Below are 230,686 nucleotides of genomic sequence, written 5' to 3' on the forward strand. Positions count from 1 at the left end.
AGCATCGCCTTGCCAAGGCGAGGGTCGCGGGTTCGATTCCCGTCTTCCGCTCCATCTATTCAACTCAAGCATCTTGCGAAGCAAGGTGTTTTTTTTGTAATTACTTAGTATGCTCCTTGAACTTCACAACGTGCAATCTTCTAAACTCGGACTACTGAGACCACTCGGGTGTACTTTTTGCATTAAAAACCTCACATGGAAAACAGTCTGAGTTGTTCTCATGTACTTTTTGCAGCGGATCACCACTAATAGTGAGTCAAGGATTGAATATATTTGAATTCACTGCAAAAAGTGCAGCAGATAAGAGATGTCAGACTAAATGATTTCCAATGTATTTATTGCAGCAGAACAGGCATCAGTCCCGTTTGGCGAAATTGCATAAAAGCACATAACAGCATTGAATCATGGAAAAGAGGGATGAAGGCATGCCTAGATTAGTGTTTGTGTTGGGAGGAGCCGGAGCCGGGAAGACGACACTGGCGAAAGCTTTGGCGGGCAGAAGCGGAGCGGCCTACTTTGATATGGATACGCTGCTGCGCCCGGCTGCGGTAGCGCTCATGACGCAGGCCGGGCTCGACCCTGAGGACCGAGACTCGTCGGATTACAAGAGGCTTTGCCGCGAGCTCGGTTACCGGATTACGATGGATGCGGCTCTGGAAAATATCTCGGTCGGCAACGATGCAATCGTCATCGGACCGTTTACGAAAGAAACGGAGGCCCCGGCTTGGATCGAGCAAGAGCTCGCAAGCATCGGGGCCTCTCTGAAGGAAGTTGAGGTAAAAGTAATATTCGTCACGCTTGCGGATGAACAAGCTTATTACAACAGAATCGTGCAGAGAGGCTCCAGCCTGGATCAGTGGAAGCTTGAGCACTGGGACGAGTTCAGACGATCGCTTGCGAAGCGCGAGCTGAAATGGCGCATCTCGGCTTCGTCCGTGTTGTATTTCGACAACACGGAGCCGCTTAGCGACCAAGCTATTTCGTCTTTGGAGCAATTCGTTTATAGCCCGGCGAAGTAAGCTCAGGAAGATTTGTTATCCACGCGTTTACGGAGTTCTTCATAGACAGCTTTAGTTTCGGCCGGGTCTTCTTCGTTAAAGACGACATACACTCCGTCGAGCTTGAAGAAGATGTATGGAGGGGAGTTTTTGAACACGTACAGCTTGCTTGCCCCCAGCTCCTCTAACGTGAAGTTTCCGCGCGCATAGCGGGCCGTTGCGGCTCCGTTCGTTCTAAAGCCCGAAGGCAGCGTATCCTCGAGCGACAGCTTACGGATTTCGCCGATCGGGAAGCTGTAATCATACATAGGATAATCGATCGCTACGACGTCATCCTCCCGAAGCTGCAGGGTAGGTGAAGTTTGCTCTGACTGAACCGCAAAGGCTGTAAGCGGCAGAACAATCGCAATCGACAGGGCGATGCTTCCGTACTGGATCCATTTTCCTGCGCGGGTTGCCATGTTCACTGTTGTGCCGATGCCGGTACGCTTCGGAACCATGACGGACTTGTCTTCGGGATTATAATAGGTCATGCCGTTGATCCAATATTCGTCGTCGTCGACCGGCAAGCCTTCGCCGCCGGTTAAGGTCAGCTTTTCCTCCAAGGCGCGAACTCTGCTATGTACGAACAGAATGGCACCGAGCGGTACGAACGACACCATGACGACTCCGATCATCCAGAGCGTGAAGTCGGAGGAATGACCGCTGGTCAAAATCGAATAGGCGACGATTGCGTTCAAGCTTTCGAAAACCGCCATAAACAGCCAAAGGATGGACCAGTACCGCGCGGCTGCCTGATTGATGGCGTCATCGATATTTGGGTTGCCGCTGTAAGCCTTCGGCTTCAAGCGTCTGAACGCCGAATTGATGGCAAACAGCACAGCAGTCATCACAAGCGACGAGATGCCGGTTACCTTGAGCAGGGAGCTTTCATTGGAAATGGACGCGATGAGCAGAGCTAATGAGATCGCGGCAGGAATCACGAACCAGTACGGGGACAGAGTTTTCGATTTTTTGAGCAGATTGAGCTTAGTATCGATGCGGACGACTCTTTTTTGTCCGACGAACCAGTCTTTCTCCCGTTTGAGCGCGGCAGTCAGGCGGTGAAATTTGTGGAATGGTAGCTTTGACGTATAGATGAAGGCTGCAAACCAAATAAACAAATAAATCAGGCCCATGGACATATAGTTCACCAAAAAAAAGAGAGGTGAGATCGACGCGAGCGAAACGATGCCGTAAACGTAATAAGCTTTCTTATAAGCGGCTTGAAGTTGTGCAATCGCCTGATTCTTAAGAGCCTTCGAAGGAAGCGCCACGCCAAACAGAATGTGGTTGCCCGGCTTCGCCTGGTTCAAAAACATAACCATTATTGCGACATAGGCGAGCAAGGCAGGAATGACTAGAAAAAGCATATCCATGATGGTTCCTCCTATTCGGTAAGGGAATGAATGATTTCAGTCATGGCTTAACTAGTGATATTAATACAAAAACGGCGGATTGTCAAAAATTCGGACATCCTCCGGCTTGGACATCGTCCGCGCACGGGGCTATAATAGTTGAGAAAGGAGCTGCAATCATGATACGATTCGGAATTATCGGAACGAACTGGATTACGGAGGCTTTTCTCGATGCGGCGAGGGAAGCGGAGGACTTCTCGTTAACCGCGGTTTATTCGCGGTCGGAGGAAACGGCAAGAGCGTTTGCGGCCAAGCATGGCGCTATACATATTTTTACGGATGTAGAGGCGATGGCCGCCAGCGGGGAAGTGGATGCCGTGTATATTGCGAGCCCGAACTCCTTTCACGCGAGGCATGCTATTGCCTGTATGAATAAAGGGGTTCACGTGCTGTGCGAGAAGCCGATCGCATCCAATGCGCGCGAGCTGCGCCAAATGATCGAAGCGGCGAAGGAAAACGGAGTGCTGTTGATGGAGGCGCTCAAATCGACGCTGCTGCCTGGCTTTCGGGCGATCGGGGAAAGCTTGCCGAAGATCGGGACGGTACGGCGTTATTTTGCAAACTATTGCCAATATTCTTCGAGATACGATGCTTATAAAGCAGGCAACGTACTGAACGCGTTCAAGCCGGAGTTCTCGAACGGGGCGCTGATGGATTTGGGCGTATATGGCGTATATCCGCTCGTTGCGCTGTTTGGCAGGCCGGATGCGGTCAAGGCAACGGGGGTTATGCTGGAATCCGGCGTTGACGGAGAGGGAAGCATCGTGCTTCAGTATCCGTCGATGGATGCGGTGATCATGTATTCGAAAATTACCCATTCCTCGCTGCCGTCGGAAATTCAGGGTGAGAAGGGCAGCATCGTCATCGATAAAATAAGCGAGCCTTCCCTCGTGGAAATTCAATACCGCGGGGCCGAGTCGGAAACGATTTCGCAGCCGACCGACGACAAGACGATGTACTATGAAGTGCGCGAATTTATCAATTTAATCCGGCTGGGACGCACGGAGTCCGAGGTGAACAGCTTCGCGAATTCTTTGATTACGATGGAAATTATGGACGAGGCAAGAAAGCAGATTGGACTTGTGTATCCAGCGGACCGAGAGTAAACCAAAAACACTGCAGATCGCGATATTCGCGTTTTGCAGTGTTTTTTTTCATATTTAGAAAAGGGTCGCGATCGTATATAGCCAGGATGGGGGCATTGACAACGTTTCCAAACTAGTTCTATAATCTAAATGCCATTAATGAAACCCGTTTCATAAAATGGCTGCAGCCTATCAAGCGCGTAAAAACAGAAAGGGAAGGGATTCATGACCTATACGCTGATGAACGCTGGAGAACAAACGACGAACAATGTACAGCGGGAAGTTAAGCTGAGTTACGATGAGAAGAGCTTCATCATCGGGGAAGAAAGAGTGTTTCTGAACAGCGCGTCGATTCATTATTTCCGCATGCCTAGCCAGGAATGGCGGGAAGTGCTGGCCAAGGCGAAGCTTGCGGGCATGAATTGCGTCGATACTTATTTAGCATGGAATGTACATGAACCGGAAGAAGGGAAATGGGATTTCAGCGGCGACAACGATTTCGGGGCTTTCCTCGATTTATGCTCCGAGCTGGGGCTGTGGGCGATCGTGCGTCCGGGGCCGTTCATCTGCGCGGAATGGGATTTCGGCGGATTTCCATACTGGCTGAAAACAAAAGAAAACATTCGGTTCCGCACCGACAATAAAACGTATTTGCATTATGTCAATCTTTATTTTGACCAAGTTGTTCCTATCATCCGTTCCCGCCAAATAAGGCAAGGCGGTTCCGTTATTCTCGTACAGGTCGAGAATGAATACGGCTATCTGGCCGAAGACGCGGCGGGCTTGTCGTATATGAAGGCTCTTCGCGACGGCTTGCTGGAACGGGGAATCGATGTTCCGCTTATTACTTGCGAGGGCGGATTGGAAGGAACGATCGAGGGAGCGAATTTCTGGTCGGGCGCAGACGGTCATTTTGCGAAGCTGATGCGCAAGCAGCCGGACGTTCCGAAGCTGGTGACCGAATTTTGGACGGGATGGTTCGAGCATTGGGGAGCGCCGGCAGCTACACAGAAGACGCCGGATTTGTACGAGAAGAGGATGATGGAGGCGATTCGCGCCGGCTTTGACGGGATCAGCCATTATATGTTTTTCGGTGGCACTAACTTTGGAGGCTACGGCGGGCGGACGGTAGGAAGCAGCGATATTTATATGGTCACCTCCTACGATTACGACGCGCCTTTATCCGAATATGCCAGAATTACGGCCAAATACAGGACGGCCAAAAAGATATCCCTGTTTACACAGGCGCTTGCAGCCTTTTTGTTGGAATCGGAGCCGATCGGCGGCAGCGAGGCACGCAGCGTGGAAGGGATCCGGCTTCAGGGCAGGGAGTGGAACGGCCAAAAACTGTGGTTTGCCGAAAGCACGAGACAGGAGAAGGAAATGTTTCCGATTACGCTCGAAGGCGGCCGGACGCTTTCCGTGTCGATCAAGCCGGGGCAGATCATGCCGGTTCTCGACCGGATGGAAATTGTTCCGGGCATGAAGCTGACTTGCGGCGGTTTCCTGATCGGAAACGACCGGATCGGCGATGTGCAAACCGTCATTTTGGCGGGAGAAGACGGCCAGCGTACGCAGCTCGTGTTCGAAGCCGATCAGGCGATCGGGTTCGGCAACGATTTACATATCCGGCATGAGAGCAGTCCGGACGGCCGGATGCTGCATTTGGACATATTTCACTTCCAGACGCCGCAGCGTATCGGCCTGAAGGCTGGCGGACAGCGCGTCGAAGTGATTGTGTTAAACGGCTATATGTCGGACCGGGCATGGAAGCTCCACAGGGATGAAGTCCGCTGGGCTATCGGCTGGGAAGATATCGACTTTGACGCAGACGGCAGCATTAAAGGGGTAAGCGGCAGCGGCGGCGGCGAAGCGCTCCTTTTGGGAGATTGGGGGGTTAAAGGCGGCTTCACCCGTGACCACCAAAGCAATGCCGATAAGGCGACCAAGCCGCTGCACACGCCAAGCTTGCCCTGGTGGAAGCGGAAAAGTGCAAGCCTTCTTTCCCTCGGAAACGGTGAGCTTCTTGAGCGTCCGCACGGATTTGCGGAGCTTCAGCAGGAATCCGGATACCTCGTCTACAGCAGGGACGTCGAGAGCGACCGGGAGCAGGAAAGCACTCTTGTGTTCACAGCCATTCAAGATTCTGCGCGCTTGTTCGTGGACGGACGCGAGCAAGGAATGATCCGTCAGGTCGGTGCTGCGCATGCAGCCGTACAGCTGCCGAAGGGACGGAGCAAGCTCCAGCTTCTTGTGCAGCATATGGGCAGCCTTAACTTTTCGCCGTATTTGGGTGAAGAAAAGGGAATATTCGGCCCGGTGTACGGTGAGGGTTCGGCCATTGACCTTCGGAGAGACTGGGTAAGCGGAGAAGATAGCGTTCATCTGGACGAGGTTCATGCGGAAGCATTTCCTTCCGAGCTGTCGCGAACGTTCGAGCTGCAGGAGAATCACGGAGCCATCCTGGTCGGAGCGTTAAGCAGCGGCCTGCGGATTAACGGCAGGGAGATCCCTCTGGTGGGCTACCAGAACTGGTTTGCCTATCATTCGGTCGACATTTCCGGTTATGCGGTCAAAGGACGCAACACCATTGAAATGCCGGTTGCCAAGGCGCCGCTCGGCCGGCTGGAGCTGCTGACGTACGACAAGTCAACGGAGCTGCGGGGCTGGTTGGTCGTTCCTTTGGAAAATGAAGCAGGGTTTGAGGAGAACTCTCCTCCTGCAGAAGAAGGGCCGGCATGGTACCGCAGCCTGTTCGATCTGCCTGCCGTTCCGGAGGACACGCATCCGAAGCTGAAGCTGAGAATGACGGGAATGAGCAAGGGCTTTATTGCTCTGAACGGCCGCAACCTGGGGCGCTACTGGCAAATCGGGCCGCAGGAGGATTACAAAGTTCCGCTGGCTTGGCTAAAGGACACGGGCAATGAGCTGATTTTGTTCGATGAAGAGGGCAGACGGCCGGATTCGGTACGTCTATTCTATGACGAGCAGTCGGACCGGCGCTGGGAGACGCTGGAGGAAGCGTAAGCGGGACATGAAACAGGGCAGGAACGATCGTTGAAGCGACGAGCCTGCCTCTTTTTTTCCTGCGGTGGTTATCGTGCATGACGTAACATGTCCGATTTTGCTATAATGGGACGAGACTGGTTAGCAGGAAGGAAGGTTAGGCTTGAGACAGGTCACTATATATGACATTGCCAAAGAGGCAAAAGTATCGGTTGCGACCGTATCCCGCGTATTGAACGATACCGCTCCGGTAAAAGGAGCCACCCGTGCCAGGATTGAAGAACTTATTCAAAAATATAACTTTCAGCCGAATGCCATGGCAAGGAGCCTTCTCAAAAAAGAGACCGGCATTATCGGCGTTATTGTGCCCGACCTAACCAACCCCTTTTTCCCTGAAGTATTCGCCGGAGCGGAGCAAGAGGCGCAGCAGGAGGGGCATACCTTTCTGCTCAGCAATTCGATCGGCGATTATACGAAGGAATCGGAGTACCTCAGCATTTTGCGAGAGAAGCGGGTAGACGGAATTATTTTTATGGGCGGAAGAATCAATTTAAAGCAATGCGAAGACCATCTCGTGCAGGAGCTCGTGCAGCATGCCAGCGTCATTCCGACAGTGCTGGTCAATGGCGGCCTGCGCAACACGGACCTGATCAGGGTCGCCACGGACGAGGCGGCGGGAACCGCTCTCGCGGTCCGGCATCTGATCGGGCTCGGGCATAAGCAAATCGGCTTTATCGGCGGGGAAAGCCATATGACGACGACCTCCATCAAGCTGCGGGCATTCCGCAAGACGCTGAAGGACGAGGGGCTAGAAATCCGGGAGGAATGGCTGCTGCCGGACAGCTTCTCCATTGAATCGGGCAAGCGGCAAATGCTGAAGATGCTGGACATGAAGGAAAGACCGACCGCGGTGTTCTGCGTCAACGATTATACGGCGATCGGAGCGATCAAGGCGGTTGCCGAAGCCGGACTGGCGGTTCCTGACGATATGTCTATCGTCGGGTTTGACGATATCCCGCTGGCCCACCACTTTATACCCGAGCTGACGACCGTGTCCCAGCAGGCGCATGAGCTGGGCAGGATGGCCGTTAAGGTGCTGAAAACGATGATGAACAAAGAGAAAGTGAAGAAGCTTACGACGCTGGACCCCCAGCTTATCGTTCGGCAAAGCACGGGAGCCCCAAGACCGTAATGCCGGAACCTAGACGGGTGAAAGGCGGTAAGCGGAGCTGATTCCTATACGAAGAGCAGTGACCGGAAAGACGCTCCGGTTTGCTGCTCTTTTTGTTATTAGAAAAACTCAACTTTTTTGTTGACCAAGGAATGGAACCGAGCTATAATGAAATGGGTTTCATGAAAGCCTTTACATATAATTCGGAAGTTTATCTTTGGTGTTTTTTCCGAAATAAAGGTTTCACTAAAATTCTATATAATGGCAAACGCCACTATATAAAATCACATAATGAGGAGGCTGAATCCGGTTTATTGAATTTTAAATGGATTTCTTTAACCATTTACGCTTGATCGAACCATCTTGCTTTTATCGTTTGACCATTCATTAAGGGGAGTGTGCTGAACAGTGAAACAGATGAAAAACATGAAGCCGATATTCGTACTTTCTTTAGCCGCCGTAATGACGATGTTGTCTGCATGCAGCGGCAGTAACGGAGGAAATACAGCAGCTCCAACCGAAGCGCCGGCAGCAACGGAGACCGCTCCAGAACCAACCGAAAATGCCGAAGCTCCGGTAGCCGATTTAGGCGGCAGAGAAATCCGGATTTCGCACTGGTGGGATGCCACTCCGGTCGGAGATTCCGAAGCGGACGAATTGGCCCGCGAAAGAATCAAAAAGGTCGAAGAAAAATATAACGTCAAAATCAAATATCTGAATACCGAATACTGGTCGACTCCAGAGAAGATTTCCTCCTCCGTGATGGCGGGCGATCCTTTCGCAGAGATTGTCCGGCTGCCTGACGGATTTATCTGGGGGCTTATGCAGGGCGGATTCCTGACACCGCTTGATGATTATATGAACGGTTCGCGCGTTGCTCCGGACGTCATCGAAGCGATGCGTTTTGGCGGCGAGAACGTCATCGGCTTGGAAAGCTGGTACAACCCGAACGACAGCGGTATGTTTTACAACAAACGGATTTTCAAGGAAGCGGGCTTGAAGGATCCTCAGCAGCTGATGGACGAGGACAACTGGAATTGGACTTCGATGCTTGATGCCGCCAAGAAATTGACCGTGGACAATAACGGCGACGGAAAAACGGACCAATTCGGTTTGGCCGGCGCACACTATATTTTCTCCGAGCTGTTGATCGCCAGCAACGGCGGTACGATCTACGACGAAGCAACCAAGAAAGTGACCTTCGATTCTCCGGCTGCTATGGAAGCGCTTAATTTCGAGCACAGCCTGTACAACGAGCATAAGGTCGTGAAGGAGAACGAAGGCAACGACTGGGAGGATCCGGCGAAATACTTCGCGGAAGGCACCATTGCGATGTATCCGGGCGGCTTGTGGGAAATCGAGGGACGTATCCTCGACAAGCTGAAGGACGAGTGGGGCTACGTTTACTTCCCGAAAGGACCTCAAGCAACAACGTATCTCGATCCGCTTGGACAGACGGCGGCCTATGTCATTCCAAAAGGCGTCAAGGATGCGGATGCGATCGTGAAAATTTGGGAAGAGCTGCAGGACTTCGACAACTGGCAGGAAAACCGCAGACTGTCGCTTGAAAATGTGCTGCCGGATGAAACCTCTCTCGCCAATGCAGTGAATGAAGAGGGATTGGTACAGCGGGTGTTCGGCGGACGCTTCGGCGGTCTCGGCATTAAGGAGCAGCTTGACTCCGTTACCGGCAAATTCGTGAAAGGCGAAATTACGCCGTCCACGGGCGTTGCTCAAGTGATCGGGCCTGCACAAGCCGCTGCCGAAAAAGTGTTAAGCGGCGAGAAAGCGAAGGAAGATGCCGCGAAGAAGGCGGCTGAGGAAGCGGCAGCCGAGAAAGAGGAAGACGCGAAAGAGTAGAGTCGGCAACGTACTTATACATGAAGCAGCGGCTGCCCGGTCTTCCAGCGTTCGGAATACCGGGCAGCCGCCCGCTTAACAAGATTCCGCTAGTTTGCAGAAGGGGGGAATTAGGTGAAAATCGCATTTTCCAGAATGACGGTCGTGTGGACGACGGTCATCGCTATGCTGATCTCGATATTGGTTTTCCCTATATCACAGTCCGGCGGGGCGCATGCTCAAGCCGCGGCAAAAACCGAAGCCGAACCAAGCGACGGCCGGAGCTCCTTGACGAACGTTTCAGAAAACAGCTACGACAATTATTTGGAGCGATATAAAAACGAAGAACAGCCTGCGGAGGAAATCGTCATCCGTGGAGCGGACTACATAAAGGCTGACGGCATGAGCCCCGAGATCATAAGCGAGCTCGGCGGAGTATCGGGCGAGTTCGTCAAGACGGAAGAGAGCGGTTCGATTCAGTGGGAGCTGGAGGTTCCGAAATCCGGATTATATCATATCGCGATGCGGTATTTTCCGATCGAAGGCAAAAGCTCCGCCATTGAAAGAGAGCTGCTTATCGACGGAGAGCTGCCGTTCGCCAGCGCCAGAAACCTGACGTTTCACCGCGTATGGAAAAACGAGAGCGAGCAAATCTCGCAGGATAACAGGGGCAACGAGCTGCGGCCGCGTCAGGTCGAAGCGCCGATGTGGCAAGAGTCGCTTTTTAGAGATACCGAAGGCTATTACGATGAACCGTATGTTTTCTATTTCTCTGAGGGCAAGCATACGCTGACGCTTGTGTCTTCCAGAGAGCCGGTGGCGATCGACTACTTAAAAGTGTACCGGTACGATGCGCCTCCTGCTTACGAAGAGGTGGAGGCAGACTACAAATCCAAAGGTTATACAGAAACGAGCGGGCAACTGATCAAGGTTCAGGGCGAGCAGGCCTCTTACAAATCGTCCCCGACGTTATATCCGATTCCCGACCGTTCCAGTCCGTCTACAGAGCCTTATAACGTATCGAAGATCAGAATGAATACGATCGGCGGCAACAACTGGAGAGTACCGGGCCAGTGGATCGCATGGGAGATCGAAGCGCCGGAGGACGGATTATACCGGATTGCCGTTAAAAACAGACAAGAATTGCTGAGGGGCATTTATTCTACACGCTCACTTCGGATTGACGGGGAAATCCCGTTTCAGGAAATGACGCAAATTCCGTTTTATTACGACTCGGACTGGCAGATGAATGTGCTTGGCAACGGGGAAAAGCCCTACTTATTCTATTTGACCAAAGGAAAGCATGAGCTGAGGCTTGAGGTCAGCCTGGGCGCGATTGCGCCGTTGATTCGCCAGGTGGAAGCAAGCGTGCTCGAAATTAATGCGATGTATCGAAAAATCTTGATGATTACCGGTAATGTGCCGGATCCTTACCGGGATTATCAATTAGATAAACAAATTCCCGACATGGTTGACGTCTTTCAAAAGCAAAGCGAAGTTCTGAATGCCGTATCGGAAGAGCTGGTGCGCCTGACGGGCGAGAAAAGCGATAAAACCGCGGTATTGAACAAAACGGCGTATCAGCTGGAGGATATGGCGAAAAAGCCGGAAACCGTCCAAAAACGGCTGGCTCAATTCAAGATTAACGTCGGCAGCGTCGGCGCCTGGATCCTTCAGGTCAGAGAGCAGCCGCTTGAAATCGATTATCTGACGCTCGCTTCATCCGACGTCAAGCTGCCTAAAGCGAATGCTTCCGCCGCCAAAAAAGTCGTTCACGAGGTATCGTCCTTCTTCCATTCCTTCTTTGAAGATTACGATACGATCGGAAACACGGCGGAGAACAAACAATCCATAACGGTATGGGTCGGAACGGGCCGGGATCAGGCGCAGGTGCTGAAAGCGATGATTGACGACAGCTTTACGCCTCTAACCGGTATCGGAGTTAATCTGAAGCTCGTTAACCAGGACGTGCTGCTTCGCGCGTCGCTGGCGGGGGAAGGCCCCGATGTGGCGATGCAGGTCGGCAACGATGTGCCTGTCAACTTCGGGATGCGGAATGCGGCCGAGGATTTGTCGAAATTCCCGGATTACGAGATGGTCGTTCAGCAGTTCCGGGACAGTGCGATTGTTCCTTACCGGTTCGGCGAACAGGTATTTGCTCTTCCGGAGCAGCAAATTTTCAATATGCTGTTTTACCGGAAGGACATTTTGGAGGAGCTGAATCTGGAGCCGCCGCAAACCTGGGATGACGTATATGCAATGATCCCGGTGCTGCAAAAGCATCATATGGATTTGGCGCTGCCGATCGCCCAGGCGACGGGCGTCCCCGTGCTGGAGGTCAACCGGGCGTATGCCATGATGTTGTACCAGATGAAGGGATCCTTCTACCTGAACGACGGGGCCAAGAGCGGTCTGGACACCGAGGTCGGACTTGGCGCGTTCAAGAAATGGACCGACTTCTACACCAGCTACAAGCTGCCGCTTATCTTTGATTTCCCGATGCGTTTCCGGACGGGCGAAATGCCGGTGGGCATTCAGGATTACACCTTCTATAACTATTTGACGGTATCGGCTCCGGAAATTAAAGGGTTGTGGGAATTTGTTCCGGTTCCGGGAACGGTGCAGCAGGACGGCACGATTCGCCGGGACGTCGCCAGCGGAGGGACAGCCGCCATCATGCTCAAACAGGCCCAAAACAAAGACGCAGCCTGGGAGTTCATGAAATGGTGGGTCAGCAAGGATTCCCAAGTGCGGTTCGGCCGGGAGATGGAAGGGCTGATGGGCGCTGCGGCGCGTTACCCGACCGCCAATATCGAAGCGCTTAAGGAGCTGCCGTGGCCGGCGCGCGATTATCTCAATCTCGAGGAGCAATGGCAATGGGTTCAAGGCGTACCGGAAGTTCCGGGAGGATATTTCACAGGAAGGCATCTGGACAACGCATTGCGGGAAGTTATCAATAACGGAACAAACACCGCCGACGCCTTGTATGACTATGTGCAAGAAATCGACTATGAAATCGCGCAAAAAAGGGACGAGTTTAATTTGGACTGAAGGCGCTAGGGAGGGACTCTTTTGCAGAAAACGAAAATCGCGGCCGAGATCATGCTGCAGCCGAAGGGCCGCCCTGCCGGACTGCAGCGGAAGTGGGAGCTGTTCGTCAGGGATATGAAGCGGGATAAACATGTGTTTGTCCTGCTGGCTCCTTATATGGTGTTGTTTCTGTTATTCACCGTGCTCCCGGTCATCATTTCGATCTTCTTCAGCTTTACGAACTTCAATATGCTTGAATTTCCGCGCTGGGTCGGCTGGGAAAACTATTCCAAGCTGCTTTGGAACGACGACGTGTTTCTGATCGGACTTAAAAATACGCTTATTTTTGCGGTCATCACCGGCCCGGTCAGCTATATCGCCTGCTTTGTGTTTGCGTGGCTGATAAATGAGCTGAGCCCGAAGGTCAGAGCTTTTATGACGCTTGTGTTTTTTGCGCCTTCGATTTCGGGCAACGTGTTCTTTATTTGGCAAATTATTTTTTCAAGCGATTCGTATGGAATTATGAACGGCTTTCTGATGAAGATCGGATTCATCTACGAACCGATTCAATGGCTGCAGGATCCGAAGTATATGCTTACGATCATTATCATCGTTCAATTGTGGTTAAGCCTTGGCACCAGCTTCCTGGCATTCATCGCCGGACTGCAGACGGTCGACCGCACGCTGTATGAGGCGGGAGCGGTGGACGGAGTCAGAAACCGCTGGCAGGAGCTCTGGTATATTACCCTTCCGTCGATGAGACCGCAGCTGATGTTCGGCGCCGTCATCCAGATTACGGCTTCCCTTGCGGTAGCGGATGTCGCGATGGCTCTAGCGGGCTTTCCGAGCGTGCAGTACGGGGCGCATACGATCGTCACCCACTTGGTCGATTACGGCACGATCCGATTCGAAATGGGTTATGCGTCCGCAATCGCGACCGTTCTGTTTATTCTGATGCTGGGCACGAATCTGGCCGTTCAAAAGTTGCTCAAGAGGGTGGGGGAATAGGCGAGATGAAGCTGGCCATACATTTCAAAAAAAGAGTGAACCGGTCCTGGCAGGTCGATTTCATGCTGTTCCTTCTGCTTGCCGCTTTCGGTTCCTTTATGGCTGTCCCGTTGATTTATGTCATCAATAATGCGTTCAAGCCGCTTGACGAGTTGTTCATTTTCCCGCCTACGCTGTTCGTGAGGAATGCAACGCTCGAAAATTTCGCGGATTTGTTCCAAGTTATGAAAAACTCATGGGTTCCGTTTTCCCGTTATATTTTTAATACGTTTTTTATTACGGCAGCTGGCACCGCAGGCCATATTCTGCTTGCTTCGGCGGCGGCTTACCCGCTGGCCAAGCACAAGTTCCGCGGCCATAAAGTGCTGTTCTCGGTCATTGTTCTTGCGCTGATGTTTTCTCCGCATGTGACGGCCATTCCGAATTATATGATTATGTCGACGCTTGGATGGATCGACACGTATAAGGCGGTCATCGTACCGGCGTTCGCTTATCCGCTTGGCTTATATTTAATGAAGCAATTTATGGAGCAAATACCGGACGCGCTGCTCGAGGCAGCGAAGATCGACGGCGCCAGCGAATACCGGATCTTCTGGCAGGTCGTCATGCCGCTCGTTAAGCCGGCCTGGCTGACGCTTCTGATTCTGATGATGCAAATGCTGTGGGGAACGGATGGAGGCAGCTTTATTTACAGCGAGCAGCTCAAGACGATGCATTACGCGATGGGCCAAATCATTCAGGGCGGTATTGCCCGCGCGGGCGTAGGGGCGGCAGTAGCGGTTATTATGATGTCCGTGCCGATCGTGACGTTTGTGCTGTCGCAAAGCAATGTGATTCAGACGATGGCTTCGTCCGGCATGAAGGACTAAAGCGATGGAGGCGTATAGGTTTGATAATAAAGCGATCGATTCTGGTCCTGGCGGCTCTGTTGATAGCCGCCGGCTTAAGTCCGAAGCCGGCCCAAGCGTCGCCTTACGAAGGATATACCTATTCGTATTGGGGTGAGGCCGTTCAATCGCCGATTGCTTATCTTCCTTCCAAGACGGTAACGGGACAGGAACTGGGCATCGGCCAATGGACCGCGCCGAACGACATCTTCGCGGCGCCGGACGGCAATTTGTACGTACTGGATTCCGGAAACGGACGGATTGTGGTGCTTGACAGCCAGTGGAAGGCGGTCCGCCAAATTCAGAGCTTCCAAAATAACGGCAAGCAGGACGCCTTCAAAAATCCGGAAGGGATCTTCGTAACCGCCGATGGTCATATCTATGTGGCGGATACCGAGAACAGGCGTGTAGTCGAGCTCGACGGCAGCGGCGTTTTCGTCAGGGAAATCGGAGCTCCGAAATCGGAGGTCATCAGCGACAATTTCGAATATTTCCCGCGAAAGGTAATCGTGGATAAAGCCGGGCGCATTTACGTGGTTGCCAGAGGCGTCTTCGACGGTATCATCGAATTCGACAGCGACGGCGGCTTCACCGGATTTATGGGGACGAACCGGGTGCAATTCGATCCGGTCGATTTATTCTGGAAGACGGTCTCGACAAAAGAGCAGCGGGAGAAGCTGATCCGGTTTGTTCCGATCGAATTTAACAATTTGGATGTCGATACGGACGGCTTTATCTATACGACTACAGCCGACAAGCAAACGTCCGCTCCTGTCAAAAGGCTGAACCCTTCCGGCATCGATGTTCTGCGCGTCAACGGGAATATAGGTCCGGTCGGCGATTTGAGCATCAACCGGTCGGCTTTCATCGACATCGATGTAAGCGGAAACGGCGTGTACCGGACGCTCGATTCGACCCGGGGACGGATTTTCACTTATAACGAAGACGGCAATCTGCTGTATGTGATCGGCCAGCTCGGCAATCAAGCGGGCACGTTCAAAAATCCGGTGGCGATTGAAAGCTTCGAAAACCGGATCCTTGTTCTCGACCGCGATTTGGGGAGAATTACCGAGTTTACCGCGACCAAATTCGGAAGCCTGGTAGGCGAGGCAAACGGATTATACAGCATAGGGAAGCATGACGAGGCGGCGAAGCTGTGGGAAGAGGTGCTTAGGCTGGATGCGAATTACGAGATGGCCTACATCGGAATCGGCAAGTCGATGCTGCGTCAGGGCGAATACAAGCAGGCGATGAATTATTTGAAGCTGGGCAACGACAGAGAGTATTATTCCAAGGCGCTGACAAAATACCGCAGGGAATATATGCGTGAGTACTTCGGAACCTACATGACGGCCTGCATCGCGCTTATACTGGCTATTTTCGCCGTTCGCCGGGGCTTGAGACTGAGAAAGGGGGGCTTGAAGCAGGATGCGGTTTCTTAAAGAAGCTAGATACTCGCTGCACGTCGCCTTCCATCCGTTTGACGGGTTCTGGGATCTGAAATACGAGAACAAAGGAAAGCTCCGGATCGCGCTTGTCATCTTGTTCGCCGTGACGGTGACGATGATCCTGAAACGGCAGTATGCCGGCTACGTCGTTAATTTCAATCATCCGCTTGAATTAAACAGCATCGATGAATTGAAATACATCGTTCTTCCGTTTCTGCTCTGGTGCATCGCGAACTGGTCGCTCACCACGCTGATGGACGGGGAAGGGAAATTCAAAGAGATCGTCATTGCGACGGGTTATGCGATGCTTCCTTTGATTTTGGTCTACTTGCCAAATATGCTGCTCAGCAACGTGATTACGCTGCGAGAAGCTTCGTTCTATTATTTGCTGGAATCCGCAGCTGCGATTTGGTTTATGTGGCTGCTGTTCGTCGGCACGATGACCATTCATCAGTATACGGTGACAAAAACGATCTTTACGATGCTGCTGACCGTCGTGGTCATGGGCGTCATTATCTTCCTGGGGCTGCTGTTCTTCAGCCTGATCCAGCAAATCGTCAGTTTTGTGTATACGATCTATCAGGAGCTTTCATTGCGATCATAAAGAAAGGGGGCCAAGCGGTGAAACGGAGGCTTGCGATCAGCATGACTGCAGTCGTCCTAACCGGCTGCTTGCTTATATCCGAAGGCACCAATTACGCGGAAAATACGCCTGCTGCGGTGTCCGGAACGGAAGCAGGAACGGCGGCCGAGCCGGCTGCTGCTAAGGCGCCGGCTGTTTCCGCGGCTGCGGCGAATGTACCCGATGGCATGGAAACGGCGGCCGAAAATGAATTTTTGGTGCTGTACGTCAACCCTGAAACGACGGAAATCGCGGTTCGGGACAAGCGCAGCGGGGCGGTCTGGTATTCCAATCCGCAAAATCGCGAAGACGATGCGATAGCGACCGGCTATAACAAGTCGAAGCTGAACGTACAGTTTGAGCTCGCTTACTTCGACAAAGCAGGAAAATCGTTAAAGTACGACAACTACACGCATAGCGTTCAGAGCGGCCAATTCGAAATGGAAAAGGCAAATGACGGCGTGAAAATCGTCTATACGTTAGGCGAGGTCAAAAGCGATATCGACGCGATTCCTAAATATATCAGCGAAGAAAGATTTCAAACCGTCATCCTCGACAAGATTGCAGATGCGGGCGACAAAAGAGAAGTCGAAAAACGGTTCAAGCTCGATGAGGCAAATAAACGCTACGAGAGAAGGGACTCCTCGTTCAGAGGGGTCGGATTATCGAAGGTAACCGGAATATTCGATGCCATCGGCTATAACGAGGAGCAGAGAGCGATCGATAAAGCCGCGTATGGCGAATCGGCGGACGGAAACGTCAATGTCCGCATTCCGCTCGACTATCGTCTTGACGGAGAGCATCTGGTCGTGAACATTCCGGGAAGCGAGATCGAATATCCGGATACGATGAAAATCCAGTCGCTTTCTCTGCTGCCGTTTTTTGGCGCAAGCGGGCGCGAGGATGAAGGCTATACGTTTGTGCCGGACGGCTCGGGTTCCCTGATCCGCTTCAATAACGGAAAAACGTATACTGCGCCTTTCCGGACCGCTTTGTACGGCAGCGATTCCGCGATCAGCCAGCTCGTCAGCACTCAGAAAGAGGAAGCTGCGCGATTGCCGGTATTCGGCATGAAATATGAGGACCGGGCGTTCGTCGCCATTATCGAAAAAGGCGATGCGGTCGCGGCAGTGGAAGCCGACGTAAGCGGCAGGCTGAACAGCTACAACACCGTATCCCCGAGTTTTACGATCCATAACCTGGAGGAGGTTACCCTGACGAACGGCTGGCGCTCCAGCACGGTCAAGAAGTTCCAGGCGGAGCCTTTCCAGGGCGATATGACCGTCCGCTACGGATTTCTCGGTGCCGGGGAAGCGAGCTACACCGGAATGGCGATGCATTACCGCGATTACTTGATCGCGCAGGCGGGACTGGCCAAGCTGGAGGAGGAAGCGAGCATTCCTTTTTATGTCGAGCTTATCGGCGGCATTCCGAAAAAGAAATTTTTCCTGGGCATTCCTTATAACGCCTATGAGCCGCTTACGACCTTCGATCAGGCGGAAGCCGTATTGTCCCAAATGAAGGAGCTGGGAATCGACGGCATTAAGCTTCGGTATAAAGGCTGGTTCAACGACGGCATGAACCATGACCTTCCGAAATCGGTTTCCGTCGACAGGAAGCTCGGCGGAAACAAGGGCTTGAGCGGGCTGAAGACTTATGCCGATTCGAACGGCATCTCGCTGTTTCCCGACGCTGCCTTGCTTGAGACGGCGCCGCAAGCGGACGGCTTCAAAAAGTCGAGCCAGGCTTCCCGGTTCATTACGGGCAAGACGGCTGCCATCTATCCGTACAGCGCGTCCAATTTCCGGCAGGAGGATGAACAGGAGCCGGGATATGTGATCAGTCCGAAGCAGCTTCCGAAAATGGTTGACGGATTTATGGACGATTATGGAAAGCTCCAGCTTTCCGGCTTATCGCTGCGCGACCTTGGAAGCAAGCTGAATGGCGACTATAACCGGTCCAATGTAATCGACCGCGAAGAAGCGAAGGAGCTTGTCAACGAACAGCTGCAGAAGATAAACGGCTCCGGCCTGGAGCTGCTCATGGAAGGCGGCAACGCCTATGCGGCTCCTTTTACGCAGCATATTGTGAATGCGCCGATGACAAGCAGCGGCTTTAACATTACCGATGAAAGCGTGCCTTTCTTTCAGCTGGTCTACCACGGTTACATCCATTATGCCGGAACCGCCTGGAATATGGCCGATGACCAGGATGCCGCGTTCAGCTTCCTGAAGGCGCTCGAAACGGGCTCCGCTCCGCACTATACCTGGTTTTATGCCGATTCCTCCGCGATCAAGATGACGGAGTTCGATCACCTGTATTCCGCCGATTACCGGCGCTGGATCGACGAAGCGGCGCAAAAATACCGCGAGCTGAACGACGTTCTGGGCGATGTGCAGTCCCAAACGATCGCCGATCACCGGAAGCTGGCCGAAGGCGTGTATCAAACTACGTTCGAGCAGGGCAAAAGCATTGTCGTCAATTACAACGATAAAGCGGTGAACGTGAACGGCATTGCAGTGGGCGCAAAGGATTATTGGGTTGGAGGTGAATCGCGGCGATGAGGTTCAGGAAGCTTTCGCTTGAGCAAAAAAACAGATATTACGGCCTGTACTTCATTCTTCCCTGGTTTATAGGCTTCTTGTTCCTGTTTCTCGTTCCACTGCTGGCCTCGTTACGGTACAGCTTAAGCAATCTTCAGGTCACGGACGAAGGCTTCAGCCTGGAATTTATCGGCTTCGCCAATTACCGGGAGGCCCTGCTGTCGCATGAATCGTACGTCAGGATTTTGACGGAGTCCGTGGTTGATATTGCGGTCAACACACCGCTCATTATTATTTTCAGCTTGTTTTTTGCGGTGCTTCTCAATCAGAGGTTCAGGGGGCGTGTGCTCGCCCGGGCGATCTTCTTCCTGCCGGTTATTCTGGCATCGGGCATTATCGCCAGCATCGAGAACGGAGATTTGATGCAGTCGGTCGTCCGAAGCGCAAACGACACAACGGGCGGCGGCTTGTCGATCATGAAAAATCTGGAGCTTACCGTCATGCTCGTCGAATCGGGAATGAATATAACCTTCGTGGAGTATTTGACCGGAGCCGTCAGCCGAATCTATGAGATCGTCAGTCAATCCGGCGTTCAAATTCTCATTTTCTTGGCAGGGCTTCAATCGATTTCTCCCTCCCTGTACGAGGCTGCCAAAATCGAAGGTTCGACGGGCTACGAGGCTTTCTGGAAAATTACGTTTCCGATGATCAGCCCGCTTATTCTGACGAATCTGGTGTATACGATTATCGACAGCTTCATCAGTGACGAAACCAGCCGGCTGGTCGTGGATACGGCATTTAAAAGCTTCGATTTCGGCCTCAGCGCCGCGATGGCGTGGATGTATTTTGCCGTCATTGCGCTTGTGCTGTGGATTACGACGGCGATTGTGTCGCGTAAGGTCTTTTATCAAGATTAGACGGTTTAGGCGAATGCTTACGAAGTATGTTTGCTTTGCAAACGTTTAAGGCGAATGCTTACGAAGTATGTTTGCTCTGCAAACATTTGAGGAGGAGCTACATGAAGACGGAAACCGCAGTGCAGCGACGGTTGACGGGGGAGGAGCGGCAGCACCGACTGGCTTCCGCCGCTTATTGGGTCGAATTCGCGAAGAAATGGCTATGGGTTATGGTCAGGTTCGTGCTCATATTCGGCATATCCTTCGTCATCCTTTACCCGATTCTGCTCAAGCTGTCGATTGCGTTCAAAAGCATGGACGATTTGTACGATTCCACGGTCATCTGGGTGCCGCAGACGGTCACGCTCGCTAATTTCAAGCTTGTGTTCCAAGCGATGAACTACCCGAGCGTTCTGCTCAATACGCTGTTTCTCTCTTCCGCGGTCATGCTGCTGCAGACGATGACTTGCGTGCTGGCCGGCTACGGCTTTGCGAGGGTGAAGTTTAGAGGAAGCGGCATCTTGTTCGCAGGCGTTATTTTTACGATATTGGTGCCGTCCCATACGATTATGATTCCGCTTTACCTGCATTTCAAAAATTTCGATCTGCTCGGATTGATCGAGCTGGTCAAAGGCGAGCCTGCCAATCTGATCAACACCTATTGGCCGTTTATCATTTCCGCGGCCCTCGGCATGGGAGTGAAGACTGGCTTGTACGTCTACATTTTCCGCCAGTTTTTTAAGGGGATTCCGAGAGAAATTGAAGAAGCCGCCTACGTTGACGGAGCGGGCTACTTTACGACCTTTTGCAGAGTGATTCTGCCCAACGCCGTCCCTTCGATGGTGACGGTCATGCTATTCTCGTTCGTATGGCAATGGAATGATTCCTTCTTCACGAACATGTACTTGAATGAACCGAAGGTCATGTCGTCGATGATGGCGTCCTCCGGCTATGCCATCGCCACTTTCCTGAGCGGCGGGGTACAATCGGAGACGGCTTCCTACGTTCAGGATCCGTTTTTTATGTCCATGATGATGAACACAAGCGTTCTGATGGCGATTTTGCCGCTCATTATTTTATATTTGTTTGTGCAAAGACATTTTGTGGAGAGCGTTGAGCGTTCGGGATTGGTCGGTTAGGACAAGCGGATGAGCACGAGATTAACCGTTATCCTGATTGCCGCCTTCGCTTTCCTTACAGGTTTGTATTTCACATTCGCGTCGGGTAGCTCCGACAGCCGGAAAGAGGAGGAATCGCCCGTGCAGCAGCTGACGCCGCCGGACGCAATTACAGCGATCGACGGCTCTGTCCGTCATCAGAAGATCGATAATTTTGGTGCATCCGACGCTTGGTCCATGGATCCGATTGGCAGCCATTGGACGGAGGAAAATAAAAACCGCGTAGCCGATCTGTTATTTTCGAGAGAGAAAGGAATCGGGCTGTCGGCCTGGCGCTTCAATATCGGCGCAGGCTCGACGGAAACGGACCGTGCAATTATTCCCGATCCGTGGCGGCGGGCGGAAGCGTTCAAGACGTCGGAAGCCGGCGGTTACGATTGGAGCAGGCAGGCCGGCCAGCAGTGGTTTTTGCAGGCGGCCAAGGATCGCGGAGTGGACACCTTGATCGCATTCGTAAACAGCCCGCCGGTCTGGATGACGAAGAACGGGCACGCCCAGCCCGATCGGGCCGTAGGCTCCACCAATTTGAAAGAGGGCTACGAAGACGAGTTTGCGGCATTTTTGATCGAGGTATTGGAGCACTTTAAGCAGGAAGGTCTGGCTTTTCAATATATAAGTCCCATTAACGAGCCGACCTGGGATTGGAATTTGGCGAAGCAGGAAGGGAACCGCTACAATAACGACGATTTGAAGCGTGTCATTCTCGAATTGCACCGGCAGCTGCAGGACAGCGGCCTCGATGCGCAAATCAGCGCGCCGGACGGCGTGGAAATTACGTCGCTGCTGGATGACGAGTTCTACCAAAGGTTTGCCGGCGGCGGACAATATTCGGGCGGGGCGAACAGCCTTGGAACGGGTAAATACCGGGAATATATTAAGGATTTGCTCGGCGATCCCGAATTGAAGGAAGCGGTCGGCAATAAGATCGCCTCGCATTCCTATTGGTCCGATTACAGCAAGCCGGGGGACGACCGGCTGGGCGAGCTTAGAGAGCTGCTGGCCGCCAATTTGAAGCAGTACGATGCCGATGCGAAATATTGGGTAACGGAATACTGCATTCTCGGCGATTACGGCCCCGGCCGCGATCTGGGCATGGAACCCGCTTTGCACGTCGCCCGTACGATTCACTTCGACTTGACGGAGGCGAATGCGGCGGCCTGGCAATGGTGGACAGCCGTATCCAAGGTTGATTACAAGGACGGTCTGCTCTATACCGATTTCGAAGAAGCGGGAGACGAACAGAACATTTTGACGTCCAAAATCTTATGGGCTCTCGGCAACTACAGCAAGTTTATCCGTCCGGGCGCGGAACGCGTATCGCTTACGGGACTGGACGAGGAAGCGCGCAGCGGGCTGCTTGGATCGGCCTATGTGCATGAAGGGGAACAGACGGTGACGGCCGTGTTCGTCAACGACGGCGAGGCGGATAAGCGGGTTCGGATATCGCTTGAGGGCGTGAACAAGAACCATACGATTGAAGCCATGCAGTCGTATATCACGTCGGCCGGCCGCGACCTTGCCCGGGGAGAGGACGTGCCGGTGGGGGACGATCAAACGTTTGAAGCGATCATTCCGGCGAAGTCCGTCGTTACGTTGACCGGCGGCGGGGCTGAGGGTACGGTAGGTTGAGTTTAACTGATGGGAGAAGACAGGCCATGCTGCCTGTCTTTTTTTCGTTGCCAAACGTATGCGAACCTCCGAATGATGGCACAAAACCGAGCTGCGGAGAGTTGCAGCTATTGTGCGTAGCGCGGTGTTTGATCCTATTGGACAAAACAGACGCTTAGAGAGCATATTGTACGATGTTGCCATTCTATCGGTCATCACGGGGCTTTACAGCACGTTATTGAAGGAAACGGGCGCCCAAAGCTACCTAAGCTTATCTCCTGACCGTAAGCCGCCCACGCATGCCTGATTGTCGTTCTAAGCGGCGTTAACGTCCGTATCTGGACAAACTTGCCGTTTAGCTATTAGACAAGCCCGGTCTCATTTCACAGCCTATTTCCCAAAATGGGGTTGACATCGCCATTTAATAATGTCATTATGATAATATCAAATCGACTAAATAAAACGAGCCGGGAGAATAACGAAAATGGTTGAAAACGAATCGAACTACTCCGCCGCGCGATACCGGACGCCTGACGGTGCGCCGACGGACATCGTGATCTTCACGATCGTGTCACACGAGAAGCACGGCGGCAAGAAGGCGCTGCCCGACCGGGAGCTGCAGGTGCTGCTCATCAAACGGAGCGTTTGGCCCTTCGAAGAAAAGTGGGCGCTGCCGGGAGGCTTTACGCGGGAATCGGAGACGGTGTATGAATGCGCAAGGCGCGAGCTGCAGGAGGAAACGGCGGTTGAAGACGTTCATATCGAATATTTCAATGTCTACAGCGCGCCGGGCCGCGATCCCCGCGGCTGGATGATCTCCCACGCCTTCCTCGCGCTGGTGAACGAGAGGCTGCTCGAGAAGCGCAAAGCGGATGTCGACGCGGCCGATGTCGGACTGTTTTCGGTCGAGGAAGCGCTAGGGATGGATTTGGCGTTTGATCACCGGCAAATTTTGTCCGATGCGCTGGAGGGCATACGCCGGAAGATGCTGGCGACGACGATCGCCAAGGAGTTTTTGCCGGACGAATTCACGATCAGCGAGCTGTACCAGGTCATACGGACGGTGGTTCCGGATTTCGAGGAATCCAATTTCATCCGGAAGCTGACGTCTACGAAGAGCCGCAGCGCAATCATAACCGAAGCGCTGGACGAGACGGGAAAGCCAAAGCAGTCCAATCAATACTCGCAGCGGGCAGCGCAGCTTTACCGATTTACGGGCGTGGAGCCGAAGCTGTCTATTTATACCTGACCGAGGGGAGCGGGACCGCATGATCAAGCTGAATGGAGCCGAGCTGAGCTTCAAAACGTTTCCGAACGGGGAGACGCTGATGAACGGGGATGAATTATCGGCCAATGTGCACGCAAACAATTCCATCGTCTGGAGGTACGGGAATGACGGCGATCTGATCAAGCTGATGTTCGTGAAGCGCTACCTGGATGAGCGCAGGGCAAGCTGCTCGCTGACGATTTTGTATATGCCGTACAGCCGGATGGACCGGGTGGAGGGGGCGTCCGCTTTTACGCTGAAATACGTCGCTTCATTTATTAATTCGCTCCAATTCGAAGCCGTGAAGGTGATCGAGCCGCATTCGGATGTGACGCTTGCGCTGCTTGACCGAAGCACTGCTGTATATCCGACGCTTGAGCTGCTTGAGCGGGTGGAGGCTGAAACGGGGTTTGACCGCGGCCGGGACTATCTGTTTTTTCCGGATGCGGGCGCGCAGAAGCGGTACGGAAAAACGTCGGGCTACAAGCAGCTGGTCGGGTTCAAATCACGGGACTTCGCGACAGGAGAGATCAAGGGCCTGGAAATCGTCGGAGCTGCGGGCGATCCCCCGTTTCATGCGATTATTGTGGACGATCTTTGCTCGTATGGCGGCACCTTTCTGCGCAGCGCGGAGAAGCTGAAGGAAATCGGCGCGGAGCGGATCTATTTACTGGTCACTCATTGCGAGAAGTCGGTGTTCAAAGGAAGGCTGCTGGAATCCGGACTCGTCGATAAGGTGTTCACGACCGACACGATGCTGGATGAGGCCGGGCATGAGAGAATACGGTTATTTGAATCGGGAGGGCTTTTGATATGAAAAAGAAGACTGCGTATCCTGCAACGCTGCTGTGCGATTTTTATAAGGTAAGCCACAAAAACCAGTATCCGAAAGGAACGGAGCTCGTCTACTCGACCTGGACCGCACGGACCAGCCGCCTGGAGGGAGTGAATGAAGTCGTCGCCTTCGGCTTCCAGTCGTTTATCAAGCAGTATGTCATCGATTATTTCAACGAGCATTTTTTTGCCAGAAGCAGGGAGGAGGTAGCGGCCGAGTACAAACGGGTGCTGAAGTACGCGCTTGGGGAAGAGAACCCGGACGCCTCGCATATCGAAGAGTTGCATGATCTGGGTTACTTGCCGATCAAAATCAAGGCGGTCAAGGAAGGCACGTTAGTACCGGTCAGAGTGCCGATGCTGACGATCGAAAATACGAAGCCGGCCTTCTTCTGGCTGACGAATTACTTGGAGACGCTGATGTCGTGCCAGCTTTGGATGCCGGCAACGAGCGCGACGCTTGCTTTCGAGTACCGGAAGCTGCTTGAAGAATACGCGCTGAAAACAAACGGAGATGCGTCGATCGTGCCTTTCCAGGGCCATGATTTCTCGATGCGCGGCATGGGCGCGCTGGAGGCGGCGCTCGGCAGCAGCGCGGGACATCTGCTTTCGTTTACGGGAACCGATACGATACCGGCTATCCTTTACATGGAGAACTACTATAACGCCGATATGGAGAAGGAGCTTGTCGGCACGTCGATTCCGGCTACGGAGCACAGCGTCATGTGCGCGCACGGCCGCGACGAGATGGCTTCGTACCGTTACCTGATCAAGGAGGTGTACCCGGACGGCTTTGTATCGATCGTATCGGATACGTGGGATTTGTGGACCGTGCTCGATGTGGTGATTCGCGGATTGAAGGAGGATATCTTAAGCAGGAACGGCAAGGTCGTCATCCGCCCGGACAGCGGCGATCCGGTGCGCATCATTTGCGGCGACCCGGACGGGGAGAGCGAATTCGAGCGCAAAGGCGTCATCGAGCTGCTCTGGGAGATTTTCGGCGGGACAGTGACGGAGAAGGGCTGCAAGCAGCTGGACAGCCACATCGGCGCGATTTACGGGGATGCGATTACGATCGCGCGCTGCCGCGAAATCTGCGAGCGGCTCGAGGCGAAGGGCTTCGCGTCGACCAATATGGTATACGGCATCGGCTCGTTCACTTACCAGTACAATACGCGGGATACGTTCGGCTTCGCGCTGAAGTCGACTTATACGGTCGTGAACGGCGAGGAGAGGAAAATTTACAAGGACCCGAAAACGGACAACGGCGTCAAAAAATCGCAAACCGGTCTCGTGCTGGTGACGGAGCGGGACGGAAAGCTTGCTTTTACCGACGGTTTGAATGCGGCGGAATACGAGGAGCGCAAGGCGGAGGACCGGCTTGAGGTCGTTTACAAGGACGGGAAGTTGGCAAGGAATATGACGCTGGCTGAGGTCAGGGCGAACTTATTAGGTTATTTATAATAGAGCTGCTTGATTATAAAAAAGTGAAGCATCCAGCCAAAGGCGCATGCCTGCGGCGGGATGCTTTTTTGCAATTAGGCGTTTGATCGCATCGGTTACAGGGTAAAAGGAAATAGTAGTTAGGGAAAGGAGGAGGCGCTCTTGAAACTAACGCCCGAACAGCGGATTCAATTGCACGGCTTCAACAACTTGACGAAATCGCTCAGCTTCAATATGTACGACATTTGCTATACGAGAACGAGGGAAGAGCGGGAAGCGTATATCGCTTACATAGACGAGCAGTACAATTCGGATCGGCTGACGAAAATATTGAGCACGGTATCCGATATTATCGGAGCGCATGTGCTTAATGTCGCCAAGCAGGATTATGTCCCGCAAGGGGCCAGCGTAACCCTGCTCGTCTCGGAGGGGCCGGTGGACGACGAGCCTACGGAGTCCTTTGAAGAGTCGCCGGGACCTTTGCCCGAATCGGTCGTCATGCATCTGAACACAAGCCATATTACCGTCCACACGTATCCGGAATATCATCCGGATGAAGGGATCAGCACGTTCCGGGCTGACATCGATGTATCTACCTGCGGCGAGATTTCCCCGCTCAAGGCGCTCAACTACCTGATCCATTCGTTCGACACCGATATTATGACGCTGGATTACCGGGTGCGCGGCTTTACGCGGGATATTAAAGGCCATAAGCTGTTCATCGATCATGATATCAATTCGATTCAGAACTACATTCCGAAGGAAGAAGCTTCACTCTACGATATGATCGACGTCAACATCTATCAGGAAAATGTGTTCCACACCAAATGCAAGCTCAAGCAGTTCGATCTGAACAATTACTTGTTCGGCTACACGAAGGACAAGCTGTCCCCGCGCGAGCAGGAGAAGATCACAAGCCGGTTGAAAACCGAGATGGATGAGATCTTTTACGGAAAAAATATAAGGAGCTGATCACTATGTCCAATTCCGGAACCGAGAAGCAGGTAAACCCGCCGCAGCACCAGAACCGCCAGCCCGGCATCGAATCGGAAATGCATCCGCTGCCGGTCTATGAGTCGGATACGTACAAGGCGGCAGGCAAGCTGAAAGGAAAAACAGCCATCATTACGGGAGGCGACAGCGGCATCGGACGTGCGGTGGCGGTCGCTTACGCGAAGGAAGGCGCCGATGTGGCGGTCGTTTATTTGAACGAGCACGAGGACGCGAAGGCGACGAAGGCGGCCGTGGAAAAAGCGGGCGTCAGGTGCCTGCTCATCGCCGGCGACGTCGGGGACGAAGCGTTCTGCAAAAGCGTCGTCGACCAGACGGTCAAGGAATTCGGCAAGCTGGATATTCTGGTCAACAATGCCGCCGAGCAGCATGTTCAGAAAAAGCTGGAGGACATTACTTCCGAGCAGCTGATCAAAACCTTTACGACGAACGTGTTCAGTATGTTCTATCTGACGATTGTCGCGCTGCCGCATTTAAAGGCTTCCGGCGCGATCATCAACACGGCTTCGATCACGGCGTACCGCGGCAACCCGCAGCTGATCGATTATTCGGCGACAAAAGGGGCCATCGTATCGTTCACCCGCGCGCTTGCCGTCAATGTGGCCGGTCAGGGCATCCGGGTCAACGGCGTGGCGCCGGGACCGATCTGGACGCCGCTCATCCCGTCCACCTTCCCGGAGCAGGACGTGGCGGCCTTCGGCTCCGATACGCCGATGAAGCGACCGGGCCAGCCGCATGAGCTGGCGGCCGCCTACGTCTATCTGGCAAGCGAAGATTCAAGCTACATGACTGGCCAGTTCCTTCATATTAACGGCGGAGAAGTCGTAAACGGCTGATCCGCGTTATAGAAAGCCATGCTGCTTCGCATATTTTCCCCAGTGCGGCCGATTGCCGTCGACATCGGCGAAGCCGAATTCGTCGGACAGCTGCCAGCTGGAGAACACAAGTCCCGATCTGTCCATCAGGTCGGGACTTGCCGCGAGCGCGGCGATTCCGCGGCCGACGAAAAATGGCGTCTCCGACTCACCGAAATGCTCGGCATGCGGCCTGCCGCCGTTCACCGCATCCCGCCAATTGGCCTCGCTTACGCCGTAATACTCGAGCATCTCCTCCGAACGTAGAAAACCCGGCGTGACCGCAACCGCCGACACGCCGAACGGCTTAAGATCGGCGGACATGGCGGCGGCGAGATGGATCGGCGAAATTTTGGCCAGACTGTAAAATAAGCTGCCGCGGTACCGGTAATCGATTCCGTCCGTTACCTCGATAATCAGGCCGCTTCCCCGCTCGACCATCAGCGGCGCCCCGTAATGGCTCGTAATCAGATGCGCCTTCACCGCGCGTTCTTGCATAAGCAGCCCCTTGGAGAGCGAATGCTCCCAGAAGGGCTTATCCCACTCCGTCAGCTTCTCGCCGCCCCAAATATTGTTCACGAGAATGTCCAAGCGCCCGTTCTGCTCCTCCTTGATTCGTTCGAACAAAGCCTTAACGTCCGCTTCCGACGTATGGTCGGCTCTGACCGCAATGCCCCGGCCTCCCAAGGAATCGACCAGTTCCGCCGTCTCCTCGATCGTCTCGGCCCTGTTCAGGTCGGAGGCCTGACCCCGCACGCTCCTTCCCGTGCAATAGACCGTTGCGCCCGCTTCCCCCAGGCTTGCCGCAATTCCGCGCCCCGCGCCCCGCGTTGCACCGGCTACGACCGCGATTTTCCCTTTCAATGGCAGCATATGACCACTCCGTTTCCTCGTTATCGTTTACTCTTCGTCAGTGTAGCAAAGGATATACGTCATCCTCTGTCATATATAAATGGTACAATGAGAAAAAAAGCGAAGGAGTTGGCGAGATGCGCGCAAGCCGGCTGATGGCGATCGTACTGCTGCTGCAAAACCGCGGAAAGCTGTCCGCGAAGGAGCTGGCACAGCGGCTGGAGGTATCGGAGCGAACGGTCGTCCGGGATATGGAAGCGTTAAGCGGAGCGGGCATCCCGGTCTACGCGGAGCGGGGAGCCCAGGGAGGCTGGAGGCTGTCGGAGGGCTACCGGACCCAGCTGACCGGAATGAAGCCGGAGGAGCTGGCTGCGGTGATCGTGGCTGCACACGGCGAGTTGCTGAGCGATCTGGGCATTGCCGGACATTTCGAGGCTGGAGTGCAGAAGCTGATCGCAGCCTCGCCTGCGGAAGCAAGCCTCAGCGCGGCCGCCGCGCGGCAAAAAATCCATATCGACGGAGCGGGCTGGCATCAGGCCGCCGAGCAACAGCCGCTGCTGCCGGCGGTTCAGGAGGCGGTATGGGAAAGCCGCAAGCTCCTGCTTCGGTATGCGCGGGAGGAGGGGATCGCCGAGCGCATCGTTCATCCGCTCGGGCTGGTGGCCAAGCGCAGCGTGTGGTATCTGGTCGCCGAGACGGAGGACGGGTTGCGGACGTTCCGGATTTCCAGGCTGCTTGCCGCGGACCGGCTGGAGGAGACGTTCGAGCGTCCGGCACAGTTCGAGCTGGCAGCCTTCTGGGAGCAGTCGGTCGGGGATTTCAAGCGTCGTCTGCCGAGCTATCCGGCCAAGGTGCTGCTGTCGGCAGAGGCGGCGGGGCGGCTGGAAAGGGAGCGCTACGTCAAGACGATCTCGGCTGAGGAGACCGGCGACGGCCGGCTGAGAGCCGAGCTCGAATTTCAGACGCTGGCTTCCGCTTGTGAAATTGTCCTGAGCTTCGGCCCGCGCATGGAGGTGCTGGAGCCGTCGGAGCTGCGGGAGAGGGTGGCCGCGGAACTAAAGGCTGCTTTTGGATTATATCGGGAGGACTAAGTCTTCGGATCCTCAGAGCTAATTCTCTTTCTTTTGGCCTGATGCCAAAGTCATGTATATTTCGTGAAAATGGTTGAATTTAGAAATGGAAAATAGTAGAATTACTCTATCGCTTTCATGAGTTGAAAATCGTTTACAGAGAATGAAGCCATTGCATAACGAATTGAATATCGGCAACCCCATCGAAAGGTGGCTACGCAAAGCTATAGGGACTACTTCTTAAACAGAAATGTCAGCCAGTTGCATATGGATCAGCACACGGGATACCTATGGCTTTAGGCCGGTATGCCTTTTTTTATGCTCATTTTCCGGATTCTTTACTATGGGGCGGGACTAGAAATCATAGAGAAAGAGGGAGAAATGATGGAGAGCATGAGAGAGACCGGCCTAAAAGGCTTATTCCCCAGCGATGACGGAAATGCGGAGCAGCGCGAGCATTTGCTAGGACTAATCGGCCAAATCGTGAGCGGGGTCGACGAGTTAAAGGATCCCGAATCGGTCTTTCTTAAAGGGACGAAGGAGCGGGGAGCTTCCTTCTATCGCGACCTGGTTCAGAGCAGCCTCATTCCGGCGCAGGGCCGGCCGATGTCCGAGGTGAGCGGGGAACTGCTGAAGCTGCTTCACGCCCACCCGTATCACACGAAATATTTTCTGACCAATATTCTTCCGATGGCAAGCATTCCCGGCATTCTGGGCATGATCGCCGCTTTTATGGTCAACGGCAACAATTTGTGGGACGTATACGGCCCGGCCGGCGCCGAAGCCGAGGTGCGGGTCGTCTCGATGATGTCGAAGCTGGTCGGCTATGATGCGGATGCAAGCGGCGGGTATACGACCTGGGGAGGCCAGGGCGCCATCTTCACGGGCTTGCGCCTTGCGATCCAATCGTTCGTACCGGAGGCATCGAAGAACGGAGTTCCCGGCAATTTGTACGCCTTCTGCTCCGAGGCCGCGCATTACAGCCTCTACAAATCGATGGAAGCGACCGGTCTTGGCAGCGGCAATCTGGTCAAGGTTAAAACCCGTGCGGACAGCTCGATGGATACGGCGGATTTAAGAGAGAAGATGGAAATGGTGCTGCAAAACGGAGGCGTTCCGATCTACGTGGTCGCCACGACCGGCACGACCGATGCGATGGGCATCGACAGCTTGGACGAAGTGTACGGGACGGTCCTGTCGCTTGCCGAGAAATCCGGCCTGCCGCGTGCCCGTATTCATGCCGATTCTGCGCTGGGCGGATTTTTTGCCTTCTTTAACGATTACGACTTTGTCCGCAATCCGCTCTCCTTCAGCGCGGAGGTGTCAGCCTCCCTTCAAGCGATTCGGAGCCGCATGAAATATTTGCATTTGGCGGACTCGCTTTGCTTTGATTTTCAGAAGCTGGGCCAAACGCCGTATTCGACGAGCTTGTTCCTAGTGAAGCAGGCAGCGGACTTGAAGCTTCTTGATCTGGAGCCGGACGAGACGCCGTACGTCGGCCACCGGGGCTACGGGCAGTACCATACCAGCTATACCTTGGAATGCTCCCGAATGGGCAGCTCGATCAGCATTTACAGCGCTTTGCTGGCTTTCGGCACGGAAGGTTACCAGAGGCTGCTCGGCCAATTCGTGGAAGTGAACGAAGCGTTCAGACGTGTCTTGGCAAAAGAAATTCCGGAAGCCGTTATCGTGAATCCCGACAATCCCGGCATTATTACACTTTTTAGAATTTATGAAGGCGGCCGGAACGACTTTGCCAAGGAGCTCGGCGGACGGCTGTCCCGTGAAACGATCGACCGGACGAACCGGTTAAACGAAATGCTGTTCGAAATACTCGGCAGGGACCGGGCGGAGATGTTTTTCGGCGATACCAAGAAGCATCTGTACGTGCCGGCGTCGGACGGCGGAAGGCTGGCGCTGTATGCGTCCAAGCTGTTTGTAATTTCGCCGTTCACCCGGGCCGGGGACGTAGAGAGCATCGTCAGCTATTTAAAGGAAAGAGTACAGGAAACGTACGCGGCCTATCGCCGCATGACATCAGGAGGACTCGTCAATGAAGAAGTCTATCTTTAATTTCAAATGGCTCCGGGAGCATCTGTCCGTCAAAATTGCGTTCAGCATCTTCCTGCTGCAGCTCGTCACCTGTCTAGCGTTCGCGGCCTCGGGTTATCTGTCGCAGCAGAACCTGTCAGACAAGCTGCTCGAGCAGTTCGACAAACGGCTCCAGACCGAAATCCAGATCGCGGCGTCCAAGCTGGCGGACATTCCCGGTTCGGATAAAGAACTGACGAGCACAGAGGATCCGAATTATCGGATCATCAAGAAAGAGCTTGAATCGATAAAGGCGTCGCACAGCCTGGAGAACATCTACATTTTGTCGGGCAGCCAAAATAACGAGCGCATTCTGGTCCTCTCCGATGTGCCGGAAGATTTCGGAACCCCGTATCCGTTTACGGAGGAGATGAGGGAAGCCGTAAGCTCCGGCAAAACGATGCTCAGCCCGATCTATGAGGATGAATACGGAACGCATAAATCGGTGTTCGTGCCCCTCTCGAACGAAAAAGGCGAAAGATACGGCATTCTCGGCATCGATCTGGACGCATCCGTCGTGCCGGACACGGCGGCCGTCTCCCAATACACCACGATTATTATTTCGCTGATTGTGCTCGTCATCGGTACGGTCATGGGAATCTTCTTCGGCCGGTTCGTGACGAATCCGCTCCGGAAGCTGATGGATGCCGCGGACAAAATTGCCTTAGGGGACATGCAGGCCCAGATCGGCGTACGGAGCAAGGACGAAATCGGCAAGCTGGCCGTGTCGTTCGGCGTCATGATTCAGAACTTGAAGTCTCTGATCCAGCAGGTTACGAATTCCTCGGCGCTCATTGCGGAGACGAGCGTCCATCTGCGGCAATCCGTGAACGAGACCGCGAACAGCGCGCAGCAGGTTGCGGATTCGACGAACCGCATGAACGATGGCATTAACGATATCGTAGAGAGCGTATCGAGGAGCAACTATAACATTTCGGATATCGATACGGAAATCAAGGATGTGACGGACGGGATGACAAATATCCAGCATATCACGTCACAGGTCCACTCCGAATCGGATCAGGGCCAGCAGCTGGTCGAGAGCACGCTGCGGCAGATGGACGTCATCAAGCAGGCGATGCTCCATTCCCGGGAGGCTGCGGCCGCGCTCGGCGACCGGTCGCAGGAGATCAGCGAGATTATCAGCATTATTTCAGAAATATCGAATCAGACGAACCTGTTGGCGTTAAACGCTTCGATCGAGGCTGCCCGCGTCGGGGAGCTCGGCAGAGGGTTTGCCGTCGTAGCCGGGGAAGTGAAAAAGCTGGCCGCCCAGTCGGCGCAGGCCGCTTTGTCCGTCAGCGAGCTTATTTCCAGCACGCAAGCTAACAGCCAATTGGTTATCGAACGGATTGCGGAAGGCAATGATGCGGTCGAGCAGGGGCATTCGCTGATTACGGGCACGTATGAAAATTTCAAAGGCATTTACAGCGGAGTAACCGTATTCTCCGAGCATGCGGCGCAAATCCGTCAGGCTCTGGTTAAGGTGGACGATTCCTTCGGCGATATTACGGGGGCGATGCAGCAAATTTCCGGCATTACGCAGGAGCAGGCCGCCGGCACGGAGCAGGTTGCGGCCGCAGCTCAGCAGCAAAGCGCATCGATGCAGGAGATTTCGGCGGCGATCGAGCAGCTTTCCGCGTTATCGGTCGACCTACAGCAATCGGTCAAACATTTTAAAATCGCATAAAGCTTACGGCAGCGGCCGTCCAAGGTTCAATTGACAAGAACCCGGGCGGCCGTTTCACGTTTGGCCCTCTATTCGCCGTGAAGGAAACGATTTGACTAGGGGCTTATCCATTCGATACAATGCAAGCTATAACGGGCATTTAGACAGCCCTGTTGCCAATGAAGGGAGCGGCGGTTCATGAGTGATTTTGAACGTGATTTGAATAAGTATGCGGAACTAATCGTTAGAGTCGGCGTGAATGTGCAGAAGGGGCAAGAGGTGTTCGTGACGGGCTCCGTCGACAATGCGGGACTTGTCAGGCTGGTGGCCAGCAAAGCGTATGAAGCCGGAGCAAGCAACGTTCACGTGGATTGGACCGATGACGCGCTGTCCAGGCTGAAATACGAAAAAGCGGCGGACGAGGTATTCGCCCGGTTCCCTGCTTGGGAAACCGACAAGCGCAACTCGTTCGTTGAGCGCGGCGCGGCGTTTATCTCCATCGTGTCCTCGAGTCCCGATTTGCTGAAGGGCATCGATTCCGGCCGGATTTCGAGCTTTCAGAAAGCGTCGGGCCAAGGGCTCAAGGAATTCCGCCGGGCGATCCAGGCCGACAAGGTCAGCTGGACGGTCGTAGCGGCCGCGAGCAAGGCATGGGCGCAGAAGGTGTTCCCGGAGGCCGGCGAGGTTGAAGCGGTCGAGCGGCTGTGGAAAGCTATATTCGATTCGGTGCGGCTGCACACGGAGAATCCGGTCAAAGCCTGGGAAGAGCATAACGCAACTTTACATAGCAAGGGCGAAATTTTGAACCGGAACCGGTTCCAAAAGCTGCATTATACGGCGCCGGGCACCGATTTGACGATCGAGCTGCCGGAGAAGCATATTTGGGTCGCTGCGGGCAGCACGAGTGCGTCGGGCACCGCGTTCATGGCGAATATGCCGACGGAGGAAGTGTTCACCGTGCCGCTGAAAACCGGCGTGAACGGCTGCGTGTCGAGCACGAAGCCGCTCAGCTACGGCGGCAACATTATCGACCGCTTCAAGCTGACGTTCGAGAACGGCCGGATCGTGAAGGCCGAAGCCGAGGAAGGCGAGGACATTCTGCAAAAGCTGGTCGATATCGACGAGGGTGCGCATTATTTGGGCGAAGTGGCGCTTGTGCCGCATGAATCGCCGATTTCGCAGTCCGGCATTCTGTTCTTCAATACGCTGTTTGACGAAAACGCCTCGAACCATTTGGCGATCGGCAGCGGCTATGCGTTCAATATCGAAGGCGGCAAAACGATGTCGCCGGAGGAGCTGGAGGCGCACGGAGTCAATGCCAGCATTACGCATAACGACTTCATGATCGGCTCTGCGGAAATGGACATCGACGGCATCAAGAGCGACGGTACGGTCGTGCCGATCTTCCGCAAAGGAAACTGGGCGATTTAGACGGTTCTGATGTATTTCCTGCAGCAGAACGGTCCTAAAACGAAGCTGATGCGCGTTCAACTGCATTCTCTGCATTAGATCGGCGTCTTGATGGCCATTTTCGGCTGAAGGCGGCCGGATCTGCTGCAGAAGTGCATGCTAGAGCCGCTAAAACTAACCCATGTGAGCTTTCTGCTGTACTTTCTGCAGCTAAACCGATATGAAACAAAAATTCAAATACGGGGCTGTCTCCAAGGTCATGAAGCGACCGGGGAGACGGCCCTGTTTTTTTAGGACTACCTAATCAATGAATCATTTTTCCCAACGGCTACGGCAGCACGATATCGACTTTTTTGCTTGTGTTCGGTTTCCTGCTTGCTCTGGTTATTACCAAGCTGTTGGGCAAGGGAAATGCCAAATTTCAATAAGAAGGGAGAATGAATGTGATCAACTCACAAGCACAGCGGGGAGCCGGAGCGGCGGCAGGATGGAGTCTGGAAAAGCCGGCCGTCGGCAAGGCGGGAAGGCGGGCGGCCATCTATTTGGTACTGGTGCTGCATCTGGTTGTAACCGGCTACCCGTTCGTATGGATGGTGCTCTCCTCCTTTAAGAGCAATAAAGAATATTTCGCCAATCCTCGGGGATTACCAATACAGTGGGAGTTTGAAAATTATGGGGCTCGAAGCTGTTGCTCGGCATGTTTTTGCTCGGCATGATGATTCCGATCCACAGCACGCTGATCCCGCTGTTCACCCTCGCGAACGGGATCGGGCTATACGATACGTTCTGGGCGCTGTTCTTCCCTTATATCGGCTTTAATCTGCCGATTGCCGTTTTTCTGGCCTACGGTTTCATCAAGGAGGTGCCGAAGGAGCTGGAGGAAGCGGCGCCGGTAGACGGCTGCAGCATTTACCAGACGTTTTTCAAGATATACTTTCCTTTGGCCAAGCCGGTTGTGGCAACGGTTACGATTTTATCGTTTTTCAACATCATGAACGATTTTATTTTTCCGCTTATTATGGTATCCAAGGATTCGCTGAAAACGCTGCCGCTCGGACTGATGATGTTCAAAGGCAAGGCAACCTCACAGCGGATTATTCGCTGATCAGCGCGGCGTGGTTATTACGACCGCTCCGATCCTTCTGATGTACGTTTTTGCAAAAGTTTGTTCATAAGGGAGTCGTAGCCGGGTCGGTCAAAGGCTGATGCCGGAAGGCGGCAGCCGTTACGCTTGAATATTCATGATAAGGGGAGAATATAGAGATGAAAAAAATGACGATGGCTGTTTTGGCATTCGTGCTTATGATTGTCGCAGGCTGCGGCAATGTGGGGAGCAAGGGAGAGAGCGGCTCGGGAGCGGAAGGCGGCGTGACCCGGCTGACGATGTGTAGCATGGAAACAAGGAACAGGGAATCGTTGAAAAGTCGCTGGAGGAGTTCAACAGCTCGCATCCGCAAATTCAAGTGAAAGCGGAGTTTTTCGAGGATGAAGCGCTGAAGACGAAAATGAAGGTGGCCATTTCCGGCAACCAGCTTCCGGACATCATTACGTACTGGAGCGGAGAAACGTTCGATACGCTGGTAGCCAACGAGCTGCTTGGAGATATGACGCCATATTTGAATAAGGACGCCGAGTTTAAAGATAACGCACTGCCCGGCGGCCTGGAAACCTTCGCTTATGACGGAAAAACCTATGCGGTTCCTGTATTGTTCAGCGGAGTGTCGCTTTGGTACAATAAGAAGATTTTTGAACAAAACGGTCTAGCGCGCCGAGCAGTTCCTGAATTCGGTAGGCGCTATCCTGGGCGAAGAGGATGCCGATGTAAAAGCGATAATTTCGGAGCAGATCGGGTACCAGACAACGAGCTATTTCATTAAATTGTTCAAGAAACACGAGCAGATGACGCCTAAGCATTACCGCGACATGAAGAAAAAAACGCAGCAATAGCGATAGAATATAAGGCTATTGCGTCTACGTAAGGGTCTTTTTTTTGAAAAATAACCCGCACCCATGACATTTGTCATCCCTGCTTTCATGACGTTTATGACTACAAGGACAAGTCGATTTTCTTTACAATGGGGATATAATTGCGCGACGGACGTCCGGAGTTCGCTCCAGGCGTCATTTGAAGGAGGAATTAGGAGAATGACTGAGCCGAAGCAAGCTCATCTGAAGAAGGAAGTAGCACCATTTGAAAAAACGGATTTGAAATCGAGCGTGAGACAGCTCGTGAACACTTTAGTGCCGCTCGTATTGCTATGGTACGCCGCCTATTACAGCCTTTCCATCTCGTACTGGCTTACCGCTCCGCTCGTGCTGCTGACTTCAGGGTTTGTCATTCGGACGTTCATCATTTTTCACGATTGCTGTCACGGCTCCTTCTTCAAGAGCAAAAGAGCGAATGACATCGTCGGAACGATTACCGGCGTATTGACGCTCGTGCCTTACCAGCAGTGGAAAAATTCACATGCCATTCATCATGCGACGAGCAGCAACCTCGACAAGCGAGGGGTGGGCGACATCTGGATTATGACGGTTGAGGAGTACCTGTCGGCTTCGTTCATCCGCAGAATACTTTACAGAGCATACCGTAATCCGATTGTTATGTTCGGCCTCGGGCCGATTGCCGTTTTTCTCGTTCAATACCGGTTTAACCGGAAAGGCGCGAAACGCAAGGAAAAGCTGAATACTTATCTGATGAACGTGCTGATTGTGGGGCTGTATGCGCTGATGTGCTGGGCGATCGGCTGGCAGTCGTTCCTGCTCGTGCAGGGTCCCGTCTTCTTTCTTTCCGGCCTGCTCGGGATCTGGCTGTTCTACGTGCAGCATCAATTCGAGGATTCCTATTTCGAGAACGAAGACGAGTGGAGCTACGTGAAAGCTGCCGTCGACGGAAGCTCGTTCTATAAACTCCCTAAGGCTCTGCAATGGATCACGGGCAACATCGGCTATCACCATGTCCATCATTTGAGCCCGAAGGTGCCGAATTATTTGTTGGAGGAAGCGCATAACGCTACGCCTCCACTCCATAAGGCGACAACGATTAATATTAGAGAAAGCCTGGCTTCGCTGAAATTCCACCTGTGGGACGAAAACGGCAAAAAATTTGTCAGCTTCAAAGGGTTGAAGAAGCATTTGCGCCTTGCCGAAGCGGCCGCACAGAAGCTTAAGCCGGCCCGTCCCAGCTTGCAGGGAAAATGACCGCGGCCTAACCTTGTATGTTAAAATAGAAACAGGCAAAAAATAGATGAACCAAGCAGAATGCAGATAAGGATGGACGGCCATGAACAAGTGGTATCAGATTTTTCATAAAAACACGGGACTAAGCCCGTACGTCTGGGTCGTCTTCTGCATCCTGCCCTTCTATTTCATCTTCCGTTCTTCGTCACCGTACGAGGTCGTATCCGGCATCGTCATGATCATTTTGTTTTTTATTTGCTACCGGCTGTCCTTTGTGTCCAAGGGATGGCTCGTTTATTTTTGGACCAGCGTTCAGATCGTGATCTCAATCGCGATGACCTTGCTGTTCAGCTACGTGTATTTCTCGATCTTTCTGGCTTTTTTTATCGGGAATATCCAGAACCGTGCCGGTTTCTTCACGCTGTACGCCATTCATCTGATCAGTACGTTCGTAACGGTCAATTACGGCTTCGCCACGCGAAACGCGCTGCTGTTCACGCAGTTTCCGTTTATTCTGATCTGTCTGATCGTTGTTATCCTTCTTCCTTTCAATACCTTTAACAAAGCAAGGCAGGGACAGCTGGAGGGGCAGCTGGAGGATGCGAATAAGCGGATCTCGGAGCTGGTGAAGCTCGAGGAGCGGCAGCGGATCGCGCGGGATCTGCATGACACGCTCGGTCAGAAGCTGAGTCTTATCGGCCTTAAGAGCGACCTCGCCGGAAAGCTGCTTGTAACCGACCCTTCGCGGGCGCAAGCCGAAATGCACGATGTGCGGCAGACGGCCAGAGCGGCGCTGAAGGAAGTCCGCGAGCTGGTGACGCAAATGCGCGGCACCCGGCTGGAGGATGAGCTGTTCCGGGTGCGGCAAATTTTGAAGGCGGCGGAGATCGAATTCCATTTGGAGGGGGAGCTGGCGCCGGAGCATACAAATTTGCTGAACGAGAACGTTCTTAGCATGTGCCTGAAGGAAGCGGTGACGAACGTGGTCAAGCACAGCGGCGCCTCCGTCTGCTGCGTGGACATTGAGTCCTCGCGCACGGAGACGGTCATGCGGGTGAGAGACAACGGAACCGGGATCGCCGAGCAGGCGAAGCACTACAGGGGGCATGGCCTTCAGGGGATGAAGGAGAGGCTGGAGTTCGTGAACGGCAGCCTGGAGATCGCATCGAAGGACGGAGCGCAGCTGACGATCAGGGTGCCGAATGTTCTGAGACAGGTGTAAAGCAAAATTTAGAGAAGGGATTGAGGGAATATGATACGGATCGTCATTGCCGAGGACCAGCGCATGCTGCTGGGCGCCCTTGCTTCTCTGCTTGATCTGGAAGAGGACATGAAGGTCGTCGGAAGAGCGGGAAACGGTGAGGATGCGATTAAGCTGGTGCATGAGCTAAAGCCAGACGTATGTATTATGGATATCGAAATGCCGGCGAAGACCGGGCTGGACGCGGCGGAGGAGCTGAAGGGGCTGGGCTGCAAGGTCATCATTTTGACGACGTTCGCCCGCTCCGGCTACTTCGACCGGGCGCTGAAGGCCGGCGTCAGCGGTTACTTGCTGAAGGACAGCCCGATCGAGGAGCTCGCCCATTCCATCCGCAGCGTGATGGCGGGCAGGCGCATCTATGCGTCGGAGCTGGTGGACGAGGCGTACGGCGGCGAGGAGAATCCGCTCACCGAGCGCGAGAAGGAAGTGCTCGGGCTTGTGGCGGACGGCAAAAACACGAAGGAAATCGCAAGCGAGCTGTTCATCACGACGGGAACGGTGCGCAATTACATTTCGGTCATTTTGGATAAGCTGAACGTCAGCAACCGGATCGAGGCGATTACCCGCTTCAAGGAGAAGGGCTGGTTTAAGTGAAGCTGCCGGGTGCGGGTGTAGTTGCGACGGTTGTTAGGCGAGGCAGTTGTGACGGCAGTGTTATCCGTGGCGGTCTTGAGGGTGTTAGGCGATGCAGTCGCGACGCTGTTAGGCGAGGCAGTCGCCATGCAGTCGCCACGCTGTTAGACGAGGCAGTTGCGACGGCAGCTGCAGAAAGTGCAGCAGAAACCTTACATGAAGCAGGCAAATTGGCGCCAGCCTGCACTTCTGCAGCAGAATCACACGTATATACTCCGATACAGCCGTATTTGCACGAATCCGCTGTACAAACTGCAGCAGAACTCCGCGCGGCCGCCGCTTATACCTATTCTGCTGTATAGAATGCAGCAGAGTGACATACCGCTCCAATACTGCCCATTTGAGTGACCTGTAAATGTTCATCTAAAATCAACGGTTACGCGTTTGAATAACGTTTTAGAATAGCGGGAAGAGGAGCTGTCCACGGTCTGAGGATGATCGATGTGACGGCTTCTTTTTTGTGGTGTCGGGAAAGTAAGTTTATGGTAAACTGGAAAGAAAATTTTCGAGGTGGATAATGGAAAAAGCTGAACTGGCAAGGAAAATTTATGAGACGGCACATTTAACCGGTAGCTTCAAGCTGAGGTCCGGACAAGTTTCCGATCAGTACTTCGATAAATACCTGTTCGAGTCCAATCCGGTGTTGTTGAAGGAGATAGCGGAGCGCCTATCCGAATTCCTCCCGCAGGGCACCGAAATATTGGCGGGTCTGGAGATGGGCGGCGTGCCGATCGCAACGGCTCTTTCTTTGAAGACCGGAATACCGGTTGTTTTCGTTAGAAAAAAAAGCAAAGGAATACGGTACTTGCAAGCTTGCGGAAGGCGTGGACATTGCGGGGAAAAAGGTTTGCGTAATCGAGGATGTCGTGACGACCGGCGGACAGATTTTGCTCAGCGTCGAAGATTTAAAACGATATGGCGCGGATGTAAGGGATGTTCTTAGCGTAATCGAAAGGGATTCGAAAGGCAGGGATAATCTCGAAGCTGCGGGCTTGGAGTTCTGTTCGCTGTTCAAGATGGAAGAGCTTCTGGCTGCGAGCGTAAAGGAAGCCAATTCGTAACGGATGCTTGAAGCAGCCGATATCTGAATTGAATTTGACAGAGACTGCCGGGCGGCAGTCTTCATTCATTTTTAGAGAAAAAGGAGGATTAGCGTTGAATAAAATCGCTTGTTTGCACGCCCACTATTCCAATATTGAGTATATTCAGAAGGCTGTCGACGCAAGCAAAGTGGATTTGGTGCATTATGTGGATCCCGGGTTGATGGGCAGAATGATGTCCAGTACACAATTTGACCGTTCCCAAGCTTGTGAAAAGGTTATTGAACAAATTCGATGGATGACGCAACCGGATGTCGATGCTCTCCTCATTACATGTACGAATTACATCGCCCTTCTTGATGAAGATCGCTTGGCAGCAGCAATCCCGATTATAAAAATCGATGAGCCTTTCTTTCATCATGTCTGCAGGATTAACGAGCCGCAAGTTATTCTGTTTACGAATCCGGCAACGGTAGAGGGTACAATGAATAGGCTCTATACTTATGCGGCCGAACAAGGGTTAACGTTGAACGATATCCATCCACGTGTCATCGATCATACATTTGAGTTAATCATGCAAGGGAAAAAGGAGCAATACAAAAATGAAGTAGCGAGCGGTATAAAAACCTTGCTCTCAAATGATGAGCGTGTAAAGATCTCCGTCGCCCAACTGTCTATGGCGGATGCGGCGGAGATCGTCGAGCGAGAAATGGGAGTAGAAATCGGAAATCCCTTGAAAACATTGGCCGCTTCGTTTAGGTAACCTTTTGTTCATGAATTGGATTTTTTCGTTATGAACCGTTTATTACCTACGCGGCTTGCGGGCGGCGGTGCTACAATAGGGTATCACTTTTTTCAAAGGAGCTGCTGCATGCCAGGGAAAGATCATGTTATATCGCAGGTGGTGTCTGCTGCCGGGAAAACCGGGTTAACCGGAGTCCAGCCGAGTGTCCTTAGCGATGGGGGAAATCTGATTGTCCATATGGCTCCATACCCGATTGTTGCGAGAGCAGCCATCGTTCATTCCAAAAACAATTCGGATCATGCATACAAGGTGCTGGAACGAGAGCTCAGGGTTGCGCGTCATCTCCAGGCCAAGGGCGTGCCGGCGCTGCAGCCGGCCGAATTACCAGGTGCAGGACCGTATGGGGCAGACGGGATTTGGATGACGTTTTGGAACTATGTTTCCTCCTCGCCATTGAAGCCGCCTTCGCCTAAAGAAGCTGCTGAACTGGTGAATGGACTTTCAAACGCAATGCAGGACTTTGGCGGGGAGGCTCCGAGGCTTGGCGTGTGGGAGAGGGCATGCGAATCGGCTGAGAGACTTAGGGAATCCGATGATGCACGCATACGTGCATTGCTGGAGGAATTCCGGAGGGTAGATCATTATATACGGCATGAATCGGGACGGCTCATCCCCTGCCACGGCGACGCTCATTCAGGGAACCTGCTAGCTGGCCGCGATGGTTGGCTGTGGATGGACTTTGAGGATGTATCGCTTATGCCCGCTTACTGGGACCTTGCTTCCTACGTGAGCAACCTTGCCTTATTCGGCGGAGTGGAGGAGCCTGCTTTCAAGTATGTTCTGGAGGAATCCGGCATTGTTCATGACCGGGGTGCTTTTGGGGCAGCTGTCGCTGCGCGTATATTGATGTCTACAATCGGTAATTTGGATTTTGCGCTGCGAGGGCATGGGGATATGGCGTTTGCGTCAAGGCAGCTGGAGATTGCGGGACCGTTTTTGCGCCAGTTGGATCTGGTGGTGGGGAGAAGGATGGTTTGATGTTCAGGCGGACCGTTGTCCCGTGATGTCGAAGATGTCCCGCCGGACTGACGAACCGTTATTGTCGCAAAATAGCTCAAAAAAGACTATGTTGTTCACAGTGGATCCTTTATTCGCCGTAAATCGTGCTGTTGGAGGGCAAAAAGGCACCGATAAAGGAAACAGTGTCCGCGAAATTCGAAAATAGCCGTTTTGGAGCGAAAATAGCGGATTCGGTGTCGGCCTGCGACCGCGCCAGCCTCCCCAAGGCAGGCTATTAAAGCTCCAACGCGGCGCCTTGCTTGAAGCGTTTGATGACCATATGCGTCTTGACGCTGACGATTCCTTCGAGCGCATAGATTTTTTTGAACAAAAAAAGCTCCAGCGCCTTATCATCCTGCAGCAGGGCATGCATATGCAGCGTGCTCGGGCCGGTCATCTGGCAGATGCTGAACACCTCTGGCTCCTCGGAAAGCCGGTGCCCGACCTGCTCGACAAACCGGGGCTCCACCTCCACTTCGAAAAATACGGCCATGCCTTTTCCCGAATTAGGTGTATTCAGCCGGATAGTGAAGCTCTCGATAACCCCGTCACCGACGAGCGATTCGACGCGCTTTTGTATGGCGACCCTCGACAGGTTCAGTTGTTCCCCGATTTTGGCGTAAGGCATTCTTCCGTTCTCGTGCAGCAGCTTCACGATCTTTTGATCCGTCGGGTCCAAATGAGGCAATAACATGAACTCTCCCCCAAACAAGCTTTATGTCATATAAGTTAACATTAGTTATGGGAATTCACAATAGATTTAGCTGATTTTTCAAAAATGTGACATAAAAATGCGATGAGGCGGGAAGATCGTGCTGAGGAATACAAAAAAAGCCGGCCTGCAGGGCAGGTATTCTGCCTTTGGCCAGCTTTTGGAGTTAACGTTGGTTAAGAGCGCCTGCGCGTCCATCCGAAAACTTTGACGTGAACGAGCAGCTTCGTTACCCAGTGGGTGATGCCGTATAGAATGATAAAGACGAGGACGAACGGCCGAAAAACGAGCCACAGTACGATCCAACAAATGAGCACCTGCCAGGGTTTCATTTTTCTGAGCTGCTTGCCGGGCCAAAGCAATATGCGGTAGAGCTTGTAGCTCTTCTGCAACGCCTCCAAAAATTCCTCGCGGATTTGCTTGTTGTCCGGATCGAGCCGGATGGCGTCTTTGAGCAAGTTCATGCCTTCGTCATATTCGCCCCGCTGCTCCGCGGCCCAGGCCAGGTAGAGGTAGACATGATCCTCCTCGGTCCCGAGCCGAAGCGCCTCCGCGGACAGCAGCTTCGACTCCGCCTTGTTTCGCAGCAGCGCTTCGATATAGCTCAAATTGGCGAGATAAAGCGCATTCTCGGGAGCGATGTCCAGTCCCTTCAGCAAATATTCCTTCGCTTCCGCGAATTTGCCGTTCCGGTTGCTGATGTTGGACAGCAGAAAATAATAGTGCGGTTCGTACGGATCGAAGCGCTGAGCGTGCCCGATCGCCTCCTTGGCCGCGGGCCAGTTCTGCATGTCGTAGTAGGCGTTCGTCCGCACGAACCAGGCCAGGCTGTGCTCGGGATCGCGCCGGAGCGCTTCATCGGACCAGTGCAGCGCCTGCCCGCAGTTGCTCATTCGAAGCGAGATATGTCCCATCAGCGCAAAGGCGTCCGGTTCCTCCGGCTCTTCGCGGATGAGCTTCATCGCTTCCTCGGACGCTTCTTTATATTTTCTCCACTGCATCAGCTGATAGATTCGGCTGTACCGCTGGCTGTTCGCTTCGGTTTCTCGCATGGCGCCGTCTGCCTCTTTTCTCTCTTATTTGATCCCGTTCGTTTTCATATATTCGAGCACAATTTGAAAATCCTGATTCACGTCGCTAAAGGTAGCGTAATTTTTGGCGGTTGCGAACCAGTCGAGCGTCGTCGCCTTCCGCTGTTTAGCAGCTTTACGAAGGTCATCCTGGGAGATAGGCTGAATATCGCCGGTTTCATAAGCCTTCTCCAATGCGCTCTCGACGGCGTCCTTGACGATCTGCTCCAGATCCGCACCGGAGAAGTGTCTGGTTTCCTTGGCGATCTTGGCCAGATCCAGCCGGCCCAGCGGCTTGCCGTCCAGCTTGAGCTGCAGAATCGTCGACCGCTCGTTCTCTTCCGGAGGCGGGACAAAAATCATATGATTGAAGCGCCCCGGTCTGCGCAGCGCAGAATCCAGATACCACGGCGTGTTGGTTGCGCCAATGACGAATACCTGATCGTTGGAAGCGCGGAGCCCGTCGAGCTCCATCAGCAGCTGGTTGACGAGAACGCGGTCGTGATGCTGGCGCATCTGATTGCGGCTGCCGCCCATGGCGTCCAGCTCGTCTATGAAAATAACGCAAGGCTTATTCTCCCGGGCTTTCTCGAAAATATCATGCAGGTTGTTCTCGCTTTGACCTACGTACATGCCGAGGATGGCCTGCAGCTCGATATGCATGAAGTTCGCTTGGATTTCACCGGCGACCGCCCTTGCCAGAAACGTTTTGCCGCATCCCGGCGGGCCGTACAGCAGCAAGCTTCCTCCCGCTTCCTTGCCGTATGCGGCGAACAATTCGGGCTGCTTCAACGGCAAAATGAAGTTCATCCGAATTTTTTTCTTCACGTCTTCCAATCCGCCTACATCGGCGAAGGTTTCCGCAGGCTTCTCGGACTCTACCAAATGCTTGCCGTCCTTGTCGAAATGAAGCAGCTTAAGCTTGTTGCGCCGGCGTTCCGCCAAATCGTCCCGGTCCTGGTCGTTGCGATCGGTCATGGAGCTCCTCCTTTAAACGCGTTTTTCTATTAGTGTACCAAATCCGGAATGGAAATGATCTATAAAATCCTCTAATGATTAAACGGAAAACATGATAAGCTTTCGTCGTTGCAGCGGCCGGAGAAGGCACCATTTTATTGACTGGGCATATACTCAAAGGAGGTAGGCGAAACGGATTGTGCCCCGTTCCGTCTGCGTCAGCCCCGAGGATCACGAAAGGAATCGTTCATATGGATTTATCAAGCGAGTTTGGTGCTTTTAATAGTAAGACGGCCATATGGCTTGCGGCTATGAGTTATCAGACCTATCCGTTATATTCGGAGGGAAAGGTTGTTTTGCCGAAAGGCTTTGAGCTAGTATACACGATCCGTGCTTTCGCCGACGCGGAGAATCCGACAGAGTTAGTATTTGGATTTATAGCGGAGTCAAAAAATCGAATCGTTGTAGCCTTTAGAGGATACGCCGCGTATCCTGCTGACCTTTTAGCAGCCTATGACATCCTTCAGGTACCGTATTCTTTTGTAAAAGCCGGAGGAAAAACCTCGCGCGGATTTACTTGCCTTTATCAATCGACCCGCAACAACTTCTTCAAAGAACTAAACAAGCTGCCTGCGACAAAAAAGCTGTTTATTACCGGTCACAATTACGGCGGGGCGTTAGCTGAGTTGGCGGCGTTAGATATTGCTGTAAACACCGGGTTCAAACATCCCTTCGTCTATACGTATGGAAGTCCGCGTGTCGGAGACCACGACTTTGCTTCCCGGTTCGATCAAGTGGTCAAAAACAGCTTTCGGATCGTCAATATTCACGATTCCTATCCTACTTTCCCGGCCCGGGTGTATCCTCCTCCTTTCACTAAGGAAGGGTTGGTCTATCGGCATGTCAATACGAAGTATCCGGTCGCTTTTCAGCTGAATAATACGACCCGGAATAATGAAATTGGCTGCTATTTCAAAAGCCTCAGCAAACAAAACCTTCGTTTCTCCAAAGAGTTATGCAGCAAAAATCCGGGTTTTTGCCCCGATACCGCGAAGTGTTTTCCGTTTTAAGGAACGTGCCGAAGCCTGAAGCCCTGCATATAAAAAAGGAGCTGCTTCTATGAATATCTCAAGCATGAAGGATAGGTTTAACAATGAAGATGCAATCGTGCTCGCGGCCATGATTCATCAGTCGTATCAGCTTTTTGAGGAGGGGACGCTAAGCTTGCCGAAGGGCTTTAACCTTCAATACGCCATTCGGGCTTTGGCAGGCGTGGAGCGGCCGGAGGCTGAAGTATTCGGATTTATTGCGGAGTCGAAGGATACGATTGTTGTGGCTTTTAGGGGCACACGAACGTTTAACGACAATGAGTCGGACCAGGATTTATACCAAATCGCTTATCCCTATGTCAAAGAGGCAGGAAAAACCCATCGGGGATTTACCTGTATTTATCATTCGGCAAGAAACGAGTTCCTTACACAATTGTTCAAGCTATCTCCGGCAAAAAGACTAATGGTCGCGGGCCATAGCTTGGGAGGAGGTTTGGCGGCGTTAGCCGCTTATGATATTGCAGTCAATACCCCGTTTCGGAATCCCATTGTGTACACGTACGGCAGTCCGCGCGTCGGGGACCCTGATTTTGTTTCCCGCTTCAACCAACGGGTTCAGAATAGTATTCGAATCTTCAATGTTCATGACATTATTCCTACTTTGCCGGACCAGGCGTATCCGCCTCCGTTCACTAAGAATGGATTATTCTATCAGCATGTAGACAAGGAGTATCCGCTCAATTTTCAGCTAAACAGCCTGGCGGTCCGTAATCATGAAATTGTGTGTTATTTTAAAAATCTCAGCCAGCTAAACCCCGGTTTTACCCAAGCATTATGTCATCAAAATCCGGGATTTTGTCCTGATACAGGGATGTGTGTTCCGTTTAATGGAGAATGCAGACCTTAAGTGAATGTACTCGTTGCCCGGCTCCCCGGCTTATATTTTCATATTGACAGAAAAAGGGGGAGTCTTTATAATCTTAAATCGTAAACGTTACTATTAATAAGTCATCTGAAGTGAATGCACGCTGTGGAGCATAACTTCCTTTGTGCAGCTTTCGGTAATCGCAAAAGAAAGAAGGTGAACGCATGCCAGTGGGGGTGGCGAACTCCATTCATCCCGTCCGTTAATCGTAATAATTACACTTAATTCACATCATAAAAAGGAGACTGATCATGCTGTATTTCCATACAAGGAAATCAAAGAAAGTTATTGGGCTGCAAGCCGTCGTCCTTATTTTACTGGCGAGCCTTGCAGCCGGCTGCAGCAGCAATGCCGCGGTGGAGCCGTCCGGCGAAGAGGCCGAAGCCGTGAGCCCGGTCAAAAAAGTAACGGTCATCCGGAACCTGAAGGCGGATTCCCTCGATCCCCGAAAGAGCTGGGAGCCGCTGCGTGCCGGCATTACGGAAACGCTGACGCGGCTGAACGAGAAGATGGAGATTACACCCTGGCTGGCGGAAGGCTGGGAAGCGGTGGATGATACCACTTGGCGGTTCCGGATCCGCGAGGGCATCACGTTCCACGATGGCGCCAAGCTGGACGCGGCCGCGGTGAAGGCGTCGCTTGAGGACGCTATGAAGGCAAGCGAAGCGCTGGCCGTATCGTTGAAGATCTCCCGGATGGACGCTTCCGGACAAGAGCTGACGATCGTCACCTCTGAACCGTACCCTGCGCTTCCGTCGGAGCTTGTGAATCCCTATACGTCCATTATACACGCCGCTGCCAAAAGAAAGCCGGGAGAGCAGGCCATTCCTCTCTCGCCCGTCGGTACGGGACCTTATACGGCGGTTAAATTTACGCCAAACGTTGAAATCGTGCTGCAGCGATTCGAGGGGTACTGGGACGGAGCGGCCCCGCTGGATGAGGTGGTCTACAAATTCAATGAAGACGGCAATGTCCGCGCGCTCGCGCTGCAAGCGGGGGAGGCCGATATCGTGTACCAGCTGCCGGCCGAGACGATCACGGCCGTCGAGAGCGAACCGGAGCTCCGGGTGGAATCGCTTGCCGGGCTTCGCGTCTACCTGCTCATGTTCAATCAGCAGAAACCGGCCATGAAGGATATCCGGGTGAGAAAAGCGTTCGATCTGCTGCTGAACCGGGAAAGCATCGTGAATGACATTATGCTGGGCCACGGCACCGCGGCCAGCGGTCCTTTCCATGCAGGCCTGCCGTTCGGAAGCAGGGAGAGTGCCCAGCCTATTCAGATTGAAGAAGCCAAACGGCTGCTCGTCGAAGCGGGCTACAAGGAGGAAAAAGACGGCAAGCTTTACCGGGACGGCAAACCGCTGACGCTGGAGGTCGTTACCTACAAAGGCAGGCCGGAGCTACCGCTCATCGCCCAGCTTCTTCAGGCGGATGCGGCCAAGGCCGGAGTTACGCTTAAAATCAACGTGGCCGAAAACGCGGATGTGTATTTGAGGGAAAACAAACAGTGGGATATGGCCACTTACGCGATTTTGTCGTCTCCACGCGGCGACGGCGGTTACTTTCTGAATGCGGCGCTGACGCCCGGCGGCTCGATCAATCCCGCCAATATCCGGGTGAACGGTTTGGAGGATACGCTGGATGAATTAAACCGGACGAGCGACATGGCGAAAAGGATCGAATGGACCAGGCAGGCCGCCGATATCGTGAAGCGGGAGGTTCCTCACGCCTATGCGGTTTATCCGAACCTGATCGTAGGCGTCAACCGGCGGGTCACCGGCTGGACGCCGGGACCGGAGGAATATTACATCGTGACGAACAAGCTGGATGTGAAGTAGCATGCTCGTCCTTGTCCGAAGAAGACTGCTCCAGCTGGTCATCGTGCTGTTCGGTCTGTCCGTCATTACCTTTGTGCTGATGAAGCTTGCGCCCGGGGACCCCGTGCTGTCCATTCTGCGGATTGACGAGGTGGCCGTGACGCAGGCGGATGAAGAAGCCGTGAGGGAGAAGCTCGGCTTCAATAAACCCTTCCTGCTGCAGTATGGCGAATGGCTGCTTCGGGTGCTCAAGCTCGATCTGGGCAGCTCCTACGTGAACGGAACGCCGGTGCTGACGCTTCTTAGCAGCCGCCTGCCGCTGACTCTGCAGCTGACGGCAGGCGCGATCGTCGTCATGCTGGCGCTGGCTATTCCGCTTGGGCTGCTTGCGGCGCGGTATCCGGGGCGCTGGCCGGATCACCTCTGCCGGATTTTCGCTTTGCTAGGCGCTTCGATTCCGAATTTTTTGCTTGGCCTGCTGCTTATTTATTTTTTGTCGTACCGGCTCGGCTGGCTTCCGACGATGGGAACAGGCGGTATCCGGCATATGATTTTGCCCTCCGTCACTTTGGGATTCGCTCTTGCAGCCGTGTACTCCCGTCTGCTCCGCAGCGGGTTGCTGGACAGTCTGGCACAGCCCTATATCCGGGCAGCCAGAGCGAGAGGGATCGCCGGATGGCGCGTTGTACTCTTGCATGCGCTGCGCCCCGCGCTGCTGCCGATGCTGGCCGTGTTCGGAATGAGCTTAGGCAGCATGCTGGCAGGCAGCGTTGTCGTTGAAATGCTTTATGCCTGGCCGGGCATTGGAAGTTTGGCCGTAGACGCCGTATTTCAGCGGGACTATCCCGTTATCCAGGGCTATGTGCTGCTGACAGGCGCTTTTGTCATCATCGTTAATCTAGTGGTGGATGTCTGTTACGGGCTGCTTGACCCGCGAATCAGCTTTGGAAAGGGGGACCTGCAATGATCAGGATCTGCCATACCTTGTGGAAGAGTGCGATTGCCCCGGGACCGTTCGTAATGCTCGGTGCAACCGCGTTAGCTTTCCTTATCGCCCTTATGCTCGCCGCGCCGTGGCTTGCGCCTCACGACCCGCTGGTGGTGCAAATGGCGGACCGGCTTCAGCCGCCAAGCCTGACCTATCCGCTCGGGACGGACCATATGGGGCGCTGCGTCCTCTCGAGGCTGCTGCTCGGCATGCAATCGACGCTCGGCGTTGCGCTGCTTGTTATGGTTACGGTGGCGCTGATCGGAGTGCCGCTCGGCATGTTATCGGGCTATATCGGAGGCCGGCTGGACAGCTTTCTTATGCGGGTACTGGATGGGGCAGGCGCATTGCCGGAGTTTGTGGTCGCGATCGCGACGGCCGGCTTTCTCGGCCCGAGCCTCGGCAATCTGCTTGTTGCCATCGTCTGGGTGAAGTGGATCGGCTATGCGCGTACGGCGCGCGGCGTGGTGCTCTCCGAGCGGAAAAAAGAATATATCCAGGCAGCGCAGACAGCCGGGAGCGGCACCTGGACTGTGCTTCGCCGCCACTTGGTGCGCCAAGTGTTATCGCCGGTGCTCGTCATTGGCGCGCTAGATGTCGGCAAAATTATGCTGATCATTTCCATGATGTCGTATTTGGGGCTGGGCGCCCAGCCGCCTGCGCCGGAATGGGGCGCAATGCTTAATGAGGGAAGGCCGTATTTTCAGACGGAGCCCCAGCTGATGCTGTATCCCGGTCTCGCGATCTGCCTCGCGGCGGCATGCTTCAATCTGATCGGGGAAGGCCTGAGGGATCGGCTCGACAAACGGGGAGGACTGAGATGAAGCCATTGCTGACGGTGAAAGGTCTTGTGAGAAGCTACAGGGACGGAAAAACGGTTGTTCCGTCCGTGAAGGGGGTATCGTTCACGATAGGCGAAGGGGAGTGCGTCGGACTTGTCGGAGAAAGCGGAAGCGGAAAAAGCACGGTCGGCCGCTTGCTGCTCGCGCTCGAAAAGCCGGATCAGGGCGAGGTGCTGTGGCAGGGAGAGCCGTTAACGGCTCTCGGCAGCCGCGCTATGCGTCAAATAAGAAGGCAAGTACAGGTCGTCTTTCAGGACCCGGCCGCCGCGCTGAACGACCGGCTGCCTGTATGGCGTTCCGTCATGGAGCCTCTCGATAACTATCCGGACGTCTGCCCGTTCTTCCTTGCCGGCGTGCGTCAAAGCCGAAAAGCCTGCGCAGCTAAATTGTTCGAAATGGTCGGGCTTCAGCAGGAGCAGCTGGATCGGTATCCGCATGAGCTGAGCGGCGGGCAGCAGCAGCGGGTTTGCCTCGCGAGAGGCATCAGCCTCGGTCCGAAGCTGCTAATTTGCGACGAGCCGACGTCCGGCCTTGATGTGACGGTTCAAGCGGGAGTATTAAAGCTGCTCAAAAGGCTGCAGCGCGAGCTGGGCATGTCTTATTTGTTTATTTCGCATGACATCGCTGCGGTGATGCAGATGAGCGACCGGATTCTCGTGATGAGGGACGGGCGGATCGTCGACCGTTTTGCAAGCGGTTGTATGTTTAATTCATCGCGGCATGCTTATACGAAAATGCTCGTCATGGCCTCGCAATAGAGGGATGGAGGTCGTAACCGATGATAACGAACAAAGCTGTTTCTATGCCGTTTCTTCGTTTATATGCGCTTGCGTTTTTGTTTTTTAGCGCCAATTCGATTCTGAACGTCATCGTGCCGCTTCGGAGCGAAGCGCTCGGTGCGAGCAACGGCCAAATCGGATGGATTATGGGTGCCTATATGTTCACCTGCATGTTTTTCCGGCCGTGGGCCGGCCACCTCATTCGCAAGTATGGTCCGGTTACCGTACTCCGGTGCCTGCTCGTCGTGAACGGCTTGGCTCTGGTCATGTATGCCTTTTCCGGCTTGGAGGGGTATTTTGCCGCGCGCGTCGTTCAGGGGATCTGCACCGCATTCTTCTCTATGTCGCTTCAGCTGGGAATTATCGACTCGCTGCCGGAGGAGCAGCGCGCTCAAGGGCTATCGATGTATTCGCTGTTTACATACATGCCTACGATTGTAGGTCCGCTGCTTGCGATCGGGATTTGGGACTGGGGAGGCATAAGCGCTTTTACATTCGCAATGATTATGATTGCGCTCGTAACGGGGACGTTCGGGTACAGCGTTCCCATGCAATCCGGGAGGCAGGCGGAAAAGGTGCCCGCGGCGCAGGAGGGGATTGGAAGCGGATTTAGACAGCTCGCGGCCAATCGGCCGTTACTGGTCTGCAGCTCGCTGATGCTGCTTGCATCGGCCGTGTTTGGAGCCGTCACCGCGTTCATTCCGTTATATGCCCGGCAAATCGCTTATGGCTATGCAGGGTTTTACTTGATGCTTCAGGCGTTCACTGTGGTGGCCGCGCGTTTCACGCTCGGGAAGCGAATTCCTTCGGATGGAAGGTGGCACCCCCGTTTTGTCGGCAGCCTCTGTTTATTCGCCGCTGCGGGTGCAGGGCTGCTGTCGTTATCGCAGACTGCGGGTCCGGTACTCTTTTATGCTGCGGCGGTGCTGCTTGGTTTGGCCCAAGCGCTGCTGTACCCGACATTGACTTCCTATTTGACGTTTGCGCTTCCGGCTGCCTCGCGGAATGTGCTCATCGGATTGTTTATTGCGACAGCCGACCTCGGCATCGCAATGGGCGGCATGGCGATGGGCCCGGTTGCCGACAAATTCTCTTACAGTACGATGTACGCGGCATGCGCCGTATTGGCCGCTTTCGCCGTTTGTGCTGCATGGATAAGCCGAATGAAACGGACGGAGGGAAATTCATGAAAAGCAAATATTCGCTGCTGCTTGCTTTGCAATCGTTTGATTATGAAATTACCCGTTTGTGCAGCTACGCAAAAGAATGCGAGGACTGCTACGAACTGCTGCAAGTCAAATTGGATGATCTTTGCCGTTATATTATGTGCGAAGGAAACGATCTTGTCTGGAAGCGATGGGGGGAGCATCCGGAAATCAGGAGGCACGGCGAGCAGCTCCGTTCCACGAGCAATCAGGCGCTTTGCGAGCTGGAAAAGCATCAGTCGATGCGGCTGCTTGAGCGAAAGGAGAGCTTAACCGAATATTTGGCGATGCTCTCGGCATCGGTAAAACGGGAGCTTCGCGATTATGAGCTTCATTCCGGCTCCCGTGTGCTGTTTGTCGGTTCGGGCGCGCTCCCCCTGTCCGCTTTGACCATTGCCCGGGAAACGGGGGCCGAGGTGTTATGCCTTGATATTGACGAAGAAGCGGTGCGAATCGGCAGCATGGTGGCCGAAGCCGGGGGCTTGCGGGATCGGGTGCGATTTTCAGGGAGTTATGTGGAGGGGTTGGCCTTCGCCGAGCAAGCTACCCATGTAATCGTCGCTTCTTTAGTCGAAAGCAAGCATGAGGTTTTGAAGACGTTTAGACCCGCGATCCGATCGGACGCAGCGGTTATTTTGAGGTATGGCCACGGGTTGAAGTCGGTTTTTAATTATCCGCTGGACGGGGACTTTGGCACCGATTGGCATACCGCTTCCTTTGGCAGAAGCGATTGCGTGTACGATACGGTCATGCTTAAAGCCAAATCGGGCGGCAGGAGTGAGGTGCGCAGCGGATGAAGGGCTTTTACGAGGCTACTCCCTTCGGCAATACGCTGATTATAGGTGCGGGACCGGCAGGGATTCACGCCGCGGTTGACTGGAGCCGTGTGTCCGGCCGCCTCGGCTTGTTGAACCGGAAGGGACGGCATGCGGATCGGGTGAAGGAAGCTCTGCAAGAGAGGGAGTTCCATTTGGCCTGCGAGGTGAGCGTGGCAGGAAAAAGGCATTTATCCGGTACTGCCAAGGTGGACCGGTTCTACGAGGGATACCAGGAGCTGGACGATATTTGGCATACCGTCGTCATTTGCACCCCTAGCGACCGGTATGCGGAGGTCATCGTCAGCCTTAGGCTGGAGAAGCTGCGGGAGGTCAAAAGGGTAATTTTGCTCTCTCCGGGCATAGGCTCGGGCGCCTGGGTCCGCAGCCTGCTTGGGGGCGACAGCGGGCGGATCGAAGTAGTCAGCTTTTCTACTTATTATGCCGCATCGAAATTCTCGCCGGATCCGGGGTCGATGTTAAAGCCGGTTGTAAAAGGAATGAAGCGCAGAGTTTATATAGGCTCCGGAAGTCCCCACAGTCCCGCTTGCCAAACCATAAAAGCGCTGCTGGAAACGATAGGCGTCGATTGTATAATCGCCGGTTCGCCGCTGGAAGCGGAAAGCCGCAGCATTACGACTTACGTACACCCTCCCTTTTTCATGAGCGAGTTTTCGCTGGAGGAGATTTTTTCCCGCAGCAGCTCCAAAAAATCGATGTATAAGCTGTACCCGGAGGGCCCCATCACGCCTCTTGCGATCCGGACGATGGTGCTGCTGTGGAAGGAAATAACGCGGGTAATGAAACGGTTCAAGGTTCAGCCGCTGAATTTGTTGAAATTTCTTAATGACGACAATTACCCGGTGTGCGAACAGAGTATCGGCAGAGAAGAGATCGAACGTTTTCCGGATCTGGAGCAGCATAGACAGGAGTATTTGTTATACGTCCGGTATGCTTCGTTGCTGATTGATCCCTTCTCAGAGCCGGATGAGCAGGGCAGCTATTTTGACTTTTCCGCCGTTCCGTTCAAGCAGGTGTCAATGGACAAGGACGGCTGCTGGACGATCCCGCGGATTCCGTTTGAGGATTACCGGAAACTGAAATTGCTCTTCGAGCTGGGACAACGATTAGGTGTCCGCATGCCGCAATCGCAGGAGCTGCTTGAACGGTTTGAGCGGATACGGCATGCATTTGTCAAAGAGCAAGGCGCAAACCGGTTTCGTCCGGAATGGTTCGAGGATCACACGAAGGCTCAGGCGGACGCCATTTTTGATACCGTGAATCCAGAGGGGGGTAAGCATGTTTTTCGTAAAACGACATAGCCGGCCGCATCGGCAAGGGGGCGATTCCGAACGGTCCGGGGTTGTTTTGAGCGTCAAAAACTTGAAGATCGAGACGGCCGGCCGGAATCGGCCGCGCGCCGTATTGGTTCAGGATGTGTCGTTCGATATCCAACAAGGCGAAATGCTTGCCCTGGCCGGGGAAAGCGGGAGCGGTAAAAGCTTAACGGCAGCCGCGGTCAGCGGTATCTTGCCCAACGCTTTGCAGGCATCCGGGGAACTGTTTTTTCACAACCGGCAGGTACACGAATGGGATGACAAAAGAAGGAGACGGCTGCTTGGCAAAGAAATCGGATGGGTGTTTCAAGATTATCAGGGGAGCCTGACTCCGTTTATGAAAGTGGGCGCACAGCTGGCGGAAACGGCGCTCACCCACAAACGTTTATCGGGAAAGGAAGCGAAGCGGCTCGTGCTTGGCTGGTTGGACCGGGTAGGCTTGCACCCGGAGCGAACGTACGGCAGCTACCCGTTCCAGCTCAGCGGCGGTCAGCGTCAGCGGGCAGCTTTGGCTGCGGCGTTATTGCCGCGTCCGTCGCTGCTTATTGCGGATGAACCGACTACCGCGCTTGATGTGCTGACAGGCGAGAGGATGATGGATTTAATAACGGAGCTTCAGGCGGAAAGCGGATGCGCCGTGCTGTTTATTACACATGATTTGAGGCATGTATGGCGAAGAGCCGACCGGCTTGCGGTCATGAAGCAGGGGCGGATTGTAGAAGCGGGAACGGCCGCGGAAATTCGAGTGCGTCCGGTCCATCCCTATACCCGGGAGCTGCTGGAGGCTTGTCCCCGCGTGCCTATGCCTGAAGGCTGGGCGCGGCCAGAGAGCATGTAAACAAACAACACCCCGGTTAAGGATGGGCCTTTACCGGGGTGTTGTTTAATGGCCGGGAAATGATGATTTCCGGCCTGCTTCCTTTCTATTTCCCTGTGCCGGCTAGCTGTGCTGTCGGGGAACTTCAACGCCGTCAAGCTATTGCGCTTGATTCCGCTAACGATCTACCGGCATTGGCATCGGCATAACTTCGGGACCGCCCGGATAAGCGATATCCTTACCGCCGGGCTGTGCCGGGTATTGAAGCGTGCCCCGCTCCTTCAGGCTCGCCATGTCGCTTGCTTTCAGCATCGAGTCCGACAGCGTGTAAAGCGTGTTGCCCGCATACAAAATGCGGCGGACGGATTTGGTATAGTCGTAGCCGTACTGACCGCTTTTGGCGAGATCCTCTGCGCTTAGATGCGAAATGCGTCCGCGCAGCTGGAAGCCGTTCCGCAAATCCAGGCGATAGACGTAAGCGCCTTGGTGCGTGAACTCGCCGTAAGCAGGGAAGCCGCCGAATTCCGGCTTTTCCTTGCTCTTGATCTCGTGAAGCTCTACCGGGAACGCGAGCAGCCCTTTTTCTTTTGAGAATAGCAGCGCCTTATGGTCATACAGCAGCTCGGAATGCGTGCCGCGGTCGCCGATGATTTCTTTGAACTTTTCCTTCGGCTTGCTGACGTCCGACACGTCGAACAGTGCGATTTTCAAGCCTTGGTAAAAAGCCATCGTTTCGTCAGGTCCCGCTCCTTTGGAAGATACCTCCACAGTTTCCTTGCCGAACCCGATGATGTGCTTTTCGTCGTACGGATGCAGATAATCGCTGTAGCCCGGAATTTTCAGCTGCCCGAGTACGGAAGGTTTAGCCGGGTTGCTGACGTCAATCGCGAACAGAGGATCTACGGTGCGGAACGTGACCATGTAAGCGCGGCTGCCCATGAACCGGACCGAGTAAATGTGCTCGCCAGGCGCAAGCCCTTCAAGCTTGCCGATCGTATCGAGCTTTTCGTCCAGGATGTACAGATTGTTCAGAGAAGTCACTTCGCCGTTGGCACGCGAGCCGGTATTCGTGACCGCAATCCGGAAGTAGCCGAGATGCTCATCCATCGAAAACTGGTTAAGCGGCGTACCCGGTACCGAGCCCGAGCCGATATATACGGTGTTCCCCTGGTCGAGACGAAATTTATGGATATGTGTCTCTTGCATATAGCTGTTGCCGTCAGCTTTGAAGCTGGGAACGGCAACGTACAGATTTTTCTCTGAGGCGTAGACGGTCTGGCCGGACCCGAGATAGCCGGACACCTGCAGCGGCTGCTGTTCCGCGTCCAGATCAAGCGCCCCTACAAGCAGCATGCTGCTGTCCGAGGACTCCGGAAAATAACGGATGTCATCGAGCGGAAGCGTCTGAAGCTCGCCGGACACCGCGGAGTCGCGGTAGACCGGCTCGACGGAGCGGACTAACGCTTCGCTGTCGGCTTTGCCGCCGCCTTTCGTATCGTACAGTCCATATGAATAGTTATATTTATTCGTGATGACGTATAGGGCGCTGCCGATTTTACGCGAGGACATGTAGCTGCCTTCCTGTTCGGTTTCGCGTTTCAATGCCGGCTTGCCGGACTCGGACAGTTCGTAGACCAGCGTTTTCACGGTAGAGCGTGTCGGCACCGGCATCCAGATTCCCATTTTCGCATCGGCAGGGGGCACGGCCTCGACGGCAATAATTGAGCTCACAGCTGTATCCCCTGGGCTTTCAGCGCCTCCTGTCGAGCCGGATAAGCTTGCGCCTGAGGCAGCCTGGCTATTTGAGTCAGGAACGGTACCCGAAGGTCCGGAGCCGGCGGATCCATCGCTCGAAGCTGCCGAGCCGCTGTCTTCAGCCGTCGTACCTGCCGGCGGGTTTTGTGACAGCTGCTCATGCTGTTCTCCGATGACGATCAGCCGTTTGCCGTCCACATACAATTCCCGCGGGTAGAAACCGGCTTTCTGGTCATAGTCGAGCTTGGCTGCAAGGGCGGGTTTCGCCGGATCGGAAATATCGGTAATAAGCACGCGGGAACCGCTTAGTTGATAAATGAAGCGTCCGTCGGTTTTAGCCCAATCCGCCTCGTCTACGCCGTTCACTTGTACATTCGTTTGAGAGTAATCTCCGCCACTGCCCGCAGACGGGGCCGAAGGTGCCGCGGAGCCGCTGTCTGCCGCTTGCGTCGACTCGGCTGCGGCTTTTGATCCAAAATCGAAAAGGGCCGTGCGTGTCTGCCACAGCTCGAGCAGCTTCTCGGCCGAACCGACGGCCGGAAGCTCGGCGGGATCGCCGATCGACACGACACGCTTCACGCCGTCCCATGTCACGACCGAGCCCAGCGCCTCGGAAATGGCACGAAGCGGCACCATCGTAACGCCGCCGACCAGGCGCGCCGTCGCGGCCAAGTGCACGGTTTTTCCGTTCGCGGTCATCGTCGCCGATCCGATCGCCAGCGAGGCGCTTCGCTCTTCGCGCTTCAGCGTCACCGTTTTCCGGCCGTCGCCGTCTTTCCGATAGTCGACCGTTGCACCGAGCGCCTCTGCAATTTCCCTTAAAGGGACAATTGTGGTTCCCTTCTCGATAAAAGCCGGTGAAGGCAGGGACAGTGCTGCGCCCTTCACTTCAATCCGGATCCCCGCTTGGGCGGCCGCTTCGTTGCTGACCGCTCCTCCCGCAGCGGGGGCTGTGAGCAGCAGCATAGCTAATAGCAAAGCAACTGCCGATTTTTTGCCCATCTGAATCGCCTCCTCATCATTATTGGTTAGTCCCCTCACGTTTCTCCATCCCGTTACCCTTCTAAACGAGGTGTCTGCGCCAATAGTTGCGGACCGGCTGCGAGCATGTGAAAAATATTAGCAACTCAGCCGCGCCCCGCGACTGTGCCGCACCAACTGACGCCGAAGTGGAACAACGCTAAAAACTATCGTTGTTCCGCCAAAACTAGCTGCCCGGCCGAGAAGAGCGATAGAAATTATCGCTAATCGGCCCAACTCCCGCCGCCACCGTCTCACCAATTAGCCGTCGGGCTGGAACAACGCTAAAAACTATCGTTGTTCCGCCAAACCTAGCTGCCCGGCCGAGAAGAGCGATAGAAATTATCGCTAATCACCTCACCGCCCACCGCCACCGTCTCACCAATTAGCCGTCGGGCTGAAACAACGCTAAAAACTATCGTTGTTCCGCCAAAACTAGCTGCCCCGCTGAAAAGGGGATAGAAATTATCGCTAATCGCCTCACCCCCCACCGCAACCGCCGCCTCACAAATTACAAATGCAGTTGAGCAGCCTTTGAAGTAAGGCGATAACGGCTAATGCGCTGATTTCCGCCTGCTTGCTCCAGCAGTCCCGCATGCAGCAGGCGGCGCAAGGATTGACGGGCAGTATAGTGGCTTACCTCGAGCAGCGCCTCCGCCTCTTTGGGAGAAAAGCTTCGATTAATCCCCTGGCGCTTGGCCCATCTAACGATTTCGCGTTCTCTCATAGAAAGTCCAAGGTGATCCGAGCCGTAACGCTTATTCCCATAATATTTCCCAAGCAGCTGCTGGATCGTTTGCTGGCATTGACGAGGTCTATCTCTGATATCGTCGTAGGAAAACCGCAGGACAATCCAGTCGTCCAATACCAGCTGGTTCTGCCTGAATCGGTCGTCATTAAATTGCTTTCTTGACGTTTGATGCGGTTCAAAACCGTCAACTTCAATGCAGGTGCGATAAGGCGGGCGTATATACGCAAAATCTACAAATCTGCTGCCGTCCCGATAATCAAGCACTTCATATTCGGGATGCAAATTCTCAAAATGGCCAACCGCCTGAAACCAAACATCCACCGCAAACTTCCTTTCTCCAAAATCATCCCTTTCGAGCAGTCTCCGTCTGCGGGCACTCTCAGCCTTCCGCAGCTTTTCATGCTTCCTAATCCATGACGCATAAGCCTGCTCCGCATCGCTTAAGCGGTGGCCCGCATGATCTAAACCAGCCATTCTCCCACCATCCCCGACAAAAATAAAAACACCGCTACCCCCCCATGACAAGCGCGGGGAATAGCGGTGTGCTTCACCTAAAGCTATAGTACTCGATTTGGGGCTGAGTGTCACCATCCATTGTGTCCGTTACGTACGCACCGAAGAGGGAGCGGGCGACAAGGGTGAAGGCGGCACAGAGCTTCACGGAATCCGTAAAGCAAGGATAGCAACGATTCGCTTTCACTCCCTGATCACCCCGCCTAACCCTCGAGCCCCTCCAAATAATGAACCGCATCGCTGAGCGTGCTGACCGGTACGATCGCGATTTCATAGCCCCGTTTCCGGGCTTCGTCCATAATATCCTTTTCATTGCGGTCGGTTGCCAGCACATCGGCCGGGCAAAAAAAGATCTCCACACCCGCACGGGCCGCAGCTATAACTTTGTCGCGAATGCCTCCGATTTGGCCGACACGGCCTTCCGCGCTGATGGTTCCGGTCCCCGCAATCAGCTTGCCGCGGGTCAGGTCGCCCTCTTTCAGCTGATCCAGGATTTCCAGCGAAAACATAAGCCCCGCGGACGGGCCGCCAACATCCGAAGCGCTGTATTCGATGTTCACGGGCGGTTTTATCTCATATTGGTTTTCGGTTACCAGACCGACGCGCGGGGAAGAGCCTGATGCTTCACTGGCCGCCGCGCTTGTGCCTTCATAGAGCTGGGCGGTCACCGGCACCCTCTCGCCGCCGCGAATGACGACAAGCTCCAGCTCGTCTCCGGCCTTTTTGCCGCGAATCATATCGCTAATCTCGCTCAGCTGCGTGACAGGCCTCCCGTCCGTCTCCACGATAACATCCCCCGGAAAGACCACATCCGCAGCCTTGGAGTCCGGATAAAGCGACTGCACAAATACTCCAGTATAGGCAAGTGGAACAGGGGTGCCGTTTTCTTCGAGCGCCGCTGCGATCGCGTTGTTCTGCGAGGTTTGCATCATGTGCTCCAGCAATGAAGCGTACTGGCCGTCCGACAGCGTGCCGCGTACCTGCTCGGCCCTCCGCAGCTCACTGTCCTTGTCGCTAAGCCCATAGAGCAGCGTGAGTACATTGTTCACCTCAATCGAGTAAATGGTCGTCAGGTTAAAGCTGCCTTGCCCGGAGCGGTGCCCGTTTTCCACCTTCACATAGCTGTCCAGATTTTCGACCGTGCCCGGTTGATAGATGTAGTAGGGTAACGGAATTAAAGTGACGGCTCCTAAAAAAACAACAAAAACGAGCAGCGTCAGCAATCTTTTTTTGCTGCGGTTACTTGTCCATCTGATCATGTATAAAGTCCTCTTTCCGATTTCAGCCTCGTGCGTTCATATCCAGTTTAGCAGATGAAGGAGCGGCGGGAGGGGACGAATAAGAACAAATCCTAACAATTAGGACAGGAAATTGGGGACCGGATGCTCGGAGAAGCGAAAAAGATCGGCGTGCCCTCGTGGGACATTAGGAATCGAAGCAGAGGGCAGATTTTTTTTGCCGCGGCGGATACTTTTTGATTGAAAATTAGGTATACTTCAAGTATAGATGAAAAGCAGCACGAATGAAGGGTGAATGTGACGGTTCATGGCTGAATTTGTATATTTTTTCGGACTGCAGGAAAATGTTTGAAGGAGCTTCATCGAAGAATGTCGAAATATAGTCGTATTGTCGGATTTACATAATCGGAGTTTCGGGGTGCTGTATGAACGTTTTGCGTAAGCTGGTGCTGCTATTATTGCTTTCCATCGTTATCGCCGTGCCTTTCCTGTCCACAAGCGCACATGCCTTATCGGATGCTTCTCCGGTGGAGATTACCGAGTGGGAGATGATGTGGGAGGAGGAGCCGGGGCTGACGGCCAAGGAAGTGGAAAACGATAGCAAGGCGGATTGGATTGCCTTTGCAAAAGGGGACGATCTCCCTGTCAAACCCCCTGGCATTAGCTCCGCTTGGCTTAGAATTCGGCTGCCGGAATATGATCTGGCCAGGCCGGCGCTGTTAATCAGCAAGCTGACCGCCAAGGATGTCCGTATCTATATCGATAACGAGCTTGTATATGAATCCAAACGGAATTATCCCTACAACAAAAATGAGATTCTACTCTCTTTGGATGATAACGAATCTACGCATGCGGTCTATCTTCATCTGCAAACCGAATCCGACTGGTTAGGGATTAAAGGAGAGGTGAAGACGGGGGAGTATCAGACCCTTAATAAAGGGTATTTAAAGATCGAGATGCTGGATGTAGTCCTTGGCGCCGCCTTATTGTTTGTTTCGTTAGCCATGTTTTTATGCATCTTCTTCTTGGAAAAATCCTATTTACCCGCATGGGGGTCGCTGTCCGTCGTTATTTTTGCGATAGGGGTCATGATTTTGACACTCTCTCCCTATTTGCATATTACCTATAATGAATTTGGTTTCCTCATTTATTACATGTTCGATATCGCATCAAATCTAGTGATGCCGGCTATGTTTGTCTTTATTGAAAGTATATTCGGTAAAGGTCCGTATGGAATAATCAATCGTTTTCGAAAGCTTTTGGTCGGCCTTTCTGCATTAACCATTGTATGGTTGTTTATTTCCTTCACATCGGAACTCATTAGCCGATATTACACGATGGTAACAATTTATACTTTCGGCTTCTCCGTGATTGTAGGTAATGGCCTTTTATTTATTTTTCTCGTCAAATCCTGTATGCAAAAAAATAAAGAGGCCATTATTATTACTTCGGGATTCAGCTTTTTTGCATTCATCGGGGTTGGGGAAGTCGTTTGGTATTTCATCAAAGAGATGAATTATAATTTGTTTTTCTGGAAGTGGGGAATCCTTGGTTTTATATCTGCCCTAGTTATCATATTAGCAAGAAGAATACTGAAAAATTACGAGCAGGTGGTCACCTACTCAAAGCAGCTCGAAGTATTCAATAACGAGCTTCAACGCTCGGAGAAGATGGAGATTATTAGCCAGTTGGCTGCCTCGGTAGCGCATGAGGTACGTAATCCGCTGCAGGTAACGAGAGGATTCCTTCAATTGCTCCGCGATAAAACGAATAATGAAAAAGATAACGGATTTATGGAACTGGCCATAGAAGAATTGGATCGGGCTTCCGCCATCATTACAGACTTTTTGACATTCGCCAAGCCCCAGCAGGAAAATATGACATTGTTGAATATCGCTGAGGAGCTTCAGAAGATCGAGGGGATTCTCGTGCCGCTTGCGAATATGCAAGGCGGAATTATAAACGTTCAATTAGATTCCGATTTGTATGTTCGTGGAAATTCTTCGAAATTCAAGCAAGCTTTGATCAATATTATAAAAAATAGTATAGAAGCATTGACAGACGAAGGCATGATTACGATTCAAGCCTATCTGGATGATAATAAGGTTACGATCTGTATAAAAGACAACGGGGAAGGGATGCACGAAGCGGATCTTAAACGTTTGGGCGAGCCTTATTATTCCAAAAAATCAAAAGGAACGGGACTGGGCTTGATGGTTACTTTCCGGATTATTGAAGCTATGGAAGGTAAGGTTGAATTTTTTAGCGTAAAAGGAGTAGGCACGGAAGCTGTTATCAAACTGCCTTATGTAACAAAATAGCGCTGAATGCTCGATGATGAGCAACAGCGCTTTTTTTCTGTAAAATTACTGCCAAGCGGCAGCCTCATCATCAGCTTTGCGGGCCACTTCAGCAGGATTCTGAGGAATGACCAGGTAGTATTGATCCGCCGATTCTTCCAGGACGTCCACTTTAATCGAGTCCGGTACATCAACGCCGAAAGCGTCTTTTACGGCTGCTTTAGGATTTGCTAGAAGCTGCTTCTTGAATTCGGCATCTTCCCAAGCTTTTTGAATGATTTGATCTTTCAAGGATTGTTCTGTGGACACCATGATCACACCTTCCGAATATGTATAAGATTACCAACGCTAGTGTACCATGTCCTTTCGACAATTACTACATAAATTTTCTAGTATTCGACAGGAAAATGAGACTTAAGGAATAGAATGACGGAGATTTTTTAGTCTGTATAGGTCAGGTGTAAGTGGAGTTTAGGGTCTTTCGGAATGGGTATGAGGAAGTGCTGATTGCAATGTGGTTGCGAAGCAATTTCCAGTTGGAGTAGGGTGTCCGATTGATTGATTATGGTGCCGAGATGGGGCCTGGAGCGGTACTGCAAACGGTTGTTGAAGCCCGGACTACTCCAAACCCCGGTTAGGGCTTATCCCTTCCGCGCCAGCCGCTCAAACCCTTGCTTGCGCAAAAAGTAACTAAACCCTCCCTCGAGGAGCTGCTTGCGGTTCTCGTCAATCGAATCGGCGGTCTTCCGAAGATGCGATACGAGGAATTCGTGAAAATCGGCCAGCTCGCTTACGCCTGCGTTCAGGCGCAGCAAACGCTCGTGATTCGACTCGGCGATCTGAGCGTATTCGTTCATGCAGCCTTGAATATATATGGCGGTCTCGATATCCTGCTCCGTCAGCGGCTCGCTCGACGCTCGGCCGGCTGCAATCATGGCGATCAGGCCGTTGTAGCTGCCGTCCGCCAAATCCAGCTTCCAATCGGCCCAATCGTCGGACATTTGCAGCGCGGTCAGGGCGATGTCGACGGCGTGCTCCATTTGGGGGATGAGCTCCTCCCGGCCGGTCAGCAGCAGTGCTCCGGTGCTTGCGATTTTGACGGGACCGGCTTTGCCCGCCGTACGAAGCGGGTCGTTGACGAAATAATCCGCGCTCGCTTCGTTCGTAACGCTGTCCGCCCAGGTTGCCGCATACTTTTCATAATAGCTCCAGAACGGCGAGCCGGACGGAAATAAGCCGCGGAATACCGCGAACATGTCCAGCAGCAGAAGATTGCCGAGGGCAAGCGACTCCTTGACGCTGCATGCAGGATCGCCGTCCATCACGTCATCCTGAATAAAAAAATAAAGCATTCCATATACATTAGCTAACGCAAGCCTGCGGCTCTGCTCGTCGCTGATCCCGGCCGCGTCCTTCACCCAGAAAGGAAGCAGGCTGCATATGTAATCTTTGCCTCCTTCGGCTTTGACGGGGTCGAACTTGGCGGCGTAGGCAAGGCCGAACGCATCAAGCGGCGCGGGGTAACGGGAAATTCGCCGGGAAGCCTCTTCGAACACCTGCTCCAGCTGATCTACATACCGGTTGTACCATTCCATATTTAGCGGCCTCCGCAACATTTTAGTAGATGAAATCCGTCTAGTCTTAAGAGGCGTTTCGTGCATATAAATAGAAGACGAACGGCTCTCAATCTTTTCCTACTATATCACGATTTTCAATTGCAAATGTTAACAATTTTAAGAGCATGAGGCAAAAAAAATAGGCCAACTTCCGGTTGAGGAAAAGGGGGAAATCCATTAAAATGAAGGTGGGTTATGTAAGATTTAGTAAAGAAAATACTAGAGTCTCACCGCTGACAAACGATGCTTACAAACACACTGGACTAAGGTCGGGGCTGCATCTATTACCTGGGCAGGTTTAGAATTTTGTTCTCCTGCATTAAAGTTAATACCTAGATGAGAGTTCTTTAATGTGGAGGTCGTACGGCATGAACAGAGACGTTGATATTTATGTGCTTTTGACGAATACGGGGACTTTATTTTCGAAGACCATTCAGCTTTACACAAAGAACAGGCTGAATCACGCTTCCATAGCCTTCGATCGTGAATTGACGGAGGTCTACAGCTTCGGCCGGAAAAATCCGAGTAACCCATTCTTTGCCGGCTTTGTAAGAGAGAACGTACGCGGTCCGTTTTTCGAGGATTCCATTTGCTCCCTTTACAAATGCACGATCAGTCACAGCGCATATATTTGCATCCGCAACCAGATCCGTTACATGGAGCAGAATCAGGATCAGTACAAGTACAATTTGCTTGGCATGCTGGGCATTATGCTAAATATTGAAATGAAGAGAGATTACGCATTTTTTTGTTCGCAATTCGTAGCGTCGGTGTTCGAGCAGGGCGGCGTGCCTCTGGTCGACAAGTCGTCCTTGTTCGTAACGCCGGGCGATCTGGAGCAGACGACGATGCTGGAGCAGATCTACGAAGGCAGGCTCCAAGCCTATACGGGCTGCCAGGAAGTGCTGGATACGGCGGGCGCTTTCCAAACCGCATAATCGAAGATCTCTGTTACAGAGATCTTTTTTCTTTTATATTGAAGGGAGAGGTTTAAAGATGTCTATCATAAGTTTTGGTATGATCGGCGGTGGATGGCGTGCCGAATTTTACATAAGAATTGCAAAGGCGATGCCGGAGCGCTTCCGGATCCATACGATGCTGGTAAGGGACGAAGCGAAGGGAAAAGCGATCGAGGCAAAATGGGGCATCCCGACGGTCCGGACCTTTGAAGAGTTTGCGGCTCAAGCGTCGGACTACCGGTTTGCCGTCTTATCCGTTCCGCGGACCGCAGCGCCGGATATGATCCGCGCCCTGACGCTGCGCGATATTCCGGTGCTTGCGGAAACGCCGCCCGCCGCCGATCTCGAAGCGCTGACCGCCTTGTACGGTTCGCTGCCTGCGGGGGCTCGGGTGCAGGTGGCCGAGCAGTATTTGTACCAGCCGATGCACGCTGCCCGCATCCGGCTCGCCCGCTCCGGCAAGCTCGGCGAGGTATCGCATGTGCAGGTATCCGCGGCGCATGATTATCACGGCATAAGCCTGATCAGACAGCTGCTTGGAATTGGCTTCGAGACGGCCGTTATCCAGGGGCAGCAGTTTTCTTCCCGGATCATGAGGGGGCCGGACCGGCAGGGCGATCCTGAGAGCGGGGAGCTGCTCGAAACGAATCAGCAGCTTGCCACGCTGCGCTTTGGGGACAAGCTGGCGGTTTACGATTTTACGCGCGATCAATATTTTTCCTGGATCCGCCGCAGCCGGATACTCGTCCGGGGCAGCATGGGCGAGATTGCAGATACGCAGCTAAGCTACCTGGAGGATTACGCGACGCCTGTCCATACGGAGCTGCGGAGAATCGATACCGGTCAGGGAGGCAATCTCGAAGGCTACTATCACCGGGGCATTATGGCGGAGAGGGAGTGGCTGTACCGGAACGAGACGGCACCGGCCCGCCTGAGCGACGATGAGATCGCTATCGCCGAGTGCCTGCTTCGGATGGGAGCATACGCGGCAGGGGAGGGCGGTTCGTTCTACAGCCTGGCCGAGGCGTCGCAGGATCATTATTTGGCGCTGATGATGGGAAGGGCGATCGCGACAGGCGAAGCCGTTACGACAGAATCGCAGATTTGGTCCGTTCTATAAAAAGGCCGCCATAAAGCCGCCGATTGAAAAGCCGTTCTTGCCGGGACGGCTTTTTTGTTGTGCAGCTCGCGATCCAGGCATTCCTATCGGCAACAAAAGATGATAGTCTAATAGGACTATTATTCTATTTTTAACCGGTTCAAGGGACTCTATGTCCAACTAAACGAATATGATCAGAATTTGTTCAGTCGTTTCGTGTAAAATGGTGTCGAGGTGAGCGGAATGAAGGTTCTCATAACAGGCGGTTACGGCTTTATCGGTTCGCATGTCGCGGATCGGTTTCACGAGGAAGGCTGCGAGATTTCCGTTATAGACAATTTAATTACGGGGAGCAGAGACTATATCCCGTTTCCCCATAAAAGCTATCCGCTTTCGGTCGAAGATCCGGAATGCGAGGAAATATTTTTGTCCGAACGCTTTGATGCGGTCATTCATTTGGCGGCGCAAGTAAGCGTATCGGAATCGGTCCATAACCCGAGGCTGGATACGGAATCCAATGTGCTTGGGCTCGTACATATGCTTCACTTATCGCAAAAATACAAAGCCGGCAAGTTTATTTTCGCTTCTTCCGCTGCCGTATACGGAACCAATCCTGCTTTGCCGCTAACGGAATCGGAGTCATGCGATCCGATTTCCCCTTACGGGATCAGCAAGTGGACAGGGGAAATTTATTGCCGGAAGTGGACGGAGCTCTACGGTCTGGATACTGCATGCCTCCGATTCTCGAACGTGTACGGCCCGAAGCAGGGCAATGCGGGAGAAGGCGGCGTCGTTTCGGTGTTCATGAACCGGATGATGGAAGGGAAGCCTCTTCATATTCATGGAGACGGGGAACAGACAAGGGACTTTATTTATGCCGGAGACGTGGCCGACGCGGTCTTTCGAGCTGCAGGCAGCGGTTTGAGAGGAATTTATAATTTATCTGCGAATGCCGAATGCAGCGTGAACAGCCTGATCACCGTGCTGAAGGAGCTTCACGGAACGGTCGACGTCAGGCATGCCGAGGCCAGGCCGGGCGATATTCGCCATTCCTTATTAAGCAATGATAAAATCTCCCGAGAGTTAAATTGGAGTCCGCGGTATGGAATGGAAGAAGGCTTAAAACGGACATACGCCTGGTTCCGGAATCGCCGCCGCAGCAATTAACCGCGCTTTTTCACTCCCCCCTTTCCAGCAAAAAATTATAGCATTCTATAACCGTAATTTGGTACTTATGCTAGGTTTCGCTTTGTGCTACGATAGAAGTAAAATCGTGTCGAAAGAAAGATGAATATGTTGAAAAATGTCACTATGTCTCCTAACATAATGATTCATATTTTTCCAGAAAGCCGGGGATAACGGATGAGTGACAAAATGAAAGTTTTGCTGACGACGGAAGGGACGTACCCCTTTCATCAAGGAGGCGTCAGCACCTGGTGCGATATTTTGATCAACAAGCTGGAGCCTGTCGATTATGTCGTATATGCCATATTATCCAATCCGTTCGTTACTCAGAAGTTCAAGCTCCCGAAAGGGGCGTCGCTCTATACGGTTCCGCTGTGGGGAACGGAAGAGCCGAGCGAGCATTTGTCGACGCCGTTTCCTCATATTTACCTGATGAAAAAACAAACCGGTCCGAATGAGATCAAGGAGCATTTTATTCCCCTGTTCCGGGAGCTTGTGGACGAAATTATAGCAGAAGTGAAAAATCCCCGCAGATTTGCCGATATTTTATTAGGGCTGTACCGCTTTTTTCAAACCTACGAATATAAAGAAAGCTTTAAATCCGAGCTGGTATGGGATACATATAAGCAGATGATATTGACCGCTGCGGCGGATCAGAATACCGGACTCAGCCAGCCCGACATTTATGGCATGGTGCAGAGCCTCGGCTGGCTTTACCGTTTCTTCAATATAGTCAATACGCCGGTCCCTAAGGTCCATGTGGCCCATTCGTCGGCGGCCGCGTTTTGCGGCATACCTTGCGTACTGTCGAAGCTGCTGCATCAAACGCCTTATTTGCTGACCGAGCATGGCATTTATTTGCGCGAGCAATATTTGTCGTTGTCTAACCGGGGATATTCGTCGTTCCTGAGCAAGTTTTTGATCCGGATGGTGCATTCGATCACAAGCTTGAATTATACGTTCGCGGATCAGGTATCGCCTGTTTGCCGGTACAACATGCGGTGGGAGACGGAATTCGGCGTAGCCAAGAAGCGGATTGACGTCATCTACAACGGGGTGGACAAAAGCGTATTCGTCGAAGCGCCGCCGAGGCCTCCCGGGCCTCCCGTTATCGTTATGGTAGCCAGGATCGATCCGATCAAGGATATCCAGACCTTCATGAGAGCGGCCAGATTCGTGCTCGACAAGCAGCCGGATGCCAAATTTATCGTATACGGCTCGGTCAGCGTGCAGGCTTACTATGAGGAATGCCTGGCGCTTAAGGAGCAGCTGAAGATGGGAGACTCCTTCGTCTTCGCCGGCCATGCGACGCAGATGACGGCAGCTTACCATAGCGGGGATATTGTCGTCTTGTCGAGCATTTCCGAGGCGTTCCCTTATTCGGTTGTAGAGGCGATGATGACCGGAAAGCCCGTCGTAGCAACGGATGTCGGGGGCATCAAGGAAGCGCTTGGACATACCGGCGTGCTTGTCGAGCCGCGCAACCCCGAAGCGCTTGCGGAAGGAATCATGACGTATGCCTCCAATCCGGAGCTGAGGGCTGAAGTAGGCAGAGAAGGCCGGGAACGTGCATTAAGCTACTTTACTCTCGACAGAGTGCTGGAGCTGCATTTGAAAAGCTACATCAAGCTTGCGACCCGTGCGATCGAACGGAAGCCTGCTCCTGCGGTCAAAGTGTCTCCAAGCGAGAAGCAGCGGCATGCGATGGAGAAAGCCTTCACGCTCGCCGCGCTCGGTTATTACAGGGAAGCGATCTCCCAGTACAGAGAAGCGCTCAGGCTTCTGCCGGCTCATCCTAGCGTACCGTACATTTTGACGGAGATCGCCGGCTTGTACAACAAGCTCGGGGAGTATGACAGGTCGATGGCGGAGCTGGCCAAATGCGAAGCGTATATCGGGTTAATCGCCGACCGGGAAATTTCCTAGAATGAGAAGAGAGGAGGCGGCCGCAAATGAAAATAAGAAAAAAAGCTGTTCGCGGCTATGCCGAATCCGCCGTTCGCGAAGAGTTGAAGCTCAGGCAGGAAACCCATCGGCTGCGTATGAAAGGGCTGGAGGAGGAGCTGCAGGCGCTGCAGCACGATAACGGAAGGCTGCGTCGGGAGCTGGAGCACCTCGAATCACATCAGCCCGACGGGGGTACCGTCGCCGGAGACGATCCCGTTCATCTCATCGTGCAGGAAAAGCTGCTTCACATCCATCTCGAGCAAAGCGGCGACGTATGGGAAGCCATGAAGAGGCTGAAGGAGCTGGAAGAGGAGCTGCGGGTGGAGCTTGTGGAAAAGCAGCGCGAATGCGACGACTTGCTTGAACGCCGGGCTAAGGGGGAAGCCGGCGGTTTGACTGGAAACGGGGTGCAGAATAATGAAGCATCGGAATAAGCTCCCGACGGTATGGTTCGGACTCGATAAGAGGGAAACGGAGCGGTATTTGAGTAAGAGCAGTGCCCTGTATGAAAGAGAAGCGGAGCAGCTGGAAGAACGGATTTTGGCGGAAAAAGCGATAAATAAGAGATTGAGGCAGGAGCTCGAACAAAAACAAGCTCTGTTGAACAAGAATGGAAGCGGCAATTCAGCCGGATTGGCGGATTTTATTTTGCAGAGGCTGGAAGAAGCGGTTGAAGCCTTGCGCAGGCAAGGGGAAGACGAACGGAATAGGCTGCATGAGCTGATGCAGGTGAAGCGTGAAGAGCATGACAGCAGACGGGAGGACCTGGATCGCCGGCTGGCTGAGCGTCTGGCCGACTATGAGCGGGAGCAGAAGCGGGCACAGGAGGAACGTTTGAAGCAGGCCGAGGAAGCGAAGCTTGAGGAGGAGCGTCAGGCCCATGAAGAAGCGACACGGGAACAGCTCCGGCAGGGCGAACCGCTGCTTGCGAACAGGGCGAATGTCGTTCCGTTCAGGGCGAAGCCGATGACGGATATTCAGCAGGCCGCCGAACCGGAGCTGAAGATGGTCACAGCGGACGGTGCGTCGGCTCCGGCGGCCCAGAATCAGCCGGAAGCCGCGCAGCGGATGAGTTATGAGCCTTCCGGACCGGTGCTACCCGATAAAGGGGCGGCGTCCTCCGCATTTTGGGGAGATGTGAGCTTCTATATGGCGGATGATAACCGGCGTGCGGATGGGCCTGCCGCTGCACTGCCTGAGGATCCGGCGTTCTCACCCCCTGCGGCGCACGAGAAAATGCCGGCCGGCTACCCGAGGAAGCGGGCTGAGGCGGAGGTTGCCGCTTCGGCAGCCGAGCCTTCCCCGCGGACCGCGAAGCCGAAGCCTTCGAACGGGAGCCCCGCGCCGGCAGACGAGTCCGGACCCGGTGCAGGAAGTCCGGCGCTGGCGGAAGAAATCCGGTCGATCCAGTACCGGTATATTGCCGGAAAAGCGGCCGGCGAGAATTTATACGGCGAAGACGGAGCTCTCATTATTGCCAAAGGGGAAATCATAACCGCCGATACGATTAAACGGGCGGAACGTGCAGGCAAAATGCCGGATCTGATCGTTCAAATGGTCATTCCCGGCTTAACGGAGCTTTCGTGAGCATGGTTATCGGACCGGGGCAGGCCGGAGGGGGAATCGGCCGGCGCGAACGCTTTGACAGGCTGGTAGAGGAAGTTATGAGCAAGAACATGACTCCTGAGGATCGGAGCGAAGTGGCGGCGCTTCTCGAATCGATGGGATGGAACGACAGCCGGGCGACGGAATTATTCGGGGTCGAGAACATCTTTGAGCTGGCCTCGGAAATTTGGGAGCAGATCCGGCAGAAGGTCGTGACGACCCCTTTTACGCAAAATGCGAATACCGGCGCCGTGAAAATGACGTTTGAGCTCGTGAAGAGCTTTTTGAGAGGCCTTATTTTTGCACTGCCTATGGCAATTTCCGTTATCTCGATGCTCACGCTGAAGTTTTCGCTGTGGTCGTACCAGAATCTGTCCGTCGAGCTTGCGACCTGCATCGCAATCGGCACGATCCTCAGCTTTGTTGTCGTAGGCGGTTATACGCAGGCGATTGCAAGAAGAGGCTTCTTCTATATTTACCAGGGCTATTACACGATGGCCAGGAAGGCGACTTTCCTGTTTATCCGGTTCGGTTATTGGACCTGTCTGGCGGTAGGCGCCGCTATTTATTTGTTTAACCTTATCTTTAATATTTTTCCGATAAACATGTTTATGTATATCCTTCTATTCTTCTTTTTCTTGAATTCGATCTGGCTGTCCGTAACCGTCATGTATATTTTGAAACGCGAGCTGACCTTTACGGGCCTTATCGTGGCAGGCATCGGCGTCGTTTACGTTTTTTTTCGCGAATTCAAGATGGATATTATCGTGTCTCAGCTGATTGCGATATCTCTTGTGTCGATTGCGGGCATGGCACTCGTCATCTATTATTTCAGAGCCGCCGAGAAGAAGGAAGAGAAGGGCATCGCACCAAAGATGACCCGGCTGTCCATTACGATTTACTCGATCATGCCTTATTTTATATACGGCTTTCTCTATTTCTCGTTTTTGTTCGTCGACCGCGTCAATGCCTGGTCCGCCAACGAGAGCTTTATGCCCTACTTCATCTGGTTCCGCGGCGAATACGAGCTTGGACTTGACTTTGCGCTGCTCGCGCTGATGATTCCGCTCGGCGTCTGCGAGGTATTAGTTAATAAGATGATGATGAATATCGAAGCGAGCTACAAGCGTTACTGGGGCTTTGAAACGGACAAAATGAACGCTTTTTTCGAGAAAGCCTACTACCGGATGATCATCGTTATTACCGCCGCATCGTTATTCAGTGCCGTCCTTATTTATTTCGTCATCCTCTGGTCGGAGCAGCTCTACTTTCAAGCGTACGGCAGCCATCTGATCGTTAGCGTCAAGACGCAGTTCGTCTTCATTATTGCGCTGGCTTCCTACGTCATTCTTGCCATCGGCCTGCTGAATGCGGTCATTCTGTTTTCACTTTCCCAGCCGAGTCTTGTCAACAGGGCGATTTTGCCCGCGCTTGGCGTGAACTTCGCCGTCGGGTTTCTGCTCAGCCGCTGGGTCGACTATACGTTTGCCGTATTTGGCTTGATGGCGGGGGCGGTTGTGTTCGTGCTTTTATCGTTTAAAGCCATGCGGTCGGTTTTTCGTAAGCTCGATTATTATTTGTACGCGATATCGTAGGAGGGAGAAGCCAGTTGGACTATTCATCGTTCTCCCACCAGCTCTATGCGATGCTGCACTACGGCTTTGCGTTTGTTTTGCTGATGATCGTCTGGCCGCGCTTCTTCCTGAAGGCCGATTCCGGGGATGCTCTGGAGAACGGGGCGGCGCTGTTTGCGAAAGCGGTCTGTCTTTATATCGTGATCATTTACGTGCTCGTCGTCTTAAAGCTGTATGAAGTCATATCCGTATCCGCCGTCCTTCTCCTCATGTCGACCCGCCGTTTCTGGCGCAAAGGCTCGGCAGAGACAAGGGCGGAAGCTTCGAGCTCTTTTCATGTCTGGTTTTACCACCTGCTGGAGGTCGGCTTTCGGGTCAAAACGAAATGGCTGGAAGCGCGGGGCAAGCTGACGATGGCGCGCAAGCAGGTCAACCTGTACAAGTGGCGCGGCAGCGACCCTTTGCACAAGCTGCTTCTGGCCGGAGTTCTGGGCGCGGCCGCTTACGTCCGCTTTTACGATGCAGTGCATTATGCGGCTCCGGCCTTGTCCGACGGCTCGGTTACGCTGGCTTGGATGAAATATATCAACAACCGCATGTTGTTTCACGACGAGCTGTATCCTCAGGGCTTTCACATTACGCTTTCGCTGCTGAGCAAATTCGCGGCTATCGACCCTTTATATATATTGAAGTATACGGGACCGCTGAACGGCGTCCTGACCGCCGCCTCCTTTTATTTCGTTCTGTCGAGACTGACGGGCAGTAAAATGGCGGGTATCGCGGGGGCGGCTTTGTTTGGGCTTGGCGGAGCTTTTCTGCTCGGCAGCGACTGGGAGCGCCAGGCCGCAACCAATTCGCAGGAGTTCGCTTTTGTTTTTGCTTTTCCGGCTTTTTATTTCTTTCTAAGGTATTTGGAGAAGGGAGGCAGGCATTCGTTCTGGGCGGGCTTCGCTGCGGTAAGCGTTACGGGCTTCGTTCATTCGCTTGTGTTCGCTTACGTCGGTATGGGACTCGCCGTCGCTTTGATCGCATCCGTCATGACGCCGGCAGCGAGGTCCTGGAATAGGATTTTAATCGTATGCGCCGCCGGCGCCGCTGCCGTTGTATTCACCTATGCGCCGATTCAGATCGGCTCGTGGGCCGGCGTTTCGTTTAATGAGAGCGCGGCCGAATTTTTGACCAGTACGACGGAGGCTGCGTTCCCGCAGCTTATGCTGAGAGATTATTTGGGGCTCGGAGCGATCGCATGGATCGCGTTAAGCGCGCTCATCGGCTGGCGGGACAACCGGAACCGCATTTCGGAATGGTTCGCGGTCGGGATAGGGACGGCCTCCTTTCTTCTTTATTATGTGATGCCGGCCGCTACAAAGAGCATGATGCTCGCTTCGAGAACGTGGAGCCTTTGGGCGCTTGCCGTCTGCTTTTGCGTCGGCTTTGCATGGTGGTCCCTGTGGCGCTTCGCCGCCAGGCTGAAGGGGACGGCCCTGGCTGAAAGGCTGGCCGCAACGGCTGCCTTGACCGTATTCGTCTGGTTTGTCGGGCTCAGTCCGATCCAGACGTACAAGATGGACTGGGAAAGCATGTTCCGGCAATATTTGCGCATTTCCTCGTTGTACCTGGAAAATACATGGACCGTTTTCTCGCAGGAGGAGGGGTACGCTCTTATTTACGGACAAGGGTGGCATCAATATATTTCCACACTGGTGGACAGATACGATCCTGCCGGTACGCCTATTACGCGAATAGGTCAGGACGAATACGATCCTGATGTCACCAAGCATATGTTCATTTTTGAACAGAAGCAGGTTTTCAAGGTGCCGTCGAATCTCAGCATATACGAAAAGCTGGAGCAGGAGCGTTATAGCAAACAAGAAAAAGAGCAGGTGCTCTTGAAGGAATGGATGGATCGTTACATTGCCGCTCACGGAAAACCTCCGGTTTTTTACGAGGACGAATATATCCGCATCTGGTACTTGTACAGGCCGGACGCCGAGGACAAGGAACGGCGGAGAATTTGGGGAGGAGCATGAAAGGAGGGGAAGCATGCTTAACGCGCTTACGGTTGATGTAGAGGATTGGTATATGACGAACGGACTGGACATCGATCCGTCGGAATGGCATAAGTACGAGGATCGTGTCGTAAGGAACACGACCCGGCTGCTCGGCCTGTTCGACAGTTATTCGGTCAAAGGAACGTTTTTTATTCTGGGCTGCGTGGCCGAGAAGCATCCGGAGCTTGTGCGGGACATCGCGGAGCGGGGGCATGAAATCGGATCTCACGGCTATTGGCACCGGCTGGTTACTTCGCAGACCTTGGAGCAATTCCGGCAGGATGTAAGATCGTCCAAGGAAATACTCGAGCGTCTTGCTGGCAGAAGAGTCGAGCTTTACCGGGCGCCTTCCTGGTCTATATCGCGGGCAAGGTATGATGCGCTCAAAATATTGGCGGAGGAAGGCTTCGCCTGCGATTCGAGCATGCAGCCCTTTCAGACCCCGCTCTCCGGCATCTCGGGAGCTCCAAAAACGCCGTTTTCGCCCGTACTCGACGGTGAGCCGCTCGGCATTCGCGAGTTTCCGCCTACCGTAGCGGAGCTGGCCGGCATATCCATGCCCTTCTCGGGCGGCTTCTACCTGAGGGCAGTGCCGTATCCCATGGTGAAATGGGCGCTGAACCGGGTCAACCGGACAAGGCCGGGAATGATCTATATCCATCCTTGGGAGATCGACCCCGCCCAGCCCCGCGCCAAAACCTCGGCGTTTATACGCACGATCCAGTACTACGGGCTGAACGGGACAGAAGGCAAGCTGAAGCGGCTGTTCCGCGACTTCAGCTTCCGGCCGCTCGGGGAAATCATAAACGGGGAAAGCTTCCCGCCCCACCGGCTTTACTCGCCGGGAGCAGGATGAGCGCGCCGGCAATCGCCAAGCCGCGGGGCAAGCGTTTCACGGCATGGATTCTTATTGGAGGCGTGACCGCAGTTCATTGTCTAGTGGCGGCTGTTTCCTTTCTGAAGGATTTAACGTTTGCCGCTTATTTCGGGACGTCGCAGGCGGCGGATCTGGTAACGACGGCCTTTCTGCTCCCGGAGGCGATCAGCTATAACCTGATCGCAGCGGTCATCGGCATTGCCGCGGTACCCGAGCTGAGCCGAAGATGGCAGGAGAAGCAATACGGCATGTTTTTACGGAGTGCGGCACGGATGGCGCTGCATGCAGCCTTGCTGATGACCGGGGCGCTCCTCCTGCTTTTCCTTGCAAAGAATGGAATGATGGCCTTATTTGGCTACGGTCCGGGCAGCGCCGGGACGGGAGAGCTGGAACGCTTATACGTGCTGCTGCTCTTCTCGATGCCTCTGTTTCCGCTCTTTGCCATTGGCGGGGCGGCCCTTCAAGCATCGGGAGCCTTCTATGCCGCAGCCGCCGGACCGATTGTGCTGAATGCTGCAATGCTGGCAGCCCTCTCGCTTTCCTGGGCAGGAAATGTTCCTGAACAAAGCGGCTCATTCACGTATGCAGCCTCTATTCTGGCAGGGGCGGGCGGGATGACGCTGATGGTATGGGCGGCACTGCGCAGAAGGCTCAGGCTGGTGGCACAGCTGTCGTTCGCTTCGGCATGGCGGCAAAAGGATAACGAGGCAGCAGTAACTGCAGCGGTAACGGGCAAATCGCGGATGGCGGCCGGGGGACTGCTTCGCGTCTACCGGGACATTCTGCCGCTGCTGCTGTTGAACTTGTTTTCTCAGATGCTGTATGCGACAGAAAGGGCGATTGCCGCCAATATGGAGCCCGGTACGCTGGCCGGCCTGAATTACGCGTACCGTATCGCCCAATTTCCCAATTGGGTATTCGTGGCGGCGGTAACCGCTGTATTGCTCCCCGCGTTGTCGCGGTCGGCTTCGGCCGGCGGCGGGCAAGCCGCGAAGCCCGAGCTGTACCGCGCGCTGCGCGCCACGCTCGGCCTGATGCTGCCGGCGGCTGCGGTCTTATTCTGGCTCCGGGAGCCGGTCATTTCGCTGCTATTCGGCCGGGGGGCTTTCGGCCCGCAATCCGTTGCTCTTACTTCCGAGCTGCTTGCCGGATACTCCTTGAGCGTCGCCCTACAAGCGGTTTCCGTCATTTGCCTGCGTTATTTCCTGGCTTGCGGACGACTATACGGCCCTGCGGCGGTCTACCTGGCCTCGACGGTATGCACGATCGCATTTGATCTGCTTGCTGTGCGTTCCTTCGGTGCCGCAGCGCTTGGTTACGGCGCTCTTTGCGGCTGGGCTCTTAATGCTTTGCTTATGTTTATGTTAGTCGTACGAGATTCGAATAATCGGAGTGGTTAATATGTCGAGCCCGTCATTTTTAATTATTATACCGGCCTATAATGAAGAGGAGAATATTGGGAGCGTGCTGTCCGGACTGCTGGAAACGGGGCTGGCGGCCGAAATTCTGGTCATTAACGACGGCTCGCGCGACCGCACGGAAGAGGTTGCCAGACGATATCCGGTAACGGTCATTTCGCATCCGGTGAATCTCGGATACGGAGCCGCGCTTCAGACCGGCTACAAATATGCGACGGAGAAGGGGTATCCTTATCTCCTCCAATTCGACTCCGACGGCCAGCATAATCCTAACGATCTGTCCCGCATTATGAACGAGCTGGAGAAGGGGGATGCCGATATCGTGATGGGCTCGCGGTTTCTGGAGGAGAGCAGCGGGTTTGACACCGGTTTTGTGAAAGGTGCGGGTATCCGGTTTTTCCGCCTGTTAATCCGCAAGCTGACCGGCACAAAAATTACAGATCCGACCTCGGGCCTTCGCGGCGTCTCCAGCAGCGTATTTAACTTTTATTCGATCCGGGACCGGTTCCCGGCGGATTTCCCTGACGCGGATATTTTGATCCAGCAGCTGCTGATGAAGTTCAGGGTAAAGGAAGTTCCGGCCCATATGCGTCAAAGGGAAGCGGGCGTCTCCATGCACGCGGGTTTTAAGCCGGTTATTTACGTTCTGCAAATCATGCTCAGCATAAGTGTCGTTATTATTAGCCATAAGCTGGCGAAGAAGGTGTCTTGAGAAGATGGATTACAAGTTAAAATGGTTCATCTTGCTTTGCGGCATTACGTTTTCCGGCGTCATTATCCGCTTGCTGCTGAAGAAAAAAATCAGCGCCCGCAACTCGGTCATGTGGCTGCTTAGCGCTGCTGCCATCCTGATCCTGTCGGCTAATCCGGGATGGTTCGACCGGCTCGCGGGAGTTCTAGGCGTCAGCTACCCTCCGTCGCTGCTGTTCCTGTTCTCAACGCTGGTGCTTCTCGTCATTGTGCTTTATCAATCCATGCAAATCTCCGTACTGAATGAAAAGCTGCGCCAGCTCGCCCAGTATGTCGCGCTTCTGGAGCCGGACCGGGATATTCCGGGAAACGGAGCACCCGGGGAAAATAAAGCGGACAGCTGACCCGGCTTTGCATCGTCAAGGAAAGGGGGAACTTTGATGTTCACATGGACGGGCACTTCCGTTTCCGCAGCGGAAGCGGCGCCTTATTTGCTTGCTGCCGCTGCCGGCTTGCTTATCCTAGCCGTTTCGTATGTGATCGTCCTGCTTCGCCGGATTCGGAAAAAATCGGAGCGTCTCCGGCTTGCCGAACGAATGATCAAGCAAATGCAGCCGGAAGCGGGGCTGGAAAACAACCTCAATCTGTTTCTGGAATCCGTCAGCACGATCATTGAAGCATACGGTTACGCCTTTTATATACGAGAACCCAAAAGCGGAAATTTTATTCTGAAAGCCGTCCGGCACGAGCGGCGCGATCCCGGACAGGCGGAGCCGTCGTACAGCGGACTCGCCCCCTATCAAAAAGAAGTCTATTTGCCCCCGCTAAGCTTGAAGGCGGAGGCGCTCGACCAGAAGGCCGGCATTGTTCACGAAGGGGAGGTGCCGATGCTTCATTTGCCTATGGAAGGCGGAAATGGAGTGATCCGCATCGGGCCGGTTGCCCGGTTGCGGAAACAAAAGATGGAAATGCTGCGCTTCCTGGTTGAGCTGATGCCCCGGATGCTGGATGTGCTGATCGAATCGGAGCGGCTTTCGCTGAAAGCCGATGTCGTGGAAACCTCCAGTCAGGCGCTTCAGGCGGTCAGCTCGATGGCGATGGATTCCGAGGCCGTCATGCAGAAGACGTTCAGCATGTCCGCCAGTGCGCTCGGCATGTCCGGAGGCTGCCTTCTCGTATCAAGCGGGGGAATCGTGGAGATGCCGGTCTTCTTCGGATGGCCGCGGCAAACCGCACAGCGGATCGCCGATTCATCGAATCTATCGATGCTCCTTCAGCTGATCGGAAGCCGGGAGCTCGTCCTGTGGAACAATAAGGTCCCGCAATTCGAGCAGGCGCTCTCGATTTTGGGACATTCGGGCGATGCGCTTATCCTTGCCGGAAAGCTGCCCCTGCCGGGCAAGCAGGCATGGTTCATAAGCGGCTTTCCACGGCTGACATCCGCTGATTTGTCGGTAGAGCAGCTCAGTACGACGGTAAAGATGATGACACGCCAGCTTGCTCAGTTAATGGAGCTCCAGGAGCGGACGAAGTCCTTCGGGCATACGTATACGGAATTTCTTAAGCTGCTCGCCGGCACGATCGACGATTTAAGCCCGTATACGGTCGGCTATTCCGAAATGATGAGCCGGTATTCGATTGTGATCGCCAAGGAACTGGGGCTTCCGGCAGACCAGATCCGCAATATCGGCATTGCCGCATATTTAAGCAATATCGGCGTGCTTGGACTTTCGGAAGAGTTATATTTAAAGGATGGAAAGTTCACCGAGGCCGAGTTTGAGAAGATGAAGCTCCATGCCGAGGTAGGTGCGGCCATCGTCGAAATGACGATCGGGAGCAAAGAAATCGCCGAGTGCATCAGATACCACCACGAACGGATGGACGGAAACGGGTATCCGAGCGGCATAAGCGGCGAGGCGATTCCGATCGGCGCGCGTATTTTATCGGTCGTCCAAATGTTTTTAGCCAAAATCAACGGACGGAAATACCGCGACCCGCTCCCTTTCGATAAAGCCATCCAGCTGATGGAATCGCTGGCCGGCACGCAGCTTGACGCCAAAGTCGTGCAAACGTTCGTCAGCTGGTTTGCGGCAAAGCGGAAGGGGCCTGAGCTTGGCGGACGAGCTTTAGGCGCCTGCTTCGAGATGGGCTGTATCCCGTCCGATATTTGCCGGGCATGTCCTGCCTATCAGCGGCCGGATCAAAATTGCTGGGAGTTCGAAGACAACAACTGTCAGGCGCACGGCAAGTCCTGCGCATCGTGTTTTGTGTATACGGAAACCGTGTCCCGCAGCAAAGTTGGTTAACCCGGTCGATTGAGGCCTGCTTATAAGCTGTTGTAGCCGCCCGCCGGGCTTGTCCAGTGAAGGAAGCCGTTTTTCCGTGCTTCCTGGGCAATTCGCGGATCGTCGCGGTCGGAAACGGACAATACCGATAATCCGGCTTTCCGGTGGCGGGCAAGAGCGTTTATCCAGTGTCCGGACCAACCGATCGCCTGCGTACCGGCTTCGAAGCCTTCCCATAAAAAACCGTCAAGCAGGGCGGCGCATGAATCGAGCTGCCGAAACCCCCGGTTTTGCAGCCATTTCATCTGCTTATGCCGTCCGCTTGCAACCGCGAGGAAAGTGCGGTATGCCGCAGTCATTTCTTCTTGCAGGGGCAGCGGAACGTAATCCTCGATGTCACCGACCGTATCCAGAAAAATTCCGTCCAGGCGATAGGACGCGGCGATCTCATCCAATTCGGCCAGCAGCAATCTCCGGTAGCCTGGAGAGCGCAAATCCATTAAGACGGAATTCCACTGCTCGAAGCGGACCGGTTTTCCGTTTTCCATAAAGATATCGGCCGGCTCGATCGCGGCTGACCGTTTCCTGTTCCATTCCGGCGATTCCATAACGGACAAATAGCCGTAGACAGCCGTTCCGGAGGCACGCAGGTCTGCAACGTCATAAGGCTGCCATTGCTGCAGCTCGATGACCGCAAGCTCCGCCTCCATGAGCCTTCTTCTCGCATCTTCGTTCGCATGGCCGTAGTAGATGAGAAACGATTGAATAGGGCCCAGCCGGCCGGTCGTCTTCTTTTTTCTGCTTCCGAACATGATGCCGGCACCTCCCATTCTTCTTCGTTTAAGTATAGCAAATCACAGACTATCATGATGATAGCCGTTATCCCATTGATAGATTTATTAAAATATAAGACTTCCGTTGGGAGGGACTGCCTTGGCAGCGGTATTATGCACGAACGGACTGCTAAGCAAAACGCTGGCGGTCGTACGTTCGATGGGAAGGCAAGGAATCCGGACGGTAGTGGGAGAAAAAACACGCTTCCACGCCAGCGGCTTTTCCAAATATGCGGATAAAACAGTCGTCTATCCCGACCCGGTTCGGCATCCGGAGCCGTTCTATGAATGGCTGTGCGAAACGATCGTTCGGGAGAAAATCGATTTCCTGTTTCCGATGGACGATGATGTGATGGATATCGTCGTCTCCAGGCAGGACGGGCTGGGGAAGCTGTGCCGCATCCTGGTCCCATCGCCGGAGAGCTACCGGATCGCAGCGGATAAGTCGTTAACGATGAGGCTTGCCGAAGGGAGAAACGTTCCTTGTCCGCGAACGGCGGAAACCTCCTTCGGACCGCAGGTTGACCCGGATGAGCTGCTTGCCGTCACTTCGGCGTTGGATTATCCGCTTTGCATCAAGCCGCGGGTCGGGTCGGGCTCGCGCGGGGTAAGGTTCGTAAACGATGCTGCCGAGCTGATTGCCGTTTTTCAAGACATCCATCTCACCTATCCGAATCCTCTGATCCAGGAAGCCGTTTCGTATGGGGGCAAATATGGCGTATGCCTTTGCTATGATGACAACCATGCGGTTCGGGCCGCATTTGTCCAAAGGGAGGTTCGCAACTTTCCCGAGGAACGGGGGCCGAGTGTCGTTCAAGAAAGCATTTATGATGAGAAAATGCTGGACTATACAAAGCGGCTGATGGACGGAATTCCTTGGCGCGGCGTTGTCGAAGTGGACTATATGGTCGATTCCCGGACCGGCGAGCCGAAGCTGATGGAAATCAATCCGAGATACTGGGCTTCGCTTAACCTGGCCTTGGCATGCGGCATCGACTTCCCGTTCATGCATTACCGGCTTGGCGTTGGAGCCGACCCGGAGCCGATGCTGGCTTACAAGGAAGGGGTGTTCGGCAGACAGCTTCTTCCGGGCGACATCCTGCATTTTCTGGCGAGCAAGAAGAGATGGCGGCAAAATCCCCCGTTTTTTACAACGAAGCTGAAGGACGACGTCATTTCCCGGGACGACCCTTGGCCTGCCGCAGGTTTTTTGGTATCCGCTCTCCGGTATTGTCTTGATTTGAAAATGTGGCGTTTTTTGATTACCCGGTAACCCTCATCTTAAGATAAAATACAATCCCCCTTAGGCGATCGCCTTGCTTTATGGTATGATTTCGGAAAAGGGGGAATCGGCCATGAAAGGACAAGGCGTACTGATTTCGGCGCTGGCGTTTGCGCTGCTTATTGCGATTTTCGCAGTGATTAATGTAGGCTCCGTGCAGGTGAACTTTTTGTTCACGAAGACGACGCTGCCGCTTATCCTTGTTATCCTCGCGTCGACCTTGCTTGGCGGCTTGACCGTCGGCCTGCTGGGGATGATCCGTCAGATCCGGCTGCAGCGCACGATCAAAGGGCTGGAGCGGCAAGTGGCAGAGCTTGAAGCCGAAGCGGAGCTTGCGGCCTATTTAAACGGGCAGGAGCCGGCCGGAGCTGAAGGAGAAAAGGTAAGTTCGGAAGGCAGTTAACGAGAAACCGGATTAAGAGAGGCGTACTATGTTTATCTATACTTATGCGAGCCATGAGGATGAGGCCGGCCTTTGCTCACTTGAGCTGTGCACGCTGCTCGGCCAGCCGGCGCACGGCGGAATCGTAGCGAGCCGGCTCGAAATTCCGGCTGGCCGCAGTCCTTTCGTGAAACGGCGCATAGCAGTCAGTAATGAGGCGGACAGTTTGGAGGAGCTCGCGGAGCAGCTCGTCTCACTCGAGCTCAGCGGAAGAAGCTTCAAGGTGCTCTTCACGCCCGGTGACGAGCCGTTCAGCTTTGAGGAGCAGAGGCAGTGCGAGCGGATTGCCGGCGCGGCGATCCGGGGCAAAGCGGATATGCGGAACGCGGAGCGCTTGTTCGGTTTGACGAAGCTGGGCGGACGCTGGCGGTTCGGGCCTTGCGAGGAGAACGGGGCGGTCTGGCTGAAGCATCAGGACAAGCCGCAAAATTATTCAACGGCCCTGCCCACAAGAGCGGCTAGGGCGATCGTCAATCTTGCCGCCGGACCCGTCTTGTCCGGCAAGCGGCTGATCGATCCCTGCTGCGGAATGGGGACTTCGCTTATTGAAGCCCTGTCGATGGGAATCAGCATCGTCGGCATCGACATAAACCCGCTGGCGGTGCGCGGAGCCCGGAACAATCTTGCTCATTTCGGTTACTCCGCAGATACGGTGAGACTGGGCGATCTGCGGCAAGCGGAAGGGCATTATGACGCGGCGGTCGTCGATATGCCGTACAACTTATGCTCGGTGCTGCCGGAGGCGGAGCAGCTGGAGCTGCTGGCCGCGGTCAGAAGGCTGGCGGATAAGGCGGTCATCGTAACAACGGAGCGGATTCCGGGACTGCTGGAGCGCGCAAATTGGCGAATCGCGGAAGACGCGAAGGTGAGTAAAGGCTCTTTTACCAGATATATAACTGTAGTAAAATAAGGATGATGCAGCGCATGAAGCGAGGTGAACCTAATGTCTACATTGGATCAGAACGAATCGGCCGAGCAGCCGAAGCCGCTCACGCAAGCGGAGAAGGCGAAGCAGCTGCTGGCACAGAAGAAGCAGGCTCAAGCCGGAGGCTTGCCTGGCCAGAAGCACCAGTCCGCGGGCCCGCAAGCAATGAAGAGCCAGAATACGAAGAAGGTCAACAACCAACGTAAAAAGATGGGTGTATAACAAGCTGGAGCGCGCCTGCGCGCAGCAAATAGCAAAGAGACGAGGCGCCGGCTTACACAGCTTGGCGCTTTGCTGCGCTTGATTGAACGATAACAAAGGTTAATTGTCGAAAATAACCTGTTTATACAAGAATGAATTTCGGCGGACCCCCACATAATGAAGATACGTCAATTTATTTTCAGCGGAGGGATACGTTATGACGGCGACCAAATCTGCGACCGGACCATCGCGACTAAGCATCTATTTGCTTGCCGGTGTGGCCACATCCAATACGATATTTACCGAATGCAAAATAAAGCTTGAAAAGCTGTTCCAAACGGAACACGTCGAACCGGAGGTGCACGTCGTGTTTCCTTACGGCGATGCGAGCCGGAGCCTGATCCGTCAGGTGCTGGAGGTGCGGAGCGACCTGTCCAACCGGCTGTCGGCCGGCCGAATCGGCGGGCAAAACGCTTTGAACAAAATCAAGGAAACGCTGACAGGGGAACGGATGCTGCTGATCGGGCACAGCGGAGGCGGCGCTGCGGCCTACCAGGCGGGCAAGATGCTGTACGAAAAGGATGAAATCCGGGACCTCCGCATCGTCCAGATCGGAGCGCCGAAAACGCCGATCGATCCTCGGATACAGGACAAGGTCAGCTATTTTCACTCGATTGACTGCACGGGCAAGCCGAACGATCCGATCAGCCGGATCGGCACATGGGGCGGCTGGAGCAAAAGCCGCTTCTCCGTGCCGCGCTGGAACCGGTTGAAGTATGCGCCTGGCTACGTAGAGGGAATTCAGACGGTCGGCGGGCATGCGGATTATTTCCGCCATACGGAGCCGTACCAGGATCAACAGGCGGTATGCAATCTGGATAAGACGATCAACCGCGTCAGCGATTGGTTGAAAGGGTGGATTTGATCCTTTAAAATGGGGAAGAGAGCGGGCCGTTTCCAAATAGAGGGGAGCAAGGCCTGCCAAGCGGGAGGTGAGCGGTGTGGCTAATACCCATACTTACTCCAAACGGGAGGAAATCGCCAATGCTGTAACGCATGGCATCGGGGCCGGATTAAGCGTCGCGGCGCTAGTGCTGCTTATCGTGTTTGCGGCGGCGAAAGGAACGGCTTTTCATGTCGTCAGTTTTACGATATATGGATCTGCTATGCTGCTGCTGTATTTGGCTTCCACGCTCGTTCACAGCTTTCCCGAGGGAAAAGCCAAACGGGTTTTCGAATCGCTGGACCATTCGTTTATTTATGTGTTTATTGCCGGAACGTACACGCCTATCCTGTTTCATATCGTACAGGGGAAGCTGGGCTGGGTGCTGTTCGGCATCGTATGGGGCGCTGCGGTTGTCGGCGTTGTGTTTAAATCGTTTTTTGCGTCACGTTTTTTGTTTACCTCGACGCTTATCTACATCGCGATGGGATGGATCATCGTATTCGCCTGGAAGCCGCTAACGGACCATTTGGCGCCGGGCGGCGTACAGCTGCTTGTGACAGGCGGCCTGCTGTATACGTTCGGCACGGTGTTCTATATGTGGCGGAGCTTTCCGTATCATCATGCGGTATGGCATTTATTCGTACTTGGCGGATCCATCGTCCATTTTTTTGCGATCCTGCTTTATGTGCTGCCGGCTTAAAGTGCGCCGCCGCGGCCAAAATAACGCTCATCCTCTGCAAACCTAGCTTTGCAGAGGATGAGCGTTTTTCATTAAATATAAGAAAGTATAAATTTCACTTTATGCTGGACTTATATTTCATCGCGATGGCGAGCTTTTGCCGCCAAAGGACGGCGACAGCCGTTTACGCTTGTTATACAGGACACCAGCCGGGCGGCATCGCGCATATGGACATAGCGGCGGGCATTTCTTCGCCGGCCAGATCGGAAAAGTAGCTCGACAAAATATGATTGCCGGCGATCGAGCCCATGCGGAATGATCGTTTGACCTCGCCTTTTACATGAAGATAATAATAGGTTTGCTTTGTTTTCGGAGATTGATACACAAGCGTAGGCAGATGCGGGACGATATCGAATTCATTTTGGAAGCGCCAGTGGGTGCCGACGGTAGCATTATATTTCCGGACGAACTGAGGATCCCCGACTCTTGGTGCACCGAAGGTATAGACGATCGGTGCGGCAAATTCGGTATTGCTTGCCAAATCCAGCGCGGACAGGGTAGCGAGCGCACCGCCAAGGCTGTGTCCGGTAATGTAGAGGGGGCGGTCCGCAGGCAGCTGCCTGAGAATGTCGAGAATCTGATTGCGTGACGACATGTAAATATCGGTGAAGCCTTTGTGGGTGAGACCGGCATTTTTGACGGGGCGGTACGATGTTTGCTGAGCGATGAAATCGGCCACCCAGTCTACGGCGGAGCCGCTCCCGCGGAATGCGAGAACCGTTGCCTGCTCCGAGGTCAGAACAAAGCCGAATCTTTCCTCGTAGCTGTCGGCGCTTCTCCCGGTGAACTCCCCGGCCAGGCTGTACGTTTCCGGCACCAGAAACAAGCCGTCTTTATTACTGAATTGCACGTACGTTTGTCCGCAAACGGCAGCCAAAAACAAAGCCGTCCGCAAATCGAGCGCTTGCGCTTCAAGCTGATTTCTTTGACTGGACACCATGCTATCCCTCCGCTCATACGTCCCGTAAATGCTGATGTTGTATCATATGTAGGCGGATGTCATTGGGTACCTGGGAAAAAAGGTGTATAATCAAGGTATTAATTTGAAAGGGGATTCATACATGACGCTTAAAATCGGAATGATCGGCACAGGCTGGTTCGGCATGATGCACGCGGAGAAGCTTTCCAAAACCGAAGGGGTGGACATTGCCGGCTTCGTGGCAACGAACCAGGAAAAGGCGGATGCGGCCGCTAGCAAGTTCAATAATGCCCGCGGATATGACTCCATACATAAGCTGCTCGAAGACCGCAAGCTGGATGCGGCATACATTTGCGTGCCGCCCTTTGCTCACGGCGAGATCGAGCAGGCGTTAATCGAACGCGGCATTCCGTTCCTGGTGGAAAAGCCGATCGGCACGGATGAGCAGGTGCCCGGAGCCATTCTGAAGGGTATCGAAGAGAAAGGCCTGATCACCTCGGTCGGATACCATTTCCGTTACATGGATGGAACGGACCGCGCACGTGAGCTGCTGCGGGAGCGCACGATCGGCATGGCGCTCGGCTATTGGATGGGCTCGATGCCGGGCGTAAGCTGGTGGCGGAAGATGGAAGGCTCCGGCGGCCAGTTCGTCGAGCAAACGACGCATATCGTCGACCTGCTCCGTTATACGGCCGGGGAAGTCAGCGAGGTTTATGCGGCATACGGCGACCGGATCATGAACAAGTCGGAGGAAGGCGTAACCGTTCCCGACGTCGGCACGGTTACTTTGAAGCTGGCTTCCGGCGCAGTCGCGACGATCAGCAACACCTGCGCGATTCCGGCGGGCTCGCGGACGGGCCTGCATATTTATACGGACAAAGGCGTGCTGGAGCTTGGCCATAGCGGCCTTATAGATGCGGAAGTCGGTCGCAGAACGGAGTATGCGAACCGGACGAATCCTTACGATCTTGAGAACGAGGCGTTCCTGCACGCGGTAAAAACCGGCGATACTTCGCGCATCCGCTCTACGTACGCAGACTCAATGCTCACGCACCGGGTCACGATGGCTGCAAACGAATCGGCACGCACGGGGCTTCCGGTCAAGCTTTAAGCCTTTTTTGGCAGGAAGCTGTTACCCACATTCCGATTTTGTACGATCCAGCTAACTCTAACGAACTGCACCGTCGCTATCTTAGCGATTTGACCATTTTCGTGTTTCTAAGGAACTATATAATCGCTATTAAGGTGAAAAGATGCCGGTCTATCCCTATTTTCGGGTTATAAGGTTACTCCGATTCGTTACCGTCTGAAAACGTTCATTTGGGAATAAATAGCGACATATGTGTTCGTTAGCTCTGATCCACTTACAGTATGGGGAACGCCGGTACGATTTCTCAAAAAAACAGCGACAGCCTGGGATTGATTGATTATCCCATCCAAGGCTGCCGCTGTTTTATTGTTCCGCTAGCGCTTGCCGCGGTTTCGCCGCTCGGGAATGACGGGGCGTGGCTCGTCGTCCGTCTGCCCGAAGCCGTCCTGCCGCCCCGCGCCAGGGAAGAGGTCCGTCCGGTCCGCGCTGCCGAAGCCGGCTTCCCGCCTGCCGTCCTTCGTCCGGCGCGTCCCTCTCCGCTTTGAGTCCGCTTGCCCGGCAACGATTTCCGAAGGCTTGCGCCCGTTCAACAGATCGCCTGTCCAGCCTTTCTTCCAAAGCCAAACGTAGATGACGATCGTGATGACGAAGATCGTGACAATCATCACGGGGAAGCCCCAAGGCTCTTCCTTCCAGGCGAGCTTGTTAAAGTTCGTCCCCCACAAGGAGCTGGCTACGGTAGCCGGGAGGAACATGACGGTAAAAATCGTGAGCGTCTTCATAATGTCATTGCCGCGGAAGCTGGAAATCGCGTCATCCATGGAAATCAGCGTGTCGATCTCCAGCGCGTAATGCTTCAGCAGCGCGTCGATTCTTTCCAGCTTGTGCGTAATCCGCTTGAAGCCGTCGGTTTCCGTCAGCTTCTCCATGAACGCTTCCTTGGCGGCTCCGTGCAGCTCCCGGACGGGGATAAACAGATGGCTCCAGTGAAGCAGATCATACCGCCGTTCGAATATAATATCGATCAGCCCGGTCCGGTTCTCCCTGCGCATCGTCGCTTCCAGCTCGCCCAGCCGCTTCTCGAAGCCGTCGAGCCCCTCATGGAACGTCTCCAGGATGATGCCGACCATGACGAACAACGCTTCCGGCGCAGAGCCGCAGCTTTCGAATTTCGAAGTGTGCTGAACGCTTTGCAAGCGCAGCGGGAGGCGCATATCGTCATGCATCGTCAGCAGCCGCTCCCTCGACAGCCAGAAATGGAAAGGCTGCACGTCGGATTGGTCCTCGCTTACCTGGAACATGAGCGTTCCGAACAGGAGAGGTTCCAAGCCTTCGGTTTCCCCGACGGTTATAATGTTGTTCCGTCTGTCGGCGCAATCGTCGATCCAGTCCCTGCATTCCGGAAATTGCCGCTTTAGCTCGTCATTTCCGCGGTCCCCCGAGCTTTTCTCTACTATTAAAGCGGCTTTCACCGCCGCTTGTCCGCCTTGTGCAGCCGAAGGCTGCTTTTGCGTATGTTTTCTGCTGGGCAAGGGCTCCTGCCTGGGAGCCTGCTGCCTTGCCTGCTGCAGTACGTGCCATTCCCATCCTGCGGGATAGCGAAGCATCCGATGGATCATCGCTTTGCCTCCTGCTTTTCCGTTTTTTCCAAAAATCAATCTAATCTCCATCATACTCTGAACTGCTCGACTTGTACAACCTGCAGACAGGATTAGACATAACACGACTTATTCCGCGAGGAATGGGGCATACCAACTATAGCTGGAGAAACATAGATGCTACGTTTGAAGGAGGTTATCAGATTGGCGAGAAAAATCGGCATATTCGATACCGAGCGGCAAGCGATCAACGCCATTCAGCAGCTGGAGCAGGCAGGCTTCGTGCCGGGCGAGCTGCGCGTGCTCACGAAGGATTCCGGGCATTCCAGAAGAATTGAAGCGGAGTGCGACGTTCATGCGGACGAGCTGAACGAGCTGGAGGACGACTCTTCGCCGGACCGGGGCGCCGGCTTGTTCGGCGCCGGCCCGTCGGGCTATGCGGGATTGGCCGCAGCGCCGGTATTCGGCACGTCCGGTTACGGTACGCCGGCATATGCAGGCGGAGCATATCCTTTTGCCGCGGTGTTCCTTGGCAGCGACAACGGGCATTCGGAAACGCTGCATGCGCTCGGCCTCGACGACGATGAAGCGGAAGCCTGCGGCAAAGCGATTCAATCGGGCTCGGTTGTTGTCATCGCCCAAACCGACGAGAGCATGTCGCTTTTCGACAAGGACGGCGGTCCCGATCTTTCGCGGCTTGCCGCTGCGGAGGCCGTATTTCGCGGGTGCAATGCTGCGAATATTATTTCCGGCGCATAGACGCTTAGACGAACCGACCTCAAACGAATAAGCCTCGTACCTGGCGAAGGTGAATCCATCGGACGCCGGATGCGGGGCTTATTTACTTTCATGCAGGTTTAAATGCTTGTGAGCGACGGACGGTCCAGCTTGACGATCCGGCTGAGCGGATGCTGCTCGCCGCGGATCAGATCGCGCAGCACATGGGCGGCAAGCATGCTGTAGGCTGTTCCGTTTCCTCCATAGCCGAGACAGTAATACACCTTGGGCCATTTCGGATCTTCCCCGATGAACGGCAGGCCGTCGCGGGATTCGCCGAAGGTGGCGCTCCATTCATATTCGGCAGGGGCCTGAAGTCCCGGGAACAGAGACCCGAGCTTCTCAAGCAGCCGAAGGCTTCGCTTGCGCCTGCCGGCATCGCTATGCAAAGGCTGGCCCGAATCCTCGTCTAACCCGCCGATAATGGCGCGATTGTCCGGTGTCGTGCGCAAATAGAGATAAGGCCGGGCGGTTTCCCAGATGAGAAACCGTTCATGCCAGCTTTGCAGGTTCGGCTGGACGCCTGTCACGACAGCGAACGACCGGTTCAGCTCCGCTTTGATCAGCTGCCCGCGGAGCTCCTCCGGCTCATAGCCGACGGCGTAGACTACGTGTTCGGCTTCGATTTCGAAGCCGTCCGTCGTCCTAAGATGGTATTTTCCGTCTGTTGCTTTATGCAGAGGCACGACATCGGTCCGTTCATGAATTTGCAGACCCGCGGTGACGGCATCCTCCGCCAGCGCACTGACGTAGCGGTACGGGTTAATCTCCGCATCGCCATGAGAGACGATAGCGCCGGGCTTTCGGAAAGGGAAATGTTCGGCAATGTCCCCCGGCAGCCAAAACTCCACGTCGAACCCGCATGCTTTCAGCGCGTCGTACTCCTGCCGGAGCTTCGGCAGATGCTGCTCGGTCGAAGCGAAGTAGAGGCTGCTTCTTCTTTCGAACCCGACATCGACGGAAAGGGCATTAGCTTCCGCTGCAATCATATCGATGGCTTCCCGGCAGGCCCTGTAGAAAGCCGCCGCATCGCGCTCGCCGATCCTCTTGATCAGATCGCACAGCATAATGTCGTTCCCGGCCTGCAGCAGTCCGGTATTGGCCGAGGTGCTTCCGCCCGCAACCCTGTCCCGTTCCAGCATGACGACGGAAAGGCCGTTTTTGACGAGAATGGAGCTGCAGATGGTGCCGGTCATGCCTCCGCCGATGATGGCGACCTGTGTTTTTTTGTTTTCCCGCAAAGGCTCGTATTCCCTGGTTTTCCTAGACGTTTCGGGCCAATATAATTTGCCGGTATACAGCTCCTTCATCGTTATCACTCCCTACGGTAGTATTACCCGATTTGCGGAAGATGAAGCTTGCGGCGCTGCGGGTGTCGGCCTTCATTCTCCAAGCTGCTTCATCGCCTCGCGGTATGCGGTTGGGGATTGGCCGTGAAGGCGGCGGAACTGCTTAGAGAAATAAAGCGCATCCTGCAGCCCGACGGAAGCGGCGACCTGCTCGACCGTCAGCTCGGGACGCTCGCGGAGCATCCGGCGCGCCTTGTCGATGCGAAGTTTGAGCAGGAAGGTAACCGGCGAGACGCCGGTACGCTGCTTGAACAGGCGCGATAGGTACGCGCGGTTGTAGCCTAGCGATTCGGCCATTTGCTCGATTGAGACCGGATGGGCGTACTGGGTGGACAAATAATGCACGACCTGCTGGAGCAGCCGGTCTCCCTCCGCCTGCGCCGATTTCCAGGAATCGCCCGTTTCGGCTTGAAGCAGCGTTTGGTATTCGGCCAGCAACAAGTGAAGATATCCGTTCGCTTTCATATCGGAGGCAGCCCCGCCGGTGCGGAACGACTCGTAGATGCGCCGGAACAGGACGGCGGCGCGGCGCTTGTCGGGGGTGAAGACGACCTGCCGTTCCGCGCGGAATCCGGCTGCTTCGACAAGACCGGCCGCCTGCGCGCCGTGAAAGGCAACCCACCGGTAACGCCAAGGCTCTCCGCCGTCCGATTCGTAGCTGATCAGCTGCTCCGGCTCGATCAGAAACGTATGTCCCGCCTTCAGCTCATGCGTCTGGCCGCCGCAAACGAAAACGCCTTTGCCCTGAAGGACGATATGCATCAAATAAAAGTCGTACACCTTAGGACCCAGGCGGTGCAGGGGCTTCGTCTGGCTTTCCCCGGCGAACAGCACGTGGAGGGGGCCGCGCTCGCCGTGGGCAATGACCGGATTGGAAGCGACTGTGTACATATCCTGCTGCATTTTAACTTTACACCTGCTTTATAAAAGGTTAGAAATGTGCCAAAAGGCTTATTTCCATAATGATAGCATGTCCAACCTTACGCGGTGAAGTCACATAAATCCATACAATGAGCATTTTCCGCCATTTCGTTTTTGCCGATGTTCCGATATACTGAAAAAAAGAAATCCTACTACACTGATAACAAAGGAACGTGATAGCAAATGGCAAACATTGACGCGCTAACACAGCAATTTATACAGCAATACGGCGGAGAGGCGGACGGCATTGCCGTATTCCACGCACCGGGCCGTGTGAACCTGATCGGCGAGCATACCGACTATAACGGCGGTTACGTATTCCCGGCCGCGCTGACCTTCGGTACGACGCTGCTGATCCGGAAGCGCGAAGACAACAAGCTTGGCCTCGCCACGACAAATTTCCCGCTGTCCAAGCAGTTCGCGATCGACGAGATTTTTTACGACGCAGCGGACGACTGGATGAACTATCCGAAGGGCATCGTGAACGAGCTTAAGCAAACCGGCGTCGAATTCAACAACGGCTACGATCTGCTGTACCACGGCGAAATTCCGAACGGGTCCGGCTTGTCCTCCTCGGCCTCGATCGAAGTCGTAACCGCTTATGCCCTTCTGAACATGGAAGGACTGCCGACCGATACGGTCAAAATCGCTCTGCTTTCGCAAAAATCGGAAAACGAGTTTAACGGCGTCCAATGCGGCATTATGGATCAGTTCGCAGTCGCCAACGGGAAGAAGGACCATGCGATTCTGCTTATGTGCGATACGCTTGAATACGACCTCGTGCCGTTTAATTCCGGCAAATACAAGCTGGTCATCGGCAATACGAACAAACGCCGCGGCCTGGTGGATTCCGCTTATAACGAGCGCCGTCGCCAATGCGAGCAAGCCGTGGAGGATCTCCGCGGAGCATTCCCTGAGCTGACGCTGCTCGGTCAAATCAGCCTGGAGCAGTTCAATTCCGCCAAACATCTGATCAAGGACGATACCGTCCGGGCACGCGCTCAGCACGTCGTGGAAGAAATCGACCGCGTGCTGCAATCGATGGCCGCGCTTAAAGCCAATGACCTGGAGCAGTTCGGCCGCCTGATGAACGGCTCGCACGATTCGCTTCGCGACCTGTATGAAGTGACCGGACCGGAGCTTGATGCGATGGTTGCGGCGGCGCGCGAAGTGCAGGGCGTGCTCGGCTCGCGTATGACAGGCGCAGGCTTCGGCGGCTGCACCGTGTCGCTGGTTCATGAGGACAGCATCGAAGCGTTCAAGGAAGAGGTAGGCCGCAAGTATACCGAGGCAACCGGTTTAACCGCCGATTTCTACGTCTGCTCGATCGGCAACGGCGTAGAACGGCTGGTTTAATACTTACAAATATAAAAATATAGCGAGTGGAGAGGAGATTGTACGATGGCAGTATTAGTGACAGGTGGAGCAGGTTATATTGGTTCTCATGCAGTAGCCGCATTGCAGGAGCGCGGGGAGGAAATCGTCGTCGTCGATAATCTTCAGCAGGGGCACCGCCAGGCGCTCCTCGGAGGCAAGCTTTACGAAGGGGATCTTCGCGACGCGGCGTTTCTGGACACCGTGTTCCGTGAAAACGACATCGACGCGGTCATTCATTTCGCTGCCAATTCGCTGGTCGGCGAGAGCATGAAGGATCCCGGCAAATACTATCACAACAACGTCTTCGGTACGCTTTGCCTCCTGGAGAAAATGAACGAATACAACGTCCGCAAAATCGTATTCTCGTCGACGGCGGCAACGTACGGCGAGCCGGAAAACGTGCCGATCGACGAATATGACCGCACGCTTCCGACGAATGCTTACGGCGAAACGAAGCTGGCCATGGAAAAAATGATGAAATGGTTCGACGTTGCCCACGGCATCAAATTCGTGTCGCTTCGTTATTTCAATGCCGCCGGCGCGCATGAGAGCGGGAAAATCGGCGAGGACCACAGTCCCGAAACCCATCTCATTCCGATCGTGCTGCAGGCTGCGCTCGGCCAGCGCCCTCATATATCGGTGTTCGGCGACGATTACAATACGCCGGACGGCACCTGCATCCGCGACTATATCCATGTCAGCGACCTTGCGGACGCACACGTGCTGGCGGTGGACCGTCTGCGCAGCGGAGCGGAAAGCTCCGTATACAACCTGGGCAACGGAACCGGCTTTTCGGTTAAGCAGGTTATCGATATCGCCCGCGCCGTTACCGGCAGGGAAATTCCGGCCGTCATCGAAGAGCGGCGCGCAGGCGACCCTGCCGTACTCGTCGCTTCCTCCGACCGCGCACGCTTGGAGCTGGGCTGGAATCCGAAGCGCGATAAGCTGGAGGACATCATTAGAAGCGCCTGGAACTGGCACGAAGCCAATCCGAAGGGCTATAACGACAAATAGAGTTGCTGCTTGAGTGAAAGGAGCTACACCCCTTGGCAAAAGAACAACAGGTACCTACTCAAAACGAAACGCTGCTGCTCATCGAACGGCTGCTGCAATTTGCCCTGCAGCGCGGCCTGGTGGAGGAGCTTGACCTGAGCGCGGCGCGCAACGCGCTGCTTGACCAGTTCCGGTTTACGGAGCCTTACGTCGGAACGGTTCCGCAGGAGCGGCTGGAAAGTCCGGTTACTCTTCTGGAGCCGCTGCTCGATTACGGCTTTTCGATCGGTCTGATTCCGGACAATACGACGACCTACCGCGACCTGCTGGACGCCCGCATTATGGGGCTGCTGCTGCCGCGCCCGTCAGAGACAAATGCGGCTTTCCGCCGCAAGGCGGAGGCGGAAGGGCTGCATGCGGCGACGGACGCGTTCTACAGCCTGAATATCGATTCGAACTACATCCGGATGGACCGGATCCGTAAAAATCAATATTGGCTGCATGAGACGGAATACGGCAAGCTGGAAATAACGATCAACCTGTCGAAGCCGGAGAAGGATCCGAAGGAAATCGCGCTGCTGAAGACGCTGCCGCAGGCGGCTTACCCGAAATGTCTGCTCTGTGCGGAAAATGTCGGCTACGCGGGCCGTCCCGATCACCCGGCCCGCCAAAACCTGCGTGTCCTGCCGCTTACGCTGCAAGACGAGCAGTGGTATTTCCAGTACTCGCCTTACGTGTACTACAACGAGCACAGCATTATATTTAAAGGCGCTCATGAGCCGATGGTCATTTCGCATGCGTCATTTGCGCGGCTGCTCGATTTCGTCGAGCAGTTCCCGCATTATTTTATCGGCTCGAATGCGGATTTGCCGATCGTCGGCGGCTCCATTCTGAGCCACGACCACTTCCAGGGCGGCCGTCATGTTTTCCCGATGGAGGCGGCCGGAACGGAAGCGAGCTTCGCCGATCCGTCGCTGCCGGGCGTGCGCTTCGGAATCGTCAGCTGGCCGATGTCGGTCGTGCGCGTGAACGGCACCTCCAAAGCCGATGTCCACCGCGCGGCATGCAGGCTGCTCGACGAATGGCGCGCATACAGCGATCCGTCCGCGGACGTGCTTGCTTTCACCGGGCAGGCCGACGGCACGCGGATTCCGCATAATACGATCACGCCGATTGCGCGGCTGCGCGACAACGGGGAATACGAAATCGATCTGGTGCTGCGCAACAACCGTACGAGCGAGGAGCATCCGGACGGTATTTTCCATCCGCACCAGGAGCTGCACCACATCAAGAAGGAAAATATCGGCCTCATCGAGGTGATGGGCCTGGCGGTGCTGCCTGGACGTCTGAAAGACGAGCTGGAGCAGATCGCCGCTTATTTGACGGAAGGAAATCAGTCTTCGCCGGAGGAGCTGGAGGATGCGTCCCATCCGCTGCACAAGCATGCGGAATGGCTGCGTACGCTGATCGCCCGCTACGGCAGGAGCGCGGCGTCTGAGCAGGCGAAAGCGGCCGTCGAAGCGGAGACGGGCGAGAAATTCCTTCAGGTGCTGAAGGATGCGGGCGTTTATAAGCGGACGTCCGAAGGAGCCGAAGCGTTTGAACGGTTTCTCTTGTCAGTCGGGTTGAAGAGAGCATAATCCCATAAGTAACGGAACGAAAACCTTCGGAAGCGTGCTGACAGCAGACGTGAATGAAGGTTTTCGTTTGCTAAAGAGATCGTTTTCCGGATTTATTTTGATAAAAGAAAAGATGTCTAGTACAAAAGTCATGATATTATATTAATTTGTAATAGGCCAAAATTTATGGTATTTTTTAAAATAAAAAGAATTAATATTATTGATATTTTCCTGAAACTAGTTATCGGAGGGATAGAAATGTCCGAAAAAATGCTGCCGTTAGACGAATTTTTGAAGCTTGGCACTGACGAGCAGGTTGAAAAGCTGAAGCGCTGGAAGATGGATTACACGCTGAAGGATATTCGCGAGGCTTGGAATTTCAAGCATTCTGCGCAATATTATATGCTTCTTAAGAAGCTTCGTATTTATGAAAGAGTCGTCAATAAGTCGGATAAGTTTTATCCGGTTCAAGAGCAGCTGCCAAGAGGGGGCGCCGGGGCAGAGCGCGGCTGGGCCGGAGGACAGGAAGGCTACGCCGGGCGCAAGCTGCCGTCGGACAGCTTCGATTACAACCTGAATACGACGCTGAGCGGCCCCGAGCTGGCCGATAAGCTGGAAAGAATCGCACATTTCCTGAAGGGCGAGCACAAGAATGTGACGATTAAGCTCTCGATTGAAGGCGCCGAGGCTGAGGCGGAGGAAACGGAATAAATAAAAAGAACCGGGATATGCGCTGCGTAAGCTTATCCGGTTCTTTTTTATGCTTTTGTGTGTTCATTTGAAAAGAAATGTCTGATAATGGAATAAAATGTAGAAAAAAAATTATGCGTTCCGCAGCTTGCCGAGCTCGGATACGAGCGCCTCGACCTCGCTGATGCTGAATTTATCCTTCGACGCGACAACCTCGTACAAATCTCTGATGTCCTCATATTTGCCAAGGTCGAAATTGGAAGCCTGCATTGCGGCTGCGGTCGCCATTTTCAGCTTCGACTTGATGGCCTCGATCATATATTCCACGTTTTCCTGCGTTTGGAGCTCTAAATTGTTCATGGCTTGCCTCCTATAAGCTTTGCAGCAATTGTATCATGACTGGGGCGCCGAACACCACAAATTGAACAGGAAACTGAAATTGGATACAATTGTAGAATGAAAGGAACCGAATTATAGACAGGCAGGTGCTTTGAACACGGAACAGCTGGACTTAAGCGAATTAACGCCATTTTTAGCATCGGTCGCGGCAGCTCATCCGGACCGGGGCGGCATCGTATTTATTTGTATAGGCACGGACCGGTCAACGGGCGATTCCTTTGGCCCGCTGGTCGGGACGATGCTGCAGGAGCGCGGCTGGCCGCATGTGACGGGCACGCTGCAGACCCCTTGCGACGCCTATGCCGTTGAGAGGGCGGTGCTGGAGCTGCCGGAGGACGCGGTTGTCATTGCGGTTGACGCATGCCTCGGCAAGCCGAAGTCCGTCGGCCGCTATCTGTGCTCGGAAGGGCCGCTGCAGCCCGGGCAAGCGACCGGACGCCGGCTTCCCGCCGTCGGCCGGTACAGCATCGCTGCGGTCGTCAATAGGAACGGCCCCAAAGCATATGGTATGCTGCAAACGACGTCGCTTTATTTCGTGATGCAAATGGCGAAGGAGCTTGCCGATGCGATCGGCGAAGCATGGGGCATCGCAAACAATCAAGCAAAAGAGGAGAGTGCAAGTTATGTCCGGATATTCTGACGGAGCGGTCGTATCGATCGCGCAGCGCAAGCTTTTTTTGAATAACGGCGTTCAGCTCGCATATTACGATTCGCATGCGGAGGACGGGGACGGGATCGGTCAAACCGTCGTACTGCTGCACGGCTACTGCGGAAGCTCGGCATATTGGGAGAAGATTGCGGAGGGGCTGGAGCAATCGGTTCGGATAATCGCGCCCGATCTGAGGGGACACGGGCAAAGCTCGGCTCCGGAGGACGACGTCTACACGATGGATTTGTTTGCCGAGGATATCGCGCAGCTGCTGATTCAGCTGCAGCTTCATAATGTTATTTTGCTCGGGCATTCGCTCGGGGGCTACGTCACGCTCGCTTTTGCCGAGCGGTATGCCAAGAAGCTGTCCGGCTTCGGGCTTATTCATTCCACGCCTTTGGCGGACAGCGATACGGCGAAGGAAAACCGGGATAAGGCGGTTGCCGCCCTGGAAGGGAACGGCGTGCAGGCGTTCGTGGACGGCCTCGTTCCGAAGCTGTTCGCTCCCGCCAGCCTCGAGACGATGCCGCAGGACGTGGAGCATGCGAAGCAAATCGGATACGGCACGTCTTTGCAGGGGGCGGTCGGAACGGCCAAAGGGATGAAGGAGAGGCCGAACAGGGCCAAGGCGATCGACGACACCGATCTGCCGGTGCTGCTTGTTGCGGGAGAGCATGACAAGGTTATTCCGTCTGAAAGCACGTTTGCCGCAAGCAATGCATCTACGGTAAAAGTGCTGCTGGACGGTGCCGGCCATATGGGGATGGTCGAGGCGCCGGAGAAGCTGGCCGCCGCCATCCTCAGCTTCGCAGACGGAATTAAAGGCTAGCGTTCCCGGCTGACGGGGACCTCGGCGCGCTCTAGGAAGGATAACCGGGGAGGGGAGTCTGAGCCTGATGTTTCAACGTGATTATTTCATGAGAATGATCGAACAAATGACGGAAGCGGTCGGACAGATTTTGCAGCTGGGCCGCGAGCGCAAGCATGAGGAAGCGCTGCTTCTGATTGACGATTTGCTCGAGAAAAAATTCCGGCTGAGCAGCAAGCTGATCCGCTCGCTGTCGGACGGGGATCTGATCAAGATGATGTCGACGAACGGCATTCTGGAGACCGGTCAGCTGCAGGCGATCGCTCTGCTGCTGAAGCAGGAGGCGATCATCAGCGCCGATCTGGGGCGCGAGGACGACGCGTTCGCCGCCAATGTGAAGGCGCTGCAGCTGTTTATCAGGCTGTCGCTTGCGGGCGCGGAGCCGACCCTGGCTGATCCCCGGGAGCAGGCCTCAGAGCTGCTTGAGACGCTGCGGCCGTATGAGCTGCCCATTCCGGCGAAGCGACTGCTCGTCGAGTGGCATGTCGAGGAAGGGCGGTATGCGGAAGCCGAGAATGTCTTGTATGAGCTGCTGGAGGAACAGGCGATCTGGTCGGAGGAGGCAGCCGAAATTTATCGAGGGATTCTGAGGCAAACCGACGAGAAGCTGATCGCCGGAGGCCTGCCGCGGGAAGAAGTCGAGCAAGGGCTGGAAGCCCTGATGAAATCATAGGAAGAGAGTAGGCATAAGCATGACAGAGCAATGGGAGCAAGACATAACCGGGTGGGTTCAGTCGGGGGAGCTGCTGCAGGCGACGCTGAGCCAGGTGAAGCGCAAGGATGGAACCGCCGCTCCGAAAACCGTCATCCGGCCCGTCATGCTGAAGAACGGGCTGCACTATCAATTCGAGTATCATGCAGAAAATAAGGTTACACACGACAACGTAGCGGCGGGGGAAGCGGGAGAGCGGATGATCGGGCTGCTGCGCGAGCATTACCGCCAGGCGCTCGTCAAGACGCCGGAGGCCGACGTTCAGCTGCTGTTCAACAAGAAGGGCAAAGCGGCCGTTCTCAGCAAGCCGCCAACCGGCGGAGCCAAACCGAAAAACCTCGAGCATAACCGCCAGAAGCAGCGGGTGCTCGGAGAAGGGAGGCCCGCGCCGTTTCTGGTGGAGCTGGGCATTATGACGCCGGAGGGGCGGGTCCATGCGAAGAAGCAGGATAAATACCGCCAAATTAACCGCTTCCTCGAAATGGTAAGCGACGTGCTGGATTATTTGCCCGCTGACCGCGAGCTTACGATCGTCGATTTCGGCTGCGGCAAATCGTATTTGACCTTCGCGTTGTACCATTTGCTGGCCGTGGAGCAGCAGCGGAGCATTAACGTGATCGGCCTGGACCTGAAGGCCGATGTCATCGCTTTCTGCACGGAGCTTGCGGATAAGCTCGGTTACGGGAAGCTGAAGTTTCTCGTCGGCGATATTGCCGAATACGAGGGGCTTCAAGCGGCGGACATGGTCGTGACCCTGCATGCCTGCGATACGGCGACGGATGCCGCGCTGGCGAAGGCCGTCGGCTGGGGGGCGTCGGTCATCATGTCGGTGCCGTGCTGCCAGCATGAGCTGTTCCGCCAAATCGGCGGGGATGAGCTGTCTCCGATTTTGTCCCAGGGACTGCTGAAGGAGCGTTTCGCCGCATTGGCGACGGACGCGGCCAGAGGCGTCCTGCTGGAGGCGCTGGGCTACAAGGTTCAGATGCTGGAGTTCGTCGATCCGGAGCATACGCCCAAAAACCTGCTCATCCGGGCGGTAAGGGGAGAGCAGCTGCGGTTTTCCGCGAAAAAATGGGAGGAATACGAGCAATTTCGCCAGTTTCTATCCATTTCTCCGTCGCTGGAGCGGATGCTGTCGGACAGGTTTCCGGCCGGCGTCAGCGATTAGAATTGAATGTTAAATATTTCATATAGACAATTGTCGATGCATGTAACATTTGCTACAATGGGAAAAGATGGCTATCAAATGAATGGGTGAACCGCATTGGGATGGATGATCTGGCTGGACTTAAGCATGTTTCTTGTGCTGTTAGGCTTGTTTTTCTACGTATTCGCATCGAGCTCCATTACGGTGCTGCACCGCATTTATCTCTTGCTGCATATCGTCTTTATGGTATGGCCGCTATGCCAGTTTATTTCTCAGACCAGCTCGACGGCATCCTACAAGATGCTCTACCTGACCGCATCCTATGCGGGACTGTCCCTGCTCGGCGTGGGATGGTTCGTGTTTATTGTGTTTCTTACCGGCCAATCGTACGTCGTGCGAAAGAGCCGGTTGTTCATTTTATCGACTCCGGCGATTCTTTCCGTCCTGGCGGTTGTCGTCAATCCGAACGGTTTGTTCCTCCAGATCAACGAACGGCTTGATCCGCTTAAGCAGCTGCAGCACGGTCCGCTGTACTGGCTGATGATCGGACAGCTCATCCTGTACCTGGCCGTATCCGTTACGATTATGGTGAATAAGCTGATGTCCGACGAGTCGGAAAGACAGCGGACGCTGATCAAGACGGCGATGAACGGCATGGCGACTCTGCTGCTGTTCTCTCTTGCGGATTTGACGGTCAATGTGTTTCTGATCGATTATATTGCCCGTTACGTTCCGCTTATATCGGCCGGCATGGCGTTCTCCGCCGTCTATCTCGCGCATGCGATCAGCCGCAACAAGGTGTTCGACATTATCCAGTCGGTGCAGCGGGACGTTATGAATACGATGTCGATGGGCGTAATCGTACTGGACGAGCACGATACGATCATCGAAGTGAACAAGATTATGAAGAAAATGATTCGTCTCCGCATCGGAGACAAGTTCAGTGCGGCCGTCATGGCCGCTCATATCAAGGGGCTTTCCCCCAAGGAGCTCGAGGAGTTTCTGGACGAGCAGCGGAAGCGTCCGCTGGACCGGCTGGAATTCGAGCTCGAGCTGGAATTGGACAAGTACCGCCATGTCATCGTGCAATCGGCCCCGATTCTGAACGCGAAGAAGCAGCCGGTAGGCCGCGTGCTGACGTTTCAGGACGTGACGGAGCTGAGGCTTCTGGTGGAAGAGACGAACCGGCAGAACGTGCAGCTGCAGGACCGCTACCGCGATCTGCTGATTATGCAGGACGAGCTGTTCCAGGCCAACAAGAAGCTGGAGACGATGGCGATTACGGACGGCTTGACCGGCTGCTATAACAGGCGTTATTTGCTGCAGCAGCTCGAGCAGGAGGTCGTGACGAATATCCGGTATCGGATTCCCTTCTCGATCTTTTTATTCGATCTCGATTATTTCAAGGCCGTCAACGACAAATTCGGCCATCTGGCCGGCGACGAGGTGCTGTGCAGCACCGTTGACGCGGTCCGCTCGACTTTGCGGATGACGGATGTGCTTGCTCGGTACGGCGGCGAGGAGTTTACGGTATATTTGCCTCAAACGAACCGGGAACAGGCGGAATGGATGGCGGAGCGGGTCATGGAAGCGGTCGAGAGCAACAAGGTGCGGACGGCTCCTGGAGAAAACGAGCTGTCCGTCACGATCAGCATGGGGGTCATCACCATCGAGCGGTTCGAGCCCTCCGATCTCGAAGATCCGAAAGCGTTTTTACGGGAGCTGCTCGCGCAGGCGGATGCGGCGCTATATGAAGCCAAATACAGCGGGCGCAACCGGATGGTCAAACGTAAGCTCGCCTGATCGGCCCGGACGCCAGACGTCGGGGCTTTTTGTTTGCCCGGCGAATAGTCAGCCTACGACCGATCTGATAAAATAAACACAATCGTATACCAAGCCATAATTATCGAAAGCGGGAACTGAAGCACATGAGAAAAGTGCATATAGGAATGGTCAAGCCGGGAGACCGAATCGCAAAGCCTGTCTTTCAGGAAAACGGAAACGTGCTGCTGGGAGAAGGGGTTGTGCTGAACGACCGTTATATCGAGCGGCTTAATCATTTGGGCATTGATATTTTATACATAGAGAACGGCTTGACCGAGGATCTGATTCCTGAGGATACGATACGCGACGAAACCCGCAAGCAAGCCGTCGACACGATCTATAAAACGATGACCGCCTTCAAGGATCAGGCGGGGACGAAAGGAAGGACGATCGCGCCGGATATGGGCCGCAATTTCCGCGCCATCTTCGGGCAAATCATGCAGGATCTGGCTACGCGGCCGAATATGCTCGTCAATCTGACAAGCATACATGCCAAGGACGCCTATTTGTTTCAGCATTCCTTTAACGTAGCGGTACTGGCGGGCATCATGGGCATCGCTAAGGGCCTGAACCGGACCCAGCTGGAGGAGCTCGGCGTCGGCGCGCTTCTGTTTGACATCGGCATGACCAAGCTCCCCCAGAAGCTTCTCACGCATCCAGGCAGTTTCACGCCGGAGGAGCATAAGCTGATGAGAAGCCATACGCAGGAAGGCTTCGATATTTTACGCAAATACCATGATATTTCGGTCGTGTCCGCGCATTGCGCCTTCCAGCACCATGAGCGGTTCAACGGCTCGGGCTACCCTCGCGGGCTGAAGGGCGATGAAATCCATCTCTACGCCCAAATCGTCGGCATCGCCGATATGTTCGATGCGCTGACGTCGCCGAGACCGCACCGCAAACGGTATACGGCCAGCGAAGCGATCGAATTTCTGTTTGCCGCCGGCGGGACTTTTTTTGATCTGGAGCTGATCAAGCTGTTCTGCAGGCATATTTCCATTTATCCGGTTTCTACGTCGCTGCTGCTCAGCACGGGGCAGGTCGGCGTCGTCTCGGAGAACAACGAGCTGGCCGTCCATCGCCCGAAGGTCCGGATCATAATGGAGAAGGACGGTACGATGCCGAAGGAGCCGTATGAAATCGAGCTCAAGGACGAGCTCTACATCACGATTGTCAAAGAGCTGTAGCTTCGCTGCAGCACATGGCGGAAACCTTCCAACCGGTGTTACATCTATCGCCGAATTGGGAGGTTTCTTTGCAAAGGACTGGCAGTCTAGCTTTAAATATGATAGGGATTAAGGTAAAATAATGAGAAATAGACGGGATAGGGGATGTGCGCAGCTCTATGAGTACAATACAGCACCACAAGCTTTCCAGGTTCGAGGTGCTGCGAAGAGTGCTGTTCATTACGCTCGGCGCAGTTCTGGTCTCGGTTGGGCTTGAAATCTTTCTGGTTCCCAATCAAATTATTGACGGCGGCATCGTCGGCATTTCGATCATCAGCTCCTATTTGTCGGGCGTGCCGCTTGGCCTTTTCTTATTTATTCTGAATTTGCCTTTTCTCATTATCGGCTACAAGCAAATCGGCAAAACATTTGCATTGTCGACGCTGTACGGCGTTACGGTCATGTCAATCGGCACGTTTCTGCTCCATCCCGTGCCGCCGCTTACGGTGGAGCCGTTTCTGGCTTCGATATTCGGCGGGGTCATACTCGGCATTGGAGTCGGAATGGTTATCCGGTTCGGGGGATCGCTGGACGGCACGGAGATCGTTGCGATTTTGCTGAACAAGCGTCTTCCGTTTTCCGTCGGGGAGACGGTCATGTTTTTTAATCTGTTCATTCTCGGGAGCGCGGGCTTTGTTTATACCTGGGACCGGGCGATGTACTCGCTAATCGCGTATTATATCGCCTTCAAGATGATCGATCTGACGATCGAGGGTTTCGACGAGTCGAAGGCCGTCTGGATTATCAGCGACGAAGCGAAGGAGATCGGGGCTGCCATCATGAGCCGGCTCGGCCGCGGCGTCACGTATTTGAACGGCGAGGGCGGATTTACGGGCGGCAGCAAAAAGGTCATTTTCTGCGTCATTACGCGTCTCGAGGAAGCGAAGATGAAATCGATCGTGCATGAGCTCGACCCGGTTGCGTTCCTTGCCGTAGGAAATATTCACGATGTGAAGGGCGGACGGTTTAAGAAACGCGATATTCACTAATGATGGTAATAGGAGAAAGCAGAAGGAGTTATCGCAATTGGATGAGTTTGCTCGTATTCAGCATTGGACGGCGGGTCGTCAGCCGGAGGAGTGGCTTCGCCGGCGCGGGGTCGTCATCGGCATAGGCGATGACGCCGCCGCCATAGATCCCGCGGCTGCAGCGGACGGCGTTGCGGAGCCGAAGCGGCTGCTGCTGGCGGTCGACACGATGGTGGAGACCGTCCATTTCAAGCGGTCGACGATGCGGGACGAGGACGTCGGCTATAAGGCTTTGGCCGCAAACGTGAGCGACATTGCCGCGATGGGCGGCGTGCCTCTGCATGCGCTCGTATCGGTTAGCGTACCGCCCTCGTATAAGCCGGAGCGGATGCGGAGGCTGTACGACGGGCTGTACGAGTGCGCCGAGCGCTACGGGGTTGCGGTGGCGGGAGGCGATACGACCTCGTCGCCGGAGCATTTGGTTGTGGCCGTGACGGTGACGGGAACCGTCGAGGCGGGGCGGGAGCTGCGGCGCTCGGGGGCGAAGCCGGGCGACGCGGTGTTTGTGACCGGCGCCGTCGGGATGTCGGCGGCGGGGCTGCATGCGCTGCTGGCACAGGAGGGCCGGGCAGCGGGTACTGAAGCCGGGGAAGCGGAATGCGACCCGGCTGCGGCGGCCGCAGCGATCGTGCGGAGCTGCGGCCTGGATCCGGCGCAGGCAGCGGCGCTGCTGCTGGCGCACCGGCGGCCCGGCCCGTCCGTGCGCGCCGGACGGCTGCTGCTGGAGCTGGGCTGCCATTCGCTGAATGACGTCAGCGACGGGTTGGCCAGCGAAGCATGGGAAATTGCGGAGGCATCGGGGCTGAGGCTGGTGCTCGAGGAGCGAAGGCTGCCGAAGAGCGGCAGCCTGGCGGCCTATGCGGCGGCCGCGGGAGTGGATCCGCTGGATTGGATGCTTTTCGGGGGAGAAGATTACGCGCTGCTTGGCACGATGGAGCTGTCCGCGGCGGAAGCGGCACGGTCCGCTTTTCATGCCGAGGGCATTCCTTTTTTTGTTATCGGACATACCGAAGCTGCCGGCACAGGCGTAGAGCTTATTCGCGCAAACGGCCGGACGAAGCTTAAGAAGCAAGGCTACAATCATTTTTCGTCATGAACGGGTGAATAGAATGCAGCAGGAAACAGGCCAAGCGATTTGGCTGTCGAACATGGAGCAAGATACGGCCGATTTGGCGAGCAAGCTGGCGGGCTGGGCGCAGCCTGGCGACCTGATCGCGCTGGACGGCGATTTGGGGGCCGGCAAAACCAGATTCTCGCAAGCCTTTGCCGCGGCAATCGGTGTACAGGGCATTGTAAACAGCCCTACTTTTACGATCATTAAGGAATACGAAGGGGACAAACTTCCCTTTTATCATATGGATGTATACCGCCTTTCACTCGATGAAGCGGACGAGCTGGGATTAGACGATTATTTTTACGGAGACGGCGTCACCATCGTCGAATGGGCTAGTTTGATTAGCGAGCTGCTTCCGGACGAGAGGCTGGAGCTGCACATCGAGCACCTCGGCGGCGACAGCCGTCGAATTGCCGTTACCGGCTACGGCGAGCGGTATGCGGGCTGGTGCAGGGCACTGAGCGGGATAGGAGCGGGCGAATGAAAACTGAACGGAAGCATGGACAGCCGGGGCCAATTTTGGCGCTGGATACGGCTACGGCATCGATGGCCGCAGCAATTATCGACGAAAGCGGGGTGCTGGCGGAAATTCAATCGCTGGCCGAACGGAACCATTCGGTTCACGTCGTTTCGCATGTGAAGGAGATGCTGGCGTCAAGCGGAATTAAGGACAGTGAGCTTGCGGCGATCGCCGTCGGCAGCGGTCCCGGTTCTTATACGGGGATGCGAATCGCGGTGGCGGTTGCCAAGACGCTGGCATGGGTGTGGGAAAAGCCGCTGGTTGGCGTATCCAGCCTGGAGGCGATCGCTTACGGCGCTTGGCATCATGTCTCACTTGAAGAAGAGAAGACGGCTGCTGAATGGATATCGGGCGGCGAGCATTGGGTCATTCCGATTATGGACGCCAGACGCGGCCAGGTGTATACGTCGGCCTTCTCGATGTCGGATGGCGGCGAATGGACCCGCTGGGCCGACGATGGCGTACGTCTGATGAACGGCTGGGTCGAAAAACTGGCGGAGCGGCTGAGTGCGGGCGGAAGCAGCGCCGTTCGGAGCATTACCATCGCGGGCGATCTGACGCTGCACGAAGCGGAGGCGCAGCGGCTCAAGGCGCTCGCGGAAGCTTCCGGCACGACGGTCAGGCTGCAGCCTTTCGTTCAGGAGGGCCGCTGGATCGCGGAGCTCGGACGCAAGAAGCTGGAGGCGGGCCAAACCGAGAACCCTCATACGTTTATACCAAACTATACGCAGCTGACCGAGGCGGAAGTCATTTGGAAGGCGAAGCAAGCGGGTGAAGCAGAACGATGACGATAGATGTAAGCAAGCTTTCGTACCGGTCCATGACGATAGCCGATATTCCCGCGGTAGTGGAGATTGAACGGGAGGCGTTCACCAGTCCATGGTCGCCGGATGCGTTCACCAATGAGCTGCTGAACAATCTGTTCGCGCGGTATACGGTCATGGAGATCGACGGGGAAATTGCCGGCTACGGCGGGATGTGGATTATTATGGACGAGGCTCATGTAACGAATATCGCGGTCCGGGCGGATTTCCGCGGCCGGGGGCTCGGCAACCGGCTGCTGCTGGAGCTTCAGCGTACGGCGGTGTCGTACGGCTCGGCCAAAATGACGCTGGAGGTACGGGTATCGAACGAGGTGGCCCAGCGGCTGTACCGCAAGTTCGGCTTCGAGCCTGCCGGGATCAGGCCCGGCTATTACTCGGACAACCAGGAGGACGCTCTGATTATGTGGGCGGAGCTGGACCCCGCGGAGCTGGAGGCAAGGGAGCAATGAACGTGAATCAGTCATCAGTAACTTCTGGCGGAAATTTTTCCGATGAGATTATTTTGGCCATCGAGACGAGCTGCGACGAAACGTCGGCGGCCGTTATCCGCGGCGGCAAGCATATATTATCGAACGTGGTGTCGAGCCAGATCGAGATTCATGAACGGTTTGGCGGCGTCGTGCCGGAGATCGCTTCCCGCAAGCATGTGGAATCGATTACGCTTATTATCGAGCAGGCGGTCAAGGAAGCGGGTGTGGGCCTTCGGGATTTATCGGCGATTGCGGTCACGGAAGGACCCGGGCTCGTAGGGGCGCTGCTGGTCGGCATTGTAGCCGCGAAGAGCCTGGCGATGGCGCTCGGCATTCCGCTGATCGGGACGCATCATATCGCCGGACATATTTACGCCAATGAGCTTGTGCAGGATATCGTCTACCCGAGCCTTGCGCTCGTCGTATCGGGCGGGCATACCGAGCTGGTGCTGCTGGAGCGCGAAGGCGCGTTCCGCATTTTGGGACGAACGAGGGACGACGCCGTGGGCGAAGCTTACGATAAGGTGGCCAGGGCGCTGAAGCTGCCGTATCCGGGCGGACCTCATATCGACAGGCTGGCTTCCGAATCGCAGGAGGAGATTGTTCTTCCGCGTGCCTGGCTTGAGGCGGACAGCTACGATTTCAGCTTCAGCGGCCTGAAGTCGGCCGTGCTGGCAGCGATTAACCAGCACCGGATGAAGGGGCTGGAGCTGAACGAAGGGGCGCTGGCGCGGGGCTTTCAGCAGTCGGTTATTGAGGTGCTGGTGTCAAAAGCGCTGCGGGCCGCCAAACAATCCGGCGCCAGGCAGCTGCTGCTATGCGGCGGCGTAGCGGCCAATCGCGGCCTGCGCGCAGCTTTGACGGAGAGCTGCAGTGCCGCAGGTATACCGCTGCTCATTCCGCCGAATTCGTTGTGTACGGACAATGCTGCGATGATCGGCGCGGCCGCATTTTTGAAGCTGAAGCGGGGGCAATTCAGCGGCCTCGATCTGAAGGGCGATCCGGGATTGTCGCTGGAGAAATGGTCGGTTAACTCGTAGCGACCTCAAATAATTTTTAATTTGGAATTGACAGACTATTTGCAGACGCCTATAATAAGCAACAATACTTCAAATCTTATATGCTGCAAACGCAAGGAACAGGAACAGTAAAGCTTAACCGGGAAGCTGGCTGCATAGCTTGGTGATTACGATCATCGGCATGTGGACGGCGCAAGAGAACTGCGGGACGGTGCAACGCAGTCGAAGGTGGCTTGAAGCTCGCCTGGGAGCGGAACGATGGAAGAAGCTCGGGCAATCGCCGGTTGGCGGTCCGCTGAGGCAAGTACATTGTTACGGTTAACCTCCGTAATCGGGTGCATGTGCGTTGGCATCCGGAGCCAGCCATATGCCTAAGGTGGGCGTCCTCGTTTGCGAACGTATAGGAGGTCAACAAGGGTGGTACCGCGCGGGTCATAATAGCCTGTCGTCTCTTGAATTCAAGAGGCGGCAGGCTTTTCTTGTTGTCGTTGAAGTTGTGGAAGCATTCATGGTGTCTGGCAAAACGAAGATCCAAGGATAAACGGCTTACGCCGTCCTTTGGACGAGCGCGTTTACCGTAGCGGAATCGGCAATGTATAAAGTGAAAACTAATACTGTTTGATGTAGGAACATATAAAGCAAAACGCAAGGAACAGGAGCAGTAGAACAGTAAGCCGCCAAAACGCGACGGTTGGGGTTCAACGGAAGGCGAACTCACCGGATTCGTACAGAGAGCTGCGGGACGGTGCGACGCAGCGGGGCTTTGGTTCGAATCTCGCCTGGGAGCGGACCGGTGGAAACGGCATGCGAAGCAGCCGGACTACATCGATACGGCTGGCCGCCGTCATCGGGCCTCGAGCGGGTTCGGACCCGCGGCAGCAAGACCCTGCGGCTAACACGCATCGGCAGCTGCTGCAGCAAGGTCCGGCCAATTAGAGTGGTACCACGGCTGCCCAAGGCGCGTCGTCTCTTTCAAGGAGACGGCGCGTTTTTTTATATTCGAGGAGGTAGAAGAACATGACAAACGAAATGAAAAAAATTCAAATATTCGATACGACTTTAAGAGACGGCGAGCAATCGCCCGGCGCTTCCATCGATCCGGAACGCAAAATCATCATTGCCCGCCAGCTCGGCAAGCTGGGCATCGACGTGATCGAGCCGGGATTTCCGGTATCGAGCCCGGGTGAATTCGCAGCTGTGCAGCAAATTTCGCGGGAGCTGCAGCATGTGGAAATCGCCGGCTTCGCTCGGGCGGTGAAGGGGGATATCGACGCTGCGGTGAAAGCGACGCAGGATGCGGCCCGCAGACGTCTGCACCTGTTTATTTCCTCCTCCGACATCCATCTGAATCACCAGCTTCGCAAATCCCGCGACGAGGTCGTTCAAATCGCCCGGGAAATGGTCGCTTACGGCAAGCAGTTCGTGGATGAAATCGAGTTTTCCGCGATGGACTCCACGCGTTCCGGCCGAGATTTCGTCATTCAGCTGGTGGAGGCTGTAATTGCCGAAGGAGCTACCGTTATCAATCTCCCGGATACGCTGGGCTATGCGATGCCGGAGGAGATGAGCGAATTGTTCCGTTACGTTCGAAGCCGCGCGAGAGGCGGAGAGCGCGTCAGATACAGCGCCCACTGCCATAACGATTTGGGGCTCGCGGTGGCCAACAGCCTGGCTGCCATCCATGGGGGCGCAACGCAGATTGAGGTTACGGTGAACGGGATCGGGGAAAGGGCGGGCAACTGCTCGCTGGAGGAGCTGGTCATGGCCATCGAGACCCGCAAGGACGCGATGCAGGCATCGACGAATATCCGAATCGGGGAAATTTATGAGACGTCGCGTCTGGTCAGCCGCGCCATGCATTTTCCGATTGCCTTCAACAAGCCGATCGTCGGCCGCAACGCGTTCCAGCATGAGTCGGGCATCCATCAGGACGGCTTGCTTAAAAACCGAAGCACTTATGAAATCATGGACCCGGAAGCGATGGGCATATCGCGCAGCATGATTATTTTGGGCAAGCATTCCGGACGGCATGCCATCAAGCATCGGCTGGCGGAATACGGCGTCCATGTCGCCGAAGCACAGATGGAGGATGTGTATAACAAGTTTAAGGAAACGGCCGACGCCCAGAAAATCGTCAGCGACAACGAGCTGATCCGGATTGCCGGCGAGCTGACGCAAACTCAGCCGGATCCTTACGTTCTTACCGATCTGTACGTCCATGCAGGTACGCAGCGTTCCCGTACGGCGACCGTTACGATCCGCGACGAGCATGGGATGGAGCAGACCTTTGCAGCTGTTGGCGACGGCCCGCTGGAAGCGGTCATTCATGCTATTCAGCAAGCCATTCCGGTAGCGGCCGAATTCGAGGACTTGGAACTGCATTCCTTATCCACAGGAGAAGATGCGCACGGAGAGGCCGTTGTCAGCATTATCCATGAGAAGCAGCGCTTCCGCGGAACGTCGATCCACAGCGACATCGTTCTGGCTGCAGCTGAGGCTTATGTCGCAGCCTGCAATCAAGCGGTCATGACTTCGGGCAGCCGGTCTGTCCAGGCTTCTGTTCAATAAGCGTTGTCAATCAAATGAAATAGGAAGGCAGGCATGGAGGATAGAACCTCTGTGCCTGTTTTTGTTTGCCGCTTTATATACGAAGGATTGTGGAGTAAAGCTGGTTCGATTGCCAATATTAGTGTTGTGCACAAAGTTATCCACATTTCCCCAACCGAATGTTAGCAAATTGTTAAAACGCTTGATTAGACTGGGTTTACGATTGCTTCAAATAAATCGTTAATGGGGGATATCTTTAACCTGCTTAAATTGTGGATAATGTTTATAATGTGGATACTTCTTTTGTCTTGTATGATTTTGGTCCTACGATTCGACGAAAGCCGCGGTATTACTGCCAGCTTGTCCTGGTACCATCGACAGAATTGGCTAACAATTTATTCAGGTATGTGGATATGTCTGTGTATAAATGTGAATAAGCCAAAAGCTCCTGTACAATCCACGTTTGTTAATATCATCCACAGGGTTGCGCTTTCATTGCGGTCGCGCAAAAAAATTGCGTGAATTACAAATCATGTTTTCGGTGAAATTGATGAGGCTTTGCGTTATCGTAAAAACATGCTCAATTCTGTAACCTAACCTATCACCTATAGATGATTTGCTAATGAGACGCTTAAGCGTGAATGGAGGATAACCCAATAATGGATAAGCATACAGTCATTCAGGTAAGCTCAATCAGCAAGTATTATGGTGCAAATAAAGCGGTCGATCAAATTTCCTTCCACGTGAAGGAAGGGGAAATTTTCGGCATTATCGGTACGAACGGGGCAGGCAAGACGACGCTGCTGGAAATGCTGATGGGACTGCGCAAGCCGGACAGCGGTACGATTAAAGTGCTGGGCGTCGATGCGTCGCGCGACGCTGAGAGCTTGAAGGAAGATATCGGCATTCATTTGCAAAGCACGTCCCTCGTGGACAAAATGAGCGTACGCGAGGCGATGGAACTGTTCCAGGCCTTTTATAAACGGAAGAACGACCTGGACGCTATCATAGATCTGTTCGGTCTGGCATCCTACTCCAATAAAGTAGTGAAGCGGTTATCGGGCGGCTGGAGGCAGCGTGCAGCCCTGGCGATTGCGCTTGTTAACGATCCGAAAATCATATTTCTCGACGAACCTACTACTGGGCTCGATCCGCAGGCCAAAAAGGATTATTGGTCCTTGATCCGCCAATTAAAGCAGCAAGGGAAAACGATCGTAATGGCGTCGCATGATATGGAAGAAGTGCAGCGCAACTGCGACCGCGTGTGCGTGCTGCGCAAAGGCGAATTCGTAGTTTGCGACAAACCGCTGACGCTTATTTCCGAGCTGCCGGGAGGCGGCATGACGATGGAAGGCGTGTATATGCATTATGCGGTAGACGCGAGAGAGGCGTATTCGTTTTCGGGGAATCATTTTGTCTGACGTATAATTGTTCAGCCTATGTACCTCAAGGAGGGCTTTTAAGTCCATGGATCATGATGATTGCAGCGAAAGTCCGTCGGCAAGGCGCAGAAGGATTGTTGAAAAAAGAATGGAGATGATAGCACAGCTAGTGAATAAAATAAGCGAGGGGGAAAATAAGGAACAAGAGAGCAAAGAAGTGAACAGAAGCAAAAAGGTAAATAAACGCAGAGAGCTTTCGGATTACCGGAAGCTGGGCCCGCTCATAAACATCATTCACCGAATGTTTTTGTAACTATTTTCATAGTATACTAGATGGAAAAGTTGAACAATTCGGAGGATGGATCGTGAACGATTGGATTCCATTAATAGGACAACAAATGCGCGAGCAGGTATCATGCTGGTTTACGGCAGAGCCTCTTGCGCGTTTTTCTGAGCGGTATATAGAAGAAAAGCTGCGCGAGTCCGTCAAGTTCGGTCAGTTGACCGTGCTGCATTACAGGATGTTCGGCGGAGCCGGTCACGAGGTGTACAAAGCGGCGGCTGCGGTGGAGCTGTTTATATTGGCATCGGATATTTTGGACGATTTGCAGGATCGGGATGCGCCGGATAAGCCATGGATGCAGGCGCCTGACGCCGTTTCCCTGCATGTGGCCTGTTCGCTGCTTACGCTGTCTCAGCAAGTAATGCTGAACAGCACGGGGGACGACCGGATACGGATCGGTCTGCTGGAAATGATGAATAGGCAGCTGCTGCAAGCGGCGAACGGCCAAATGCTCGATCTTATGAATGATGCGTATGACGAGCAGGAATATATAGATACGGTTAAGCAAAAATCGGCCGCGCTCCTTATTTTTGCATGTCAAACGGGCGTCTTGCTGGCCGGTCATCCATGGAATGAAGGCGTCGAGGAGTACGCAATGGAAATAGGCATCGCGGCGCAATTGAAAAACGATGTCAGGGATATGCTGCGCTGGGACGACAAGAGCGACTTTCTGCAAAAGAAGAAAACGCTGATTACCTTGTTTCTGCTGGAAAGTCTGGCCGAGGAAGACCTGTGGATCAAGGATTATTACGAAGGGCGATTGTCGAAAGATGACATCGCAGACAAGCAGGACTGCTTTGTCCAGGCATGCGAACGGACGGGCGCCAGCCTATACGGCTCCGTTATGAGCCGAATGCATTATAACCGTTTTGTTGAGCTGCTGGAGTCGTTTCAGGAAGAAGGACCTTGGAAGGATATGTTTTTGCACATTTTAAGACAAGAAATTGCATAAAGACAAACCGCGCAAAAGCGATTTCGGTAAATACGAATCATTTTTGCGTTTGCTGTCGATTCGTTTCCTGTTATAGTAGTATAGTAAGTATTTTTTACTATTTTTATAGGAAGCGGAGGAGTTACAATGTTAAAAGAAACGATTCGTCAATTGGCAAGCAGCACGGAGAAACTGTCCATGGCTATGGGTGGACAACTGCAGGTTGCAGGAATTTCCGCTGCGGAGAAAAAAGCTCTTCTTGATTCGCTAAGCAACAAAAACGACAAAAACATCGCATATGCTATGTGGGGCTAACACATAAAACAAATTGAGGGGAAGAGGAAGGCATGAGAGCTACTTTACTGAACCGATTCATCACAATCCTCTTCCTGGTTTTGTTCCTATCGACCCTCGTATATTTGACTGCCGTCATCGTGCGGATCCCATCGATCGGCGCCGTCCTTGTCAAAGGGCCGGAAGAGCAATATTTCGTTAAGTCCGTTGAGCCTGCCGGACAAGCCGTCATTAAAGGGATACGTCCAGGGGATCAAATTCTGGAGGTCAACGGAAAGCCGGTAAGCGAATTTGAAAACGTTATTAAGTACAATACAATCGAATACGCGGATCATGTGCTCCTCTTGCATAAGAATAATGAAAGACAAGAAATCTATTTTCCGAAAGGCTGGACCGGAGAGCACTCTCTTTGGGAGCTGCTGCTTCAGCTTTATATTCCTGGCATTTCGCTTGTCATTTTTTGCGCGTTCTCGGCATTTTTGTATGTGAAGCGCCGGAATGACAAGGCTGTCATTATCCTCATTCTCTTTTTTATTTCTATTGGAATCAGCTATTACAGCTCGGCCGCGTCCTATAGGAGCGATCCTGTCGGCAACACGGTCATTTACCTGGTGCTGCCGATGATACCTTTGCTGTTCATGAGCTTCATGAACAATTATTTGCAGCGCTTCGAGGTCCAATTTATCGGCAGGAAGACGCTTAGCGTCTTGTTCGGGTTATTCGGCACCGTTGGCGCGGTAAGCGTGCTGTATATTTGGACGAACCTGTTTACGATCCGAATCTATGACTATATCGTGATAGCCTTTAGCAGCATCGTGCTAATAGGCAATTTAGTGTGCGTATATAAGCTGATACAGAAATTTATCCAGTACCGCCGCAAGAAGCTGCAGTCTTTGTTTACCATTACTCTGATCTCGCATCTGGTTGCGTTCATGCCGTTTGCGACGATGAATCTACTACCTCAAATATTCGGGGAAAGGCAGCTGCTGCCTGCAGCCTTTACGGCGCTTTTTCTATTCGTTCTTCCGATCGTTTATTTTTATTTATCGACCTCGAATCAATTATTCGATATCGACTTCATTTTAACGAGATTCAAATATTATACGGCGTTGGCCCTTGTTCCTTCCGTTATCGTATCGGCTTTTGTCGCTTTTTTCATTTTGGGGGAGAATAGTCCGTCATGGTCCTTGTGGTTTGGCATCTTTTTTGTCATCTACATCGGGATGACGTTGTTTTTATATGCGAAGGAGCAGATCGATCAGCGCTTCCGGCCTAAGCTTTTTAAAGCCATGTACAGCTACCAGGACAGCTTGGACCGTTTCTCCCGGAAGATTGCGCGGGTGATGAAGCAGGCCGATTTGGAAGCCGTGCTGAAGCAGGAGATTAGCGAGCTCCTTCCCGTAAACCGGATCATGTTTTTGCTTGTCGAGCTGTCGGAAAATACGGTTTATCCGATGGGCGATCACCCGGAGGAGCTGATTACGGCCGAGTTTTTGCTCGGGACGGTCAATTCGCTCCAGGTTGGCGAACTAATCGAGCTGCCGTACGGGCTCGGACTTGTTATCGGGCGCCAGCGCACGCGCTACCATATTTTGTGGATCGGCATGAAAACGAACCATACGAGATTCAATTCGGACGAGCTGCGCTGGTTAAAGACGATGTCCAATTATGCCAGCATCGTATTCGAGAATCTATACCTGATTGAAGGCTTAATCGAGGATTTGGAATCGGAGGTTCGCAAAGAGCATTCTACCTCTCCATGGGTACTCCGATTGTTATTCTGTCTGTCGGAGAACGAAAGGCGAAAGCTGGCTGCGGATTTGCATGATTCCGCACTGCAGGACCAGCTGCTGTGGTACCGCAAGCTTGAAACGATTATGATGGATCATCCCTTGTCCGACAAGCTTGAGCACGAGCTGGAGGATATTAAGGAAGGTTTGCTGGACGTCATTCACCAGATCAGGGAAACCTGCAACGAGCTCAGGCCGCCGCTCTTGAAGGAAATGGGCGTCGTGGAAGCCGTGGAGTCCATCATTGAACATACGCAGATGCGCGTCAATTTCGACGTCGAGTTCCGGGCGCAGCCGTTTTTGCGCCCGCTTAACGAGGAGCAGATAACGGCGATTTACCGGATCGTGCAGGAGCTGCTGCGGAATGCCGATAAGCATTCGCACGCCAAGCTGATTAAGCTTGAGCTGGAGCAGCGGAAAGGAACGATTTATTTCCGTTATCAGGACGATGGAGTCGGGATGGACGTGAATCAGATGATCGTTTCGTTCGAGCATATGGGACTATCGGGCATCAAGGAACGGGTAACAGGACTTGAAGGGGACATCACCTTTAATTCCGAGCGCGGCAAAGGCTTGGAGGTTGTTATATTGCTGCCTGAAATGATAACAGCGGGCCGGGCGGAAAGGGGAATTACGCGTGATTCGTATCTTATTAGTTGACGATCACCCTTCGGTAGGCGAAGGGACTAAAACGATGATCGAGCAGGATAACGAGATGGCGGTTACCGTTGTGCTTACCGCAGTGGAAGCGCTGGATAAGGTGCAAGCGGAGCCGTTTGACTTGATTTTATGCGATTTGAATATGCCGGGCATCAGCGGCCTGGAGCTGACGAGACGTTTAATCCAGCAGGATCCGGAGCGCAGAGTTCTTATCTATTCAGGCTATGAAATCGGCTCCCATTTCAACCTGCTCATTGAATCCGGCGCATCCGGCTTTATTTCCAAAACGGTGTCGAGGGAGCAACTCCATAATGCAATCCGTTGCGCGATGCGCGGCGATGCGGTCATCCCAATCACCTTATTAAAACAATTAAGAAGGCATGAAGTGACGATAGGCCGCTCGGAGGTTTCCGTTGAGGACGTCTCGATTACCGAGAGGGAACAGACCATCTTGCATGAGGTGGCGACGGGAATCAGTAACAAGGAGCTGGCGATCAAGCTCCATGCGAGCCAGCGGAATGTGGAATACCAGCTGTCGCGGATTTTTGACAAGCTGAATGTCCGCTCCCGTTCGGAGGCGATCAGGGAAGCTCAGCGTTTAGGGCTAATCAGTCTCGAGCAATATTAGAGGATTGGATATGGCACCGGCCATATCTCCGAGATAGAACGGCAGGATCAAGGTTAGCAGCCTTGGCCTGTCGTTTTTTTTTATTACAAAATACGAAGATCTGAAAAAAGCAGCAGATACGTCTTAAAAAACTTCATTTTTGTTTTCGGATAGATATTTATAATGAATAGCAGAATGATCCGGATATTAAAAGAAAGGGTTGTTCTCGTTCTTTTATACTATCAAACAAGGAGGAGCTTCATGACACGCAAAGCTGCATTGCATTTCAGAGATTCATGGAAGCGGATAATGGCGGTAATTGTTGCGGTGAGTATAGTTGCAGCGCTTATGCCGATTGGCGCAGCTTCGGCTGCGGCTGCGGATAATGGCGGGGCCGTCAGCACGGGTTATACTGTCGAAATAAATGAAACCGTTACCAACGGATTCACCCATCCGGGAGTCGGAGTAACAAAAGCGATACTCGAAAATATGAGAGATCAGGTGCTGGCCCAGAAGGAACCGTGGTATTCCTATTACAAGGCGATGACCGTATCCGGTACGGCGTCAAAAACGGTTACCTCCAGCAACCAGAGTACGACGGATCCGGCCAAGCCGGCGAGCGATGCTTTTGACAGCCAGGGCTTCAATTCGAGATTTATAGCCGATGGATTGAAAGCGTATACCCAGTCGCTTATGTACTATATCACCGGCGATGAGGTGTACCGGGCGAATGCGATGAGCATCATCCGTATTTGGTCCCAGATGGACCCTGCGAAATACAAGTATTTTACCGATGCGCATATTCATACGGGCATTCCGCTTAACAGGATGGTTACTGCGGCGGAAATTTTGAGGTATTCCACTTCTCAAACGGAAGCTCTCAAATGGACGGATAGGGATACGGCCGATTTTACGAACAATTTGATTAATCCGGTTATTGAAACCTTTCAGCATGATAACAACCAATTTATGAACCAGCATAACTATCCGCTGCTCGGAGCGATGGCAGGGTATATATTTACCAACAACAGAGAGAGGTATAACGAGGCTGTCGAATGGGCCACTGTGAATAAGACGGCCAGCAATCAGGGCTTTAACGGTTCTATTAAGCAATTGTTCCGATTGGTCGACACTAACGCGGAGACGGGCGAGAAATTGGACACACCGGTCGTGCAGCACGTGGAGATGGGACGGGACCAGGCGCATGGGGCAGGAGATATAACGAACTCGGCGATTTTATCGCGTATGTTCATTGCTCAGGGGACCAAGGTCGACCCGGTGGAGGGGACCGTTTCTACCCGGGACAATGCCGTAGGTTATTACGAGTTTCTGGACGATCGGGTTTTAGCGGCCGCCGACTTTTTTTGGAAATATATGCTTGGTTATGATACGCCGTGGGTGCCGGTTCCGTTTTCTATTTTTCCTGACGGATCGGTGAGAGGCATCTATTCCAAGTTTTCGGACTCGTATAGAGGACGGATGAATACGGCTTTATTTTGGGATATGTACTACTATTACACCTACAAAAAGGGGATCAACGTTGCGGAGAAAGCTCCGTATTTCTATGAAGCTTTCACCAAAAAAATCCCGTCCAATTATTATTACCAAGGGACGCTAAGGCAAGCATGGGAAAGTCCGGACGGCGGCGGAGACTTCTGGATCTACATTCCGAAGGAAGCGGAGTCTGAAGGCGGGAAGTATGTTCCCAAAGAACAGACCACCGATGCGCTGGTCGAAATAGAAGACCGTTATACGGTATTTGATCAGAGCACGGCTGCCATTCAAGAGGGAGGTACCTCTTATTTGCGGACAAAAGCAACGCCAGAAGGAAGCATATTTGTGCTGCATAATTTGTCCTATGCGAGTCGTACCGGTTCCCGACTCATCGGAATCAAGTTTCGGACGAACGGAACGGCTGTCCTGGAGCTGAGCAAGGAAATCGGTTCGGCGCCTTATCATACGTTGACGCTGCCGGATACGAATGGTGAGTGGAAATACATGACTTACGACATGGGAATCGACCATGTTACCTACGGTCAGCTGGACGGCGACTATAGTCTCCTGTATATGAAAGTGAAAGGCGAAGGCACGACGGTGGATCTTGATCACCTGAATGTAAAAGCCGGCGAACAGCTGACTCCTCCTGTATTTAAAGCGGGAGCTTCGGATTTGAACATTTTTGCATACGTTGGGGCGCCAGTGAGCCTGGATTTCTCCGCCAGCGATTCCGGTCAGGAAAATGTCGTTTACGAGATTGCGAACATGCCGCAGGGCGCTGTACTTCAAGAGGGCAGCGGCGCATTTTCCTGGCAGCCGGCGCAAGCCGGAACGTATTCATTGATCGTTCAGGCTTCAGACGGCACGACGGTGACAACCAAAAATGTCAAAATCGTTGTAAGCGGGGACCGTACATCGGCCGTACAGGCAGCGACAGCGCTGTATGATCCGAACACGCTTTACGTAACGGCATCGCTTAAGCAGTTTAAATCCGTGTACGAGGACACGATGAATCAGATTGAAGCTGCGACGAATGAAGCTTTTTATCAGCAATTGTTAGCTTTGCGAAAGGCGGCCGAAGAGCTTCAATTGTTGACGCCTGTTTTCAAGGCTGACGGCAGCATGGATTATCCGAGCCTGGTCACATCCACCTTTGGCAACGCAATTTCGCTCCTTGCGGATGGCAACGATAATACGTTCCCGGTTTATTCGCTGGCGCCGTATCCGAATTTGTACCATATTCTCGATTTTGGGCTTGATTATAAGATTTCGGCCGATGCGTTTGCTTTTGAGGGGAGAATGAATTTTGTTGACCGGATGGCCGGCTCGACGGTATTCGGTTCGAATGACGGGGAAAACTGGACGCGGCTTACACCGGGACAAACGGCGTTTACCGACGGCATAGCAAGGCTTGAAGTAGACGCTGCGTACAAAAATGCCCAATTCCGGTATATTAAAATTCAAATGATTGATCCGCAGCCCGATGCTCTTCGCGGTCAAGTACAAAATTTGCTCGAGCTGGGCGAATTCAGAATTTTTGGCGAGCGTCATGAGACGAATAACAAGCTGGAGTCCGTATCGCTCGGCTCGGAGCAGAGCGTCAATGGCAGAATCGTGTTGGGCCAAACGGCAAAGCTGACCATTAAAGCAAAAGAACCGATCCAAAATGTAAAGGTCAGCATTCAAGGTCAGGATGCAGTGGTGAGCACACAGGACAATATCAATTGGACGGCTGTGGCGACGATGAATGAGAACGTCCAAATGGGGGCAATCAAGTTTTCGGCCGACTATAAGTCAAATGACGGAACCGCAGGAGACACGGTATACACCACGACCGATAACACCAAGCTGTATCTTGCCGACGAGTCGGATTTGATCGGCAATGTGACCGGTATCGCTAACTTAATCGACTCCACTTCGGGAAGATCGGCGGCAGAAACATTAAAGCAGGTCAATTATCTGTTTGATAACAAACCCAATACGAATTCCGATTTCCGGGTAAACGGCGGCGGAGCGGGCGGCTATATTATCTTCGATTTCAAAGATGGCAATGAAGCCGTTCTATCGAGCGTAGAGCTGCTTGCAAGACAAGACCAATATTTCACTAGAATTAGGGGCACAGTGATCCAAGGATCAAACGATTTGACGAGCTGGACGACTCTGTCTGCGGCGGCGGCTTCAACGGCGGATTGGCAGCGCTTTGCCATCAGCTCCAAAGCACCGTACCGTTATATCCGGATTTACAATCCGAATACGTGGTTCGGCAATATGGCGGAATTGAAGCTGCATGGGGAAGTGAAAGCGGCAGATCTGACACCGCCTGCCGATGCCGCTTTCGCAGCGGATGTTACTTCGCCGACGAACGGCGATGTTACCGTAACGATCAGTTATCCCGGCGACGCGGCAATAAAAGAGTACAAACTGGGAGCAGAAGGAGAATGGACGCCATACACCTCTCCGGTCGCGGTTAAAGACAATGGCACCATTTTTGCAAGAGGGACGGATGCCGCAGGAAATGTGTCGAACGTAACCAGTTATGCAGTAAGCAACATTGATAAAACAGCGCCGGAGCTATCCGTCGAGCTGAACCGGACGTCGATTTGGCCGGCGAATCATAAAATGGTGACGGTCCATGCCGTGCTGAAAGCAAGCGATGCCGGATCGGGCATTGAATCCGTGGTGCTAACGTCCATTACGTGCAATGAACCAGATAGCGGTAAAGGGGACATAGAGGCCGAACTCGGTACAGCAGCCGATTCCTTCAGCTTGCGTGCTGAACAATCGCGCATCTATACCATTACGTATACGGCAACCGATAAAGCGGGCAACGAGACGGATGTATCCGTTACCGTTACCGTGCCTCATGATCAATCCGAATAATAGGAAGCAAAAATGGCGGTGCCAAGGGATTATCCTTGCACCGCCTATTTTTTGCTTTCACCTACGCCTCTTGATTCGGGTTCCAGCCTTTCAGCACGTTGCTGACCGTCCACGATTCCGCCTGCTCATCCGTCAACTGTCGGCGCGTGTCCGCAGCGGCGGCGCCGGGACCGCTGCTGTTGTATTCATAGAACCGGGCATCCGCCGCAGAGAAACCTGACATGTCGGTCCAGCCGATCGGGTTGATATGAGCGCCCATCTCGCAGTTCATATAAACGACGCTTGCGATGGCATCCGGGTTGCCGCCAGGGTGCCACGGACGTCCCAGCCAGACTGTGCCCGCGGCGGCATTGCTCGTCAGCTTGCTGTTCAGGAACAAATAACCGTAAGGCTCCGTTATCATTGTGCTTGCCGCCGTAATGTAGCCGTTATTGGTTGAGGAACCGCGGTCAAGCGAATGGATCGTGCACTCCTCGAATACCGCGCGCGAGCCGCCGAAGATGAAATCCACATCGCCTTCGATATAGCACTGGTAGAAGTACTGCGTTCCGCCGTTCGTAAGCAGCGTATCCTGATTGCCGATGAAGCGGACGTTCTCGAAGCGCTGCCGTTCGCCGCGGACATTCAGCGCCACCGCTTGCTTATTGCCTGCGTTTACGGAAGCTTCATCAAAAGAATTTTCTATCGTCATATTTTTCGCGATAAAATCGTTTCCGTTTACGAACATGCTGGCACTTCCGCTTGTACCGTAAGTACCGCCGGCCGGACGTTCCCTGCCCGAATAATTGTCATACGTGATGACCGTATCTTCGGATGATTCTCCAATCATGCTAATGAACGGCTTATTGGCAGGTACCGTAACGACTTGTTTATAAATGCCTTTCTTGACCAAAATGTTGACCCGCTCCGTGTTGTTCGGTTGTACGGCATCTACAGCCGCTTGTATGTCCGAATAATCGCCCGTACCGTCCTGCGCGACGGTCAATTGGCTTGGCAGCTCGCGAATTTGCCCTCTCAAGTCCTTGACCTGCTTCAGCTCTCCGGGATTCAGCTTCCTGCCTCCAGCATCCTTGGAGTTTGCAGCTGCTGCTTCTGCATAAACACGATTTGAATAATAACCGATAGTCTTCATGGTTGCGAGCAGGTTTTTGGCATAGCTTCCGCCCCATGAGTATCCGTCTCTGCGTTCTTGCTCAATTTCCTGAATGCTGTATTTAATAATACCATCGCGACCAGAAAATATTCCCTTATTCGTGCCGATTTCATAGAACCGATACCAGGAGACGGCGCTTGGGTCCTCGACAAAATAGACGCCGTTCGGATCCGCACTTACATACCGGATGCCTTCCAGCTTCACCTTATCGAACCACTGCAATGCGCCTTCGACCGACCGCTTTATTTCAGCGGTTTGATTCGGGTAAGACAACAAATAACGAATGATTCCAACCGATTCCGACCCGGAAATGGAAGGATGCTCGTAAGCCCGGGCATGCCTTGGCTCGTAAGTGATCGGATCATGCTGCGCACACCAGGCCGTTAATTGACCGTCAACATTGATCTGCGATTTCAAAATGTATTCGATGCCTTTCTCTCTTGCCTGCTCCAGCAAGTCGACCGTCTCGCCGTCGATCAAATCGGTGTCGAACGGATAACGTTTGCCGGCGATGTCATCGATTAAGTCCATCACATTAATCATCGCATTATCGTTAAAAGTGACGTAGTCGGAATAGCCGCCGCGCTGCGGATATACCTGCGGCCAGCCGCCTGTCTCGTACTGCATGGTCAATAGGAAGCCGATGCCTTTTCGTACGCTTGTTTTGAACCTCTCATCTCCCGTTGCGCGATAAACCTGCGATATAAACCGCAGTTCATTAATAGTCGAGTTGTTATCGATGGTGCCGAGCTCCGTCACGCCGTCAATACCAAGCTGCGAGGATTTTTTTTCAACCCCGTTCCAGGCTCTGTCGTAAGGCATCGCTTTTGTCCAACCGCCATGATCCATCTGCCACGATAGGAGATTTTCGGCCTTCGCGATTGCTTCATTCAGATCCCCGGCCAAGCCGCCGGCTGCCGTCTCGTTCGCAATGGTTGCATCCTCGCCTAGCTCCTCCGCCGTCTCAAACAAAAGGACAGTGTTGCCGAAACGGTTCGTTCCGGCTGCCGCTTTTTTCAGCGTCAGGTTTTTAAAAGCCGGGTTAAACGATTTCCAGGTTCCCGTAGCCTTGTTTAACACGATATCCTTATAATCGATTTCAACCAGCGGGCTGTTCAAAGTGACGGCAACAACGTTGCTTGCCACCGCATGTACGCCGACGATACTGATTTGTTCAGCACCCTCTGTTTTGGAGGAGATGGCCGTTGCGATTTCCTTCGCTTCCGCAGCGGTGACAAAATCCTTTTTGCCGAAGCCGCCTTTTGCAGACATGTACCCTTCCCGGATCGCCGCTCCAATCCCGCTGCTGCCGCTTGCCGAATCCGGAATCAAATCGAGAGCTTTGGCAATCATATTCGCCGCATCGCTGCGCAACAGCGGCTCCTCCGGATGAATCAAGCCGTCCTCTCCCGGGGCAATATAACCGGCTTCCTTTGTCGCAGCCAGCACATAGGCATCCCATTCATCCAGCGGTTTTTCCCATACGGCACCGTCCTGATCTAAGTTTTTGAACGTATCCTGCTGGACATATCCGAGCGTGTCGTTCAATAGAGACATAAAAGATATGCGGGCGATCGGTTGATCCGCCGCTAGCTCTTTGGCCAAAATGCCAAGCGTGTTCAGTTTTTTCATCAATAGGCCGCCAATGATGTCGGATACCTCAACCTCTTCCAGAACGACAGGCGCCGGTTCTTCCGTGTCCGATTGATTGAGGATTTGAAGATGGTCGATATTTGCGCCGCCGCTCGTACCGACAGCCGTCGCGCGGATTACATTGGTGCCGGCATTTAATGACGTATTCGCAGATACGGTTTTCCAGACGGCAAAATCTCCTGTAGACGGAAAGCCCAGCTGAGGCGCCACGACCGTTCCGTTCACTTTGATTTCTGCCGGGCGGTCTTCCGCGGCGCCGGATGCATAACGGAATGCAAGCGTGTAATCGCCTGCTGCCGGCACTTCGACGGTCCATTCAATCCAACCGCCGGACACATTCGGGTTAAAATCGACGAAGCCGGTGCCGGTGAAGCCAAAATGCTTGTTATCGACAATCGTACCGGAGCCTGCGGCATCCTCCGCCTCATAGATTCCGCCTTGCGCTTCTTCGGTAATTTGCGAGTTCTCCTCCGCATAACCGACGCTTGGCCAAGCTGAACTTAAGAGCGATACTGCCATCACCGAAGCCAACAGCCCGGCAGCCAATTTGGATGCCTGTCTGGTTCGATTCATGAACATTTCCCCTTCCATTCCTAATGTGTGTCATACGAAACGACACTCCGATTATATGAAAACGTTATCATTTACGTATACAATCACAGCATTGGATGAAGGGAAAACATTGGTATTCCCGGGTAAACATGATCTAAGGATTATCATCCGGGGGGATGATAATCCGGCGAATGTGCCGAATTTATAGAATAAAAGGGCCGCCCCATAAGATCAATGACCTTACGGGACAGCCCGTGTTCTTTTCGCCGTTAGCGCGAAATGAGCTTTTGCCGCCGCCGTGAAGACGGCTACAGCCGATTCATGAGACTTATCATGTATGCGTCTAAACGCTCCGCCATTAACTCATCGGTCAGACCGGTTACTCCGAGAGCCGTCCAGCCGGGATAGACGGCCGGCGGACCAAACAAAATATCGATCAGAGAGACCAGCTCCCAGTAAGGATCATATTGAAAGGAATCGCCTGCATGCTGCCTGTAGGCGGACAAGAAGGCATCGGCCGTTTCCACGCCATAGAGCAAGGCCAGATTATTCCGGCAATGGCCGATATCAACGCCTTGAGGCCCTATGCAAGCATTAACCCAATCAACGACGCCGCTTAATCTGCCGTTATGCCACAGCACATTGTTCGGATGATAGTCGCGGTGAATGAAGCAAGGTCTGAATGGGGGACGCGGCTGCTTGACCCGGTCGATGACCGTTTGCCACTCCTTGGGGTGCGGCGACCAATCGGGCACCTGCAATTTCGGAATATCGTTATAAGTAAAATAGCTCCATTGAAATCCGCTGCTGTCGACCGCGTGGATACGAACGAGCGCCTCGGCCATTTGGTCCAGCCAATCCTTCCGGTTCGCCGGCTCCAAAACCACGCTGCCCTCCAGCTTCGACATCAGCAGGGCAGGCAGGCCACAGGCTTCCCCGGTTGCGTCAACCGCAATGACTTCAGGCGAGGGAATGCCGGTCTTGAGCGCCAGGCGCAGGCTTGCCGCTTCGTGAAGCGGCAGGTCGGGCTCGTCTGACAGCCACTCGGCATTGTCGAATTGCCGCAGCACCACTTCCTTGACCGATTCCGGGAGCTGAAGCGTTATGCTGTGAACGCTCGTGGATATTCCGCCGTACAGCCGGTTTACGGACAGTACGCTGGCCTCGGGATGGACGGAGCGGATCATCCAGTTTAAAATACGGTCCGGAAGCGGGTGCCCGAATAACGTTGACATGACAGCTCACCTTCTTTTCGTTAGATGCTTACATGAACTGCTCCCATTCCTCATAGGCGGCCTCTAAAGCCGTTTTGCGGCTGCCGATTTCGCCCTGTAATTCCTGAATACGAATGTAATCATTGAATACGGCGGGATCGGCCAACTGCTCCTCGAGCTCGGATATTTGCTGCTCCAATGCCGCGATATCCTGCTCCAGCTGTTCGAGCTTGCGCTGCCGGGCACGCTCCTCGCGTTTGGCCTGTTTATCCGTCTCATAAGAGCTGGTTGTCGTATTGTCGGAATTAGAGGCAGCTTTGGAGGCCGATGCGGCTTGTTTAGCCAACGCTTCCAGCCTGGCCTCTTCGATTTCTTGTTTTTTCTCTACCATTTCGTCATAATTTCCCAGGAAATGCTCAGTTCCTGCAGGCTTTAGTTCGACAATGCGTTCCGCCATTTTGTTCAGGAAATAACGGTCGTGGGAAATGAAGAGCAGCGTGCCTTCATAATCCATAAGCGCCGCTTCGAGCACCTCTTTGCTGAAAAGGTCAAGATGGTTCGTCGGCTCGTCCAGAATAAGGACGTTTGCTTGAGCCAGCATCAGCTTGGCTAACGATACGCGGGCTTTCTCGCCGCCGCTTAAGGAAGAGATACGCTTTAGCACATCCTCGCCGCTGAACAGGAAATTGCCGAGCACGGTCCGGATCCGGGCTTCTTCCATGTGGGAATAGGCGCCCCATACTTCCTCCAAAACGGTATTTTGAGGATTAAGTCTCGTATGCTCCTGATCGTAGTAGCCCAGCTTCACGTGCGTACCGAACCGGATTGTACCGGCGGAAGGCTCGTATTGGCCGACGATGGCCTTCAGCAGCGTGGATTTGCCGATTCCGTTCGGTCCGATGAGCGCAACCGTTTCTCCGCGGGTCAGCTGGAACGAGACATGCTCGAACAGCGGCTTGTCGCGTCCGGAAAACGTAACCGACACATCCTGAACCTGAAGAACGTCCTTGCCCGTCATCCGCTCGATTTCAAAGGAAAAATGGGCTTTTTTTAGCTCGCCGAGCGGCTTTTCCAGACGATCCATTTTTTCCAGCGCTTTACGCCTGCTTTGTGCCCGTTTGGTCGTCGAAGCGCGGACGATATTTTGCTGCACGAACTGCTCCATCTTGGCGATTTCATCCTGCTGCTTCTCATATTGCTTCATATTAATCTCGTATTCCGCGGCCTTCAGCTCCGCGTAGCGGCTGTAGTTGCCGGTGTACCGCTTCGACGTATGACGTTCGATTTCAACGATGGTTTGAGCGAGCGCATCCAGGAAATACCGGTCATGGGACACGACAAGAATGGCGCCTGAATATCCGCGCAAATACGACTCCAGCCAGGTAAGCGTCTCGATGTCCAAATAGTTCGTCGGTTCGTCAAGCATGAGCAGGTCAGGCGCTTGCAGCAAAATCCGCGCTAAAGCAAGCCGCGTCTTCTGGCCGCCGCTTAACGTGGAAATGACGGTGTCTTGCGGGAATTGGCCGAAGCCCATGCCGTGAAGAACGCTGTTGATACGGGTATTGATTTCAAAGCCGCCCTGCTCGCGAAACCAGTCCGAGCGCTTGGAGTAGCGATCCAGCGTATCGGCATAACGTTTCTCATCCGCGTGAAGCTCGGGATCGGCGATTTTGATTTCCAGCTCGCGCAGCTCCTGCTCGGCTTCGATAAGGTGGGAGAATACGGCGCGCATCTCGGCTTCGATCGTGCGGTCCGACTGCAGGCCGCTGTTTTGGGCCAAATACCCGATTTTTGTTTCTTTTGCTTTATGGATGGTGCCGGAATCGGCGTTCATTTCGCCGGCGATAATTTTGAGCAGAGTCGATTTGCCTGCCCCGTTCACGCCGACGAGACCGATCCGCTCCCGTTCTTGAACTTGCATCGAAATATTGGATAACACGGCATTTACGCCGTAGCTTTTTGAAATATTGGAAACCTGAAGCAGCATTTCGAAACCTCCACCTAATAAATGTAAAAATGTTTAATAAACCTACTATAATAGTGTACCATAAACAAGCGCCGGCATTGGCGAAAGTTGTATAAGAGTGGTAAACTACTTGTATTGAAACAAACCGATGGGGAAGCAGAGTGAGTGCTTTGACGGAAGAAAATGTATTACTGCAAAAAGCCGGCATCCGCAAAGAGCTGGCGGGGCGCAGGGACAGCTTGTCTATGGAGCAGCGCAGCCGCTGGTCGGAGACCGTTTGCGCCAGGGCGAAGGAGCTGCTCGAAAGAAAGGCGGCCGCTTCGTTTATGGCGTATGTGTCGTTCCGCAGCGAGCTCGATTTGTCCGGGCTGATCGAATGGGGCTGGCAAACCGGCCGAACCGTCATTGTGCCGCGCTGCCATGCCGCAAACCGTTCGATGACGCTTTATCGCCTGCGCAGCTGGGAGGAGCTGAAGCCCGGAGCCTATGGCATCATGGAGCCGAATCCGGACATCGCACAGCCGCTTGAAGCGGATTATGTACCGGAAGCCGTATTCGTCCCCGGTCTGGCTTATGACCGGAGGGGCGGGCGTCTGGGCTATGGAGGCGGTTATTACGACCGATTTGCCGAATCGCTGCAGAACGCGGAGCGTACGGTGCTGTGGCTGGGGCCTGCTTTCGAGGCGCAGCTGGTGGAGCGGGTGCCGAGCGAGGGGCATGATTTGAAGGTGCAAGCGGTTATAACGGAAAGCAATGTATATGATTCGGCCGATCAGGCTGGGAAGGAGTGATGAGGTGGAGCTGACGCATTTTAACGAGCAAGGCAGGGCGCGTATGGTTGACATCACAGGCAAGGAAGTCACTTCACGGACAGCCGTAGCCCGGACGACGGTGAAGATGAACCCGGATACGCTGGCACAAATCAAGGCCGGAAAGATCGGCAAAGGCGATGTGCTGGCGGTCGCTCAGGTGGCAGCCGTAATGGCCGCCAAGAAGACGTCGGATTGGATTCCTATGTGCCATCCGCTTCCGTTAACGGGTATCGACATCGTGTTTGGAGATAATGAAGCGGACGAGCTTTATATAGAAGGCACCGTTAAGACGACGGGGAAGACCGGTGTCGAAATGGAGGCGCTCACGGCCGTATCCGCCGCCGCGCTGACGGTATATGACATGTGCAAAGCGCTGCAAAAGGATATGGTGATCGGTCCTACACACCTCGTGTCCAAAACGGGAGGAAAAAGCGGCGATTATCGGATTTCGTCAAACCCATGATCGGAATAGGGATGGGAGGAATAGCTAATGCGGTGGAAGGTAGCGATATTAACGGCAAGCGATAAAGGCTCGCGCGGGGAACGCGAAGATACGAGCGCGCAGGTCATCCGCGAGCTGATCGAGGAAGAGCTGGGCGGCGAAATCGTCGAGTACCGGATCGTTCCGGACGAGCAGGACGAAATTATGGCGGCGCTCATTGAGATGACGGAATATTTCCATGCCGATCTCGTGCTGACGACAGGCGGGACGGGGCTGGCTCCGCGCGACGTGACGCCCGAGGCAACGCTTAAGGTAATCGACCGCGCCGTTCCGGGCTTGGCCGAGGCGATGCGGATGGGCGCCCTGCAGAAAACAAGAAGGGCGATGCTCTCGCGCGGGGTATGCGGAATCCGCGGAAGTTCGCTGATCGTCAACCTGCCCGGCAGCCCGAAGGGTGTTCATGAAAGCATGATGGCCATCATGGACCAGCTTCCGCACGCGCTGGGAATTTTATCCGGACAGCTGGGGGAGCATAACGGATGAGCGGGCAGCAAGAGCAAGCGGCAGAGACAGCCGAAGTCCGGAGCGAAACCGTGCTGAAGGAAGTGCCGGTGCACGAGGCGGTCGGACTGCGTCTCGCGCATGATTTGACCCGGATCGTTCCCGGGCAGTTTAAAGGCCGGCTATTCAAAAGAGGCCACGTCATCACCGAAGCCGACATTCCCGCGCTGCTCGATATCGGCAAGGAGCATATCTACATTATGGAGCTTGGAAGCAGCGAGCTCCATGAGGACGACGCCGCCATTCGGATGGCCGAGGCTTTGTGCGGCGAGAATATGCGGCTGTCGGAGCCGCATGAAGGCAAGGTCGGCATGAAATCGGAGATATGGGGACTTGCCGATATAGATAAATCGATCGTTGACGCCATCAACGGGCTGGGAGACATCGCGCTTGCCACGGTCAAAACAAACACGGTTGTAAAGCCCGGCGGCCAGCTGGCGGCGACCCGGGCAATTCCGCTCGTCGTCCCGAAAGCCAAGGTCGAGAAGGTTGAGCGGCTGGCGACCGAATACCGCCGGAGCCGCGGCGGCGCTTCTCCGCTGCAGGTGCGGCCGTTCCGTAAGCTGAGAGCGGGCTTGCTGACGACAGGCAGCGAGGTGTATGGCGGCAGAATCGAGGACAAGTTCGGTCCCGCCGTAAGGAGAAAGCTCGAGGAGCTTGGCTCGGAGGTTGCCGAGCAACGGTTCGCTCCGGACGATCGACAAACAATTGTCAAGGAAATACACTATTTGCTTGAACAGCGTTATGATATGATACTAGTGACCGGCGGCATGTCCGTCGATCCCGATGACCGGACGCCGGGCGCCATTAAAGCGTCGGGTGCGGAGATTGTCAGCTACGGAACGCCGATGCTTCCGGGCTCCATGCTCCTCATCGGCTATTTGCAAGGCATCCCGATTCTGGGGCTGCCGGGCTGTGTGATGCATGATCCATACACATCCTTCGACGTCCTGCTTCCCCGCATACTGGCGGGAGACATTATCGAGCGGGAAGATATAACCGGTATGGGTTACGGCGGGTTGTACGGCTGCTAGCCGGGCCCGCAGACGATAGGATTTTATTTTGGGAGGTAAATCAGATGTCGGGAATAGGTGCCACAGGCATTATTCTGCTTGTACTTGTCGCTCTGCTTCTGTTTGGGCCGAACAAGCTTCCTGAGCTTGGCCGCGCTTTCGGACGGACGCTTCGCGAATTCAAGTCAGGCGCAAGAGAAATTATGGACGACGACGACCGCAAGGAGAAGGACGCGAGCCGGATCGAGGTCAGAAGTCAGGAGAATACGGAGAAGGAAAACAAGCGGCTGCCGGATTAATCGGGCCCGCTTTTTTCTTGACATTTTAACGAAGGGGGAGTGGAAATGGGAAACGATGCTAGAAGTCATTCGAGTCCGAAGTCACGGAAGGAACTGATCCGCGAGGAAGGGCTGATGCCGCTGCTTGAGCATCTGGGAGAGCTTCGGAAGCGGCTCGTTTATGTCATTATTGTCCTTGTGCTGGGACTGGTCGTCGGTCTTGTGCTCGCCGAACCGGCGTACAACTTTCTGATGAGCCAAGAGCCGGCCGATTCGATTTCGCTGCATACCTTCTCCTTGTGGGACGGGATCGGGATGTATATGAAGTTCGCGTTCTTCATCGCGCTTATTCTGTCGATCCCGGTCATCGCCTATCAGCTGTGGGCATTTGTGAAGCCCGCGCTGCGGGAGAACGAGCAGCGGTCCACGCTGAAATACGTGCCGTTCGCGTTGATTATGTTTTTGATCGGACTGGCTTTTTCGTATTTTGTCGTGTTTCCGCTCGCCTTTAATTTTACGAGAACCGTGTCGCAGCATTTGAATCTGGAAGAGACGTACGGGATTGCGCAATATTTCTCGTTTATGTTCAATTTGCTGCTGCCGATTTCGCTGCTGTTCGAGCTGCCGCTCGTCATCATGTTTCTGACGGCAATCCGTCTGGTCAATCCGAAGCGGCTCCGGAAGATGCGCCGGATCGCCTATTTTGTCATGGTGCTGATCGGGGTTATGATTACGCCGCCGGATTTTATATCCGACGTTCTGGTCGCGATTCCGTTAATCTTGCTGTATGAGGTCAGCGTATTTTTGTCGGGCACGGTGTACAAAAAGCAGCTGGCGGCCGATGCGCGGTTTGAGGCGGAGTACGGCCAATCTTTGAATAAAGCTTAATGGCGCTAGGAATTGCCGTTTCACCAGGTGACCGGCCAACCAAAGAACCCTTGATTCTGTCAGGGTTCTTTGTGCTTTTAACGAATTGCTGCGGGAAGTCTCCCATCCTCTCTAGGTGGCGAGATGAATCGCAGCCCGCTTTGAACAAACGTTCAACGGAATGTCATTCACCACTTCCTTATAGGAACGTATGTAAACCAGCAATATTGAGGTCCGGATTCCGAATCCGGGGATTAAGGGATAAGACCGGTCCCAAATCGATGCCATATTTTGATGCAATTGTCCGGAGAGTATCCTTCTTGCCCGCAACATAGATCCGCATTCAGATCATCTCCTTCATCGATATATACTTGCACTATGTATATGAGGTGACCCTGAGTTACGAGTACGCCCTGCATGGCATACGAAAAAGAACGTCAGACTCAGTGAAGGAGATTCGCGACTATGCAGCGAACCCATTCATGGACCCGAATCTTTCGCAGAATATGCGGATGGCCTTCTCGAAACGTCAACAACCAAGTGATCTAGAAACTATGGTCTCATAAAGGGCAGATAGAGTTATTTCTCGTTAGAAAGAGGGAGGTTTCAAATGTCAGGCCATTTGAATCGGGAACAGTTTCCGCTAAGCGATGCCCGGTTTCTGGACAAGCGCAGAAGCGGCAAAGCGCACTGTGAGCCGGGCTGGAACTGGTGTCCGCAGCCGCTGCCTGACTTCGATATATGGTATGCGGTATCCGGCAAGGGGCGGATGAAGCTCGGCGGCACCGAATATACGATTGGGAAAGGTTGCTGCTTCCTCGTGCGCCCCGGTGACCGGCCGGAGTCGGTACAGGATCCGAACGATCGGTTGACGGTCATTTTCGCCCATTTCGACGTAGCGGACTCCCGTACGGGCGAAGCGTGGAACCCGGAGCTGATGCCGGGCAGATTTGCGCAAGTAAAGGAGCCGTTCCTGTTTGAATCGCTGCTGAATCGGATGCTGCAAGTCGTCGATTCCGAAGACGCATGGCGTGAACAAGAATTCGATCTTCTGCTGAAGCATGCGATGCTGCACATGTACCAAAGCCAGCAACCGCCGTCTTCGTCGTCGTCCGGCAAGCAAAAACAGCTGATCGCACGGCTTGTCTCCAAAATTCGCCAAGACCCCGGACGGCGAATCTCCCACCGGGAGCTTGCCGAAGAGGCGCAGCTCTCCCCGGAATATTTGAATGTGTTGTTCAAAACCTGCACCGGCAGATCGATCAGGACGTTCATCACTGAAGCCCGTCTCGAGCGGGCGGCCATGCTGCTGGCGGAAACGGCGATGAACGTTTCGCAGGTGGCAGAAGCGCTCAATTACGCCAATGTGTATTTGTTCAGCAAACAGTTCAAAGCCAAATACGGCTTGCCGCCCTCCGCGTATAAACAGAATGTGCCGCCATCGCTTCCGCATAAAGGATAGCGCTTCGTCATTCTCAGGAAGTCGGCCGAACGGGACTTCCGGTTCTCGGTATAAAGATTATCGGTTTGCGGCCATTTGCCGTCCCCCTTCTCCCCGGTACAATAAAAGCGAACAACAAATCCGCAAGAAGCAGAGGGAGGGGCCGTTCAAATGGAGAAGAAAAAGTCTAATCGCACGCTGTTTTCCTACGACAATATGGAGGAAGTACAGCTCGCGCAGACGATCGCGAACACGATGTACCGATACGAGAACTTACCGGAGCACCGAATCGAAAGCATCGAGCAATTAAACGAGGAACACGTCAGGCAGTTTTGGGAACGAGGGTATTTGGTCGTTGATCGGGTGCTGAGCGAGCAAGAAATCCGCACGTCGATCGACGCGTTGATGGATATTATTTACGATCGTTCCGTCGGCTCGAGAGTGCAATTCGTCAAGCCGAAGTCCGAGCTTCTTACCGAAGAGGCCAAAGAACTGGCGGCGCGCAAAGTACACGAATTTGCGGACCATGAACCCCGGCTTAGAGCCATCGTCGATCACCCCGAAATTATAGGCGCGCTGGAGAAGCTGTTTAGCGAAAAGCCAAAGATGGTTCAGGATCAAGCGATTTTGAAGCCGCCTACCGGCGGGGCTGAGAAGCCTTGGCATCAGGACATGGCATACGGCAATCTGGCGTACGACAAGCCGGTCATCGGAATCTGGCTCGCCCTGGATCCTGCAGAGCTCGATAATGGCTGCATGCACGTCATCCCTTATTCCCACCGGACCGGCGCCACGCCGCATTACGCGGAAAGGGATTGGCAAATTTGCGACACCAGCGTGCATGTCGATCGCGACGTTGCCGTACCGCTGCAGCCGGGGGGAGCGCTCATTTTCTCGGGACTGCTGCATCACGGGACGCCGCCGAACTTTTCCAACAAGCGCCGCCGCTCTCTTCAAATCCATTACGCGCCGGAATCGGCTGCTAAGCTGAAACCGCAAGCGTACAAGCAAATGTTCACGAACGAAATGACCGGAGCCGAATGTTGAACGGCGGGAATGACTCTTTCACAGGCGGGTATTCATTATGGCTGAAATAACTCGATTAAACGACGGTTCCCAAGAAGCGCCCCGCTTAGAAATTCATCAATCATGGTGGGCAATGGCAGGTCTTGGGGAAGATGGCCGCGAATGGACAATCGAAGAAAAGTTTGAGGAGATAGCCAAGGCCGGATTTACAGGAATTCTGGGCCGGCTTCCGTCCCCGGAACAATCTGAACGCTGGCGCCGATTGTTAGATGAATATGATTTTAAATTCGGTATTCATTCTTTCCCCTTTCATCGAGACGATCTGGAAACCATCATTCGGGAAGCGCAAAACTTCGGAGTGGATTATATCAACTCACAAGTTGCAGATTCATTTATTACGGATTCGAAGGCCGTTTCCTTGCTGCGCGGTCTTATTACAGCTGCTTCGGAAGCGAAGATCCCTTATTTTATTGAAACTCACCGCGGTAGAATTACTCAAGATTTACTCCGTACCGTACAGTATGTTCATGATGTTCCCGAGATTCAACTTACAATCGACCTTTCGCATTATGTTGTTGCCGGTGAAATGTTCTTGCCGAGCGATCAAGTTGAGTCTTGAACTTAAAAAGATTGCCGAATCCCTTTTGTAAAAATCCCTTACGACCGCTGAAACGGTCGTAAGGGATTTTTTTGCGTGCCTGGAGCTTCTAGTCCAGATGCAGATAGAAGGTCGCCGATTCTCCAAGCTCGCTCTTCGCGTAAAGCTTGCCGCCGTGCTGATCGACGATGGTTTTGGCGATGGCAAGACCAAGTCCATGGCCGCCTTGGGCGCGGGAGCGGGAAGTATCCGTCCGGTAGAATCGGTCGAAGATCCGGTGCAAGTGCTCCGCGGCAATTCCTTCGCCTGTGTTGGTGACCGACAGGATAACATCGTGATGCTGTTTCTTCAGCACAATCCGGATCGATCCGCGCGGACCCGCGTATTTGATGGCATTGTCGAGCAAAATCATGATGACCTGCTTGATCTGCCCGCTGCTGCCATTCACCGTCAGTCCGGGCTCAATATCATAGTCGAGCTGGAGATCCTTCTCGAAAATAACGGCTTCCATCGTCAGCATAATCGTCTCCACCGCTTCGCTCAGATCGAACTCGGCGCGCATCATGGCGGAACGCGAGTCCTCCATCTCGGTCAGATAGAGGAGATCTCCCGTCAGCTTGGCCATACGTTGCGTCTCCTGCTTAATGACATGCAGCCACTTGGCCTGGTTTACGATCGTATCCTCGCGGTTGGCGAGCAGCACGTCCGCGTTGGTCTGAATGACCGCAAGAGGCGTCTTCAATTCGTGGGAAGCGTCGGCGATAAACTGCTTCTGCTTCTCGAACGCCTCCTTGACCGGAGCGATGGAGCGGCTGGCGAAATAACGGCTGATGAAATAAATGACGACGAGCATAACGAGAGCAACGGCCCCAAACGTATAAATCAAATTCGTTAAGATGCCCTGCTGCGCGGTGACATCCATGAAGACGAACATGCTGCGGGCGTCAGCGGTCGGCTGAACGATGAACGCCCATTCATTGCCGTCCAGCTTGAGTTGGCCGGTCGTATTGCCCGCTGCTAGTGCTTTCTCGAGCGCCTCCCGGTAGAAGGACTCCTCCATATCAAACCGCGAGTCGGTGCTCGTTAACGTGCCGGAGCTGTCCGCTTCCAGCTTGAACGATACAGACCGTTCGGGCCGCCAGCCGTCGTCCTCCATGCCTGCAGGCGGCTCTCCCTGGAACTCATCCGGAGGCGCTGCGCCGTTATCGTCAGGTTCAAACCGTCTAGGTCCGTCCTGCTGTTTATGATAAGCTTCCGATACTTGATGAAGCTCCATATCGATGTCGCGTTTCACGTCTTGAAAGGTGATGGCATAGATGGCCGTGAAAGCAGCCAGCATCATGACGGTGATCGTGATCAGGTTCAGCAGGAGAAACCGGTTTTTGAGCTTTTTGAACATGCTGCTACGTCGCCTCCAGGATGTACCCGACGCCCCTGATCGTTGCAATCTTCACGGACGAATGGAGGAAGGTCAGCTTCTTCCGCAGGAACGAGATGTACACCTCCACATTGTTGTATTCCGCGTTCGAATCGAAGCCCCACAGCTTTTCGATAATTTGCTCCTTCGACGTGACGGCCAGCTTTCGCGTCACAAGCAGCTCGAGCAGCTCGCTTTCCTTTAAGTTCAGCTTCAATTCCTTTCCCTTGACGGTCAGTTTCAATTGAGCCGGATTCAGCTCCATATCCCCGAACGTCAGCGCATCTTCCGGGACGACCTCTCCCTTACGCCTCAGCGCAGCGCGTATGCGGGCCATCAACTCCTCGGTCGAGAACGGTTTGGCGATATAGTCATCCGCGCCGTAATCGAGTCCGGTTACTTTGTCCGTAATCTCGCCTTTGGCCGTGAGCAGGATGACCGGCGTCGCCGCACCTTCGCCCCTAAGCTTGCGGAGCACGGTGAAGCCATCCATCTCCGGCATCATGACATCAAGCAGCAGGAGATCGTAGATGCCGCTCTGCGCGTAATCGTAGGCGGAACTGCCGTCATAGACGACATCCACGGAGTAGTTCTGCTTTTTCAATAATTGGGATAAGGCTTCCGCCAAATGTATTTCGTCTTCCGCGACCAAAATTCGCATCGGCTGTTCATCCTTTGCTGTTTTTCTAAACTTGATTTCCCCATTATAACAAGCGAACCTTTAGCCAACCTTAACTGTTTTCGTTCGAATGCTTTCGGCCGCTATATATAGGAAGCGCGATTTCTTTGAGTAAATGTAAATGGATTTAAGATTCATTAAAGGTTGCGGGACTAAGATACAGACATGAGAGATGAGACCACAGCGGACCGCGGAAAGGAATGAAACAAGGATGGCCATTGAAGTGTTCAACCGGTACGAGAACAAATATTTGCTGGACCATGATGCGTACCTTCGATTTTATAGCGACCTTCTTGATTACATGGAGCTTGACGATTATAACAAGCAGCATGAATTTTATTCGATCAGCAACCTCTACTTCGATACTCCGCACAATTCGCTCATCCGGACGAGCCTGTCGAAGCCGAAGTACAAGGAGAAGCTTCGGCTCAGAGCGTACGGCGTGCCAAGCGGCGGGGCGAAGGTGTATCTGGAGATGAAGAAGAAGGTATTCGGTCTCGTCAACAAACGAAGGACGGGGCTGAAGCTGAACGAAGCGTACGAGTTCGTGCGAACCGGGATCGAGCCGGCATTCCAGACTTACATGAACAAGCAGGTGATCGAGGAAATCAAATATTTCCTTTGCCGCTACGAGCTCGAACCGAAGGTGTATCTGGCTTACGAGCGGAAGGCGATGTTCAGCAAGGAGAGCCGGGATCTCCGCATTACGTTCGACACGAACATCCGACATCGACGGTACGACCTGGGACTGGAGTTTGGCGATCATGGCGAGCTTCTCGACACGGCCAACTTGTGGCTGATGGAAGTAAAGGCGGAGAATACGATTCCGCTGTGGCTGTCGCGGTTGTTATCGGAGCATGGATTATACCGCACGAGCTTTTCCAAATACGGCAACGAATACAAGAAGACGGTAAGACACAGGAACGAGCGGCCGGCGTTGCGGCCGCAGCCGACACCAACTCCGCAATCGACAATAACAACACCATTTATGGAAAGAGAGCGTGTACTCTATGTTTGATTTCGAATCCTTGTTTAATCCGACGGCCGCGGCAACGACGATGACGCTTGGCAGCTCGGTCGTCACGATCCTGATCGCCATCGCCCTCGGCGCCATGATCAGCTTCACTTACATGAAAACGAACCAGACCGGATATTCGCAAAATTTTACTTTAACGATGATCATTCTGCCCACAATCGTTGCCATTATTATTCTCCTGATCGGCAGCAATATTGCAAGGGCGTTCAGCCTTGCAGGAGCCTTCTCCATCATCCGGTTCCGAAGCGCGCCCGGCGATCCGAAGGATATCGCATACGTCCTGTTCACGATGGCGGCCGGTCTGGCTTGCGGCGTAGGCGCCTTCGGCTACGCGGTATTGTTCACTTTCATCCTTTGCGCCTTGATGTTCATCTTGAGCAAAACCAACTTCGGAGCGAGAAAATCGGCTCAGAAGCTGCTTAAAGTTACGATTCCGGAAAGCCTGGCCTACGAAGAAGCATTCGCCGAAGTATTCGCTGTGTTTGATGCTGCGTATGAGCTGAAAAAAATCCGCACGACCGAGCTTGGCAGCTTGTACGAGCTCGTATACACCGTGACGTTGGATCAGAACACGAACCAGAAGGAATTTCTCGACGCGATCCGGTGCCGCAACGGCAATCTGGATTTATCCCTGACGATGGTCCCTACGGTTCAGGCCGAGTATTAAACCAACAACCATTACAAATCGGAAGGAAGATCGATATGAAAAAGACGAATTTCAAACATTATGCAGGCATAATCGCTTTGTGCACGGTGCTGCTGGCTTCGGCCTGCAGCAATGGCAGCAATAATACGGCGGCATCCGACAATGCGGCGGGCGTGGAGACCGTTTCGACGGATCAGCAGACGGAGACGGCAGCGGTTGCGGCAACCGAGCTGTCGATGGACGAACTCGTGACGTTCGACGATGAAGACTATAACACGGAGTGGAGTGAAGACAGCTCGACGAAAATTGTTTTTAACGGCACATCGGCCAGCGTGACGGGAGCCGGAGCCGCAGCAGGCGAAGGCGGTTCGGTAAGCATAACGGAAACCGGCACGTACGTATTAAGCGGCACAGTGAACGACGGCCAGTTGACGGTAAACGCGCCGGACGGCACGGTACATCTTGTCCTGAACGGCGTGGAGCTGCATGATAACGACAGTGCGCCGCTGTATATCGTGGAAGCGGGCAAGGTTGTGATGACGCTGCAGGAAGGCACGGAAAACAACCTTTCGGACGGCACGAACTACGTCTATGCCGATACGGCCGCCGAAGAACCGAACGCGGCCTTGTACAGCAAGGCGGACCTGACGATTAACGGAACGGGCAAGCTGACGGTGGAAGGTAATTTCAACAACGGCATCAACAGCAGAGACGACTTGAAGCTGGTATCGGGTACGATCGCGGTTAAAGCAGCAGACGACGGCGTATTGGGCAAAGACCGCGTGGCTGCTCTGGAAGGCGCGACACTGACGGTGGAAGCGGGCGGAGACGGCGTAAAAGCGACGAACGCTGAAGAAGAAGGCAAAGGCATTATTGCTATCGGCGGCGGAACGTTCAACATTACGTCCGGCAACGACGCGCTTCAAGCGGAAACTTCCATGCTGGTGAATGGCGGTATGTTCTCACTCCTAACTGGCGGCGGCAGCGTGAACGGAAAAACGCATGTCGAAGAGCGCGGCGGCTGGGGCGGCGGCGGCGGCCAGGCTGCGCCAGATCCGGCAAGCACGGCGGCCGGTACGGATACGGCGGCGGTAGAAGAAGAAGAATCGGCAAGTGCCAAAGCGCTGAAAGCAGGTACGGATGTTCAAGTGGGAGGCGGCACGTTCAAGATCGACTCAGCGGACGATTCCGTCCACAGCAATGGCAATCTGACGATAGCGGGCGGCGAGCTTGCGCTCACATCCGGCGATGACGGCATCCATGCGGATACGGCGGTTACGATCGCTGGCGGGAAGATCATCATTACGAAGAGCTACGAAGGCATCGAAGGCTCCGTCATTACGCTGGCGGGCGGCGAGGCGACGGTAACGGCGTCCGACGACGGCGTGAACGTGGGAGGCGGCAACGACGGCTCGTCCGTGAACGGGCGTGCTGGACAGAACACGATCACCGATGGAACGCACATGCTGACGATTACCGGAGGCACTCATTACGTGAACGCGACCGGCGACGGTCTCGACTCCAACGGTTCGATCGCGATGAGCGGCGGCACGGTAACCGTAAGCGGTCCTACCAATGCGGGCAACGGCTCGCTTGATTACGACGGCACGTTCGAGATGACGGGCGGCTACCTGATCGCCGCGGGCAGCTCGGGCATGGTGCAATCGACTTCCGATACGTCGACGCAGCAATCGGTGCTTATGACCTTCCCGCAGGCATTGGAAGCTGGAACGATGGTGCGCCTCGAGGACAACGACGGAAACGCGATCGCGACGGTCGCTCCGGCAAAGACGTTCCAATCGATCATGATCAGCTCGCCTGACCTGAAGCAAGGCGGCACGTACACCATCTACTCGGGCGGCTCGTCTACCGGCACCGCAACGAACGGCTTGTATGAGGGCGGCGAGTACACCGGCGGTACGAAGGTCGTCAGCTTCGAGATTACGAGTGCCGTGACATGGGTGAACGAGTCGGGCGTGACGACTGCCCAGAGCGGCATGGGCATGGGCAGAGGGGGCGGCGGCGGGCGTCCGATGAGGGGGCAGGGCGGTCAGCCTCCGGCTGACGGCACGGTCCCTGAGGCCGCACCGCAAGGAACGACGGACACCGGCACTTTGCAATAAGGAATGACGCTCAGTTAAACCGCATCCCTGACAGTATAAATAATAAATAGAATTAGGCGGCCTTGGTCCAGTATTTCATTGGACTGAGGCCGTTTAGTTTTGGGTAACGAGCAGTTGAGTTACAATAAGTTATTTCCCTGATAGTGGTAAAATGTTAAGCTAGAAGCAAAGCATTGTTTAGAACACGTTCAGGAGGAATTTCAGCTATGTCAAAGCGAATTCTGCTCGCAGAGGATGACAACGAAATCAGCCGGCTGATTGAAAGTCATCTGAAACAGGAGAATTTCACTGTTTATTCGGCACATGACGGCGAGGAAGCCGCGGCCATTTTTCAAAAGGAAACGTTCGATTTAATATTGCTCGATTTGATGCTTCCCAAGGTAAACGGCATGGAGCTGCTCAAACAAATCCGGGAAACCAGCGTCGTCCCCGTCTTAATCATTTCTGCAAAAGGCAGCGATCTCGACAAGGCGCTGGGCCTTGGCTTTGGTGCGGATGATTATTTAAGCAAGCCTTTCTCCATGATTGAATTGACAGCCAGAGTGCAGGCTGCTATTCGAAGGGCAACGCAATATACACAAACGGAAAGCAAACCGGCCGCTCCTCCTACGGTTTCGTTTAAGGATCTCAGCCTTGATTTGCATACGTTTTCCGCAGAGGTTAAAGGAAAGAACGTACAGCTTACCTCCAAGGAATTTCATATTTTGAAGCTATTTTTAACCCATCGCAGCAGGGTATTCACCAAAGAGCAAATTTATCAGCTGATATGGGAGGACGATTATTATGGAAATGAGAACGTCATCAATGTCCATATCCGGAGACTTAGGGAGAAAATCGAAGAGGATCCGTCAAACCCGCAATACATACGGACGATTTGGGGAATCGGATATAAGATGGGCGAGTAGGATATGGTTCTTCTTTTAACGATTATTATTGGCGTATTGGCTGCGATAATTGGCTGGCAATTCTACTCCCAAAGGAAATTTAATCGGAATATCCATGAAATAACGGATAAAATATCCGGCATTATCGAACATGAAACAGCCGAGAAAGTACTGGTACCAACCGGCCAGGACGCGATTCGGCAGCTGCTCATACAGATCAACCGTCTTCTGGATTACAATCAGAAGGTCATTGCGGATTATGCCAAAAGCAAGGACAGTCAGAGGAAAATGATCTCCAATATGTCCCATGATTTGAAAACTCCGCTGACAGTCATACTGGGCTATACGGAAAAACTGTCTCAGGAGAAAGCATTGACCAGGCAAGAGGAGAAGCAGGTCATTTTGCGGCTGAACGATAAAGTGAACAGTCTGATCGCACTGCTCAATCAATTTTTTGACCTTGTAAAAATCGAGTCGGAAGATTATGAAATCCCTTTAAGCAAAATATCCCTTAATGAGGTCTGCCGGCAATGCGTGCTTGAATTTTACGATCTGCTAGTGTCAAAAGATCTTCGGGTTGAGCTCGAGATTCCGGAACGCCCCTTATATATCCTCGGTAATGAGCATGTCCTGCATCGGATATTAAACAATTTCATTTCGAATTCCATCCGGTATGGAAGCGACGGGGGAGTTTTTGGATTAACGGTTCGGGAAGAAGGAGAATTCGTTGCCGTTGACGTTTGGGACCGGGGAAAAGGGATTGCAGAGGTGCACCAGGGACGTGTTTTCGACAGACTTTATACATTAGATGATGCCCGAAATCCGCAATTTCAAGGAAGCGGGCTGGGACTCAGCATTTCCAAACGTTTGACGGAGGAGATGAGGGGGACGATCCGCCTAAGCAGCACGCCGTTTGAGAAGACAACCTTTACCTGCGTATTTAAGCGATTAACCTACTAAATGCTTCAAGAGATGTTCTGCTGCCGCCGGACATCTCTTTTTGTTTCAAATGCCAAGGCTTAAGAAACATGTAAGGAATGGGAAAGAAAAAACTACATTTTCGGGACTATTATAAAAGTAACAAAGGAAACAAATTGTACTCACGGGAGGTTCAGTTCTATGAATGCAATCATTCAGACAAATGAACTAACAAAAACGGTAAAGGGAAAAACGATCGTAAAAAATGTCAATCTTATCGTCAAAAAAGGCGAAATTTACGGTCTGCTTGGGCCTAACGGCGCAGGAAAAACAACGATTATGAAAATGCTCACCGGCCTCATCATTCCGACCTCCGGAGAGATCATGCTGTTTGGCAAGAAGCTTGCCGAAACCTCCAAAGAAGGCTTGAAGCGTGTCGGGAGCATTATTGAATACCCGATATTTTATGATCACCTGACGGCAATGGAGAATCTTCGGATCCACTGCGAATACTTGGGCTTTTATGATAAGAGGGCCATGATCCAAGCACTGGATATGGTTCAGCTGAAAGGGATCGGGGATAAAAAGGTTAAGGATTTCTCGCTGGGCATGAAGCAGCGTCTGGGAATTGCACGGGCCGCGATTACTAAGCCGGAGCTGATCGTGCTGGATGAACCAACTAATGGCTTGGATCCGATCGGCATTAAAGACATGAGAGATCTGATTCGAACGCTCAACAAGGAATATGGGATCACGTTTCTCCTTTCGAGCCATATCTTAGGGGAAATTGAGCAGGTGGCGGACAGAATCGGCGTCATTCGGAACGGACAATTGGCCGATGAAGTGTCTTTGTCAGACATTCGGCGGCAGCGGACCGATTATATTGAGCTTTTAACCTCGAACGTGCAAAGATCGGCTTTTTTGCTGGAGCATGAGCTTCAAGTTTCCAATCTTAAAATCGTAAAGGACAACAGAATCCGGATCTATGATGCCGGCATATCCGCCGGTCAAATATCAAAGCTGCTGATCTCGCAAGATATTGAAATTGAAGAGATCCAGAAACATACAAGCACGCTGGAAGATTACTTTTACCATCAAATCCAAGGGGGAGATAAGGTTGATTAAGCTGATTGAACTCGAATGGAGAAAGTTGGACCGAAAAAAAGTATTCGGTGAAGTAATTATTTATTGGGTCATTCTTATGTTTTTGCCGGTTTTCTTTCTCAAAGTCGTCTTTGCCGATAATCCGGCTGTTCATTTTGGCGAGAGTTATGGGGCGGCGATTGATCTGATGCTGCCGATCCAGATGGGGTTCCTTTTGTTTGGGGCGTCTCTGATCAATCATGTTTTCATTGAAGAGTATAAGAATAAAACGATGGCCCTTTCATTCGGATACCCGCTTAGTCGAAAAAGACTAGTTATGGTGAAAGTGCTGTTTATCGCCTTGGCGGTATTCTTCTGTTCGCTAATATCCTTTGTGCTTGCAGGTATTACAACCTATGGGCTTGATCAGGCGCTTGAGGTCATTGACGGTTCGCCGTCGGCGGCGGACCTGATGACCTATGTCGTCCGGATGATCATTCACTCCTTCGCGACCGCGCTTGCCTCGTTGATTCCGCTTTTTTTGTTTGGGATTTGGAAGAGGGCAGTCATCCCAACGGTCGTTTGCGCCATTTTTCTCATGCAGTTCCCTAATTTTCTCGGTCTGCTTCGTATTACGCTGAATCCGGACCTTTTTTACGCCATACTCAGCTTTTTGGGTGTGGCAAGTGTTTACTTGTCTGTAAAACTGGTAAATAGATTAGGGGACCTGTAGTCGTATAAAAATTAATATTTTTTTGATCCCTAATGACTATTAAAAGTTTTAACTTCCTATTGGATAATAAAGTTATGTTCATAAACTAGTGATATATTCAGTTTTCGGTGAATAAGTCCAATTTTATTATCATTTTCGATGGAGGTATCCATATGTTTCAAGTTCAGTTGCTGAGCTTCAATAAAAGGAAATTGAAAATATTGACATCCATCATTTTCGCCATTTTTATTTTTAGCATGTCCGTTATGCCCGTATTAGCAGCATCGCCTGCGAAAACGGTAAAAGCTTCGGCAACACTCGCCTACAATCTTAAAGGACTTAAACACAACGTCGCTGTCCAGAAAGCTTACATCGCTTCGAAGTATGTTTACGTAACGCAGCGGTCCGGGGGAACCTGTTATCTTTCCAGATTGCTCATTAAAGGAAGTAATGCCACCTACGTTGATGAAATGACCGTCACCAATACCGGTCATTGCCAAACGCTCGATATGTACACGTATAAGGGTATCAATTACTTTTATTTCAGTTCAAAAGCGGATTCTTCCACATCGTATTACTGGTCGCTCCAGGTAGCAAGACTTCAATACTCGCCCGGCGCGAAATACGATTATACGGATCTTCATCGGTTCACCTATATGAACTACGCCAATAAGAAAGGTTCAAGATTAGGCGAGACATACCGTGTCGATGCCGGCGGCAACAGTACTCATACCGTTTTCCGCGTACAAACGAAAGAAGGAACGGTAACTTGGTCCATTTACGACACGGTAAAATTGAACAAGCTTCTTGACGGCAAAGAACAGGTGCGAATGGACAGTGCGGCGGCGAAAGGGGCCTGCGTCGCCAGCTTTACCCAGTCGGGCGGAGCTATTGTCAGACCGAACGGATCTTTCCAGGGTGCGGATATGCTCGGCAGTACGGAAATCTATACGTCAGGCGGGGCGGAAGGCGATACTCCGCAGATTGCTATGATGTCAAACAAAGGGGCATACAAAACCCTTGTGAAAATTACAAATGTGGGAGCCCATGAAATCGAGGGAGTACAGACAAAAAACGGCAACGTTTATTTTACTATAGTGACGGATCCGGTAAATAAAAAAAATACGCAGAAAATTTATTACGTTTCGGATAGCCTATTTTAACTGAAAGATATAATATTTTCATCTTATTGCGAAGGGATTTGAGCTTATCGCGACCGACTCTAAACCGCAGCTTAGTGCAGCAGTGAAACAAACAATCAAAAAAAGAATGTCCAGCTCCCCAAAATGGGTCCATAAAATCATCCAACCCATGAGACAGACAAAACGTTTTTTCAGGGAACCTGGTTTTCGTTCCGCACTTTTTACGCAGCTGTTTCAGGCCAAGCATGTGCATCAGACAACACCCCTAACCGCCATGGATCGGTATCCTGTCATTTTTAACGCTTGCCGGGATTATTTCGAAGGAAAAGAAAACCTCAACATTTTATCCTACGGCTGTTCAACGGGCGAAGAAGTGGTAACCCTTCGCAACTATTTCCCTAACGCCACGATTATAGGCGCAGAAATCAATAAACGCAGCCTCGCTGCTTGCAAAAAACGCCAAACGGACGAAAAAATAAGCTTCGTGTATTCCCGCATCGATGAAATCAGAAAACATGGCCCCTTTGACGCTATCTTTTGTATGGCTGTCTTGCAGCGAAAGCCTCATCACATGGCGGAAACCGGCACCAGCAGTCTCAAAAAGATCTATCCGTTTGAAAAGTTTGAACACACCATCACGGAGCTCGACGACCTGCTGCGGCCAAATGGATTGATGGTTGTTCATTTTACGCAATATGACCTGCTGGATACAGCCGTTGCCTCCAAGTATGAAGCATTCGGCCCTTACACCCAGCATGATTACAAGTCCCCCGTATTCGATAAAAACAGTGAAGTAAGGAGAAACCCGGCACCGCAGAAAATCATCTTTAAAAAAACGAGCAAGTAAAACCCCGATGCAGGCATCGGGGTTTCTTTTTTATTTTAATTGACAAATCTCCAATCCGGACTTAAGATTTAAACAGCTGTTTTAAATAGTTGTTTAAAATGAATGTTTAAATCAGGATTGGAGTTGAATAAGATGAAAAACGCTTTTCAGGCTTTTATGAAGCGGCCGACTACGTGGGTGGGCATTATTACGGCGTTGATGTTTCAGGTTATTTTCTCGGCGATATGGATGACGGGGTATGACGGCGTGACGGACCGGACGGAGCAGCTGCGGATCGCGGTGGTCAATGAGGATAAGCAGATGGGGCAGCAAATCACGGATTCGCTCGTGCAGAATCTTCCGTTCGAGATGAGCCGGGAAGAGAGCCTCGAGACGGCAAAGCAGCTGCTCGATGAGCGCGAGCTGCAAATGGTCGTCTATATTCCGGCCGATTTCACGCAGCAAGCGTCGGCTCAGGAAGGTACCGCGTCCATCGAATATTTGGTGAACGAGTCGAATCCGGCTTTGATCAAAAGCGTCATGAGCGGAGCGGCTGCCCAGATTACGGCGGAGGTGAACCGGCAGGCCGTAACGTGGGGAGTTCAAGCGGTGCTTTCCCAAATGAATATGCCGGCAGATCAGGTATCGGCTGCCGCACAAGGGCTGAGCCAGCGGGTAACTGCAAATATCCAGTCGATGAATGTCGTCCAGGGCATGAACAATCAGATGGTGCCGATGATGACGGTGCTGGCCTCTTATGTCGGAGCCATGATTATGGGCATGAACTTTGAGCAGTCGGCTATGGCCATTAGCGGATCGACGGGCAAATGGCGCCGTTTTGCGGTTAGAACCGTTGTTAATATCGGGGCGGCCGTGCTCGTCTCCCTGGTTGGAGCTTCGCTGCTTTCGGCGTTCGGCGGCCAGATGGAGCAGGGCTTCCTGAGGCTGTGGCTGTTCCAGATGCTGTTTGTGCTGACCTTTATTTTCGTATCGCAAATGTTCTTGTACGTGTTCGGAATGAGCGGCATGCTGTTCAATATTATTCTCTTATCGGCACAGCTCGTATCCTCGGGCGCCATCGTTCCGCGGGAGCTGCTGTCCGGCTTTTATGTGAAACTTGGCGACGCTCTTCCGGCCACCTATGCGGTCGAAGGCAATATGAACCTGTTGTTCGGAGGTCCCGGCGTCGGTTCTGACGCAGCGGCTCTCACGGTCATCGCAGCGTCAGCCGCCGTCATCAGCGCATTCGCCGTCCTGGCGAAACGGAGGGCCGTCGCGCCGCAGCCGGCTGTATCGATCGCAGGCCAAAGCAATGCAAGATAACGGGCCTGGTTGCAGTTTGCGCGAATATGGGGCAAAATATGAGAAAACAAGCTTCGCTGGAGGAACTTGATGACGACAGAGGCGGATATTAAAATCAGAATACTGCTCGCAGCCAAAAAGCTGTTCGCGAAGCATGGCTTCGAGAAAACGACGGTACGGCAAATATGCGAGGAGGCCGGAGCGAATGTGGCCCTCGTATCGTATCATTTCGGCGGCAAGGAAAATATGTTCGGCGCTTTGTTTGAGCATTTTTTTCCGAACGATGAGCTTGCGCAGGTGGATCCTTCCCTGGATCCGGTGAACGGGGTCAAGCTGATTGTCCAGGAGGTCACGAAGTTCCGTTACAGCGATCTCGAGCTGGTCAGCATCATTCAGCAGGAAATTATTATGAATACCGAACGCATTCAAAAAATCCGTCTCCATGTCATGCCGATGTGGCGCTTGCTCAGGCTTTGGCTGAAGAAAGGACGGGAGCAGGGCTTGTTCACGTTCCGTTCTCTTGATACGACGCTGCTGTCGGTCATCGGCACGCTGCTGTTCCACCGCAATGTCTCGTACTGGGAGGTACTCATCGAGGAAGAGTGGCCCACGCTTGACGACATGATTGAGGATTTGACAACGTTCGTCCTGAACGCGCTGCAGTATAAAGAAGAATAACGGATAAAACCGCGTGCCGGCATGGCATGCGGTTTTTTTGCATGCCTAAATGCAAAAAGTCAAAATAACGGCATAGGTCATCAAAATACCGTTAAAGAATCGGAGCCCCTCTTTCCTATAATAAAAGTAACAAAACAGACAGAGGTGAAGATCATGCAGCCGCTCCAACCATCAGCCAAGGCAGCCTCGCCTAAGCTGGAAAGCAACAGCAACAGCAACAGCAACAGCAAGAGAAACGGCATCTCCCTGCAAACGAAAGAGACGCTTGCCGGCTTCCTGTTCGTCGGCCCGATGATGATCGGCGTTACGGTGCTGACATTAATTCCGATACTGGCCACCTTCATGCTGTCGCTCGCGGATTGGAACTTCATTGCGGGCTTTCAGCAAATGAAATGGGTAGGGCTGGACAATTTCGAGCGTTTGTTCCAGGATGCGGCGTTTCTGAAATCGCTCAAAAACAATGCCTTTTTCCTGTTGACCGTTCCCGTCTACCTGGCGGTCTCGATGCTCCTTGCGGTCATCATCGACAAGCATGTATATATGAAGGGATATTTCAAGGTCGCTTATTTTATGCCGTACATTTCAAGCGTCGTGGCGGTGGCGATCGTCTGGCAGGTGCTGTTCCATCCGTCGAACGGACCGGTTAACCAGCTGCTGATGTCGCTCGGCATCGACAATCCGCCGAAGTGGATCGCCGATCCGAAATTCGCGCTTCCGTCGCTGATGATGATTTCGGTCTGGACGTCCATCGGCTTCAACATGATCGTCTATATCGCAGGCTTGCAGTCGATTCCGCGCGACCTGTATGAAGCGGCCGATATCGACGGCGCCGGCACTTGGGTCAAGTTCAAAAGCATTACGTTTCCGCAGCTGTCCTCAACGTCGTTTTTTCTGCTCGTGACCGGCATTATATCGACCTTCAAAGTATTCGATCTGATCGCGATCCTGACGAAGGGCGGCCCGATTTCCTCGACAAGCATGATCGTCTGGTACTTGTACGACACCGCCTTCGTTAATTTGAAAATCGGCTACGCCTCATCGATGGCGGTCGTGCTGTTCGCCTGCGTTATGCTGATTACGGTGCTGCAGTGGATCGGCCAGAAAAAATGGGTCAACTATTAAGAAAGGAGCGAAACCTATGACAATCACCAAGCTGGAAAGAATCCGCAAAAGCGTCATTACGCTCCTTATGCTGGCGGTAAGCATCCTGTTTCTGCTGCCGTTCATCTGGATGCTGTCCTCGTCGTTCAAAATCGAGGCGGACGTGTTCAAATATCCGATCGAGTGGATTCCGTCGCAATGGCATATCGTTGAAAATTACCGCGAAGTATGGGTAGGCAAGTTTCCTTTTTACAAATACTACTGGAATACCGTGAAGGTGACCGTGCTGACGACCGCATTGTCGGCCTGCGTTTCGGCGCTTGCGGCCTACGGGTTTTCCAAAATCCAGTTCAGAGCCAGCAAATATTTGTTCCTGATCGTGCTTGCCACCTACATGATTCCGCATCAGGCGATTTTGGTGCCGCAGTTCATTTTGTACCGCTCGATCGGATTTTTCGACAGCCATCTTGGACTTATCTTGCTCAGCAGCTTCAGCGTGCTCGGTACGTTCATGCTCCGGCAGTTTTTTATGGGCGTTCATAACGAATATATCGAATCGGCGAAAATAGACGGTGCGGGACATTGGCGCATCTTCTGGAAAATCGCGTTTCCGCTTGTGCGTCCGGCGGTTGCGACCTATGCGATTTTGCGCTTCATCTGGACGTGGAACGATTATCAGAATCCGCTCATCTTCCTGAGAACCGACAAGCTGTATACGATTCAGCTGGCGATGCAAAAGTTTACGACAATAAACGGCGAATTTTATTCCTTGATGATGGCTGCCGCCGTATCCGCGATCGTTCCTTTGCTGATCGTATTCGTCATCGGACAAAAAAGCGTTATCGAAGGCATTGCGCTCGGCGGAGTAAAAGGATAGTCATCAAAACCCGGAAGCGGCGAAAAGTCAAAATAAGAGTAAAGGTAGTCAATATAGGAGTATGGAACGGTGCAAGCGTGTTGCTACAATGAATACAAGTAAGCGGATACAAACAAAAAAGAGGGATCACATTGAGGAGGGTTAAGATGTACAAAAAAATGAAAGTATGGGGAACGCTTCTGTTATCGACGATGATCGTACTGACCGGCTGCTCGGGCAACGGAGGCAATGAAAATGCGGGCAACGGCACGAACGCTCCAGCTGCGACGAATTCGGGGCAGGAGGCGGAGGGCGAGCCCGTTACGATTAAGCTTCATACATTCGGCAACGAAGCGAATTATAACTGGACCAAAACGATTGCGGCTTTCGAAGAAAAAAATCCTGACATTAACGTCGACGTTATCGTACTAAGCGAGAAGGGCGACACCCAGGAGGCGATTCAGAAGCTGGATCTGGCCGCATCGTCCAACGAGCAAATGGACGTTCTGATGTTCAGCGACCCTGCAAGCTACGCCCAGCGCGTCGGTCTTGGCATGGTGGCCAAGCTGGATGATTTCATCGCTGCCGAAGGATATAAAGTAAATGAAGATTACAAGGTCGATACGACGCTGAACGGAAGCGTCTATGCGCTGCCGGGCAAATTTAATCCATGGTATGTGCTTTTGAACAAAACGCATTTGAAGGAAGCGGGCCTTGAAGTTCCGACGGACTGGACCTGGGACGACTTCACAACCTACGCGAAGAAGCTCACAACGGGCGACGGCGCTTCGAAGCGCTACGGCACGTATTTCCACGGTCCGCAAAACGGCGGCTGGATGGAGTTCCTGAAGCTGGCGCTTGCGAACCAGGCCGAGGAAAGTGACTTCCTGAAGGCGGACGGCACCTCCAATCTGGATAACCCGCTGTTCCGCAAAACGCTTGAGCTCCGCCTGCAAATGGAGAAAACGGACAAATCGGCAACGCCTTACACGGATATGATTTCCCAGAAGCTGCATTACCGGAACCAGTTCTTCAACCAGGCGGCAAGCATGATCATGATCGGCAGCTGGATGAATACGGAGCTGGGCGGAACCGACCAATTCCCGCTGAATTTCGAGGTGGCCGTCGCTCCGATTCCGAAGAACGATGCGGCGGACGAGGGCGGTTACACGATGGTGACGACCGACTATGTAGCCGTTGCGGAAAACTCCAAAAACAAAGAGGCGGCTTACAAATTCGTACGCTGGTATACGACGGAAGGCCAAATCGCACAAGCCAAAAACATTCCGGCATGGAACGGCGTTGAGGATTCGCAAATGGAATCGATAATCGACACGATTCTGGCCGGCACGAAAAATCCGGAGAAGGTCGATAAGGCATCCCTTCTGAACGTGCTGTCGAACGCCAAGTCCTCGAAAATCATTCCGCCGGTCACGTACCAGTCGGAAATGTATAAAGTGATCAATGAAGAATACGAGAAGCTGATCTACGAACAGCAGGATATCGATCAAACGATCGATTCGCTGCAGGAAAGAGTTCAACAAATTATTGACGCCAACAAATAACAAATGGTTATAATTTAAATGTTGCTTAAATGGAAGCCTTAACAGGAGTATAAGGGGTGCAGCCGTCAAACTGCGCTCCTTTTTCCCATTACCCAGCGTCCCGCGAGACTGGAGGCCCGCTATGCCGAACCGTTCGAAGCCGTTTCACTGGCCACGGTCATTTCGTTTCAAGCTTATCGTATCGTCGATCGTATGCATTTTACTGCCGGCGGTCACTACCCTGTTTATCTACAACATGCTAACAAAAGATGCGGTAAGGGATGAGGCGGTGTCGCAATCCCGCCAGAAGCTTGAGCTTGTGGACGGCTATGTGACGAATTTGTTCGAGTATATGCTCTTTATGGCTAACAGTGTGCAAGTGGATACGGAATTAAACATGATTATGAAAGCAATTGCAGCAGGAAAAACGTACGAAAGCCCGAACGGGGAATACGAGCGGCATAACGACCGCGCCAAAATTTTGAATAAAATCGACAGTATGTCGGTTTTGGGGGAAAAGGTATACGTCTCGATCCTGCTGCGGGACGGCTCGAGCTTCGCCAACTATCCGCTCGATGAGTTTAATCCGAACCGGTTCCGTGAACAATCCTGGTTTCAAGAGCTCGATTCGCTCAAGGGAATGCAGTCCTATTGGGTAGGCACGACGCCGACCATGTTCGCGAGGGAGTGGAAAGAGGATCCTTATCAAATTTCGATAGCGCGGACGCTGCGCAGCGGGGTGAATGCGTACGGTTATGTCGTCGTCACGATCTCGCAAAAGCAGGTCAGCAGCGTGTTCGAAAAGCTGGAGTCGGAGCAGGAAACGATGCTGCTTGACGGGAGAGGCGTCATTCTATCCCATCCCGACCCGCTCCGGATCGGGGAAATTTTCAAGGATGCGGAGCTTGCGGAAGGACAGCGTAATCCGACGATTTTGGCGAAAGAGGACGGGCAGTACATTCTTTCTTCCAAGCAGCTTGAACTGACCGGGTGGGAGCTCGTTTCTCTGACGCCGTACAAAAAGGCCGTCTTCAAGCTGAATTCGATATTCAGCCGTGTCTTTACGTACCAGCTGATTTCGTTTTGCGTATTTCTGTTTTTGTTCGTTTATTTGATCCGCACGTTTACGAGGCCGCTTGTGCGGCTCGGCCTGGTCGCGGAGACGGTGCGGCGGGACAATCTGGAGGTCCGGTCCCACATCAGGGGGAAGGACGAAATCGGCTATCTGGGCGAATCCTTCGACCAGATGCTTGACCGGGTGAAGGGAATGATCGCCGAAGTGACGAGGACGCAGGCCCGCGAGCGAAAGGCGGAGCTTGCGATGCTGCAGGCCCAGATCAACCCGCATTTTTTGTTTAACGTGCTGAACTCCATCCGGATGAAGGCGATGAAAAACGGCGATCTCGAAAGCGCGGAGATGATCAGTTCTTTGTCGAAGCTGCTGCGGATGACGATCAGTCAGGACAAAGGCACGATTCCGTTCCGCGAAGAGGTGGATACGCTGAAGGAATACGTGCTGCTCATGAATATGCGGCAAAGGGAAGAGGTACGGCTGGAGCTGGATTTGTCCTCCCAAACGCTGGAGACGCAGGTGCCCCGTTTTTTTCTGCAGCCTTTAATCGAAAACGCGCTTATTCACGGATTGAGCCAAAGGGCGGGAACGGTCCGGATAATTTCGCGGGAGGAAGCCGGCCGGATGTCCATCACCGTGCAGGATAACGGAAGAGGCATGGAGGATTCCGAGCTTGAGCTGCTGCGGGCCAAGCTGGACCTTGCAGCCTCCCGAAGCGCCGGAGACCGGAGCGCAAGCGGCAAATTTTCCGGCCTGGGGCTGTCCAATGTGTACGAAAGAATGATGATCATGTATGGGGACAGCTTCTCGATGACCGTGAACAGCCGCGTGTCGGAAGGGACGGAAATTACGATTACGATGTACATTCCACAACAGGCGGTGATGAACGATGTATAAGGTCATGCTCGTGGATGACGATTATCCGGTGCTGGACCTGATCAGCTACGCGATCGATTGGGAAGGGCTCGGCTTGCAGCTGACCGGCCTGCACGAGAACGGCTTAAGCGCGCTGGAGGCTGCGGAGCACGACATGCCGGATATCGTCATTACCGATATCGGGATGCCCAAGATGGACGGCCTCGAGCTGCTCCGCCGGCTGAAGGAGCGAAAGCCGGATTTGCAGGCGGCGATTTTGTCCTGCCACAGCGAATTCCACTACGCGCAGCAGGCGGTCAAGCTTCAGGTGAAGGAATATTTGCTTAAGGACACGCTCGACCCTTCGGATATCCGCCGCTTGCTGCTGCAATTTATCGCCGTACTGGACGAGCAAGGCTCGCTTCAGAGCAAGCAGCAGCAAATGGAGCTGCTGGTCGACCGGAATAAGGCGCTTATGAAGGAGAAGTTTATCCGGGCAACGATATCCCAGCCGATGCTGGACGGCGGGAAGTGGAGAAGCGAGCTGGGCTCATTCGGCTTGTCCTTTCAGGAAGGGGAAATTATTATCCCGGTGATCGGCCTGCTCGACGACTTTCTGTATGCGAAGCGGCGCTTCATGACGGAGGACGTGCTGCGCTTTGCGTTGGATAATGTGATCGAGGAGACGATCCAGGCGGAAGGATATCGATCGGCCCATTTTTCGTACAGCCCTCAGGAGTCGATTTTGCTGCAGGTGTTTCCGGCGGGGCTTCAGATTAACGGGTACGAGGAGTCGAGGCGGATGATGGGCCGCATCGGCCAAGCGATTCAGAAAACGCTGAAGCTGACGATGTCCTTCCAGATCGGGGACGGCAGCGGCTCACCCGAGCTGCTTAAGGCATCGCTCGCTGTTATGCGTGCGAATACGATGGAGCGCTTTTACCGCGATCCCGGCTCTGTCGTCCGCAGCCGCACCGGGCTGAACGCGGCCGGCGACAGCTTCTCGGCTCTGAACGAAGCCGGCGAGAAGCTGCGGGAGCTGCTGCAAGGCAAGGATGAAACGGCGGTCAAAGAGACGGCCGCAAGCTGCCTGGCGGAAGCGGAGCGGCAGAAGCTGGCGCCGGAGACGCTGAAGGACTGGATGCTGAAGCTGCTGCTGGATGCGAAGGTGAAGCAGCAGGTTGCCGCCATGCAGCGGCCGGCGCAGTCCGAGGATGCCCTTTACAGCGAAGTGATGGAGCTGGGCAGCTTTCCCGAATTGAAGGCATGGTTCATGGAGCGCTGCCTGTCGGCTGTTACAGCGTCGAAGCAGACCGGGCTCCAAAGCCGGAGGTCGGAGGTGGCGGAGGCTTGCGACTTCGTCTGTCTCCATCTTGACCGAAAGATCAGCCTGGAGGAGGTGGCCGAGCGGCTCTACCTGAACCCGAGCTATTTCAGCAGGCTGTTCAAGAAGGAAACCGGCGAGACGTTTATCGAATATGTAACGAGGATGAAAATGCACAGAGCCAAGGAGCTGCTTGACCGGACCGGCGAGCCGGTCGGCAAAATATGCGAAACGCTCGGCTACGATAACCAAAGCTATTTCATCAAGCTGTTCAAATCATTTGCGGGCGTGACGCCGGTCGAATACCGAAGCCGGCAGCATCGCGGATAAGATAGGGGAGTAGGAATGGAAATGAACCGGGAGAAAATGGCGAGAAGCTTGGCGGTCAAAAGAAGGAGAGGACTCCCGCTTCTCACCGGGGAAACTGCGCAGGATGAGCTGCGGGTCAGGCTGCTGGGTTCGGCAGAAAACACTGCGATGATCGCCGAGATCAGGGCGGAGGCCGAGCGGATGCTCGGCTCCGGCGATCCCGAGCTGACCTATGCGCTTTTCCGCGAGTATGGGGATACAGGCGAGAGGCTGCCTTATGAGCGGGTCTATTTCGAGAGGCGCAAAAGATTAAACGCATTTGCCCTGATGAGCCTGCTCGAGCCGGAGAAGCCGGAATACGCGGAAGCGCTCCGCAATACGGTCTGGTCGGTCTGCAACGAGTTTACGTGGTGCCTGCCGGCACACTATAACGCCGGTGCCGCTAGAACCGAAATCGATTTGTTCGCTGCGGAGACGGGGTTTGCTCTCAGCGAGGTGCTGCTGCTGGCCGGGGAGCTTCTCCCCGGTCTGCTGAGATCGCGGATCCGGACCGAGGTGGAGAAGCGGCTGCTGCATCCGTTTCTGGAGGAAGGGCCGTACGGCTGGGAATCGGCGGATCACAACTGGGCGGCGGTATGCGCGGGCTCGATCGGCGCTGCCGCCATCCATCTCGTCGATGACGCCGGCCGGCTGTCCCGCATTCTGGAGCGCGTGCTTGCCGCTATGAATTGTTATTTGAGCGGCTTCGGCGAGGACGGCGTATGCGCGGAAGGGTACGGCTATTGGCAGTACGGCTTCGGCTATTACGTCTATTTCGCCCAGCTGCTGAAGGGGGCGTCCGAAGGAGAATTTGATTCGTTCGCTTCCGGCAAGGTGAAGGCGATCGCCCTCTTCCAGCAAAAATGCTTCACCGGCGGCAAATCCGTCGTCAATTTCTCCGACTCGCTGCCGGAGGTCGGGATTTTTATGGGACTGAGCAGCTGCCTTCACCGGGAGTATGAAGAGGTGGTGTTGCCGGACCCTGGCCTGCGCGCCTCTTATGCGGAAGATCATTGCGGCCGTTGGGCGCCCGCGCTGCGCAACCTGATCTGGCCGCGGAACGGCGGAACCGCGGGGTCGCAGCTTACGGACCCGCGAAAGGGCGGGCCGGTTTGGCCGGCGGAAGCTTACTACCTGCCGGATGCGAAATGGCTGGTATCCCGCCATATCGACGGGGACGGGCACATCTTCTCCTTTGCGGCCAAAGGCGGACATAACGCCGAGCCTCATAACCACAACGACGTCGGGCATTTTCTGATCCATGTCGACGGCGAAGCCTATTTGGCCGATTTGGGCAGCGGCAAATATACGTCGCATTATTTCGGGGCGGGGCGCTACGGGATTTGGTGCAACGGCTCCCAAGGGCATTCCGTCCCGATCGTGGGCGGCGTGCATCAGTCCGCCGGCCGGGCTTATTATGCGGAGGTGCTGGAGGCGGAGGCCGGGGCCAAGGAAGACCGGTTAACGCTTGAACTGAGCGCCGCTTACCCGCCGGGAACGCTGCGCAGCCTTACGCGCAGGCTCCGCTGGAGAAAGGAAGGTTTGCCTGCTCTGGAGCTTACCGACCTCTTTACCTTCGGGGAGGAGCAAGCACCGCTTACGCGGACGGTCGTGGAACGTTTTATTACGCCTCTTGAGCCGGTAACGTCCGCCGCAGAAGGCAAGCTTGTCTTGAACGGAAAGCGCCGGCTTGCTCTCTATTATGACCATACGATTTGGGAGCCGGCAATCGAGAAGCGCTCGGACGAGGATCATTTTGGCCGCGGGCGGTTTTGGTATACGATAGATTTTAAAGCATTGGGCGAGGCTCGTGAGCGCCTGGCCGGCCATTTTGTATTTCGTTTTGAAAATGAATTCATAGATTAGGGACAGGAGCTGGAGAAGGATGGAAACAAATGCTTGGGTGCAGGAAGCTTGGGAGCAGGTGCATGCGAAGGTGGCGAGGACGAGCCGGAGAATCGGGGCGGGTTTTCCTCATGCCAGCGTAGACGGAACTTATGTGCTGGAGGCGCCGCACTGGTGGACCGCGGGCTTCTGGCCGGGCCTGCTGTGGCTGCTTTACCGCGAGCCGGAGTCGAGGAGCGAGAGGTACAAGGAGCTCGCCGAGGCTTGCGAACAGCAGCTGAATGAGGTGCTGACGGGCTTCGACCGGCTGGACCATGACATGGGCTTCATGTGGTCGCTTACGAGCGTCGCGCGGTACAAGCTGCTCGGCGAGGAGCAGTCCCGGAAGCGGGCTTTGCTTGCGGCCAGCGTGCTCAGCGGACGTTTTAACGTGAAAGGCAAGTATATCAGAGCCTGGAATCCGTGGCGGGAGGGCGACCGGAACGAAGGCTGGGCGATCATCGACTGCATGATGAATTTGCCGCTGCTGTACTGGGCGAGCGAGACGACAGGCGATCCGCGTTTCCGGCATTTGGCGAAGGAGCATGCGGACACGGTGCTGGAGCATTTCATCAGAACCGACGGCTCGGTGAACCATATTGTCATCTTCGACCCGGAGACGGGGGCATTCGAAAGCGTAAACGGCGGACAGGGTTATGCGCCGAATTCGGCTTGGTCGCGCGGCGCTTCCATGGCGATCTACGGCATGGCGCTCAGCTACCGCTATACGGGCGAGGCGAGATATTTGGACGCGGCCAAACGCGTCGCGCATTTCTTTATCGCGAACCTGCCTGAGGATTCGGTTCCGCATTGGGATTTCCGTCTTCCTCCAGGCGTCGAGCGGTTCCGCGATACGTCTGCAGGAGCGTGCGCGGCCTGCGGCCTGCTCGAAATCGCAAGAGCGGTCGGCAGCGAGGAGGCGGATCTGTACCGGAAATCGGGCGAGACGATCCTGCGCTCGCTTTATGAAAATTACGGAGCATGGGACAATCCGGCGGAGGAAGGCTTGATTTTGCACGGCACGAGCCACTATCCGGAGCGGCGGAACATCGACATACCGCTTATTTACGGCGATTATTATTTCGTAGAAGGCTTGGCCCGGTTAAAGGGAAGCTCGGATACGTTCTGGTAAAAACGTCTCGACGGGGAGCGCCTATCGGCCCCGATGCCGCACATCCGTTCCGGAGCGGGGCGTCGGAGCCGTGGACCTCGAAGAAAACATGGTCCGGACAGGCGTTCCCGATCGATTCGGCTTTGAAAAAGCCGCTAGTTCAGCCCGTTATACAAATTCATGACCTGGGCGGCGGTCAGTGCGGACGTGTAAAGACGCACGTCGTCGATGGAGCCGGCGAACCGGTCGGCCGGTTCCGAACGGTCGAGCGAGCCCGCCGCTACCCGGTTCAAGGTAGGCAGCGTTCCCCCGTTCGCGAGTACCGCTTTAGATACGCCGTCGACGTAGAGAATCGAGCTGGTCGGGCTCTCGAACACGCCGGTGACCAAATGCCACTCGCCGTTATTGATCGTCCCCTGGGTGAAGACGGTCTTCGCCTGTCCGTTGCGCACGTCAAGGAACGCTTTGCCCGCGCTGTTGACGCCGATCCGCACGTATTTATCGAACGAAGAGCCGTTCCCTAAATATTGGATCGTCTGATTGGCGGAGGCCGTCGTCTTCACCCAGGCGGATAAGGTGAACGGATAGCCGGACAACGGCGTCAAACTGCGCCGGACAGTGTCATCCTGCCCGTCGAACTGCAGGGCGGCGCCCTTCTTGCCGGCAACGGAATTGGCGCCGAAGGTCAGCCCGTTCAGCAATTCGCCGTGCAGCCAGCTGCCGCTCGTATCGAAGGCTGTCGCGCCTGTTTTCTCGTCGAACCTCCATCTCAGCTGCGGCGCGCTGCCGGAGGAGACCGTCCATGCGCCGAAATCGTACACGTAGCTTTCTCCGCCGTGCGAGAGGGTCAGCACGTTTCCATTGTAGTCCTGGTGCATATAAGGATTGCTCATGAGCGGCCAGCTCGCGTAGGCGACCGCCTGTCCGTTCAGCTTCCGGTTGTTGTTGTACATGCCGGTATATTGATACGTAATGTCCATCTGATCTCCCGACAGGGACGTATAGATCAGCCTTGGATTCGTTTCGTCCAGATGCGACGCGTCGATCACGACGGTTGCGAGAATATCGGCCTTGAAGCGGGACAGCTCGCCGGACAACCGTTCGGACTCGGGCAGTCCCGTTTCGCTTGCCTGCGCATAATTGCTTGCGGGCACGACCTCGAGGACAATTCCGTTTTTGTTGTATTCGCTGCGCAGCGTCTTGAACACCTGCGAATTGATCGTGCGGTCGGCCGCCCACGTATATCCCTTCACCGGCTTGACCGCGAGCATCGTGCTGCCGCCGTGGATAAAAATCCAACCGTTCTCTTCCGTCATCAGCTTCGCGGCCTGCGTGGAGATCGGTCCTTCGATATACTGCAAAATCGGATGTGTGCCGTCAATCGTTCCGCTGGCTGGGATTTTGTATACGCCGATTAAAGCGCCGTTATGCTGCATGACCTGCTCATAGATGGTAGCTCCCTTATAATCGCCGGCCAGTCTCGGATGAGTGACGAAGAAGGTGCTTCCCGGCTTGTCGGAATCCCACCGGACGAGCCAGCGGCGCGCCTGGTCCGCCCAACCCATGTTCTGAATCTCCACCTGGCTTGCAAGTCCGAATTTGTCCGTTATATAGCTGTATTTGCTCGTGCGCGTATTCCAGTGCCCGTTCTCCTTGTGAACGTAAGGCACGCTTCTGTCCTGCCCGATGCGCTCGAGGATGGAGGGCATCCGGTAATTGCTTGTCGCATTCGATACGGCGTAATGGGCTTCCGTATTATTATCGCTTATCGAGGCCGGATAGTTGGGCGTTCTGCCACCCCACAGCAGCCAGTTCTGAATGGTCGCTGCAGCCCCCTCCTGCGGCGAAATGCTGACGTGATAGGCGCGCAAAGTCGACGAAATGTAATAGCCGTTGCTCCATTCCGCACCGGTATTGGCCAGCGCCCACTCCAGCGTCATCCTCGCCTTCTGCTTCAAAGCCGGATCCTGTACGAATTCGGCCAGCAGCATGAAACAATTGACGGTGATCGCATTGTAGGAAGGCGAATCGTATTCGGCCAGCCCTTTGTGCACGTACTGGTCAATGATCTGCTCCAGCTCGGCCTTGTTGCCGGCCAGCTCGGCTGCGGAGTTCGCCCAGTCCGGCCAAGTTTGAGCGACCAGATAGCCGGCCGTTTTGTACATCAGCCTATGGTTTTCGGTCGATCCGTTGGACGTGGAATAAGTGAGGTTCGCGCCTGTCGTCAAATCCGCCTTCACCTTGGCCTTCAGCTGCTCCGAATACATGTGGCCGAATTTCAGATACGTTTCAATATCGTTCAAATAATAAAACATCGCACCGGGATGGCTGCCGTTATTCAGCGAATTGACCCAAGTAAGCGCCGTGCTGACATCGGTATTCGTAGCAAAGCGGGCCTGTGCATAAAAAAACATGTGATTATTAAAGCTGTCCGGTGTTGCGGCCGCAAATACATTTAACAGCTGTGCGGCGCGCTCCTCGAACGTATCCGAAGCCGCATGCGCGGCGGGTACCGGGAAAAACGTGACGACCTGGAGCATTAAACAGAGTGACAGAATCAGCTTGCCGAGCGGAAGGCGGTTTGACTTTTGATTGTATTGCAGCATGATTGTCATCACCTTTACAAAAAATTTGAGTTACAGTGATTAGCTTATTGAATGCGCTTCCAAAATAATAGTGCTCTTCGTGACGGCTGCGGTGCTGAATCCGTCAGTTCCGGAGGACTTGCACAATGGAAACCCGATGCTGCATGATCAGAACTAGGCGCCCGCCTGCATTCCGGCTACTATATTAGGTGCATCAAGCGGAAAAGGGGGACATTTCGCGATGAGAGACCGCATAAGCCAAAAAATGATTTATTGGAAGCTCATCTCTTTTTTTATGATTCTGTCGTTGATTATTGTAATCCTGCTTACCATCGTTTTTAGAAGTATTTATATGGAAGCCGCCTACAAGGAGGCGACCGGAGAATACCGGGACAGCTTAAGCCGCATCTCGATGGGGATCAGCCAGCTGAACGAAGAAGTCGATTACCTGTTTATCTCCGTGATCTCCAATCCCGACGTGGAAAGCTTCCTGAATCAGCCGGTATGGGACCCGTACGAGGAATACAAGATCAGAACCGAATTCTCCCGGTTTAAGCATATTCATTCCCGCATCCATTCGATGTACATTTACAGCGGGCAGCTTCAATATTTCGTATCCACGCAGTCGGGAGGGGCGGACTACGAAGGATTTGCAGACCGTGACGTCATCCATGCGGGAACGGAGCGCAAAAACGTCATCGCGAGGGAGCTTTCAAGCGAAGGGGAAGAAGCGCCGCAAAAAGTAATTTCCTACGTGTATACGAAGTACGCGGCGGACGGCAAAACGATCGAGCACAGCATCGTCATCAACGTTCTGGACTTTTTCGCCGCGGGTATGCCCGGAGCCGGCGAAGCCTCGAATGTGCTCCTGCTGGACAAGAGCGGCAGGCTGCTCACCTCAAGCGTGCAGGGCCCGGCTGCCGGCATCCTCGAGGACCAAGCGCGTCTGGACGAGGTGATGTCACGGACCGGCAGCGGGGAAAGCGCGAGCGTGCCGCTGGGCGGGCGGACCTACACGGTTAGCCGCATGGCGGTGGACGATTCGGGCTGGACCTTGCTCGCCGCTTCGGACCGCAGCGAGCTGACCTCGTTCGTGCTTGAGAAGACGAATCCGATCCTGTACATCGGCGTCGCCGTTCTATTATTGAGCGTCGTTCCGATCGCATTTATGGCCAGAACGATCTATTCGCCTATTGATGTGTTCATCAAGAGAATGAACAAATCCGAGCTGATGAGGAAGCGAAGCGGGAACAGGCAAAGCGAGCTTGACTATATTATGGACGGCGTAGCGGACATGCTGGAGAGAATGAAGGCGCTGACCGAGCATAACGACATGAACAAGCAGGAGCTCAGGCAAAGCTTTCTGAAGCGGCTGCTCGCGGGAGCGTTCGACGAAAGCTATTTGCAGGAGAAGTCGCGGCAATACGAGTTCGATGACCATGGCGTCACCCGGAGAGTCATCCTTTTGCGCATGGACGAATATTACAAGGTAAAGCAGGAGCACAGGCATCTGTATGAGATGACGGCCGGGCAAATCGCCAAGGATTGCCTCCAGGAGTCGGAATGCTTCGATGCGGTTATGCTGGAAGACGGAAAAATAGCGCTGATCATAGATGCTGACGCCTATCCGGATATGGACGTCCTGCGCGAGAGGCTGAAGGAGATTCAGCAAAAAACGCTGAAAGCTTTGGGGCGCAGCTTGACGATCGCGGTCGGCAGGCAGGCGGAAACGCTGCAGGAGCTGGGGCTCTCCTGCGAGCATGCGCTCGGAATCAGCAACTGCCGGCTGACGGCAGGCTACGGGCAAATACTGGAGCAGTCGTATGTGGACAGCCGGCAGTCCTCCCAGCTCCAGTATCCGTCCGAAATCGAGCGGACGCTGATCGACTGCATCAAGCTGGGCAAGGAAACCGGCATGCCGGAGGCGCTGGACCGGCTGGAGCTTGCTTTGCAGGCGCAAGCCTGCACGGACGCCCATCTTATTTTGCTGCAGCTGGCGGTTAGCTGTATTCGGACGATTAACGGCGTCATGGGGGAAAACAACGGCTCTTTCGATTTCCGGGACGATTACCGCAAGCTTGACGAGCTTGAGGTGCTGAGCGACTGGAGGGCGTGGTTCATGGAGCTGCTCGTCCGGCACCGGAACCGGATTGAAGAGATGAACGCGGGCAAGAACAATGCGAAGACGCAAAAAATGATTCAGGAGGCCATCGACTATATCGGCGAAAATTACGGCGACGTCAATTTGACGGTCGATGCGATCGCCGGGAAATTCGGTTATTCCGCCAATTACTTTGCCAAGCTGTTTAAGGAAACGACGGGGCAGTTCATTAACGACCATATCCGCTGCATCAAGATCGAGCGAGCCAAAAACCTGCTGAAGGAAACGAAGCTGGCGGTCAGCGAAATTGCGGAGCTTACGGGTTATTTGAACAAAAATTATTTTTTCTACGCGTTCAAGAAGGATACGGGCATGACGCCTCTGTCGTACCGGGAGCTTAACGGCTTGAAGTAGTTAAGGGCTTGTCCGTGTCCGGCTGAATTTCCGCTGCCAGCTGCTAGTCGCCAGTCGCCGTTCCAGCTGTTCACGTTATAACGGACATATCCGCAGATTAGAGTGATTGAATAACTAGCGTTGGCAGCTAACGGTCAGGAGAGAAGCTTAGGTCACTTTGAAGCACTGTTTTCTTTACGATACTGGCTGTAATGTCACGTGATGACCGTTAGCATAGAAAAATAGCTCAAAATGCTGTCTAGGTGTCATTGATGTCCAGTAGAACCAATGTGGATTACCGGCAGAACAGCTGCTGGCCTGATAAGCATTAGGAAGGTAACCGTTCTTCTCGTAAATAGCTGGGGTGTTTCCTCCACTCTGCGAGAGAACGGTTTCTTTTTGTCTAAATATAGGTAATTAAAGGATTTCTCCATACTTGGCCTATGTTTCTCGGAATGAAACCGCGCCGCCAAAGGACGGCGACAGCCGTTTCACCTTGGCACAAAAGCTGCGAAAACGAATAATCGGACTCCGCCGTTACCTATATGAGTCGAATATGAGGAGTATTCGGAGTGTTTTCGCAGCAATCGTTGTTGCCGGAGCAGACAGGGGGTGGGTACAATGAGGGCGTCGGGAAGAAAGCGCTTTATTCACGATGGAAGGAGTTGAACGGATGCATGTACTAAAAGAGCTGGTCAAAAACCGGACCCTCTACCTGATGGCCTTCCCGGGCATCCTGCTGTTTTTTCTATTTAATTATCTCCCGATGGCCGGCGTCATTGTCGCCTTCAAGAGATACAGCTTCTCGACGGGGCTGTTCGGAAGCCCTTGGGCGAAGCCGCTGCTAGGCAATTTTCAATTTTTTTTCTCGTCCGACGCGTTTTGGAGAGTAACCCGCAATACGCTTTTCCTTAATTTTTCGTTTATCTTTTTCGGAACGCTGATTGCTTTAGCGCTCTCGATTCTGCTGAACGAAGTCCGGTTCCTTAAAGTGAAGAAGACGATTCAGTCCAGCATTTTGCTGCCTTATTTTATCTCCTGGATCGTCGTCGGCGTGTTCGCTTACGCCTTGTTCAACTTTGATTACGGGTTAATCAACCAGGGACTCCAGCTCCTCGGCATCGCTGCCAAAGACTGGTACAATTCGTACGAAGCCTGGCCCTTCATTATGACCTTCGTCAGCATTTGGAAGACGGCGGGTTATACGAGCATCATCTTTCTGGCGGTGCTGGCCGGCATCGACGCGACGTATTATGAGGCCGCCGAGATCGACGGCGCAGGCAAATGGAGCAAAATCCGGCATATTACGATTCCCCATCTGATGCCGACCGCAACGATACTGACGCTGCTCGCCATCGGAAGAATAATGTATGCCGATTTCGGAATGTTCTATGCGATCATCGGGGAAAACTCGATTCTTTATCCGTCGGCGGACGTTATCGACACGTATGTGTACCGGACGCTGAGAAAGCTTGGAGATGTCGGCATGTCCTCGGCCGTCGGGCTGTATCAGTCCGTCATCGGCTTCTGCCTCGTGCTGGTGAGCAATAAGATCGCCCGCAAATACCAGGATGAGGGCAGCATTTTTTAAAATATAAGAAAGTATAAATTTCAATTTATACTTGACTTATATTTCATCGCGAAACGGGCTTTTGCCGCCAAAGGAAGGCGACAGCCGTTTACGCTTGAAACGACAACAACAAGGAGGGAACCCTATGCGCCCGCCAACGACGGCTGAAAGAGGACTGCAGGCCGCCCTGATCGGCTCGCTGTCCCTGGTGGCTCTCGCCTGTCTGGTCCCGTTCGTCCTGACCTTTACCGCATCGTTCACGGACGAGAACGTGCTGATCGCAAACGGCATATCGTTTGTCCCGGAGCTCCTCAGCACAAATTCCTACAAGCTGCTGTTCTCGGACATGGGAAGAGTCGTAAGCGGCTACAAAATCACCTTCGCGGTAACGATTCTGGGCACGGCGCTCAGCCTGCTGGTCAATGCTCTGCTGGCCTATCCGCTCGCGAAGAGAACGCTGAAATACCGGAATGTTCTCGCCTTCTACTGCTTTTTCACTATGCTGTTCAGCGGGGGGATCGTGCCTTGGTATATTATTACGACCCAGTATCTCGGCCTGCGAAACTCACTGCTCGCTCTTATCATCCCATATGCGGCCAACGCGTGGTATATGTTCCTGCTGCGCAATTATTTCAAATCGCTTCCGGAAGAAATCGGGGAGTCCGCCCAGATTGACGGAGCAGGGGAGCTGCGGATTTTTTTCCAGATCATTATGCCGCTCTCCGTTCCTGCACTCGCTTCGGTAACCCTGTTCATATCCCTTCAATATTGGAATGACTGGTGGCTCGGCATCATGCTGAACGAGGAGAAAAGTCTCATGCCGCTGCAGCTGCTGCTGCGGGAAATCGTGTCCAATGCAATCTTCGCCCAGGGCGAAAATGCAACGAAAATCATCGGCAGCGAGAGGCTGCCAACGGAAGGCATCAAGTATGCGGCGACTATCATCACGATCGGACCGATTATTTTTCTGTATCCGTTCCTTCAGAAATATTTCGTAAAGGGCTTAATGGTTGGAGCAGTAAAAGGTTAGGCCGTTACCTGCGCGCAGGTTGGCATATATGAAGAAGGAGGAATACCAGTGAAAAAGATGAAGGCAAAGGGGTTCATGCGGTGGCTGCTTGCCGCCGCGATGCTGGTCACCGCCCTCTCGGGCTGCAGTAACACAAACAATGAAGGGGCGACGCCGACCGCGTCGGCGAATGAACCGTCGGATTCAGCGCCGGGGCAAACGCTGGAGGAGGTCACGCTCAAAATCTATTTCGTCGGCTCCGAGCCGCCGCAGACGAAGGAGGTATGGGCAAACGTCGAGCAAATGAGCAAAAGCGAGCTAAATGCCAAGTTCGACATTAATTTCATTCCGTGGGCGGACTATCAGGACAAGATGAAGCTGCTTGCCGCTTCCGGGGACGATTTCGACTTGTATTTCGACGCCAACTGGTTTATTTTCCCGACGATGCTGAAGAACGACGCCCTGCTTCCGCTCGACGACCTCATGGATCAATATGCGCCTAACCTGAAAAAGTATTTGACCGACACCAACAATCTGGAATGGGCGAAAGTGAACGGAAAAATTATGGCGATTCCGACGGACAATCCGTCCACGCACAGGGCTTACGCGACGATCCGCGAGGATTTGCGCAAGAAGTACAACATTCCGGAGCAGATGTCGACGATGGAGGATTTGGAAAACTATCTCGATATCGTCACGAAGAACGAGCCCGGCATTTTGGCTTTGAACAATGTGACGCAGGGCATCAACAACTGGGATAATGCGATGAACGCCTTGGCGACCAAGTACAGCCTGGGCAGGGAGTTCGGCCAAAGCAACTTCGATTTGACTTTCGATCTGAACGATCCGAAGGTAACGATCGTACCGCTTGAAAGAACGCCGGCTTTCCTCGAGGCTTCGAAAATCCGCAGAACGTGGTACGAGAAAGGCTGGATTCCGAAAAACGCGATGAACGCACCGCAGGAAACGGTGAACGGAATCGATGACGGCAAATACGCCGCGGTTATCAGGGGTACGGAGGATGCGTTCCGCACCTTGAACGGTCCGGGCGAGAAGAAAGGCTACATGATGTATCCGGACAGCAAATCGGCTCTGGCCGGCTCCGCGGGCAACCTTCTCGGCATTAACAAAAACGCGGCCAACCCGGAGCGGGCGATGATGTTTCTGGAATGGATGAACGCGAGCCAGGAAAACTATAATGCGGTTATGTACGGCATCAAAGACAAAACCTATGTCATTAAGCAGATCGACGGCGTCGATACGGTAGCTTATCCGGATGGCATGGACGCCCAGAACGGATACCTGGAATGGAATGGGCGCTGGGCGCTCTGGAGATCGCAGTGGAGGCTTCCTTCCACCTTCGATACGAACAAGGCGCTTGCTGACGGTACGAAGGCGGATGTCGAGTATGAAAACAACGTTATGCCTCTGGTAGCCGGCTTTAACTTCGACACCGAGCCCGTCAAGCAGGAATTGACCGCGCGGCAGGCGGTGTACGACGAATACGGAAGGAAGCTGCTGTTCGGCCTCGAGGCGGATGTGGATAAGGCGGTGGACGAGTATATCAAACGGATGAACGAAGCGGGAACCGACAAAATCGTAGCTGAAATGCAGAAGCAAATGGATGCGTTCCTGGCAGCCAAAGGCAAGTAAACGGGAGACGGCGGACTCTGCCGCGCGCAAATGGCGGCGCATGCGGTCCGCCGCTATCCTTGCCGCCAAACAATTGCCACATGCTTGTATATCCACATAAAGGAAAAAATAGTACAATGGGGGGGAGAACACCGCAATCGCCCCAGCGTATGGGGCGCCATTGCCCCATAACTGGAGGTGCAGCTATGAGGCAGCTATGGCCCAAACGGCCCTATATACGTCTGTTTCTATTTATCGCTCTTATTTTTACACTGCTGGTCGCCCCTTTTTCGATCTACTTGTCCCAGCTCTTCTCGAACCATGCCTACCAGGAAATAGACCGGTTTAATATGCAGAAGCTGAGGCATACGCTCCAGAATGTCGAGTTTGTAACCGACCGGCTGAAGCACGACAGTCTGAGCATTTACCAGGACGCCTCGATTCAGAACTGGCTGCAGGCGCCCGAGGACGATAACAGGGGATTGCTGCAAAATGACGCGCTAACCGCGCTTACCAAATATATCGCGAGCGAGCCGTTAATCGAGTCCGCCTACCTGATCAACATGAAGACGCGCAGCGTCATCGATTACCGGACGAGAAAATATACGTTCGAGGATTTTTACGATCAGCTTATTCTCCGCACCCTGACCGAGCGCAGCGATGCGTCCTTGCGCTACTTCTCCCACGAGGTGAACGGCAGGACGCATCAGGCGCTGATTGTGCCGTCATCGCGAAGCGGCGTGCCGTACAACGGTTATTTGGTCATGCTCCTGAACCGGGCTTCGCTTGAAACCTATCTGCTGCAGAGCAGCAGGGAAGAGGGCATCGAGACGATTGTGACGGACGCGGGCGGCCGGATCATTCTCGGTCTGGACTCACCTGAGTTTAAGGGGGCGCTGAGGAGCGCTCCGCAAGGGGAAAGCGGCCAGTACGAAACGAAGATTTCCGGGCGGAAATGGTCGGTGAGCTATTCCGGCGTGTCCGCGGAAAATTGGACGATCTATTATTTGACCGAAATGTCCGGCGTGACGAAGGAGGCTTCCAGGGTACAGAGAGCTCTGCTCGGCAGCTCCCTGCTGCTTCTGCTTCTGCTGCTGACGGTACTGTTCTGGAACACGCGCAGCGCGTACCGGAGGTTCCAGCTGCTCGAGGAGCGCGTAGTCGACCTGCGCCAATTCGTCGATAACCACAAGCAGCTCATCCGGACGGAGGCGGTCAGGCAATGGCTGCTTCAGGGAAGGCTGCTGCCGAATCACAGGCGGGAGCTGGCGATGGAAACGTCGCTGCTCGGGTATCCGTGCTATTACATCGCGATCATCCGGATCGACGATTACAAAGCCTTTTGCGATAAATACAGCTTCTTCTCCAGAAATTTACTGAAATTTGCGATTCATAACATCGCGGCGGAGATTGTCGGCAAAAACGAAAGAACCGTCTTCGGCGTCGATTTCGGCTCGGACCATCTTGCGTTTGTGATCGGCTGCTGGGAGCCGGAGTCGTCCTCGCTTGTCCATGCGCTGGAGGAGACGGCAGAACAAATTTCGAATTATTTGAATATTTATACAATTTCCTCATTAAGCGGCAAGCTGCATGCCGACGACGACTTCCGCGTCGCGTATTACCGGGCGCTGGAGCTAACGCTGCTGAAGTTTTTGACCGGGGAACGGAAGGTTTACGAGGAAAAGGATTTGGGCGCATTTTCCAGGCTGGTGAATTTTACCGAGGAGGACGAGCTGCTGAATGCCTTGCTGGATACGATCCGGTTCGGCAGGAAGGAGCAGGTGGAGAAGAACGTAGGGGATCTCTTTCATCATTTGCAGGGCCTTGCCTACGAGGAGTGCCTGTTTCAATTGAAGCTTATTCTCTACCGCTTGTACCGGGCGTTCGGGCATCTGACCACGCTGGAGTCGAAGGAGGGCATTCAAAGCTTCGTCGACCGGTTCGGTTCCTTAAGCGAGCTGGAGGACTGGCTGATCCTGGAGTCGCATTCGATCATTCAACAGCTGGGGCGGAACCTGAATCAGTCGGTTAGCGTCAAGGAAGAGCATGTGAAGGAGATTTTGACCTACATTCATACGAATCTCCACAATCCGAGCCTGTCCGTACACGATATAGCCGATCATGTTTCCTTGTCCCCGGGTTATTTGCGCCAGCTGTTCAAAGATCATCTGCAGGTTACGCTCGCCGAATACATTTTGATGACCAGAATCAACTATGTGAAGGAGCTTATGGAAAATTCCGATTCCTCCATCACCGAGATCGCCGAAATGGCGGGCTTTTTGACCAAAAGCCACTTTTTTACCGTGTTCAAAAAAGCGACCGGCATGACGCCTAACGAATACCGTAAATATTCGAAAGCCGGGCACCCGGACACGGGCGGGGGGAATGAAGGATGATGCGGCTTGGAAAATGGCAGGTACTCGCCTGTACGATCGCTGTTCTGCTTGCGGCGGGAGCGGGATGCTCTTCGGATATCGGGAGGCCGGAGGCGGTTACGCTGCACATCGTGCTGCCCGGAAGCCGTCCTGAACGGATGGATGCCGTTATTGCGGAAGCCGAGCGGCGGATGAAAAACAGTCTGAACGTAAAGCTTGACATTGAGTTCGTCGCGTGGCCGGATTTGGCGCAAAAGACGGAGCTGCTGCTGACGACGGGGGCGGAGGTCGACCTGATTTTCGACGCGCCATGGCTGCATCTGAACCGGATGGCCGGCGCGGGCTATTACGAGCCGCTGGAAAGGCTGCTGCAGCAGTACGGCTCCGAGCTCGTCCGGACGAGGCCCGAAACGATGTGGGAAGCGAACAAAATCGACGGGCGGATTATGGCTATCCCCCTCGGCGCTTACCAGTCCGGTACGCCGTCGAGCAATCACTCCTATCTGGTGCGGCGGGATCTACGCGAGAAGCTGGGCATTCCGCCGATCTCCAGCTACGAGGAGCTCGTAGCGTTCGAATATGCGGTGAAGGAAAGCTTCCCGGGCATGGTTCCGTTCTCCAGCAACACGGCGGGCGATTCGGGAGAAGCGAGCATACGGCTCCGCTTCGACTATGACACGCATATCCGCTCTACGCACGCGCTCGGGCAAAGCGCCGTGCTTTACTATAAAAATAATGACGGCAAGGTATACAATCTGTTCGACCGGATGGAGCCGCTGTTCTGGGAGTACGTTCTTCATGCCCGAAAGCTGTATCTGGACGGGATCATCGATCCGGATATTATGGCGACGAGGAGCGATTACGATTTATTGACGAAGGGCGGGCAGGCGGTAAGCACGTCGAATGATTTCGGAGTGCCGAGCCAGCTTCAGCGGCAGCTGGAGGCTAACGTGCCGGGAGCGAAGCTGGAGGCGGTTACCTTTTACCGGTTCACGCCGGGAAGCAATGTATCCAACTTCGTGCAGGGCAATTTCATTGCCGTTCCGGCATCCAGCCGCAAGAAGGAGAAGGCAGTCGCCTTCCTTAACTGGGCGAACCGGAAGGATAATTACGATCTGCTGGCCTACGGGATCGAAGGCGAGGATTGGGAGGACGCGGGAGAAGGGCTATACATGCCGATCGGGACCGGCTATTCCTGGTTTCCGTACGCGTGGATCTGGAACCCCGCCCACGACCGGCTGAACGTCTCGCAGGACGCGGATTCGATCCGCGCGAACCGGTTCATTAAGGACGGCGGGCATTTCAAGCGCGACCGGCTTACCGGTTTTTCCTTTGACAGCAGTCCGGTTGCAAGCGAGCTGCTTCAATACCAAAGGCTGGAAAACCGCTATTACAGCGTGCTGGTCAACGGAGCTGCGGAGCCGGAGCAATTGTGGGCTGCCTTTAAGAGCGAGGCCGGCTTGTACGCCAAACGGATTCAAACCGAGCTGCAGCGCCAAATCGACGAATTTTTGTCCGGCCGGGCCGCCGAACCGCCGAACGATAACAACGGGAGTGGATACGATGAATGAAGCTTTGGCAATAGGCAACGACGTTTACCGGATTGACATCTTGGGGCAAAAGGACGCGCTGTGGACGTACCGTCTGAAACCGTCCGGGGAAGCGTATACCGTCCAGCCGCCCGCTTTCGAGCTTGACGGCCGGGTTTACGCCGCGGAGCTCGCGGGCATCCGCGGGACCGGACAACCGGAGCGGTTGCGCGGCGGCGGGACGGAGTACCGCTTCCGCGGCGATTTCAGCGGGGATGACCGGCTCATGCTGGAGATGATTTTCCGGATCTCGGACGGAAGTCCTGTCGTTCGTTTTGCCTATCAATTATATGCACGCGGCGAAGAACGGTTTTTGACGAAAAACGGAGGAACGGACAATCTCGTTTATGCGCGGCTGGAGCTGAACGGTTACGAACGGCTGCTGGAGGTGCAGTTGTCGGATTTTAATGAGCTCACGCATCACTACCGTCTGACGGAAAATCCGGTAACCGGGGAACAGTTGGACCATGAATTGGTGTTTGCCGGACCTTTGACCGTTGCTTCTAACGACCGATATGCGATGCTGCTGGCCTATGAGCACGGCTCGCCGTCGACCGACCTCTATATCGGGTTTCAGGCGGAACATGCGCAGTCGTTAGCGCTGTCGATGAAGGCGGTCAAAGGGAATTACTGCCATATGGAGCGGGTCGACGCGGACGTTGGCTATCGCTCCGTATGGATGCAGCTTGGCGCCGTACAAGGGGACACGTCTTCGCTGGCCGAGGCTTACCGGACGTTCGTGCTGCGCCATATGAGCGAAAATGCGGCTTCGCGGACTCCTTATATTTTTTATAACACCTGGAATTTTCAGGAGAGGAACCGGTACTGGAACAAGAAACGGTATCTCGATTCGATGAATCTGACTCATATTCTGAATGAAATTGATGCCGCCCACCGGATGGGGATCGACGTGTATGTCATCGATACCGGATGGTTCGTGAAAACGGGCGACTGGTCCGTCAGTCCGGAGCGTTTCCCGGACGGCTTGGCCCGCATCAAGGAAAAGCTCGACGGATACGGCATGAAGCTGGGTCTATGGTTCGATCCGAAGGCCGTCGCGCTGAGCAGCGAAGCGTATAAGGCCCATGAGTCATGCGTCGTATCCTGGAACGGCGTGCGGGAGAAGCCGCATCCGATATGGGAAACGGAAGAGAGCGTCCGGATGTGTCTGGTCAGCCCGTACGGCGAAGCTTTCGCCGAGAAGCTGATCGAGCTCGCCAAGCGTCTCGGCGTCGTCTATTTCAAGTGGGACGCGATCAGCCAATACGGCTGCAACGACCCCCATCACGATCATGGCGGAGAGATGGCGTCGCCTGAAGAACGGGGAGAGCGCTTTTCGTTTCTGCTGAGCTTGAAGCTTGTCGAAATTGCGCGGAAGGTCTCCGAAGCGATTCCGGAGGCGATCGTCGATTTCGACGTGACGGAGGATTACCGGTGCGTAGGGTTGTCCTTCCTGGAGGCGGGCAAATATTTTCTTATTAATAACGGCCCGTATTTTCCGAATTTCGACATTCCCGCGGACGTTTCGGACGAATTTTACAATTATAATGTCTTTTTCCAGCCGGGGCCCGCGCGCAGCATGCTGTGCCGCTCTGCGTACGCTTACGACAAGTGGATTCCTTCGATTTTGTTTTTGACGCATTATTTTCCCGACGACCCTGCGCCTAACCGGAACATCAGTATAGCTTCCCTGATCCTCGGCCATAACGGCATATGGGGCGATTTGCTGCGGGTATCGGAGGAAGGCGCGGACCGGATCCGGCAATTGCTTCTTCTCTATAAGCAAGTTCGGGAGGACATTACGGCGAGCTATCCGGTAACCCGGGGCGAAGCCGGGAGCAATCCCGAGATTTACGAGAAAATAAACGCAGCGAACGGGCGCGGAGCGGTCGTGCTGTTCGCCAATTCGTTCGGCTTGCCGTTCGACCGGCCCCGCCCGGTCCGGCATACGTATATAACTTCCCGCCAGGCGGACCCGTTGGTATGGCATACGGACAACGCGAAGGTCGTCTTCGACAGCATCGGCCGGGCCGTCATCGAAGCAAGCTTCGACCGGGCGGATGCGGCGATCGTCTATTTCGGCGTGAGCGAGAATTAGGAGAGCAGGAAAGGGGCTGACCCGCCGGCGCAGCAGGCCGCGGGCGGCCTTTTTTTGCTGTGCGTTCTATTCAATAGTATCAAGAGGATATGGAATGGGGAAGCTAGTCCGATGAGCTCACGCGTGGAGCCGAATCTCCCGGGAGTTTTCGTTAATAGAAATTTAAAATAAGGCACTTGAAATGTTATACGAAAATGAGTATGATAAAAATGGTTGTTAGCACTTCAAGCTTATGAGTGCTAACGAAATAATTCGATAAGCGACAGATTTAAAAGGAGGCTATTTCAATGATCAAACCTTTGGGTGAGCGCGTATTGATCGAACCAATCGCGAAAGAGGAAACAACCGCTAGCGGAATCGTATTGCCGGACACGGCGAAAGAGAAGCCGCAAGAAGGTAAAGTGGTAGCAGTTGGCAGCGGTACGCTGAAGGATGGCGTTCGTGTTGCTTTGGAAGTGAAAGAAGGAGACCGCGTTTTGTTCTCCAAATATGCTGGAACGGAAATCAAATACGAAGGCAAAGAGTATTTGATCATGAAAGAAAGCGACATTCACGCAATTTTCGGATAAGCTGCCCTTAAGGGTCACATAGAAGAATGAAGAAGTATGCTTGAAAACTACTTACAACTATATTAGGAGGTTTACCGAACAATGGCTAAAGAAATTAAATTTAGTGAAGACGCACGCCGCGCGATGCTTCGCGGGGTTGACGCGCTGGCAAACGCGGTTAAAGTTACCTTGGGTCCTAAAGGCCGCAACGTCGTTTTGGAGAAGAAATTCGGAAGCCCGCTCATCACGAATGACGGCGTGTCCATCGCGAAAGAGATCGAGCTTGACGATGCGTTCGAGAACATGGGCGCTCAGCTTGTTAAAGAAGTAGCGACCAAAACGAACGACGTTGCCGGTGACGGAACGACGACCGCTACCGTTCTTGCTCAAGCGATGATTCGCGAAGGCTTGAAAAACGTAACTGCAGGCGCTAACCCGATGGTTATCCGCAAAGGCATCGAGAAAGCCGTTAAAGCGGCAGTCGAAGAACTGAAAGTTATTTCTAAGCCAATCGAAGGCAAGCAATCGATCGCTCAAGTTGCATCGATCTCCGCTGCTGACGAAGAAGTCGGCCAACTGATCGCAGAAGCGATGGAAAAAGTCGGCAACGACGGCGTTATCACCGTTGAAGAATCCAAAGGCTTCGTTACGGAGCTTGAAGTGGTTGAAGGCATGCAGTTCGACCGCGGCTACGTTTCCCCTTACATGATTACGGACACAGACAAGATGGAAGCGGTTCTCGACAACCCTTACATTCTGATCACCGATAAAAAAGTAACGAACATCCAAGAGATCCTTCCGGTTCTCGAGAAAGTCGTTCAATCCGGCAAGCAGCTTCTGATCATCGCAGAAGACGTTGAAGGCGAAGCGCAAGCTACCCTTATCGTGAACAAGCTTCGCGGCACGTTCACTTGCGTAGCGGTTAAAGCTCCTGGCTTCGGCGACCGCCGCAAAGCTATGCTGCAAGATATCGCTGCTCTTACAGGCGGCCAAGTGATTACGGAAGAGCTTGGTCTTGAGCTGAAATCGACTACGGTTGACCAGCTTGGCTCCGCTCGCCAAGTTCGCATCACCAAAGAAAACACGATCATCGTTGACGGAAGCGGCAACTCTTCCGACATCGCTGCTCGCGTGAACCAAATCCGCGCCCAGCTGGAAGATACAACTTCCGACTTCGACCGCGAGAAGCTGCAAGAGCGTCTGGCTAAACTGGCCGGCGGCGTTGCGGTTATCAAAGTCGGCGCAGCTACTGAAACGGAATTGAAAGAGCGCAAGCTCCGCATCGAGGACGCCTTGAACTCCACCCGCGCAGCGGTTGAAGAAGGCATCGTATCGGGCGGCGGTACTGCCCTCATTAACGTATACAACGCCGTTGCAGCCGTGCAAGCGGATGGCGACGAGCAAACAGGCGTGAACATCGTGCTTCGTTCCCTGGAAGAGCCGATCCGCACAATCGCGGCTAACGCCGGCCAAGAAGGCTCCGTTATCGTTGAGCGTCTGAAAAACGAAAAAATCGGCGTAGGCTACAACGCAGCTTCCGGCCAGTGGGTGAACATGTTCGAAGCAGGTATCGTTGACCCTGCTAAAGTAACGCGCTCCGCTCTGCAAAACGCGGCCTCCGTTGCGGCAATGTTCCTGACAACCGAAGCGGTTGTTGCCGACAAGCCTGAGAAAGACAAACCGGCTATGCCTGACATGGGCGGCATGGGCGGAATGGGCGGAATGATGTAAAAAGGGGGATAATCCCTGCTCTGCAATAACGTATGAGGAGAACCTCCTGCAAGATGTAATCTTGCGGGAGGTTCTTTGCGTATTTGTACCTATACGTGAACAATATCAAATGATTCTATTGACGCATTGTTCGTTATTGAGTACAATTGCAATTGTAAAGAACAGAAGTGCTGAATTTAGGCTAAAAGGGATTGGAAGTTTGTTTTTTGAACCTTGTGTATGTGAATAGGTGAAGGAAAACAAATTTTTTTTGCATTTTATGTTCGTTTTAGAGAACGACTACAATTATGTTACTGGGGGATCGGACGTGGAAAGCAGTCAAGCCTGCATCATCGGTGAGCATATGTTTTGTATTTCGTTTGAAACGGAAAGCGTCAAGCGGCTTTTCCGCCACACGTTTCCGACTGTTCTGCCTGGCAGCGGCTGCGAGCCGGCCTTCCGTTTGCTCCTCAAAGAAGGATACGGCCGCCCGTTTACCGATTACCGGATTGATAAATTTGCTGTTGACGGGGGCTTCCGTTATTTAAGGACGGATTATGCCCTGGAAGTACGGGCTAACTATCAATCGGCCGTTATCCATGTCCATGACTCTCTGGCATTGAAGCATGCTTTCATGCATTTATACAGCCTTTTAATCGTTCATGAACGATGGGGGCTTCTCCTTCACTCCTCCTGCGTCGCCGAGAACGGCAAAGCCTACTTATTCACAGGGCATTCCGGCGCCGGCAAGTCGACGGCAGCGGCATTGTCCCTGCCGAGGTCCGTCATCGCCGACGAAGCGGCGATCGTTCGAATCCGCCCGTCCGGCGTTTCCGTTTTCCATTCGCCCTTCCGGAGCGAGCTTCAGTCGATGGACGGGAAAGGGACCGGCAGCTGGCCGTTAGGCGGCGTTCATTTGCTGCATCAGGCGCAGCGGAACCGCCTTCAGCTTCTATCCAAATCGGAAGGCTTGCTTCGTTTGCCCGACAAAGTTTTTTTCTGGAATCCTTCCGTCGATGAGTCAAGGGCCATCATCCATTTGCTGAAGCAGGCGGTCGAGCTGGTTCCTTTGTATGAGCTGCATTTCCGCAAAGATCCTGAATTCTGGGAGTTGATCTCATGATGCACCGGTATGTAAAAAAGCAAAGCTGCGAAACGATTATCCTTGATGACGAAATCATGGTTCTTCATCCCGAAAGGTTTACGATTACGAAATTAAGCCCGGTCGGCGGATTTTGCTGGTCATTGCTGGCATCGGCCCACTCCATCGACACGTTGTCTGCCGCGGTCCGTGAGCAATATGAAGGAGCGGACCACTCCGTAGAGGAGGACGTGTCCGATTTTCTGAACCGTTTGCTGGAGTGTGAGCTTATTGAAGCGGCACATGGATGACGCCTTGTTTCTTTCTCTGAAGCAAATCATCCATAAGAACGGTAGAATCGAGCTTCCCGCCCAAGGCAGCAGCATGTTTCCTTTCATTCGCAACGGAAATCTATGCAGCTTCCGCCCGGTTGGGGAAAGCAGGGTAAGCGTAGGGGATATTCTGTTGTTCCGCTCCGCTTCCAGCCGGTTAGTCGCTCACCGTCTTCACTCCGTTGTTTACCGGGATGGTGAAAGTTTGTACATATGCAAGGGTGATGCCAATTTGGGTTATGACGAGCCGATCCGAGCCGAACAAATGCTTGGAGTGCTGCACAGCATACGAAAGGGGAACAAACACATTTTGATGTCCGATCCGCTGACAGCCTTTTGGACGAAAGCCATTGTCGCACTGCCGGCTCTATCGAGCGGGCTTAACCGTTACATGTCCGGCAAAACGGCAGACCCGATCGGCGGGCGATCCGAATGATCGGGCTGTTGAAATCCCGGTTATCCGTCGGCGTCATCCGGAATGCGTACACGCTGCTTGCTCCTTATATTATTAAGCGGCGAAAAGCGTACGTCGGGCTGTTCATTCTAGTAGGGGTTGAAATCGGATTAATGCTTGCTTTTGCCTGGTTTCTCGGGCAAATTACCGATGCTGCGGTTCAGCAGCAATTTGATAGGCTGTATGGGCTTGCCCCGTTTGGCGCATGCCTGAGCGTACTGACGATCGTATCGGACTTTACGAGCCGCAGACTGGCATTTACAGCCACGAACGGCGTGAAAAAAGATCTTTCGGAACGGCTGCTGAAGCATATTATGCACTTGCCGGCCAGCCGTACGGATCAGCTGCATTCGGGAGAGCTGATGACCCATTTTAATCAGGATGTACACGGCATAAACGGGTTGATCGGGAGCAGTCTCATTCAATGGGTCCGCCTGCCGCTTGTGTTCGCTGCCGTATTCGTGTATATGCTGCAAATTCATTGGCTGATGGCCGTTATGGGGCTGATGATCGTGCCTTTCGCGCTTGGTGCGGGAGCTTTGCTCGGCTTCGTTCTGCGCCGGAGGGCCAGGGAGATTCAAGACCTTTACGGAAGCATGAACAGTCTTCTGTCCGATACGCTGCAGGGTTTATCCGTCATCCGGTCCTTCACTGCGGAATCGGCCTGGCTTCGCAAATACGCGGATAAAAACGGCGAGCTTTATCACCTGCAGCAGAAGTATGTGATTCTGCAAGGCTGGATCGGCGCCGGAGGCCAAGCGGCGGGAGCCTCTATTCTGATGGTAAGCCTTTGCCTGGGAGCTTATTTTGTTTCCCATCACATGATTACAGTCGGTTCTCTTCTTGCTTTCGTCAATCTCTCCGGACATCTGCTGTACCCTTTGACGGGCATGGCGGGATTATGGATCGGCATTCAGCAATCTTCCGCGGCGGCAGATCGTATCGCGCAGGTGCTGCAAGAGCCGCTGGAGCTTTACGATTCGCCGCCTGCGGTCCTTTCCGTGCCCGATAAAAAAACGATCGAATTCCGCAATATCAGCTTCCGGTATGAGGGTCAAGCCTCCCTGATCGAACGGTTCAGCCTGATTTGTCCGGCCGGTCAAACCGTTGCGATCGTTGGAGCCAGCGGCGCGGGGAAGTCTACCCTGTTTCATCTTCTTCAAGGGTTTTACAAGCCGCAAGCCGGGTCCATATACATAAACGGTGAATCTATCGACCGGATCGGATTGCCGGAAATAAGAAGCTCGATCTCTCTTGTATCGCAGGAAACGTTTCTGTTCTCGGGAACGATCCGCGATAATCTGCTGATCGCCCGGCCGGAAGCGACCGAGCAGGAGATCCATAGAGCTGCGATCCATGCGAGCATTCATGATTACATCCTGTCGCTTCCTAACGGCTACGATTCCCAAATCGGCGAGAGAGGCATTTTGCTGTCGGGAGGACAGAGGCAGCGCATCGCAATCGCGCGGGCCGTTCTGAAGGATGCGCCGATTTTGCTGCTGGACGAAGCCACGGCCTCGCTCGACAGTGAAACGGAATATCTGGTCAAGCAGTCGCTGGACCGGCTGATGTTCAAGCGTACGACCCTGATCATTGCCCATAGGCTGTCGACGATCCAGCATGCCGACATGATTGTCGTAATGGATAAGGGGGTGATCGTGCAAATAGGGACGCATGAGGAGCTTTCACTGCGGCCCGGCATGTACAGAAAGCTGAAGCGCCGCCAAACTATAGAGGACAGGAGAGGGTATGGGTGATATGGAAGCTGCTGCAAGCGGTCTATGATCCAAACGCTCCGTTTCCCGTTGATCCGGGCATTTTTGAAGCCGCGCTGGCCGATATCGAATATTTTCATATTTCGCCTCAGCTTTATCAGCTTCTGAAACAGCAGGGGAAGCTTGAAAGCTTGCCCGTCACGTTCCGAAACCGCCTAAAGTCAAAATACGACGAGGCTCTGGCTCTTAACGTCTATATTCAATATGAAAATGAACGGATTTTCAAAGCTTTCGAGGCGGCCGGCATATCCGTCATCCCGATAAAGGGCGTGCTGTTTGCAAACAAGTATTTCGGGCATATCGGCGCAAGAAGCACGTCGGATATCGATTTGCTGATCCAGCCGGCGGATATGAGCCGGGCCGAGGCCATCGTACGCTCGCTGGGCTTTACGAATGCAGAACCGCAAATCCGTTCCCACTTTCACCGCAGCTTATCCAAGCCGCTGCCGGCGCCTCTGCCTTCTTTGACGGTCGAGCTGCATTGGGATTTGCTGATGGCCGGAACTTCGGCATTCGGCATAGGCGATTTTTGGCGTGATGCCTTGCCGCTTGAGCCATACAGCCGGGTCATGGAGCTTTCGGAATATCACACCTTCTATATGATTTGTTTGCACGGCTGGAAGCATGGTTTAAATTCCTTAAAATATCTGATCGATATCGTTCAGCTTATTCACGTCAAAGGCGATGACCTCCCGTTCGACACGCTGCTTCGGGATGCCGCGTCCCATCGAACCTACAAACGCATTTGCAGCACGCTGTCGATCGTTTACCGTCAGTTTCCTTTCCTTGAACGCCGCAAGCCTCTTCCGCTCCCGGCTTCACGAAGAAGCGGGGAATGGTGGAGCTATGATTCCATCCGCGGCACTGAAAAAAGGTCATTCAAACGTTATGTCCGCTTGCTGCAATTCCAATGGTTTGATTTCGATAAGCCATGGCATGGCATAGCTGCATCCGTACACTATCTTGAGCCGAGTTTGAGAAATCGAAAGGGGGTGTAAAACGATGAACAAACGGACATATGAGAAGCCTGAGCTGCTGAGCCATACCGCAATCCGATTCGAAACGCTTGTCAGCGGCACCGCAAAAGGAAGCTTCCCGGGCCTTGGCTGGGAGGTGGACGGAGTACCTGCGGAAGAGCGCGGAGATTTCCCAGGGGGAGGCGCGACTGGCGGCGTATTCCCGGGCAAGGGGCCGACCCATAATCACAGACCTTAACAAGAAAGTAAACCGGTATAACGAAAAGACCCGCAATCTGCGGGTCTTTTCTGCGTTTTTATTGGTGTTATTGGCACAGCCTCAGCCAGGGAGACGAGGCTGTGCCGGGGAGATTAATTAGTAGCAGCCTTTGAAGCCGCTCCAGCAGCTACAAGCGATAATCACCAATAAGATGAACAGAACAAGGATTGTTCCAATGTTGTTGTTGAAAGCACCACCTACATAACCGGACATAGTTGAAGGCACCTCCTTACGTATTGAATACTCTATAAATTATGCAAAATTACACCGCATTGCTTGGGTGTTTGCCATAGAGTCATTTCATCCGCGTCAGCTGCCTACCCCTATGTCCGCGCCGTTCGCCGGCTTCTGCCTTCCGCTAATTCTAAGTATTCCTTCCTTGCCGTTCCACCGTACCTCGCTCTCCCGCTTTCCGCTCTTCCTCCTCATCTGACGGTGCAGCATTCCGTTTCAGGAATTGGCCGGCAAGCATGAATAACGGAGAAGCCCCGTATTCGGACAGACCCAGCATTTCGGCCCAATTGAATATGAGCAGAAACGGAAGGATGCCGATCGCCAAGACGCCGAACAGAAAGCCGGCCGTGAGGCAGCGCAGCATTTTACCCAGTGTCATTCTCTCATCTCCCTTCCACCGGAAGTTCCGTATCTAACATCCTATGCTCCTGAAAGCGCCTTTCATTCCTTTTACCTCCTATTCGCTGCCTTGAAACGGGTGCCAGCCGCCGCTGTTTTGCCGAATCCTGCGATGGCCATCCGGGGAAATGGCATAGCTGGAAAAGGTTTACATCTATCAAAAATAAAACTTTTGCATCTCTACCGGGACCCCGTTTCGCATAAGCAGCTGCTCGAGCGTCTCGCTGCGGGCCGGGGCGTCCCCGGCAGTGAGCAGCCTCACGGCGAATTTGCTGGCTTGGCGCTCGAACTTGCCCACGTTGAAATAGGATTGCTCATCCAGCCAAAAGCGGTTGAAGCCGGGGTGCAGCCGGTCATGGCCCAGCTCGTGCGCGCAGACGAACCGCTGCCAATCCTCAGGCAGCTTCTCATGGATGACGATGAAGCGGCGCCGGAGCTTCTTGAAATAAAGCCCCCTCGTGCCTTCGCCAAGGTCCGCAAAGCGGACGTGAATGCCGAGCCCTTCCGCGATGACAAACGGGTCGTTGGTCTTGAATTTCCGGATGAGCTTAAGAATGAGTTTATCCATGGCAGCACCTACCCATTGGCATCGCCTTCGACAATTTCGGAAGGGGCAGTCGTTTTCTTGCGCTTGTTCATTTGCTTCGCCTCCCAGAAGAGGCCGGTCAGTACGTCCATGACGCGCCTCCGGTCATCCTTGCTCATCGGCACGCCGTCGAACATGAGCTCCCCGTCCTCCTCCAGCAGCTTCTTGAAGTCGCGTTTATCTTTATAGGTCGCCCATTCCGGAATCGCCGCCGCCGCGGTGCTTTCCCGCCCGAGCAAATAATCCGCCGTCGTCTGCAAAATATCGGCAAGCTTCTGCAAATCCTCGCTGGTCGGTGTTACCCGGTCATTCTCGATATGACCGAAGTTCGAACGCCCCATGCCGAGCCTAGCGGCAATGTCCTGCTGGGTTAACCCTCTTTCGATCCGTAAATCTCTGATTCTTGCACCTAGTGACATATGGAAGCCCTCCGAACAATGAAATTGATATGGTATTTTAAATACTTGACGGTATTGTGAATACCGTTTAATATGATGGTTATCCGCTGATATTGCAAGTATATGGTAAACGAAGGGGTAATGTCAATACTGTCAGATGTGTGTAGTCATCGATCATTGGGTATTTTAAATACCTAGTTAAAATCAAAAGGGAGGTATGAATAATGAATATCGCGCTTAATGAGAGGCTGTTGCAAGGTCTGGAATGGCTCTATGGAGAAGAGCGGTTCCTGCTGCTGGCGATTATAGCGGCGGCGCTTGTTCTGGATTGGATTACCGGCATCGCGGCTTTGCATAAAGGAAAGGGACAAGCCTCGGATTACGGATGGCACGGAGTGCTCCGCACCTTGTTCTTGCTGCTGCTTCCGGCGTTTTCGAACATGCTGGATTCGATGCTGGGGATGCCGGGACTGTTTTTTTATGCCGTCTCGATCGGCATCATCTATAAATTATGGCAGTCGGTCACGAATAATGCGATCCATGCAGGCTGGGAGAGATGGATTCCGGGAATCGTCATTCAGCATATTGAAGAAGAGCTGAGAGCAAAATCGGGCGAAGAGCTGTTCGTGAAGACGAACCGGAATCCTGACCGGGACAAAGGCCTTGACCGTCAGCCGCCCCTTTAGGCGGATGAACATTTCATCCAAAAGCCCATGCACTTTTGGACTTGTAACATAGGATACTGTGTAGTCAATCACAAAGGAGATGAGCAAATGAACTACGGAGTAGCAGGTGTCGGTGCAGGCAATGCACCATACCCGGTTGCGGGTGTATCGACATGCGGGCCTAAAGTAGGCGGAGTATTCAACAATGTGGGCACCATCCTCGTTCTATTTATCCTCTTGGTTATTATCCTGCGCGCTTGCTGGTGCTAATCCGCTAATCAAGGAGCTCCCTTGAACAGGTCCTAAGAGTGTCCACGAATTGAAATTTATAGCGAGCGGGCTGTCCCTGAAGGTCTGAAATGGCCGCAGGGGCGGCCCTGTCGTGTTTACATCTATCGGTTAGTTGCGTGCCACTCACACAGAAACACAATTAAAAACAATAACCGGCAGGTACACTAGCGTAATATGAAATAAGCCGTACCAGATCCTCAAGTGCCTCGGGCCTTGGGGATTTTAGCTTCATTTGGCTTCATAAGATGAAGGAACGTAAACGTTACGATATAATGAAACAATAAAGCTTTTTTTTAAATACTTGGAACAGGAGATCGAACGATGAACAATCATGAACCTATGATACCGGTGCATTTGTTGTCCGGCTTTCTGGGAAGCGGCAAAACGACGCTCCTGCAAAGGCTGCTGGATTATTATAAGGGGCAGGGACTGAAGCCGGCCGTTATTATGAATGAAATTGGGGACGTCAATCTGGACGGGCAGCTGCTGGACGGCGAGGTGCCGATGGCGGAAATGCTGAGCGGCTGCATCTGCTGTACGATGCGCGGCGATTTGGGGCTTGAGATCAGCATGCTGATCGACGAGCATCGGCCGGACGTCATTATCATCGAATCGACGGGGGCGGCGAATCCGATGGAAACGCTGGACGGCGTTACCGAGGCGGCCATGTACAAATCGATTGATTTGCGCAGCGTCGTTACGGTAGTGGACGGCCCGGAGCTTCTCGAGCGAAGCCGCGGCGGCAAAGGCCGCACCTACAAGCTGATGAAGGAGCAAATCCGCTGCGCTACGCAGCTTCTTCTTAACAAGGCGGACAAGCTGGAGCCCGAGCAGCTCGTCGAGGCGCAGCAGCTGCTGCGTGAGCTGAACACTCACGCGCCGGTGATTGCAACCGTCCGCTGCATGCTCGAGGATTGGAGCTGGCTGGCGGAGAAGAGGCCGACGCCGGACTTCTCCCAGGATTATTACGAGCATGAGGAGGGAGAGGCATGCCCGCCGGGCTGCTCTCACCATATTGGAGGCCATCTGCATGATGAATCGTCGGAGCCCGTCCTTGCCGTGCGCCATCATTCCCACGACCATGTGATGGTGCTTACCCATTACTGGCGGAGCCCGGTCAGCAGCGAGGACTTTGAAGCTCTGCTGCAGCGGCTTCCCGATCAAATTTACCGCGCCAAGGGGATCGTGACGTTTACGGATACGCCGAGCCGTTTTCTTTTTCAATATGCCTACAAGGAATCCGACTTCATGAGAATCGATCCGCAGGGGCATGTGAACGACGTAGCCGTATTTATCGGGGAGCATTTCTCCAAGGACTGGCTGGAAAACGAGCTGGCGCTGCTCGAGCAGTCGGAAAACGCGGAAGCTTAAAGGGTACATCACGATTTCTGCGATGAGGATGTCGAATTTTGCGGCACTATGTCTATTCAGATGGATGCATGGGTAAAATAAACCAATTGAGGCCGGTCCATCCGGCCTCAGCATCATGATTGCATAGAAAGGTGTGTCAGCAAATGTTCAGAAAATGGTTCCTACCCGCCGCGGCGCTTTCCTTGCTGTTGACGGCGGCGCCCGTACTGGCTGCGCCCGGGGACTCCGCTGCGCAGGGAGCGGAGCAGCAGCAACCGGCCGATACCGGTGAGTCCGGCGAACATAGACATCATAAAGGGCATATGTCGCGCGAGGAATTCGAAACCTTCCGGCTGGAGAAGCTGAAGGAGATCGCGATCTATTTCGGCATTAAGACGGAAGGCAAGGACGCGGAGCAGCTGAAGAAGGAAGTGGACGCCGCGAAGGCCGCCAACAAAGAAAAATGGGAAACCTTCAAGGCCGAGCATAAGGCGAAGCGGCTGGAGCAGCTGCGCAAAGTTGCCGAGGAGCATGGCATCAAGACGGAAGGCAAGACGCCAAGGCAGCTGCGCGAGGAGCTCCGCAGCCTCCATGGAGATAAAGGCAAGCGCCCGCACCGCATGGAGGATCATGAAAGCTCCGGCGAAGATAACGGCGCTGCCGATCCAAAGGAAAAGCAAAATCGGGTTTAAGCCGGTGAAGCAAAAAGCCGCCAATTGGGACAATCGTCCCGGGTGCGGCTTTTTTCTTAGGATTTTGTCGAATAATATAGGGTTAATTACCTATGTCAAGCATTGTAATCGAAGAGAGAGGTCAAGTATACTAGAGCCATATCTTAATTTGGCATATTGCGTCGTTTGATGCCGTTTCCGAACATGAGGGGCTGATTTGAGGAATGGGTAAGATAAGGCTGAGTATCGCTCAGAAGATGATCGTATCTTTGGGCTTGCTCGTCACTCTTTCGTTTGGTATTTTGGTATCCGCCCATCTTATTAAAGTTTATCGTCTGAATTTGCGAGAAAGCGAGCTGCTGGCGCAAACGCAGTCCATGACCTACATAGAACCGCTTTCGAGAGCGCTCGATCAATCGATCGACGCGATCGGCAAGCTGGAAGCGACGATGTCGCAAATGCGCAAAGACCGGAAGCAGAACCGGGAATTTATCGTGGAGATGCTGCAGGAGACGCTTTTGGACAATCCTCAGCTGCTTGGCGTCTATACGCTGTGGGAGCCGGGCGCCTTTGACGGCAAGGACGAGCAGTACCGGAACAGGAGCAGCTACGATGACGGTACGGGGCGCTTTCTCCCTTACGCCGTACGGGTGAACGGGAACATTCAGCTGCATGCGCTGGAGCATTACGAGGATCCCGTCAAAGGAAGCTACTATCAAACTCCAAAACGCACGAAAGCGTTTTCATTAATCGAGCCTTATTCCTACCCGATTGGCGGGGAGGAGGTTATGCTGACCTCGCTTGTTCTGCCGATTGTAGACGAACAGGGGCGTTTCCTCGGCATCGTCGGAGCCGACATTGCGATGGATGACGTGCAGGAGCAGATCGAAGCGATCCGTCCGCTCGGCGGGTTTGCGAACATGATTTCCGCGGAAGGCCGGTACATTGCCAGCGGCAGCGATCCGAAACTTCTGCTGCAGCCGTATCGGAGCCGGTCGGTCGATGCGGAACCGCTTTTGTGGACGAGCGATGTGCCGCAGCTCCTTTATACCCCGAACGACGGGGGGAGGGGAACGGTGCTGAGGATGTTCTATCCGATCGAGATTAATGGCGTCATCTGGCATATCGAAACAGTCGTTCCGAAGTCGAACATGCTGGACGCCTTTTACAAGAGCCTGAAGGAGTCGGTCATCATCATGGCCGCCGCGCTGCTGTTTATGACGCTGGCGATCGGCCTGCTCGTGCGGAGGATTATTTTGGTCAACATCCATAAAGTCGTTCAGGCTACCTCGGATGTGGCGATGGGCCGTGACAATTACAAGCTGGATATCCGGACGAACGACGAATTCGAGTTTATGGCGAAGCATTTTAATAACATGCTCGACCAGCGGAAGGAAGCCGAGCTGCTGATCGAATACCAGTCGACGCACGATCTGCTGACAGGCCTGCCCAACCGGTACGCCTATCAGCTGCATCTTCAGGGGAGGCAGGCGTCCGGCCATTCGCTGAGCGGCAGCTTGGCTTTGCTGTTCATCGATCTGGACCGTTTCAAGATGATCAATGAAACGATGGACCATGCCATGGGAGATCAGCTGCTGCGGAAGGTGTCCGAGCAAATCGTGCTTACCGTTGCCGGCAAAGGACGGGTGTTCCGCTTCGGCAGCGACGAATTTATCGTACTGCTGGAGGATGTCAGCCATCTGCATCAGGCGCATTATATGGCGGAGGAGATTTTGTCCGCGATCGCCGATCCGATCCGAATGAACGACCGCATTTTCTACATAACCGCAAGCATCGGCATGAGCGTCCATCACGAGCTGACGCCGGGAACGGGCGACCGTCTTGTGAAGGAATCCGATATCGCTATGTACGTCGCGAAGAAGGAGCGCAATACCTGCAAGCTATATACGCCGTCGATGAACGACGTTCCGAAGAAGGAGCTTATTCTCGAGAACAGCATGCTCCGGGCTCTGGAGTCCGGCCAATTCATGCTGTATTACCAGCCGAAAATCGATGTCCGGACGGGCGGCATTAACGGCGCCGAGGCTTTGATCCGTTGGAAGCACCCGGAGCTCGGCATGGTGTCGCCGCTTGATTTTATTCCGATCGCCGAGAAAACGGGCTTCATTATCCCGCTCGGCGAGTGGGTGCTGTTCTCGGCCTGCCAGCAAATCCGGGAATGGGAGCGAATGGGGCTGCCGCGGCTGACGGTTAGCGTCAATATGTCGATGATCCAGTTTCAGCAAAAGCAAATCGTACATACGATCGAGAGAATCATTGCGGACGCGGGCATCCGGCCGGAGCAGATCGAGCTCGAGATTACGGAATCGATCTTTATGGACAACCAGGAACATACGCTCCGGATTTTGCACGAGCTCCAGCAGCTGGGCGTGAAGCTGTCCCTTGACGATTTCGGAACCGGCTATTCCTCCCTCAGTTATTTGCAGAACATTCCGATTCATACGCTGAAGCTCGACAAAACGTTTATTAACGATATCGCAAGCGACTACAAGAAGCAGATGATTTTCAAATCGGTCGTCGTCATCGCTCATCATCTGAATTTAAAGGTTGTGACCGAGGGAGTCGAAACGGAAGACCAGCTCGAAATTATACGCGAGCATCAGTGCGACGCCGTTCAAGGTTATATTTTCAGCCCGCCCGTTCCGGCTCCCAAGTTCGTTCAGCTATATATGGAGCATCGGAGCGGCGGTCAGGCCGGATAGCTCGTTTAAGCACCGTCAGGATTGAAATCCTGGCGGTTATTTTTTATGTTAATAAGTGTTACAAACCAGGAGGGCGGTCCGTCTTTCTTATAGCTTAAGCAATAAAGGAGAGGGAGGACTACGAAATGGAACAATCGGCGCCGGATTTGTTTCGTCAGCAATTCGATCGGCATTACCCGTCCGTGAGGCGCAAGCTGATCGCGCTGGTGCGCGACGAGGCTGCAGCCGAGGATCTCGCGCAGGAAGCTTTTTTGCGGCTGTACAGCAATCCGCCGGATCAACTGGATGCGGTAGGAGGATGGCTTCATCGCGTGCTGACCAGACTGGCCTATGATTATATGGATAAGAAAGCTAGAGAGAGGGCGCTGGCACAAAAGCAGGAGCAAAGCATGCTTGCGCAGCCGCAGAGCGCCGAGTCTCATGAGCAGGCGATTATCGCCCAGGACGAGCAGGAGCAGCTGCGGATCTGGCTGGATTCCTTGCCAGAGCGGGATAAACAAATGCTGCTGCTCCGTTATGAAGGCTACAGCTACGCAGAAATTGCGGAGCAGCTGCAGGTGAGGCAGCCTCAGGTCGGAATGATGCTGAAGAGGGCGGGCGAGCGTCTGAAGCGGCGCGCTCTGCAGGCGGAAGCTGCGCTTCCGCAGGAATAACATTTGTAAGGAGGAACCGGAAATGACCGTAAACGAATCGCCAAATAAAAAGGAGCAGGAGCAAGCGGAGGCGGCATGGGCACGTCTGGAGCAACGGCTGCGGGGTAAGGAGGCTTCGCCGTTGTGGGAGAAGTGGGAAGCGGAGCTCGTAAAGCACAGCGAAGAGCGGCACACATTAACCGGCGGACAGCAGGTTATCTCGATTGAAGAGCAGGTTAACCGGCAAGGCAACAGCGTTCCTCTCGGAAGGGCAGGACACGAGCGCGGCGCCGCAGCAATCAGCGGCATTCCAGGCGGGGAGGCTGCCGGAACGGCGCCAAACGCAGCGAAGCCGAAAGCGGCGCGCCGCTGGCTGAAGCGGCACACCGGCAAAGCGATGGCGGCTTGCGCTGCAGCCCTTCTCGCCGTCGTCATTGCGACGCCTTCGGCGAACGAGGTTTTGGCTGCGTGGCTTAATCAATTCCGAATGGATGACGTGATGGTCGTGCAGGAGGATGATCTGGAGACGCTGTGGTCCAACTTGCAGAACAGCGGGGAGACGAGGGAGAGCGTGAACCGGTTCGGCACGTTCGAGAACAAGTCGCTTGGAGAGTGGGAAGCGATTTCGGTTGATCAAGCCGTGGAGAGGCTGGGCTTTGCGATTCCGGATATCAAGATTGCCGACAAGCAAATCGTAGAAGCAACCTCGACAGGTGCTCAGGTGCTTACCCTGAAGCTCAATGTGGATGAAGTCAATGCAGCTATGCGTAAGATGGGCGCGGATAAGCTGCTGCCGGCATCGGTCGACGGCAAAGAAATCAAGCTGGATACCGGAAACGGCGTACAGGTTTCCTATCGGGAGGATAAGGAAGATGGTTCGGAGAAAAGCGTAGGAATCACTTACAGCCAATCGCCGTCGATTCAGGTCGATCCATCCGTCGATGTGAAGGAAGCGTTCGACGCGGTTATCCGCTTCCCGGCGCTGCCCGAGCATTTGCGAAACGGTCTGCAGCAAGCGGTCAATTTGGAGGATGGCAAGATACCGATTCCAGTCTTTACGAACCAGAAGTTCGAGAAGCTGACGGTCGACGGGACCGATGTTTACTTGGAAAGCTATGAGAAATCCGCTTATATCGGCGCCATTTGGATGCAGGACGGCAATGTGGTCAACGCATACTTTCACGGCTTTCAAGACCGCAGCGAGATCGAAACGATGTTAGCGGAGCTGGTCCGCCCATGAGCATCGCGGCGATCGAGACTTTACAACTAAGCAAGGATTACGGCGACGGCCGCGGCTGCAGCGGCGTCACGCTAAAGATCAAACACGGGGAAGCCTTCGGCTTCCTCGGCCCTAACGGGGCGGGCAAAAGCACCATCGTCAAAATGCTGACAGGACTCATCAAACCAACCTCAGGCGAAGCCCGGATTTTCGGCCACGCTTCCGGTACGCTGGAAGCAAGGAGAAGACTCGGATACTTGCCTGAGTTGTTCCGTTATCCGGCCTGGCTGACCGGCGAGGAGGTATTGGCGTTTCACGCCAAGCTGTGCGGACTCGATAAGCCGTCCGCGAGGAAGCGGAGCCGACTGCTGCTGGATGAAGTTGGCATCGGCAGCCGCGGCAGCGACCGGTTGAAGGGCTACTCCAAAGGGATGCAGCAGCGGCTCGGCCTCGCCTGCGCTTTAATGGGCGACCCCGATGTCGTGCTGCTGGACGAGCCCGCATCGGCGCTGGATCCGGTGGGCAGGCATGAGGTGCGGGAGCTGCTGCAGCGGCTGAGAAGCCAGGGGAAGACGATTTTCCTCAATTCGCATTTGCTGGAGGATGTGGAGCAGCTTTGCGACAAAGTCGCGCTGCTCAATAACGGCCATGTGCTCGCCGAGGGCAGCGTGGAGCAGGTGCTTGGCTCGAAGAACGAGTGGCGGCTGCGCGTCGGCGGCTATACGCCGCTTGCGTCCGAGCGGATTGAACAGATGTTTGGCGCGGCTGTGAAGGTCACGATGCTCACGTGGATGGACGAATCGGCATGGCTGGAGCTGGAGCTTGCGGACGACGAGCAGATCGGGCTCGTGAATGGCCTGCTGGTCGAGATGGGGGTTATTTTGTACGAGGTAAGCAAAGTGAAGTCCAGGCTGGACGACTGGTTTATGCAGGCGGTATCCGGTTTGGAGCATAGGGGGGAACGTCGATGACGGCGGTTTGGGCTTTGACATGGAAGGAGCTGATCCGCAAACGGGTCACCATGATGACGGCCGTTATGACCGTTTTATTCTGGATTGCCTACTGGTTTGTTGCTGCGGCGATCGCAAGCGAAACCAATTCGATCGTTACTACGGGCATACAAGTGAATGTGCTGGAAAAGTATACGATAAGCGCGATGGTGCTGACGATCGGATTTTTCTTCGGCGCCTTCGCGGTGGCGTTTTTATCCATTTTTAGCTCGGTGTCCGCCGTTACGGGCGAAGCGGAGACCGGGGTGCTGCAGTCGGTGCTTTCGAGGCCGATCAAGCGCTGGCACTGGTTTCTCGGCAGGTGGCTCGGCTTCGTATCGTACGGAGTTCTATACGGCATCATTTTATTCGTTACGATTATTCTGATTTGCAAAATAGAAACGGGCGTATTGTTCGAGGGGATCGTGCTTCTGAAGTCCTTTGCGTTGTTCGTATCCGTCGTTCCGCTGCTCGTATCCATAACGATGCTGGGCTCCTGCTGGCTCGGCCCGCTTGGCAACGGCATCGGCATGACGATGCTGTTCGGCATGGGCTGGCTCGGCAGCACGATCGGACGATTTATGAGCGAGTCGATGATCGAAAGAGAAGGCATAAAAACGCTGGAGACGATCACGGGGCTCATTCAGCTGGCCATGCCGGCCGACGCCCTTCAGCAGCGGATGCTCGGCGAACTGTTCTCCATTGCGGAGCTGTCCGGCTTGTTCAATTTGAACAGGGCGCACTCCTATTTCGCGATTGGCGCCATCCCGTCCAATACCTTTTTGGTGTACAGCGCTTTGTATACGGCGATTATGCTTTTGGCGGGCTTGCTTGTACTTAGAAAAAAAGATTTTTGAAAAGTGCTGCCGCCCGGCGAGGGGAGGCAGCACTTTGTCTTTACGGATTCTAGCCGGATAGGCCGAATAAATACCGAATTAAATCGGACCATTATCCCTGCCGCTTGCGATTCTGATGTACAAACTGCAGCAGAAACCTCACATAAACGTAGCTTGAGTTCGCTGTGATGCACTTTTGCAGCAGAATATGCCGAAGACAGCCGGGAATGGAAGTGTCAGTGCGAACCTGCTGCAGAAACTGCAGCAGAACGTAGAGCAACTGCGCTATTTCAGCATTCCGCTGCAGAAACTGCAGCAGAACGGAGAGCAACTGCGCTATTTCAGCATTCCGCTGCAGAAACTGCAGCAGAACGTAGAGCAGCTGCGCTATTTTGGCATTCCGCTGCAGAAACTGCATCAGAATGCCGAGTCACTTAAAGCTCACGGGTATTCATCTCCCGGCAGCAGCTTTATATGGTCCACTGGTTGTGAACGATGGCGCTCACGTACCATGCGCCTTCCGATTCCTCCAGCACGAGTATCAGGCTTTGCCAGTCCATGCCCTCGTATTGCTTGTCGAAGCCGCTGAAGTAATAATCCATCACCCGGCTTCCCGGAAAAACCTCCTCAATGTTCACGATCGTATTTCCGTGCCCCTTGATCTCGTTATCCCCAACTTCTTCCGCATTGATAAAATCCTTGCCGTAAACGAACTTATCGTAATACTCCTTGAATGTGAGCTCAATCGGATCGCCGGTGCCGTCATAAGCCCCCCAATTGTAGACGGTCGAATCGGTCAGCGCGGGCAAGCCATCGGCCGGAAACACTTTGGCTGTCGCCGTATCGATATGCCCGTAAGGGGAGAATAATAATCCTTTGCCGGGATGGATATAGGCGGCCAGCGTATCCAGATCTTTTTCCTTCAGCGCCAAAATGACAGCTGCCGCGGCTTCCTGCGCCGTCGACGCCTTCGCAGGCGTTTCAGGGGTAGGAGATGGAGACGGAGACGGCTCGCTAGTCTGCGGCGGCTGCGTTTCGGCGGGTGAAGCGGACGGACTCGGGCTGTCGGTTGCCGTTGCGGGACCGTTTGTGCCTCCGCCGCATGCGGAGAGCAGCAGCGCCAGGGCTAATGCTGGAATGGTCGTTTTTGTCAAAAGTTTCATTCTACATCACCTCAATATTTGATTTAAACGGGTGTACCATTTAAGACGTTTTTTTTCGTTAAAAGTTGCTGGACGCTTGCGGGTATGAACAACGTCTGCTACAATAATTTTGTTCAGTAAAAATATTAACTAAACATGGAGCGGATATGGCAACGATAAAGGATATTGCGCAAGAAGCAGGGGTATCGGCTGCTACCGTGTCCAGGGTGCTTAACAACGACGCCACTTTGGCCGTTAGCGAGGAAACGCGCGACCGTATTTTCAGCATTGCCGAAAAGCTGCAATATAAGCCTTCGAGACTGCGGAGAATGAAGCAGGAAGGCCAGCTGTCGCGGCAGCAGATCGGCTTGCTCATGTGGTCGACGCTGGAGGACGAGCATAGCGATCCGTATTTCTCCTCGATCCGCAAAGGGATTGAAGTGCGCTGCGAGGAGCTTGGCATCAGCATCGTCAAGGTGCTGAGGGGCAATGCACGCACGGAGCTTGCGCCGATTCACGAGCTGGACGGATTGATCGTGGTCGGCTCGATTGCCGAGGACGATGTGATGAACCTTTATCAGCATCGCGACCGGATCGTATTTGTGAATCATACGCTGGAGCTGCCGGAATATGATACGGTCCAGTTAAATTTCGAGCAGGCGACGCGTGCCGTTATCGGACATCTGCAACAGCTTGGACATACCCGAATCGGCTATATCGGCGGGCAAGACCGCATTCACCGGCTGGAACGCGGCGCGGAGGAGCGGGATGTCGTGGAGCTGCGCAGAGCTTTTTTTGAAAGGGCGCTGGACGAGCACGCCCTGTTCGACGAGCGGTTCGTGCGAATGGCGGAATGGTCTCCGAACAACGGCTACGAAGCGATGAATTCGCTGCTGGAGCAGGGGGAGAAGCCGACAGCCTGCTTTATCGGGAGCGATCCGATGGCGGTAGGCGCCCTGCGGGCGCTTCACGAGCATGGCGTAAAGGTGCCGGAGGATATGGCGGTCGTCGGGTTCGACGATATTGAAGTTTCGGAATATTTGAACCCTCCGCTAACAACGGTGCGGGTGCACACGGAGCTGATGGGCAGAACGGCCGTGCAGCTGCTGCTGGAGCGGATCGGGGGAAGGGAAGCGGCGGTCCACATGACGATCAACACAACCTTGATCGTAAGGGAAAGCTGCGGAAGCAAGCTGCAGCAATCAACGACAACTAATTAACTTAACGGGGGAGATCATTTTGACGATTTTATACGATCAGCAGCGTTCGCTCTTTCATCTGCAAGCCAAGGACACAAGCTATGTGATTCATGTTACGAAGGAAGGTTATCCGGCTCATCTTTATTGGGGCAAAAAAATCCGCGGCACCCAGCTGGACCGTTTGCTGGAGCTGAAGGAGCGGGCTTCGTTCAGCCCGAGCACGGAGCTGGACCGTCTTGCGCTGTCGCTGGACACGCTTCCGCAGGAATACCCGGGCTACGGCAACTCCGATTTCCGGATGCCGGCTTATCAGGTGATGCTGGCGGACGGGACGACGGTAACCGACCTTCGTTATGTTTCTCACGAGATTTTGCAGGGTAAGCCAGGACTCGCAGGACTGCCGGCTACTTACGTGGAAAGCGATGATGAGGCGCAGACGCTGGAGCTGACGTTGAAGGACGAGTGGAGCGGGCTTACGGTTATTTTAAGCTACTCCGTGTTTGAAGGCTTTGACGCCATTGCCCGTTCGGTCAGACTCGTAAACGGCGGCAGCGGCACGCTGCAGCTGAAGCGGGCTTTCAGCATGAGCCTGGATATGCCGAACGATCAGTTCGAGCTGCTTCAATTATCCGGCGCATGGACGCGGGAGCGCCACGTGCACAAGCGCAAGCTGGTACCCGGCCTGCAGTCGGTCGAAAGCCGCAGAGGCTCCAGCAGCCATATGCAAAACCCGTTTGTTGCGCTGCTGGCCGAAGGCGCTACGGAGGACCACGGCGACGTATACGGCGTGAATCTTGTCTACAGCGGCAATTTTACGGCCGGTGTCGAGGTCGATCAGTTCCATACGGCCCGTCTGTTCATCGGCATTAATCCGTTCGATTTCAATTGGAAGCTGGAGCCGGGCGAGCAATTCCAGACTCCGGAGGCGGTATTGGTTCATTCCGAGAACGGTCTGGGCGGCATGTCGCGCAGCTTCCATGACCTTTACCGCGCCCGCCTGATCCGCGGCGCGTTCCGCGATCAAACCCGCCCGATTCTCGTCAACAACTGGGAGGCGACTTACTTCAATTTTAACGCCGACAAGATCGAAGCGATCGCCAAAGCCGGTCAAGAGCTCGGCATCGAGCTGTTCGTGCTGGACGACGGCTGGTTCGGCAAGCGCGACAACGATACGACTTCGCTTGGCGACTGGTTCGTAGACCGGGATAAGCTGCCGAACGGCCTCGAGGATCTGGTCAGCCGGGTGAAGCGTCTGGATATGCAGTTCGGCCTATGGTTCGAGCCGGAAATGATTTCGCCGGTAAGCGAGCTGTATAAGGCTCATCCCGACTGGTGCCTTCATTTGGAAGGACGCCGCCGTACGCAGGCCCGCCATCAGCTGATTTTGGATTTGTCGCGCAAGGACGTGCAGGATTATATCGTGCAAGCCGTATCGGATATTTTGTCCAGCGCGCCGATTACGTATGTGAAGTGGGACATGAACCGGAACATGACGGAGATCGGTTCGGCGCTTCTTCCGGCGGACCGCCAGCGCGAAACGGCTCACCGTTACATGCTTGGCTTGTATGACGTGATGGAGCGCATTACGTCCGCGTTCCCGCACATCTTGTTCGAGAGCTGCTCGGGCGGGGGCGGCCGCTTCGATGCAGGCATGCTGTATTACATGCCGCAAACCTGGACGAGCGACAATACGGATGCCGTATCTCGCCTCAAAATCCAATACGGCACAAGCATCGTTTATCCGGTCAGCTCCATGGGCGCTCACGTATCGGCCGTGCCTAACCATCAGGTGGGACGCATCACCTCCCTGGAAACGAGGGGCAACGTCGCGCTGTCCGGCAACTTCGGCTACGAGCTCGACCTGACCCGGTTCACGGATGAGGAGAAGGAGACGGTCAAAGAGCAGGTTGCGCTCTACAAGGAAGTGCGCCATCTCGTGCAGTTCGGCGACTTTTACCGGCTGCTGAGCCCGTTCGAGGGCAATGACACGGCCTGGATGTTCGTATCGAAGGATAAGAGCGAAGCGTTTGTCGTCTATGTATCGGTGCTGCAGGAGCCGAATCCGAAGCTGAACCGTTTCCGCCTGAAGGGGCTGGACGCGGGCCTCGATTACCGCATGGAAGGCACGGACTCGACATATGGCGGGGACGAACTTATGTATGCGGGCCTGGCGACGCCTCAATTCCACGGCGATTACGCAAGCCGGGTTTACCGCTTCACTGCCGCGAAATAACCTTTTCATCCCATAAAAAGGCTGCTCCATCGTCAACTGGTTGGCGATTGGAGCAGCCTTTCTGCTTCTATGGACTTAGCGAGCGCGGCGGACCGTCGTTCCGTTATTTTACGTATTTATCTTAAAAGCCGGCGTTTTTGGACACTGGATCTCTTATTCTCCGTTAACTCGCCCGCCGGAAGGCATTTTTGAGCTAATAACGGATCTGGAGGCCGCGAAATCGTAATATGTGCTTTTTTGAGCGATATAACGGATGCAGGGTCCGGGGCACCGAAGAGATGCAGGCTCTTTCTGGAGAAGCGTCAGCTGAAAGAAGTGGTAGCAGCCGCCGCAAAAAACAGCACAAAAAGAATAATATAAATAACGAGGACGATAGCCGCCCAAATGAGGGATGCCTTAAAGTAATTTTGCTTGGACGGATTGCCCTCCCCGAACGCCCATACGAACATCATGATAATATTGACGATCGGAATAAACATAACAAGCATAATGAGCATCCATTCCTTGACGGAAATAACCGGAGCCATCTGCTGCTGCGATTGGTAACCGTATCCAGGACCTCCGTCCTGCACCGGGGGCTGCTGATAAGAATCCATGTCGATCTCTCCTTTGATGCGGAATTTGGGGTAACCGTTTGTTCCCAGACACATTATATAGAGATTTTCTTTTTTTATCACTTAGAAATTCAGATTTTCCTCATATTGGCTTCAAAACCCCCAATTCTGGGTAAAGTAATGGAGGGCTTTATATAACGAGAGGAGCGTGCAAAATGACGGAAGCGAAAAAGGTAGCTTTTCTGCTGGCGGACGAGTTCGAAGATTCCGAGATGAAAAATCCGTTCGACGAAATGGTGAAAAACGGGCACGAAACGGTCATTATCGGCTTGAAGGCGGGTGATGAGCTGAAGGGCAAGCAGGGGACGATTTCGTACAAGTCCCATCTGGGCATTAAGGAAGCGAATGCGGGCGATTATGCGGCCGTCATTATTCCGGGAGGCAAATCGCCGTCGCATTTAATGGGCGACAAGGACGTGCAGGCATTCGTGCAGCAAGCGGACAAAGCCGGGACGACGATTTCGGCCATTTGCCACGGGCCGCAGGTGCTGGCTGCAGCCGGCCTGCTCGAGGGCCGCACGTTGACGGCCTATCCGGGTATTTCCGGGGAAATCGAGGCGGCCGGCGGGAAGTTTGTCGACAAAGAGGTTGTCGTCGACCGCAATTTGGTGACGTCGCGCACGCCGGAGGACGAGCCTGCTTTTATTCGGGAGACGCTGGACCGTATCGGGGTAAATGCCTGGTAATCCGGACTCTGGACGAGACAGCAGCATGAACATAGCAAAAGGAGCCGATTCGCAATTTGTTCGGCTCCTTTTTTCATGCCCTCCACTCGGCTACCGCAAAAAATCAAGCAGCTCGTTATTGAAGCGGGTCGGCTCGTCGAACGGAATGCCGTGACCGCTCTGCTCGAATGTTACAAGCGTCGATCCGTCGATGCCGTTAAGCAGAAGCTTGGCGAAATCCGGCGGGCAAATCGTATCGAGCAGCCCCTGAAAAATCGCTGCAGGCACCTTGATTTGGGGAAGGTCCTGCCGGAGATCCTCGTCCCGCAGCGATTCAAAGGTGCGGACCATGCCCCAGGCGGAAGCCTCGAGGCCAAGCTGGTGCAGCCAGTCCTTGATCGGCTCGCTGACGCCGGGCTCGGCTTCGCCGGATACGAATTTGCCGCCGAACTCCCGCAACAGCTTTGGACGATCGCGCCGGACCGCGGCGATTTGCTCGTCAGCAGCCTCTTTCGTCATGCCGTATGGATAGTCCTCGCGCTGCGTGAACGAGGGAGCGGCGGCTCCGATCAGAGCCAGCTTACGGATACCGAATCCGCCGTGGCGGGCCATGTACCGAATCGCGATGGCACCGCCGACCGAAAAGCCGATCAGCACGGCCTGGTCCAGCTTTAAGTAACGGATGACGGCATGAACGTCGTCAGCAAGCCGGTTGTAATCGTAGCCCGATGCCGGAGCGTACGATTTGCCGAAGCCGCGCTGGTCGATGCCGATGCAGCGGAAGCCTTGCTCGGAGAGCAGCGTAAACTGCGATTCGAACATTTTGCTGCTCAGCGGCCAGCCGTGGAGGAAGATGACGGGCGTTCCGGTGCCGATGTCTTCGACGTAAAGCCTTACATGTTTTTCAACCTCGATATAATGTCCCATAGTCTCTCTCCTCTCTTAAATCTCCTTCTTCTATTACCCGTTTCGGGCAGGATTGAATAATGCTTGAAGGCAGTTTTACAATATGTGAGTATAGCTCGCTTTCGGCGAAATCCGATATAATAAAGCCTTATACATAGCATTGAGAGCGGTTAGCTTTTTCATGCTAAAGGCTACAACAGGCTGATATGAGGAGGCCGCTGCAGATGGGAAAGCAATACTTCGCGATTGCGATATTTTTACTGGCTATTATTGCGCTACCCGTATACGGGTATATTCATGATCACGAAAAGAGCGGGCAGTCTCCGGAAGCGAGCGCCGGACGGCTGTCCTTGTCCGATTGGTCGTTCCGCGAAGACGGCATCGTTACGCTACAGGGGGAATGGGAGTTTTACCGGGGGCAGCTGCTGCAGCCCGGCCAATTTGACGGGTCGCAGGCCGGGGCCGTGCCCGTTCGGACAGGCTTCCCTTCCGTGCCTGGGCAGTGGAATGCCTATATGAAGGAGCAGGGCAGGACGGCGGGCTCCGGCTATGGAACGTACCGGCTGCTTGTCGATTTTGGCGGGCGGCGGGACGGGCTTCTCGGGATACGCGTGACGAATATCCGGATGGCTCACCGGATATGGCTGAACGGAGTGGAAGCGGGGAGCGCCGGCATGCCGGGAACGTCCGCATCGGATACTGTATCGTCCAATGCTCCGTATGAGCGCTATTTTCCCGTAAACGCCTCGAAGCTGGAAGTCGTCGTGCAGGCTGCGAATTTCAATTACGCCTCGGGCGGCATCATTTATCCGATTTGGCTCGGCGACGAGGCCTCGATCAAGGCGGTCAGGGACCGGTCGCTTATCGGAGATATCGTCAATGTGACGGCTTTTACGATGTTTATCGTTTTTTTTATGTTTCTGTTCTATACGAGGCGGAAGGAGCCGGCGCTCTTGTATTTGGCGCTGTTTTGCCTGTCGGTCCTGGTGTACGTGTTGACGCATGGAGAAAAGCTGCTGCTCGCCGTTTTGCCCGGACTGAGCTACGTGCTGCTCATGAAGCTGCAGGCGCTCTCCTCGACCGCCGGATATTTTTTCCTGCTGCGGTATGTGCATGTCATGGTACCGAATGCCATTCGTCCGGCCATATGGCGCATTTCGAATCTCGTAGCGGCCATAGCGTTTTCATTGGCCGTTTTGTTAACGAGCCTGCAGTATTCCCGGTGGTTCGTCGTACCGTTTGCCATGTCGATGTTCATTTTCGGCGTGCTGCTGACGGCGCTCGTCAAGAGCTTTCTTGGGCGCTCGCGCGACTCGATGTTTCTGGTCATGTCCGCGGCGTGCATTTTCATTTACATCGTTGTAAGCACCATGCACGTGCTGGGCGTTTTGGAAAATCAGTTTTTTATCTCGCTTGAGCTGCTTCTGTTCGTAATCGTTCAGGTCGTCATGCTCGCCAAACGGTTCTCGCGTTCGTTCGACGAGGTGGAGGAGCTCTCCTGCAGGCTCCAGGCTCTTAACGAGCTGAAGGACGAATTTATGGCGAATACGTCCCATGAGCTGAGAACCCCGCTGCACGGCATCGTCAATATCGCGGAATCGCTGCTTAACGGAGTGGCGGGCCCGGCCAATCCGGATCAGAAGCGGCAGCTGGCCATGGTCGTTTCGACCGGTAAACGGCTGAATTATCTGATCGACGACATGTTGGATTTTTCCAAGCTGCGCGGAGGGGAATTGAGGCTGAACCGTCAGATCGTGGACCTGCCGGCAGCCGCCCGGTCGGTGCTGGAAGTTATTTCGCATTTATCGGACAAAAAAGGCGTCCGGCTGACGCAGAATTGGCCGGACAACCTCCCGCCGCTTGATACGGATGAAGACCGGCTTCGGCAAATTTTGTTTAATCTGCTCGGCAATGCCGTCAAATTCACGCATCAGGGCGAAATCAGCATCGGCGCAGAGGAGTTGGACGACGGTATGGTGAAAGTAAGCGTCCGCGATACGGGTATCGGCATCGCCGCAGAGCGGCTTCGCGACATCTTCCTGCCGTTTAACCAGGTTGCGGCCGAGGATAACAACGGGAGCTACGCCGGAACGGGCATCGGGCTGGGCATTACGAAGAAGCTGATCGAGCTGAACGGCGGCAGCATTGGGGTCGAATCGGAGCCGGGTGCCGGATCCGTCTTCTGGTTCACGCTGCCGGCCGCGAGCGGACAGGCAATCGCTAGGGGCCAGACGGCTGCCGCGGCGGAGGAGATGCATGGTGAGGCTGCTGCTGCAGGGAAGCAGATCGCCGCAGCTTTGCCAGCCGAAGGCAGCGGTCTGCCTGCGGGCGCGCATACCTTCACCGTGCTGGCCGTCGACGACGATCCGGTCAATTTGCAGGTGCTGATCAACCTGCTATCCATAGAGCGCTGCTCCGTCATTGCGGCTGGCAGCGGCGCGGAAGCGCTGGCAGAACTGGCGCGCCCGCATAAGATCGATCTGGTCATCACGGATTGGATGATGCCCGGCATGTCGGGGCTCGAGCTGTGCCGCAGCATCCGCGGGCGGTATTCGCTGTCGGAGCTGCCGGTGCTGATGCTGACGGCAAGAAGCCTGGCCGGGGATATCGAAGCCGCTTTTGCGGCGGGAGTCAACGACTGCCTGACGAAGCCGGTCGACGGCGTTGTACTGCGGGCGCGCGTCCGGACGATGCTGGAGCTGAGGCAGCTTGTGAAGAAGGCGATCCGCTCGGAGCTGGCTTTCCTGCAGGCGCAGATTAAACCGCATTTTTTGTATAATGCTTTGAATACGATTATTTCGGTTTGTCCTACGGATCCGGACAAAGCGACGGAGCTGTTGCTGGAGCTCAGCGGCTATCTCCGCAGCAGCTTCGACTTCCAGAGCCGCGATCAGGTCGTCATGCTGGGGAAGGAGCTTGAGCTGGTGCGCTCCTATGTTGCGCTCGAGCAGGCGCGCTTCGGAAAGCGGCTTCGCATGGAGTATGAGCTGGACGAGGAACTGCGGTGCCCGATTCCGCCGCTTTGCATTCAGCCGATCGTAGAGAACGCGGTCCGGCACGGCGTCATGCAGAAGACAGCGGGAGGCAGCGTCAAGCTGAGCGTACGGCAGGCAGGAGGCGGTCTTCTCGTCACAGTGTCGGACGACGGGGCGGGCATGCGACCTGAGCTGCTTGAGTCACTGCTGAAGGAAGGCGATAGCCGTACCGGAGTCGGCTTTATCAACATCCACCGGCGGCTGATTTCGTTATACGGCAAGGGGCTTACGATCGAAAGCGAGGCAGGCAGAGGCACGACGGTCAGCTTCGAGGTGCCGCAGGCCCGCTAAGCCTGCGATTATTAATTTAGCCAAGCTCATGCCAGTCCGCATATTTGGTCAAGTCCCCTCATAGACATGTTATCAAGTAAAAAACATTGTGCAGAGGGGATGATTACATGCGTCGCATTACATGGACCGCGGCTGTTTTATTATGCTTTTCGTTAGTGCTCGCCGCTTGCGGTACGAAGGACGCCGAGTCCGTGGTTAAGGATCTCGACAAGCATGTCTCCAACATGGAGAGCTATAAGGGCAGCGGGACGATGACGCTTCGTACCGGTCAGCAGCCGCTTGAATACAAGGTGGAGGTGTCCTATCAGAAGCCTCAGTATTACAGGATCAAGCTGACGAACGAGGAGAAGGACATTACGCAAATCGTGCTGCGCAATGATGACGGCGTATTCGTTCTTACACCGAAGCTCAATAAAGTGTTCCGCTTCCAGAGCGATTGGCCGCAAAATCAAGGCCAGGTCTATTTGTACCAAACGCTCGTCCAAAGCATACTGGTGGACAATTCCCGCCAATTCGTCGTGGATGAGGATGCATATGTATTCGACGTAATGGCGAACTACAATAACGGCTCGCTCGCCCGTCAAAAAATTTGGCTGAATAAATCCGAGCTGAAGCCGGTGAAGGTAGAGGTCAGCGATTCGAATGCGGCGGTCATGGTCGAGGTAAAATTTGATAACTTCGAATTCGGGCCGAAATTCGAAAAAGCGGTGTTCGAGACCGAAGCGAACATGAAAGCAGAGCCGTCCAGCCAGACGCAGGATGAGCCGACGATAGCGGTGCCGGAGCAAGATGGCGATGACGCAGCCAACGATGCGGGTGACAACGCAGCTGCTCCTGGCGATGACGCGGTAGCTCCTGGCGACGATGCAGCGGCGCCTGGAGATGATGCGGCAGCACCTGGCGACGATGCAGCGGCACCTGGAGATGATGCAGCAGCACCTGGAGACGACGCGACTGCAGACGGCGACGATCAAGTGGACAAAGGTACAGATGAGAATACCGGTACGGACACGAACGGCGAGGCTCCTACAGGCGCCGGAGAGGGTTCGGCCGCAGACTTTACTGTGATGGAGCCGTCTTATACGCCTGAAGGCGTGGTGCAGCAGGACCTGGTCGACATCGTATTCGGCGGCAACCCGGGACATATGATCCGCTATACGGGCGATTACAATTACACGCTGATCCAAACGGAGCCTAAGGATGTAGCGGCATCGTTCACCGAGGGCACGATGTACGATTTGGGCTTTACGATCGGTATGCTCAGCGGCGGCGATGACCAGCAGACATTGACTTGGACGTACGAGGGTCATCAGTTCCGCTTGACAACCGATAACCTGCCTGAAGCCGAAATGCTCAAGGTAGCGCAATCGGTTCAGGGCGAAATCGGAAAATAAAACGGGTAAGACGGCGAATTTCCAAGACGTGCTAGCCATTTCCGACTCTGGTTTCATTGACAGTCTCAGCAGCAACGTTTAACATTGTTTCTATTGATGTTTGCTGCTCGGACTGCAATGGCTGCCAGACAAGGAGAAGGTGAACGGCTTGGATTCGTTTTATCGCCCGACAAGGGTAGAAATTTCGTTAGATGCTTTGCAGCATAACTTGAAGGCTTTTCGCAGCGCCATGCCGCAGGATTGCAAGCTTATGGCTTCGGTCAAGGCGAATGCTTACGGGCACGGCGCCGTGGAAATTGCCCGCGAGGCAGAACGCTTCGGCGTTGATTATTTGGGGGTCGCTTTTTTAGACGAGGCCCTGCAGTTAAGGAAAGCAGGCATCCAAACCCCGATTCTGGTTCTCGGTTTCGTGGCTGCGGATGCCTTGTCTGCCGCTAGGGAGAACAATGTGACCGTAAGTCTTTTCCGTGAAGATATAATTGAAGCGGCGGCTGCGCTCCCGGTCGATCCGGAAGGCCGCAGGCTGAAGGTCCATATCAAGATCGATTCAGGGATGGGCCGGCTGGGCGTTCTCGGTCAAGCCGAGGCGGAGGCATTTATCATGAAGGCGCTGAACGTGCCCCAGCTTGAGGTTGAGGGCATGTTTACGCATTATGCCCGTGCGGATGAAGCGGACAAAAGCTACACGAAGCTGCAGTACGAAAGATTCCAAGGCGTCGTCGATTTCGTGAAGCGGAACCGGCTGCCGATTCCGATCATTCACGCCGCGAACAGCGCGGCAGGTATCGATACGCCCGAATGGGCAGGCGGAATGCTCCGCCTGGGCATCAGCATGTACGGTTTGTACCCATCGGAGGAAGTGAACCGCAAGCGCATTGAGCTCGAGCCCGTGCTGACGCTGAAGACGGAAGTCGTCATGGTCAAAACCGCGCCGCCAGGCTGGGGGATCAGCTACGGCTCGCGTTATGTGACGTCCGGCGAGGAGAAAATCGGCACACTGCCAATCGGATATGCGGACGGCTACAGCCGCATGCTGACCGGCAAAGCGAACGGGCTGGTGCGCGGCGTTAAGTCGCCGATCCGCGGCACGATCTGCATGGACCAATGCATGATCGCGCTGGATCCGGCCGAAGCAGGCGGCGACGGTTCGCCGATCCAGGCGGGCGAAGAGGTCGTTCTGATCGGACGGCAAGGCTCATCGCTCATTTCGGCCGATGAAGTCGCCGGTCAGCTCGGCACGATTAATTATGAATTGACTTGTATGCTGGCCGCCCGCGTCCCGCGCATCTACATGAAAGGCGGGCAAGCGACAGCCGTTGACAACCCGCTTTCCTGAAGCATTCACGGCAAATCGCTCCCGTTTGACAGGTAATTTTTTCAAATTACATTTTTTCGTAAATGAAGAGGATTTTCGCTAAATATCACGAATGTAGTAAGGCAGTTCATCTGTAAGGCTATACATGAAAACATACAGCATAATTGATATACGTTAATCATAGATATGTTGAAGTATAGCGGCGGCAATATTATGTCATAATGTGTATTAGGGTTTTGGAAAAGTTTTGGGGGTGCGAGTTCGGTGGCCAATGTACAAAATACCAAGAGGATCATGATTAGCCTGCCTGATCATTTGCTGGAGGAGGTTGACGGAATCGTAGCCAAGGAGAACTCCAACCGAAGTGAATTTATCCGGCAAGCCATGAAGCTGTATTTGGTGGAGCGCAAAAAACGTCAAATCCGGGAATCCATGCAGCGCGGGTATATGGAAATGGCGAAAATCAACCTGAACATGGCCTCGGAAGCTTTTCAAGCGGAGGAAGAAGCAGACCATACGTTAGGCCGTCTCGTTAGCGGGGTGTAGAGCTTGATCGTAAAACGCGGAGATGTGTTTTTTGCGGATTTATCACCAGTCGTCGGATCGGAGCAGGGCGGTGTTCGCCCCGTGCTGGTCATTCAGAATGATATCGGCAACCGTTTCAGTCCGACGGTCATTGTGGCCGCCATCACGGCTCAAATCCAGAAAGCGAAGCTGCCCACGCATGTGGAAATGGATGCGGCGGCCCATGGATTCGATCGCGATTCGGTAGTGCTGCTTGAACAAATCCGGACCATCGACAAGCAGCGCCTCACGGACAAAATTACGCATTTGGATGATGAGACGATGCGCAAGGTTGATGACGCGTTGCTGATTAGCGTTGGCTTGATTGATTTTTAAATTTTAACATGCTCTTGCATAGCTGTTTGGCAGAACGAAGGCGCCTGCCTTATGCCGAATGGCTTTTTTTGTCGGGATCAAGTGAAAATTGAAGGAAAATGGAAAAAAAGGATAGACAATCGAAAGAAGTATTTGTTATTATATACTCAATTAGCAATATAAACCATATCATAAGAGCATGACTTTGCGAAGAACGCATACGGCAAGGCCTGACGGGCCCCGGATGCGTTCTTTTTTGTGCTCGGAGAGGAGTGAAGATGAACAGACGAAGGAATATGTACATCAGCCTGACGGCCGCCGTATTGTCCGGTTGTCTCGTGTACGGAATGTATAAGCTTCAGCGAAGCCATATCGAGCAGCAGGAAACAGTCGCGGTTCTAGTGCCGAAGCGGTTTATTGCCGCCGGTGAACGGCTGAAGGAGGATGATCTCGCCTATAAGCTTGTGCCGCAAGCCGCATTTGCAGATGACATGCTCGTAGTGAAGGAGCAGGCCGAAGGGCTCGAGACGATGATGCCGCTTGGCAAGGACGAGCCTATCCTGTCCTGGAAGGTAGACCGTTACCTGCTGCAGCCGAGAAGCAGCGAATCGACCTTCCAAATCCCCAAGGAGTATATCCGGTCGATTTCCAACGGCATCAGGGCTGGGGACCGCGTGCTGCTGTATGCATCGGGTGAAGAGCTTCCTTCCAAGCGGCTGTTCGCGGAGGCCGTTGTCGTTGCATCGGTCAAAACGTCGGGAAATGTGGAAATCGACAATGTTGAAAATCCGAATCTGCTATCGCTTGCCGACGGCAACAAGGAGCAAATGTATGCCTCCAGAAGGGATGCCAACGGGATGATCGATTATTTGAATTTGAACTTGACGGAAGCGCAGTGGCTGCAAATCGACAGCATGTGTAAGAGCGGAGAGCTGAAGCTGGTCGTTGCCTACAGTCCGGAATCGCTGAACCTGCAACGGGAAACGGAGGCGGAACAGCCGTGAACGGAGCAACCGCAACCGCGCCAATTGCCGCTTTTATCGGAACGACGCCCAATATCGGTACGACGGCTGCCGCATTCGCCGCCGCTTTCCGGATTGCCGAGGCGACGGGGAAGCCGGTCGGATACCTTTGCCTCAATCTGAAGAGCGCCAAGATCCACCGTTATATCGGGATTGATGAGCCGTCCGTTACGCTGGAGAAGCTCCGTCCGGAGCTTCGCTCTTATACGCTGACGCCGGAGAAGCTGCGCAGAGCCGCGCATCCGGTGCAGGGCCAGCTGAATTTGCAAGTGCTGTTCGGCAATCTGATGAGGGAACAGGCCGAATTTTTCACTCCGGAGGAGGCGGAGCACCTGCTTAACGTAGCCGGAGAAGCTTTTTCGTTTGTGGTTTTGGATTTAGGAGCCTATTGGGACAATGCGGCGACCATTTGCTCCGTCCGGCGCGCAAGCACGCGTGTTCTGGTCACAACCTCGGCTTTGTCGCATTTTGGAGAGGACGGGAAGCGGTGGATCGGCCAGGTATCGCCTTTATTCGGTGTCGCAAGAGAAGATTACACAGCACTTTTGATCAGAAATCCTTGGAGAAACGGAGGTTTTCACATGAAGCATATTTGCAAAGAATTAGGCATGGAAGCTCTTGGAAAATACCGGTTGAGCGAAACGCTGTTCAGCCATTTGGATAACGGAACCTATGGAGAGTGGCTGAAGGCAACCGACGAAGGGAAGCAGGCGATGCGGGCGCCTGCCAAAGCGATTATGCAGCGGCATGGACTCAGGAGCATGCCGGTTGCCATGGCGGTGCAGCCCTGGTACCGGAAGCTGCTGGCACACCGCAGCGGAACGAGCTCATGACCTTGCTGGAAAGCAGGTTCTCTCCGTCCGAGTATGCGGTGCGGATGAAGAAATCGGATCAGGCGCTTGGAGGAGGGGTGGCGGCCGGACAACCGGCAGAAGCCGCAGGCGAGGAGTTTGCCAGGCTTGCCGATGACATTCGTTCTTACCTGAGCGCGCCGCACGGGCTGGGCGAGGAAGAGCGCAGGCAATACGGGGAGACTTTGAACCGGGCCGTACTGGGCTATGCGAAGGAGCGGGAGCAGGTGCTCGCCGTTATTACGGACCGTCTCATCAGGCTGCGGATCCACGGCGCGGCCAGCGGGCAGCATCCGTACCAGACGCTGGCGGAGGCGCTTTTTGCGGAGGTGATCGGGCTTAATGTGCTTGAATTGGTGCTGGCGGATAAGGACGGGCTGGAGGAAATCCAGGTCGTCGGCGAACAAATTTTTATCGTGAAGGACGGCGTAACCGCCCTCTCGGAATACCGCTTCGGCAGCGTCCGAGAGGTGGAGAGAATCCAGCAGAACTTGGTTCTCTACAACAATGACCGGATAAATCCGCGGAAGCGCTGGGCCGAGGTGATGCTGCGCGACGGCTCGCGCGTGACGATGACCGGCTTTGGCTTTACATCGTGCCCGACGCTGACTATCCGTTTTTATACCGTACGCAGCTTCAAGCTGGAGACGCTTTGCTCGGATGCTTACCGTACGATTAATCCTCGGCTGCAGCCATTGCTAAAGAGGATTTTGGCCGCAAGATTCAATATCGTCATCATCGGCCCTACCAACTCGGGCAAGACCAATTTGATGAAAGCTTTCATCGCCGAGCTTCCGGACGAGGAGCGGATCATCACGATCGAGAGCCGGTTCGAGATGATGCTTGGACGCGATTTTCCGCGGAAGAACGTCGTCGAATACGAGACCGAGGAGGACGACCCGCAGCACCGGTCGGACCAAGCCTTCAAATTGGCATTAAGGCAGTCACCCCAGCGGATCATCCATGCCGAGATTCGTGATGTGGATGCCAACATTTACGTTCGCGCCTGCACGAGAGGCCATTCCGGCAGCATGACGACTGTTCACGCCAACCGGCTGGAGGATGTGCCCGAGGCGATAACCGATATGTGTATGCTGGATGGGCGGGGAATGAATGCCGAAAGACTGACGAAGCGGATTACTCAATATGTAACGGAAGTCGGGCTGGAAATGCGCTATTTGAACGGAAGAAGGGTGCTCAGCCGGATCGGGGAGCTGCTGTGGGAGGAGGGGCAGGCGGTCGTCAGAGACTGGGCTTTATTCGACGAAGGGCTGGACGATTGGGTGTTCCCGTCATCACCGTCCGCGGCCGCGGCGGCAAGACTTATCAAAGCAGGTGAAGCCGATGAGTAATTTGTCTGCGGCTGCCGCAGCCGTCCTGCTGTTCTGTTTGCTTGCCATCTCCCTTTATCATGCGTTTTACATATGGTCGAACGAGCAGAGGCTCATCAGCAAGCTGAGCTACCGCGCGAAGAGCGGCTGGCGCTACCGGCTGGCGCTTCGCTTCAAACGGAATGAGCGGCTGCATCTCCACTTATCCGAGCTGATGGAGGCGCTGCAGCTTAAAATAAGACCAGGCGCGTTTGTCGTTCTGTCCGTATTGCTGCTCTTAGCCGGCGTCGCCTCCGGCGGGCTTTTTTTCCAAAGCGTAAAGGGAACGCTGCTGTTCGGCCTGCTCCTCGGCGCTATGCCTTACACGGTCTTAAGAGCTATGCTTGTTCATCGACGTATGCAGACGCAAATGGATTTTTTGCCCGCGATCGAGCTGTTCTACCAATGTTATGTCGTGACCGGCGAACGGCAGGTGAGGATCGCCCTGCAGCGCACGGTCGAGGAGCGCCGTCTGCTGGGGCCGATGCAAAGCGTATTCGAGCAGCTGTACCGCAATTTGTCCGTGCGCGGCGACGATGAAGCGAGTCTTAGGCTGATGGCTGCATCGCTTGGGCATGTATGGGCGGATTATTTCGTTAATATTTTGAGGGTTGCGCTTGTAGAGGGGGTGCCGGTGACGGACGGCTTGAAGGAGCTGCTGCAGGATATGCGCAAGGCAAGGCGAGCGAACGAGCAGGAAAGGAACCGGCTGCTGGAAATCCGTGTAGCAAACTTTTCGCCCATATTGTTTTTGGCGCTCTATATCGGCATCAATCTGAAATATAACAAGGATAATTCTTACTATTACTATGTGATCGACCCGCAGGGACGGGACATGCTGCTGAATGCGATGGTGCTTATTTTCGCTTCTTTCCTAATGGGGCTGTGGCTGTCCCGCAAAAAAATGTGAGGGGAGCTTGGTAGCGTGGACGGATGGACAGGAAAGGTGATCGAAGCGGGCTTTCTCATCGCTCAATACGTATTCGCGGCGGCAGCGATCTATGTCCTGCTGCAGCTGCTGCCCAGGAGAACGGCAAGATGGAAGCATTTGGCCTTTCTGAACTGGAGAACGGGAAAGGCGCCCGAAAGGTGGCTTCGTCTGCTTCGGGTGAAGCGGGACGGTCCGCCCTTTCAGGAGCGGGAGTTGCTGCTTGCGAGCTGCGGCATTACGGGCGATGCGGCCTGGTACGTCATGGCCAGACGGCTTCTATTGACGGGTATCCTTATGGCGGTTATTTTCGTTAGTTTGATGTCTGATCGTATAAATGCGCTGATTCCCGTTTCGTATTTGGTGCCCGGCCTGGCACTTGTTTTTTTGATGCTGTACATCGACCTGACTTGGCTGCGGGCGGTAAGCAAAATGAGGTCGCTCCAAATCACGAAGGAAATATTCGCAGTCAGCAATCAGCTGCTTTATTTATCCGATTCTTCTTTGCATATTCACGCCAAGCTGATCAGATGCGTTCCGTTCACGCGCACGATGAGGTACGATTTGGAGCGGCTTCTTGCCGAATGGTACCACGATGCGGGCGAAGCTCTGCAGCGCTTTAAGCTGAGGCTTGGAACCGACGAAGCGCTAAGCTTCGTCGAAACGCTCGACGCGCTGCGTCTGCATGAGAGCCGGCAGTATTACGAGCTTCTTCGGGCCAGGATAACGGACTACAAGGAAAAGATCGATTTGGCCAAGGAAAGCCGCAAGGAATCCACTTCTTACTTTTTGTTTGTCATTGCGGGCATCCCGATATTGTACACGTTTCAGGTGTTCATTTATCCATGGGTTCGGGAAGGGCAGAAGCTGTTCCAATCGCTGCAATAGAAAGCCGGACTTTACCCGAGAGGAGGTGCTTGCATGCGCAATATACTGATGACCGTCATGATGCTTGTTGTCGTTATCGTCTTGTTCAATACGATCATTGCCCAGGATACGACGGGGACGAGAAGCCAGATCGAATCGCAGGGGACGTCGGCTAATACGAGAATCAATCAATTGCTTCCATAGCGGGCGTGCTGCCCGGGATGGAAAGAGGAGGGGGCAGATCGATGCGGGCGATACTGACGGCGATGCTGCTGCTCATTACCGTAATCGTTATCTATGGATCGGTTGCGGAAGGAGAGGACGGAATGAAACGGCAAATTAACGGGGCAGGCGGCTCCGTCAGCACGCATATAAGAGGCATGAGCCCATGAAGCAGATTTTGGTTTTTGTGCTGTTCGCCGCGCTGCTGTGCTGGCTGATGTTCTCTCCGATCTACAAGCATGTGCTTATCGTCAGGCAGGCCGTGCTGCAGCAGGAAGTGAATTACTTGCTTGAAATTGGAGCCAGCGGCAGCTACGGGTATATAAGCGCCGGCATGCAGCAGCAGTCACGGGAGAGACTGGAGCGTTTCGGGATGCGGCCGGAAGCCGTGGCCTTCGAGATCGCGACGACCAGCGGCGCCTCCGCGACCGATCCCGGTGCCCCTGTCTCAAGGGGGACGGGCATCATGCTAAGGATGAGCTACCCTTTCGAAGGCTTGTTCGAAATCGACCGGCTGATCGGCTTGACGCCGCCGGGGCCTGACGAGCGGATGAGCGCCTTCGGAATGAAGATGAGCGAATATGTGCCATAAACGCGGAAGGCGGTCGATCCTTTGTATAAGCTGCTGCTTTTTGTACTGATGATATCGGTATGGCTTTCCCTTCATTTGCTTCAGGTGGAAGAGGAGCTGGCCATGCATACCTTGTATCAGGGGAAGTACGCGGTGAACCGGGCTGCGCATGCGGCCGCACAGCAGCTTGATCCGGTCAGCCTTGCCGACGGGGTGCTGCAAATCGACTCCTCTGCGGCGGCGCAGGAGGCTAACCGTTACCTGCAGGCTAATTTGATGCTGGATGGAGACGGCGTTCCTCTGCCGGATACTTTTCTGAAACAGCCGGTAGAGGTCGTTACGTTCGAAGTCATTAATGCGGACCGCGGTTTTCCGTATACGTACCGGAATGCGGAATATCAATATGAAGTGACGCTGAAGCGTCCCGGAGTAGTCATAATTGCAAAGCTGTCGTATCCGCGCGCCTTCGGCGTGCTGGATCCGATTGAATGGAAAATAAAGGGGGCGGCGGAGCTTACAGCGGGTTGACGGAAAATTGGATAATTGGTCTAATAAAGGGAGGGATTTTATATAGGAGTTGATTAGAAGCGCTATGGATATTAGACAGGATATTCCCGCCGAGCTCATCCGGCAGCGGATCGGACGCCTGCAGCAAGCGATGCAGACGGCGAACATAAATGCATTTCTCATTACTCAAAACGTTAACCTTTATTATTTTAGCGGTTCTATGCAAAATGGCTATTTGTTCGTGCCTCGCTCCGGCGAGGCCGCTTTTTACGTTCGTCGAAGCGTCAGCCGCGCAAAGCTGGAAACGCCTATCCGGGTGAAGGAGCTGGGCTCTTTCAGACATTTTGGCCAGGCTTTGGTGAAAGATTATCCGTTACTTACGGGCGAGGGAGAGGGGCGGCTAATCGCAGCCGATCTGGACGTTCTTCCTGCGCAGACCTATTTGAAGCTGGCCGAGCTGCTTTCCGGGGCGGCTTCCATACGGCTAATCGACGGCTCGGAGCATATACGCAGGCTGCGGATGATTAAATCCGCGTGGGAGCTGGAGCGGATCGATGCGGCTGCAAAGGCTGCAGCGGAAGCGCTGGAGGCGGCGCTCCCGGAATTGCGCGAGGGAATCAGGGAGCTCGACTGGATCGCACGCGTGGAATACGAGCTTCGTGTGCGCGGCCATATCGGGATGATGCGGCTGCGCGGCTACAATCAGGAAATCGCCACAGGAATGGTCATTTCGGGGGCAGCGGCGGCATACCCGACTTATTTTGACGGGCCCGCCGGGGGGCTTGGCTTGAGCGCCGCTTCACCGCAAAGCGCAAGCAGAACGGCCATTGCTCGAAATGTGCCGATCTTGCTCGATATCGGCTGCTGCATCGACGGTTATGTCATCGACCAGACCCGGACGGCCGTTATTGGGACGCTGCCCGAGCCGCTGCTGAGAGCTTACGAGGTGTCCGAGAGCATTCTCCGTGACGCAGAGGCCGGGATGCAGCCCGGCACTCCATGCTCAAAGCTGTACGAAGCTGCGCTGGAGAGATGCGCTGCTGAGAGGCTAACCGATCATTTCATGGGCTTCGGCGCAGACCAGGCCCGTTTTTTGGGGCACGGTGTCGGACTTGAGATCGATGAATGGCCGGTATTGGCCAAGGGCTTCGATCTTCCTCTCGAGCAGGGAATGGTCATTGCCGTGGAACCGAAATTTACCTTCCCCGGACAGGGCGTGGTAGGCATTGAGAATACTTACGCCATTACGGAGAATGGCGCGCGGGCTATAACGTATACCCCATCAGGGCTCATCAAGCTGCCTTAAGCACAGAGAGGAATGACGACATGAACCGAGAGCTGACCAAGCGGCTTCACCGCGATTATATCAAGGTTTACCGGATTAGCGAGCTGATCACCCATGCCGTTTTTCTGGCGGTTATCATTGCTTATTTCGTGCTTGCAGTCATGTGGGATTGGATGCTGCTGCCCGGCTGGATCGCACTGTCCGTATTTGCGGCAACATTTGTGTTATACACCTGGATCATCCCGCAGTTAAAGTACACGAGATTCCAGTATGAGCTGTTTGAAGATGAGCTCGAAATTCAATCGGGCCTTGTGTTTATCAGCAATGTACTCGTGCCTATGGTGCGCGTGCAGCATGTGGAGCTTGAAAGCGGACCGCTCATGCGCAAATACGATTTGGCGAGCGTTTCGATCGTGACGGCGGCTACAACGCACAGGATCAGCGGGTTGAAGCAAGCGGACGCGCAGCAGCTGAAGCGCAGAATCGGTATTCTGGCTAAGGTGGATGATCAGGATGAATGAACGCCGCAGCCTTCATCCCGTCTATATTTTGTTCGGGCTGTTGAATACAGTGAAGGGCTTTATCCCATTTATCGTCATCGTTCTGCTGAAAGGTGCGGATTGGTTTGTGTTTCATTGGGCCTGGATTGCTGGGGCGGCGCTGCTTACAGCCGTGATCCTGCTCTACAGCTTTCTGGACTGGAAGAGATTCGGCTTTTGGCTGGAGGAAGACCGGATCATCATCCGCAAAGGGCTGCTGTTTCGGGATGAGAAGACGATTTATTACGGCAGAATCCATACGGTAAATGTGGAACAGCCGATCGTTCAGCGGCTGCTCGGGGTGGCGCAGGTGAAAATCGAAACGCCGGGCGGCAACAAGAAAGCGGACGGCATCCTGCCGGCTCTCTCCGTAGCGGAAGCGGGCAACATTCAAGCGGTGCTCCGCAAATATGCAAGCGCCAAACAGTTGTCGGAGACGACGAAGGAGCAAGGCGGAACCGTTTCTTTAAACCCTGCCGATGAGCTGGCGGGAATGCAGTCTTCTCATACTTCACCGTCGATCAGAATTCAGGGCAATCCGATCGCCGATCGGGCAGCGGACGAACAAGACGAATATAGAGGAGCGGCCTTCCGACTTGATGCCGCCCAGCTGCTGCAGGCGGCTGCAACGTCGATGAACTTCGGCCTTGTGGCGGCATTTGTGGCGGGCTTGTTTTCGTTTGCCGACGATTTTATCGAGGCGCTGCTGCCGGAGCATTTTATTGAAAGCGTCGTTGAAGATTCGGCCAGCCTGATGCCCGGTTATGTGCTCGTGATTACAATTGCTTTGATCGGAATTGTTTTTGCCTGGTTTCTCTCGCTCGTTTTGTATGTGCTCAAGTACAGCGGTTTTTCCGTAACGAGGGACGGCAAGCAAATATCCGTCGCCTACGGCTTACTGGAGAAGAAAACGTTCTCCTTCGATCCGAAAAAGGTGCAGGCGGTTATCGTTAACGAGGGGCTGCTCCGGCAGGCGATCGGCTATGCCGAGGTCCAGCTGCAGGTTATTTCCTCGGATAAGAAAGAGCAGCTGATGCTCCACCCCTTCGTCAAGCGAAAGGATGTGACGGCCTTGCTTGCCGATTTTGTGCCGCAGCTGAAGCTGCCGTCCAATGCAGGCATGGCGGGTGCGCCGGGATGCGCATTGGTGTATTATGTCCGAATCGGGCTGCTGCTTGCAATGGCGGCAAGCACCGCTCTGATTGCATGGCTTGGCGCCGTCGGCTTGTATTCGCTGCTGCTCGTTCTGCTTGTGGTCTTGTGGCGAATCAGCTGCTACAGAGCTGCCGGGATCAAGCTTGCCGACGGACAGCTGACGCTGCGCAAGCGGTTCATATCACGGACGACCTATTTAATCCGCAGACCGCAAATCGTCACGATGCGGGTTAAACGTTCGTTCGGCCAGCAGCGTAGAAATCTTCTGACGGTGTCCGTCCACGCGATGGGCAGCCCGTTCGATTACCGCGTCGCCTGCCTTGACCGCAAAGACGTGGAGCCGGTATGGAATTGGTACAGCCGCAGCCGCTATCATAAATAACGGGCAAGTTGAACGACCGCAAAGCTTCGGCTGCTGCGGTCGTTTTTATTTTTTAAAAAAATTTTAGTTTCAAATGAACGAAATGAACATCATAAGCGTCATAGCTGTAACGGTCCCAAAACAAAGGAGGATACGCTCTCGTGCATGACGAGACGAAGCTGATCAAACAAGCGGTACGGGGAGATGAGCGGGCGCTGTCGGAGCTGCTGCGCAGCAACTATTCTTTTTTGTACCAATACGTACTTAAAGCGACGATGAACAAACCTTTGGCGGAGGATGTCACCCAGGAAACGATGCTTAAAGCGATCGAAAGAATAGCTGCCTTTCGCGGGAAAGCGAAATTTTCAACCTGGCTCATCACGATTGCCTCCAGGCTCATCATTGACCGGGCCAGAAAAACCGAAAGGGAGAAAAAGTGGCTTCAAGATGCGCTGCGTGCTATCCGCTTTGAGTCGCTGCAGCGGATGGACGAGTGGCCGGAGGCGCTGGAAGCGCTTGGCGGACTCGGAAGCGAGCACCGGATCCCGGTTCTGCTCAAATATTATTACGGTTATTCGCAGGAGGAAATCGCCGATATGCTGGACATTCCGGCGGGCACGGTCAAATCAAGGCTGCATCATGGGATAAAACAGCTGCGAAAGGAGCTTACGGATCATGAAGAAGAACAAAACGGATGAGCTCGACCAGCAATGGTTCGACGAACAAATAGGCGCGGCGCTCAACCGCTTCGATGCCGTCCATGAGCGGCCGATGCCGGACCTTCACGAGCTCGAACGGCTTGTGCAGGAGCATAAGCGTGAAGCAAAGAGGAAGCTGTGGCGGGAGCTGGCATTATTTTGGCTGACGGCCATATGTGTTCTTTTCACAATGCTCTGGCTGCTGGACAGCAGCCGGATAGGATTTGCGATTGTGCAGGCCGTTCTGGCGGCGGGCGCGATCGGCTTTACCGGTATCACCTTCGGGAAAAGGATGGGACAGAAATGGAAGAGCTGAATCGGTTGCCCGTTTGGTTCTGGCTGCTGCTAATTCCCATATTGCTCGGACAATCGACCTGGCTGTTTATCGATGCACGCAAGCGGGACAGCATTCCCTGGTTTTGGGGTCTATGGGGTCTCATTCATTTTCCGATGCCGCTCGTTTTTTATTTCATCTTTGTCAGAAGCGGCTGGTTTCGCAGGGGGAAGAAAGACCGGAAGAACAAATAAGTCCGCACAGGTAACTTCTTTTAAGGGGGAATTCAACATGAACGAGAATATCGATGTCACTCAGCTTTTGCCTATCCTGGCGCCGATCTTCCTTATTCAGCTGGTCCTAATGGTGTTCGCTTTAGTGCTGTGCTTGAAGGCGGAGCGGACAAGGGGCCCGAAATGGATGTGGGCGCTAATCATTATATTCGTCAACCTGGCAGGTCCTATCGCCTTCTTTCTATTCGGAAGGAGGAATGACGGATGAGCGTACCGCTGTTGGAGGTAAACGGGCTGTCGAAAACGTTTGGCAGCGTACAGGCGGTAGGCGGCATCGACTTTTTGATCTGCGAGGGTCGCTGCGTAGCGCTGCTTGGCCCAAACGGCGCAGGCAAAACAACGACGATCCGGATCATTGCCGGGCTTCTTAAGCAGTCGGCCGGAACCGTGGGCTTCGTGGACGGCGATCACGTCGGTACCGGCGGGAATAGGGCGATGATCGGCTATTTGCCGCAAGCCCCTTCGTTTTATAACTGGATGACCGGCCTCGAGTATGTTGTCTACGCGGGAAGATTATGCGGACTACCGCGCAGTCATGCCGTATCCCGTGCGAAGGAGCTGCTGGAGAGGGTCGGTCTGAACGCTGCGGCGAAGCGCCGTATCGGCTCGTACTCGGGAGGAATGAAGCAAAGGCTCGGACTCGCGCAAGCGCTCGTGCATCGGCCGAAGCTTCTCGTCCTTGATGAGCCGGTTTCCGCGCTTGATCCTATCGGCCGGAGGGAGGTGCTGGAGCTGCTTCAAGAGCTGAAGCGGGAAACGACCGTGTTGTTCTCGACGCATGTGCTGCCCGATGCCGAAGAGCTGTGCGACGACGTGATTATTATCAACAAGGGTGCAATCGCGCTTCAAGGCAATATCGCGGAGATCCGGAGCCGGTACCGGCAGCCGGTCATTGAGCTGGAGCTGGAGCGGGATGAGCCCTCCTTGAAATGGGCCGATGCATTTGCCGAACGGCACCGAAGCGGGACGAATGTGTCTTCGCAGACGGCAGGGCTTATCTATGACGTCAGCAGGCAGGGCGCGTCTGTCCGTTTTTCCGTCACGGAGGTAGATGCCGCCAGAGAACAGCTGCTCGGAGAGCTGGCGGCGGAAAAAGTCAGGGTAAGCCGCCTGCAGGTCGGATATACCTCGCTGGAGGATTTATTTATGAAGGTGGTGTCTTTATGATGACTTCCGGCGCAGCCCGCTATTTCGCCATGGCACAAAAGGAGCTGCTCGAGCTCGTCCGCAGCTTCAAGCTGCTCTGGGTGCCGCTCGTGTTCGTATTGCTTGGCATCATGCAGCCCGTATCCATGTACTATATGCCTCTTATTTTGGAGAAAGCCGGCAATATGCCCGTGGGTTCGGTCATCGAAATTCCGATGCCGCTTGGAGCGGAGGTGCTCGCGCAAACGCTGCAGCAATTCGGTACGCTCGGTCTGCTGGTGCTCGTGCTCGCGGGCATGGGCACGGTATCGGCAGAGAGGAACAGCGGGGCGGCGGCGCTCATTCTGGTAAAGCCCGTATCCTCATTCTCCTATATCGCCTCCAAGTGGACGTCTCTGCTGCTGCTGGCATGGGGCTCTTTAACGGCCGGATATTTGTCGTCCTGGTATTATACCTCCTTGTTGATAGGCGAGGTAGACGCGTCCAGGGTGCTTGGCAGCCTGCTCGTGTACGGCTTATGGCTGAGCTTTGCTTTGGCGCTGACCCTGCTGTTCAGCACGCTCCTAAGAAGCCCGGCCGCGGCGGCTTTTTCGGCGCTCGGCGCATCGGCCGCCCTGTCCCTGCTGGCAGGTGTGTTCCCTAAGCAGGCAGGCTGGCTGCCGGGCTCGTTAAGCGGCTTTGCCTATCAAATTGCGTCCTCCGGAAGTGCGGGCTCGGACCGCTTCGGCTGGTCGCTTGCCTGCACCGCAGCCGCCATCGCGGGCTCGCTTCTTTTAGCCGGTCAGAGCTTGAAACGGAGCGCTTCAGTGGACTAGATGAAGCTTCTGCCTCTTTCGTATATTCTCCTATTGGACACCGCTATTATTTTTTAGTAGGATAATAGTGATAGAATCATCAGCGGCGAAGAAACAGGAGATGAGGACGATGCTGCAATTGGGATCCAAGGTCGTCATAGTGGCTGACCAATTCGAACAAAATCTCCCGATCGGGGAGTATGGGTATATAATCGCTTATGACCGGAATCAGGACAATGTATTTGATTATGTTCTGAGGGTGCCGTCTGCGAACCGTAATTTTCTTATTCCGGATGAGGATGTCGAGCTGGAAGAGGTGCTTATCCAGGAAGAGGTTGACCGCGTGGAGCGTGAGGCGCTGATCGATTTTGCTCTGGCTACTCACAACGAAGAGCTGTTCAAGCGCATTATGAACGGCGATGCTGCGGAGCCGGAGCAGGAGAGCGCGGCGAAGGAACCGCTTAGTCCCGCCGATTTTATCCGTCAGGTGAACCTGAAAGCTTGGATCTAGCGCTCACATGCCCGCGCCCGACCGTTCCGTACGTCGTTTCGACGATCTGCGGAGCGGTCTTTTTTTATAAAGAAAGCCGCTAGCCGTTTACATTGAGTTCTGTCCCGCAAGTGCGATATAATAGGAGGAATGGTTACAGGAATAGGAACCGAACCTTAAGGGAGGAAGATACAAAGATGAGCATTACGTCGAAGGATGTCGAGCACGTCGCCAATCTGGCGCGTCTTGAGCTGACCGATGCGGAGAAGGAGAAGTTTACGGAGCAGCTGAACGCTATTTTGAAGTATGCGGAGAAGTTGAACGGTCTCGATACGGAATCGGTGGAGCCGACGAGCCATGTGCTGCCGATTACTAATGTGATGCGAGCGGACGAGCGGCGCGAGTCCCTGCCGGTCGAGAAGGTGCTGCTTAACGCACCGGATGACGAGGACGGGCAATTTAAAGTACCAGCGGTGCTTGAATAATACGAATGGGTTGATTTTGAAGGGAGGAACTACTGTTGGCACTGTTTGATCTGCGCCTGCAGGATGTACATAACAAGCTTAACAACAAGGAACTGTCCGTTACCGAGCTGGTTAACGCATCTTATTCCAGAATTTCCGAAACCGAGCCTTCCATTAAGGCTTTTATCACATTAAACGAAGAGCAAGCCCGCCGGCAAGCGTTGGAGCTGGACAAGCAGCTTCAGGAGGGCGGCGAGCGCGGCCTTCTATTCGGCCTGCCTGCGGGAATCAAGGACAATATCGTAACCGAAGGGCTGCTGACAACCTGCGCAAGCCAGTTTCTCAGCAACTATGATCCGATCTACGACGCGACCGCAGTCCGCAAATTAAAAGCGGCGCAATCGGTCACGATCGGAAAGCTGAACATGGACGAGTTCGCGATGGGCGGCTCCAATGAGAACTCGAGCTTTTACCCGACACGCAATCCATGGAATACGGAATACGTTCCGGGCGGCTCCAGCGGCGGCTCGGCGGCGTCTGTTGCCGCAGGGCAAGTCTACTTCTCGCTCGGCTCCGACACGGGCGGCTCGATCCGCCAGCCCGCCGCGTATTGCGGCATCGTTGGCTTGAAGCCGACTTACGGCCTGGTGTCTCGCTTCGGCCTCGTCGCCTTTGCATCCTCCCTTGACCAAATCGGGCCGCTTACGAAAAACGTCGAGGACTCCGCATATGTTCTTCAGGCAATTGCGGGTTATGATGCCGGCGACTCCACTTCTGCGAACGTTGACATTCCGGATTACACTGCTGCGTTGACCGGCGACGTGAAAGGCCTCCGCATCGGCGTGCCGAAGGAATATCTTGGAGAGGGCATCGATCCTCGCGTAAAGGAAGCGGTGCTTAAGGCGCTCTCCGTCTACGAATCGATGGGGGCAACGTGGGAAGAGATTTCTCTTCCGCATACGGAATACGCAATCGCGACGTATTACCTGCTTGCTTCATCTGAAGCTTCGTCGAACCTTGCGCGCTTTGACGGCGTCCGTTACGGCGTTCGTGCGGACAATCCGGACAGCCTGATCGACCTTTACCGCAAATCCCGCAGTCAGGGATTCGGTCCTGAGGTGAAGCGCCGCATCATGCTCGGCACGTACGCGCTAAGCTCCGGCTATTACGATGCTTACTACTTAAAGGCTCAGAAGGTGCGTACGCTCATTAAGCAGGACTTCGATCAGGCGTTCGAACGCTATGATCTGATTATCGGGCCGACTGCGCCGACGCCTGCATTCAAAATCGGTGAGCAGGTCGGCGATCCGCTGACCATGTATTTGAACGATATTTGTACGATACCGGTCAGCCTCGCAGGCGTTCCGGCGATAAGCATTCCTTGCGGCATGGCTGACGGTCTGCCGATCGGGCTGCAAATCATCGGCAAGGCGTTCGACGAATCGACGGTGCTTCGCGCCGCGCATGCGTTTGAACAGCAAACGGAGCACCATAAACAACGTCCGCAGCTATAAGCGGTTATATACGTTTAGGAAGGGATCGATACGAATGTCTGAACCGAATAAATACGAGACGGTGGTCGGGCTGGAAGTCCATGTCGAGCTGCATACGGAAAGCAAAATCTTTTGCGGCTGCTCGACGGCTTTCGGCGCTCCGCCGAACACCCATACATGTCCTGTCTGCCTTGGCCATCCCGGCGTATTGCCGGTGCTGAACCGCCAAGCGGTGGAATATGCCATGAAAGCGGCGATGGCGCTGAACTGCACGATTGCCGATATCAGCAAATTCGACCGCAAAAACTATTTTTACCCCGACTCTCCGAAGGCGTACCAAATCTCGCAATACGACAAGCCGATCGGCGAAAACGGCTGGATCGACATCGAAGTGAACGGCGAGACGAAGCGGATCGGCATCACCCGTCTGCACCTGGAGGAGGACGCGGGCAAGCTGACTCACGTTGACGGCGGTTACGCGTCGCTTGTCGACTTTAACCGCGTCGGCACGCCGCTGGTCGAGATCGTTTCCGAGCCGGATATCCGCACGCCGGAGGAGGCGAAGGCTTACCTCGAGAAGCTGAAGGCGATTATGCTGTACTGCGAAGTGTCCGACGTCAAGATGGAGGAAGGCAGCCTGCGCTGTGATGCGAATATCAGTCTCCGCCCGTATGGCCAGAAGGAATTCGGAACGAGAGCCGAGCTGAAAAATATGAACTCCTTCCGCGGCGTTCAGCGCGGTTTGGAATACGAGCAGTTCCGCCAGGCCGAAATTCTCGACAGCGGCGGAGAGGTCGTACAGGAGACGCGCCGGTTCGACGATGCGCTGGGCAAATCGTTCTCGATGCGCGGCAAGGAAGAAGCGCACGACTATCGTTATTTCCCGGATCCCGATCTTGTCCGGCTTCATATCAGCGAAGAGTGGAAAGCAAGCGTCCGCGCGACGATTCCGGAGCTGCCGGACGCGAGGAAAGCCCGCTATACATTTGAATACAGCTTGCCGTCCTACGATGCGGAGGTTATTACCTCTTCCAAGAAGCTTGCCGATTTCTTCGAGGAGAGCCTCGGCTACACGAAGGACGCCAAAGCGGTTGCCAACTGGATCATGGGCGATTTGCTCGGCTATTTGAACGCGAACGGCCTGGAGCTTTCCGATGTGAAAATAACCGGGCAAGGCTTGGGCGAAATGATCGGGCTGCTTGAGAAAGGCACAATCAGCGGAAAAATCGCCAAAACCGTATTCAAATCGATGCTTGAAACCGGCAAACGCCCTCAGCAAATCGTCGAGGAGCAAGGCCTCGTCCAAATCAGCGACGAAGGCGCGCTGGTGGGCATCGTGAACCAGATCGTCGAAGCAAATCCGCAATCCGTTGAGGATTACCGGGCGGGCAAGGAGAAAGCGATCGGCTTCCTCGTTGGCCAAATCATGAAAGAAACGAAAGGGAAAGCTAACCCTGCGCTTGTTAATAAGCTGCTGCTCGAGCGGCTGAAATAACATGCTGCATGAGGGGCTGTCTCGAAAGCCTAGGAATAGGCTTCGGGACGGCCTTTCTCTTTTGTCCCCCGCGGAACGGCCTGCCAGCTCGGCTTCTTGCATATACTTATGTTACAATATCCGTATAGAAAGGTCGGGATAACATTGATGGATTCGCTTCACAACCCTTGGGCTATCAGCGAACTGCACATTTTGATCCGACTTCTTCTTGCGCTGGTGCTCGGCGGTCTCGTCGGCTTCGAACGGGAGCAATCGAACCATGCGGCCGGCTTTCGGACGAATATTCTCGTTTGCCTCGGTTCATGCCTGCTTATGCTGCTGTCCATGTACGGCTTTGCCGCCTTCGTGGATGAGGTGAACGTCCGCGTCGACCCTGCGCGGCTTGCGGCCGCGGTTATTACGGGTATCGGCTTTCTTGGGGCCGGAACGATTCTGTTCACAGGTAAATCGATTACGGGGTTGACGACAGCCGCTTCGCTTTGGGTCGTATCGGCCATCGGCCTCGCGGTTGGAGCGGGATTTTATTTTGCGGCAGGCGTTACGACGATTATGGTGCTGGTCACTTTATGGGCATTTAACAAGCTCGAGAAGCGTTACATTAGCGCGAAGAAGGAGCAGCTTCTCAAGATTAAGTCATATGACGTTTCCAAAACGCTGCGCGGCTTAAACGAGCTGATTGCAAGCAAGAAGATCGTTATCAGAAAGCTGCAGATTGAGGAGCTGAGGGATGAAGGCCACTCGGACGGGGACTTGCTGCAAATGTATGCGACTTTGCCGAAGTCGGAGGCGCTGCTCCCGTTACTCGACCAAATCAAGCATTTGGAGGGCGTACGTTGGGTAAGCTCGGAATAATAAAAAACAAGAACAGGCTTGCGGCGGTCATCCTCGCGTTTCTGCTGCCGGGTGCGGGACATCTTTATACGGGCCATCATCCCCGTGGCTTGCTGCTCATCGCGGCATTCCTTCTCGATGTCACGGCGATCATCCGCCTTGCCGGCTCCGACGGGGGAAGGCATCTGCTGCTTATCGTCTATCTAGGTATTATGCTTCCCGTTTTTTACTTTTTCAGCGTTTTCGATTCTTTGCAGGATATGGAAGCGGACCGTACCGTACCGGTGTCCTTCGGTTTTATTCACGGCGTTTTGTTGTCCGTATCGGGCGCAGTCATGCTGGTGCTGGTCAAGCCTCCCGAAATGCTGCTGCCTTGGATGAACGAGATGGCCGAGTTTAGCGTAGGTCCCATTTTAATGATAGCATCCGTTTGGCTTCTGCGTTCGGGGAAAGGGGAAGTGTCTATGATCAAGCTTGGGCGGTTTACTGCAGGGACGCTTGTTCTGACCGTAGGGGCGCTGCTTCTATGGGACCAAATAAAAGGACGTAACGATCTCGCATTGCTGGGGCAATGGTGGCCGGTTATTTTTATCGCGCTCGGGATCGAGGTTACTCTTTTCAGTTTAATCTACAAAAAAGAAGATACGAAGCTGAAGCTTGATGCAGCAGGCGGAATGATCGCTTTGGTTATAACCGTGACCGCGTATTCCGTTACGCAATATGCCGATTTTCCGTTCAAATGGCTGGACCAGTTCAACGTCGATCTTAACCGTACGGCAGACTATGGCGACGAAAAGGGCTTCCGCTACGACAAAGCTGTCATTAAGCTTCCGCTGGAGCCGGATTTGTCGCTTATCCGCATCATTAACCCGAATGGACAAGTTTCGGTCCGCTCCGCAGATGTGCAGGAAATCGAGGTTCAAACCGCGGTATGGGTGGATGTGACGGAACAGGCGGATGCGAATGACATTGCGGAGCAGTCGACGGTGAAGGTGGAGCCGGGGCAAGAGGTTACGCTCGAAGCGAAAGGCAAGGAATACGGCGCGAATGGAAGCAGAAAGCCTTGGATGAATATAACCGTTACGGTCCCCCTTTCTTTGTCCGATCAGGTGGTAACGGAAGAAGAAACGACCGAGGATCCTTTATCCGGGGGAATGGATGCCGAGACCGGATTGGCGCCGGTCTTGAATGAGTCCGGTACGATCGCAGCTGAGGCGCCGGGATTGAACACTGAACAGGACGCCGAAGAAGGACTGGACGGTACGACGGGCCAGAACGGTGAACCGGACACGCAGCCGGAGAACGATGTTGATGAACAGCCGGCTCTGAAGATGAAAGTTGAAGCGGGTAACGGCCCGGTTGACATACAGGGACTTGCATTGCCAGGCGGGCTGGATGTCAAAAGCACGAGCGGCGTCGTTACCGTCGGCAACATTTACGGTCCCGTGACCGTCAAAGGAAATAACGGGAACATAGACGCGCGCTCCATACGCGGAGAAAGCAGTCTGGAGACGAATAACGGCATGGTCAAAGCGGTCGATATTGAAGGCAGGCTGTTTGCCAATACGCTGAACGGAAGCCTTGAGCTTAAGCGTATTTTGGACGATATTCAAGCTGAAACCAAAAATGGAAAAATCAGAATCGACGGCGCAGGCAGCTCCGTAAAAGCCGATACGCTGAACGGCAGCATCGAGCTGAACAGCCCTTCCGTTGGAGGAGATTGGGATCTGGACAGCTCGGTCGGCGAGATCAAGATCAGCATGCCGGAGTACGGCGATTTCAAAGTGAACGGATCGGTAACTTTCGGCAATATTTCGACCGATTTGCCGCTGGAAGTAAGCAAAAAAACCGTAAGAGGAACAATAGGCGAAGGGACTTACCGCATTCAGATCAACGCGACGAACAGCATCTCGATCACCCGTTTCAAAGAAGCTTAATATGGCGCTTTCATTGACAAATTCTTTAACTTGAACGTACAATAGTCGTAACTACTACGAAAGGCGTGAGGGGTATGGGAGCCAGCGTAAACTTAGCTTTGGAGCAACTCAAGATGAACGGCGTCCGAATGACCCCGCAACGTCACGCCATTTTGAGCTACTTAATGGATTCCATGACGCACCCGACTGCGGATGAAATTTATAAAGCGCTCTCTCCGGCTTTTCCGAGTATGAGCGTAGCGACGATTTATAATAATCTCCGTTTATTCGTTGAAGCCGGCCTTGTGCGCGAGCTGACGTATGGGGACGATTCAAGCCGCTTTGATTCGGATTTATCCGACCACTACCATGCAATCTGCAAGGAATGCGGATCGATCGTTGATTTTGATTACCCGCCTTTGCTAGAGGTGGAACGTGCGGCGTCACGCGTTACGGGATTCGTCGTCGAAGGGCACCGGATGGAAATTTACGGAGTATGCTCCGATTGCAATTCCAAGAAGAAATAATCGATCAGAACATAATGCGATAAGAACGTGCCGGGAAGCGGGTATACGCTAAACTGCACGTTTTTTATTAATAAAGCTTCGCCTTTATCGGCGTTTATCGCTTGGAACTAACAACAGGAGCGTGATGATTTGAACACGATGTACAACCGCGCGCCGCGCCGCAGAGGCACAAGCGTCCGGGTGTTTTTATTTTTGTTTATCATATCGGCTTTAGCGGTTTTTGCCTGGTATGGCTATATGAGGTTTATCCCTAACGGGGAACAGGTGGCTCCCCGCTATTCATCCGAATATCCGATTTTTGTTAAAGGCAAAGAGGCAGAGCTCGGGGCGATTATCGAAAATAATGAAATCAAGCTTCCGCTTCCCGTCCTGCAGCAGGCGCTTGGAGAGGACAAGCCTATCCGATATGAACCGGAGACCGGCTCGATTGTGTTTACGACTGCGAACAAAGTGCTGCATTTGAAGACGGATTCGCTGGAAGGCACGATCAACCGGAAGCCTTACGGCTTGACGATAGCGGCGGAAACGTCGAACGGGACGGTGTACATTCCCGCCGAGCTTTTAAAGGAGCTTTACGGTCTCCAGACGGAATATATGGAGGACTATGGGATCATTACCGTGCTTTTGCCTGGAGATGCAGTCCAGCATGCCGAGGTAGCCCCGGAAAAAGGGGCCGACTTGAGAACCGAGCCGACGATTCGCGCCCCGTTCATGGAAAGTATGGCGAACGCGGCATCGGTACGGATATGGGAGGAGCAGAATGGCTGGCTTCTCGTTCAAAGCGCTAGCGGTATAGTTGGTTATGTTCACAAAAAAGATCTGAAGCTTACCGCGATCGAAAAGGTTCCCGAACCGGCTCGCGAGCCGGCCTTCATAGCCTGGAAGGTGCTTGGTAACAAGATCAATATGACCTGGGAAGCCGTTTACGACCGCAAAATCGACACAACGAAGATTGCACCGATGCAGGGCGTCAACGTCGTGAGCCCGACTTGGTTCGAGGTGGCTGACGATAAAGGCACGATAAAAGGAAAGGCAGATCCCGCTTACGTCAAATGGGCTCACCGGGAGGGCTTGCAGATCTGGGCTTTGTTCAGCAACTCGTTCGAGCCGGAGCGGACGACGAAGGTTTTGGCAACGGCGGAAACGAGATTTTCAATGATCCAGCAGCTGATCGGCTTTGCCGAAATGTATGATCTGCAAGGCATCAATATCGACTTTGAAAATGTGCATACGGCTGACAAAGAAAACTTCGTTCAATTCGTCCGTGAGATGACTCCGCTGCTACACGAGCAAGGCCTGGTCGTATCTATCGACGTTACGCCAAAGTCGAACAGCGAAATGTGGTCGTTATTTTTGGACCGGGCCGCACTGGGCGAGGTCGTGGATTATATGATGGTAATGGCCTATGACGAGCATTGGTCCTCGAGTCCGAAGTCAGGCTCCGTGGCGTCGCTGCCATGGACCGAAAACTCGCTTAAACGCATCATGGAGGAGGACGGTGTGCCGGCAGCGAAGATAATATTAAGCATGCCGCTGTATACCCGGATTTGGACGGAGAAGAAGGGCGAGGACGGCAAGGTACAGGTAACCTCGAAGGCAGTCGGGATGGAGGCGGTCAAATCCATTATAGCCGACAAAAAATTAAAGCCCGAGTTTGACCAGGCCGCCGGGCAAAATTACGTTGAATATACCGAGGACGGCTCATTGAATCGGATTTGGATCGAGGACGATGTGTCGATCAAGGCCCGGGCAGCCCTTGTCCGGAAGTACGGCCTGGCCGGCGCCGCCACGTGGCAAAGATCGTTTCAATCGCCGGACATTTGGAAAACGCTTGACGATGCTTTGAAGAAAAAGCCATAATTCATAAACTCTTACGAAAAACACCCCCGTTCTCTCGCGTGAGAACGGGGGTGTTTTCTTGACCGTAAATATACGGCCGCAGCCTTGTATGGCGATGAATGTTCTTCTTTTTACGCCTGCCCCTGCTGCTCGGCCGGATGGTGGGTAGCCTGTGACGGATCCAGCGTAAGCATGGTACGGCAATACATGCAGCGGTCGGTTTTGCCTAGCATCTTCGTCTGACGTCCGCACTCGGGGCATGGGAGCATGGTAGCGCTTGTCGACATCATGCCGGCCCAGAAGTAAACGGCTACGCTGATAAGCAGCGAAATCATGCCGATTACCATGAAGATAGCCGCAATTATTTTTCCGGCTTGTCCCCAAAATACGATTCCGGCGGTACCAAGTACCATAACACCCATGCCTACAAGCGTGAATACGAGTCCCCACAGTCGGAATTCGTTAATTTTCGCGGACTTAAAAAAGAAATTCTTCATATCTTCAAACCCTTCCTAAGACAAATGACTTATGAATGTGACTGTTTTTCTACTTTCGTAAGCAGGAATGTGCGTCCATGCTGTCGAAAAAGAATAAAACTGTAGAATAATATTATAGCTTATTAAAAAGCGATTAGCTATATGGAGGAACCAGTGGAACATATAAAAGCACACTTCGCTTATAACTATCGCGATGAGCCGGGTTTAATCGGTCTTGCCATTGTCGAAAATCCTTACCCCTACAATCCCTTAATTGACGGCTTGGACTTATTGGTTCTTCACTTGCTTGACAAGGGCGGGAAAATCAATCGAACGGAGCATGTCCAAATTGAAAGCAAACGCGTATTAGTTCGCACCATCGATCCGCAGAGCTTAGATGAATGGGTTTCCGGAGGAGAAAACCGCAATATTATTGAGTGGCTAGTTCGGGGGGAGATCTTAATGGATCGCGACGGCTATTTAGGCAGTGTGCGTGAAAGGCTGCTGCAGTTTCCTGATACTATGCGAGAGCAAAAACGATTTACGGAGTTTGCCGGATTTTTACGAACTTACTTGCAAGCAAAGCAGGATTTGACCGACGGCAATTTATTGGATGCGTACAGCCATGTCCTGACCGCTTTGCACCATTGGGCACATATCGTACTAATAGAAGAAGGCCGTCATCCGGAGCTGACCGTCTGGAAGCAACTAAAACGCGTCCACCCAGGCATTTACAAGCTTTACGAGGAGTTGACCGTGAGTCCGGAGACGTTGGAGCAGCGGGTGCAGCTCGTTCTCCTAGGCTGTGAGTTCTCCGTCATGAACAAAATGAAAACAAGCTGTTCGCTATTGTTTCAAATATTAGCAAGCCGCGAAGAGCCTTGGAGCATAGCCGAGCTTCAGTCGCATTCTTCGATTGATGTATTGCATGTCGATTTATCATTGATTTTGCAAAAGCTTGTTAAACGCGAATATATCCGTGAAGTAGCCGTCATGAACGAATTAAACGATAACGGGGCTCTGGAACTGCGTTATATGATCGCAAACGGGTAGTTGCATTTATATAAATTCCTGATTTAAACGTGATTTTAGGCATTGAGCTATTGCCGGAATCGCGTTTTTAATTTTTGTTTTAAAAAGGCTTGACTTAAAAATGTGTTCTGTGATAAATTAATTCT

Annotated in this window: 203 protein-coding genes, 1 pseudogene and 1 riboswitch; of the genes and pseudogenes, 174 read left to right on the forward strand and 30 right to left on the reverse strand. The window is 53.9% G+C overall.

The window, feature by feature from the left end:
- Positions 1-425: 425 nt before the first annotated feature.
- Positions 426-1,019 carry an AAA family ATPase gene (locus tag KP806_RS16290; protein ID WP_224724778.1) on the forward strand — a complete coding sequence of 198 codons (594 nt, stop codon included), beginning with the start codon at positions 426-428 and terminating at the stop codon, positions 1,017-1,019.
- A gap of 2 nt (positions 1,020-1,021) precedes the next feature.
- Here the strand turns inward: KP806_RS16290 and KP806_RS16295 are convergent, their stop codons facing one another.
- Positions 1,022-2,416, reverse strand: coding sequence for a DUF5808 domain-containing protein (locus tag KP806_RS16295; protein ID WP_224724779.1), 1,395 nt, complete (start codon positions 2,414-2,416; stop codon positions 1,022-1,024).
- A 158-nt stretch (positions 2,417-2,574) separates the two neighbouring features.
- On the opposite strand from KP806_RS16295, the gene KP806_RS16300 reads away from it, so the two are divergent.
- From KP806_RS16300 to KP806_RS16385, 18 genes are all read left to right on the forward strand, one after another.
- Entirely contained in the window at positions 2,575-3,561 is a 987-nt protein-coding gene (locus tag KP806_RS16300) for a Gfo/Idh/MocA family protein (protein ID WP_224724780.1), read from the forward strand.
- A 204-nt stretch (positions 3,562-3,765) separates the two neighbouring features.
- Positions 3,766-6,567, forward strand: a complete 2,802-nt coding sequence (locus tag KP806_RS16305; RefSeq protein WP_224724781.1) for a beta-galactosidase — start codon at positions 3,766-3,768, stop codon at positions 6,565-6,567.
- 142 nt (positions 6,568-6,709) lie between these two features.
- Positions 6,710-7,738 carry a LacI family DNA-binding transcriptional regulator gene (locus KP806_RS16310; protein ID WP_224724782.1) on the forward strand — a complete coding sequence of 343 codons (1,029 nt, stop codon included), beginning with the start codon at positions 6,710-6,712 and terminating at the stop codon, positions 7,736-7,738.
- Positions 7,739-8,134: 396 nt separating this feature from the next.
- Positions 8,135-9,577 carry an ABC transporter substrate-binding protein gene (locus KP806_RS16315; protein ID WP_224724970.1) on the forward strand — a complete coding sequence of 481 codons (1,443 nt, stop codon included), beginning with the start codon at positions 8,135-8,137 and terminating at the stop codon, positions 9,575-9,577.
- Positions 9,578-9,742: 165 nt separating this feature from the next.
- Complete coding sequence (locus KP806_RS16320; RefSeq protein ID WP_263575747.1) at positions 9,743-12,607, forward strand: extracellular solute-binding protein; 2,865 nt, start codon at positions 9,743-9,745, stop codon at positions 12,605-12,607.
- Between the two features lie 114 nt (positions 12,608-12,721).
- Positions 12,722-13,594, forward strand: a complete 873-nt coding sequence (locus KP806_RS16325; RefSeq protein ID WP_397376413.1) for a carbohydrate ABC transporter permease — start codon at positions 12,722-12,724, stop codon at positions 13,592-13,594.
- A gap of 5 nt (positions 13,595-13,599) precedes the next feature.
- Positions 13,600-14,463, forward strand: coding sequence for a carbohydrate ABC transporter permease (locus KP806_RS16330; RefSeq protein WP_224724784.1), 864 nt, complete (start codon positions 13,600-13,602; stop codon positions 14,461-14,463).
- 20 nt (positions 14,464-14,483) lie between these two features.
- Positions 14,484-15,923, forward strand: coding sequence for an SMP-30/gluconolactonase/LRE family protein (locus tag KP806_RS16335; protein ID WP_224724785.1), 1,440 nt, complete (start codon positions 14,484-14,486; stop codon positions 15,921-15,923).
- On the forward strand, positions 15,910-16,533 hold the full coding sequence (locus KP806_RS16340; RefSeq protein ID WP_224724786.1) for a Yip1 family protein: 624 nt from the start codon (positions 15,910-15,912) through the stop codon (positions 16,531-16,533). The genes KP806_RS16335 and KP806_RS16340 overlap by 14 nt, the downstream gene beginning before the upstream one ends.
- 17 nt (positions 16,534-16,550) lie before the next feature.
- On the forward strand, positions 16,551-19,115 hold the full coding sequence (locus tag KP806_RS16345; RefSeq protein ID WP_224724787.1) for a DUF5696 domain-containing protein: 2,565 nt from the start codon (positions 16,551-16,553) through the stop codon (positions 19,113-19,115).
- Positions 19,112-20,011 carry a carbohydrate ABC transporter permease gene (locus KP806_RS16350; RefSeq protein ID WP_224724788.1) on the forward strand — a complete coding sequence of 300 codons (900 nt, stop codon included), beginning with the start codon at positions 19,112-19,114 and terminating at the stop codon, positions 20,009-20,011. Before KP806_RS16345 ends, KP806_RS16350 begins: the two co-directional genes overlap by 4 nt.
- Before the next feature lie 101 nt (positions 20,012-20,112).
- The gene (locus KP806_RS16355; protein WP_224724789.1) at positions 20,113-21,129 is read left to right on the forward strand and encodes a carbohydrate ABC transporter permease; all 1,017 of its coding nucleotides are present in this window, start codon (positions 20,113-20,115) and stop codon (positions 21,127-21,129) included.
- 9 nt (positions 21,130-21,138) lie between these two features.
- On the forward strand, positions 21,139-22,797 hold the full coding sequence (locus KP806_RS16360) for a glycoside hydrolase (protein ID WP_224724790.1): 1,659 nt from the start codon (positions 21,139-21,141) through the stop codon (positions 22,795-22,797).
- 463 nt (positions 22,798-23,260) lie between these two features.
- Entirely contained in the window at positions 23,261-24,025 is a 765-nt protein-coding gene (locus KP806_RS16365) for an NUDIX domain-containing protein (protein WP_224724791.1), read from the forward strand.
- 19 nt (positions 24,026-24,044) lie between these two features.
- Positions 24,045-24,860: a ribose-phosphate diphosphokinase gene (locus tag KP806_RS16370; protein ID WP_224724792.1), complete on the forward strand. Its 816-nt coding sequence runs from the start codon at positions 24,045-24,047 to the stop codon at positions 24,858-24,860.
- A complete protein-coding gene (locus KP806_RS16375; protein ID WP_224724793.1) occupies positions 24,857-26,341 on the forward strand; it encodes a nicotinate phosphoribosyltransferase in 1,485 nt (494 codons plus the stop codon). Before KP806_RS16370 ends, KP806_RS16375 begins: the two co-directional genes overlap by 4 nt.
- Before the next feature lie 141 nt (positions 26,342-26,482).
- Positions 26,483-27,292 carry an adenosylmethionine decarboxylase gene (gene speD, locus KP806_RS16380; protein WP_224724794.1) on the forward strand — a complete coding sequence of 270 codons (810 nt, stop codon included), beginning with the start codon at positions 26,483-26,485 and terminating at the stop codon, positions 27,290-27,292.
- Positions 27,293-27,297: 5 nt separating this feature from the next.
- Positions 27,298-28,167, forward strand: coding sequence for an SDR family oxidoreductase (locus KP806_RS16385; protein WP_224724795.1), 870 nt, complete (start codon positions 27,298-27,300; stop codon positions 28,165-28,167).
- Between the two features lie 6 nt (positions 28,168-28,173).
- Here the strand turns inward: KP806_RS16385 and KP806_RS16390 are convergent, their stop codons facing one another.
- Positions 28,174-29,058 carry an SDR family oxidoreductase gene (locus KP806_RS16390; protein ID WP_224724796.1) on the reverse strand — a complete coding sequence of 295 codons (885 nt, stop codon included), beginning with the start codon at positions 29,056-29,058 and terminating at the stop codon, positions 28,174-28,176.
- 116 nt (positions 29,059-29,174) lie between these two features.
- Here KP806_RS16390 and KP806_RS16395 point away from each other — a divergent pair, with 116 nt between their 5' ends.
- The 14 genes and pseudogenes from KP806_RS16395 to KP806_RS16465 all read left to right on the forward strand — a co-directional run bounded on the left by KP806_RS16395 (position 29,175) and on the right by KP806_RS16465 (position 43,174).
- Positions 29,175-30,128 (forward strand): helix-turn-helix transcriptional regulator, encoded by a 954-nt coding sequence (locus KP806_RS16395; protein ID WP_224724797.1) that lies wholly within the window; start codon positions 29,175-29,177, stop codon positions 30,126-30,128.
- Between the two features lie 162 nt (positions 30,129-30,290).
- Positions 30,291-30,376, forward strand: a riboswitch (cyclic di-GMP riboswitch).
- Positions 30,377-30,491: 115 nt separating this feature from the next.
- A complete protein-coding gene (locus tag KP806_RS16400; protein ID WP_224724798.1) occupies positions 30,492-32,180 on the forward strand; it encodes a pyridoxal phosphate-dependent decarboxylase family protein in 1,689 nt (562 codons plus the stop codon).
- Positions 32,161-33,888, forward strand: coding sequence for a methyl-accepting chemotaxis protein (locus KP806_RS16405; RefSeq protein ID WP_224724799.1), 1,728 nt, complete (start codon positions 32,161-32,163; stop codon positions 33,886-33,888). Before KP806_RS16400 ends, KP806_RS16405 begins: the two co-directional genes overlap by 20 nt.
- Positions 33,889-34,065: 177 nt before the next feature.
- Entirely contained in the window at positions 34,066-35,298 is a 1,233-nt protein-coding gene (locus KP806_RS16410; RefSeq protein WP_224724800.1) for an aminopeptidase, read from the forward strand.
- A gap of 422 nt (positions 35,299-35,720) precedes the next feature.
- Positions 35,721-35,993 (forward strand): hypothetical protein, encoded by a 273-nt coding sequence (locus KP806_RS16415; protein ID WP_224724801.1) that lies wholly within the window; start codon positions 35,721-35,723, stop codon positions 35,991-35,993.
- Entirely contained in the window at positions 35,975-36,382 is a 408-nt protein-coding gene (locus KP806_RS16420; RefSeq protein ID WP_263575749.1) for a carbohydrate ABC transporter permease, read from the forward strand. The genes KP806_RS16415 and KP806_RS16420 overlap by 19 nt, the downstream gene beginning before the upstream one ends.
- A gap of 158 nt (positions 36,383-36,540) precedes the next feature.
- Entirely contained in the window at positions 36,541-36,744 is a 204-nt protein-coding gene (locus KP806_RS16425; protein WP_224724803.1) for a hypothetical protein, read from the forward strand.
- On the forward strand, positions 36,741-37,154 hold the full coding sequence (locus tag KP806_RS27830; protein WP_318153657.1) for an ABC transporter substrate-binding protein: 414 nt from the start codon (positions 36,741-36,743) through the stop codon (positions 37,152-37,154). Before KP806_RS16425 ends, KP806_RS27830 begins: the two co-directional genes overlap by 4 nt.
- A gap of 268 nt (positions 37,155-37,422) precedes the next feature.
- On the forward strand, positions 37,423-38,478 hold the full coding sequence (locus KP806_RS16440; RefSeq protein ID WP_224724804.1) for a fatty acid desaturase: 1,056 nt from the start codon (positions 37,423-37,425) through the stop codon (positions 38,476-38,478).
- An 82-nt stretch (positions 38,479-38,560) separates the two neighbouring features.
- Entirely contained in the window at positions 38,561-39,679 is a 1,119-nt protein-coding gene (locus KP806_RS16445) for a sensor histidine kinase (protein ID WP_224724805.1), read from the forward strand.
- A gap of 30 nt (positions 39,680-39,709) precedes the next feature.
- On the forward strand, positions 39,710-40,312 hold the full coding sequence (locus KP806_RS16450; protein ID WP_224724806.1) for a response regulator transcription factor: 603 nt from the start codon (positions 39,710-39,712) through the stop codon (positions 40,310-40,312).
- Positions 40,313-40,868: 556 nt separating this feature from the next.
- Positions 40,869-41,412: pseudogene (gene pyrE / locus KP806_RS16455) on the forward strand (orotate phosphoribosyltransferase).
- A gap of 94 nt (positions 41,413-41,506) precedes the next feature.
- Complete coding sequence (locus KP806_RS16460) at positions 41,507-42,154, forward strand: aspartate/glutamate racemase family protein (protein WP_224724807.1); 648 nt, start codon at positions 41,507-41,509, stop codon at positions 42,152-42,154.
- Between the two features lie 108 nt (positions 42,155-42,262).
- Positions 42,263-43,174, forward strand: coding sequence for a phosphotransferase (locus KP806_RS16465; protein ID WP_224724808.1), 912 nt, complete (start codon positions 42,263-42,265; stop codon positions 43,172-43,174).
- Positions 43,175-43,430: 256 nt separating this feature from the next.
- Here KP806_RS16465 and KP806_RS16470 read toward each other — a convergent pair whose 3' ends face one another.
- The 3 genes from KP806_RS16470 to KP806_RS16480 all read right to left on the reverse strand — a co-directional run bounded on the left by KP806_RS16470 (position 43,431) and on the right by KP806_RS16480 (position 45,955).
- On the reverse strand, positions 43,431-43,889 hold the full coding sequence (locus KP806_RS16470) for an Lrp/AsnC family transcriptional regulator (RefSeq protein ID WP_224724809.1): 459 nt from the start codon (positions 43,887-43,889) through the stop codon (positions 43,431-43,433).
- Positions 43,890-44,083: 194 nt separating this feature from the next.
- A complete protein-coding gene (locus KP806_RS16475; protein WP_224724810.1) occupies positions 44,084-44,959 on the reverse strand; it encodes a tetratricopeptide repeat protein in 876 nt (291 codons plus the stop codon).
- Positions 44,960-44,983: 24 nt separating this feature from the next.
- A complete protein-coding gene (locus KP806_RS16480) occupies positions 44,984-45,955 on the reverse strand; it encodes an ATP-binding protein (RefSeq protein ID WP_224724811.1) in 972 nt (323 codons plus the stop codon).
- Positions 45,956-46,185: 230 nt separating this feature from the next.
- Between KP806_RS16480 and KP806_RS16485 the strand changes: the two genes are divergently transcribed.
- From KP806_RS16485 to KP806_RS16530, 10 genes are all read left to right on the forward strand, one after another.
- A complete protein-coding gene (locus KP806_RS16485) occupies positions 46,186-47,004 on the forward strand; it encodes a lipase family protein (RefSeq protein ID WP_224724812.1) in 819 nt (272 codons plus the stop codon).
- A 64-nt stretch (positions 47,005-47,068) separates the two neighbouring features.
- The gene (locus KP806_RS16490) at positions 47,069-47,890 is read left to right on the forward strand and encodes a lipase family protein (RefSeq protein WP_224724974.1); all 822 of its coding nucleotides are present in this window, start codon (positions 47,069-47,071) and stop codon (positions 47,888-47,890) included.
- Positions 47,891-48,159: 269 nt separating this feature from the next.
- Positions 48,160-49,746: a nickel ABC transporter substrate-binding protein gene (nikA, locus tag KP806_RS16495; RefSeq protein ID WP_224724813.1), complete on the forward strand. Its 1,587-nt coding sequence runs from the start codon at positions 48,160-48,162 to the stop codon at positions 49,744-49,746.
- Position 49,747: 1 nt separating this feature from the next.
- Positions 49,748-50,692: a nickel ABC transporter permease gene (gene nikB, locus KP806_RS16500; RefSeq protein WP_224724814.1), complete on the forward strand. Its 945-nt coding sequence runs from the start codon at positions 49,748-49,750 to the stop codon at positions 50,690-50,692.
- Positions 50,689-51,537 (forward strand): nickel transporter permease, encoded by an 849-nt coding sequence (nikC, locus tag KP806_RS16505; protein WP_224724815.1) that lies wholly within the window; start codon positions 50,689-50,691, stop codon positions 51,535-51,537. Before nikB ends, nikC begins: the two co-directional genes overlap by 4 nt.
- Positions 51,534-52,313, forward strand: coding sequence for an ABC transporter ATP-binding protein (locus tag KP806_RS16510; RefSeq protein WP_224724816.1), 780 nt, complete (start codon positions 51,534-51,536; stop codon positions 52,311-52,313). Before nikC ends, KP806_RS16510 begins: the two co-directional genes overlap by 4 nt.
- Before the next feature lie 20 nt (positions 52,314-52,333).
- Positions 52,334-53,524 carry a staphylopine family metallophore export MFS transporter CntE gene (gene cntE / locus KP806_RS16515; protein ID WP_224724817.1) on the forward strand — a complete coding sequence of 397 codons (1,191 nt, stop codon included), beginning with the start codon at positions 52,334-52,336 and terminating at the stop codon, positions 53,522-53,524.
- A complete protein-coding gene (locus KP806_RS16520) occupies positions 53,521-54,336 on the forward strand; it encodes a nicotianamine synthase family protein (protein WP_224724818.1) in 816 nt (271 codons plus the stop codon). The genes cntE and KP806_RS16520 overlap by 4 nt, the downstream gene beginning before the upstream one ends.
- Positions 54,333-55,676 carry an opine metallophore biosynthesis dehydrogenase gene (locus KP806_RS16525; RefSeq protein WP_224724819.1) on the forward strand — a complete coding sequence of 448 codons (1,344 nt, stop codon included), beginning with the start codon at positions 54,333-54,335 and terminating at the stop codon, positions 55,674-55,676. Before KP806_RS16520 ends, KP806_RS16525 begins: the two co-directional genes overlap by 4 nt.
- Positions 55,654-56,529 (forward strand): ABC transporter ATP-binding protein, encoded by an 876-nt coding sequence (locus tag KP806_RS16530; RefSeq protein WP_224724820.1) that lies wholly within the window; start codon positions 55,654-55,656, stop codon positions 56,527-56,529. The genes KP806_RS16525 and KP806_RS16530 overlap by 23 nt, the downstream gene beginning before the upstream one ends.
- A 156-nt stretch (positions 56,530-56,685) precedes the next feature.
- Here the strand turns inward: KP806_RS16530 and KP806_RS16535 are convergent, their stop codons facing one another.
- From KP806_RS16535 to KP806_RS16545, 3 genes are all read right to left on the reverse strand, one after another.
- On the reverse strand, positions 56,686-59,265 hold the full coding sequence (locus KP806_RS16535) for a beta-propeller domain-containing protein (RefSeq protein WP_224724821.1): 2,580 nt from the start codon (positions 59,263-59,265) through the stop codon (positions 56,686-56,688).
- A 529-nt stretch (positions 59,266-59,794) separates the two neighbouring features.
- Positions 59,795-60,508, reverse strand: a complete 714-nt coding sequence (locus KP806_RS16540; protein ID WP_224724822.1) for a DNA-binding response regulator — start codon at positions 60,506-60,508, stop codon at positions 59,795-59,797.
- Between the two features lie 242 nt (positions 60,509-60,750).
- Positions 60,751-61,806 (reverse strand): SepM family pheromone-processing serine protease, encoded by a 1,056-nt coding sequence (locus tag KP806_RS16545; RefSeq protein ID WP_224724823.1) that lies wholly within the window; start codon positions 61,804-61,806, stop codon positions 60,751-60,753.
- A 404-nt stretch (positions 61,807-62,210) separates the two neighbouring features.
- Between KP806_RS16545 and KP806_RS16550 the strand changes: the two genes are divergently transcribed.
- Positions 62,211-64,106, forward strand: a complete 1,896-nt coding sequence (locus KP806_RS16550; RefSeq protein WP_224724824.1) for a sensor histidine kinase — start codon at positions 62,211-62,213, stop codon at positions 64,104-64,106.
- A gap of 45 nt (positions 64,107-64,151) precedes the next feature.
- Here KP806_RS16550 and KP806_RS16555 read toward each other — a convergent pair whose 3' ends face one another.
- Entirely contained in the window at positions 64,152-64,397 is a 246-nt protein-coding gene (locus KP806_RS16555; RefSeq protein ID WP_263575744.1) for an NHLP leader peptide family RiPP precursor, read from the reverse strand.
- A 329-nt stretch (positions 64,398-64,726) separates the two neighbouring features.
- Positions 64,727-65,680: a hypothetical protein gene (locus tag KP806_RS16560; RefSeq protein ID WP_224724825.1), complete on the reverse strand. Its 954-nt coding sequence runs from the start codon at positions 65,678-65,680 to the stop codon at positions 64,727-64,729.
- 389 nt (positions 65,681-66,069) lie between these two features.
- Between KP806_RS16560 and KP806_RS16565 the strand changes: the two genes are divergently transcribed.
- The 13 genes from KP806_RS16565 to KP806_RS16625 all read left to right on the forward strand — a co-directional run bounded on the left by KP806_RS16565 (position 66,070) and on the right by KP806_RS16625 (position 81,412).
- Positions 66,070-66,639 carry a hypothetical protein gene (locus KP806_RS16565; protein ID WP_224724826.1) on the forward strand — a complete coding sequence of 190 codons (570 nt, stop codon included), beginning with the start codon at positions 66,070-66,072 and terminating at the stop codon, positions 66,637-66,639.
- 58 nt (positions 66,640-66,697) lie between these two features.
- The gene (locus KP806_RS16570; protein WP_224724827.1) at positions 66,698-67,780 is read left to right on the forward strand and encodes a Gfo/Idh/MocA family protein; all 1,083 of its coding nucleotides are present in this window, start codon (positions 66,698-66,700) and stop codon (positions 67,778-67,780) included.
- A gap of 222 nt (positions 67,781-68,002) precedes the next feature.
- A complete protein-coding gene (locus KP806_RS16575) occupies positions 68,003-68,926 on the forward strand; it encodes an NAD-dependent epimerase/dehydratase family protein (RefSeq protein ID WP_224724828.1) in 924 nt (307 codons plus the stop codon).
- 207 nt (positions 68,927-69,133) lie between these two features.
- Entirely contained in the window at positions 69,134-70,870 is a 1,737-nt protein-coding gene (pelF, locus tag KP806_RS16580; protein WP_224724829.1) for a GT4 family glycosyltransferase PelF, read from the forward strand.
- A 26-nt stretch (positions 70,871-70,896) separates the two neighbouring features.
- The gene (locus tag KP806_RS16585) at positions 70,897-71,325 is read left to right on the forward strand and encodes a hypothetical protein (RefSeq protein WP_224724830.1); all 429 of its coding nucleotides are present in this window, start codon (positions 70,897-70,899) and stop codon (positions 71,323-71,325) included.
- Positions 71,309-72,478, forward strand: coding sequence for a hypothetical protein (locus KP806_RS16590; RefSeq protein WP_224724831.1), 1,170 nt, complete (start codon positions 71,309-71,311; stop codon positions 72,476-72,478). The genes KP806_RS16585 and KP806_RS16590 overlap by 17 nt, the downstream gene beginning before the upstream one ends.
- Before the next feature lie 2 nt (positions 72,479-72,480).
- Positions 72,481-74,091: a hypothetical protein gene (locus KP806_RS16595; protein ID WP_224724832.1), complete on the forward strand. Its 1,611-nt coding sequence runs from the start codon at positions 72,481-72,483 to the stop codon at positions 74,089-74,091.
- A 14-nt stretch (positions 74,092-74,105) separates the two neighbouring features.
- Complete coding sequence (locus KP806_RS16600) at positions 74,106-76,100, forward strand: hypothetical protein (RefSeq protein WP_224724833.1); 1,995 nt, start codon at positions 74,106-74,108, stop codon at positions 76,098-76,100.
- A gap of 13 nt (positions 76,101-76,113) precedes the next feature.
- A complete protein-coding gene (locus KP806_RS16605; RefSeq protein WP_224724834.1) occupies positions 76,114-76,977 on the forward strand; it encodes an XrtA system polysaccharide deacetylase in 864 nt (287 codons plus the stop codon).
- Entirely contained in the window at positions 76,974-78,398 is a 1,425-nt protein-coding gene (murJ, locus tag KP806_RS16610; RefSeq protein ID WP_224724835.1) for a murein biosynthesis integral membrane protein MurJ, read from the forward strand. The genes KP806_RS16605 and murJ overlap by 4 nt, the downstream gene beginning before the upstream one ends.
- A gap of 1 nt (position 78,399) precedes the next feature.
- Complete coding sequence (locus tag KP806_RS16615) at positions 78,400-79,128, forward strand: glycosyltransferase family 2 protein (RefSeq protein WP_224724836.1); 729 nt, start codon at positions 78,400-78,402, stop codon at positions 79,126-79,128.
- 4 nt (positions 79,129-79,132) lie between these two features.
- Entirely contained in the window at positions 79,133-79,510 is a 378-nt protein-coding gene (locus tag KP806_RS16620) for a DUF2304 domain-containing protein (RefSeq protein ID WP_224724837.1), read from the forward strand.
- A 36-nt stretch (positions 79,511-79,546) separates the two neighbouring features.
- Positions 79,547-81,412 carry an HD-GYP domain-containing protein gene (locus tag KP806_RS16625; protein WP_224724838.1) on the forward strand — a complete coding sequence of 622 codons (1,866 nt, stop codon included), beginning with the start codon at positions 79,547-79,549 and terminating at the stop codon, positions 81,410-81,412.
- Between the two features lie 20 nt (positions 81,413-81,432).
- On the opposite strand, the gene KP806_RS16630 is transcribed toward KP806_RS16625, so the two are convergent.
- A complete protein-coding gene (locus KP806_RS16630; protein ID WP_224724839.1) occupies positions 81,433-82,203 on the reverse strand; it encodes an endo alpha-1,4 polygalactosaminidase in 771 nt (256 codons plus the stop codon).
- 121 nt (positions 82,204-82,324) lie between these two features.
- Between KP806_RS16630 and KP806_RS16635 the strand changes: the two genes are divergently transcribed.
- The 6 genes from KP806_RS16635 (at position 82,325) to trhA (ending at position 86,720) form a co-directional block, all read left to right on the forward strand.
- Positions 82,325-83,497: a carboxylate--amine ligase gene (locus tag KP806_RS16635; RefSeq protein WP_224724840.1), complete on the forward strand. Its 1,173-nt coding sequence runs from the start codon at positions 82,325-82,327 to the stop codon at positions 83,495-83,497.
- Positions 83,498-83,579: 82 nt separating this feature from the next.
- Positions 83,580-83,909 carry a LapA family protein gene (locus tag KP806_RS16640; RefSeq protein ID WP_224724841.1) on the forward strand — a complete coding sequence of 110 codons (330 nt, stop codon included), beginning with the start codon at positions 83,580-83,582 and terminating at the stop codon, positions 83,907-83,909.
- A 28-nt stretch (positions 83,910-83,937) separates the two neighbouring features.
- Positions 83,938-84,858: a TRM11 family SAM-dependent methyltransferase gene (locus tag KP806_RS16645; RefSeq protein ID WP_224724842.1), complete on the forward strand. Its 921-nt coding sequence runs from the start codon at positions 83,938-83,940 to the stop codon at positions 84,856-84,858.
- Between the two features lie 33 nt (positions 84,859-84,891).
- Positions 84,892-85,095, forward strand: coding sequence for a hypothetical protein (locus KP806_RS16650; RefSeq protein WP_224724843.1), 204 nt, complete (start codon positions 84,892-84,894; stop codon positions 85,093-85,095).
- A gap of 196 nt (positions 85,096-85,291) precedes the next feature.
- Positions 85,292-85,999, forward strand: a complete 708-nt coding sequence (locus KP806_RS16655) for a hypothetical protein (protein ID WP_224724844.1) — start codon at positions 85,292-85,294, stop codon at positions 85,997-85,999.
- Positions 86,000-86,075: 76 nt separating this feature from the next.
- On the forward strand, positions 86,076-86,720 hold the full coding sequence (trhA, locus tag KP806_RS16660; protein ID WP_224724845.1) for a PAQR family membrane homeostasis protein TrhA: 645 nt from the start codon (positions 86,076-86,078) through the stop codon (positions 86,718-86,720).
- A 172-nt stretch (positions 86,721-86,892) separates the two neighbouring features.
- Here the strand turns inward: trhA and KP806_RS16665 are convergent, their stop codons facing one another.
- Positions 86,893-87,696 (reverse strand): lipase family protein, encoded by an 804-nt coding sequence (locus KP806_RS16665; RefSeq protein ID WP_224724846.1) that lies wholly within the window; start codon positions 87,694-87,696, stop codon positions 86,893-86,895.
- Positions 87,697-87,820: 124 nt separating this feature from the next.
- Between KP806_RS16665 and KP806_RS16670 the strand changes: the two genes are divergently transcribed.
- Positions 87,821-88,789, forward strand: a complete 969-nt coding sequence (locus KP806_RS16670; RefSeq protein ID WP_224724847.1) for a Gfo/Idh/MocA family protein — start codon at positions 87,821-87,823, stop codon at positions 88,787-88,789.
- Between the two features lie 353 nt (positions 88,790-89,142).
- Here the strand turns inward: KP806_RS16670 and KP806_RS16675 are convergent, their stop codons facing one another.
- A complete protein-coding gene (locus tag KP806_RS16675; RefSeq protein WP_224724848.1) occupies positions 89,143-90,387 on the reverse strand; it encodes a magnesium transporter CorA family protein in 1,245 nt (414 codons plus the stop codon).
- Between the two features lie 183 nt (positions 90,388-90,570).
- Here KP806_RS16675 and KP806_RS16680 point away from each other — a divergent pair, with 183 nt between their 5' ends.
- Positions 90,571-91,125, forward strand: coding sequence for a general stress protein (locus tag KP806_RS16680; protein WP_224724849.1), 555 nt, complete (start codon positions 90,571-90,573; stop codon positions 91,123-91,125).
- Between the two features lie 98 nt (positions 91,126-91,223).
- Here the strand turns inward: KP806_RS16680 and KP806_RS16685 are convergent, their stop codons facing one another.
- Together KP806_RS16685 and KP806_RS16690 are read right to left on the reverse strand one after the other, a co-directional pair.
- Positions 91,224-92,453 (reverse strand): NAD(P)/FAD-dependent oxidoreductase, encoded by a 1,230-nt coding sequence (locus KP806_RS16685; RefSeq protein ID WP_224724850.1) that lies wholly within the window; start codon positions 92,451-92,453, stop codon positions 91,224-91,226.
- A gap of 72 nt (positions 92,454-92,525) precedes the next feature.
- The gene (locus KP806_RS16690) at positions 92,526-93,395 is read right to left on the reverse strand and encodes an AraC family transcriptional regulator (protein ID WP_224724851.1); all 870 of its coding nucleotides are present in this window, start codon (positions 93,393-93,395) and stop codon (positions 92,526-92,528) included.
- A 201-nt stretch (positions 93,396-93,596) separates the two neighbouring features.
- Between KP806_RS16690 and KP806_RS16695 the strand changes: the two genes are divergently transcribed.
- The 4 genes from KP806_RS16695 to KP806_RS16710 all read left to right on the forward strand — a co-directional run bounded on the left by KP806_RS16695 (position 93,597) and on the right by KP806_RS16710 (position 98,113).
- Positions 93,597-94,769 carry a galactokinase gene (locus KP806_RS16695; protein WP_224724852.1) on the forward strand — a complete coding sequence of 391 codons (1,173 nt, stop codon included), beginning with the start codon at positions 93,597-93,599 and terminating at the stop codon, positions 94,767-94,769.
- A 45-nt stretch (positions 94,770-94,814) separates the two neighbouring features.
- On the forward strand, positions 94,815-95,804 hold the full coding sequence (gene galE, locus KP806_RS16700) for a UDP-glucose 4-epimerase GalE (protein ID WP_224724853.1): 990 nt from the start codon (positions 94,815-94,817) through the stop codon (positions 95,802-95,804).
- Between the two features lie 32 nt (positions 95,805-95,836).
- Complete coding sequence (locus KP806_RS16705) at positions 95,837-97,423, forward strand: UDP-glucose--hexose-1-phosphate uridylyltransferase (RefSeq protein WP_224724854.1); 1,587 nt, start codon at positions 95,837-95,839, stop codon at positions 97,421-97,423.
- A gap of 237 nt (positions 97,424-97,660) precedes the next feature.
- Entirely contained in the window at positions 97,661-98,113 is a 453-nt protein-coding gene (locus tag KP806_RS16710; RefSeq protein WP_224724855.1) for a hypothetical protein, read from the forward strand.
- Positions 98,114-98,224: 111 nt separating this feature from the next.
- Here the strand turns inward: KP806_RS16710 and KP806_RS16715 are convergent, their stop codons facing one another.
- Entirely contained in the window at positions 98,225-98,452 is a 228-nt protein-coding gene (locus tag KP806_RS16715; protein ID WP_224724856.1) for a DUF1128 domain-containing protein, read from the reverse strand.
- A gap of 130 nt (positions 98,453-98,582) precedes the next feature.
- Between KP806_RS16715 and yyaC the strand changes: the two genes are divergently transcribed.
- The 20 genes from yyaC (at position 98,583) to KP806_RS16810 (ending at position 122,823) form a co-directional block, all read left to right on the forward strand.
- A complete protein-coding gene (yyaC, locus tag KP806_RS16720; protein WP_224724857.1) occupies positions 98,583-99,131 on the forward strand; it encodes a spore protease YyaC in 549 nt (182 codons plus the stop codon).
- Positions 99,115-99,969 carry an alpha/beta fold hydrolase gene (locus KP806_RS16725; RefSeq protein WP_224724858.1) on the forward strand — a complete coding sequence of 285 codons (855 nt, stop codon included), beginning with the start codon at positions 99,115-99,117 and terminating at the stop codon, positions 99,967-99,969. Before yyaC ends, KP806_RS16725 begins: the two co-directional genes overlap by 17 nt.
- A 67-nt stretch (positions 99,970-100,036) precedes the next feature.
- Positions 100,037-100,681 carry a DUF6483 family protein gene (locus KP806_RS16730; protein WP_224724859.1) on the forward strand — a complete coding sequence of 215 codons (645 nt, stop codon included), beginning with the start codon at positions 100,037-100,039 and terminating at the stop codon, positions 100,679-100,681.
- Between the two features lie 19 nt (positions 100,682-100,700).
- Positions 100,701-101,888 (forward strand): class I SAM-dependent methyltransferase, encoded by a 1,188-nt coding sequence (locus KP806_RS16735; RefSeq protein ID WP_224724860.1) that lies wholly within the window; start codon positions 100,701-100,703, stop codon positions 101,886-101,888.
- A gap of 105 nt (positions 101,889-101,993) precedes the next feature.
- Positions 101,994-103,670 carry a histidine kinase N-terminal 7TM domain-containing diguanylate cyclase gene (locus tag KP806_RS16740; RefSeq protein WP_224724976.1) on the forward strand — a complete coding sequence of 559 codons (1,677 nt, stop codon included), beginning with the start codon at positions 101,994-101,996 and terminating at the stop codon, positions 103,668-103,670.
- A 125-nt stretch (positions 103,671-103,795) separates the two neighbouring features.
- Positions 103,796-104,878, forward strand: a complete 1,083-nt coding sequence (locus KP806_RS16745) for an HD-GYP domain-containing protein (RefSeq protein ID WP_224724861.1) — start codon at positions 103,796-103,798, stop codon at positions 104,876-104,878.
- A 158-nt stretch (positions 104,879-105,036) separates the two neighbouring features.
- Positions 105,037-105,906: a YitT family protein gene (locus KP806_RS16750; RefSeq protein WP_224724862.1), complete on the forward strand. Its 870-nt coding sequence runs from the start codon at positions 105,037-105,039 to the stop codon at positions 105,904-105,906.
- 37 nt (positions 105,907-105,943) lie between these two features.
- Positions 105,944-107,041 carry a thiamine-phosphate kinase gene (thiL, locus tag KP806_RS16755; RefSeq protein ID WP_224724863.1) on the forward strand — a complete coding sequence of 366 codons (1,098 nt, stop codon included), beginning with the start codon at positions 105,944-105,946 and terminating at the stop codon, positions 107,039-107,041.
- A 13-nt stretch (positions 107,042-107,054) separates the two neighbouring features.
- Entirely contained in the window at positions 107,055-107,543 is a 489-nt protein-coding gene (tsaE, locus tag KP806_RS16760) for a tRNA (adenosine(37)-N6)-threonylcarbamoyltransferase complex ATPase subunit type 1 TsaE (protein ID WP_224724864.1), read from the forward strand.
- Positions 107,540-108,367 carry a tRNA (adenosine(37)-N6)-threonylcarbamoyltransferase complex dimerization subunit type 1 TsaB gene (tsaB, locus tag KP806_RS16765; RefSeq protein ID WP_224724865.1) on the forward strand — a complete coding sequence of 276 codons (828 nt, stop codon included), beginning with the start codon at positions 107,540-107,542 and terminating at the stop codon, positions 108,365-108,367. The genes tsaE and tsaB overlap by 4 nt, the downstream gene beginning before the upstream one ends.
- Positions 108,364-108,852: a ribosomal protein S18-alanine N-acetyltransferase gene (rimI, locus tag KP806_RS16770; protein ID WP_224724866.1), complete on the forward strand. Its 489-nt coding sequence runs from the start codon at positions 108,364-108,366 to the stop codon at positions 108,850-108,852. Before tsaB ends, rimI begins: the two co-directional genes overlap by 4 nt.
- Positions 108,849-109,913, forward strand: a complete 1,065-nt coding sequence (tsaD, locus tag KP806_RS16775; RefSeq protein WP_397376412.1) for a tRNA (adenosine(37)-N6)-threonylcarbamoyltransferase complex transferase subunit TsaD — start codon at positions 108,849-108,851, stop codon at positions 109,911-109,913. The genes rimI and tsaD overlap by 4 nt, the downstream gene beginning before the upstream one ends.
- Before the next feature lie 783 nt (positions 109,914-110,696).
- Positions 110,697-110,828 carry a hypothetical protein gene (locus tag KP806_RS27645; RefSeq protein ID WP_263575745.1) on the forward strand — a complete coding sequence of 44 codons (132 nt, stop codon included), beginning with the start codon at positions 110,697-110,699 and terminating at the stop codon, positions 110,826-110,828.
- A gap of 81 nt (positions 110,829-110,909) precedes the next feature.
- On the forward strand, positions 110,910-112,460 hold the full coding sequence (locus KP806_RS16780; RefSeq protein ID WP_224724868.1) for a 2-isopropylmalate synthase: 1,551 nt from the start codon (positions 110,910-110,912) through the stop codon (positions 112,458-112,460).
- Positions 112,461-113,098: 638 nt separating this feature from the next.
- Complete coding sequence (locus tag KP806_RS16785; protein ID WP_224724869.1) at positions 113,099-113,860, forward strand: ABC transporter ATP-binding protein; 762 nt, start codon at positions 113,099-113,101, stop codon at positions 113,858-113,860.
- A 326-nt stretch (positions 113,861-114,186) separates the two neighbouring features.
- Complete coding sequence (locus KP806_RS16790) at positions 114,187-115,116, forward strand: polyprenyl synthetase family protein (RefSeq protein ID WP_224724870.1); 930 nt, start codon at positions 114,187-114,189, stop codon at positions 115,114-115,116.
- 126 nt (positions 115,117-115,242) lie between these two features.
- Positions 115,243-115,410: a competence pheromone ComX gene (comX, locus tag KP806_RS16795; protein ID WP_224724871.1), complete on the forward strand. Its 168-nt coding sequence runs from the start codon at positions 115,243-115,245 to the stop codon at positions 115,408-115,410.
- 32 nt (positions 115,411-115,442) lie between these two features.
- The gene (locus tag KP806_RS16800) at positions 115,443-117,839 is read left to right on the forward strand and encodes an ATP-binding protein (protein WP_224724872.1); all 2,397 of its coding nucleotides are present in this window, start codon (positions 115,443-115,445) and stop codon (positions 117,837-117,839) included.
- Positions 117,817-118,467 (forward strand): response regulator, encoded by a 651-nt coding sequence (locus KP806_RS16805; RefSeq protein ID WP_224724873.1) that lies wholly within the window; start codon positions 117,817-117,819, stop codon positions 118,465-118,467. The genes KP806_RS16800 and KP806_RS16805 overlap by 23 nt, the downstream gene beginning before the upstream one ends.
- A 240-nt stretch (positions 118,468-118,707) precedes the next feature.
- On the forward strand, positions 118,708-122,823 hold the full coding sequence (locus tag KP806_RS16810) for a putative Ig domain-containing protein (RefSeq protein WP_224724874.1): 4,116 nt from the start codon (positions 118,708-118,710) through the stop codon (positions 122,821-122,823).
- Between the two features lie 61 nt (positions 122,824-122,884).
- Here the strand turns inward: KP806_RS16810 and pelA are convergent, their stop codons facing one another.
- The 3 genes from pelA to abc-f form a co-directional block, all read right to left on the reverse strand.
- Positions 122,885-126,202, reverse strand: coding sequence for a pectate lyase (gene pelA / locus KP806_RS16815; RefSeq protein ID WP_224724875.1), 3,318 nt, complete (start codon positions 126,200-126,202; stop codon positions 122,885-122,887).
- 287 nt (positions 126,203-126,489) lie between these two features.
- Positions 126,490-127,416 carry a phosphotransferase family protein gene (locus KP806_RS16820; protein ID WP_224724876.1) on the reverse strand — a complete coding sequence of 309 codons (927 nt, stop codon included), beginning with the start codon at positions 127,414-127,416 and terminating at the stop codon, positions 126,490-126,492.
- Between the two features lie 28 nt (positions 127,417-127,444).
- On the reverse strand, positions 127,445-129,382 hold the full coding sequence (gene abc-f, locus KP806_RS16825; protein WP_224724877.1) for a ribosomal protection-like ABC-F family protein: 1,938 nt from the start codon (positions 129,380-129,382) through the stop codon (positions 127,445-127,447).
- A gap of 140 nt (positions 129,383-129,522) precedes the next feature.
- Between abc-f and KP806_RS16830 the strand changes: the two genes are divergently transcribed.
- The 9 genes from KP806_RS16830 (at position 129,523) to KP806_RS16875 (ending at position 136,420) form a co-directional block, all read left to right on the forward strand.
- Positions 129,523-130,152 (forward strand): 5-formyltetrahydrofolate cyclo-ligase, encoded by a 630-nt coding sequence (locus KP806_RS16830; protein ID WP_224724878.1) that lies wholly within the window; start codon positions 129,523-129,525, stop codon positions 130,150-130,152.
- A gap of 4 nt (positions 130,153-130,156) precedes the next feature.
- Positions 130,157-130,636 carry a cyclic pyranopterin monophosphate synthase MoaC gene (gene moaC / locus KP806_RS16835; RefSeq protein WP_318153659.1) on the forward strand — a complete coding sequence of 160 codons (480 nt, stop codon included), beginning with the start codon at positions 130,157-130,159 and terminating at the stop codon, positions 130,634-130,636.
- Between the two features lie 27 nt (positions 130,637-130,663).
- Positions 130,664-131,158: a MogA/MoaB family molybdenum cofactor biosynthesis protein gene (locus KP806_RS16840; RefSeq protein WP_224724880.1), complete on the forward strand. Its 495-nt coding sequence runs from the start codon at positions 130,664-130,666 to the stop codon at positions 131,156-131,158.
- A complete protein-coding gene (locus KP806_RS16845) occupies positions 131,155-132,210 on the forward strand; it encodes a molybdopterin-binding protein (RefSeq protein WP_224724881.1) in 1,056 nt (351 codons plus the stop codon). Before KP806_RS16840 ends, KP806_RS16845 begins: the two co-directional genes overlap by 4 nt.
- Before the next feature lie 44 nt (positions 132,211-132,254).
- Positions 132,255-132,488: a twin-arginine translocase TatA/TatE family subunit gene (locus KP806_RS16850; protein WP_224724882.1), complete on the forward strand. Its 234-nt coding sequence runs from the start codon at positions 132,255-132,257 to the stop codon at positions 132,486-132,488.
- Between the two features lie 45 nt (positions 132,489-132,533).
- Positions 132,534-133,355 carry a twin-arginine translocase subunit TatC gene (gene tatC / locus KP806_RS16855; protein ID WP_224724883.1) on the forward strand — a complete coding sequence of 274 codons (822 nt, stop codon included), beginning with the start codon at positions 132,534-132,536 and terminating at the stop codon, positions 133,353-133,355.
- Between the two features lie 589 nt (positions 133,356-133,944).
- Positions 133,945-134,796 carry an AraC family transcriptional regulator gene (locus tag KP806_RS16865; RefSeq protein WP_224724885.1) on the forward strand — a complete coding sequence of 284 codons (852 nt, stop codon included), beginning with the start codon at positions 133,945-133,947 and terminating at the stop codon, positions 134,794-134,796.
- Positions 134,797-134,946: 150 nt separating this feature from the next.
- Complete coding sequence (locus KP806_RS16870; protein ID WP_224724886.1) at positions 134,947-135,822, forward strand: phytanoyl-CoA dioxygenase family protein; 876 nt, start codon at positions 134,947-134,949, stop codon at positions 135,820-135,822.
- 37 nt (positions 135,823-135,859) lie between these two features.
- Complete coding sequence (locus KP806_RS16875) at positions 135,860-136,420, forward strand: sugar phosphate isomerase/epimerase family protein (protein WP_224724887.1); 561 nt, start codon at positions 135,860-135,862, stop codon at positions 136,418-136,420.
- An 88-nt stretch (positions 136,421-136,508) separates the two neighbouring features.
- On the opposite strand, the gene KP806_RS16880 is transcribed toward KP806_RS16875, so the two are convergent.
- Positions 136,509-137,798 (reverse strand): sensor histidine kinase, encoded by a 1,290-nt coding sequence (locus KP806_RS16880; protein WP_224724888.1) that lies wholly within the window; start codon positions 137,796-137,798, stop codon positions 136,509-136,511.
- 4 nt (positions 137,799-137,802) lie between these two features.
- Entirely contained in the window at positions 137,803-138,477 is a 675-nt protein-coding gene (locus KP806_RS16885; RefSeq protein ID WP_224724889.1) for a response regulator transcription factor, read from the reverse strand.
- 229 nt (positions 138,478-138,706) lie between these two features.
- Here KP806_RS16885 and KP806_RS16890 point away from each other — a divergent pair, with 229 nt between their 5' ends.
- The 18 genes from KP806_RS16890 (at position 138,707) to KP806_RS16975 (ending at position 159,961) form a co-directional block, all read left to right on the forward strand.
- Entirely contained in the window at positions 138,707-139,513 is an 807-nt protein-coding gene (locus KP806_RS16890; RefSeq protein ID WP_224724890.1) for a polyphosphate polymerase domain-containing protein, read from the forward strand.
- Entirely contained in the window at positions 139,506-140,198 is a 693-nt protein-coding gene (locus KP806_RS16895; protein WP_224724891.1) for a DUF4956 domain-containing protein, read from the forward strand. The genes KP806_RS16890 and KP806_RS16895 overlap by 8 nt, the downstream gene beginning before the upstream one ends.
- Positions 140,199-140,233: 35 nt before the next feature.
- Entirely contained in the window at positions 140,234-142,300 is a 2,067-nt protein-coding gene (locus KP806_RS16900; RefSeq protein ID WP_224724892.1) for a carbohydrate-binding domain-containing protein, read from the forward strand.
- Between the two features lie 206 nt (positions 142,301-142,506).
- On the forward strand, positions 142,507-143,205 hold the full coding sequence (locus KP806_RS16905) for a response regulator transcription factor (RefSeq protein ID WP_318153660.1): 699 nt from the start codon (positions 142,507-142,509) through the stop codon (positions 143,203-143,205).
- A 3-nt stretch (positions 143,206-143,208) separates the two neighbouring features.
- Positions 143,209-144,144, forward strand: coding sequence for a sensor histidine kinase (locus KP806_RS16910; RefSeq protein WP_224724893.1), 936 nt, complete (start codon positions 143,209-143,211; stop codon positions 144,142-144,144).
- 159 nt (positions 144,145-144,303) lie between these two features.
- Complete coding sequence (locus KP806_RS16915) at positions 144,304-145,227, forward strand: ABC transporter ATP-binding protein (protein WP_224724894.1); 924 nt, start codon at positions 144,304-144,306, stop codon at positions 145,225-145,227.
- Positions 145,220-145,918 (forward strand): ABC transporter permease, encoded by a 699-nt coding sequence (locus KP806_RS16920; protein WP_224724895.1) that lies wholly within the window; start codon positions 145,220-145,222, stop codon positions 145,916-145,918. Before KP806_RS16915 ends, KP806_RS16920 begins: the two co-directional genes overlap by 8 nt.
- A gap of 152 nt (positions 145,919-146,070) precedes the next feature.
- Positions 146,071-147,060, forward strand: a complete 990-nt coding sequence (locus KP806_RS16925) for a helveticin J family class III bacteriocin (protein WP_224724896.1) — start codon at positions 146,071-146,073, stop codon at positions 147,058-147,060.
- Between the two features lie 82 nt (positions 147,061-147,142).
- Positions 147,143-147,886 carry a class I SAM-dependent methyltransferase gene (locus tag KP806_RS16930; protein WP_224724897.1) on the forward strand — a complete coding sequence of 248 codons (744 nt, stop codon included), beginning with the start codon at positions 147,143-147,145 and terminating at the stop codon, positions 147,884-147,886.
- A 132-nt stretch (positions 147,887-148,018) separates the two neighbouring features.
- Positions 148,019-149,188, forward strand: coding sequence for a YhgE/Pip domain-containing protein (locus KP806_RS16935; protein ID WP_224724898.1), 1,170 nt, complete (start codon positions 148,019-148,021; stop codon positions 149,186-149,188).
- A gap of 69 nt (positions 149,189-149,257) precedes the next feature.
- Positions 149,258-149,845, forward strand: coding sequence for a TetR/AcrR family transcriptional regulator (locus KP806_RS16940; protein ID WP_224724899.1), 588 nt, complete (start codon positions 149,258-149,260; stop codon positions 149,843-149,845).
- 153 nt (positions 149,846-149,998) lie between these two features.
- Positions 149,999-150,967: a carbohydrate ABC transporter permease gene (locus KP806_RS16945; protein ID WP_224724900.1), complete on the forward strand. Its 969-nt coding sequence runs from the start codon at positions 149,999-150,001 to the stop codon at positions 150,965-150,967.
- Between the two features lie 16 nt (positions 150,968-150,983).
- Entirely contained in the window at positions 150,984-151,823 is an 840-nt protein-coding gene (locus KP806_RS16950; protein ID WP_224724901.1) for a carbohydrate ABC transporter permease, read from the forward strand.
- Between the two features lie 146 nt (positions 151,824-151,969).
- Positions 151,970-153,367, forward strand: coding sequence for an ABC transporter substrate-binding protein (locus tag KP806_RS16955; protein WP_224724902.1), 1,398 nt, complete (start codon positions 151,970-151,972; stop codon positions 153,365-153,367).
- A gap of 121 nt (positions 153,368-153,488) precedes the next feature.
- The gene (locus KP806_RS16960) at positions 153,489-155,315 is read left to right on the forward strand and encodes a sensor histidine kinase (RefSeq protein WP_224724903.1); all 1,827 of its coding nucleotides are present in this window, start codon (positions 153,489-153,491) and stop codon (positions 155,313-155,315) included.
- Positions 155,308-156,927: a response regulator transcription factor gene (locus tag KP806_RS16965; protein ID WP_224724904.1), complete on the forward strand. Its 1,620-nt coding sequence runs from the start codon at positions 155,308-155,310 to the stop codon at positions 156,925-156,927. Before KP806_RS16960 ends, KP806_RS16965 begins: the two co-directional genes overlap by 8 nt.
- Positions 156,928-156,948: 21 nt before the next feature.
- Positions 156,949-158,811 carry a heparinase II/III family protein gene (locus tag KP806_RS16970; RefSeq protein WP_224724905.1) on the forward strand — a complete coding sequence of 621 codons (1,863 nt, stop codon included), beginning with the start codon at positions 156,949-156,951 and terminating at the stop codon, positions 158,809-158,811.
- A 19-nt stretch (positions 158,812-158,830) separates the two neighbouring features.
- Positions 158,831-159,961: a glycoside hydrolase family 88 protein gene (locus KP806_RS16975; protein WP_224724906.1), complete on the forward strand. Its 1,131-nt coding sequence runs from the start codon at positions 158,831-158,833 to the stop codon at positions 159,959-159,961.
- A 134-nt stretch (positions 159,962-160,095) separates the two neighbouring features.
- Here the strand turns inward: KP806_RS16975 and KP806_RS16980 are convergent, their stop codons facing one another.
- The gene (locus KP806_RS16980) at positions 160,096-162,546 is read right to left on the reverse strand and encodes a LamG domain-containing protein (protein WP_224724907.1); all 2,451 of its coding nucleotides are present in this window, start codon (positions 162,544-162,546) and stop codon (positions 160,096-160,098) included.
- A gap of 220 nt (positions 162,547-162,766) precedes the next feature.
- Between KP806_RS16980 and KP806_RS16985 the strand changes: the two genes are divergently transcribed.
- The 15 genes from KP806_RS16985 (at position 162,767) to KP806_RS17055 (ending at position 182,407) form a co-directional block, all read left to right on the forward strand.
- Entirely contained in the window at positions 162,767-165,040 is a 2,274-nt protein-coding gene (locus tag KP806_RS16985; protein ID WP_224724908.1) for an AraC family transcriptional regulator, read from the forward strand.
- A 652-nt stretch (positions 165,041-165,692) separates the two neighbouring features.
- Positions 165,693-166,610, forward strand: coding sequence for an ABC transporter permease (locus tag KP806_RS16990; protein WP_224724909.1), 918 nt, complete (start codon positions 165,693-165,695; stop codon positions 166,608-166,610).
- 124 nt (positions 166,611-166,734) lie between these two features.
- Positions 166,735-167,619: a carbohydrate ABC transporter permease gene (locus KP806_RS16995; RefSeq protein ID WP_224724910.1), complete on the forward strand. Its 885-nt coding sequence runs from the start codon at positions 166,735-166,737 to the stop codon at positions 167,617-167,619.
- A 57-nt stretch (positions 167,620-167,676) separates the two neighbouring features.
- Positions 167,677-169,251, forward strand: coding sequence for an extracellular solute-binding protein (locus tag KP806_RS17000; protein ID WP_224724978.1), 1,575 nt, complete (start codon positions 167,677-167,679; stop codon positions 169,249-169,251).
- A 185-nt stretch (positions 169,252-169,436) separates the two neighbouring features.
- Positions 169,437-171,626: a helix-turn-helix domain-containing protein gene (locus tag KP806_RS17005; RefSeq protein ID WP_224724911.1), complete on the forward strand. Its 2,190-nt coding sequence runs from the start codon at positions 169,437-169,439 to the stop codon at positions 171,624-171,626.
- Positions 171,623-173,176 (forward strand): extracellular solute-binding protein, encoded by a 1,554-nt coding sequence (locus KP806_RS17010; RefSeq protein ID WP_224724912.1) that lies wholly within the window; start codon positions 171,623-171,625, stop codon positions 173,174-173,176. The genes KP806_RS17005 and KP806_RS17010 overlap by 4 nt, the downstream gene beginning before the upstream one ends.
- Positions 173,169-175,292 (forward strand): alpha-galactosidase, encoded by a 2,124-nt coding sequence (locus KP806_RS17015; protein ID WP_224724914.1) that lies wholly within the window; start codon positions 173,169-173,171, stop codon positions 175,290-175,292. Before KP806_RS17010 ends, KP806_RS17015 begins: the two co-directional genes overlap by 8 nt.
- 287 nt (positions 175,293-175,579) lie before the next feature.
- Complete coding sequence (groES, locus tag KP806_RS17020) at positions 175,580-175,861, forward strand: co-chaperone GroES (protein ID WP_028609403.1); 282 nt, start codon at positions 175,580-175,582, stop codon at positions 175,859-175,861.
- Between the two features lie 81 nt (positions 175,862-175,942).
- Positions 175,943-177,571 (forward strand): chaperonin GroEL, encoded by a 1,629-nt coding sequence (gene groL / locus KP806_RS17025; RefSeq protein WP_224724915.1) that lies wholly within the window; start codon positions 175,943-175,945, stop codon positions 177,569-177,571.
- 307 nt (positions 177,572-177,878) lie between these two features.
- A complete protein-coding gene (locus tag KP806_RS17030; RefSeq protein WP_224724916.1) occupies positions 177,879-178,673 on the forward strand; it encodes a hypothetical protein in 795 nt (264 codons plus the stop codon).
- Entirely contained in the window at positions 178,670-178,942 is a 273-nt protein-coding gene (locus tag KP806_RS17035; RefSeq protein ID WP_224724918.1) for a PqqD family protein, read from the forward strand. The genes KP806_RS17030 and KP806_RS17035 overlap by 4 nt, the downstream gene beginning before the upstream one ends.
- Positions 178,923-179,399 carry a S24/S26 family peptidase gene (locus KP806_RS17040; protein ID WP_224724919.1) on the forward strand — a complete coding sequence of 159 codons (477 nt, stop codon included), beginning with the start codon at positions 178,923-178,925 and terminating at the stop codon, positions 179,397-179,399. The genes KP806_RS17035 and KP806_RS17040 overlap by 20 nt, the downstream gene beginning before the upstream one ends.
- Positions 179,396-181,174 carry an ABC transporter ATP-binding protein gene (locus KP806_RS17045; protein WP_224724920.1) on the forward strand — a complete coding sequence of 593 codons (1,779 nt, stop codon included), beginning with the start codon at positions 179,396-179,398 and terminating at the stop codon, positions 181,172-181,174. Before KP806_RS17040 ends, KP806_RS17045 begins: the two co-directional genes overlap by 4 nt.
- Complete coding sequence (locus KP806_RS17050; RefSeq protein WP_224724921.1) at positions 181,171-182,190, forward strand: nucleotidyltransferase domain-containing protein; 1,020 nt, start codon at positions 181,171-181,173, stop codon at positions 182,188-182,190. Before KP806_RS17045 ends, KP806_RS17050 begins: the two co-directional genes overlap by 4 nt.
- Positions 182,191-182,194: 4 nt before the next feature.
- On the forward strand, positions 182,195-182,407 hold the full coding sequence (locus KP806_RS17055) for a hypothetical protein (RefSeq protein WP_224724922.1): 213 nt from the start codon (positions 182,195-182,197) through the stop codon (positions 182,405-182,407).
- 385 nt (positions 182,408-182,792) lie between these two features.
- Here KP806_RS17055 and KP806_RS17060 read toward each other — a convergent pair whose 3' ends face one another.
- The 3 genes from KP806_RS17060 to KP806_RS17070 all read right to left on the reverse strand — a co-directional run bounded on the left by KP806_RS17060 (position 182,793) and on the right by KP806_RS17070 (position 184,066).
- The gene (locus tag KP806_RS17060) at positions 182,793-183,041 is read right to left on the reverse strand and encodes a hypothetical protein (RefSeq protein ID WP_224724923.1); all 249 of its coding nucleotides are present in this window, start codon (positions 183,039-183,041) and stop codon (positions 182,793-182,795) included.
- A gap of 177 nt (positions 183,042-183,218) precedes the next feature.
- Positions 183,219-183,629, reverse strand: coding sequence for an ImmA/IrrE family metallo-endopeptidase (locus KP806_RS17065; protein ID WP_224724924.1), 411 nt, complete (start codon positions 183,627-183,629; stop codon positions 183,219-183,221).
- A gap of 8 nt (positions 183,630-183,637) precedes the next feature.
- On the reverse strand, positions 183,638-184,066 hold the full coding sequence (locus tag KP806_RS17070; protein ID WP_224724925.1) for a helix-turn-helix domain-containing protein: 429 nt from the start codon (positions 184,064-184,066) through the stop codon (positions 183,638-183,640).
- A 203-nt stretch (positions 184,067-184,269) separates the two neighbouring features.
- On the opposite strand from KP806_RS17070, the gene KP806_RS17075 reads away from it, so the two are divergent.
- The 8 genes from KP806_RS17075 (at position 184,270) to KP806_RS17110 (ending at position 193,442) form a co-directional block, all read left to right on the forward strand.
- Positions 184,270-184,731 (forward strand): phage holin family protein, encoded by a 462-nt coding sequence (locus KP806_RS17075; protein WP_224724926.1) that lies wholly within the window; start codon positions 184,270-184,272, stop codon positions 184,729-184,731.
- Between the two features lie 591 nt (positions 184,732-185,322).
- Positions 185,323-186,372, forward strand: coding sequence for a CobW family GTP-binding protein (locus KP806_RS17080; RefSeq protein ID WP_224724927.1), 1,050 nt, complete (start codon positions 185,323-185,325; stop codon positions 186,370-186,372).
- 143 nt (positions 186,373-186,515) lie between these two features.
- A complete protein-coding gene (locus tag KP806_RS17085; RefSeq protein WP_224724928.1) occupies positions 186,516-187,043 on the forward strand; it encodes a hypothetical protein in 528 nt (175 codons plus the stop codon).
- A gap of 203 nt (positions 187,044-187,246) precedes the next feature.
- On the forward strand, positions 187,247-189,745 hold the full coding sequence (locus KP806_RS17090; RefSeq protein ID WP_224724929.1) for a bifunctional diguanylate cyclase/phosphodiesterase: 2,499 nt from the start codon (positions 187,247-187,249) through the stop codon (positions 189,743-189,745).
- Between the two features lie 125 nt (positions 189,746-189,870).
- A complete protein-coding gene (locus KP806_RS17095) occupies positions 189,871-190,398 on the forward strand; it encodes a sigma-70 family RNA polymerase sigma factor (RefSeq protein ID WP_224724930.1) in 528 nt (175 codons plus the stop codon).
- 22 nt (positions 190,399-190,420) lie between these two features.
- Positions 190,421-191,617 carry a hypothetical protein gene (locus tag KP806_RS17100; RefSeq protein ID WP_224724931.1) on the forward strand — a complete coding sequence of 399 codons (1,197 nt, stop codon included), beginning with the start codon at positions 190,421-190,423 and terminating at the stop codon, positions 191,615-191,617.
- Positions 191,614-192,567: an ABC transporter ATP-binding protein gene (locus KP806_RS17105; protein ID WP_224724932.1), complete on the forward strand. Its 954-nt coding sequence runs from the start codon at positions 191,614-191,616 to the stop codon at positions 192,565-192,567. The genes KP806_RS17100 and KP806_RS17105 overlap by 4 nt, the downstream gene beginning before the upstream one ends.
- On the forward strand, positions 192,564-193,442 hold the full coding sequence (locus KP806_RS17110; protein ID WP_224724933.1) for an ABC transporter permease: 879 nt from the start codon (positions 192,564-192,566) through the stop codon (positions 193,440-193,442). The genes KP806_RS17105 and KP806_RS17110 overlap by 4 nt, the downstream gene beginning before the upstream one ends.
- 91 nt (positions 193,443-193,533) lie before the next feature.
- Here KP806_RS17110 and KP806_RS17115 read toward each other — a convergent pair whose 3' ends face one another.
- Positions 193,534-193,839, reverse strand: coding sequence for a hypothetical protein (locus KP806_RS17115; RefSeq protein ID WP_224724934.1), 306 nt, complete (start codon positions 193,837-193,839; stop codon positions 193,534-193,536).
- A 52-nt stretch (positions 193,840-193,891) separates the two neighbouring features.
- Entirely contained in the window at positions 193,892-194,584 is a 693-nt protein-coding gene (locus KP806_RS17120) for a hypothetical protein (RefSeq protein WP_224724935.1), read from the reverse strand.
- Positions 194,585-194,730: 146 nt separating this feature from the next.
- On the opposite strand from KP806_RS17120, the gene KP806_RS17125 reads away from it, so the two are divergent.
- Together KP806_RS17125 and KP806_RS17130 are read left to right on the forward strand one after the other, a co-directional pair.
- Positions 194,731-195,783, forward strand: coding sequence for a LacI family DNA-binding transcriptional regulator (locus tag KP806_RS17125; protein WP_224724936.1), 1,053 nt, complete (start codon positions 194,731-194,733; stop codon positions 195,781-195,783).
- A 19-nt stretch (positions 195,784-195,802) separates the two neighbouring features.
- Complete coding sequence (locus tag KP806_RS17130) at positions 195,803-197,995, forward strand: alpha-galactosidase (RefSeq protein ID WP_224724937.1); 2,193 nt, start codon at positions 195,803-195,805, stop codon at positions 197,993-197,995.
- 302 nt (positions 197,996-198,297) lie between these two features.
- On the opposite strand, the gene KP806_RS17135 is transcribed toward KP806_RS17130, so the two are convergent.
- Positions 198,298-198,591: a hypothetical protein gene (locus KP806_RS17135; RefSeq protein WP_318153663.1), complete on the reverse strand. Its 294-nt coding sequence runs from the start codon at positions 198,589-198,591 to the stop codon at positions 198,298-198,300.
- Positions 198,592-198,764: 173 nt separating this feature from the next.
- Here KP806_RS17135 and KP806_RS17140 point away from each other — a divergent pair, with 173 nt between their 5' ends.
- Positions 198,765-199,295: a type 1 glutamine amidotransferase domain-containing protein gene (locus tag KP806_RS17140; protein WP_224724938.1), complete on the forward strand. Its 531-nt coding sequence runs from the start codon at positions 198,765-198,767 to the stop codon at positions 199,293-199,295.
- 90 nt (positions 199,296-199,385) lie between these two features.
- On the opposite strand, the gene KP806_RS17145 is transcribed toward KP806_RS17140, so the two are convergent.
- Positions 199,386-200,201: an alpha/beta fold hydrolase gene (locus KP806_RS17145; protein WP_224724939.1), complete on the reverse strand. Its 816-nt coding sequence runs from the start codon at positions 200,199-200,201 to the stop codon at positions 199,386-199,388.
- Positions 200,202-200,404: 203 nt separating this feature from the next.
- Between KP806_RS17145 and KP806_RS17150 the strand changes: the two genes are divergently transcribed.
- The 31 genes from KP806_RS17150 (at position 200,405) to KP806_RS17300 (ending at position 229,053) form a co-directional block, all read left to right on the forward strand.
- Positions 200,405-203,506 carry a hybrid sensor histidine kinase/response regulator gene (locus tag KP806_RS17150; RefSeq protein WP_224724940.1) on the forward strand — a complete coding sequence of 1,034 codons (3,102 nt, stop codon included), beginning with the start codon at positions 200,405-200,407 and terminating at the stop codon, positions 203,504-203,506.
- A 107-nt stretch (positions 203,507-203,613) separates the two neighbouring features.
- Positions 203,614-204,900 carry an outer membrane lipoprotein-sorting protein gene (locus KP806_RS17155; protein WP_224724941.1) on the forward strand — a complete coding sequence of 429 codons (1,287 nt, stop codon included), beginning with the start codon at positions 203,614-203,616 and terminating at the stop codon, positions 204,898-204,900.
- 148 nt (positions 204,901-205,048) lie between these two features.
- Positions 205,049-206,236 (forward strand): alanine racemase, encoded by a 1,188-nt coding sequence (alr, locus tag KP806_RS17160; RefSeq protein WP_224724942.1) that lies wholly within the window; start codon positions 205,049-205,051, stop codon positions 206,234-206,236.
- A 243-nt stretch (positions 206,237-206,479) separates the two neighbouring features.
- Positions 206,480-206,761 carry a CopG family ribbon-helix-helix protein gene (locus tag KP806_RS17165; protein ID WP_028609437.1) on the forward strand — a complete coding sequence of 94 codons (282 nt, stop codon included), beginning with the start codon at positions 206,480-206,482 and terminating at the stop codon, positions 206,759-206,761.
- Positions 206,762-206,764: 3 nt separating this feature from the next.
- Entirely contained in the window at positions 206,765-207,115 is a 351-nt protein-coding gene (locus tag KP806_RS17170; protein ID WP_028609438.1) for a type II toxin-antitoxin system PemK/MazF family toxin, read from the forward strand.
- A 257-nt stretch (positions 207,116-207,372) separates the two neighbouring features.
- Complete coding sequence (locus KP806_RS17175) at positions 207,373-208,098, forward strand: SAF domain-containing protein (protein WP_224724943.1); 726 nt, start codon at positions 207,373-207,375, stop codon at positions 208,096-208,098.
- The gene (locus tag KP806_RS17180) at positions 208,095-208,949 is read left to right on the forward strand and encodes a P-loop NTPase family protein (protein WP_224724944.1); all 855 of its coding nucleotides are present in this window, start codon (positions 208,095-208,097) and stop codon (positions 208,947-208,949) included. Before KP806_RS17175 ends, KP806_RS17180 begins: the two co-directional genes overlap by 4 nt.
- Positions 208,946-210,319: an ATPase, T2SS/T4P/T4SS family gene (locus tag KP806_RS17185; protein ID WP_224724945.1), complete on the forward strand. Its 1,374-nt coding sequence runs from the start codon at positions 208,946-208,948 to the stop codon at positions 210,317-210,319. The genes KP806_RS17180 and KP806_RS17185 overlap by 4 nt, the downstream gene beginning before the upstream one ends.
- Entirely contained in the window at positions 210,312-211,247 is a 936-nt protein-coding gene (locus KP806_RS17190; RefSeq protein ID WP_224724946.1) for a hypothetical protein, read from the forward strand. Before KP806_RS17185 ends, KP806_RS17190 begins: the two co-directional genes overlap by 8 nt.
- 15 nt (positions 211,248-211,262) lie before the next feature.
- Positions 211,263-212,153 carry a hypothetical protein gene (locus tag KP806_RS17195; protein WP_224724947.1) on the forward strand — a complete coding sequence of 297 codons (891 nt, stop codon included), beginning with the start codon at positions 211,263-211,265 and terminating at the stop codon, positions 212,151-212,153.
- 33 nt (positions 212,154-212,186) lie between these two features.
- Positions 212,187-212,336: a hypothetical protein gene (locus tag KP806_RS17200; protein ID WP_224724948.1), complete on the forward strand. Its 150-nt coding sequence runs from the start codon at positions 212,187-212,189 to the stop codon at positions 212,334-212,336.
- 41 nt (positions 212,337-212,377) lie between these two features.
- Positions 212,378-212,524, forward strand: coding sequence for a hypothetical protein (locus tag KP806_RS17205; protein ID WP_224724949.1), 147 nt, complete (start codon positions 212,378-212,380; stop codon positions 212,522-212,524).
- Positions 212,521-212,946: a hypothetical protein gene (locus KP806_RS17210; protein ID WP_224724950.1), complete on the forward strand. Its 426-nt coding sequence runs from the start codon at positions 212,521-212,523 to the stop codon at positions 212,944-212,946. The genes KP806_RS17205 and KP806_RS17210 overlap by 4 nt, the downstream gene beginning before the upstream one ends.
- 21 nt (positions 212,947-212,967) lie before the next feature.
- Positions 212,968-213,453, forward strand: a complete 486-nt coding sequence (locus tag KP806_RS17215) for a hypothetical protein (RefSeq protein ID WP_224724951.1) — start codon at positions 212,968-212,970, stop codon at positions 213,451-213,453.
- A 64-nt stretch (positions 213,454-213,517) separates the two neighbouring features.
- Positions 213,518-214,738, forward strand: a complete 1,221-nt coding sequence (locus tag KP806_RS17220) for a M24 family metallopeptidase (protein WP_224724952.1) — start codon at positions 213,518-213,520, stop codon at positions 214,736-214,738.
- Positions 214,739-214,758: 20 nt separating this feature from the next.
- Positions 214,759-215,238, forward strand: a complete 480-nt coding sequence (locus KP806_RS17225) for a PH domain-containing protein (RefSeq protein WP_224724953.1) — start codon at positions 214,759-214,761, stop codon at positions 215,236-215,238.
- Positions 215,231-216,793: a PH domain-containing protein gene (locus KP806_RS17230; RefSeq protein WP_224724954.1), complete on the forward strand. Its 1,563-nt coding sequence runs from the start codon at positions 215,231-215,233 to the stop codon at positions 216,791-216,793. Before KP806_RS17225 ends, KP806_RS17230 begins: the two co-directional genes overlap by 8 nt.
- A 140-nt stretch (positions 216,794-216,933) precedes the next feature.
- Positions 216,934-217,470, forward strand: coding sequence for an RNA polymerase sigma factor SigY (gene sigY, locus KP806_RS17235; RefSeq protein ID WP_224724955.1), 537 nt, complete (start codon positions 216,934-216,936; stop codon positions 217,468-217,470).
- On the forward strand, positions 217,448-217,786 hold the full coding sequence (locus KP806_RS17240) for a YxlC family protein (protein WP_224724956.1): 339 nt from the start codon (positions 217,448-217,450) through the stop codon (positions 217,784-217,786). Before sigY ends, KP806_RS17240 begins: the two co-directional genes overlap by 23 nt.
- Positions 217,774-217,998 carry a sigmaY antisigma factor component gene (locus tag KP806_RS17245; RefSeq protein WP_224724957.1) on the forward strand — a complete coding sequence of 75 codons (225 nt, stop codon included), beginning with the start codon at positions 217,774-217,776 and terminating at the stop codon, positions 217,996-217,998. The genes KP806_RS17240 and KP806_RS17245 overlap by 13 nt, the downstream gene beginning before the upstream one ends.
- Before the next feature lie 37 nt (positions 217,999-218,035).
- Complete coding sequence (locus tag KP806_RS17250) at positions 218,036-218,245, forward strand: PLD nuclease N-terminal domain-containing protein (protein ID WP_224724958.1); 210 nt, start codon at positions 218,036-218,038, stop codon at positions 218,243-218,245.
- Positions 218,242-219,204, forward strand: coding sequence for an ABC transporter ATP-binding protein (locus KP806_RS17255; protein WP_224724959.1), 963 nt, complete (start codon positions 218,242-218,244; stop codon positions 219,202-219,204). Before KP806_RS17250 ends, KP806_RS17255 begins: the two co-directional genes overlap by 4 nt.
- Positions 219,201-219,998: an ABC transporter permease gene (locus tag KP806_RS17260; protein ID WP_224724960.1), complete on the forward strand. Its 798-nt coding sequence runs from the start codon at positions 219,201-219,203 to the stop codon at positions 219,996-219,998. The genes KP806_RS17255 and KP806_RS17260 overlap by 4 nt, the downstream gene beginning before the upstream one ends.
- Positions 219,999-220,107: 109 nt before the next feature.
- Complete coding sequence (locus KP806_RS17265; RefSeq protein ID WP_224724961.1) at positions 220,108-220,488, forward strand: ATPase; 381 nt, start codon at positions 220,108-220,110, stop codon at positions 220,486-220,488.
- Between the two features lie 176 nt (positions 220,489-220,664).
- Positions 220,665-220,952: an Asp-tRNA(Asn)/Glu-tRNA(Gln) amidotransferase subunit GatC gene (gatC, locus tag KP806_RS17270; protein WP_224724962.1), complete on the forward strand. Its 288-nt coding sequence runs from the start codon at positions 220,665-220,667 to the stop codon at positions 220,950-220,952.
- 35 nt (positions 220,953-220,987) lie between these two features.
- Positions 220,988-222,445 carry an Asp-tRNA(Asn)/Glu-tRNA(Gln) amidotransferase subunit GatA gene (gatA, locus tag KP806_RS17275; RefSeq protein WP_224724963.1) on the forward strand — a complete coding sequence of 486 codons (1,458 nt, stop codon included), beginning with the start codon at positions 220,988-220,990 and terminating at the stop codon, positions 222,443-222,445.
- 34 nt (positions 222,446-222,479) lie between these two features.
- Positions 222,480-223,919, forward strand: coding sequence for an Asp-tRNA(Asn)/Glu-tRNA(Gln) amidotransferase subunit GatB (gatB, locus tag KP806_RS17280; RefSeq protein ID WP_224724964.1), 1,440 nt, complete (start codon positions 222,480-222,482; stop codon positions 223,917-223,919).
- A gap of 147 nt (positions 223,920-224,066) precedes the next feature.
- Entirely contained in the window at positions 224,067-224,771 is a 705-nt protein-coding gene (locus tag KP806_RS17285) for an MgtC/SapB family protein (protein ID WP_224724965.1), read from the forward strand.
- On the forward strand, positions 224,753-226,687 hold the full coding sequence (locus KP806_RS17290; RefSeq protein ID WP_224724966.1) for a DUF6677 family protein: 1,935 nt from the start codon (positions 224,753-224,755) through the stop codon (positions 226,685-226,687). The genes KP806_RS17285 and KP806_RS17290 overlap by 19 nt, the downstream gene beginning before the upstream one ends.
- Before the next feature lie 74 nt (positions 226,688-226,761).
- Complete coding sequence (gene perR, locus KP806_RS17295) at positions 226,762-227,193, forward strand: peroxide-responsive transcriptional repressor PerR (protein ID WP_224724967.1); 432 nt, start codon at positions 226,762-226,764, stop codon at positions 227,191-227,193.
- A 138-nt stretch (positions 227,194-227,331) separates the two neighbouring features.
- A complete protein-coding gene (locus KP806_RS17300) occupies positions 227,332-229,053 on the forward strand; it encodes a glycosyl hydrolase family 18 protein (RefSeq protein ID WP_224724980.1) in 1,722 nt (573 codons plus the stop codon).
- A gap of 110 nt (positions 229,054-229,163) precedes the next feature.
- Here KP806_RS17300 and KP806_RS17305 read toward each other — a convergent pair whose 3' ends face one another.
- Positions 229,164-229,529, reverse strand: coding sequence for a YgzB family protein (locus KP806_RS17305; protein ID WP_224724968.1), 366 nt, complete (start codon positions 229,527-229,529; stop codon positions 229,164-229,166).
- A gap of 153 nt (positions 229,530-229,682) precedes the next feature.
- Here KP806_RS17305 and KP806_RS17310 point away from each other — a divergent pair, with 153 nt between their 5' ends.
- The gene (locus KP806_RS17310; protein ID WP_224724969.1) at positions 229,683-230,561 is read left to right on the forward strand and encodes a nucleotidyltransferase-like protein; all 879 of its coding nucleotides are present in this window, start codon (positions 229,683-229,685) and stop codon (positions 230,559-230,561) included.
- Positions 230,562-230,686 lie beyond the last annotated feature (125 nt).

It is taken from the genome of Paenibacillus vietnamensis (assembly GCF_020169515.1).
Lineage (GTDB): Bacteria > Bacillota > Bacilli > Paenibacillales > Paenibacillaceae > Pristimantibacillus > Pristimantibacillus vietnamensis.

What these genes read in the sequence shown, in the direction of transcription:
- KP806_RS16290 (WP_224724778.1), top strand. Translation starts at nt 426, where the DNA reads ATGCCTAGATTAGTGTTTGTGTTGGGAGGAGCCGGAGCCGGGAAGACG.
- KP806_RS16295 (WP_224724779.1), bottom strand. Translation starts at nt 2,416, where the DNA reads ATGGATATGCTTTTTCTAGTCATTCCTGCCTTGCTCGCCTATGTCGCA.
- KP806_RS16300 (WP_224724780.1), top strand. Translation starts at nt 2,575, where the DNA reads ATGATACGATTCGGAATTATCGGAACGAACTGGATTACGGAGGCTTTT.
- KP806_RS16305 (WP_224724781.1), top strand. Translation starts at nt 3,766, where the DNA reads ATGACCTATACGCTGATGAACGCTGGAGAACAAACGACGAACAATGTA.
- KP806_RS16315 (WP_224724970.1), top strand. Translation starts at nt 8,135, where the DNA reads ATGAAAAACATGAAGCCGATATTCGTACTTTCTTTAGCCGCCGTAATG.
- KP806_RS16320 (WP_263575747.1), top strand. Translation starts at nt 9,743, where the DNA reads ATGCTGATCTCGATATTGGTTTTCCCTATATCACAGTCCGGCGGGGCG.
- KP806_RS16325 (WP_397376413.1), top strand. Translation starts at nt 12,722, where the DNA reads ATGAAGCGGGATAAACATGTGTTTGTCCTGCTGGCTCCTTATATGGTG.
- KP806_RS16330 (WP_224724784.1), top strand. Translation starts at nt 13,600, where the DNA reads ATGAAGCTGGCCATACATTTCAAAAAAAGAGTGAACCGGTCCTGGCAG.
- KP806_RS16340 (WP_224724786.1), top strand. Translation starts at nt 15,910, where the DNA reads ATGCGGTTTCTTAAAGAAGCTAGATACTCGCTGCACGTCGCCTTCCAT.
- KP806_RS16350 (WP_224724788.1), top strand. Translation starts at nt 19,112, where the DNA reads ATGAGGTTCAGGAAGCTTTCGCTTGAGCAAAAAAACAGATATTACGGC.
- KP806_RS16355 (WP_224724789.1), top strand. Translation starts at nt 20,113, where the DNA reads ATGAAGACGGAAACCGCAGTGCAGCGACGGTTGACGGGGGAGGAGCGG.
- KP806_RS16360 (WP_224724790.1), top strand. Translation starts at nt 21,139, where the DNA reads ATGAGCACGAGATTAACCGTTATCCTGATTGCCGCCTTCGCTTTCCTT.
- KP806_RS16365 (WP_224724791.1), top strand. Translation starts at nt 23,261, where the DNA reads ATGGTTGAAAACGAATCGAACTACTCCGCCGCGCGATACCGGACGCCT.
- KP806_RS16370 (WP_224724792.1), top strand. Translation starts at nt 24,045, where the DNA reads ATGATCAAGCTGAATGGAGCCGAGCTGAGCTTCAAAACGTTTCCGAAC.
- KP806_RS16375 (WP_224724793.1), top strand. Translation starts at nt 24,857, where the DNA reads ATGAAAAAGAAGACTGCGTATCCTGCAACGCTGCTGTGCGATTTTTAT.
- KP806_RS16385 (WP_224724795.1), top strand. Translation starts at nt 27,298, where the DNA reads ATGTCCAATTCCGGAACCGAGAAGCAGGTAAACCCGCCGCAGCACCAG.
- KP806_RS16390 (WP_224724796.1), bottom strand. Translation starts at nt 29,058, where the DNA reads ATGCTGCCATTGAAAGGGAAAATCGCGGTCGTAGCCGGTGCAACGCGG.
- KP806_RS16395 (WP_224724797.1), top strand. Translation starts at nt 29,175, where the DNA reads ATGCGCGCAAGCCGGCTGATGGCGATCGTACTGCTGCTGCAAAACCGC.
- KP806_RS16400 (WP_224724798.1), top strand. Translation starts at nt 30,492, where the DNA reads ATGGAGAGCATGAGAGAGACCGGCCTAAAAGGCTTATTCCCCAGCGAT.
- KP806_RS16405 (WP_224724799.1), top strand. Translation starts at nt 32,161, where the DNA reads ATGAAGAAGTCTATCTTTAATTTCAAATGGCTCCGGGAGCATCTGTCC.
- KP806_RS16410 (WP_224724800.1), top strand. Translation starts at nt 34,066, where the DNA reads ATGAGTGATTTTGAACGTGATTTGAATAAGTATGCGGAACTAATCGTT.
- KP806_RS16420 (WP_263575749.1), top strand. Translation starts at nt 35,975, where the DNA reads ATGTTTTTGCTCGGCATGATGATTCCGATCCACAGCACGCTGATCCCG.
- KP806_RS16425 (WP_224724803.1), top strand. Translation starts at nt 36,541, where the DNA reads ATGAAAAAAATGACGATGGCTGTTTTGGCATTCGTGCTTATGATTGTC.
- KP806_RS16440 (WP_224724804.1), top strand. Translation starts at nt 37,423, where the DNA reads ATGACTGAGCCGAAGCAAGCTCATCTGAAGAAGGAAGTAGCACCATTT.
- KP806_RS16445 (WP_224724805.1), top strand. Translation starts at nt 38,561, where the DNA reads ATGAACAAGTGGTATCAGATTTTTCATAAAAACACGGGACTAAGCCCG.
- KP806_RS16450 (WP_224724806.1), top strand. Translation starts at nt 39,710, where the DNA reads ATGATACGGATCGTCATTGCCGAGGACCAGCGCATGCTGCTGGGCGCC.
- KP806_RS16465 (WP_224724808.1), top strand. Translation starts at nt 42,263, where the DNA reads ATGCCAGGGAAAGATCATGTTATATCGCAGGTGGTGTCTGCTGCCGGG.
- KP806_RS16470 (WP_224724809.1), bottom strand. Translation starts at nt 43,889, where the DNA reads ATGTTATTGCCTCATTTGGACCCGACGGATCAAAAGATCGTGAAGCTG.
- KP806_RS16475 (WP_224724810.1), bottom strand. Translation starts at nt 44,959, where the DNA reads ATGCGAGAAACCGAAGCGAACAGCCAGCGGTACAGCCGAATCTATCAG.
- KP806_RS16480 (WP_224724811.1), bottom strand. Translation starts at nt 45,955, where the DNA reads ATGACCGATCGCAACGACCAGGACCGGGACGATTTGGCGGAACGCCGG.
- KP806_RS16485 (WP_224724812.1), top strand. Translation starts at nt 46,186, where the DNA reads ATGGATTTATCAAGCGAGTTTGGTGCTTTTAATAGTAAGACGGCCATA.
- KP806_RS16490 (WP_224724974.1), top strand. Translation starts at nt 47,069, where the DNA reads ATGAAGGATAGGTTTAACAATGAAGATGCAATCGTGCTCGCGGCCATG.
- nikA (WP_224724813.1), top strand. Translation starts at nt 48,160, where the DNA reads ATGCTGTATTTCCATACAAGGAAATCAAAGAAAGTTATTGGGCTGCAA.
- nikB (WP_224724814.1), top strand. Translation starts at nt 49,748, where the DNA reads ATGCTCGTCCTTGTCCGAAGAAGACTGCTCCAGCTGGTCATCGTGCTG.
- nikC (WP_224724815.1), top strand. Translation starts at nt 50,689, where the DNA reads ATGATCAGGATCTGCCATACCTTGTGGAAGAGTGCGATTGCCCCGGGA.
- KP806_RS16510 (WP_224724816.1), top strand. Translation starts at nt 51,534, where the DNA reads ATGAAGCCATTGCTGACGGTGAAAGGTCTTGTGAGAAGCTACAGGGAC.
- cntE (WP_224724817.1), top strand. Translation starts at nt 52,334, where the DNA reads ATGATAACGAACAAAGCTGTTTCTATGCCGTTTCTTCGTTTATATGCG.
- KP806_RS16520 (WP_224724818.1), top strand. Translation starts at nt 53,521, where the DNA reads ATGAAAAGCAAATATTCGCTGCTGCTTGCTTTGCAATCGTTTGATTAT.
- KP806_RS16525 (WP_224724819.1), top strand. Translation starts at nt 54,333, where the DNA reads ATGAAGGGCTTTTACGAGGCTACTCCCTTCGGCAATACGCTGATTATA.
- KP806_RS16530 (WP_224724820.1), top strand. Translation starts at nt 55,654, where the DNA reads ATGTTTTTCGTAAAACGACATAGCCGGCCGCATCGGCAAGGGGGCGAT.
- KP806_RS16535 (WP_224724821.1), bottom strand. Translation starts at nt 59,265, where the DNA reads ATGGGCAAAAAATCGGCAGTTGCTTTGCTATTAGCTATGCTGCTGCTC.
- KP806_RS16540 (WP_224724822.1), bottom strand. Translation starts at nt 60,508, where the DNA reads ATGGCTGGTTTAGATCATGCGGGCCACCGCTTAAGCGATGCGGAGCAG.
- KP806_RS16545 (WP_224724823.1), bottom strand. Translation starts at nt 61,806, where the DNA reads ATGATCAGATGGACAAGTAACCGCAGCAAAAAAAGATTGCTGACGCTG.
- KP806_RS16550 (WP_224724824.1), top strand. Translation starts at nt 62,211, where the DNA reads ATGAACGTTTTGCGTAAGCTGGTGCTGCTATTATTGCTTTCCATCGTT.
- KP806_RS16555 (WP_263575744.1), bottom strand. Translation starts at nt 64,397, where the DNA reads ATGGTGTCCACAGAACAATCCTTGAAAGATCAAATCATTCAAAAAGCT.
- KP806_RS16560 (WP_224724825.1), bottom strand. Translation starts at nt 65,680, where the DNA reads ATGGAATGGTACAACCGGTATGTAGATCAGCTGGAGCAGGTGTTCGAA.
- KP806_RS16565 (WP_224724826.1), top strand. Translation starts at nt 66,070, where the DNA reads ATGAACAGAGACGTTGATATTTATGTGCTTTTGACGAATACGGGGACT.
- KP806_RS16570 (WP_224724827.1), top strand. Translation starts at nt 66,698, where the DNA reads ATGTCTATCATAAGTTTTGGTATGATCGGCGGTGGATGGCGTGCCGAA.
- KP806_RS16575 (WP_224724828.1), top strand. Translation starts at nt 68,003, where the DNA reads ATGAAGGTTCTCATAACAGGCGGTTACGGCTTTATCGGTTCGCATGTC.
- pelF (WP_224724829.1), top strand. Translation starts at nt 69,134, where the DNA reads ATGAAAGTTTTGCTGACGACGGAAGGGACGTACCCCTTTCATCAAGGA.
- KP806_RS16585 (WP_224724830.1), top strand. Translation starts at nt 70,897, where the DNA reads ATGAAAATAAGAAAAAAAGCTGTTCGCGGCTATGCCGAATCCGCCGTT.
- KP806_RS16590 (WP_224724831.1), top strand. Translation starts at nt 71,309, where the DNA reads ATGAAGCATCGGAATAAGCTCCCGACGGTATGGTTCGGACTCGATAAG.
- KP806_RS16595 (WP_224724832.1), top strand. Translation starts at nt 72,481, where the DNA reads ATGGTTATCGGACCGGGGCAGGCCGGAGGGGGAATCGGCCGGCGCGAA.
- KP806_RS16605 (WP_224724834.1), top strand. Translation starts at nt 76,114, where the DNA reads ATGCTTAACGCGCTTACGGTTGATGTAGAGGATTGGTATATGACGAAC.
- murJ (WP_224724835.1), top strand. Translation starts at nt 76,974, where the DNA reads ATGAGCGCGCCGGCAATCGCCAAGCCGCGGGGCAAGCGTTTCACGGCA.
- KP806_RS16615 (WP_224724836.1), top strand. Translation starts at nt 78,400, where the DNA reads ATGTCGAGCCCGTCATTTTTAATTATTATACCGGCCTATAATGAAGAG.
- KP806_RS16620 (WP_224724837.1), top strand. Translation starts at nt 79,133, where the DNA reads ATGGATTACAAGTTAAAATGGTTCATCTTGCTTTGCGGCATTACGTTT.
- KP806_RS16625 (WP_224724838.1), top strand. Translation starts at nt 79,547, where the DNA reads ATGTTCACATGGACGGGCACTTCCGTTTCCGCAGCGGAAGCGGCGCCT.
- KP806_RS16630 (WP_224724839.1), bottom strand. Translation starts at nt 82,203, where the DNA reads ATGTTCGGAAGCAGAAAAAAGAAGACGACCGGCCGGCTGGGCCCTATT.
- KP806_RS16640 (WP_224724841.1), top strand. Translation starts at nt 83,580, where the DNA reads ATGAAAGGACAAGGCGTACTGATTTCGGCGCTGGCGTTTGCGCTGCTT.
- KP806_RS16645 (WP_224724842.1), top strand. Translation starts at nt 83,938, where the DNA reads ATGTTTATCTATACTTATGCGAGCCATGAGGATGAGGCCGGCCTTTGC.
- KP806_RS16650 (WP_224724843.1), top strand. Translation starts at nt 84,892, where the DNA reads ATGTCTACATTGGATCAGAACGAATCGGCCGAGCAGCCGAAGCCGCTC.
- KP806_RS16655 (WP_224724844.1), top strand. Translation starts at nt 85,292, where the DNA reads ATGACGGCGACCAAATCTGCGACCGGACCATCGCGACTAAGCATCTAT.
- KP806_RS16670 (WP_224724847.1), top strand. Translation starts at nt 87,821, where the DNA reads ATGACGCTTAAAATCGGAATGATCGGCACAGGCTGGTTCGGCATGATG.
- KP806_RS16675 (WP_224724848.1), bottom strand. Translation starts at nt 90,387, where the DNA reads ATGATCCATCGGATGCTTCGCTATCCCGCAGGATGGGAATGGCACGTA.
- KP806_RS16685 (WP_224724850.1), bottom strand. Translation starts at nt 92,453, where the DNA reads ATGAAGGAGCTGTATACCGGCAAATTATATTGGCCCGAAACGTCTAGG.
- KP806_RS16690 (WP_224724851.1), bottom strand. Translation starts at nt 93,395, where the DNA reads ATGCAGCAGGATATGTACACAGTCGCTTCCAATCCGGTCATTGCCCAC.
- KP806_RS16695 (WP_224724852.1), top strand. Translation starts at nt 93,597, where the DNA reads ATGGCAAACATTGACGCGCTAACACAGCAATTTATACAGCAATACGGC.
- galE (WP_224724853.1), top strand. Translation starts at nt 94,815, where the DNA reads ATGGCAGTATTAGTGACAGGTGGAGCAGGTTATATTGGTTCTCATGCA.
- KP806_RS16710 (WP_224724855.1), top strand. Translation starts at nt 97,661, where the DNA reads ATGTCCGAAAAAATGCTGCCGTTAGACGAATTTTTGAAGCTTGGCACT.
- KP806_RS16715 (WP_224724856.1), bottom strand. Translation starts at nt 98,452, where the DNA reads ATGAACAATTTAGAGCTCCAAACGCAGGAAAACGTGGAATATATGATC.
- KP806_RS16725 (WP_224724858.1), top strand. Translation starts at nt 99,115, where the DNA reads ATGTCCGGATATTCTGACGGAGCGGTCGTATCGATCGCGCAGCGCAAG.
- KP806_RS16730 (WP_224724859.1), top strand. Translation starts at nt 100,037, where the DNA reads ATGTTTCAACGTGATTATTTCATGAGAATGATCGAACAAATGACGGAA.
- KP806_RS16735 (WP_224724860.1), top strand. Translation starts at nt 100,701, where the DNA reads ATGACAGAGCAATGGGAGCAAGACATAACCGGGTGGGTTCAGTCGGGG.
- KP806_RS16740 (WP_224724976.1), top strand. Translation starts at nt 101,994, where the DNA reads ATGATCTGGCTGGACTTAAGCATGTTTCTTGTGCTGTTAGGCTTGTTT.
- KP806_RS16745 (WP_224724861.1), top strand. Translation starts at nt 103,796, where the DNA reads ATGAGAAAAGTGCATATAGGAATGGTCAAGCCGGGAGACCGAATCGCA.
- KP806_RS16750 (WP_224724862.1), top strand. Translation starts at nt 105,037, where the DNA reads ATGAGTACAATACAGCACCACAAGCTTTCCAGGTTCGAGGTGCTGCGA.
- tsaE (WP_224724864.1), top strand. Translation starts at nt 107,055, where the DNA reads ATGCAGCAGGAAACAGGCCAAGCGATTTGGCTGTCGAACATGGAGCAA.
- tsaB (WP_224724865.1), top strand. Translation starts at nt 107,540, where the DNA reads ATGAAAACTGAACGGAAGCATGGACAGCCGGGGCCAATTTTGGCGCTG.
- rimI (WP_224724866.1), top strand. Translation starts at nt 108,364, where the DNA reads ATGACGATAGATGTAAGCAAGCTTTCGTACCGGTCCATGACGATAGCC.
- tsaD (WP_397376412.1), top strand. Translation starts at nt 108,849, where the DNA reads ATGAACGTGAATCAGTCATCAGTAACTTCTGGCGGAAATTTTTCCGAT.
- KP806_RS27645 (WP_263575745.1), top strand. Translation starts at nt 110,697, where the DNA reads ATGCGAAGCAGCCGGACTACATCGATACGGCTGGCCGCCGTCATCGGG.
- KP806_RS16780 (WP_224724868.1), top strand. Translation starts at nt 110,910, where the DNA reads ATGACAAACGAAATGAAAAAAATTCAAATATTCGATACGACTTTAAGA.
- KP806_RS16785 (WP_224724869.1), top strand. Translation starts at nt 113,099, where the DNA reads ATGGATAAGCATACAGTCATTCAGGTAAGCTCAATCAGCAAGTATTAT.
- comX (WP_224724871.1), top strand. Translation starts at nt 115,243, where the DNA reads ATGTTAAAAGAAACGATTCGTCAATTGGCAAGCAGCACGGAGAAACTG.
- KP806_RS16800 (WP_224724872.1), top strand. Translation starts at nt 115,443, where the DNA reads ATGAGAGCTACTTTACTGAACCGATTCATCACAATCCTCTTCCTGGTT.
- KP806_RS16810 (WP_224724874.1), top strand. Translation starts at nt 118,708, where the DNA reads ATGACACGCAAAGCTGCATTGCATTTCAGAGATTCATGGAAGCGGATA.
- pelA (WP_224724875.1), bottom strand. Translation starts at nt 126,202, where the DNA reads ATGAATCGAACCAGACAGGCATCCAAATTGGCTGCCGGGCTGTTGGCT.
- KP806_RS16820 (WP_224724876.1), bottom strand. Translation starts at nt 127,416, where the DNA reads ATGTCAACGTTATTCGGGCACCCGCTTCCGGACCGTATTTTAAACTGG.
- abc-f (WP_224724877.1), bottom strand. Translation starts at nt 129,382, where the DNA reads ATGCTGCTTCAGGTTTCCAATATTTCAAAAAGCTACGGCGTAAATGCC.
- KP806_RS16840 (WP_224724880.1), top strand. Translation starts at nt 130,664, where the DNA reads ATGCGGTGGAAGGTAGCGATATTAACGGCAAGCGATAAAGGCTCGCGC.
- KP806_RS16845 (WP_224724881.1), top strand. Translation starts at nt 131,155, where the DNA reads ATGAGCGGGCAGCAAGAGCAAGCGGCAGAGACAGCCGAAGTCCGGAGC.
- KP806_RS16850 (WP_224724882.1), top strand. Translation starts at nt 132,255, where the DNA reads ATGTCGGGAATAGGTGCCACAGGCATTATTCTGCTTGTACTTGTCGCT.
- tatC (WP_224724883.1), top strand. Translation starts at nt 132,534, where the DNA reads ATGGGAAACGATGCTAGAAGTCATTCGAGTCCGAAGTCACGGAAGGAA.
- KP806_RS16865 (WP_224724885.1), top strand. Translation starts at nt 133,945, where the DNA reads ATGTCAGGCCATTTGAATCGGGAACAGTTTCCGCTAAGCGATGCCCGG.
- KP806_RS16870 (WP_224724886.1), top strand. Translation starts at nt 134,947, where the DNA reads ATGGAGAAGAAAAAGTCTAATCGCACGCTGTTTTCCTACGACAATATG.
- KP806_RS16875 (WP_224724887.1), top strand. Translation starts at nt 135,860, where the DNA reads ATGGCTGAAATAACTCGATTAAACGACGGTTCCCAAGAAGCGCCCCGC.
- KP806_RS16880 (WP_224724888.1), bottom strand. Translation starts at nt 137,798, where the DNA reads ATGTTCAAAAAGCTCAAAAACCGGTTTCTCCTGCTGAACCTGATCACG.
- KP806_RS16885 (WP_224724889.1), bottom strand. Translation starts at nt 138,477, where the DNA reads ATGCGAATTTTGGTCGCGGAAGACGAAATACATTTGGCGGAAGCCTTA.
- KP806_RS16890 (WP_224724890.1), top strand. Translation starts at nt 138,707, where the DNA reads ATGGCCATTGAAGTGTTCAACCGGTACGAGAACAAATATTTGCTGGAC.
- KP806_RS16895 (WP_224724891.1), top strand. Translation starts at nt 139,506, where the DNA reads ATGTTTGATTTCGAATCCTTGTTTAATCCGACGGCCGCGGCAACGACG.
- KP806_RS16900 (WP_224724892.1), top strand. Translation starts at nt 140,234, where the DNA reads ATGAAAAAGACGAATTTCAAACATTATGCAGGCATAATCGCTTTGTGC.
- KP806_RS16905 (WP_318153660.1), top strand. Translation starts at nt 142,507, where the DNA reads ATGTCAAAGCGAATTCTGCTCGCAGAGGATGACAACGAAATCAGCCGG.
- KP806_RS16910 (WP_224724893.1), top strand. Translation starts at nt 143,209, where the DNA reads ATGGTTCTTCTTTTAACGATTATTATTGGCGTATTGGCTGCGATAATT.
- KP806_RS16915 (WP_224724894.1), top strand. Translation starts at nt 144,304, where the DNA reads ATGAATGCAATCATTCAGACAAATGAACTAACAAAAACGGTAAAGGGA.
- KP806_RS16925 (WP_224724896.1), top strand. Translation starts at nt 146,071, where the DNA reads ATGTTTCAAGTTCAGTTGCTGAGCTTCAATAAAAGGAAATTGAAAATA.
- KP806_RS16935 (WP_224724898.1), top strand. Translation starts at nt 148,019, where the DNA reads ATGAAAAACGCTTTTCAGGCTTTTATGAAGCGGCCGACTACGTGGGTG.
- KP806_RS16940 (WP_224724899.1), top strand. Translation starts at nt 149,258, where the DNA reads ATGACGACAGAGGCGGATATTAAAATCAGAATACTGCTCGCAGCCAAA.
- KP806_RS16945 (WP_224724900.1), top strand. Translation starts at nt 149,999, where the DNA reads ATGCAGCCGCTCCAACCATCAGCCAAGGCAGCCTCGCCTAAGCTGGAA.
- KP806_RS16950 (WP_224724901.1), top strand. Translation starts at nt 150,984, where the DNA reads ATGACAATCACCAAGCTGGAAAGAATCCGCAAAAGCGTCATTACGCTC.
- KP806_RS16955 (WP_224724902.1), top strand. Translation starts at nt 151,970, where the DNA reads ATGTACAAAAAAATGAAAGTATGGGGAACGCTTCTGTTATCGACGATG.
- KP806_RS16960 (WP_224724903.1), top strand. Translation starts at nt 153,489, where the DNA reads ATGCCGAACCGTTCGAAGCCGTTTCACTGGCCACGGTCATTTCGTTTC.
- KP806_RS16965 (WP_224724904.1), top strand. Translation starts at nt 155,308, where the DNA reads ATGTATAAGGTCATGCTCGTGGATGACGATTATCCGGTGCTGGACCTG.
- KP806_RS16970 (WP_224724905.1), top strand. Translation starts at nt 156,949, where the DNA reads ATGAACCGGGAGAAAATGGCGAGAAGCTTGGCGGTCAAAAGAAGGAGA.
- KP806_RS16975 (WP_224724906.1), top strand. Translation starts at nt 158,831, where the DNA reads ATGGAAACAAATGCTTGGGTGCAGGAAGCTTGGGAGCAGGTGCATGCG.
- KP806_RS16980 (WP_224724907.1), bottom strand. Translation starts at nt 162,546, where the DNA reads ATGCTGCAATACAATCAAAAGTCAAACCGCCTTCCGCTCGGCAAGCTG.
- KP806_RS16985 (WP_224724908.1), top strand. Translation starts at nt 162,767, where the DNA reads ATGAGAGACCGCATAAGCCAAAAAATGATTTATTGGAAGCTCATCTCT.
- KP806_RS16990 (WP_224724909.1), top strand. Translation starts at nt 165,693, where the DNA reads ATGCATGTACTAAAAGAGCTGGTCAAAAACCGGACCCTCTACCTGATG.
- KP806_RS16995 (WP_224724910.1), top strand. Translation starts at nt 166,735, where the DNA reads ATGCGCCCGCCAACGACGGCTGAAAGAGGACTGCAGGCCGCCCTGATC.
- KP806_RS17000 (WP_224724978.1), top strand. Translation starts at nt 167,677, where the DNA reads ATGAAGGCAAAGGGGTTCATGCGGTGGCTGCTTGCCGCCGCGATGCTG.
- KP806_RS17005 (WP_224724911.1), top strand. Translation starts at nt 169,437, where the DNA reads ATGAGGCAGCTATGGCCCAAACGGCCCTATATACGTCTGTTTCTATTT.
- KP806_RS17010 (WP_224724912.1), top strand. Translation starts at nt 171,623, where the DNA reads ATGATGCGGCTTGGAAAATGGCAGGTACTCGCCTGTACGATCGCTGTT.
- KP806_RS17015 (WP_224724914.1), top strand. Translation starts at nt 173,169, where the DNA reads ATGAATGAAGCTTTGGCAATAGGCAACGACGTTTACCGGATTGACATC.
- groES (WP_028609403.1), top strand. Translation starts at nt 175,580, where the DNA reads ATGATCAAACCTTTGGGTGAGCGCGTATTGATCGAACCAATCGCGAAA.
- groL (WP_224724915.1), top strand. Translation starts at nt 175,943, where the DNA reads ATGGCTAAAGAAATTAAATTTAGTGAAGACGCACGCCGCGCGATGCTT.
- KP806_RS17035 (WP_224724918.1), top strand. Translation starts at nt 178,670, where the DNA reads ATGATGCACCGGTATGTAAAAAAGCAAAGCTGCGAAACGATTATCCTT.
- KP806_RS17045 (WP_224724920.1), top strand. Translation starts at nt 179,396, where the DNA reads ATGATCGGGCTGTTGAAATCCCGGTTATCCGTCGGCGTCATCCGGAAT.
- KP806_RS17055 (WP_224724922.1), top strand. Translation starts at nt 182,195, where the DNA reads ATGAACAAACGGACATATGAGAAGCCTGAGCTGCTGAGCCATACCGCA.
- KP806_RS17060 (WP_224724923.1), bottom strand. Translation starts at nt 183,041, where the DNA reads ATGACACTGGGTAAAATGCTGCGCTGCCTCACGGCCGGCTTTCTGTTC.
- KP806_RS17065 (WP_224724924.1), bottom strand. Translation starts at nt 183,629, where the DNA reads ATGGATAAACTCATTCTTAAGCTCATCCGGAAATTCAAGACCAACGAC.
- KP806_RS17070 (WP_224724925.1), bottom strand. Translation starts at nt 184,066, where the DNA reads ATGTCACTAGGTGCAAGAATCAGAGATTTACGGATCGAAAGAGGGTTA.
- KP806_RS17075 (WP_224724926.1), top strand. Translation starts at nt 184,270, where the DNA reads ATGAATATCGCGCTTAATGAGAGGCTGTTGCAAGGTCTGGAATGGCTC.
- KP806_RS17080 (WP_224724927.1), top strand. Translation starts at nt 185,323, where the DNA reads ATGAACAATCATGAACCTATGATACCGGTGCATTTGTTGTCCGGCTTT.
- KP806_RS17085 (WP_224724928.1), top strand. Translation starts at nt 186,516, where the DNA reads ATGTTCAGAAAATGGTTCCTACCCGCCGCGGCGCTTTCCTTGCTGTTG.
- KP806_RS17090 (WP_224724929.1), top strand. Translation starts at nt 187,247, where the DNA reads ATGGGTAAGATAAGGCTGAGTATCGCTCAGAAGATGATCGTATCTTTG.
- KP806_RS17095 (WP_224724930.1), top strand. Translation starts at nt 189,871, where the DNA reads ATGGAACAATCGGCGCCGGATTTGTTTCGTCAGCAATTCGATCGGCAT.
- KP806_RS17100 (WP_224724931.1), top strand. Translation starts at nt 190,421, where the DNA reads ATGACCGTAAACGAATCGCCAAATAAAAAGGAGCAGGAGCAAGCGGAG.
- KP806_RS17105 (WP_224724932.1), top strand. Translation starts at nt 191,614, where the DNA reads ATGAGCATCGCGGCGATCGAGACTTTACAACTAAGCAAGGATTACGGC.
- KP806_RS17110 (WP_224724933.1), top strand. Translation starts at nt 192,564, where the DNA reads ATGACGGCGGTTTGGGCTTTGACATGGAAGGAGCTGATCCGCAAACGG.
- KP806_RS17115 (WP_224724934.1), bottom strand. Translation starts at nt 193,839, where the DNA reads ATGCAGTTTCTGCAGCGGAATGCCAAAATAGCGCAGCTGCTCTACGTT.
- KP806_RS17120 (WP_224724935.1), bottom strand. Translation starts at nt 194,584, where the DNA reads ATGAAACTTTTGACAAAAACGACCATTCCAGCATTAGCCCTGGCGCTG.
- KP806_RS17125 (WP_224724936.1), top strand. Translation starts at nt 194,731, where the DNA reads ATGGCAACGATAAAGGATATTGCGCAAGAAGCAGGGGTATCGGCTGCT.
- KP806_RS17135 (WP_318153663.1), bottom strand. Translation starts at nt 198,591, where the DNA reads ATGGATTCTTATCAGCAGCCCCCGGTGCAGGACGGAGGTCCTGGATAC.
- KP806_RS17140 (WP_224724938.1), top strand. Translation starts at nt 198,765, where the DNA reads ATGACGGAAGCGAAAAAGGTAGCTTTTCTGCTGGCGGACGAGTTCGAA.
- KP806_RS17145 (WP_224724939.1), bottom strand. Translation starts at nt 200,201, where the DNA reads ATGGGACATTATATCGAGGTTGAAAAACATGTAAGGCTTTACGTCGAA.
- KP806_RS17150 (WP_224724940.1), top strand. Translation starts at nt 200,405, where the DNA reads ATGGGAAAGCAATACTTCGCGATTGCGATATTTTTACTGGCTATTATT.
- KP806_RS17155 (WP_224724941.1), top strand. Translation starts at nt 203,614, where the DNA reads ATGCGTCGCATTACATGGACCGCGGCTGTTTTATTATGCTTTTCGTTA.
- KP806_RS17175 (WP_224724943.1), top strand. Translation starts at nt 207,373, where the DNA reads ATGAACAGACGAAGGAATATGTACATCAGCCTGACGGCCGCCGTATTG.
- KP806_RS17185 (WP_224724945.1), top strand. Translation starts at nt 208,946, where the DNA reads ATGACCTTGCTGGAAAGCAGGTTCTCTCCGTCCGAGTATGCGGTGCGG.
- KP806_RS17190 (WP_224724946.1), top strand. Translation starts at nt 210,312, where the DNA reads ATGAGTAATTTGTCTGCGGCTGCCGCAGCCGTCCTGCTGTTCTGTTTG.
- KP806_RS17200 (WP_224724948.1), top strand. Translation starts at nt 212,187, where the DNA reads ATGCGCAATATACTGATGACCGTCATGATGCTTGTTGTCGTTATCGTC.
- KP806_RS17205 (WP_224724949.1), top strand. Translation starts at nt 212,378, where the DNA reads ATGCGGGCGATACTGACGGCGATGCTGCTGCTCATTACCGTAATCGTT.
- KP806_RS17210 (WP_224724950.1), top strand. Translation starts at nt 212,521, where the DNA reads ATGAAGCAGATTTTGGTTTTTGTGCTGTTCGCCGCGCTGCTGTGCTGG.
- KP806_RS17220 (WP_224724952.1), top strand. Translation starts at nt 213,518, where the DNA reads ATGGATATTAGACAGGATATTCCCGCCGAGCTCATCCGGCAGCGGATC.
- KP806_RS17225 (WP_224724953.1), top strand. Translation starts at nt 214,759, where the DNA reads ATGAACCGAGAGCTGACCAAGCGGCTTCACCGCGATTATATCAAGGTT.
- KP806_RS17230 (WP_224724954.1), top strand. Translation starts at nt 215,231, where the DNA reads ATGAATGAACGCCGCAGCCTTCATCCCGTCTATATTTTGTTCGGGCTG.
- KP806_RS17240 (WP_224724956.1), top strand. Translation starts at nt 217,448, where the DNA reads ATGAAGAAGAACAAAACGGATGAGCTCGACCAGCAATGGTTCGACGAA.
- KP806_RS17245 (WP_224724957.1), top strand. Translation starts at nt 217,774, where the DNA reads ATGGAAGAGCTGAATCGGTTGCCCGTTTGGTTCTGGCTGCTGCTAATT.
- KP806_RS17250 (WP_224724958.1), top strand. Translation starts at nt 218,036, where the DNA reads ATGAACGAGAATATCGATGTCACTCAGCTTTTGCCTATCCTGGCGCCG.
- KP806_RS17255 (WP_224724959.1), top strand. Translation starts at nt 218,242, where the DNA reads ATGAGCGTACCGCTGTTGGAGGTAAACGGGCTGTCGAAAACGTTTGGC.
- KP806_RS17260 (WP_224724960.1), top strand. Translation starts at nt 219,201, where the DNA reads ATGATGACTTCCGGCGCAGCCCGCTATTTCGCCATGGCACAAAAGGAG.
- KP806_RS17265 (WP_224724961.1), top strand. Translation starts at nt 220,108, where the DNA reads ATGCTGCAATTGGGATCCAAGGTCGTCATAGTGGCTGACCAATTCGAA.
- gatC (WP_224724962.1), top strand. Translation starts at nt 220,665, where the DNA reads ATGAGCATTACGTCGAAGGATGTCGAGCACGTCGCCAATCTGGCGCGT.
- gatB (WP_224724964.1), top strand. Translation starts at nt 222,480, where the DNA reads ATGTCTGAACCGAATAAATACGAGACGGTGGTCGGGCTGGAAGTCCAT.
- KP806_RS17285 (WP_224724965.1), top strand. Translation starts at nt 224,067, where the DNA reads ATGGATTCGCTTCACAACCCTTGGGCTATCAGCGAACTGCACATTTTG.
- perR (WP_224724967.1), top strand. Translation starts at nt 226,762, where the DNA reads ATGGGAGCCAGCGTAAACTTAGCTTTGGAGCAACTCAAGATGAACGGC.
- KP806_RS17300 (WP_224724980.1), top strand. Translation starts at nt 227,332, where the DNA reads ATGTACAACCGCGCGCCGCGCCGCAGAGGCACAAGCGTCCGGGTGTTT.
- KP806_RS17305 (WP_224724968.1), bottom strand. Translation starts at nt 229,529, where the DNA reads ATGAAGAATTTCTTTTTTAAGTCCGCGAAAATTAACGAATTCCGACTG.